This window comes from Arenibacter sp. 6A1, from assembly GCF_012272855.1.
GTDB lineage: Bacteria > Bacteroidota > Bacteroidia > Flavobacteriales > Flavobacteriaceae > Arenibacter.
The window spans coordinates 173,015-373,903 of sequence record NZ_JAAXCQ010000001.1 but is presented as its reverse complement, the minus strand read 5'-3'; the positions used below and the strand labels follow the sequence as shown (position 1 = coordinate 373,903).

Here is a 200,889-nt window from a genome sequence, read left to right as displayed (position 1 = left end):
CCATCCCAATTTTCAAATTTTCAAATTCCCTAATTTTCAAATTCCTCCAACCCCATTTGTTACATTAAATGACTAAGAGCCCCTCAATTACCACAATCCCAATTGTTTCATTGCTACATTAACCCTTTTCCACATTAAACACCGACTGCGACTTGCTGACAATCTCCTTTATAATCTCATCGATCTCCAGGGCAGAACTGTAAATATGTTCTAATAAAATCTCCTTTTCTTCCTCAGAGGGCAAATCTTCTTTGATCAAATCTATCATCCCCAATAACCGCGATACCGGGGCCCTGACCACATGCGACTGGGTCCAGGCAATATCTTTGAGGTTTTGGTTCTGTTTTTCGATCGCTTTTATATGCATTAGTTTTTCGGTGATATCGGTAGACAGAATAATTTCGGCCGGAATGCCATTGAACTGTATGGCATTGCTGGTGATTTCTACATCGATTATGTCGCCGTTTTTTTTCTGATGCCTGTACGACCCTTGTTGAAAATAACGGGCTTTATGCTTTTCGTGGTTTATAGATTCCATTAGGATGGGAATATCCTCGGGGGGACGGATTTCCTTGATGGTCATCGACAAAAACTCCGCCTCGCTATAGCCGTAATGGCGCACGGCGGCAGCATTGACATCTAAAAAGGCAAGGCTGTTTACATCGTAGACCCACATGGGAGCCGGACTCAAATGAAAAATGTCCATATAGCGTTGCTGGGACGCTTTTAGAGAGGTGTAAAAACGGAATCGCTCTAGGGTGTAAACAATACTTTTATAAAGTACCAAAGGGTTAATAGTGTCTTTTACCAGGTAATCGGACACCCCTTTGGAAAGGGATTTAATGGCGAAATCCAAATCTGAATTTCCCGTTAAGATGATAATGGGGGTATTGTAGCTAAAAATTTTTATCTCTTCCAATAAAGTGTCCTTATTTATATCGGGAAGGGAAAGGTCCATTAAAATAACATCAAACTTCCTTCCTTCCGCAAGCAATAGGTTTTGGGCCTCCTGAAATTTTTTGGCATGGACAAGGTTCGGGGCATGGATATGCTCTAGGAGGTAATCTTCTATCAGCACATAATCGCCCAGATTGTCTTCTATGATAAGGATATTGTATGGATGCTTGTCAATTTTCATAAATACTGTTGCGTTGGTCGTTGTATTGGCTTGGTCTTGAAATTTAATTTTGGGTAACGCTTATTTTTTTAGGGTAAAATAGAAGGTAGTGCCTTTGTTCGGGGTGGACTCCAGCCAAATGCGACCTCCTAAGTTTTCAATAATTTTCTTTACAATGGCAAGCCCCATTCCTGTACCGCTATATTCGTCTTTACCATGTAAACGTTGAAAAATTACAAAAATTTTGTCAAAATACGCCTCCTCAATCCCAATACCGTTGTCGGCCACGGAAAATTCCCAATGGTCGCCCTTATCCAAAGCCCCTATCTTAATCACCGGCGGCCTGTGTGGGGCGCTGTATTTTAGGGCATTGTCTAGCAGGTTGTGCAGTATTTGGGTCACCGGCGCGTTATAACTGCTGATGGTGGGCAGGGGAGTATTGATAATTTGGGCTTCTTTTTCGGTTATCAATTGTTTCCGTAAAATGCAGTAATCGTCCAGAACCGTTTGTAGGGCTATCGTTTCCTTCTCGTCCTCGAGTCGGCCTACCCTGGAGAATTCTAATAGATCCAAAATTATCTGTCGCATCCGTTGGGCGCCATCCACAGCAAAATAGATATATTCTCGGGCACGCTCATCGAGCTGCTCTCCATATTTTTTTTCTAGTAGCGACAGAAAACTGGTCACCATCCGCAGCGGTTCTTGCAGGTCGTGAGAGGCAATGTAGGCAAATTGTTTCAGCTCGGCATTGGAGATTTCCAGTTCCTTGGCGTGTTTTTCCAATTGGATATTTAGTTTTTGCAAGGATTTCTCATAGGTTTTTCTATAGGTAATATCGGACATAGCCCCTACGATCCGTATGGGAATACCTTTATTATCTCTAATAATAAGCCCTTTATCCATCACATTGGCATAGGTATTGTCGGCTTTTAAAAAGCGGTATTCGGCCTCCCATTTGGTAGCCATCGGGTCCAATAGTTTAGCTTGCAAACTGCCATGGGCATACTCGTAATCATCGGGGTGGATCCGATTTTTCCATTCCTCAAGGGTAGGGGTAATGGTCGCCAGGGGAATGCCAAACTGATATTGGTACCCCTTCCCCCAATACACACTGCCATTGATAAGATCCCAATCCCAAATGGCATCGTTGGTAGCCTGAGTCACCTTTTTAAAACGCTCGTTGGTTTGGCGAATGGCCTCTGCAGCTTCCATACGGTCGGTAACGTCCTTGATATAAATAGAGAGTCCGTTGACAGAAGGGTAGGCAATGACATCGAACCACTTTTTTAGTTCGGGGTAGTGTTCCTGAAAACTAATGGTTTGCCCTGTATCCATCGCTTTTTTATACTGGTGGTAAAAATCGTACTGGGCTACGTTATCGTATAAGCTCCATAGATTTTTTCCCAAGGTGGTTTCCCGTGGTATTTCCATCAGTAGCTCGGCCTCCTTGTTCCAATAGGTAACTGTCCACTGCTTGTCTACGGCCACAAAGGCATCGCCAATACTCTCTAGAATCTGCGTTTTTTCTATAAAGGCCTTTTTTAGGGATAGCTGTGCTATTTTTAGCTTGTGAATATCCTGTACACAGCCGTAATAGCCTACGCATTCCCCTTTTAGAAATTCGGGTTCTCCTATGATCCGTATCCAGCGGTCATTGCCCTTGGCGGTGGTAATCAGTAGTTCCATTTCCCAGGCTTCGCCCTTTACGTTGGCGGATTGTATCATCTCTAGAAGCCGTTCTTTCTGGGTGGCATCCTTACAAAAAGAAACACTGCTTTCTAGGGTAGGGGTATAGCTTAGTGGGACTTCATGAATCTCCTTGATGATATTGGACCAATGGACTTTCTCCTGGAGAAAATCGACCTCCCAGTTCCCTATGCGCGCCAAATTATTGGCCCTGTCCAATAGCCCTTGTAGCTCTTTGTTTTGGGTAACATCTTTGGCGACGGCAAAAACCAGTCCCTGTTCATCGTTGGGGGTAGCAGACCAGCTAATCCATTTGGTCTTTCCGCTTTTGGTGATATAGCGGTTTTGAAAATTATCGCCCTGTTGGCCCTGGTAGATCTTTTTTTGCTGGTTCTTGGTACGCTCCTGGTCATCGGGATGCACAAAACTCACTATTCTTTTGGAGAGGAGCTCTTCTTCGCTGTACTCGAGTAAGGCAATACCAGCGGGATTTATTTTTTTAAAATAGCCGTCATTTCCGGCAATACAAATAAGGTCGGGCGAAAAGGTAAAGATTTGGTTGAGGTCGTTTTCTAGGCGTTTTCGTTCCACTTCGGCCCCTATAAAAGTTTCCAACTGCTGAAAAAGGGCCTCGGAGAACCGAATGTTGTTTTTGGTATTTTCCATCCCCAATACCAAGACGCCAATAGGTACTTTGTTATGGGTCAGGGGAATGCCGACTACCGTTTGTATCTTGTTGGCTGCGGCGTATTCTCTAGGGATACAGGCCAGTGCATTATTTCCATTGTCCCAATAGGTCCGTTCTTGATTTTTCCAAACCTCCCCTGGGAATCCCTCTTCGATCGTAAAAACGGGCATGGCAGTAGCATCGGCAACCGTTTTTTTACTGTATTGGGCCATACAGTGCAGCTGTGTTTTTTCCAGATTTGGCAACCATAATTCGGCCATCTGAAAATCGCCATAGTCGGCCAAATGCTGTAAAACGTCTTCTAGGCAGGGCTTTAGTTTTTCCTGTCGGTGGAATAACATACTGATATCGGCCAGCAATTTTTTTTCGAGTTCCCGGTTTTTTTGGGCGGTAATATCGCGCTGGATGGCAATATAGTGGGTAAACTCCCCTTTTTCGTCCGCTACCGGTGTAAAGGATAGGTGTACCCATAGTGCTTCCCCGTTTTTTTTATGGCTGTTGGTGGTAATTTCCCCGGCCTTGGATTCTGCTATACACTGCTGCAGTGCTGTTAGGGCGTCGGCATTGGGCTGGTAGCCAAGGAGCATACGCGGATTTTGCCCTAGCACCTCTTCGGGCTCATAGCCGGTGAGGCTGCTAAAGGCATCGTTTACATAGCGAATGCGGGGTCCGGCCTCATTAAAGGGATCTATATTAATGATACTGACGGCATCAGAGGTATTGGTCACCACAGATTCCATCAGCTTCAAGCGTTGTTCCTCATATTTTTGCTGGGTAATGTCCTGTACGGTACCCTCAAACAGCTTGGGGTTGCCTTCCTTGTCATACACCAAGCGCCCAAGGCTATGTACCCATTTTTGTTCTCCCGAGGGGCGTCGTATCCTATAGATAAAATCGTAGTTTTTGCCACCCTTTACTGCCGCCGCTACTTTTTGTTTAAATTTCTCCTTATCCTCTGGGTGTATGGTGGCCAAAAAACTATCAAAAGACACCTCAAAGCTGCCTTTCTCCAAGCTCCACAGCTTATATACTTCATCGGAAAGGGTAATAGCACCCCCTTGCAGGTCTACCGTCCAATACCCTAGTTTGGCAATGTCCGTGGCCATTTTCAGTTTGTATTCGGACTGCTGTAGCTCCTCCAGGAACTGCTCTTTTTCGGTCACATCGTTACAGACCACCAAAAGGCAGTCTTTTCTCTGAAACTGGATGGCATGGCCAACGATCTCCATTTTTAGGAGCTCCCTATTTTTCTTTATATGGGTAAAGACCCCAAAATTTATGCTAGCCTCCCTGTTAATGGGAATGGCTTTTAGGGTTTTTAGTAAGTGTGGAATCTCGTCCGGTGGCCGTATCTCCCGGATATCCATCCCTATAAATTCCGCCCTGGGATAGCCGTATTTTTCAACGGCCATAGCATTGATGTCCAATATTTTTAGGGTATCAAAATCGTAGATCAAAGCTGGCAGTGGACTCGAGTTAAACAAGAGGCGGTATTTTTCTTCGGAAGCCTTTATTTGCTGCTCGGCCTGTATTCTGTCGGTAATATCCCTGGAATTGGTTACAATCCCCTGTACGGCGGGGTCGTGCCGCAGGTCGGTCACTACGTTTTCTACCCATCGCCATTGGCCGTTTTGGTGTTTGTACCGAAACGGTTTTGGGGTATACGCTTCTCCGGCCAGCAATTTGCTAAAATGGTCATGCACCTGGGCAATATCGTCGGGGTGCATAAAATCGAAGGTGTTTTTTCCGATCACCTCCTGGGGGTCGTAGCCAAGGATATCCATGGCGGTCGGACTCACATATTTATAGGTGCCTTTGTCATCCATGACGGTAATCATATCGGCACCGCCAAGGACCAGGGATTTAAACCACTGGTCTTTCAGCCGCAATTTTTCTTCTGCCAGTTTGCGTTCCGTAATATCCCAATGGGCCCCGGCGACAATCAAGGGCTTCCCGTCCGCGCTCCATTGTATCACCCGGCCTCTATTATTAATCCACACCCAGTGGCCGTCTTTGTGCCGCAGGCGACATTCGTGCTCCAAATAATCGGCTTTTTTCTCCAAGCAGAGCTGCAGCTTGCTATCGGCTAAGGCCTTGTCATCGGGGTGAATCAGGGAATCCCATTGCTCAAGGTTTATAGGGAACAGCTCCTCATGGGTATATCCCAACATGGCTGCCCAGCGTTCATTAAAAAATATGTCTTTGGTCTGTATATTCAGCTCCCAGGTGCCAATATGGGTAGCATCGATAAAACTGTCCAGCCTATCCAACTCATAGGCAAGGGTCTGCTTTTGTTTTTCGGCCTGTTTTTCTATGCGTTGCTGTTCTAGCAAACGTTCCCCCAATTGCCCTAGGGCCGTCAAGGCCGCTTTTTTGGGAGCATCCAACTGCTTCGGTTTTTGGTCCTGTACGCACAGTAGGTACAAGGCATCCCCTTCCGGGGGGCTAAGAGGTATGGCGGCATAAAAACGGCAATCAAGGGCGGTGGCGGTATCTATTCTCGGATCTGTTTTGGCATCCTCGATTATAAAAATCTCCTTGAGGCGCTCCCTAAAATGGGCATCGCGAAGGAGGGAGAGGGGAGATGCGTTGTCGGCCTCTCCATCTGCAGCCGTACTAGGAGGGGGGGTAGGTTTTATCAGAGATACCCATGCCGTGGGCACATCACAAATTCCCGCAGCCAGGGTGCGCAAGGACGCCAGGGCCTCTTGCCCAATAGTATCGGAATCAGCATTGGGGCGGGTATCGGTGATGGACCTAGGGATTTTGGATTTCTTCATTATGTAATATTAAGCCACTTTTACGGAGTACCTATTAGATACCCCAAGCGCCAGTGGTAGCATTGGCTACTCTATAGGTTTTCTAGGTTATTAATGCCCTTGTTGTCATGCAACACACTTTGGACAGTCCTAATTTCGGTAAAAAAATATTAAAAAAAAGGAAAAAAGAGAGGACCGAGCGAAAAATGCAATGATTTGCATTTAACGTGAGGGGCCAGGTGGCGCGTTGGCCATGGCGGCAGTCATTTATAATTAACAATGGGAAAAAGAGAAAAGAGAAGAGAAACAAGAGGGCCGAGATGGAAATGCAACGACTTGCATTTACCTCGAGGAGCCAGCCGGCGCGTTGGCCATGGATGTAATTGGCTCCTTGAATGAAAAGAGATGCTTACAATGAAAAAAGGATCATAATTCCATAAAAAATAAAAAGCCCGGCGGTTATTATAATTATTCTTGAATTAAACAATGGCCTAGTTCTAAATCTGTATCTACTTGAAATTAAATACAATAAATAAATGAAAGAAAAGTATTGTTAAAAAATATATTTATGTGTTTGGGTATGGTAGAAATGAAGAGATAGCTGGGGATGTGTGGGTAGGAGAGAAGCTGTGAAATATTTGAAACTACTCATCTCAAATGGTTAAAATCAAAAGATTCCGGCCTATTTTAATTTTCGTTAAAAATCAAGTGCTTTTCACAGCGGGTGATGGAAGCCGTCCAAAGAGCATTTCACCTTAGTGAAAGCGGCCTGGGCGGTGCGGCGTGTAAAGTGCGTAGATTTTTAGAACATTAAAATCAGCCTAGCGTTTTTGGGTTCTTTTTTGGGCGATGCAAAAAAGTACAGAAAGCGGAATGCTTAGGCTATCTAGAACCGCCCTTAAAAAGAAAAAAAGATCTATGTGTCAACAATCCATTTGAAAAGAGATAATTGAAGCTCTATAGTTTTCAAGGAACCGACAACCTAATTGAATAATTCCAACATCCCCCTTACTCCCCCTTTACGCCCAAGGCGCACACGGTCAGGGGAATTACTTGATTGAAATCTATGGATATATTAATTATTGAATAAACCGCTTTACCTCAAGAAAGAAGTTTTAAGCATCAATACTGAGCAGAGTTCATCTCAACTTGTTAAAATCAAAAGTTTTCGGCCTATCGAAAATTTATCGTAAAATTTGCGGTGAAAGTACCGTAAAATTTTAGGCTGTCTGAGCTAAAAGTATTTTCATTTTTAACTGTATTTCTAAAGCGAGTTCCTAAAATTTAGGTGCTGAGCAATAAATTTAGATAAAGATTCGTCAGCCTAGATTTTTTTGATTCGTTTTTTCATCAATGGAAAAAATGAATAGAAAGCTTAAACTATCAAGAACTGTCCTTAAAAGAAGAAAAGAACTATGTGTTAACAATCCCCAAATCATAATCCTTTAGAGAAGCGTTATAGTTTTCAAGGAACTGATAACCTAATTGAATAATCCCCACATCCCCCTTACTCCCCCTTGAAAGGGGGAATTTGCATGATTTAACTGTAGGGTACACGTTTTTAAGCAAGCGGAGCTAAAAAAAGTAGTCAGTAATCGGTAACCAGTAAACGGTTATAGAGTTATCTTGTTACGGAGTTATCAAGTAATCAAGTTCCCGAATTAACGAGTAACGGAGTTACCTTGTTATGATGTTACGTATACGAACGGCTATTAATAAAAAGAATCCCTTCACTATTAATTATAAAGATTAAAAAGGAGGATTCCCCGGGCTGTGCGTCTTAGGCGTAAAGGGGGACAGTGTGTTAACTACTGGAATTATTTCCGAGCTAAATACTCTTGCGCAGTTAAAACAGGTATTTTTGAGTTTTTAAAGTCCTTTTTATTCCGTGTGATTATAATATCGATTTGGTTTTCTATAGCAGTGTAGTATTGAAGCCCATCTTCAAAGTCAGGAAAATTGTCGTCACTCAAGGCCAATTCCGTTATTTTATCATCTAGACTTAATACTTCTACAAGTACTTTAAATTTTCTTAATATTTCTTTCGCTTCTTTGGCCGATTTTAATTTTGTAAGAATATAGTTAGTGTTTGCAAATGTTAAGGATGAAATAGCCAAGGCTACTTCTTTTTTATCTGCACGAGAAAACAAATCGGCAGCCTCCTGATAGAATTCTTCTCTTTTAGAAAGAAGATCTATGACAATATTGGTGTCAATGAGTAATCTACTCATTTGTATTTTTCAATTAAATAATCGGTATAGGTATCTTTTATGTCAAAATCTTTATCAAGAGATATTACCCCACTTAAACTTTCTACAAGAGGTGTTATTTCCCCTGTCTTTCTTGTGGGGGTAGTTAAGGTCATTAAATAGGATTCTATTAGTTTCGACAAGCTGATATTATTCGATCTAGCATAATTTTTTGCGCTTTCGATAATTGTTTTGTCCAAGCTTAAGGTGAGTTTTTTGTCCATAACATTAGTTTTACGTATAAATTTAATAAATTATTACGTAATCTAAATAAATTCTCGCTTTATTTTATTGGTGTTTAGTCTGTTATAGTGTTACTAAGTTATCAGGTTATCTTGTTATCAAGTTTTACATATGAACTGTTACTCATAAAAAGACACCTTATTTTATCAACTAAAAGGTAGAATAGCGCGGATTCCCCCTTAGAAGGGGGCCAGGGGGATGTTGGTAGGTATAAGGTGGGTTATAAGGTCTCTTAAAAACCATCAAGGCGCATTTGATGAGAATTTCCTCCGTTCAAAAAAGACACTCTGTTGAAGTGATGAGGAAAAGGCTAGAAAGATTAGCACTTATTCTATGACTAAAAGGTTTAAAAAAAAAACGTACACCAAAAAGGAGAAACCCCCGTGTGTCAACAATTCCCAAATCAAAACCCTAAAGAGAAGAGGCAATTGAAGCTCTATAGTTTTCAAGGAACCGACAACCTAATTGAATAATTCCCACATCCCCCTTACTCCCCCTTCAAAGGGGGAATCCGCATGATTTAACTGTAGGACTAGTTTTTAAGCAAGCGGAGCTAAAAAAAGTAGTCAGTATTCAGTTATAGAGTTATCTTGTTATGGAGTTATCAAGTAATCAAGTTCCCGAATTAACGAGTAGCGGAGTTATCTTGTTATCAAGTTATCCTGTTATGAAGTTTTACATATGAATTAAAAGGTTTAATCGCGTGGATTCCCCCGGGCCGTGTGCGCCGTAGTCGTAAAGGGGGCTAGGGGGATGTTGGGGTGATTAAGGCCTGTTTAAAAGCCTCTCTATAGTACCTTCTATTTTCAACATTACACTGAACATTTCTTTTTTTACTTCAATATCCGTTAATCTGATAAATTCAATATTGTATTCTTCTAATGCACCTTGGCGTTTTTTATCGTAATCATATTTATATTCATGGCTATCGCCATCAACTTCTATAGCAAGCCTTATCTCAGGACAGTAAAAATCAACAATATATTCTAAGAGCGGGACTTGTCGGTGAAATTCAACATCAAAGGACCTATTCTTTATTTTTTGCCACAGCAGCACTTCAGAAAGGGTACTGTTCTTCCGAAGCTCTCTGGCGTAATCCTTTAATTTTGGGTTATAGGGGATTCTATAGTTTTTCATGAAAAAGATTGCTAGTTGCATCATCCCTACATCCCCCTTACTCCCCCCTTTACGCCGCCGCTAAAGCTTTGGGGCACAAGGCCCGGGGGAATTAATTGGTCCATTAAAGAGACTTTACGGACCTTAAATTAAGAAAAATACAGCAATAAATTTATACAATACAAAGATGATCCAATGTACCTGTTAAGAGACTCAAGAAAATTGGTTCCCTTACCCTATAATTAAGGAAGATCCATAAGGTAAAGAAAAGCAGAATTGATATTACAAATAGGCCCATTGTGTCTTCAAAAAAGTAGAATAACGCGGATTCCCCCTTAGAAGGGGGCCAGGGGGATGTCGGTTGGTTTAAGGTGGGTTATAAGGTCTCTTAAAAACCATCAAGGCGCATTTGATGAGAATTTCCTCCGTTCAAAAAAGACACTCTGTTGTAGTGATGAGGAAAAGGCTCGAAAGATTAGCACTTATTCTATGACTAAAAGGTTTAATTAAAAAAAAACGTACACCAAAAAGGAGAAACCCCCGTGTGTCAACAATTCCCAAATCAAAACCCTAAAGAGAAGAGGTAATTGAAGCTCTATAGTTTTCAAGGAACCGACTAGCTAATTGTATACTTCCCACATCCCCCTTACTCCCCCTTGAAAGGGGGAATTTGCATGATTTAACTGTAGGGTACTCGTTTTTAAGCAAGCGGAGCTAAAAAGAGTAATCAGTAACCGGTAACCAGTAAACAGAAAAAACTACAGATTCAATTTTTATGAAACTCTATAGCTTTTCATGAAACAGATTGCCTATTGTATCATCCCAACATCCCCCTAGCCCCCTTCAAAGGGGAAATCCGCATGATTTAACCTTGTAGTATATTGAATAAGTGTATTTCTAATCGTAAATATCTTCTTTATAGCATCCTTATTGGCAAATAATCCTTTAACAGGATGAAAGAACCATATTGATGAGGTTCCTTTGTCGTCTTGAAAAAGGACTCCATGGAGTGACTGTAATAATTATTTTTGAATGTGTTCTCTTGAATAAAAGGCAGCTTGCATCCAGAATTGTTAAAATCAAAAGCCCCCGGCCTAGTTCAATTAGCAATAAACAATAAACAATTAGCAATGAAAAAAAAAGTGAAGACAATTAGCACTGGTTAATTCGGGAATTTGAAATGAGCATGACCGAAAATTGGGCGCAAAGACGAATGATGATATGCAAATTACATCCTTTATCGTCCTGAAAGAGGACTCCATGGAGTGACTGTAATAATTATTTTTGAATGTGTTCTCTTGAATAAAAGGTAGCTTGCATCCAGAATTGTTAAAATCAAAAGAACCTGGCCTAGTTCAATTAGCAATAAACAATAAACAATTAGCAATGAAAAAAAAGTGAAGACAATTAGAACTGGTTAATTCGGGAGTTTGAAATGAGCATGACCGAAAATTGGGCGCAAAGACGAATGATGATATGCGAATTACATCCTTTATCGTCCTGAAAGAGGACTCCATGGAGTGACTGTAATAATTATTTTTGAATGTGTTCTCTTGAATAAAAGGTAGCTTGCATCCAGAATTGTTAAAATCAAAAGAACCTGGCCTATTTTAATTTTCGTTAAAAATCAAGTGCTTTTCAAAGCGGGTGATGGAAGCCGTCCAAAGAGCATTTCACCTTAGTGAAAGCGGCCTGGGCGGTGCGGCGTGGAAGTGCGTAGATTTTTAGAAAATGAAAATCAGCCTAGCGTTTTTGGGTTCTTTTTTGGGCGATGCAAAAAAGAACAGGACACATAGAGCTGAGGCTATCAAGAACCGTCCTTAAAAAAGACAATGCCCCATGTGCCTCCAATCCCTACCAGACCATAACAAACCCAGTAAATCAGAACCCTAAAGAGAAGAGGTAATTGAAGCTCTATAGTTTTCAAGGAACCGATAACCTAATTGAATACTTCCAACATCCCCCTTACTCCCCCTTGAAAGGGGGAATCCGTATGATTTAACTGTAGGGTACTCGTTTTTAAGCAAGCGGAGCTAAAAAGAGTAATCAGTAACCGGTAACCAGTAAACAGAAAAAACTACAGATTCAATTTTTATGAAACTCTATAGCTTTTCATGAAACAGATTGCCTATTGTATCATCCCAACATCCCCCTAGCCCCCTTGAAAGGGGGAATCCGCACAATTAAATTTTAAAACCCAAACAAAAGGTCAAGATATAATCGAAGAGGATGGACTCTTTTGTCGTTTTATAGGTTCTCTAATTTCAATAAAAGGCAGCTTGCATCCAGAATGGTTATAAACAAAAGATTCCGGCCTATCGAAAATTTATCGTAAAATTTGAAGGGAAAGTACCGTAAAATTTTAGGCTGTCTGAGCTATAGGTATTTTAATTTTAACTGTATTTCAACAGCGAGTTCCTAAAATTTAGGTGCTGAGCAATAAAAATTCCTTTGAATGAATCATTTCGCAAGTTAGGCCAACGCTACAGCTGGCTCCTTATTCCAAAGGTACACCGTACCTTTGTCTCTCGGTCCTGGGCGATGCAAAAAAGAACAGAAAGCGGAATGCTTAGGCTATCAAGAACTGTCCTTCAAAAGAAAAACGCCTCATATTTCTAAATCCTTGGGTAAGTTAAATAATTTTAGTACACCTCAATGAAATAAGAAAATAACATAATTTAATAAAGAAAAAGACTGTTAAAATATGATTATATGTGTTTCAATGTGGTAGAAAGGAAGAGGAAGAGGAGGATGTGGGGGGAGGATCGCGAGGGGAGATGTAAATGTGAGAATGAATAGGAGAGAACCAAGAAGTATATGGAGATAATGATCTAAGATAAAAACCAAAAAACGCTCTATAAACAACAAAAAGTCATTCATAGAGCGCTTAAAAGTTAAGAGGAAAAAGAAGAAGAAAAAACCTAACTTCTTTTTAAAATACGCTTATACCAAGGAGCGACCTGTTGCTCCTCACTATACCCATACCCATACCCATAATTATACCCATATCCATAGCCCTTGCCTTTGCCGAGTCTTACATCGTTAAGGACGTAGGCCATATTAGGAAGTTTTTTGTTTTTGTTCAGGTCTTTGGAGAACTCCAACAAACGTTTGTCGGTATAGCCGGCCCTGGTCACAAAAAGGGTGGCATCTGCATATTGTGAGATCAGTAGGGTATCGGTTACCAAAATGGTAGGGGCGGTATCTACGATCACATAATCAAATTCTTTTTTGGCGGCATTGATAAATTTCTCAAACCCCTCACCCGACAATAGTTGTGGGGCATTAGGAGGGATGCTACCCGAGAAACATACCTTATGGTAAGGAATTTTGTTATAGCCCTCGTGAATGCTGTCCTTCCAATTCAGTTCTGGGTTATGCAGGTAATCTGCCAGTCCCTGAACATTTTTATCGATATCAAAATAATTGTGCAACTGCGGATTCCGTAAATCCCCCCCTACTAACAATACCTTCTTTTTAATACTCGAGTATGCTAAGGAAAGGTTTAGGGCCACCAAGGTTTTCCCTTCCCCTTTTATGGTAGAAGATACATAGATCACCTGTCCTTCGCCTTTTTCCTTTTTAGGAAGCATATAATTGACGTTGGTACTTAGAATACGGAAGGATTCTGCTAAGATAGAACGATCATCAGCATCCATAAAACTTTTATCTTCTTCTATAAATGGAATTTCTGCGAGAATGGGGATCTCTGGATTGGCTCGTTCTATAGCCACCCTGTCGTGAATTTTAGTATCCAATAAAAAGATGATATAGATAACCCCAAATGGAATTAATAACCCTAGTAGTAAAGATCCTGCTAAAATAACCAACTTTTTAGGAGCGACCGGGATATTGCTGGTTAAGGCATAATCTACCACTTTTAAAGAAGGGGTAGTTACGGCCAGGCTAATAGCTGCCTCTTCGCGTTTTTGCAATAAGATTAGGAACAGGTTTTCCTTAATACTTTGTTGACGTTCAATAGCCCGTAACAACTGTTCTTTTTCCGGCAGTTTCGAAAACTGGCTCCCTGCCAAATTTTGCTGTTGTTGCAATTGTTTTAAGGAAACCCCTAATTGCTGTTGGTAGCCTTTAATGGTCTGGGAAATATTCTCTTTGGTTCTATCCAATTGCCCGGTAAGTACCATGACGGTAGGGTTATTGGCGCCCGCGCTGGCTTTCAACTTTTCACGCTCCAAAACCACCTGGTTGTAGTCTTGTACCAAACTATTGATGCTATTATTGTCCAAACCAATATCTGCCGGTAAGAGTTGGTAGTCTGTTTGACTCCCCATGGTTTCCTTTAACAATTTAGATAAGGCTATTTGAGTCTCTAGTTTAAAGACCTGCTCTTCCGAAATAGATTTCTTCTTTATGTTAACTTCTGCATCAGCTTCAATAAAGGAGAGGTTGTTCTTTTGTTTAAAATCTTTTTTATTACCCTCAATAGAATCTAGCTCCTGGGACAAAAACATAAACCGATCGTCAATAAAATCTAGGGTACGTTGAGCCACCATTTGACGGTCCAAAATACCATCTCTATTAAATTTTTCGATGGTGGTATTGATAATGGCCTCCGATTTGGCAACGCTTTCTCCTATCAATGATAGGGAAAGGATGTCACTATCTTTATTGGTGGACTGTACTTGTAAGTCTTTTACCAATTTCATAACCGCTTCTTTTTGGGGCAACAAGACTACCTTATAGGTTTTGTTTTGGTTTTCTGTCAAGGCAGACTGATCGTTAAGCTGGAGGCTAAAAGGAAGTCCAACTGTAGGCGATTCACCTGGCTTGAACGGTAGCGTAAAGCTTTCTCCCTCTTCTTCAGTTACTTTAAAATTGGCTGTGCCTATTGTAATCATATATGTTAAAGGCTCAGTTATATCTGCGGTAACTATTGATTTAGTTAGGGTAAAGGGAGGATTCCAAATCTCGGTTGTTTTGATAGTTCCCTTTTCATAATAAGCCACATCTAATTGCAATTCGGACATGACCTGATTCAACAAACGGTACGATTTTATGACCTCTACCTCATTGTTTAAATTTACCTGCGATTTTCCTCCCAACAAGGAAAGGGCATCTGCAGCAATGTTCATTTCCTTGGACTCGTCTATGATCTTTATTTTAGCAACGGAATTATAGGTCACTGGGGCATATTTTAAATACACCACCCCCAACCATAAGCTGAGTAGGGTAGCGGCCAAAAACCAGGGCCAATAGGCCAAATATTTTAATAGAATTTCTTTTAGGTTTAAAGACTCTTCCTCTTCAAACTGTTGTAGGTTATGGGGAGTATCGTTCATCTTATTTGGTAATTAAAACAAGGGAGGTTAACAATAGAGACAAAACAGAAACAAGGGTTCCTGTACTTCCTACAAAACCAGCGCTTTTCACTTTAGGTCCGTTAGGGTTTACCACAATAAAATCGTTGGGTTTTATATAGTAGTAAGGGCTGTTAAACCAATCCGTAGTAGTTAAATCTATATGGGTAACGGTTCGTTGGCCGTTTTCTTCACGAATCAACATTACATTTTTACGTTTCCCATTGATGGTCAAATCTCCGGCATACCCCAAGGCTTGTGGTAGGCTTATTTGTTGCTCTGTAAAACTGTAAGTCCCTGGACGTTGTACCTCTCCCAAGACTGTCACCTTCGCATTCAACAAACGCACACTGACCTTAGGTTGTAATAAATGGCCACCGTTTTCTAACAACTGTTCTAATTCCTGTTCCAAGGTAGCTGTCGTTTTATTGGCCACGGAAAGTTTTCCCAAAACCGGAAATACCAAAGTACCTTCGGTAGAAACCAAGTAGCCTTGAAGTTTTAAAAGCTCTATATTATTAGCGGTTATAGTCCCAGTAATCTGTACATTATATGGAAGAGCAGTTTCTGGCACTAGGGCCGAAACCTTGATGTCTAAAATATCGTTGGGTTGAATACTCGGAGGTACATATGTTATGTTTTGTTCTCCTTGTTCCTGGGCATCTTGAAAGTATAGGATTTCCTTATTGGTGGCACAGGATTGAAACAAAAAGGGAAGCAGCCCTAGGAGGAATAAATTTTTAATCATTATAATTTTTATAAGAATAGCAGAGGCTTTACGACCTGCAAATTAAAAGCGGAAATTTAGGGGTTTTCTAATGATGTAACAAGCTTTAACGGTTATAGTTGATTTCGATTGATATTCAATTTTGAAGCTTACAACACAGTCACTGAACGAGATTGGATTGGGTGGGGAGGTGTATGAGCTGATAGTATAGATGATAATTCTAGTTAATAATATATCTTAATTCAATAAGTTTGCATTTTTGACCTCCCCACGCCAGTTTTAAGTGTATATAACATGTTTTAATGAACGATTGGTGATTTAACCTCTTTAAAATCCTCCAATAAGTAATTATATAAATTTTTTAAAGGAAAACGAGATTTAGGAACTTTGTTTCCTGTATCCACAACGTATCCTACTCCATTATGCTCCCCATTTTTAATTGCAACAAATGCAACGTATTTTTTAAAATTATCCACTTTTGTTTTTCCTTCTATAGCGAAGTTTTCATCAATATCCTTGGGGTATACGAGCTCTATAAAAAGACTTGTACCTCTGTTATCGATATTAAAAATAGGTTTACTATCTGAACTTGCTATGTAGGTCTCTAACAATTTCTCTGCTTCTAACGCGTTGCTTTCTGAAGAAAATTCAATAAGGAAATCTCTAGACATTCTAGGTATTACCTTAGTGTAATTGTTTACTCCAATTAACTTTAGGAAATCTGCATGTTCTTTTAATCGCCAGTAATACGTTAGATGTTTATGTGGTCGTTGGTGAAGTCCAGTACCTATCACTAAACGTACATCTAATTTTAATAACCGACCTAATATTTCGTCATAAACTTTTAATATTTCAAATAATGGATCTTGACCTTGTGGACAATACCATTCTGGGTTTTTTAAATCTCCTTTATATGCGCGAGAATTAAACATATAATGGTGTTGAAAATGAGCCCCGGAATTTAAAAATAAATTAGAAAAATCTGGCTGACTTTTTTTCCATTCATATAGGAAGGCATCGGCTAACAATTTGTCTAGAATAATCGCTTTTACGCCAGTCTCTGATTTTATTTTGGCAAGTTTTCCCATATACCACTTATAGTCCGTTGTGGAAGTGTATTTTGCTAACCCTTTTATTAATGCTTTTATGCTTTTTACAGTCAGTTTACCGTTAGCATTATCATTTACTGCCTGGGATACTGCATCGCTAAGTTCTGTAAAAGTTTTGTTCCCAACTGCTTTAGTTTGAGTCCATGGATCAGGGGCAAAGAACGAAGGTTTTTTTAACCGATTTTCAACATTAAAAGGGCTAACTGCACCAACAGAGTAGCCATTATTTTCAATTTGCTCAAAAATCTGCGGTAAATCATGGCGAGACACCATATCACCCAGCCTAAATACTTGATGCTCTTCGTAAGTTTTACCGGTACTCACAGTCACCCATTGTATCCAAGGTTCAAGTAATTGATATTGATCTTCAGAGGCAGTTTCACTATATCCATACTTATCGAAGAGGTTTTTAAAATTTTCTAAATAACCTTCAGATGCATAATACTTAATATAAGTAAAATTAATCTCATTTAGACCTAATAGAATAACTTTTTTCATTTGGTAAATATTATTAAATTATGTTTTATTGATTCCTCATGAATATATTACCGATTAACAAGTATACATTTTTTAAATCTTAAGGAATATTCCCTATTTAAGGCTTTGGGAATAATTAGCAAATCAATATTTTGCTAGAAATCTCAGTAAAGCTTCAATTGAGGTGTTTGAATGTGTTTTTTTGGGATCTATCAAATATTGATGTAATATTTTTTAAAGCTAATTAAGGCCCAACGACAGAGTAAATATGAAGAACGGAGTATACTTAATTTTTCAACATCTCTATAAAGCTTCCATACGTAGGGAATTAAATTTAATTTATTTCTAGAAATAGAATTTTTACGCATTCGATATATCGCTAATGGCTCAGGCAGACCATAGGCAAAATCAACCTCTTTTAAAATCGAGAGCCACAAACCCCAATCTTGTCGTTTATTCATAATAGGCATATACATTTTACCAATCCTTCTAATATCTATAAATGCTGTTAAACAAGGAATTGGGCAAGCGTTTAAAAGTTGCTTGTAATTAACTTTTTCAGGAACTATAAAATCTGCAATCAAAGGGTTAAGATCTTCATCAAATCTTTTGTATGAAGAAAATACAAACTCGTAATTTTTAGATAAACAAAAATTTAATGAGTTCTCTATGAATTTTGGATACCATATATCATCTGCATCGATAAAAGTAAGGAATTCACCTTTAGCAGCTTTAATTCCTTTATTTCTAGAAATCGCAGCTCCTGAATTTTTTTCGTTAATTATTAAGTTTATACGTTCATTATTTTTTATATATTCCTTGATTATATTAACTGAATTATCTTTTGAACAATCATCGATTAAAATTAACTCCCAATTTTCATAGGTTTGATTCTGAACAGATTTTATGGTTTCTAAAATAAATTTCTCGGAATTATGAACTGGTGTGACTACCGATATTAATGGTTTATTCATATTCATTTTATTATAATAATTCATTCGCAAAGCGAATTGGTAGTAAAAAAGTGGATATGCAAACGAAAGTTGCCCTATAAGTTAAGCAGCATATTCGTAATTAATTTTTCTGTTATTAAATTCTTCAATGGTCATATAGTTCAAGTAGGAGTGTCGTCTTTTTTTATTATACCACAACTCAATATATTCAAAGATTTCTCTTTCCATCTCCTCTCTAGTTAACAGGGTGTTCCCGTAAATCAGTTCCGTTTTAAGCGATTTAAAAAAGCTTTCTGCCACTGAGTTATCCCAACAGTTACCTGTTCTACTCATGCTTCTTACTACTTTGTAAGATTCCAGTGTATTGGCAAATGCTCTATTAGCGTATTGAATTCCTTGATCAGAATGAAAAATAAGGCCTTCGGCAATCTTACGGTTTTTAATAGCCATTCGCCAAGCAGGTAATGTTGTTAGGTTGGTAGCCATGCTTTTACTCAAGCTCCAGCCTATGAGTTTTCTATCATACAGGTCAATTACTGTTGTCAGAAATAAAAAGCCTTCTTTTACAGAGATGTAAGTGATATCGGATACCCAAGCTTGGGAAGGTTTATTTGGCTCAAACTCACGATCTAAAACGTTTTCTACCACTTGGTAGTTGTGCTTAGAGTCTGTGGTCGCTTTAAACTTCTTAGCTAGCTTACTACGCAGCCCCATCTCTCACATATATTTAGCTACAGTAATTCGCGATATCTTATACCCTCTACTGTGTAGCTCCACAGTGATCCTAGGACTGCCATATCGCTGTTTAAACTCGAAATACACTTCGGTTATCAACTTTTTAAACATCTCTTTTTTCAACTCTCTTTTACTAGTAGAAGACCGCTTCCACCTGTAATAGCTCCGTAGTCCTATAGCTAGGACTTTGCACATTTTATCAATCGGAAATATACCCTCATTGTTTTTTATGAATGCATATATCAACGATCGGTCTTGGAGAAAATGGCTACCGCTTTTTTTAATACCTCATGTTCTAACTCAACATCACGTAACTTTTTCTCTAATTCATGGATTCTTTCTTGCTCTGGGGATAGCTTTAAGTTGCCATTACCTGGAAAACTACCCTCGCCAAATTCTTTGAATTCCTTGCGCCAACTATATAAAAGATACGGCTTTATACCAAGCTCTCTAGCTAGTTCTGAAAGGTTCTTTCTCCCTTTACTTAACGCTACAGCTTGGCGTTTAAAGGCTGTGTCATAGGTTTTTCTTTTTTGTGTCATAGTCCAAAATTAAGATTTTGTACTTAACTCGTAGTGCAGGCTAAGTTAGCACATCCACTTATATATTTAATTGATTCTTTAATATTTCCCATGCTCTTTCAGGGCTATAATTTTCTGCCTGGTTGGCTGCGCCAGTTTTAAGCTCTTTAAGAATACTAGGTGATTGAATCAGTTTTATGGTTTCTGATATAAACATATCATCACTACCAAAATCTACTATTATACCAGATGATCCATTCTCAATAAACTCATCGGCGTACTTCCATTTTGTGGCTATAACGGGTACTTTTGCTATATAAGAATCAAGAATGGAGCCAGGGAAACCCTCCGTAAAGAATTGAGTAGGGAACAGCATTAAATTATACTTTACAAGGGTGCAATAAATCTCATTTGGCTGTAATACTCCCTTATAGCTAACCAAGCTATTTTTATTTAAATGTAATTTAAAATCATTTTTATAATCATAAAATATAGGTCCATAAATATCTATCTCTACATTTTTAATTTCTTTTTTGATGAGTTCTTCAGCTACTTTAAAAATTGTGTCTATACCTTTTAAGGGGTGAACTCTTGCCATAAAGACAAGTCTTATTCTTTCCGATTTATTAGGAATAATAGTATTTGTTTCAACGATTCTAAAGTTATGCAGCTGGTGAACATTTTCAAAATTATAATCTTGTTTTAAGTTTTTAGTTAATTCAATAGTTTGAGGGTAAATACCATTTACTTTAGCTAGCATCCACCTATGTAAAGGTTTATTTTTTAAATATTCTGTCAACCAACCCCCCACTACTATATAATGTATTTTAACCCTAAAAAGCTTACAGTAAATAAATATAAAAGGAAAAAGATACTTTAGATTATTATGAGCAGGTAAATAATATAATAGATTAGATTTAGAAATAGCTTTGAATGCTTTTAATAAATTTATTTTGCTTATTTGAAATTTTTGTGTATCGAAAAAGGATACTTTTTTAAAAAAAACTCCTTCTTTACTTTTAATCAAAGTAAATATATTTCTAGTTTTTACTGTCTGGCCATCTAATTGGTTATTTTTATAACCAAAATAACCGAGCACTAATACTTTTCCACAATTACTTCTCATTTTAACTAAGCAAAGTTAAGTAATCATTAACAATACGATCCCTATCAAAGTATTCTTCTACAATAGCTTGATTATTATCACACATTTTGATTATATCACCTTCGTCCATATCCATAAGTTTAACAATACTTTCTGCAATAGATTGTGGATCGTTCGGGTCGAAGAAAAATGCATTGATATTATCCTTTAATAGTACTGGAAGGTCTGAGACTGGTGAACAAATTATTGGTTTCCCCAAAGCCATTCCTTCACAAATAAAATTTGGAAATCCTTCATAAATACTAAATAAACCTATAGCACTTGAATGCTTTATCTCATTCATTAAATCTGTTGTGGGCTCGTGAAAATTAAATAGCTGAGAAAGTTTATACGATTTAATTTTATCTACCCCTAAGGAATAAGAATCATCTAGGTTCTTCTCTCCATACCAGTCAATTATTAAATTCTTCTTATTTACTAAAGGTAAAAGATTAACTGCTTCAATTAACCCATCAAGATTTTTTAATCTTCTATGACTAGCGCCAATAACTAATCTATACTTGTCATTTATAGTTGTTAAATTGTATTTATTTTGAATTTTAACAGCGTTATAAATTACCTTACATTTTTTATCAGGAAGTAAAGGGTTTACTTTTTTAACTATATCTATATTGGCTTGAGAGTTAGCTGCTACATAATCAGCAAATAAGTGGAGCCATCTATAAAAGCGTAATTTAAATGACTTTAATATATTTGGGTTCGCACTTCGTTCCCCAACTACTAACTTCCATTTTCTGGAAGGAAAACCCGATACAGTAGCAATAAAGCTAGCTGCTGATAAGAATGATAGAACTGAGTCCGGCTTTTCTTGTCTTATTGCTGCTCTCATTTTAAATAATCGATTTACATAATTTGGTTCAATAATAGTTCTTATTGAAATATTGTGCTTATCCAATTCCTTTTTATAAAAATTATCATTATAATATGTTAAAAATGAAACACTATACCCTTTCTCTTTAAATCCTTTAGCTAATTCCACTAATTGCTTTTGTGCTCCGCCCGAACCCAAACTATCTATTACACATAGTACTTTCTTCATTTATTTTATGCCTTTATAATTAAATAAACTAAAATCAATAATAAATAAGAGGTGATTGCCTCAAATTTTGATTTTATTTTCTTAGAATGCGTAATCTTACTACAGCCAACCGCGTAAACAAGAAAGTAAATCGGATAAACATTCATCATTCTTCTTATATCCGATGCTCCAAGTGAAACAAGAAATACAAATACAACACATAATATTAAAAGGAAAATTAAATTTTTTGGAATAAATTGATATATCTTATAAGTTATAAACATTTTTGAAAGAGAAAAAACAATTATAAACCAGTATAGAGAATATATAATTGGCAAAGTATTAACGATTCCTGAATAAATACCTTTCGAATTACTTAAGGAATTCCAAGAAGGAAAAGGTTTTATATGTGCGTATAGAAAAAATGTTAACTCCTGAATAGGAGAAGGAAGACTATATAAACTCTTTCCGACAGAATCACTAATTTCCAAGGCACTAGCCTCACCTCTTTCTCCATATCTATCAATAGTGGAGCTGGCTGAAATGAAAGCTTGGTTTAAAGTTAAAAAAGCAACCACTGTAACAAGAAGAATAGATAACCACAAAATAATTTTATTTTTTTTAAATGTGTTATAAAGATAGTAAACCAAGAAAATTAGTAAAAAAAGTGCATGTCCCGCTCGGAATTGCCAGACAATTAGCGTAATTAACAGAATCTTTAATACATTGCGGATTTTGAATTTTATAAGAAGTATATAAAATACCCATAAATAAAAAAAAACTATGACAATATCTCGTAATAAAACAAATGAATATGCAAAGATTATTGATAATAAAGAAAATTGAAAGACATGTTTAAAAGCGACCTTACTAGGGAAATAAAGCAAGAAGATCTTATATAATAATATAGAAGACATCCCTCCAAAAAAAGTTGTTCCAATGAATTGAAGTAAAAGATTATTGCCGTCGAAATAATTTTGAGCAATGTATGATAATGATCCTATATATAATAAATAACCTGATACATCCTGGAAGATTCCACTAGAAAAACAACTAATAAATACTTGATGAGCACTGGTAGAACTAGAAAGCTCTTCCGATAGTAGCCAAAATTTATATTCATCATTCCAATCAACAGCAAAATCGTTATAATTAACTAATATATCTAGATAATGTATAATTGCAAATAAAATCAGGCAAGAAAAGACGTAATTGAATAAAGTTATTCCTTCCCTTCTACTCGATTTTTCTATCGAAAAACAGGAAATATTACCTATGAGATAAAATAAAGTTGAAAATATAAGTACAGCAGAAGAGTTTCCTACTATTAAAGCCAAGATCATAATAAAAATTACGAAAATACTCGACAAGCCTAATTGATAATCTTTCAAATAAAATATTTTATAATTCCATTAGTAAATTTTCCACAAGCCATTCCTGTGGGTTAAACTTCCCTTGATGCCAAATTAATTCTGAATCCCAGTGCCAAGTCAAGAATCATAGATTCCAGACACGTATTTATAAGAGATTACTAGAGTTCGAGGTTGATTATTATGACATAAAGAAGAATATCTTTTAACTACAAAATTCTATTATTTATAAAATCATAATCTTGAATACACATACATTATTTTTCCTGTACTAGTCAAATTTATTTTATCACAATAAGTCACATCAATTTCAACATCGGGAAGCTCCTTTTCAATTCTAAGTAAAATTGTATTTAGCTCTTCTTTTTTAAAGCTTTCAGTTTTTATAATTTTCAACTCTAATTTGGAAATCGTTTTTTGAATCAATTGAAAACTCTTTATCCCTTTTTTATTGAAAAATAAAGTTGTGAAAAATTGCCCGTCAATTTTTGAACCATCATTTCTATGAATAACACCTAAAGTTCTACCTACTACAGATTTGAGTTTTAAAGTACCAAACTCTAAGTTATCTCCTTTCACTGCACGATCTCCAATCTTGTAACGTATGAGAGGCATATAGAAATTATTAAGGGTAGTTACAACTATTTCCCCCTCTTCTCCCTTTTTTACGGACTCCCCCTTCTCATCCAAAACTTCTATTAACACATTGTCGTATAAAATATGCATATCAGAATTACCTGTTATTTCAGTGGCTATTGCGGATACTTCTCGTGAACCATAGAAATTAAATAGATGTGCTTGATTAAAAGCCTTTTCTATTTCTGCCCTCATTTCAGGATATAATGGACCTGTTGTACACTGTATTACTGGCTTAAAATTAATTTTGATATTATTCTTGTTTATAAACTTAGATAAATCATAAATTGAATGGACGTATGCTTTAATAAATTTTGGTTTAATCTTGTTAAGACGGCGAATATATGTTTTCATTATATTATCACTTAAAACAAAAGTGTTTAAAGTGGTGTTATTATGTAGTATGGATCTTATATTGAATACTGTATCCGTATTATGCATATCTTGCAAAGCACCCCATAAATAAACAGACCTATCATTAATGTTTACCGCGTTTGAATTTAATGCCAAAAAGTAATTTACAATCCCATGTTGTTTTTGATCTTTTGTCTGGAAAAAGGTTACAGGTTCCCCTGTAGAGCCTCCAGAGCTATTTTTACTTATCTCAATTAATTTTGCAAAACTAGGATTAATTAAATTATCTGTTTGAGTCCTAATAATTTCTTTTGTTAAAATAGGAATTTTTTTAAAATCTGAATAGGAAAAATCCGTCGTATTAAATTTAAACTTTTTGTAATATTCAATGTTAGAAAAAGCAACATCTAAAACAGAAGATAGCTTATTCATTTGATATTTTTGATTCTCCTCAATATTCGAAAAATCTCTTTTTTTTAAAATGTTTAGTAAAGCTATCCTTTTTGAATAGAATACTTCCTTATAGGCAAAAGCAATGAGTTTTCTTATCATGAATTATTTTTATTTAACTCCTTTCTATATTTATAAAGCAAACCTGCGCCCATCATCCATCGAGCTAGTGTTAAATTAATAGCAGCACCAATTATTCCGAAATAACAAATTAAAGGGATAGCTAGAATAAAGCTTATAATAGAGGCTTTAATAGTATTATTCATCACTAGTTTATCTTGTCTTTTAATTATAAAGTAATTTATCCCAAATATATTATAAAGAGTATATCCGATAAGTCCAAAAGTTAAAATGGCTAAAACAAAAAAAGCATTTATATGATATATATTTAAATACCAAAAAACTAGTTTATAGGACAGTAAGCAACCTAACGTTATGAAAATAGACACTCTTAGCATCATTTTTTTATACTTTGCAAATGCTTGTTTCTTTCTATTTAGAAATGGAAAGAAAACTCTGGATAGAATCTCAATAATAGTAACACATAAATTGACTATGGTTTTAATAGCTTCGTAAATACCGACCAAAGTATTATTGGTCAATATACCTAACAAAAATGTACTGGTATTGTTATATAAGGTGGGAATAAACTGATTTATAAATATAGGAGTGTTGGATAGAATTGTGTTTTTAATCATCACTGGTCTTAACCAAATCAACCTTAAATTGTACTTCCTAACCAAAATAAACTGTCCAACAATTCCTGCACATATAAATCCAGCGCTTTGTAATAAGGGATATATCCAATAGTCAGATTTTTCTTTGATAAAAAGAAAAAGACATAACGTAAAAAACAGTTTAATCCCAATATTTAAAAAGGTTATGTACTTCATTTTTTCAATCCCTTGAAAAAACCAGTCAGGAAAGAGTGCCTGTCCTAATAGCATGGGCATAGTTAAAAAGTAAATCAACCTATTCTGATAGAAGGGCTCGTAGCTATAAACAATAACTGTAATAATGAGAAAAGATAGTAGAAGAAAGATTGTTTTTATGGCGATTACCTTACTATAAATAATATTAATTTTTTTTGGGCTATCCCTAAAAACAGCCACATCCCTAGTTGCTGTATATTTAAAACTAAAATCAGTGAAAGCCGAAAAATAAGTTATCAAGGACGCTGCAAATACAATAATGCCATAGTTTTCAAAACCTAATACCCTTAGGACATAGGGCAAAGTAATTAAAGGAAGAATCATCCCTACGAGCTGTAAGGCAGATAATGATAAAAAGTTCTGTAGAAGAACCTTTGCATCTTTACCCTTAAATAGATTTTTTAGTTTTTTCATCAAACCAGCTTCTTATTAACTTTACAGCTTTTTATATTGCCATTTTAATCGATTACTTCAAATTCTCCCAATACCATTCTACCGCTTCTTTAATGCCTTTTTCAATGGTATGGTTCGGTTTATAGTTTAACAGTTTTTTTGCCTTATTAACAGACGCCAATGAATGAGGGATGTCTCCTTTACGATTAGGGCCATGTTTAATTTCTACGTTTGCTATTTCAGCATCAAAGGCACTTAAATTATTTTTGAGCAAGTCGGTTAGTTGCACCAAAGTGGTGCGGTCTCCTACAGCCGTATTATAGACTTGGTTTAGAGCATCCTTATTTTTAGTGGTGATAGCTAAGAGATTCATTTGCACTACGTTGTCTATATAAGTGAAGTCACGCGAATAGGTGCCATCGCCATTAATCAGTGGGCTTTCGTGCTTCATAAATTGCTTTACAAACAACGGAATCACCGCTGCATAGGCTCCGTTAGGATCTTGGCGTCTACCAAAAACGTTGAAATAACGTAGTCCAATCGTATTTAATCCATAGGTACTAAAAAAGTTCTCAGCATACAACTCGTTTACATATTTGGTAATGGCATAAGGCGATAAAGGTTTTCCAATAGTTTCCTCGACTTTAGGTAATGCTTCAGAGTCCCCGTACGTAGAAGAACTAGCCGCATATACAAATCGTTGTACGCCTGCATCCCTAGCCGCAACCAACATATTTAAAAAGCCACTTACATTAACGTCATTCGTAGTAATAGGGTCGTTAATAGACCGTGGTACAGAACCTAAAGCAGCCTGGTGCAATACAAAGTCTTGGTCTTTACAAGCCTTATGACAATCCTCTAATTCTCGGATATCCCCTTCAATAAGGGAAAAGTTCTCATTTTTTAAAAACGGCTCTATATTATGTCGGTGTCCGGTTGCAAAGTTGTCAAGGCAGGTTACTTTGGCGTTTAGGGAGAGGAGGGTTTCGCAGAGGTTTGAGCCTATGAAGCCTGCGCCACCGGTTACCAATACCTTTTTTCCTTTTAATTTACTGAATTGCTCTATATTTTTCCAGATCATTTAATTAGTGTTTTGTATTCGATTGCGCGGATTACGCGCGGATTTCGCGGAGTTGTTGCGAATTAAGTCGTCGTGTTAACAAACCGCTTCCATTTAAGGCTGGCTTCACCGAAATTGATCAGTAATCCTACTTCCGAATTGGTTGCTTTAAGGTAGTTGATCACCTGGGCCTCCATGTTTTTATGAATAAATTCAGTTGCTTTTATTTCTACGATTATGTTGTCAAAACATAGAAAATCGGCTATAAAGTATTTATCCAATAACTCTCCATTATAGGAGATGCGTAATCGTTGTTGTTTTTTATAAGGGATTTCTGCTTTTACAAGTTCTTTCTCCAACGCCTCCTCATATACCGATTCCAGAAAACCTTTACCTAGCGCTTTATGTACATTCATACATGCCCCGATAATTTTATAGGTTTGTTCTTCGTGTAATAATGGTGACATAATCCGTGTAATCGATTAAAATCCGCGTAATCTTTTTTTAAATCAGTGAAATCCGTGCTTTTCTATAGCTTACTATTCGCTTTATCCCCTAAAATCCCCTTAACATCATAAACAACTGCATTCTCTGTTTTAAGGGCATCGAAGTCTAATGCTAGGAATTCTTTATGTGCTACGGTTAGTACCACTGCATCATAATTTCCTTGAGGTGTTGCTTGAGTGGTGGTTAAGCCGTACTCGTGCATTACTTCTTCTGGTTTGGCTAAAGGGTCGTATATAGTAACTTCGGTGCCGTATTGTTGCAGTTCGCGCACTACATCTACTACCTTGGTATTACGAACATCAGGACAGTTTTCTTTAAATGTAATTCCTAGCACCAATACCTTGGCAGCTTTTACTTTTATGTCGTTTTGCAACATTAGTTTGATTACTTCCGAAGCTACATAAGGGCCCATGGAGTCGTTCATACGACGTCCTGCCAAAATGATTTCTGGGTGGTACCCCAATTCTTGCGCTTTTTGAGCGAGGTAGTAAGGATCTACTCCTATACAGTGTCCGCCTACCAAACCCGGTTTAAAAGGAAGGAAGTTCCATTTGGTACCAGCAGCTTCCAAAACAGCTTGTGTGTCAATCTCCATTTTGTTGAAGATTTTTGCCAATTCGTTTACAAAAGCGATGTTGATATCGCGCTGTGAGTTTTCTATCACCTTGGCAGCTTCTGCTACTTTAATGGTAGGTGCCAAATGCGTACCTGCTGTGATGACAGATTTATATAGGTTGTTTACTTTTTCTCCTACTTCTGGAGTAGAGCCGGCAGTGACCTTTAATATTTTTTCTACAGTATGCTCCTTATCTCCCGGATTAATACGTTCTGGGGAATAACCAACAAAGAAATCGGTATTAAATTGTAAACCACTGTGTTTTTCCAACACAGGCACACACTCGTCTTCGGTTACTCCAGGATATACAGTAGATTCGTAAATAACGATATCACCTTCTTTTAATACTTTGGCAACAGTCTCGCTACTCTTATATAGTGGCGTAAGATCTGGGCGGTTATTTTTGTCTACCGGAGTAGGAACAGTCACAATATAGTAATTGCAGTCCGCTATATCTGCCATGGTAGCAGAGCAGTATAAACCGGTACGGGCAGCGGTAGCAACGCCACCGGCTTGCCTCCCATTTACTGGGTTTTCTTGTAACAACACAGATTGCAATACATCATCTTCAACTTCCAAGGTGCTATCATGGCCGGCATTTAGGGCAGCTACTCTAGGGGCGTTGATATCGAATCCTACCACGGCATATTTGGTGGCTAATAAACGGGCTAGGGGCAGGCCTACGTAGCCTAGACCAATAACGGCAATTTTAATGTTGTTTTGCATAGGGTTTGAAGCTTTAGGCTATAGGCTATATGCTATAGGCTTGGTTTTGTAATTATATTAAGGATTGAACTTTTTTTTTGGTTTTAGGCTATAGGCTCTAAGCGCTATCCTGAAGGCTTTTTTTAAGGCTTTATGTTATACGCTATATGTCCTAGGCTTTGTGCATAGTTAAGTTTGGGTCTATTGCAATTATTTAATTTTTCGAAAATGACTAAATAATGGTTAAGAACTTGAATTCATCTTTTAACTAAGCCTATTGCTGAATCTAGCTGTTTGCTTTAAGCGGTAGGCTATACGCTTTAGGCTCTAGTTTCTTGTAAAATTTAACTTATTGCTAATATTTAATTAATATAGCAATTAAAATATTTTTCTCATAACTGATTTTAAGAACTAACAAAGCCTATTGCTTACTGCATAAAGCTTATAGCATTTTGTACTAAGCCTACTGCTTAAGGCTTATAGCTCATCGCTATTTAACTCCTTTCCACGGCTCCGCCGCTGTGAGTCCCATTAAAGGGTCACGGGAAGCGGGGATATTTTATCCTGTAAATGGTACAGGGCTTAAATTTTGAACCCTTTAAAGAAAACAGGGATCATTATTTTGAAGCGGCAAATGTACGGAATATAACTGGGGTAGCAAGAAGGATGAATTGTTAATTATTTATGATACGTTTAGCTTTTTGTTAAGAAATGGATTAATGTAACAATTGGGATGGGTCAATTTGAAAATTTGAAGATTGGGTTGGATCTTAACTGAGTAACTTATTGGTAGTTAATGAATCGATGAATCAATGAGAAAATGTACTAATTGGGATTGTGGTAACTGAGGGGCTTATAGCTGTTTAATGTAGTAATTAGCTAATGTAGCAATGTAGGTAGATGGGGGTTTTTTCTCGTTACTACGAGGAGTCCTCTTTCAGGGAGACGAAGGAGCCTTATTAACATGGTTCTTTATTCTTTTTTAAGGACAATTCTTGATAGCTTATACTGTCCGTTTTCTTTTCATTTTAGCTCAAGTGGTTTTTATTTGTTTTTTAACGGATTTCGTGAACCGCTCAAAGCGGTTTCTTTGCTTGTCCAAAGAAAACGAACAGGGCCGAGAACCGAAGGTACGGTGTACCTTTGGTTAGAGGAGCCAGCCGTAGCCATGGCCAACGCACCAGCTGGCCCCTCACTATAAATGCAAATCGTTGCATTTTCCGTTCGGTCCTGATGAATTTTTTCGACACCGAGGTCGAAAAACCGGTTTCAAAACTCCGCGTCGCCTCGTTCCTCAGCTCCTGCTCTCGGAGCTTTTGAAACCTATTCTGCGAATCAGGTTCCTAGCTGCGCTGGCTTAGTTTTTAGTGCACTCATGATTTTATTCATTCCGGAAAATTTGTCATAGCTCGTTTATGGGTTGGTGGATTATTGTTAATATTCTGCTTCGAAGAGTAATTAATTTAGACATGAAGCAAACTTCATTTTTATACATATTAAATTCCCCCTTTGGAAGGGGGAGTAAGGGGGATGTAGGGCTGATGCAACTAGCAATCAGTTTCATGAAATACTATAGAATTCCATTAAACTTGAATCTGTAGTTTTTTCTGTTTACCGGTTACTGAATCTAGCAGTTATTTCGATAGAGTTTTACTTTTGGGTCGAGGAGAAATCGCATTAAATTGGGGCTTTTTCTTTTTTAAGCATCTTTTGTTATTCCGGGAGCGAGTTACATCCATGACCAACGCACCAGCTGGCCCCTCACTATAAATGCAAATCGTTGCATTTTCCGTTCGGTCCTGATGAATTTTTTCGACAACGAGGTCGAAAACCGGTTTCAAAACTCCGCGCTTTTTTTCAAATAAAAAAGCTGGATCTCGGAGCTTTTCCAACGCACCAGCTGGCCCCTCACTATAAATGCAATTCGTTGCATTTTCCGTTCGGTCCTGATGAATTTTTCGACAACGAGGTCGAAAACCGGTTTCAAAACTCCGCGTCGCCTCGTTCCTCAGCTCCTGTTCTCGGAGCTTTTGAAACCTATTCTGCGAATCAGGTTAATTAGCTGCGCTGGCTTTGTTTTTAGTGCTGTCATGATTTTTATTAATTCCGGAAGCCTTGTCATAGCTTGTTTATGGGTGATCTGCTCGTCCTTAATTGATTGCTCCTTGGCTCGGTAGCTCCATTTTTTTTATTGATAATTGTTTACTGTTTATTGTAAATTGAAATGGCCCCTCACGCTAAATACAAATCGTTGCATTTCCCTCTCGGTCCTCTGCGAATCAGGTTAATTAGCTGCGCTGGCTTTGTTTTTAGTGCTGTCACGATTTTTATTAATTCCGGAAGCCTTGTCATAGCTTGTTTATGGGTGATCTGCTCGTCCTTAATTGATTGCTCCTTGGCTCGGTAGCTCCATTTTTTTTATTGATAATTGTTTACTGTTTATTGTAAATTGAAATGGCCCCTCGTTGTAAATGCAAATCGTTGCATTTTCCTCTCGGTCCTCTGCGAATCAGGCTTTTTTTAGCTGCGCTGCTTTCTGTTAAGTAAACTGATGATTTTATTGTTTTTTGGACGCTTTCTTAGCTTGTTTACGCTTAGATGACTCGTCGCTTCTTGCCTGCGTCGAAGAATGATTACTCCTAATTTAATAACTAGACAACTACATTTTCTGTTTACTGGTTACCGTTTACTGGCTACTTCTTCGGACGGCTTCCGCCAGCCGCTGTGAAAAGCACTTGATTTTAAACGAAAATTAAAATAGGCCGGGTTCTTTTAATACTAATCATTCTTGATGTTAGCTACCTTTTAATGAAAGTAGAGAACCTCTAAAACGACAAAGGGGTCTCATCAACCTGGTTCTTTTGCCTTTCTAAAGGATTATTTACCAATAAGGAAATTATAAAGAAGATATTTACGATTAGAAACACACTTATCCTATATACTAACAAGTTTAAACATGCGGATTCCCCCTTTAGAAGGGGGAGTAAGGGGGATGTGGGGATTATTTTGTTAGGTAGTTGTTTCCTTGAAAACTATAGAGTTTCAATTAACTCTTCTCAAATGGATTGTTGACACATGGTTCTTTTCTCCTTTTAAGCCATTGTTTTCATTCAAAGAGTGAGTTACATCTATGACCAACGTACCAGCTGGTTACTTTCTTTAATAAAACTATGGTTGGTAGTAGTTAGCAAGAGTATAGGGTTTTTTAAAATGACACTTTCTGTTCTTTAAGGACAGTTCTTGAGAGCCTCTGGATTCCGTTTTCTTTTCATTTTCTTTGCTTGTCCAAAGAAAACGAAACAAAAGAAAAGACACTGATTCAATGAATTTTTTCGACACCGAGGTCGAAAAATCGGTTTCAAAACTCCGCGCTTTTTTCCAAATAAAAAAGCTGGATCTCGGAGCTTTTGAAGCCTATTCTGCGAATCAGGTTAATTAGCTGCGCTGGCTTTGATTTTAGCGCACTCATGATTTTATTAAATCCGGAAGGCTTGTCATAGCTTGTTTATGGGTAATCTGCTCGTCCTTAATTGACTGCTCCTTGGCTCGGTAACTCCATTTTTTTATTGATAATGTACTTCCCTGATTAGCGTTGACCGTTTTTAGATATTAATTTCATTATTAAAGATAACGAGTTTTTCTCTTTGATCAGGGTTTAATAAGGATACTTTGCCACTATATGAGGTAGGGGTCATTCTTCCTATATTATTGTGCGGTCTTTTATTGTTGTAATTTTTGACCGCTTTTTCAATACAATGCTTTAACTCGTTAAAATTTTTAGGTTGCCAATAACTCAGGTATTCCTCTTTTATGGTCCTGTTAATACGCTCTGCGTAAGCATTGTCCTGGGCTGAAAGCGCCATGCTTATCTCGCTTCCATTGTCCCTTAAAAGCTTTATGTAATCTCTAAAGATGTACTGACTTCCCCTATCGCTATGATGGTACAAAGGAGCTGCATTGTCCTTAAGTGCCATATTCAGTGCTTCCATATTGGCTTGAGCTCTCATATTATCGGAGACCTTGTATCCTACGATTTTCTTGGTGTAAACGTCAATTATGAAAACCGCATAATAGTGCCTGTTACCTATTGGGATATAAGTTATATCGGACTGCCAGATCATTGATGGGCGATCCACCACCATTCCTTTGATATGGTTGGGGTAATATATCTTGGAGGCAATGGTCGTCCTTTTATAGTTCTTTTTACGCTTCAATCTATATCCTATATCCATCATCAGTTCAACGAACCTATCCCTTCCAATAAACCCAGGTTTAAGGGAATAATACATTTTCTCCACCCCACAACCAGGATGGTACTCTCGGAGCGCGTCTGCTTCGAGGACCATCTGTCTGACCTTCTGGTCGAAGATCTTCTGCCGTGCATCGTACTGAAAGACGGCTTGTTTGCTCAGGCCGACTTCCTTGTACAGGGCGTTCAGGGAAAAACTCATTTTTTGCTTGTTTTCCCGGAACCGGTTGATTGTGGGGTGCCGAAGTTTTTTTTGATATCAATATCTAGTTCGTCCTTGGCGACCTCCATCATTTTCTCTAGATAATCGATCATGATTTGCTTACGGCCCACGGTGCGCTCTAGTTCTTTTACCCGCGCCTCTAACTCTTTCTTCTTTTTGGTGCTGCTGTCTTTCATCTCTATAACTCTAAATCCGGTTTCATTAAAGATAGAGAATTTATAGATCCACCGATAAATGGTAGCGTGAGTAACCCCATGAAGTTTCTCCAATTGGGGAACACTGAATTTCCCTTTTTCGAAATCAGCAACAAGACGTTTTTTGAATTCTTCCGAGTATTTACGCTGTTTGCGGATACTCCGTACATTTGCTTTCATAATTTTCCACTTTTTAGTGGTCAACCTATATCAGGGACGTACATAATTGTTTACTGTTTACTGTTTATTGTAAATTGAAATGGCTCCTCGATGTGAATGCAAATTGTTGCATTTCCTTCTCGGCCCCCCTATTGTTTACTGTTAATTGATTATTGTTAATTGTATTCAGCTAGATTTCCATTTTGATGACAAAACCGAGTCCTTCGAGGACTACCCAATAGTTTTTGCCGGAGACGTATTGCACGGTGCCTTCTTGTTTGGTAAAGCCCATGGCGCTCATGTCTATTTTGGTGCCGGGCTGTATGGCTTTGACCTTTATATTATGATTGTTTTTGTGGTTTTGGACAGCTTGTAGGGCCTCTACTTCGGCCTGAGTGACGGTGGCGGGTTTGCCGAGCCAATGCATATAGCGCAGTACTCCTGGGACCTGAAAAACGTGGTTGCGTTCTTTTTCGGCTAACTGTACCAAAATCATAGAAGGTAATAAAGGCACTTCGACCTTTTTTTTGCGGTCGCTCCACTGCTTCACCTCTGTTCGTGTTGGACAATAGGCGTCTATGCCCATATCCTGCAAGCGGATAGCGGCTTTTTTTTCGTTCTTAGGCTTGGTATGGAGTACGTACCAGGGCATAGGTGTTTGGGTATGCTTTTTGTTAAAGGGGGAACTGTGTTTGTGAATGATATGGTTATCTGAAACTAGGCAGTACTAGCTTGATCTTTCCTTGTTGCCGTTCCATTAAAAACGGACATAGGCATAATACCGGGGCTGCCATACAGATGATAATCAGTTGCAGATTGATGTCGAGTCCGCCTATCGCAAAGGCCAAGGCGATCATCACTATATTGATGATACTCACCATAATGGTGGCTTTTTTGTGCTTTAAACCCAGGTCCAACAATCGGTGGGTATATGGTTGCGGTCTGCACTAAATGGGCTGCGACCATTTTTGATTCGGATGATAAATACCCTGATCGTATCTAATAGGGGGAAGGATAAAATAGCCAATACCAGAATTGGGGCATTACTCACCGTAAAGGCGCCGTAATGGCTGTCCTGATAGGCTAAAAAGCTAAATGCCTGGAAGGCCAATAAAAAGCCAATGAACATAGAGCCGCTATCGCCCATAAAGAGCTTTCGTTTTTCGGAAAAATTGTAGCGTAAGAATCCGGCCAAGGCACCTATAAGCGTAAAAGATGTCAATAACATCAGGTACTGGTGGTTTAGCAGGGCGAAGATACCAAAGGTTGCGCTGGCAATAATAGCAATGGCTGAGGCCAGTCCGTCGATACCATCGACCAGGTTAAAGGCATTGACCACAAATACAAATAAAAAGATGGTAAAGGCTACCGAAAATAAATAAGGGAAATCTCCCAGTCCAAAGAGTCCGCCTAAATTATGGATCCTAAGATCGGTGGTCATTACTACCAAAGCAGCAGATAGTATTTGTCCTATTAATTTCTTTTTGGGAGAGAGGCCTATAATATCGTCTTTTACCCCCAGGAAAAACAAAATGATCATGGCCGATAGGAGGGAGACTAGTTTTGTTAAGGAGCTTGGCGATAGGTAGGACAAGCTTCCCAAGATAGTAAGGGCAATAGAAAAGGCAATAAACAGTCCGATGCCGCCTAAATTAGGGATTTTTTTTACGTGCGAACTACGGTGCCCTGGATTGGCTACCAAATTTTTTCTATATCCCAACAATATAATAACCGGATACATTCTTATAGAAATCACAAAGGCTATAAACAGAGATAAACACGCTAAAAAATAGGGATTCAGTAAGATTTGATTTAATATGGACATGTTTAGTGCTATGGTTGATTTTATTTTAGAGTCTTTTTACTACAAAATTGTTGCTTTTTCTGAAAAAATTTGTGCTTTTTTCTGTATACATCTTTAAATTAGCACATTAAAAACATATGCTGTATGTGCAAAAGCGGGGCAAAAATAATACTTAAAATTTTCTTAAACTATCTTTATGCTGTTAAAAGTCATTTTTTAGACGATATGATGCTTGGGCACCTAATTTTTTGTCATATCCATGATTATAAGGGCTGTTTTAGGGCCTTGTTTTACGAATCTTTTACTGCTCTACAAAGGGTGTTTTTGGTCATAGCGCCCTATGTAAAGGGGTTTTCTTTTATTATTATTCGCTTGAAATCGGGCGGGGGTCCCGTTCTTGGGCAAGTATTTTCCTTGGGGAACCTTTTGGGAAGGAAATTTTGCCGCTACAAATATAAGTTTTGTAGGCGAAATATAATCTTTTTGTCCGTATAAAGTGATCTAATTTCGATAATATGTTGAATTCTTACACTTTTTTCTAGTATAGAGGACAGAAAATGCCTATTATTGGAGTTTTCTATGCTGGTTGCCAACTTATTATGATCGGTTTTGGGCTGAGGCCTCCTTGGGTCCAAGGCAAAAGAAAAGCAATAGGTGGTTGATTGGTGATTCATAAGAAGGGGATTCGGGAATTTGGTAGCTCGGTATTTTGTTAATTCGTTAAGTCGGGAATTCGGTACTAAGATAAGAAGTTAATGTTGGAGTTGGTTGATTTGGTAGTTTGTTAAATTGTTAAATTGTTAAATCGGTGATTCGGGAATTTGGTACCTTGGGAACTCGTTAAGTCGGGAATTCGGTGATTCGCGAACTCCATTACTCTATTACTTGGTAACAGGATAACAAGGTAACTTGATAACTCGTTAATACGTTAATTTGTTAAATCAGTGATTCGTGAATTCCATTACTCTATTACTCGGTAACAGGATAACAAGGTAACTTGATAACTCGTTAATACGTTAATTTGTTAAATCGTTACATCGTTAAGTCGGTAAACCGTTAACTCCATAACAGGATAACAAGGTAACATCGTGCGGGTTCCCTTGTTCTGTAAGGGGGGGCTTAGGGTTTCCGTTAGGTGGTTGTTTTCTTGGAAATTTTAGTGCTTTAATTAACTCTGTTCACATGGGTTGTTGACACATGGTTCCTTTGTTCTTTTAATGGACAGTTCTTGAAAGCCTCAGCTTTACGTGATCTGTTCTTTTTTGCATCGCCCAAAAAAGAACCCAAAAACGCTAGGCTGACGAATCTTTATCTAAATTTATTGCTCAGCACCTAAATTTTAGGAACTCGCTGTAGAAATACAGTTAAAATTAAAATACCTATAGCTCAGACAGCCTAAAATCTCCAGCGCGGCAGGCTGGCCTCTTCACTAAAATAGTCCACAGGACTATTTCTTAACGTTCAATCCTCCCTTCAAATTTTACGATAAATTTTCGATAGGCCGGAATCTTTTGTTTATAACCATTCTTGATGTTAGCTACCTTTTAATGAAATTAGAGAACCTATAAAACGTCAAAGGAATCTCATCAACCTGGTTCTTTCGTTTTTTGGAAGGATAATTTTCTAATAAGAAGGTTATTTACGATTAGAACAACACCATTTCTATATACTACAAGGTTAAATCATGTGGATTCCCCCGTGCCGTGTGCGCCGTGGCGTAAAGGGGGCTAGGGGGATGTCGGAATGATTCAATTAGGTAATCGCTTTCTTGAAAACTATAGCGTTCCAATTAACGCTTCTCTAAAGGATTATGATTTACTGGGTTTTTATGGTCTGGTAGGGATTGGAGGTACATGGGGCTTTTGTCTTTTTTAAGGACAGTTCTTGATAGCCTCAGCTTTACGTGATCTGTTCTTTTTTGCATCGCCCAAAAAAGAACCCAAAAACGCTAGGCTGATTTTCATTTTCTAAAAATCTACGCACTTTGCACGCCGCACCGCCCAGGCCGCTTTCACTAGGGTGAAATGCTCTTTGGACGGCTTCCATCACCCGCTGTGAAAAGCACTTGATTTAAAACGAAAATTAAAATAGGCCGGAATCTTTTGATTTTAACCAATTGAGATAAATAGTATATTTTATTGTGGTAAAAAGATATATTGGCCGGTACTCCCGCAACATGCGGGGGAGGTACAGACTACTCTTTTCTCTATTCTCTCATCTCTTTTCTCTCTTCTCTCATCTCTTTTCTCTTTTTCCCATTGTTAATTGTTTACTGTTTATTGTAAATTGAAATGGCCCCTCGCTGCAAATGCAAATCGTTGCATTTTTCGCTCGGTTCTGTTCATTTTTTCCATTGATGAAAAACGAATTAGGGCCGATAAACGAAGGTACTGTGTACCTTTGTTTGGAGGAGCCAGGTGTAGCGAGGGTTAATCCTTTTATGAGTGATTAAAGTCTTATCAATATGAATCTTTCTTCTTTTTAAGAACGGTCCTTCAAGCCTCAAACTTCACGTTTTCTGTTCATTTTTTCCATTGATGAAAAAACGAACCAAAAAAAACTAGGCTGACGAATCTTTATCTAAATTTATTGCTCAGCACCTAAATTTTAGGAACTCGCTGTAGAAATACAGTTAAAATTAAAATACCTATAGCTCAGACAGCCTAAAATTTTACGGTACTTTCCCTTCAAATTTTACGATAAATTTTCGATAGGCCAAAAAAAAATAAAACTTATAAAAGATAATTCGGTATTTCGTGAACTTGATAACAAGGTTAAATAAAGCGGATTCCCCCTTTGAAGGGGGCTAGGGGGATGTAGGGATGATGCAACTAGCAGTCTGTTTCATGAAAAACCTTAGAATTCCATAAAACCTGAATCTTTAGTCTTTTTTCTTTACTCTCTCTTCTCCTTTCTGTTTTACAAATCCGTAAGCATAAATCTGATCACTGCCTGGTAGTTACCGGCTTGTACGAGGGAAAAGTTGTCTTTTTGTTCTAGGGTATAGGTGAGTCGGACACCATTGGCGCCATCACCGGTATAGACGCTTTTGATGTCTTTTACCAAGGTCACTTCCACGCCGGCGGCATTGCTGCTGCCTAGAGCCACTCCACCTGGGGTAACGTTACCGCCTGAGGTTTCGCTGCCTCCCCCTTGTACTATCCTGGGCGTATCGGCCGTAACCCTTAAATCGAGTCCCGCTGGAAAGGAGCTTTCTGGCTCTAGTTGTACCGTAATTTCTCTGGAAGGTTGGTAGCCATTGGCTTCGTCTCCTACCACACTGGTATAGTTAAGCCATATATCGCCATAACTGACATTAGTCAGATTGTATTGTCCGGCTTCGGTATTGTTGTCGTTGGAAACGTTTAGGTTTACCACATCGACATTGCTGCCTGTTTGTCCGTTATAAATATCGAGCAAAGCAATTTCGGGAATGGAAATATTGACATTGTGAGAAGCTGAAGAACGATCGTTCTGTGCGTTTAGAAACGGCAAGTAAGAAACTAAAAATAGTATAAAGACTGATTTTTTCATGGTTGTGATTGTTACGGCTTCTAATTTCTTCTTTACGTCATATAATCGGCTGCAGCTATTTTATCGAAGCCTAGTAAAACTACATAAAAAAATCAATATCATCGACAAAAGGACGTATTTATTCGGTGAAATGCATTGTTTGGGTAAAACTAGAGGTTTTTTAGAAGCTGGTTTTGATGATTTTTGGCAGGCTTGGTCTTCTTTAGTACGTTTATTTTGTTTTGTTTTTTGATTCTATACCGTAAAAAGCAGGGGGATTGTCGGCAAAATTATGACTGTTTGAAGGGGTGGTGTGGTTTTTTTGGAGGGGGGAGGGGGGTTTGATAATGTACCAATTGGGTTGGGGGAATTTGAAAATGAGAGAATTTGAAAATTTGAAAATTGAGGTTGGATCTTAACTGAGGGGCTTGTGGTTTTTTAATGTAACAATGGATTAATGTGAAAATGTAATAATTGGGATTGTGGTAACCGAGGGGCTTAAGGTTTTTTAATGTAACAATTGGGGGTTGGTTATCGCGTGGATAATTATAACCCGGGATTTCAGCTTATGGAGAGGTATTGTGAAAATGGAGCAATTGGGGGTAATTTGAAAATGAGGGAATTTGAAAATTTGAAAATTATGGTTGGATCTTAACTGAGGGGCTTGTGGTTTTTTAATGTAACAATTGGGATTGTGGTAATTGAGGGGCTTAAGGTTTTTTAATGTAACAATGGATTAATGAAGCAATGTGGTCATTGGGTTGGGCTAATTTGAAAATTGGGGTTTGGATCTTAACTGAGGGGCTTATAGTCATTTAATGTACCAATGAATCAATGTGAAAATGTAGCAATTGGGTTGGGGGAATTTGAAAATGAGGGAATTTGAAAATTTGAAAATTGAGGTTTGCTCTTAACTGAGGGGCTTATAGTCATTTAATGTAACAATTAGTTAATGTAACATTGTACCAATTGGGTTGGGGGAATTTGAAAATGAGAGAATTTGAAAATTTGAAAATTGGGTTTGCTTTTAATTGAGGGGCTGATAGCTACTTAATGTAACAATTAGTTAATGTACTAATGTAACAATTGGGGGTTGGTTATCGCGTGGATAATTATAACCCGGGATTTCAGCTTATGGAGAGGTATTGTGAAAATGGAACAATTGGGGGTAATTTGAAAATGAGGGAATTTGAAAATTATGGTTGGATCTTAACTGAGGGGCTTGTGGTTTTTTAATGTAACAATTGGGATTGTGGTTATTGAGGGGCTGATAGCCGGTTAATGAATCAATGCTGTCCTGTGGCGATAAATTAAACCGCGTAGGGACGTCAAATTAAAAATGGATGATATAAGCTCTGAAAGAGCGACATATTGATAAGGATTCCTTTCAGAACTATCATAGCCCAGCGGGGCGACATATTAATGGGATCGGGATGAATAGGGGGGGGGTATCGGAGTTGACCTTATCAACGGATTCATTCGTAGAGACGCCCAATTTGGGCGTCTCTACCGTGGACATCAGTCGGATCTTTTAGCATTTCTTCCATCAATGCCATCATCGGTTTTATTAATAATAATGACCAAATGTAGGTGGTTTTTTTTTATGATGGAGGTATTATAAAACAGGGTTTCAAAACATCATAACTAATTGATTACGAATGGTCTTTCGATTTATTTTTTCCCGTCACTTGGACGGAATCCCCTTGCAGCGTCGTCACTCCACGAAGTCCTTTTTCAGGACGACGAAGGAGTCTCATTAACATGGTTCTTTCGTTTTTTTGAAGGATTATTTTCTAATAAGAAGGTTATAAAAAAGACTTTTTACGATTAGAAACACACTTATTCTATATACTACAAGGTTAAATCAAGCGGATTCCCCCTTATTAAGGGGGAGTAAGGGGGATGTGGGAACTATACAATTAGCTAGTCGGTTCCTTGAAAACTATAGAATTTTATATCACATGAATCCTTAGTTTTTTTTCTTTACTCTCTCTTCTCTATTTTCTAATTGTAAATGACTGCATCCATGGCCAAAGCGCCGGCTGGCCCCTCGCTGCAAATGCAAATCGTTGCATTTTTCGTTCGGTCCTGTTCATTTTTTCCATTGATGAAAAAACGAACTAGGGCCGAGTGACAAAGGTACGGTGTACCTTTGGAATGAGGAGCCAGCCGTGGCGTTGGCCTTACTTGCGAAATGATTCATTCAGAATATTTTTTTTGTTAGCACCTAAATTTTAGGAACTCGCTTTAAAAATACCAGTAAATGAGAATAATACGTATAGCTCAGACAGCCTAAAATCTCCAGCGCGGCAGGCTGGCCTCTTCACTAAAATAGTCCACAGGACTATTTCTTAACGTTCGATCCTCACTCAAATTTTACGATAAATTTTCGGTAGGCCAACAAAAAAATAAAACTTATAAAAAGATAATTTGGTATTTCGTGAACTTGATAACAAGGTTAAATAAAGCGGATTCCCCCCGGCCGTGTGCGCCTTGGGCGTAAAGGGGGAGTAAGGGGGATGTGGGAATTATTCAATTAGGTAATCGTTTTCTTGAAGATTATAGTGTTTTAATTAACTCTGTTCACATGGGGTGTTGACACATGGTTCCTTTGTTCTTTTAATGGACAGTTCTTCAAGCCTGAAACTTCACGTTTTCTGTTCATTTTCTTTGCCCGTCCAAAGAAAACGAACCAAAAGAAAAGACGCCTTATTCGATACATTTTTTCGACACCGAGGTCGAAAAATTGGTTTCAAAACTCCGCGCTTTTTTCCAAATAAAAAAGCTGGATCTCGGAGCTTTTGAAACCGATGTTGCGAATCAGGGCAATTAGCTGCGCTGGCTTTGTTTTTAGTGCACTCATGATTTTATTAATTCCGAAAAATTTGTCATAGCTCGTTTATGGGTAGGTGGTTCGACATTGCTTGACTGCTCCTTGGCTTGGTAGCTCCATAACTGTTTACTGCTTATTGGAATGAATTGTTAATTGAAAAATGGACGCCGCCAAGGCCAACGCGCCAGCTGGCTTTTTTCTTCAAATTGAAGTCGTTGCATTTACTTCTCGGTCCTCTCTCTTTTCTCTTCTCTTTTTTATTGCTAATTGTTTACTGTTTATTGTAAATTGAAATAGCCCCTCGCTGCAAATGCAAATCGTTGCATTTTTCGCTCGGTCCTGTTCATTTTTTGCATCGCCCAGGGCCGATAGACAAAGGTACGGTGTACCTTTGGAATGAGGAGCCAGCTGTAGCGATGGCCAGGTTGCTAATTAGCCACTTTATAGGAATACAGACCGCCGCACCGCCCAGGCCGCTTTCACTAAGGTGAAGATGGGCTGCCGGACGGCTTCCATCACCCGCTGTGAAAAGCACTTGATTTTTCACGAAAATTAAAATAGGCCGGAATCTTTTGATTTTAACCAATTGAGATGAGTAGTATCTTTTATTGAAGCAAAAAGTCATATTGGCCGATAGTCCCGCGGTTTAGTAGGGGAGGTACTGACTACTCTTTTCTCTCTTTTCTATTTTCTTTTCTCTAATTGGTTATTGTTAATTGAAAAATGGACGCCGCCAAGGCCAACGCGCCGGCTGGCTCCTTCTCTCCAAATGCAAATCGTTGCATTTTCCGTGCGGTCCTCTCTTTTTTTATTGTTAATTGTTTACTGTTTATTGTTAATTGAAAAAGCGTTAGGGATTGCAGCGGCATCCTTTTTTGGGCGGCATGGGCCGGCAAAAAAAGATACAGCGGAAAGAGCGACCCGATAGGGGAACGCCCAAAATAATCACGGTATAATTCGGGGAGGTATTAGCGCTACCACCTTATGACCCCATAACAAAACGACCCGGTACCTGCGTAACTGAATTAATTATCTACTGGCAGTTGCCTTGGCGGCTTCTAATCTGTGTGGTTCTAGCCAACCAAAGAGGATGGTTTCTATCTTTTCATACAATTCGTCCTTGGGCATATCTATAAGGAGTATTTCTACGTTTGAAAGGTTGTATTGTAGCCACCAAACCTCGCTTTTGTCGGTACATAGAATAAGGTGTATGTCCCTGTTTAGGAATGGCAATAGCTGATATAGGCCTTTTTTGTCGTAGATAAAGAGTACGGCTGCTTGTATGTCGGTATTCATTAAAACATCATGGACTTCCGAAAATCGTTTCAGCATCAAGACATTCCAGTCTACCTTGCTAATAGTCTCAAAGTATTTTTTGCTGTAGGCGGCATGGCCTACCATAGAATCAAAAATTAAAACGTTGTTGCCGCTTCCGTTGTTATGGGTTGTAGTGGGGTCTACTTCCTTCATAATATTGATAGGTTATTGTTTAGATAGGTTGATTTGCAGGGTGTTTTTAAAATTGCAAATATAAGATTGATAGTTTCATAAAAAAATATACAATTCTATAAAATATAGGTCCTTTATTATAGTACTTGTAAGAACCTTAACGTGTTACTGGTAAATTGCTATTCTTTAGTGTTTTAGGGGTGTCTCGGTGCTGTCCTAAGGAAGGCGTTTTTTTAAGAATACCTTTGTGTAATAGGGGATAGCACCTCCCTTTCTGTAAAAGACCATTATAAATCGGTTAGTATAAACCTGATCACTGCCTGGTAGTTGCCTGCTTGTACCAATGAAAAATTATCTTTTTGTTCTAGGCTATAGGTGAGTTTAACGCCATTGGCACCATCACCGGTATAAACGCTTTTGATATCTTTTACCAAGCTCACTTGTACTCCCGCTTCGGTACTGCTGCCCAGGGCTACACCACCAGCCACTACGGTCCCCTGAGACGATTGGTTTCCGCCCCCTTCGACAATCTTTGGATTTTCGGCCGTAACCCTTAAATCGAGTCCCGCTGGAAAAGTACTGTCCGGATCTAGTTGCACCGTAATTTCTCGAGAAGGCTGGTACCCATTGGCTTCGTCGCCTACCACGCTGGTGTAGTTCAGCCATATATCGCTAAAATTAACATGGGATAGGTTGTATTGTCCGGCTACCGTATTGTTATCGATGCTTACGTTCAGGTTTACCACATCGACATTGCTGCCTGTTTGTCCGTTATAAATATCGAGCAGGGCTATTTCGGGAATGGAAATATTGATATTATGGGATGCAGCGGAACGATCGTCCTGGGCGCTTAGAATAGGCAGGTAACAAACTAAGAAAAATATAAAGACTGATTTTTTCATGGTTGTGATCTTTGGGGCTCTAAAAACTTTGTGCCCTACAATGGGCAGTAGGGGGCCTTGGAGCGGCCGGGTAAAAGTATATAAAAATATAACAACATCGTTTAAAGGTGTTAATTATTCGATGAAATACGTGTTTTAGGTGAAAATTTAAACTTTTCAAAAGAATGGGTTAATGTGGAAATGTAGCAATTAGTCAATGTAACAATGTAACAATGTAACAATGTGAAAATGTAGCAATTGGGTTGGAGTAATTTGAAAATGAGAGAATTTGAAAATTTGAAAATTGGGATTGTGGTAATTGAGGGGCTTATCGTTTTTTAATGTAACAATGGATTAATGTATCAATTAGTTAATGTAACAATGTATCAATTGGGATTGTGGTAATTGAGGGGTTGATTGCTTTTTAATGTAACAATTGATTAATGTACTAATGTAACAATGGGGATTGTGGTAATTGAGGGGCTTATGGGTTTTATAATGTATCAATGGATTAATGTACCAATGAATCAATGTGAAAATGTAGCAATTGGGTTGGAGTAATTTGAAAATGAGGGAATTTGAAAATTTGAAAATTGGGGTGGATCTTAATCGAGGGGCTTATTGCCAGTTAATGCAGCAATGGTTTAATGTAACAATTAGTTAATGTAACAATGTATCAATGTGAAAATGTAGCAATTGGGGGATAATTTGAAAATTGGGATTGTGGTAACCGAGGGGCTTATAGTTTTTTAATAAACTAAGGTTGGTAGTAGTTAGCTTGGTTGTAAGATTTTATAAAATGAAACTTTTTGTCCTTTAAGGACAGTTCTTGAAAGCCTAATCATTCCGCTTCTTCTTCATTTCTTTTGTTCGCCCAAAAGAAACGAAGCAAAGAAAAAGGCGCCTTATTCGATGAATTTTTTCGACACCGAGGTCGAAAAACCGGTTTCAAAACTCCGCGTCGCCTCGTTCCTCAGCTCCTGCTCTCGGAGCTTTTGAAACCTATTCTGCGAATCAGGTTCCTAGCTGCGCTGGCTTTGTTTTTAGTGCACTCATGATTTTATTAATTCCGGAAAATTTGTCATAGCTCGTTTATGGGTAGGTGGTTCGACATTGCTTGAATGCTCCTTGGCTTGGTAGCTCCATAACTGTTTACTGCCCATTGGAATGAATTGTTAATTGAAAAATGGACGCCGCCAAGGCCAACGCGCCAGCTGGCCTTTTTCTTCAAATTGAAGTCGTTGTATTTCCATCTCGGTCCTCTCTCTTTTCTCTTTTCTCTTCTCTCTTCTCTTTTTTTATTGCTAATTGTTTACTGTTTATTGTAAATTGAAATAGCCCCTCGCTGCAAATGCAAATCGTTGCATTTTTCGCTCGGTCCTGTTCATTTTTTGCATCGCCCAGGGCCGATAGACAAAGGTACTGTGTACCTTTGGTTGGAGGAGCCAGCTGTAGCGATGGCCAGGTTGCTAATTAGCTACTTTATAGGAATACAGACCGCCGCACCGCCCAGGCCGCTTTCATTAAGGTGAAGATGGGCTGCCGGACGGCTTCCATCACCCGCTGTATAAAGCACTTGATTTTTTACGAAAATTAAAATAGGCCGGGTTCTTTTAATACTAACCATTCTTGATGTTAGCTGCCTTTTAATGAAAGTAGAGAACCTCTAAAACGTCAAATGAGTCTTATTAACATGGTTCTTTCGTCGTTTTGAAGGGCTATTTTATAATAAGAAAGTTGTAACGAAGGTATTTACCATTAGAAATACATTTATTCTATATACTACAAGGTTAAATCGTGCGGATTCCCCCGGGCCGTGTGCGCCGAGGCGTAAGGGGGAGTATGGGGGAGTAAGGGGGATGTCGGGATTATGCTGTTAGGTAGTTGTTTCCTTGAAAAGTATGGAGTTTCAGTCATCTATTTTCAAATGGATTGTTGCCACATAGTTCTTTTCTTCTTTCAAAGGACGGTTCTTGAAAGCCTCAGCTCTACGTGTTCTATTCATTTTTTCCATTGATGAAAAACGAATTAGGGCCGAGAGACAAAGGTACGGTGTACCTTTGGAATGAGGAGCCAGCCGTGGCGTTGGCCTAACTTGCGAAATGATTCATTCATAATATTTTCTTTGTTAGCACCTAAATTTTAGGAACTCGCTTTAAAAATATAGGTAAATGAGAATAATACGTATAGCTCAGACAGCCTAAAATCTCCAGCGCGGCAGGCTGGCCTCTTCACTAAAATAGTCCACAGGACTATTTCTTAACGTTCGATCCTCACTCAAATTTTACGATAAATTTTCGGTAGGCCAAAAAAAATAAAACTTATAAAAAGATAATTCAGTATTTCGTGAACTTGACAACAAGGTTAAATAAAGCGGATTCCCCCGTGCCGTGTGCGCTAAAGCTTTAGCGCCTTAGGCGTAAAGGGGGAGTAAGGGGGATGTGGGGATGATGTAACTAGCAATCAGTTTCATGAAATAATATAGAATTCCATAAAACCAATCCTTAATTTTTTTTTCTGTTTACTGATTACTCTCTTTTCTCTGCTCTCTTCTCTATTTTCTTGTTTCTTTTCTCTCTTCTCCTTTTTCTTTTCTCTTGCCTCCAATTGTTAGCTGAATCCCACATAGTAGGGACGTGAACTTCCCTGATTAGTGTTTACCGTTTACTGCCTCTTAGACTGAATTGTTTCTTGAAAATGACTGCAACCAACGCCAACGCCCCGGCTGGCCCCTTACTGCAAATGCAAGTCGTTGCATTTGCAGTGCGGTCCTATTGTTCGCTGGCCACCACGGTGAAATGAATGTCTATGGAAGAAAGGCCTTCTGGGGAAAGGGTGCTAGGGAGTATCCTATATTGTATAGGGATATCGGTACGGCAGCCTATAAATTCCATTACCTTAATGGCGCGGGAAGGGTCGTCGGGGATCGTAATATACTGTCCGCCTTGTTCTGGACTTAAATTTCGGGCACCCATCGCTTGTGCCGGGCGATTGTCATAGGAAATTGTTTTTGGATAGCGGTTGCCGCTATTACTATAGGTTTTTGCCTGTATGACCGTTTTTTCAAAATCATGGCTATAGCTTCTGTGCATATACACGGAATAGCGGTACACATTCTCTGCGCATAGCTGAGAAGAGGACAGGATCGCCAAAGCATTGATGGTAAAGCTGATTTCTGTGGCGTCCATTTCGGTTTCAAACCCCAGGCTTTTATCGTCGATTCCGGCCTCCTGGACGACATTATTGATCGTTTGTATAAAATTGGGCATTCCGCTGACATCCAGGGTGCCCTGTTGTAATTGTTGCCCGTAGCTGTTATATGCCAATAACAAAAGGGAAGCGAATACTAATTTGGTGCTTATTGTTTTTACCATTTTTTATTTCTCAATTATTTCATAGATAATCCTAAAATCTGGAGGCAGGGATTCACCATATTTGTTGTCTAGCGTATATTGTAATTGGTAACCGTGATTTTCACCATTGCCAGAATAGCCATTGCCGATTTTTTCAATGAGTTTATGGCCTTTGTCATCTTTGATTTTGACCTTATTTTTAATTTTAATATTGTCTGAGAAATCGCCCGTATTAGAGGTGTTAATGATTTCTACCTCTAATTTAATGCCTTTGGGAAGCTTTTGGTTGGCGCGTACGGTTATTTCTGCGTCTTTTTTTATGGCGCGATAAGTGAAATTCAGCCATAGCCTATTATTGGTAGCTTCCTCAAATACACTGTTAAAGTTTACTGGGAGACCGGCTTCCATTCCGCCTTCTGGAATCCCAAAATTAACCGTATTGTCCATATCTGGTTCCACATCTACCAAGGCAATGGGCAGCAGGGAAATTTGGGCGGTCGTAGATTTTTTATCTCCGCCATTGGTATAGTTGTTAAGGTTGTTGGTGTCTATGGTTTCCTGGCCAAAGCCTAGGAGACTGCATAGGCCCAAAACCCATAGAAATAAGGAACTGTAATTTCTCATTCTCTTTTTAAATTAAATCTTTTATTTTGAAACTTAATTTTGCGTTCTTTTAATTTTAAAACGATCTCTGCTTCCTGGGTTTCGCCCGAGGCTACCGTCACCTGAATACTTCTATTGTCGGAAAACTCATTGTCCTGTTCCCGTAGACGTACTAAAGATACCGCATAAGTTCCCGGGGGCAAGCGGTGGAATTCAAATTTTCCGTCCTTATCCGATTCGGTATAAAGGGTAAGATCGGCATTTTCTAGTTTTATATAGCCATTTAAAAGGTATTCTCCCGTTTTTCCCTCCGATAGGTCTAGGGATAAGTGTCCACTAATACTGGCCGCCCGAATCAGCTGAATATCTAGGTGGATCTTGTTCTTATGTTCTATAAAGACCTCATGCGGGTTTTTAGAAAGGGTGATGACATTTTGTGGCAGGGTGGTCTGGTCTACCAGAATAAAATTCTTGCCCAAGGGTAAATTGTTGATTTCAAATTGCCCATTTTTATCGGTTAGCAAGGTTTTTCCGGTAGCGATAATTTTAATGCCTTTGGTGGGAATATCGGGGTCTGTAGTGGAGATCGTACCCGCTACGCCCCCTTGTTTTAATACTCTTTTTAGAGGAACTCCCAGGGTCAAGGTATATTTTGCATAGGCCAATATCTCCGCATTGCCTACCACCCCTGGATTTTCGAAATAATTCATTAAAACTTCTAACTGATGGTTTTTATGAATCCGGGCCATGGCACTTAGATTGATATAATCCCTTTTTAAATAGGTCTCTTCTGGAGAGAAGCCTGAATTAAAATTGGCAGAGAAATTTACTTTTCGTCCTATTTTTCCATTGAATCCCAGGCTATAACGATAGTAATTGCTGATGGTATTATCGTACCCATAGCGGTTGCTATAATTATGGCTTAATTTTCCCCTAAGGCCAAAATGATGATACATCCTAAGGCCAAGCCCTAGATTATGGTTGTAGGTAGTCCTATAATCGGTATCCTCGCTCAATAGGTTTTGGGTGCGCCCAAGGGTACCGCCAAAATTGGCATTGAGCGTTTGATGGTTAAAAGTATAACCGTAATTAATTCCGTGTTCACGGTAATGATAGTTTTTAGGTTCTAAGCGGTCTTCTTTGATACGGCTAGAAGCCCCTAGGTTTAACTGGTGATGCTTACTGTTTCTAAAACGAATATCGGCAAAATAATTTTCGTAATAGGGCTCCGAGGCATAGTATAGCGGATCGAGCCGTTGGTTTACTTTAGAGAGGTTGTGGCCGGCCCTAAAATTCCATTTTTGGGAACCGTAACTCAGGGAATTATAGTATTGGGTACTATTGTTCATGGTACCAAAATAATTAATCCCAGTAAGGGTAATATTTCCTGTATAGAAAAAACGTCCTATTCGTTGCCCAAAGTTTACATAATTGGCGACATCCATAAATCTGTTGGTGGTACTCACGGAAGATTCCAACTCAATATTGGTGTCGTTTTTATCGTACTCCATATCAAAGGTCAGAACAAATCCTTTTTCTCGTACCGTAGACCTATCCTCGGTACTTAAATCTACTTCCGACCTAATAGTACGTTGCAACGATATACCACTGGTGGTGTATTTATTCCAAAAAAAGGAAGTTTTAATTCCAGTCAGGGCATCGCCGTCTATTTGGTACAACCTAGGTTTGGTATAAAAGGCCGAAAGCGACCATTTCTCCCATTCCTGGTCAAACACAAATCCCATCCCGTATTTTCCGTTCAGCCCCAGTCTATTAAAGGTATGGGTATGGTCTCCCAAAAACAGCTGGGTGTCTTGTTTGTATTTATAGGTAATGCCATAATAGTCGGCGTTTCCAAAACGTCTTATTTTTTCTTGTCTAGGACCTCGAAAGGTAAAATCGAGATGGTGATTTTTGGCCAGGTCCAAATACCCACTGCCCGATATTTCCAAGGAGAGGGTAGAATAGTGTTCTTGCTTATCGGTATAACTGCTATAAAAGAAGCCTGTTTTAATAGGGAACCTAAAAAAGGGATCTTCCTTGGCTATTTTTAGGGGGTATACTTCTACATTTTTAACAGCCCTATAAGTGGTGTCCGATTGTACCCCATACACCTCTAATCTGGTGTAGACAGATCGGATGCTGTTCATTTTTTTATCTGTCTCCTGATGTAGCTGTACCAAAACGGTGGTATCTGGTGCCAGTAGCATGTTGATGGGGCCTTTGATGTTGTTCTTGGAACTCAGCAAAACGTTTTGGTCAATATTCCCTATGTTTTTAATGGCATAGCTCATTTTTATGAGTTCGCCTGCTTCTACATTAATAGGATACTCTACATTATACACTTCCAAAGCGTAATTAGGAGCAATTATTAAGGGAATTTTCACAGATTCTATGGCGATATCCATATTATTCTTTAGGGTCAAATAGGCGATAGCCTCCCCAGCCGGAGCATTGGAAGGGATGAAGAAACTGATGAATATCAGCTTTTTTTCATTCTTTTTTAGGGTGTTAATAGTGTTGATGGAAACCAATTGCCAACGCTCTGGCAATTCCATATTTAATGTTGGGGACACTAGCGCTTGGCCACGATTGCTGATTTCAACCAATAGGGTATGCCTTTTACTAGTGCTATATTCTTGTTGTTTATTGACAAGCCTAAAATCTATATCACTGTTATCGGGGAGTATTCTTTCTTTTTTTTCTGGCCGTTCCTCAAGAGCTGCCGTGATGGCCGTTTGGGAATAGGCGCTATTGTTATTGTGGGGCGCAATTTCTAAGGGGATCTTAAGCGATGCTAAGGGAACACCTATATTGTTTTTTAAGGTTAAATTGGTTATAGTTTCGCCCGATGGGGAATTGGAAGGAATGAAAAAGCTGATGGATACCTGTTTTTTTTCATTCTTCTTGATCACTTTAAGGGTGTTGATGGAAAGCAGTTGCCAATGCTCGGGGAATTGCATTTTGAGTTGTGGAATCAAAAGGGCTTCTCCACGATTGCTGATTTCTACATCTAAGCTATGTCTTTGATTAGTACTATAGGTGGACTGTTGATTGAGAACTCTAAAACTTATATCACTGTTTTCATAGTTTGATGTCTCTCTGTGTTCTACCGTATCGGTTATGCTAGAAAAATTGCTGTTATTTATAAGGTAGGGGATTTTTAAAGGGATGTTAAGGGATGCTAGGTCTACGCCAATATTATTTTTCAGGGTCAAATTAACTAAAGCCTCCCCAACCGGCGCATTGGAAGGTATGAAAAAACTGAGGGAGGCTTGTGTTGTTTCATTTTTCTTTATGACCTTAATGGTATTGATGGAAAGCAGTAGCCAATGCTCGGGGAGTTGCATTTTTAGTTGTGGAATCAAAAGCGCTTCTCCGCGATTGCTTATTTCAACCAATAGGGTATGCTTTTTATTAGGGATATAGCTAGCTTGTTTGTTGACTACCCTAAAAACGATGGTACTGTCCTTAGGGAGCTTGCTTTCCATTTTCACAGCCTTCTCCTTATGAGTCACGGAGGTGATAGTGGAGGGGAAGGTGTTATTGTGATGAGTGGTCCCTATCTTTAAATTTGGCATCCAAAAGACCTTTCCATTAGTATTCCCACCGCTTTTAGTATGGCCATAAGGAGCCGCCTGCACATACCAAGACATGCAATTTATAAGGAAAAGGAAAAAATAAAAGAAAAAGGTCTTCAAAAGATAATGATCTAATATGGTAACAGAAAGTGACTAGGCCTAGAGCTGTAAGCTTATATTGGTACCAATATATTCTTCCCTGGCATCGGCGATTAACACACATTCATAATCGCCCTCTGGCACCGTGGAGATATCGAGATTGAAACTGGCACATGCCCCCGGGAAAATTTTCTTTCGGGTCGATTTTCCTTCGTACACCTTTACTCCGTTTTTATCGTATACCTCTAGGGATAATAGCACTTCCTCTATAAACAAACTATGGTTCTGTAGTTTAATGTCCATATTGGCATTGGTGTTTTCTGTTTTTTTACCCAGTTGCATGTCGTTAAATTCCAGGTTGACGGCATCAAAGTCATTGACGTGGGTCAATAAGCCAACAGCATACCTCATTTTGGTATTAAGGCCAATGTTGTCTGTTAGGGTCTCTTCTTTGATCGGTTTTTCGGCATTCACCATCAAGACCGTCCAATAAGAACCACGTAATTGCTGATCGTTAGGAATGGTAATCGTAAAACGGTATACATACTTTTCCTTAGGATTGAGCACTAAATCCATAAGCTCTGCCTTAAACCAATCGTTGGACGATTTAGGATGTGTTTCCTCATTGGTGAATATCCTAGGGGCATCACAATAAAAAATAGCATCGTTCAGCTCAAAAGTAACCCGTTCCTCTTCGGACGAGCCATTGATAAGGATCACTTCGCCAGAAATAACCTGGCCAGAACGACCGGTATAGGTATGGGTTAAGCCGTTGAGAATGGTGATATTAGAAAAAGCCAGGTTGGCAAGAAAGAAGCAAAAGAAAAAGCTAATAGATTTTACTTTCATGAGTAGGAGTGTTTTTTTGTTTTGGATCATGTAATGATAGAATAGGGGAAAATAATTAGTATCAATGTTTTATTGAAACAACTACAATAGCCTATAAAGAGACCTTGATTATTGTAGCAGCTCCCTAGTTTTTATGAAACGATAAAAATGGGATAGGTGTACTAATGTAGGGTACTTTAGGTAGCTTTTGGCAGCTAGCGCTGTGTTTGTTTTCTTCATTTGTGTATTTCTTATAAGTTAATAGGGATTTCCTTAAAGAAAGCAACGAGGTATAGCAGTACCCCTACCAAGAATTTGGGATAGAGTAACTTTTTGTGCTATAAAACAAGCCTATATTGAGAAAGGAAAACCTTTTTATTAAAATAGGCAACGAAGGTACTAATTTTTTAACCCAGAGCGCGGGTTGTGAGGAGACTATCAGAAACAAAAATTCCCAACCGGAAGGGGTTGGGAATCCTTATGATATGTTGTGATCTACTATAGGTCAGATAAAGTATACTTTAAAGTAGCAGAGTATTCTCCAGCCTTCACCAATGAGAAGTTATCTGTTTGTTCTAAGGTATAAGTTAATTTAAATCCTTTTTCACCATCACCAGTGTATACACTTTTAATACCTTGGATCAATTCTACATTGTTTCCTTTTTTAGTAGTGCTACCTAAGGCAACCCCTCCTGTTACAAACTCACCACGAGAATCTTTATCCCCTCCATTAGCAACAAAAGAACTTTCTGTTGAAGTGATTTTTAAGTCTAGTCCTTCAGGAAAAGTACTTTCCTTTTCCATTTGAACACTGATGTTTCTTGCACTTTTACTTGATCCGCCTTGACCTTTTCCGTTACCATTATCACTGTTATTCCCTTTTTTGTCGGCTATAAGACTTGTGTAGTTAAGCCATAACCCGGTATAAGATGCCCCTGACATATTGTAAAGTCCAGCTTCAGTAATACTAGTTTCATCCAAATTAAATTCTATTGTTCCAGCTTCCGTAGCAGTTTTAGCATCATAGATATCCAATAAGGCAACTTCAGAAATGTTGATGGTCATTGCATGTCCTGCTTCATTTGTGTCGTTGTTGTCCTGTGCGTTAACAGCAGTTAAGGAAGCGAAAGCAAAAAGAGCAGTAAATAATTTAATTGATTTCATAGTTGGGGGTATAAATATTGTTTTGTTAATTTCTTTCTTTTGGTTGAGACAAAGGTAGAGGGGATTTAAGGCTTGTTGAAATATTTTTAAGAGAATCCCTTTTGGTGAAATTTAAGGTATTGAAAATCAATTGTATATAGTTTTTTTAACAATAAGTAAAGGTTTCGTTAAACGGTAATAGTGTAGAAGGACAGATAAAAACTACCGTTTAACGAAAAAAGTAGTTAGAAATCGCTCTTTGACTTGGAATGTTATACTTTATTTAAGTTTAGGTTGTTTCTTTTGTTGCGATATCATCCTTTTGTAAGGGGAAACTTCATTTTTACCCCTAAATTGAAGTCGATTTTTGTCCTTTTATCGAAAAAGGGTTTTATGTTCAAGGCCATTTTTGCGTTTTGGCATCTTTTTCTTTCCTGAACTTGTACTCAATTGCCCTAGAATCCACGCTCTTATTAGTCGAGTTTGGCTGCTACATCCTTGCTCGGTGGGGGCTGTTGTTTAATGTACCAATTACATAATGTAGCAATTAGTTAATGTAACAATGGGATAATGTACCAATGTAATAATTGGGTTTTTCTAAGTTGAGGAGCTGATAGCCATTTAATGTATCATTTAGCTAATGTAACAATGAAATAATTTGAAAATTTGAGAATGTGAGAATTTGAAAATTAATTCAATGTGAAAATCTACCAATTAAATAATGTAGCAATTGGTTAATGTAGCAATTGTTTAATCTAATAATGGAATAATTTGGGGATTTGAAAATTTGAGAATTGGAAAATTGGCATTTTGATAACTTGAGGGTTTTGGGATTCAATTCGCCACAATCATAGCCCCAGCGGGGCGACATATTAATAACGGGCGCCATATTAATAGGAACGTAAAATATTTTAAAAATGGCAAACACCTATACCCAAATTTATTTTCATATCGTTTTTTCCGTAAAAGGAAGAGCCAATGTTATATCCGAGGTTTGGAAAGCTGAATTATACCAATATATAACAGGAATAGTAAAGAACAAAAACCAAAAATTGATGATTATTAATGGGATGTCAGACCACGTTCATTTGTTGTTGGGAACAAAACCAAATTGCAATTTATCGGACTTGGTGGGCGCTATAAAAGCTAATGCTTCTAACTGGATAAATAAAAAACAATTTGTAGCAGGGAGGTTTGAATGGCAAATAGGTTTTGGCGCGTTTTCAAAAGGACAGTCTCAATTGCCTAACGTAATAGATTATATAAAGAATCAGGAACAACACCATAGTGTCCATACATTCAAAGAAGAATATATTGAATTATTAAAGGCTGATGAAATAGATTTTAAAACGGAATACCTTTTTTAAGGAAAAAATTAAAGGTATAGCTCCCTAGCCCGCGCCTGATGGCACACCAATAGCCCCAGCGGGGCGACATATTAATAGAGGCGAAATATTAATAATGTTGGGGTTAATAGTGGAAACATTGGTATCATTTGTATTAATGGGTACCACGGGACGTCCGTCGAAATTTTCGGAATCATTTATATTAATGGGTGTAATGGATTCGTTCGTAGAGACGCCCAAATTGGGCGTCTCTACCACGGCTGCCAATGCAAATGGTGGCATTTACCTCTCGGTCCTCTGCGAATCAGGTTTTTTTAGCGGCGCTGGTTATGTTTTTCGTGCACTCATAATTTTATTAATTCTGGAAAGTTTGTCATAGCTTGTTTATGGGTAGGCTGTTCGTCATTACTTGACTGCTCCTTGGCTTGATAACTCCATTTTTTTTTATTGCTAATTGTTTACTGCTTATTGTAAATTGAAAAAGCGTTAGCTATTGCAGCGGCATCCTTTTTTAGGGGCATTGCCCTTAAAAAAGATACAGCGGAAAGAGCGACCCGATAGGGGAACGCCCAAAATAAAATGCTTTGTCCGAGAGAATTGACCTGAAATTATAGCATATGCCTTGTTGTATTTATAACTTTTTGTGGCTTTGTTGAAATTATACTTCTTTAAACGGGCTGCCTAGGGTGATATGTACATCTTTAATTATGGAATTTGATTGAAAAAGAATAGATTGCAGGTTGATTTTATAGGAAAAAAGCGCTTTTTTATATGGAATCACACTGCCTGATTGTAGGTGGATAATTGTATTGAAAGCCGGTGTTTGAGTGCGGTGTTTGTTCCTATTAGTAGGCATAGGGAGGGCACGGCTCCGATATTTTAACGCCTGCGATTACCAAGGACCTTAATTTTTAAACCGATGATAAAGAATTTTACCTTTTTGCTTTGTGTGTTGCCCATCTTTATAGGGTGTAAAACGAAGGCTGAAATGCCCCCGAAAAATCCCAATGTGGTTTTTATTCTTGTCGACGACCTTGGGTTAATGGACCTTGGGTTTACCGGTAGCAAGTATTACGAGACGCCTAATATTGACCGGTTGGCAAAGGAGGGCATGGTTTTTACCCAGGGTTACGCTGCGAGTCGCGTTTGCAGTCCGTCTAGAGCCAGTATTATGACCGGAAAATTTACGGCCAGACATGGGATTACGGATTGGATTGGAGCTCCATCGGGCACTGATTGGCGCAAGCTGAACAGACACGATAAATTACTGCCTGCGGCCTATAACCACAGCATGGCCAAAGAGGAGGTGACCATTGCCGAGGCCATGAAAAATGCTGGCTATAAAACCTTCTATGCCGGGAAATGGCATTTGGGCGGGGAAGGGAATTTGCCCGCAGACCATGGATTCGATATCAATAAGGGCGGCTTTCATTCCGGGAGTCCGCTTGGTGGCTTCTTTTCGCCTTTTAACAACCCTGCTTTAGAGGACAAGGAGAATGGTGAAAACCTGTCGATGCGATTGGCCAAGGAGACGGTGAATTTTATAAAAGACCATAAGGAGGAGAATTTCTTTGCTTTTCTTTCTTTCTATGCGGTGCATGCCCCTATACAAACCACTCAGGAGAAATGGGAAAAGTATAGGGAAAAGGCCGTACAGCAGGGATTGGCAGACAATGGGTATGCGATGGAACGGGTACTGCCGATACGCCAGGAGCAGGACAACCCTGTTTATGCCGGCTTGGTAGAAAGTATGGACGATGCCGTTGGGGAGGTGCTTAACTCCTTGAAAGAACTGGGATTGGATAAGAATACGATCGTCATTTTTACGTCCGACAACGGGGGCGTGGCCTCTGGAGATAATTTTTCTACGGCCAACCTACCCCTAAGAGGTGGAAAAGGATACCAATGGGAAGGGGGCATCCGTGAGCCCTACGTGATAAAAGTCCCATGGTTGGCACAAGAAGGGGCGATACTGGATACTCCGGTAAGCGGAACCGATTTTTATCCGACCATCCTGGACTTGGCCAATATAGATTTGTTGCCCAATCAGCATGTGGACGGGGTGAGCTTAAAGCCGTTGATGCAAGGAAAAGCTATTGCCGATAGGCCCTTGTTTTGGCATTATCCGCATTATGGGAACCAAGGGGGCAATCCATCGTCTATTATCCAGGAAAATGGGTGGAAGCTTATTCACTATTGGGAAGATGGTAGTGAAGAATTGTACCATTTGGCATCGGACATAGGAGAGCAGAATAACTTGGTAGAAAAGGAAAGCGCGCGTGCCCGGGAATTAAGTGAAAAGCTGTTGTCCTGGCTAGCGGGCGTAAATGCCAATAAGGCGGAAATAGATCCGGAGTATAAGGAGGAATTGGCGCAAAAACGCTATCAGAGAACGGTAGAAAAGACTTTGCCTTATTTGGAAAAAGAACGCTTACAACTCTTATCCCCAGATTTTAAGCCCAATGCCGATTGGTGGGGGAGCAAGGTGACGGAGGATTAATTCTTGCAATGAACATGTAGCAAATAGTTATCGAGTTATCTTGTTATCAAGTTATCAGGAAATATAGTAAGTAATGGATTGACTAGCCCTTTGGATTTATCGCAGCATCCCTCTTTAGAAGGGTCGGTTTAGTCAGGATTAGACTTGTAGCTATAAATTCCCCTCAAAGGTTGGAGACTTTGCGGAACGGAAGGCCGTTGATTGAAAAATTAGCTACTAAAAAATGTAGTAATGGTTCAATGTAACAATTGATTTAATTTAAAAGGAGTGATTTTCTGCAGCGGCGCAAGGAAAATTGTATCGAGAGCCGGCTAGCTGATTAGCCCCTGGATTTATCCGTGTTTATGCGTTAAATAAACGTTTAAATATCAGCTTAATACGCGTTTATTCATAGGGTGGTAATCAGGAAGTATAGTGAATAATGTATTGTCTAGCCTCTGGATTTATCGCAGCATCCCTCTTTAGAAGGGTCGGTTTAGTCAGGATTAGACTTGTAGCTATAAATTCCCCTCAAAGTCGGGGACTTTGCGGAACGGAAGGCCGTTGATTGAAAAATTAGCTACTAAAAAATGTAGTAATGGTTCAATGTAACAATTGATATAATTTAAAAGGAGTGATTTTCTGCAGCGGCGCAAGGAAAACAGTATCGAGAGCCGGCTAGCTGATTAGCCCGTGGATTTATCCGGGGGTCTTGTTTATGTGTTTAATAAACGTTGCGTGTAATTTATGATTTTGAACATTATACCAATTTTTGGTACATTTGAGTAAAGTAGCATTAAAATGAGCAAAAACACATCAGTATCACTCGGAAATTATTTTGACGAATTCGTTCAAAGTCGAATTAAAGAAGGTCGATTTAAAAATGTTAGCGAAGTTATACGTGCGGGATTAAGACTTTTAGAAGAAGAAGAAAGTAAAGTATTCGCATTGAAAAATGCAATTCAGGACGGAATTGATAGCGGAATTGCGCACGATTTTGATCCTAAAAAACATCTTGAATCTTTAAAGACGAAAAAGCAGTCAAATGGCTAATTTTAAGTTGACAAATAAAGCTGTTGAAGATTTATCAAAAATTTGGGATTATACGTTTGAAGTTTGGTCAGAAAGAGAAGCAGATTTATACTATGAATCGCTTATTTTTAATTGTCAAGAAATTGCCAACAATCCGCTATTAGGAAAAAAATATGACGGAATTACTCAAGATCTACTCGGAATGAAATCGAATCGACATATCATTTTCTATCGAAATTTGAATGATAACTATATCGAGATTACAAGGATTTTACACGAGCGAATGGATTTGAAAAAAAGACTGACCGAATAAAAACGACACAATAATAGTATCCTTAGCACATGCCTATAATTTCTAAAATATCTACATGAAATGCCGTAATTTAAGTCCGTTTCGTTTTTAAAAGGTATTTGGACGTCCTTATTTTAACAGGCCTACTAAAAAAATGTAGTAATGGTTCAATGTAACAATTGATTTAATATAAAAGGAGTGATTTTTCGCAGTGATGCAAGGAAAATTGTATCGAGGGCCGGCTAGCTGATTAGCCCCTTGATTTATCCGTGTTTATGCGTTAAATAAACGTATAAATATCAGTTTAACACACGTTTATTTATAGGGTGGTAATCAGGAAGTATAGTGAATAATAGATTGACTAGCCCCTGGATTTATCCGGGGGGGATGTGTTTAATAAACGTTTAAATATCAGCTTAATACGCGTTTATTTATAGGGTGGTAATCAGGAAATAGAGTAAGAAATCTGTCCTTTAAAAAGAAAAATATAGGAGAAAAACAGAAATTTAAATAGTTGTGTAATAGAAAACCAACCACGTCACCTCGAGTGATTTTCTAGAGTGTAACGAAGAAAATAGTATCGAGAGCCGGTTGGCGCCATGTCGGTTGAGACCTTTGAATCTTACAATCTAGGGTAATTCCATACAAATACACTTAAATAACAATCAAATCAAGCACGTCACCTCGAGAGCAGGCTTGTATTTTTGTATATTACCCAATATAACCAGTGTAGCATGAAATTATCCTATGTGTACATTCTTAAATGTTCCAATAACAGCTACTATACCGGGGTGACAACCAATTTAGACCAACGGCTATTAGAACATCGAATAGGGAAGCATCCCGATAGTTATACCTATAATAAAAGGCCACTTTCACTGGTTTTTTATGCGGAGTTTACTGATATAAATTTGGCTATTATGACCGAAAAACAAATAAAAAAATGGTCTAGAATAAAAAAGGAAGCCCTGATAAATGATGATTATGATGCTCTACCCAATTTAGCCAAGAAGAAATTCAAAAAGGAATAAAACACATTGGTCTTTTAGAATTATTTTTAGTCATATCCAAAAGAAAATAGCACCGAGGCCTCAGTATTAAACATCGCAAGAAACAATTATATCCACAATAACACTCAATAAGCAGGAATAAAAAACTTCTAGACCACAATTTTTAATTATAAGAACCACGTCACCTCGAGTGATTTTCCGCAGCGGCGTCAGGAAAATAGTATCGAGAGCCGGTTGGCAACCTGTTTCTTTTGAAGAAGAACATCATACGATGGTAAGACTCCTACTTCGTTATGGATTCTGTTGAAATGACCTTAAAGAATTAGAAATCATTACACAGACGTCACCTCGAGTGATTTTCTAGAGTGTAACGAAGAAAATTGTATCGAGAGCCGGTTGGCTGATTAGCCCCTTGATTTATCCGTGTTTATGAGTTAAATAAACGTTTAAATATCAGTTTAATACATGTTTGTATATAGGTTGGTGTTCAGGAAATAGAGTGGGTAATGTATTGTACGTCCCTGTTGTAGGTTGACCATTTTAAAAGTAAATTCAACCTTATTAAAAACAAGAGCAATATCGCAGCATCCCTCTTTAGAAGGGTCGGTTTTGTCAGGATTAGACTTGTAGCTATAAATTCCCCTCAAAGTATGGAGACTTTGCGGAACGGAAGGCCGTTATTTGAAAAATTAGCTACTAAAAAATGTAGTAATGGTTCAATGTAACAATTGATTTAATTTAAAAGGAGTGATTTTCTGCAGCGGCGCAAGGAAAACAGTATCGAGAGCCGGCTAGCTGATTAGCCCCTTGATTTATCCGTGTTTATGCGTTAAATAAACGTTTAAATATCAGCTTAATACGCGTTTATTCATAGGTTGGTAATCAGGAAATAGAGTAAGAAACCTGTCCTTTAAAAAGAAAAATATAGGAGAAAAACAGAAATTTAAATAGTTGTGTAATAGAAAACCAACCACGTCACCTCGAGTGATTTTCTAGAGTGTAACGAAGAAAATAGTATCGAGAGCCGGTTGGCAATCTGTTTCTTTAAAAGAAGAACATTATATGATGGTAAGACTCCTTCGACGTTATGGACTTTGTTGAAATGACATTGAAGAATTAGTATAGAATTATAAATCATACCACCTACGTCACCTCGAGTGATTTTCTAGAGTGTAACGAAGAAAATTGTATCGAGAGCCGGCTGGTAATCTGTTTCTTTAAAAGAACATCATCATATGATAGTAAGACTACTTCGACGTTATGGACTTTGTTGAAATGACATTGAAGAATTTGTATAGAATTAGAAATCATAACTCAGACGTCACCTCGAGTGATTTTCCGCAGCGGGGCCAGGAAAATAGTATCGAGAGCCGGTTGGCGCCATGTCGGTTGAGACCTTTGAATCTTACAATCTAGGGTAATTCCATACAAATACACTTAAATAACAATCAAATCAAGCACGTCACCTCGAGAGCAGGCTTGTATTTTTGTATATTACCCAATATAACCAGTGTAGCATGAAATTATCCTATGTGTACATTCTTAAATGTTCCAATAACAGCTACTATACCGGGGTGACAACCAATTTAGACCAACGGCTAATAGAACATCGAATAGGGAAGCATCCCGATAGTTATACCTATAATAAAAGGCCACTTTCACTGGTTTTTTATGCGGAGTTTACTGATATAAATTTGGCTATTATGACCGAAAAACAAATAAAAAAATGGTCTAGAATAAAAAAGGAAGCCCTGATAAATGATGATTATGATGCTCTACCCAATTTAGCCAAGAAGAAATTCAAAAAGGAATAAAACGCATTGGTCTTTTAGAATTATTTTTAGTCATATCCAAAAGAAAATAGCACCGAGGCCTCAGTATTAAACATCGCAAGAAACAATTATATCCACAATAACACTCAATAAGCAGGAATAATAAACTTCTAGACCACAATTTATAATTATAAGAACCACGTCACCTCGAGTGATTTTCCGCAGTGATGCAAGGAAAATTGTATCGAGGGCCGGCTAGCTGATTAGCCCCTTGATTTATCCGTGTTCATGAGTTAAATAAACGTTTAAATATCAGCTTAATACGCGTTTATTTATAGGGAGGTAATCAGGAAATAGGGTTAGAAATCTTTCCTTTAAAAAGAAAAAATATAGGAGAAAAATAGAAATTTAAATAGTTATGTATGAGAAAACCAACCACGTCACCTCGAGTGATTTTCCGCCGAGGCGCCAGGAAAATAGTATCGAGAGCCGGTTGGCAACCTGTTTCTTTTAAAGAAGAACAACCCACGTTGGTAAGACTCCTTTGACGTTATGGACTTTGTTGAAATGACATTGAAGAATTAGTATAGAATTAGAAATCATAACACAGACGTCACCTCGAGTTATTTTCTAGAGTGTAACGAAGAAAATAGTATCGAGAGCAGGCTAGCTGATTAGCCCCTGGATTTATCCGGGGGGATGTGTTTAATAAACGTTTAAATATCAGTTTAATACACGTTTATTTATAGGAAGGTAATCAGGGAATTAAGTGTTTATTTTTTTATGATTTTAGAACTATCCGTAAATCCAACTATTTTAATATTCGGATTGCCATATACAAAGATGGTGCTTTTTCCTGCGGCGGTTATTTCAATGTTTTTTGAAGCATTAATGTAAATATCGGTTCTGTTTTTACTATCTAAGGAAGCATAACGGGTTTTCATTTTCTTCGCATCTAAATTTGAAGAACCCTCTATAGTATAGGTAGCATTATCGGCATCCCCGTTTAGTTTTATACCTGTAGATTTCTCCAAGGTAACGGCTAAATTTTTACAGTTTAATTTTGCCTTTAGGTCAGTTCTATTTTTCATGTTTATCAATACATCATGTGAGCTTAAACTAAGTTTTCCTCCTGCATTATGGGACAAATTGATTTCTGTATTGTGTTTTACCTCTAGTTCTAAATCGACCTTACTGGAGTTCCTCAGGGTAATATGTAAATTATCGAAGGCTATTTTTTTTGAATTCTTGACAAAGGCATTGTCCTTTACAATTAGAAAATTCAAGTTTTTTACGGTAAGGTGAATTTCCAATTTTTTACTGTTGACGATTTTACTTTTTGTGAAAATTTTTAGGACCTCCCCCTCAACACGAACGTCGACTTCTGCAACCAAATTCTGATCAGTCGTTAGAAGGTATGAATTTCTGGAGCCTTGTTGAAGGATAACCGTAATATTATCTGCAACTTCAATTTTTTCAAATTGATCTTTGATTTCTTCGGAAATGCTAATTACTTCTTTATCTCCCTTGATTTTATCTCTTTTTTGAGCATGAATATCATTAGGAAACCCTATTAAAACCATTAAGATTAGTATAATTGCCTTCATAACATACGATTTAAGTAAATCAAAGAGCCTACTTAAAGATACGATAGAAATAGCTAGAAAGGGGTGATAAATCAATAAATTTAGGGTGTAGAGTGTTGATATAGAGGTGGTTTTGATTTGGAGGGGATAGTTGGTAAATTAAGGGTATTTTCTTTTAAGGACAGTTCTAGATAGCTTAAACCTTCTCCAGCGCGCCAGCTGGCCCCTCGGCGTAAATGCAAGTCGTTGCATTTCCTTCTCGGTCCTTTTCATTTTAGCTCATGTGGTTTTTATTGTTGTATAGCGGTATTCGTGAACCGCACAAAGCGGTTTAGCTCATGTGATCTATATTGTTGTAAAGCGGTATTCGTGAACCGTCCATGACGGTTTAGCTCAAGTGGTTTTTATAGGTTTTCGTGAATATCCTTCGTCGATTTGAGGAGCCAGCTGTAGCGATGGCCTTGGCTGCAGCCATTTTTCAATTAACAATTCAGTCCAGTGATCCGTAACCCGTGGGGTGAAGATGCTTCGTGAGATTACTTCACTGCGCAATTACAGAAATTGCCACATTAATCAATTTTCAAATTCTCCCACCGCTAGTGCGAGCGTCACGCTCGTACCGGCAAGAGTAAGGAAACTGTCCTTAAAAAAGCATCAAGTTTCATGTGGAAACTATCCTTAAAAGTTCATTAAAAACCTATCAGCCTCTCAGTTTAGAAAATCCCAATTGTTACATTGTTTCATTGGTACATTTTCACATTAACTCCCCCATTGTTACATTAACCAGCTATAAGCTCCTCAGTTACCAAAATCCCCATTGGTACATTAAATGGCTTTAAGCTCCTCAGTTAAGATCCAACCCTTATTTTCAAATTTTCAAATCCCCTAATTTTCAAATTGTTCCATTGGTGCATTTTCACATTGATTCATTAACCAGCTATAAGCTCCTCAGTTAAGATCCAGCCCAATTTTCAAATTTTCAAATTCCCTAATTTTCAAATTATTTCATTGGTACATTTTCACATTAATTAATTGTTACCTTAACCAAGGAACCAACCTCAGATTCTTCTCATCGTCCTTTTAATAGATTTAGCTGAGCTTTTCGGATCCCTCTTCTATAAATATCCTTTAATAAGACTTCTTCTCCCAAGGAGTCCTTCACGATTAAATCGTAGCGAATTTGTATGGGAGTCCCCAAAGGGGCATGATAATAAATATACCAGGCATCGGCTTCCTTGGTGCCGATACAGCCGTTAGAATAGGCTTTTCCCAAGGATTTTGGGTTAGTAGTAGGGTGAATTAATTGTCCGTTCCGTATACCGTTGATCTCCGTTTCTATCCAAGGGATCCTTGGCATAAGGGTTCGCTTTTGATCATCGCGGCGGGTAGTATAAAATCGTTTTCCATTAACTGGATTGTAAAATCTGGGATTCGTTTCGATCCGAACGATAGTTCCCTTTCCCGTTCTGGTCCTTATATTTAGGGTGTCCTCTGCCATGGCCAAATACCGTCTTCTATTTTGGCCAACCCGCACTGGAAAAGTATATTTTAAGGCACTGTCCTGGTAAATGCGGAGCTTAAATTCGGGGATGTTGATATCGATTAATATATGGTCCAAGGACTTTTGTAAGCTAGCTGCTTGTAAGGAATCGGGTACCAAAAGGGAATCTCCCGGTCGTAGCACTATTAGTTTATTCTGATCGTACACAAAAGAGTCCCGCGCCATAAGTCGATAGTAATCGGTATTGGCCAAGGTGTCCATGATCCAAGGGTTGGCATGTACCAACATATGTTCGGACAGGGGGTAGGGGACTAGGGAATCGTATTGGGCAACCACCCCCGCCAAATAGTCAAAATAGTCATTGATACTAATATTCCGAGGAATTGTTGTCCATAGCGACAAAGGTGCCTTTACCTCAGGGAGTGGAACTACCGCTAAAGGGAGTGCCTTTTTTTCTATGACAACACTTGGGGTTTCTTGGGGAAGAATTGTTTTTACTTTACAAGAAACAAATGTGTTTAGACATAGGCATATAATAACCATTATTTTTAAATGCTTCATTTCTGTCCATCTTAAGATTGCTTTACCAGGGTAGGAATATGGTGGCGGCAACATCTAATATATAAGATAGAGGAATTTCTTGTTAAAAGAAATGATTTCCGTCAGCCTGTGACCTTACTCTAATCAATGATGTTACTTGGTTTTGGGGCTATTTTTAAGTTACATTTAGTAGCGGACTACAAACTATAAATAATAGTCAAGATACAGCAGTTTATAAAAATATTTGATACCGCTAGAATTGCCGATATCTCTTCCGTGGGAGGGAAGATCGCCTTCTAGGAAGAGTTGTATAGCCGGTTTAGCTCCCGGAAAAACAGCTGTTTTTATGATCCTAAACTCCGACTACTTACATATCATCCCCCCATCAACCACATAAGTACATCCGGTGATATAGGTGCTGTGGTCCGATGCTAAAAATAGGGCCAAGGCAGCGATATCCTCGGGTTTCGCATAGCGTTTAAAAGGAATTGCGGCTTCAAACCCCTTTTGGGCATCATGGATGTTTTTTGGGGATATTTCTTTTTCTACCCGTCGCATCATTTCGGTATGTACAGGCCCAGGATGTATACTGTTAACCCGGATTTCCCTATCGGCAAATTCCAGGGCCGCAGTACGCATCAACCCTACGGTACCATGCTTACTGGCTACATAGGCCCCCAAACCTTCAAAACCCTTTAGTCCCGCTACCGAAGAGGTAATAATCACACTGCCGCCATCGCTCATCCTGGGAAGAATATATTTACAGCTCAACCAAACACTTTTTAGGTTTACGGCAATGACCTTATCGAACATTTCTTCGGGGTAATCGGCCATAGGCCTTACCAGGCCCTCAATACCGGCATTGCAAAAAAAGACGTCGACTGTGCCAAAAGTATCCAGCGTTTTTTGCAGGTATTGTTGTACGTCCGCGGCTTTGCTTACATCGGCAACACAATAGGATACGTGGGTAGATTGTAGGGATGTGGCAGTTGCTTGTAGTGCCTTCCGATCTATATCGACCAACATTAGTTGTGCGCCTTCCCGTAAAAATAGTTCGGCAGCGGCCTTACCGATACCTGCGGCAGCACCGGTGATAATAACAACCTTGTCTTGTAGCATGTTCATATCGTAAAACGTTCATTAAAAATAAGCCGGTTTGTTTGTCCAAAACACTTCCCTTTTGTGGACCTTACCCATAGCTGGCCATTAAGTACCCCTAGATATTTTTAGGATATAAAGCATTAGCAGTAATAACAAAAGGTAAAGAACGATGGCTAGTATATAATTCATGGTCGGGATTTTTAGTTAGAATATTAATTTAGACGGAATGAGTGGTTTCAATTCTTTTGGAAGGGTATCGCGTATATCCAATAATTCTCCCATGGACACGTATTTGCTGAGGTAAATAAAAGTAGTACTGATATAGGCCTCGGCCATTTCGTTGCTATAATCAAAATCGTAGGCGGCCATAGAACCGTCGTATTCCCTGACCAGATCTATAAAGGCCGGTAGATGTTTAATTTTTGGTCCTTTTTTTCTCAGCGACCATCCATTGACATAAACACCTTTTAAAAACATGGGCAATTGTGCTATAAATTGCAGGGATTCTTCCACAGGAATAATATCGCGCAAGGCGTGAAGCGTAGCAGTAAGAATTCTGCCTGCCCTATCCATATCGGTGCTAAGCTCCATTTCTTGACTGTATTCCCTTAGAAAGGCAGTTCCTTCGTTCGCATACTGATTAAATTGAAGTGCCATGATTTTTAGTCTTATAAAGTTGGGACATACAAATTTCCCTTCTTATTGGTAGACCCCAAATGACGAGAATCATTAAATATGGCTTTTTGAGTAATTATCTTTGCTTTAGGTGGTTAGGAGTTGCTCTTGTCACCATTTATGGCTATCGTTTGATTGTTCTTCTATAGGTAGCCCATTATCATTGTGTAAGCGAATAAATTAAAAGCTGATGAAGACCATATTAATTCCTACCGATTTTTCACCCAATGCATGGAATGCCATTTCCTATGCCATGGAATTTTTTAAAGAGCAGGAATGTCTGTTTTACTTTTTACATACCTATACCCCTTCCTTTTTTAGGACAGATTTTATGATAGGAGGTTCTGGTTACAGTGGTATTCCCAATGTAGGTACCGATATTTCCCATGCCGGACTCCAAAAAACATTGGCAGATGTTCGGCACCATTACCCCAATACCAAGCACCGTTATAAAATGATTTCTGCCTTTAATGTACTGACCGATGAAATAAAGCGCTTGGTAAAAAAAAAGAAAGTCGATATGGTGGTCATGGGTACCAAAGGCGCTACGGGAGCCCGCCAGTTGTTTTTGGGGTCTAATACCGTCTTTGTATTGCGCAAGGTGAAAGTCCCTTTGCTGATGGTGCCCGAATCTTTTGAAAACAAGCCCATTCAAAAAATCCTTTTTCCCACAGACTATATACTCCCTTTTAAGAAAGACGACCTTATGGTAATGGTCAAAGTGGCTAAAATGTTTCATGCAGAAATTACATTACTACATATAAAAGAAGAATATGAGCTTACTGCGGCACAGCAGAATAACAAAGCATTTTTGGATAGCTGTTTGCAAGGAATACCGCATCAAATAAAGGAGGAAAAAGGAAAATATATGCCCTTGGCGATCCTGGAGTATATCACCGAACATGGATTTCAGCTGTTGGTAATGATGAACAGAAAACACTCCTTGTTTGAACACCTGTTATTGAAACAAAATATCGATCAAATTGGGTTTCATGTAAAAATCCCTTTTCTAGTAATCCCGGATACCCTGATGAAAAAGAAGAAGACCACTTAATATTATACCCATAGCAGGATGAAGAATATACTGTTGCCCACCGATTTTTCCGATAATGCCTGGAATGCTATGTTTACCGCCTTAAAACTATTTGCCAATGAACCTTGTTGTTTTATGCTCCTTAATGCCTATGATCCGGAGTTATCCAAGGTTTTGGGCGAAAAGGGAAAACAAAGGTTAGGGGTTATTTTTGACTCCTTGGCAGAGCAGTCCGATAGAGGGCTCGATAAGGTGTTGACATACCTAGGGGAACACCACCGAAATCCTACACACACTTTCGAGAAAATTTCTAAGTCAGATCACCTTATTAATGCCATTTCGGAAACCGTCCGCCAAAAAGAAATAGAACTTATTGTTATGGGAACCACTGGTGCTACAGGGGCCAAAGAGATTTTTATAGGCAGTAATACGGTCAAGGTACTTCATAAAATACGGAATCGGGCCATTCTGGCCGTACCCGAAGCCCATAATTTTCAGCAATTAAAAAGAATAGTATTCCCAACAGATTTTAGTAACTATTTTGAAGCACATGAGCTAGAACCGTTAATAAGGCTGGCAAGCCTTTGGAAGGCAGAGGTGTATGTTTTTCAGGTGGCCCTGGAATTTGTGATGAGCGATACACAAAAATCTAACAAGGAATTACTGAGCAAGCGCCTAAAGGGAATAGAGCATAGTTTTCATAAGGTGGAAATAGAAGTAAACGTAGCCAAGGCCATTACCGAATTTGCCAGGGAAACCGAAGCCGATATGATAGCTTTGATGCATTACCACCATAGTTTTATGGAAAAACTCACCCGAGAAGCGGTGGTAAAAAAAATAGGCTTCCATACAGAAGTCCCACTATTGGTCTTACCATCCGCAATGTAGATGCGATAATAAAAAGACGACAATAATTATGAAGAAGATTCTATTGCCTACAGATTTTTCCAATAGGGCCCAAAAGGCCATCGATTATTCCGTTTATCTTTTAGAAAAGCACGATTGTACTTTTTATTTACTCCATGCCTATTATGGGAACATTGGGGGAGAAGACGCTATGAAGGCCTCCAAGGAGGGTTTGGCAGAAATTATAAAAAAAATGGAGGCCAAAAAAGAGAATAAACAGCATAGGTTTATGCCCGTTTCTATAAACGATTCGCCCGTGAATGCCATTAACAGTACGGTTATGGACTGGAATATCGAATGTATTTTTATGGGCACCCAGGGAGCGTCCGGTATAGAGAACGTGCTCCTTGGAAGTACCACCATGAAGGCGATACAACTGGTTCAAAACTGCCCCATTATAGCGGTTCCCGAAAATTATGATTACGATATTCCCGATGAGGTTGTTTTTGCCAATGACTATAACAGTGAATTCCAAAAATCGGAATTAAAACCCCTTATTCAGATCTGCCAATGGTGGAATTCTGCCTTGACCGTAGTTCATATAGCTTCAGAAAAACAGCTTACGGAGTCTCAAGAGGCCAATAGAGAATCCCTGAAGGAAATATTGAAAACGGTTAAACCCAAGTTTGTAGAAGTTCCAAGAAGTACTTCTATTTCATCAACTCTTCTAATGTTAGAAAAAGAAAATCAGCATATTGGGATGGTCGCAATGGTCTATAACAAGCGTAGTTTTTTTGAAAAACTGTTGCGCGAAGCCGTGGTGCATCACCTTGTTTTTGTGAGCAAAGTACCGTTTTTGGCACTTCCTAAAGCCAAGTAATCCGCTACAACTATACGCGAGGCTTTATAATATGACCGAAGTCATAAAAAGTAAGCCTAAAAGCCCATAGTTTTAACGATAAATAATGTAGATATGATAAAAAGCATCTTGTACGCTACCGACCGCACAGAAAATTCTGCTGCAGCCTTAAAATACGCCTACGAACTAAGTGTTCGCTTAGGAGCAAAATTAATGGTGTACTATGGCCATGAACTGCCGATGATACGGGTGTCGGTTTCGCGTCCGCCTCAACAAATAGCCCACCATGTAATCAAGGAGCAACAAGAAATATTAACGGCTTATTGTACCAAACACTTGGGCCATCTAGAAGGCAAGGCGGTGGAGTGTGTGGTAGAGCGTGTGGAATTCATCTCCCAGGGGATTCTAAAAAAGGCCAAGGAATCGGAGGTAGGGTTGATTATAATAGGGCGTAAGGACAAACATACCGAACGTGGACTGTTTGTGGGCGATATCGGCAAAGGGCTGCAGGATAAAGTTCCCTGTCCGCTGCTGATCGTTCCCAATGGTATGGAAGAGATGGCTATAAAGAATATCCTCTATGCCTCCGATTTTGAAGAGGCCGATATTGCTGCGATCAAAAAAATAGAGCCCTTGGCAAAGGCCTTGGATGCAAAAATATCTATCGCCCATATCTCAACGGAAAAGGAATATGCCGGGAAGGAGCAAATGGAATGGTTTAAAGATATGTTAGCGAAAAAAGTAGGTTATGAGAAAGTGGAATTTAAGCTTATTTTTTCCGATTTTATTGAGGAAAAACTAAAAACCCATGCCGAAATCATTGGTGCGGACCTTTTAGTAGTGCTAGAAAGAGAAGAAAAAGGCTTCTTTAAAAGATTGTTCCACAAAAGCTTGGTCAAAAAAATAGAAGACCATATTAGTATTCCGCTACTGAGTTATCACAAGGCAAATCTGTAAAATAGCATACTCTTTATAAGGGCCATTTTTTGTTGGGCGTTCCCCTATCGGGGCGCTCTTTCCGCTGTATCTTTTTTAGGGGCGATGCCCCTAAAAAAGGATGCCGCTGCAAAAGCTAACGCGAATACAATGATCAATTAGCAATGAAAAAGATAAAAGAGGACCGAACGGAAAATGCAACGATTTGCATTTGCAGCCATGGTAGAGACGCCCAATTTGGGCGTCTCTACGAATGAATCCACGACACCTATTAATACAAATAATGCCATCATTATTAATATGTCGGCCCTCCGGGGCTATGATTGTCGCGAATGGAATGCCAATACCATCAAGGTATCCAAAAACCAATTTTTAAACGATACTTTTCCAATTGTTACATTATTTAATTGGTACATTTCCACATGAACCCCGCTAGCGCAAGCGTCACGCTTGTGCCGTCAATGAGTCAGAAATCAAATAAAAAAACTCTTATCGTTGTAATTTTGGGTGTGGGTGTTTACCCTTTTATAAATATTTTACGATCCAATTAAAATGTCGCCCCCCAGCGGGGCAATGATTGTCGCGATTAGAATCCCAAAATCATCAAGGTATCCAAAAGCCAATTTTAAAACGAAACTTCCCCCGCTAGCGCAAGCGTCACGCTTGTGCCGGCAAGAGTAAGCAGTTTAAAATAATTTTCATTCCTAAAACCTAGAGTACCTCGAGTGATTTTCCACAGCGCTGCAAGGAAAATAGTATCGAGAGCCGTTAACATTTCTGTTTCTTTAAAAGAAGAACAATCCCCCGCTAGCGCAAGCGTCACGCTTGTGCCGTCAATGAGTCAGAAATCAAATAAAAAAACTCTTATCGTTGTAATTTTGGGTGTGGGTGTTTACCCTTTTATAAATATTTTACGATCCAATTAAAATGTCGCCCCCCAGCAGGGCAATGATTGTCGCGATTAGAATCCCAAAATCTTCAAGGTATCCAAAAACCAATTTTTAAACGATACTTTTCCAATTGCTACATTATTTAATGGATACATTTCCTCATGACCCCCCGCTAGCGCAAGCGTCACGCTTGTGCCGTCAATGAGTCATGAATCAAGAATCAAATAAAAAAACTCTTATCGTTGGAATTTTGGGTGTGGGTGTTTACCGTTTTATAAACATTTTACGATCCAATTAAAATGTCGCCCCTCCGGGCTATGATTGTCGCGATTAGAATCCCAAAATCTTCAAGGTATCCAAAAACCAATTTTCAAACGATACTTTCCAATTGGTACATTAACCAATTGCTACATTATTTAATTGGTACATTTCCACATAAACCCCCCGCTAGCGCAAGCGTCACGCTTGTGCCGTCAATGAGTCAGAAATCAAGAATCAAAGAAAAATACTCTTATCGTTGGTATTTTGGGTGTGGGTGTTTGCCCTTTTATAAATATTTTACGATCCAATTAAAATGTCCCCCCTGCGGGGCTATGATTGTCGCGATTAGAATCCCAAAATCTTCAAGGTATCCAAAAGCTAATTTTAAAACGTAACTTCGCCAATTGTTACATTATTTAATTGGTACATTTCCACATGAACCCCCGCTAGCGCAAGCGTCACGCTTGTGCCGGCAAGAGTAAGCAGTTTACGATAATTTTCATTCCTAAAAGAGTGATTTTCCGTAGTGGCGCAAGGAAAATAGTATCGAGAGCCGGCTGGTAGAATGCTTCTAGAAAAGAAGAACAATCCAACCCCCACAAATTCCAATTGGGCTCACCAAAATCTCCCAAGAAAATAGTATCTTTCTTATATGGAAGGAGCATGACCAAAAGCTAATCGCAAATACCAATGAAGCTTTGCGAATTACTTATGGCCTTAAAAAAAACTATAAATAGCTACATATGAAAAAGCAATACAATATCCTTATTGCCGGCGCCGGGGGCATCGCAGAGGCAGCGGGACTCATTTTGGCAGAATGGAGCCAAGTTACCCCCAATATTTTTATCGGTAACCGAACCCTCGAAAAGGCACAAAGGGTAGCTAAGTGGATTGAAGCCGGGACAACAAAAGCATGTTCTTTAACGGCTTTTCATCTTCCCGAGGACGGCATCACTCCAGAAATGAAGGAGCTAATGCGCACTGCCGATGTCTTGCTCGATTGTCTGCCTGGAGCGATGGCCCCAAAAATGGCCCAATTGGCAAAAGACTACCAGATGCATTATGCCAACCTCACCGAATATGTAGCCGAGACCAATCAGATAATGGCTTTGGCAAAAGAAGCTAAAACCGGATTTGTACTGCAGACCGGATTGGCACCGGGGTATATAGATATTTTGGCAAATATGCTTTTTCAACAGTTTTGTAAAGATTATAGCGTAGAAAAGGTCGACACCCTAGAATTTAAGGTAGGAGCCCTTACCAAACATGCCGTTGGGCCCCATTATTACGGGTTTACATGGAGTCCGGTCGGAGTGGCCACGGAATATTTAAAAGAGGCCGAAGCACTACGAGACTATAAAAAGGTAAAACTTCCGGCCCTGTCCGAACGGGCCACTATTTTGATAGACGGTATCGCTTATGAAGAGGACCTGACTTCGGGCGGGGCAGCAGATTTACCAAATGCCCTAGCCGGAAAAGTAGCTTCCCTAGACTATAAAACACTGCGGCATCCGGGCCATTATGCCTGGGTGCAGGAGCAAATACGAAATTTGGGCAATGCCGCTAATCCCGTGGTGAAATTGCAGCAAAAAATGATCGCTAAAATTCCCCTTATCCAAGACGATCAGATAATTCTATATGCCGCTGTACAGGGAAAAGACGCCCGTGGAATTCTAAGAAGGAGGGAAGTCGCCAAACGGATACTACCGCAAAAAGTGGGGAAACATATGCTAAGGGCCATCCAGACCACTACGGCCGTGCCCTTGCTACAAGCGGCCCAAATGTTGCTAGAGAGACCTCAATCTGGAGTAATCCTTCAGAGTACCATAAATCCAGAACCTTTTTTAAAAGGGGATTTTATAATTCCTGTGTACGGTAAGGTGTAGCCCTAATAAGTCTTTCACCTTACCGCATCAAGATACTATTGTAGGAAGACCGTTTTTTTATTGACAAATTCTAGGATCCCCTCCTTGGAGAGTTCTCGGCCATAGCCCGATGCTTTGGTACCTCCAAAGGGCAGCCTTGGGTCCGATTTTACCATCTCATTGATGAAAAATGCGCCGTCCTCTATTTGATCGATACAATGACGGGCAGCTTTTAAGTCTTGGGTAAAAAGCATGGTGCCCAATCCAAAAGCGGTATTGGCGGCCAAGGCTAAAGACTCTTCTCTGTCCTTGGCCTTGATAATGGCGGCTACAGGACCAAATACTTCTTCTTTAAAGACAGGCATGTCGGGAGTCACTTTAGTAAGAATGGTAGGGGCATAATAAGCCTTGTCCTTTTTGTGGCCTATAAGGACTTCTGCCCCCTTTGCAACGGAGTCGGTTACCTGTTGCGCAACGATATCGGCCAAATCCGGACGGGCCAATACACTGATGTCGGTCTCCGGATCCATAGGGTCGCCTTGGTGAAGTAATTGTACTTGTTGCTGGAATTTCGCTATGAATTCCTCGTAAATATCGGCCACTACGATGAATCGTTTCGCGGCAATACAGCTTTGCCCCGCATTTAACATCCGAGCATTCACCATCGTTTTTACATGGCCATCCAAATCGGCATCTTCCCATACGATGCAAGCATTGTTGCCACCGAGTTCTAAGACTGTTTTTTTTAGGTTTTTTCCAGCGATGGCGGCAATGTGTCTGCCTGCCTTTTCACTACCGGTTAAGGTGACGGCCTTGACAATAGTGTTTTCTATAAGGCTTTCTACCTGCTGGTGGTCGGCAATAATAACTTGGAAACATCCTTTAGGGTAGCCCGCCTCCTCAAATAATTGCTCTAGCGCCATGGCACATCCGCTTACATTGGCGGCATGTTTTAAGATAACGGTATTTCCTGCCGTTAGGGTAGGAGCCGCAAAGCGCAATACTTGCCAAAAGGGAAAGTTCCATGGCATGATGGCCAGTATACATCCCAAAGGGTCGTAACTGATAAAACTCTCTCGAGCCTCGGTCTCAATAAGATCATCACACAAAAAATCATCAGCGTTGACCGCATAAAATTCACATACCCAAGCGCATTTTTCTACTTCAGCGATACTTTGTACCAAAGGTTTGCCCATTTCTTGAGTAATAAGTTTGGCGAATTTATATTTCTGCAATTCCAATAGCTTGCCCACCTTAGACAATAATTTGGCCCTGTCGTCAATAGGTTCCTTCTTCCATTTGCTAAAACTTGATGCCGTTTGCTGTAACACCTGCGCTATCTGTTGATCAGAAAACAGTTTGTATTCCTGCAATAATTCATTGTTGAAAGGGTTTATAGACTTCACCGTATTTTTCATGTTGTCGATCGTTTTGTAGGAAGTAGAATAGTCGCCCTTCCTATTAATAGTTATGGTCGTATGGTAAAGTTAAGGATATCATGATGTACCTCTTGCCAAATATGCCAATAAATATGATATATAAAGGAAAAGTGAATAAACGTATAAATAGGAACGACAGTTGTGGAGGGGTGCTTTTAAGTTGTGGAATCATATCAGTCCAAAAACTATTGACAATACACCATTGATAGCGGTGTAGAGGAGGTCGGATAAAAGTTGTTTCAAATAACAATAGTCATATCTAAAATGGGCAAACCTTCCCAATATTGTACTGGTTTTTATAAAACAATTTGGATAATTATAAAAAAATAAAGCTTTATTCGTTCTTGAGTTTTTGATTAAATTGCAGGATTAAAAATATTAAAAAGAAATATAAATCGTACATTAGATAGTTATTTCCAAGGAAATAGTAAAAAAGACAGGGTGTTTCTTGACATATGTCAAGTCGATTAAAATTAATCGGAGTCTTTTATCTTATTTTTAGGAAATTGTCGTTCCTAAATGGATAAAAAGGCTATTTGTAGGAACCTCAAATTAAAAAGTATGTCAGTAAAAGAAACGTCCTTTAATAATGAATTGCATGGTGAAAAGGCAGTATTCGGCAGTACTGTTCAAGGCGGTAAGGTCAATAACAGCAAAGATTTTATTACCGTTTGGAAAACTGACAACTTTGGAAAATCCTTGTCCAACCAAATATGCTTACCCACAGGACTGGGAAGGTTTCATTATACGGTCGATTGGGGCGATGGTTCCATAGATACAGAAGTCTATACCGAGAGCACTACCCATACATACCAAGAACCAGGGATCTATACCGTTAGAATTAGCGGTGATTTTCCACACCTATATTTCCCTAGCCACAGTGATAGCGAAAAACTATTGTCCGTAGAACAATGGGGGTCGCAACAATGGGTCTCTATGTATTACAGCTTTTATAAATGTTCCAATATGGTTATAAATGCCAAGGATGTCCCAGACCTGTCCTTGGTGACCAATATGAGTTGTATGTTTTATGAGGCTAAAGCCTTTAATCAGGATATTGGTGCTTGGGATGTTAGTAATGTCACTAATATGACCGGTATGTTCTTTAATGCCTTTAGTTTTAATCAGGATATCGGGAGTTGGAATGTTGGTAAGGTAACCAATATGTCAAAGATGTTTTTTAATGCCTATAGTTTTAACCAGGATATAGGTTCTTGGGATGTCGCTAGTGTTAAAACCATGTCCATGATGTTTTATGGGGCAAAGGCCTTCAATCAGGATATTGGCCGTTGGAATGTTGGGGCGGTAACCGATATGGCCTATATGTTTTACGAAGCTAATGGCTTTCAACAAGACATTAGCCATTGGGACTTAAGTAAGGTTACCAATAAACCTAGAATGCAGATGTCGGTGTAGGCCCGATTGTGAATGCAACGATTTACCTGGGCAGCGAGCGTCACTCTTGTACCCGTACAGTAAAAAATACTAGGACTGCATTAATTTAAAAGAGCCTGTTTCGAAAGCCTCACGACTTTGAGGTTCATTTATATTCCCAATGATAATCGAAGCAAAACCAGCTCTTTTTGAATCTTCTTTTTTGGTGTTCTATAGTAGTTATTTTCGGCAACTTCAGTTTAAAGAATTAACCCGTTGCTACAGTAGATCATTGTTATATTAATAAGGCATCTGTCCATCAGTTAAGATCCAACCCGATTTTCAAATTCTCTCATTTTCAAATTACTCCAACCCATTTGTTTCATTAAAAAACAACAGGCCTCTCAGTTACCACAATCCCTGTTCCGCAAAGTCTCCCGACTTTGAGGTTCATTTATATTCCAAATATTAATCGCAGTAAAACCAGCTCTTTTATGAGTTTTCATTTTTGATGTCCTATAGTGGTTATTTTCGGCAACTTCAATTGAGCGAATTAACCTATTGTTACATTAACCAATTGTTACATTAATCAATTGGTACATTTTCACATTAACCCATTATTACATTTTCACATTGATTAATTAACACATAAACCCTTAAATGGTCTTGGTGTTTGTTTTTAAGCTTTCAGAAATCCCCTTTATATTAGCGACGGTCTCTTTTAAATAGTGTTTTATGAGAATATGCGGGATCCGTATGGTCGTAAATCCATTTCTAAAGGAATGCATGGCTTCTTCCAGATTCTGAATGGCCTGGTCGTGGGTTATTAAATTATAGGCAGTGTCTATTTCTATATTTAGTTTTACTCTGGATATAGAAATGTCGACAGATTTTTTTCCGTCCCACCATTCCAAGGTCGGGTGAATACCAACCTCTTTCAGTCCATAGTAGAGAAGAATGGCCTCTTTGGGAGTCCTTTTTAATTTTATCAATTTTTCTATTCTTCCCTTGTGTCTACTGCAAAGTTCAAGACCTAGTGTATCCATGGCATTTCTATGGTCAATATAACTAAGCGCCTTTTTACATTCTAAACATGTCATTTAAGTAGGTTAAATAATTAATTTGGGACTATTATAACCCTAGACATTTAGAAATATTATATCAATGTTAAATTAATATCCGATTTTTAGACGAACGGCATTTTTTTAGACAAACGGCTGTCGTATTTTCTTATTTCTGATGTAAATTTTAGAAAAGGCCGTGCTATTTTGTAGTGAAGCTTTTATATTTACCAATATCTGTTAACCGACCTCTTTAAACCATAAAAACCATGGGTAATAAAATATTGCTTCTTTCAGTAGTCTTACTTTTTTTAATAGGATGCCAGGAAGAAAAAAAGCTGGAATTGGAAGCTCCAAAAACCCTTGAAGTACCAGAATTGCATTTTAAGGAAGCAAATCGCCTAGCCCGATTACCTTTAGAATGCCTGCAAGTAGAGTACCCTAACAAATTAAACCAATCCCTGCACGATGCCACACATTTAGCCCCGCCAAAAGCTTTGCACCCAACTTTTTATGGCTGTTATGACTGGCATTCCTCGGTACATGGCCATTGGTCGCTAATTTCCCTGGTAAAACAATTTCCCAGTTTAAATCAGGCCGAAACCATTAGAAAAATTCTGGTAGAAAATATTTCCAAGGAAAACATCGAAAAAGAAGTTGCTTATTTTAAAATGGAAGGCAATCAAACCTATGAGCGTACCTACGGTTGGGCATGGATCCTCAAATTAGCAGAAGAGCTTCATTCTTGGAACGATCCATTGGCTAGGGATTTGGAAAAAAACCTACTGCCATTGACCAGCTATATCGAGAATGCTTATTTGGAATTTTTGCCAAAATTAAACTATCCTATTCGGGTGGGGGAACATACCAATACCGCTTTTGGACTTTCCTTGGCTTGGGATTATGCACAGGCCTTGGAAAAGGAAGATTTGAAGGCCGCAATAACTACTAGTGTAGATCGATTTTATAACGCTGATTCCAGTTGTCCCATGTCATGGGAGCCTAGCGGATTCGATTTTTTATCGCCTTGTTTGGAAGAAGCTAATCTAGTGCGGAAAGTGTATGGTCAAAAAAAGTTTAGAACCTGGTTAAAGGTCTTTATGCCTCAGCTCGAAAATCCAAATTTTAAATTGGAACCGGGAAAAGTTTCCGATCGTAGCGATGGGAAACTGGTTCATTTAGACGGATTAAACTTTAGTAGGGCTTGGTGTTTATACGGTATAGCCCAAACATTGCCAGAATACGGGCACTTAACACATGTAGCAAACGAACATCTGCAGTATTCACTTCCCAATATTGTCGATGATAATTATAGTGGTACCCATTGGTTAGGGAGTTTTGCGCTGTATGCATTGAACGCATCACAATAAAAGGTTGCACCAAAGGCAATAAGCTTATATGGATGGAGCAATCTTAGATAGCCAAAAGAGACAATTATTCCAACCAAATAACAAAAGGTCATTTAAAGTTAAGGAGTCAGATTATAAGTATTCTATATTATCAGGGGAAGGGGATTGTTTAATAGGGACAAAAATTGCTATTAATCTTATTTAAGCAAGTAACAAGAATAGTTTTTTTATTTTTAATAATAGGAGCGGTAACCATCACTAATATTTAAACTAGAAACCAAAAGAATTTGTGGAATATAGTATTGATATCAATTGCGATATAGGGGAAGGCATGGAGAATGAAGAAATTCTATTGCCATTAATTTCTTCCTGTAATATTGCTTGTGGCGGTCATGCCGGCGATCTAAAAACCATGAGAAGGGTGGCCTTATTGGCAAAACAACACCGAGTGTTAGTGGGAGCACACCCTTCCTATCCAGATAAGGAGCGTTTTGGACGCGTTTCTATGACCATGGGGACAGCTGAATTAAAACAAAGTATCGGAACCCAATTAGAGGATTTTTGTCATATTTTAAAGGAAGAAGGAATTCCCCTAAACCATATAAAGCCCCATGGTGCCCTGTACAACGATTTGGTCAAGGATCTGGCCTTGGTCAAGGTGTTTTTAGAGATTCTTGCTCCTTATAAAAAAGGAATATATCTTTATGTACCCTATAATTCGGTGATAGCCAAGGAAGCCTTGGAAAAGGGGTTTAAAATAAAGTATGAGGCCTTTGCCGATCGAAATTACAATAGCGATCTAACACTGGTCCCTAGGAAAGATCCACAAGCTGTGATCAACGACCCCAAGGCTGTGCTAAGGCACCTTATGGCTATGGTGAAAGATCAGGCAGTGACTACCTTAAGTGGTGAGGAAAGAACCATAATTGCCGAGACTTTTTGTATTCATGGCGATAGTGAGCGTGTAAGTGAAATATTAACCTATCTTTCGGTAGAATTACCAAAGAACCTAATATATATAAAATAGTGAGCAGCCATAAAATATCGATTCGGCCTTTCGGAGTACATGCTATCTTGGTAGAATGGCCCGTAAAGATCGAAGAAGCCATATTGAACGAGATATTGGAATTTGTTCAATATTTAAAAAAATACCACCTGAAGGAATCAGAATGGGAGTTTATCCCGGCCTATAATTCCTTAACCTTGATCTGTAGGGATGCCGAAATCGATTTTGGCGTTTTAAAACCAAAGCTGGAAGAATGGTATTTGGCAAAGAAAGAGCCAGTTTTATTGGAACAATACCTTTGGCGTTTACCAGTGTGTTATGATGCGGAATACGGGGGAGATCTGCAAGAGGTATCGGACCATTTGGGTATCAGTACCCAAGAAATCATAAAACTGCACAGCAGTGCCATCTATACGGTATACGGCATAGGGTTTTTACCAGGTTTTACTTATTTGGGAGGCTTGCCAGAGGCTTTGGAAATACCAAGAAAACCAGTGCCGAGAGCAAAGGTTTTTAAGGGCTCCGTAGGTATTGCTGGAAAACAAACTGGGATATATCCACAAGATTCCCCGGGAGGATGGAATATTATTGGGATTTGTTCCGTGTCTATGTTCGATGCAAAGAGCAAAACGCCCTGTTTCCTCAAAGTAGGCGACAAAGTACAGTTCTATCCCATTTCAAAGGCAGAATACCAATTGCATAAAATAGAAAGTGAAGTGGGGATTTATAAAATGGAAAAATTGAAATGGGATGCTTAATATTATAAAAGCCGGATTTTTTACCACCCTGCAAGATCAGGGGAGATTTTTATTTCGGAATATGGGAGTGCCCGTGTCTGGGGTGATGGATACCATGGCGGTATCTAAAATAAACGCCTTGTTAGAGAACGATGATAACGATGCAGTATTGGAAATTACCATGACCGGCCCAGTGCTCAGTTTTGAGGAACCTACATTTATTGCCCTTGGCGGTGCCGAAATGGCGGTTTTTTTAAACGATCTGCCCATTCGTAATTATAGGGTGTATCAAATTAAAAAAGGAGATGTGCTGTCCTATGGGAAATTAGAAAATGGGATAAGAAACTATTTAGGGGTAAAAGGCGGTTTTACTACCGAACCGATTCTCGGAAGTAGGTCTTTTTACAAACCCGTGACGCAACATAATTCAGTAAAGGACCATACCAGCTTACCCTATGGGATTTGTAAAGATTTTAAACCTAAGATCACAGAATTAAAGGTTGATGCCAGTATTATAGAAGCCAAGGTTCTAAAAGTGTATAAGGGACCCGAGTTTCAACAGTTACATCCAAATCAGTTAGAGCAGCTTTTTTATACGGAGTTTTCCGTGGCCAAAGAAAATAATCGAATGGCCTACCAGGTTAATGAAACAATAGAGGGACATCAGGTATCTATGCTTACTTCGGCAACACTACCGGGAACGGTACAGTTGACACCAGCCGGAAAATTGATCATTTTGATGAAAGATGGACAGACCACCGGAGGGTATCCTAGGATTTTACAATTGTCCGACGAGGCTATTGCTGTACTGTCCCAAAAGAAATCGGGAGATCATTTTGCCTTTAAGTTAATTTAAAACCCTGTTATAAAGTATCGTTGAGGTGACCATGAACCATGGCCGTAAAAAGAAGACGAATGAACCAAAGATTCACGAAACCAATTGGCTTTTGGCACCTTCATTAAAAGAAAAATAAGTTTTTTAATGTTTTTCTTTGATGCTGATCCGAATTTTTATAATATTGCTTTATGCAAATCAATAACAACATTATTAATGTGGTCATTATTATCCCAGAAATGGGGTGATACGGATCGTTATTAATTTAAAAGCCTGTATCAGATAAACTTTGATACAGGCTTTTTTTTTGTTTTTTGATGTCAGAATCAAAAACTATGGCCAAAATAAGAAGGCTTAATTAATTAGATATCTGAAGATGAGTTTTTAGTGGCTTTTATACTCTTTGTTTGTAGAATTGTCAGTATAAAGTTAAAAACATTGACGGGATTAAAGAATAAAAAATTACTGAATATGATATGATTTAAGGGTGTAATAAGCTATAAATCAGCATATTAGATTTATTTTTTAGATATTGAGTTTAAATCAATAGTTAGAGTTAAAAAATTAAGGGTATATAAACATTTATCTTTGATAGTTATATAGAGTTTTTTACAAATAAACATAGAAAGAACACATATTAATGGAATTGAATAAGTATAGCAAAAACGTAACACAAGACCCAACTCAACCTGCTGCTCAAGCGATGTTGCACGCCATTGGTCTGACCGAAGAAGATTTGAAAAAACCTTTAGTAGGGATAGGAAGTACAGGGTATGAGGGAAACCCTTGTAATATGCATTTAAATGACTTGGCCCAGTTTGTAAAAGAAGGTACCAATGAAAGTGGATTGGTAGGCTTGGTATTTAATACAATTGGTGTTAGTGATGGGATTTCTATGGGGACTTACGGGATGCGTTATTCCTTGCCATCTAGGGATATTATTGCAGATTCTATGGAAACGGTAGTACAGGCCATGAATTACGACGCCCTGGTTACCGTGGTAGGCTGTGATAAAAATATGCCTGGAGCCCTGATGGGAATGATCCGTTTAAACAGACCATCTGTTTTGGTATATGGAGGAACAATAGCTTCTGGTTGTTTTAAAGACAAAAAATTAGATATCGTTTCTGCTTTTGAAGCATGGGGAGAAAAAGTTGCCGGTACTATGAACGAAGCGGACTTTAAAGGAGTGATACAGAATGCCTGCCCAGGAGCTGGGGCATGTGGCGGAATGTATACCGCTAATACAATGGCATCTGCCATTGAAGCTTTGGGGATGGCCTTGCCATACAACTCTTCCAATCCGGCGATCGGAAAAGAAAAGAAAATGGACTCTATCAATGCAGGGAAGGCCTTAAAATATCTTATGGAGAACGATATCAAGCCTAGCGATATCATTACCAGAAAATCCTTGGAAAATGCCGTGCGTTTAATTACCGTAATGGGAGGGTCTACCAATGCAGTATTGCACTTTTTGGCCATAGCAAAAGCTGCCAATATAGAATTTACCTTGGACGATTTCCAAAGAATTAGTGATACGACCCCTTTCTTGGCCGACCTAAAGCCTAGTGGTAAGTACTTGATGGAAGATGTTCATAGAGTAGGTGGAACACCGGCAGTATTGAAATTTATGTTGGAAAACGGTATGCTACATGGCGATTGTTTAACCGTAACCGGAAAAACAATAGCGGAGAATTTAGCAGAGGTGCCTAGCTTGACCGAAGGACAAGAAATTATAAAACCATTGAATGCCCCAATTAAAGAATCGGGTCACTTACGTATATTATATGGCAACTTGGCACAGCAAGGATCGGTAGCCAAAATCACCGGAAAAGAAGGGTTGCATTTCAGCGGACCAGCAAAAGTATTCGATGATGAGTTTAAGGCAAATGCCGGGATCGGAAATGGATTGGTGAAAAAAGGAGATGTAGTGGTGATTCGCTATGAAGGTCCTAAAGGTGGTCCTGGAATGCCAGAAATGTTGAAACCGACAGCAGCCATAATGGGGGCAGGTCTTGGAAAAGATGTAGCCTTAATAACCGATGGTCGTTTCTCTGGAGGTACACACGGATTTGTCGTAGGCCATGTGAGTCCAGAAGCACAAGACGGTGGAACTATCGCATTGGTTCAAGATGGCGATATTATTACCATTGATGCAGAAAAGAATACTATTTCCGTGAACCTGAGCGATGAAGAGATCGAAACACGTAGAGCTAATTGGGTACAACCAGCCTTAAAGGTTAGTAAAGGAAGTTTGTACAAATATGCCAATACGGTTTCTTCGGCTTCCGTGGGTTGTGTAACCGACGAGTTTTAGGAATTCACAAAATAAAAATAATCAAATTCCCCTAAGGGATTTTAAGCGGTATTTATACCAAAATATGTTAACCGATTAGGGCTACAATTATGGAAACATTGAAAAAGGAAAAAGCAAAAACGACAAAACAGAACACTATCAGAATTAGTGGTGCTGAGGCTATTATCCATTGCTTATTGGCAGAAGGAGTAGACCTGATTTACGGGTATCCAGGTGGGGCTATTATGCCTTTGTATGACGAGTTTTATAAGTTTCAAGATAAATTAACTCATATTTTAACACGTCACGAACAAGGGGCTACCCATGCCGCCCAGGGCTTTGCTAGGGTGACAGGAAAAGTAGGGGTGGCCGTTGCGACCTCTGGTCCTGGAGCTACAAATTTGGTGACCGGTTTGGCCGATGCCCAGATAGATTCCACCCCAATGGTATGTATTACCGGACAGGTAGCACGTCATTTGTTGGGTTCCGATGCCTTTCAAGAAACAGATATCATTGGCATTTCTACTCCGGTAACCAAATGGAACTACCAAGTAACAGAAGCTGCTGAAATCCCGAAAATTTTGGCAAAGGCATTTTATATCGCCAGATCCGGAAGACCAGGCCCTGTGTTAATCGATATTACCAAAAATGCCCAGATCGACACCTTTGACTTTGAATACGAGCCTTGTAAAGCCGTACGTAGTTATAAGCCATATCCTACGCCAGAAGCTACGGCCGTAGAAGCGGCTGCTGCATTGATCAATAGTGCCAAGAAACCTCTAATTGTTTTTGGACAAGGAGTGATCCTGGGAGAAGCAGAACAACAACTAAAAGAATTGGTCGAAAAATCGGGAATCCCGGCGGCTTGGACAATTTTGGGACTTTCTGCCCTCGATTCCAATCACCCACTAAATGTGGGAATGGTAGGGATGCACGGAAATTATGGCCCTAACCTGCTTACGAATGAATGTGATGTGCTGATAGCCATTGGGATGAGGTTTGACGATAGGGTAACCGGGAGTTTGGATACCTATGCCAAACAGGCAAAAGTAATTCATTTTGACATAGACCCGGCAGAGATCAATAAAAATGTAAAAGCCGATGTGGCCGTATTGGGTAATGCCAAACAAACATTATCTATGTTGTTGCCTTTGATAAACGCTAACAGTCACCAAGATTGGCACAATGAGTTTAAAGAGAAATACAAGATAGAATTCGATGCCGTTATAAAAAACGATGTATATCCTACCAAGGAGAAACTGACCATGGCAGAGGTGATAGAAGAAATAAATATCGCTTCCGATCATAATGCTATAATTGTTTCGGATGTAGGGCAACATCAAATGATTGCTTGCCGATATGCTAAGTTTAAGCAGTCTAAAAGTAACGTTACTTCTGGCGGACTGGGAACTATGGGCTTTGCCCTTCCTGCGGCCATAGGCGCTAAAATGGGTGCCATGGATAGGGAAGTAGTAGCCATTATAGGCGATGGAGGGTACCAGATGACCATTCAGGAACTGGGAACCATTTTCCAAAACAAAACCCCAGTGAAGATCGTAGTGCTTAATAACGAGCACCTGGGAATGGTACGTCAATGGCAAGAATTGTTCTTTGAAAAAAGATATGCCTCTACCGTGATGACCAATCCCGATTTTGTAAAAATAGCCGAAGGATACCATATTGAGTCCAAAAGAATCAGTGAACGAAAGGACTTAAAAGCAACTATTCAAGAAATGTTGGCTTCTAAAGATGCTTATTTTCTAGAGGTATGCGTGGAAAAAGAAGACAACGTTTTTCCGATGATCCCTGCAGGCGCTTCAGTTTCCGAAGTACGGTTGAAATAAATAATAAAAAAAATAAAGAAGCCAAAGCATCAAGCAATGGCGGAGAGGAATATGGAAAAAAAATGGTTTACGATTTCAGTGTACTCGGAAAACAATGTAGGGTTGCTGAATAGAATTTCGGGGATATTTTTAAAACGTCATATCAATATAGAGAGTTTAAATGTTTCTAAATCAGAAATAGAAAACGTTTCTAAATTTACCATAGTGGTCTATACCACTCCAGCATGGGTCCATAATATTGTTGGGCAGATTGAAAAACAAATTGAAGTGATCAAGGCTTTTAGCCATAGCGATGAGGAAACCATCTATCAGGAATCTGCGCTTTTTAAAATTGCTTCTTCTTTGTTGTTCGACGAAAGAAATATTCAGAATATTATTAAAGAAAGCAATGCTCAGATCGTAACGGTTTCGAGAGACTTTTTCGTGTTGTCAAAATCGGGCAGAAGAAGCGAAATTGAGGAAATGTACGAACAGTTAAAGCCTTATGGAATTATGCAGTTTGTGCGCTCTGGAAGGATTGCTGTCTCCAAAGCAGAAATGCAGATTTCGAAATTAATAAAAGAATTTAATCAATAAATAATAAACTCCGATAGCTATCGGAAATTAAAAAACGCGTTTAAAAAATGGCAAATTATTTCAATACACTATCTCTAAGAGAACAGTTGACCCAATTAGGGAAATGTAGGTTTATGGATTCTTCTGAATTTTCAGATGGTGTATCAGCTTTGAAGGGAAAGAAAATCGTCATCGTTGGTTGTGGTGCTCAAGGGCTAAACCAAGGGTTGAATATGCGCGATTCTGGATTAGATATTGCTTATACTCTTAGAGAAGCGGCGATTAAAGAGAAAAGACAATCTTATTTAAATGCAACGGAAAACGGATTTACAGTAGGTACTTATGAGGAATTGGTGCCTACAGCAGACCTAGTGGTAAACCTTACTCCAGACAAACAGCATACAGCAGTAGTGTCTGCCATTATGCCATTGATGAAAAAAGGAGCGACCTTGTCGTACTCTCATGGTTTTAATATCGTAGAAGAAGGTATGCAGATCCGTGAGGATTTAACCGTAATCATGGTGGCGCCTAAATGTCCAGGATCTGAAGTACGTGAAGAGTTTAAAAGAGGATTTGGGGTACCTACCTTAATAGCCGTACATCCCGATAACGATCCTCAAGAAAAAGGATTGGCCGAAGCCAAAGCATATGCAGTAGCAACAGGTGGTCATAAGGCAGGTGTATTAGAGTCTTCCTTTGTGGCAGAAGTAAAATCTGATTTAATGGGTGAACAAACCATTTTATGTGGACTTTTACAAACGGGATCTATTCTTTGTTTTGATAAAATGATCGAAAAAGGAATCGATGCCGGCTACGCTTCTAAATTGATCCAGTACGGATGGGAAACGATTACCGAAGGATTGAAATACGGGGGAATTACCCATATGATGGATCGTTTGTCGAATCCAGCAAAAATTAAGGCTTTTGAACTTTCAGAAGAATTAAAAGATATCATGCGTCCTTTGTTCCAAAAGCATATGGATGATATTATGGAAGGGCATTTCTCTAAAACCATGATGGAAGACTGGGCAAATGACGATAAAAACCTATTGACTTGGAGAGCCGCTACAGGAGAAACTGCCTTTGAAAAGACAGCAGCCGGTAGCGATGAAATTTCTGAGCAGGAATTCTACGATAATGGTGTGCTTATGGTAGCCATGGTAAGAGCTGGTGTAGAATTGGCTTTTGAGGCAATGACTGAATCAGGAATTATTGCAGAGTCTGCTTATTACGAATCTTTGCACGAAACTCCATTAATAGCGAATACCATTGCAAGAAAGAAATTGTTCGAAATGAACAGAGTGATTTCTGATACTGCAGAATACGGTTGTTACCTTTTTGATCATGCTTGTAAGCCTTTATTGGCCGACTTTATGACTACTGTAGAAACTGATATTATTGGAAAGCCATTTGCTGACCAAAAGAATTTAGGGGTAGATAACGCTAAGCTTATTGCCGTTAACAAAGCGTTGAGAGAGCATCCGGTAGAAGTTGTCGGAGCAAGACTTCGCGCATCTATGACAGCGATGAAGCCGATAGTGTAACACACTCTTGGTAGAAAAATTTAAAACCTGTCTTGTGTTCGTTACTTGACAGGTTTTATTTTTTTGAATGTTGATTTTAATGATTCCCAATACAAGTACCACTACTGCAAGCAGTCTCCTTAATGGCCAGGGAACGGGACTTTCTCGAAGAGCTATAATTAGGTAGCAAGCAAAATGAATAGAGAAGGCAGTTTGACGCCTAAGAATAAGGAAATTGAAGGGACCTGCGCTAGTCCCTCCCCAAGCAATAAACACCTAAGAGGGTGCAGCATGAAAGAGGAGGTTTTAGATAAACCTATAAAATTACGGTAGCCGCTAATTGCAATAGCAATTCTATACCGCTTAATCCTCTTAATACAAATACTAAAGAAAAGAATATGACTCCATATTTTCCCAATATAGAAGATGTCCGTAAGGCAGCAATAACCATTCGCCAAGTAGCAGACATTACCCCATTAACCCAAAGTATTCGCTATTCCAAAGAATATGATGCTAATATTCTACTGAAAAGAGAAGATTTACATCGTGTAAGGAGCTATAAAATACGAGGAGCCTTTAATAAAATTAGCTCCCTATCAAAAGAAGAACTAATTAACGGCGTTGTTTGTGCCAGTGCCGGAAACCATGCCCAAGGGGTTGCCTTTGCATGCAACCACCTCGGTATTCAAGGTACTATATATATGCCTGCCGTTACCCCAAAACAAAAGGTAGAACAAACCAAGTTGTTTGGGGGAGATTGGGTTACCGTTGTATTGGAAGGAGATACCTTTGACGATTCTTCAAAGGCGGCGATGAAATTTTGTTCCGAACATAAAAAAACCTTTGTCCATCCCTTCGACGATCCAAAAATAATAGAAGGACAGGCAACCGTAGGGCTCGAAATATTAGAACAGACCAAGACCCCAATAGACTACCTTTTCGTAGCCGTTGGGGGAGGAGGTCTTGCCTCGGGATTATGCGCTGTGTTTAAAACCTTGTCGCCAAATACAAAAATTATTGGGGTGGAACCTCAAGGAGCACCATCCATGAAAACTTCCATGGAAAAAGGTGTCAATACAAAATTAAATCAAATTGATAAGTTTATAGATGGAGCCGCCGTGCAACGAGTAGGCGATTATACCTTTTCTATCTGTAAGGAATACTTAAAAGATATGGTCACCGTGGCAGAAGGCAAGGTGTGCCAAACAATATTGGATCTCTACAATAGGGATGCCATTGTGGTAGAACCGGCAGGAGCATTGACAATAAGTGCATTGGATGATTTTAAAGAAGAAATCAAAGGGAAAAATGTAGTTTGTATTGTCAGTGGTAGTAATAACGATATAACAAGAACCGCAGAGATAAAAGAACGCGCCTTGTTATTTGGAAAATTAAAACATTACTTTATCGTTAGATTCCCGCAGCGCCCAGGCGCCCTTAAGCAGTTCGTAGCAGAAATATTGGGACCTAACGATGATATTACCCATTTTGAATATTCAAAGAAATCGAGTAAGGAAAATGCTCCGGCAGTCGTGGGAATCGAGTTAAAAACTCCTGAAGATCTGGAGCCTCTTGTACAACGAATGAAAGAGAATAACTTTTTTGGGGAGTATATTAATGATAAACCAGATTTGTTCCAGTATTTGATTTAATCACATTTGATTCTATTTTTATTATAAAGTCAAAATCTAAAACGTTTTCGTTTTAATAATGCATTTGCTCCACTAATTTATGTGCTGAAAGACAATCAGAATTACTAAATTAGCAATTAGAGCATTTTGGAATTAGGATTCCATCAATATTTAAAAGATATATTATGAACAACACAGATATCGCGGAGGAATATAAAATCACCAGTCTTATTCACCAAAAATCTTATTTGGTAAATGGAGTGTTAAAACCATGGGAAGGGAAATCTACAGAAGTGTATTCTACTATTTCATCGACAGAAGAGTATGCTCCTACACTTTTGGGATCTATTCCGGATATGGGTGAAGAAGAAGCTCTGGGAGCGTTGGATGCAGCCCTGTTGGCCTACAATAAAGGGCAGGGCGCTTGGCCGACCATGAGGGTCAATGAGCGGATAGAATGTATGGAGATCTTTGTGAAAAAGATGAAGACCAAACGAGAAGAAATCGTAAAGCTCTTGATGTGGGAAATAGGTAAATCCCTTCCAGATTCGCAAAAGGAATTCGATAGGACCGTAGATTATATAGAAGATACCATAGAAGATTATAAGCAGTTAGATAGGAATTCTTCCAAGTTTCAAAAACACGATGGCGTGTACGCCCATATTAAGCGAGGACCCGTTGGAGTGGTACTTTGTTTAGGACCGTATAACTATCCTTTAAATGAAACTTTTGCCCTATTGATTCCGGCTATCATGATGGGGAATACGACTATTTTTAAACCTGCAAAACACGGCGTTCTGTTAATAACCCCTTTACTGGAGGCTTTTCAGACTAGTTTTCCCAGAGGAGTCGTTAATATTATTTTCGGTCGCGGGAGAGCAGTAGCTAGCCCCATAATGAAAACAGGAAAGGTAGATGTATTGGCACTGATCGGGAACAGTAAATCTGCCAATGCCCTACAGAATCAACATCCAAAAAGTAATAGATTACGCTTGGTATTGGGCTTGGAGGCAAAAAACCCAGCTATTATTTTACCAGATGCAGACCTAGACCTTACTATAAACGAATGTATTGCCGGGACCTTGTCTTTTAACGGACAACGATGTACGGCCTTAAAAATAATTTATGTACATAAGGATATAGCCAAAGAATTTAATAAGCGTTTTGCCAAAAAAGTTGATGCTTTGAAATTTGGGAACCCTTGGGAGAACGGAGTGCAGTTAACGCCATTGCCAGAACCGGCCAAACCAGCATATATTCAGGAATTAATAGATGATGCCGTCGCTAAAGGGGCTACAATATTAAATGAAAAAGGAGGTCAGCGTTTTGATAATTATATTTGGCCTGCAGTACTATATCCGGTAACCAGTGACATGCGAGTGTACCAAGAAGAACAATTTGGCCCAATAATTCCTATTGTGCCCTTCACTGATATCGAAGAGCCTTTAGATGATATGGCCGAGTCTAATTACGGGCAACAGGTAAGTTTGTTCGGAAAGGATGTGTACGCCCTAGCACCGCTCATAGATACCTTGGTGAACTTGGTATGTAGGGTAAACCTAAACAGCTCTTGCCAACGTGGACCAGATGTGTACCCGTTTACAGGAAGAAAAGACTCTGCCCAATCGACCCTTAGTGTACACGATGCCCTGCGGTCTTTTTCAGTAAGGACCTTTGTAGCCTTTAAGGACAACGAATTGAATACAGACACTATAGAAAAGTTGTTAGATACCAAACTATCGAATTTTATCAGTACTGATTATATTTTATAAAAGTTACTTTCGATAGCGGTAATGTACAAGGATGCCCCCGAATTCTTTTAGCAAGAATAGGGGGCATTTTTTATAGGTGCTTGTGTTGTGCTACTATTTGGGATAGGGTTGTGTAGAGTTTAAAAGGGTCAAAGGGTTTCAAGATCAGCCCATCAATACCATATTTTTCAGTTTCCTTCTTGACATCCATGCCAATAGAGGCCGAAAAGGCGTAAATAGGAGTTGTTTTGTTGGGTGTATGGTCCGTTTCCCGAATTAATTTGCTGGCTATAAATCCGTTGAGTACCGGCATATGAAGATCCATTAAAATAAGGTCATAGGAGTTTACTTTGGCTTTTTCCAGGGCAATCAGACCATTTTCTGCTATATCGTAGTCGACCCTCCATTTGGTCAGGAATTTTTCGAGCACCATAATATTGATCTTATTGTCGTCTACCGCCAGAATCTTTATTCCGTCTAGGGAATGGTACTGGTCAAAACCTAATTGATACTTGTTGTTGATATTCTCAATTTCTTCGTTTGAATTTGCTTTTGGAAGGGTAAGTGAAAAACTAAATGTAGAGCCCTTGCCTACCTTACTTTTCAAATGTATGCTACTGTCCATACGCTCTAACAGTTGTTTGCAAATGGCAAGCCCTAAGCCGGTACCTCCATATTTTCTTGTGGTATCGGAATTGGCCTGGGTAAATGATTGGAATATCTTTTTCTGTTTAAGGTCGGGTATTCCTATTCCGGTATCCACGATCTTACATTCTAATACCTGAAATTCTTCGGTGTCCTGAACTACTTCAATATCTAAGAGTACCTTCCCTTGCTCCGTAAATTTTATGGCATTATTGATAAGGTTCGATATAATTTGGGTAATCCTAGTGCTGTCCCCAATAAAATTAGGCGCTAAGGCGCGGTCTTTCTTTATATTGAGCCGTATTCCTTTGCTTTTCGCGATATTGTTAAAAATACTATGAATACCGTCCAAAAGGTAGTGAATATTAAAATTAGCTTCCTCTAGCTCTAACACCCCCGATGTTATTTTGTTAAAATCTAAAATGTCGTTTACCAAACATAGCAAATGTGCCGAGGAATGTTTTAAGGTTTCCATGTTTTCCATTTGATCGGGTCTAGGGTTTTCTAAAAGCAAGAGGTGGCTAATTCCTATTACCGCACTCAAGGGTGTTCTTATTTCGTGCGACATGGTGGACAAAAATTCGTCCTTAGCCTTGTTAGCCCTAGATTCCTTCTCCTTGGCCTCCGTTAAGGCTAGTTCTGTTTCCTTGAGGGTAGTGATATCGACAATGGTTCCTATAAAACCTTCGGCCATAGCTTTTTTGGAGGGGATGCTTTTTAATGAAAATTCGAGCCATTTTAGTTGACCGTCCGAGGTCTTTAACTGTATGGTTTTAGCGAAAGCATTTGGGCCTGCACTGTTAAACTCTTTTAAGAGGTTGTATGGATTTCCCGCTTCGTCTTTTAGGTAATTAGTATAGGGCTGGCCCAAACAATCCTGTACTTTTAATCCGGTTAAATTTTCCCAAGCCGGATTGAGATAGGACCAATTTCCTTCGAGGTCCATTTCAAAAATGACATCTTTTATATTCCCTGCAATTTTGGATAGTTGCCCGCTAATGGTTTCAACACTATTTTTAAGCTGTTGGTTGGCTTCAAAAAGCTCTTGTGAGCTCAGCTCAAGAATGTGTTCTGTATGAAGAATATCCTTGTCAAATTCTTTATAGGCCAGATCAATTTGGCATAGTAAAGGGGTTATCCGTATTAGGGTTTGTTCATCTAAATCGGCCTTGGCTAACTGTCTTTTTAATAATCGGTGGAAGTCTTTCATTCAGAAAAGGTGGTTATGGTCATGGTTTGGTTGTGTAGCGCACAAGGTGTAAATTTATCAAAGGGAGCAATTTCCCCATAAGAATAAAAACCAGTGCTGTAAACAGCATTTCCAAAGACGTCATTGACTGCTTCGACCTCCTCTTCTGCCAGTTGTTTCATCACTAGTCGCCGGCCAACACAACTAATTAGAAAAGCCAATTGCGGCTGTTTCCCTATATTGGCCTGTGCTACATCGGCAGCGTGTTCTGCCCCGTTGATAATTCGATCTATATTGGCTTTCATTAGTCGTACATATGATCCCTGTGGAATATTGCCGGCAAAGGTTAGACTTTTTGCTTTTTCATCGATTCCTAAAATGGTCCTGACAACGGGCGATTTATTCGTCTCATCGCGCATACTTAAGGGAAATAATAATCCCGTACCCGGTAGTTCTTTTGCCTTTTCCCCTAAAAAAGTTTTATAAAGATCCAAGGCTGGTACCCCATCCAATTCATAAAGGATGTTAAGGTCAGATTTTGTGACCATACGCTCTATGCCAAAACTGTCCCAGCCTCCTTTAGAACTATAGCCTATAGTTAGGTCGTCACCATAAAATCCCAAGGCTACAATCTTTTTCGATGCTAGTCGGTCTTTACAGATCACAAAGGTTTTTTCAAAATTAGCCCCGTCGCCAGCCAGGCCGCCAGTAATGCTGACAGATGTGTCCAAAGGAGCTGTAAGTCCGTCGACCAATTCTGCGCCATTGACAAAAAGACCGTCGCTGAGGACAAAAATATGTCGTAGGTTTTTTTCCGCTAAATTCTCGCTGAGCGCTTTTCCTGCTTTGAAACTATCCATTTCACAGGAATTTAGATCTATAGCCGTGCACCGTAACTTTGTATGAGAAAAGCGAACAGCCGTCAAAGCTATAGAAGCATCGAATATTTTGTTTCCTAGAATTTCTCCTGCTGTAGAACAACCAAAAAGGATGGCTGTATCAAATTTTTGATGCAGTTTTTTAACGAATTCTTCTGCCCCGTTAAAAACCGGAGAAATAAAAAGAAAAAACACATCGGGTGTAAAATCCAACGCTATAGTTTCTATATCCTCAATGCTCAAAACTTTATGTTGGTATATTTTCATGGCATGCTTTGATTACTAAAATACTCCCTTAAGGAAGGAAGACGAACGACATCCTTTTATATGCCTAACGAATTATGATAAATCTTTTTTCTATAGGATCGTCAATAGATGGCGCCGGCTAGTAGTCTTATATAAAATACCTCTGAATAGTTGTCCTCCTTGGTCTTTGGCTTCCCAAAGGCATTAAAAATCTAATTTATACAGTTAAGACCTATATAAAATTAATCAATTTTAACCAAAAAATAAGATAACGTTTATTAATTGTTAAAAGTGCTATTAGTCGTTTAAAGCTCCCTAAATTTGCAGGTTTTTGCCCCTAGGAACTTCGCAAACGCCTAGAGGTGAGGTTTTCGGCCAATTTTACATTGGCTAAAAGATTAAACATGGTACTTATGAAGAATGAAAATTACAATAAAAAAGCATTAATAGCCCTGGCAATGGGTGGTTTTGGAATAGGGATGACAGAATTCGTTATCATGGGGATTCTCCCAGATGTTGCCAAAGCCTTACAGATTACCATTCCACAGGCCGGACATTTTATTTCTGCCTACGCATTGGGGGTAGTGGTAGGTGCGCCAACCCTAACCGTTTTAAGCGGAAAGTGGCCGGCACATAAAGTGTTGCTCTTTTTAATGGGGTGGTTTACTGTTTTTAATACCCTTTCTGCCTTTGCAACAAGTTATGAAATGTTGCTGGTTTCGCGCTTTTTATCAGGATTGCCGCATGGGGCATTTTTTGGGATAGGGGCTGTGGTTGCCACCAAATTGGCCAAAGAAGGGAAAACGGCCCAGGCCATCGCGACCATGTTTACCGGTTTAACCGTTGCCAATGTAATAGGAGTGCCTATTGGGACCTATCTCGGACATCAGTACAACTGGGGTCTCTCCTTTATAATAGTCGGTGTCATAGGGGTGCTCACCATGCTTAGTATCTATTTCTGGATGCCAAAATTAAGCCCTTCCTCAACCGGTAATTTTAAAAAAGATCTCAAGGTTTTTAAAAAATTGGAACTTTGGGTGATGATCCTTTTGACAACCGTAGGTACTGGTGGATTTTTTGCCTGGTACAGTTATATAGCACCACTGATCACTCAAGTTTCCGGGCATCCAGAAACAATCGTAAGCTATGCCATGGTATTGGCGGGTCTAGGGATGGTTTTTGGAAATTTCCTGGGCGCTAAAATGGCAGAATTATTTTCGCCAATAAAGGCCGTTATGATAAGCTTATCCCTTATGGTGACTGTATTGCTGATCAATAGCGTTATTGCCGTAAACCCCACCCTTATTTTAGTGTGGACCTTTGTGGTCGGTTTTATATCCTTCAGCGTATCGACCCCTATACAAATGGCGATCATCAGAGCCTCTAAGGGGTCCGAAATGGTAGGGTCATCTATGAACCACAGTGCCTTTAATATGGGGAATGCTTCCGGGGCGTATTTTGCCGGCCTGCCTATAGCCTTAGGGTATGGTTTTACATCGGCGAGTATCGTAGGGGCCGCCATGGCAGGAACAGGGGTGTTCATCGCTATTATGATCATTCTCTTTAGGAGGTCTAAAAAAGTAAAGGCTACAAGAGAAATGGCGCTCAATGCACAATAGCCTTTTCTAGAATATGTCTGAAAGCTACAGTGAATTTCTTTATTTTTAAGATAGTAATTTGGGCGTTCCCTCCTGCGTCGGGCGGGCCCTTGGCTATATCCCTCGCTCCGCTGCGGGGATGCCGCCGCGGTCCCTAACGCAAAATAATTTGTCGCCCTCGGAATTGGGAAGGGACCATTGGGGTGCTGCCAACCTAGGATAAATTCATTGTGAAATGAGCATGACCGAATTCCGGTCGCACCTATGAATTCAATTATGGGAACGACATAAATTCCTAAAAGACCAATATTGGCTACATATAAAATGGTAGTAATAGAAAAGCCCTGTATCGAATTGCGATACAGGGCTTTTTATGAAGAATATGGAAGTCTAAGCTTCCGAAAATCGGTTAAATATTGCTAGCCAACCAATCTCCAATTTCACTTGTTTTATAGGCTTTTTTACCTTCAGCTAAATCTTCGGAAACAACTCCTTCTACCAAAGATTTGTTTACTACGTCTCTAATAGCCTGAGCTTCTTCCGTTAAATTGAAATCTTCGAACATCATAGCGGCCGATAATACAGTGGCCAATGGGTTGGCGATGTCTTTTCCGGCAGCCTGTGGGTAGGACCCGTGAATTGGCTCGTATAATCTAGTTTTGGTCCCTAAGGAAGCCGATGGCATAAGTCCCATAGATCCTGAAATAACAGAAGCTTCATCGGTTAAAATATCGCCGAAAAGGTTTTCTGTGATAAGGACGTCATAAGAATTTGGCCACTGTACCAAACGCATGGCAACAGCATCTACAAACTCATAAGAAACCGTAACTTCTGGATATTCTTTCTCTAAACCTTGTACGGTTTCTCTCCATAATCTGGAAGTTTCCAATACATTGGCCTTATCTACACAACATAATTTTTTAGATCGGTTCATGGCCATTTCAAATCCTTTTCTTGCCAAACGCTCTACCTCTACACGTGTATAAGTACAAGTGTCATAGGCGGTATTGCCATTGTCTTCTCTTCCTCTTTTACCAAAATAGATCCCCCCTGTAAGCTCTCTTAAAAATACTAAGTCGGTTCCTTCAATACGCTCTCTTTTTAAAGGCGATTTATCTATTAGAGAAGGAAAGGTGAAAGTAGGACGTACATTGGCAAACAATCCTAATTTCTGGCGCATTTTTAATAATCCTTGTTCTGGACGAACCGTAGCAGACGGATCGTTGTCAAACTTAGGGTGTCCTATAGCTCCAAATAAAACAGCATCTGCCGCCTCACATACCGCATGGGTGTCGTCTGGATAAGGTTCCCCAACGGCATCGATAGCCGCAGCACCTGTTAAGGCTGGCGTCCAGTTTATTTCATGATTGTATTTTTTTGCGATAGCATTCGATACTTTTACCGCTTGGTCAATGACTTCAGGGCCTATTCCGTCTCCGGCTAAAAGGGCAATGTTTAATTTCATTATGTTTGTGTTTGTTAGTATAGTTATTGCACCAGAAAGGCAGTGCTAAAATTTATCTATGATTTCTAAATTTGATTGCTGCGTATCGCTACGGGCAATCTTTGGGTGTATGCTGTCTTCTATTATATAATATTCAGCATTTTTTCCGTCGCTTTGATAGCAGATACGGTTTGGTCAGAATCTAATCCCCTCGAAATAAATTCCTTTCCATTGCGCTGCCAAGTAATAATGGTTTCGCAAAGGGCGTCAGAATTACTTCCGGGCGGAATCCTAACGGCATAATCCACCAGTGTAGGCAATGCCAGATTCTTTGAAGCATATACTTTCTTTAGGGCATTCATAAAGGCATCGTATTGACCGTCACCTTGGGCATGGGCCTCAATAAGCTCGCCATTGATTTCTAAGGCCAAGGTAGAAGAAGGCATTAATCCTTTAGAATGGGTAAGCACATACGATTTTATAAATACCTTTTGTTGAAAGGTGTCACTATCTAGAACATCCGAAATAATAAAAGGCAAATCTTCCTTGGTTACCTTTTCTTTTTTGTCGCCAAGTTCAATGATTCTAGCCGTTACCTTTTTTAATTCGTCATCATTGAGGGTCAGTCCTAATTCCTGTAAATTCTTCTGGATATTGGCTTTCCCAGATGTTTTTCCAAGAGCGTATTTTCGGATCCTGCCGAAACGTTCGGGCATTAAATCGTTAAAATACAAGTTCTTTTTACTATCCCCATCTGCATGTATACCAGCGGTCTGGGTAAATACGTTATCGCCAACAATAGGTTTGTTCGCCGGAATACCGAAACCGGTAAATGCCGAAACCAATTTACTGACCTTATGAAGGGAAGTTTCATTGACTCCTACTTCTACATCGGTGAAAAAGTCGTTTAAAACGGCTACCGCGCTGGCCATAGGGGCATTTCCTGCTCTTTCTCCCATTCCGTTGACCGTAAGGTGAAGTCCGTGGCAACCAGCCTTTACCGCTTCCATGATATTGGAAACACTTAAGTCATAATCGTTATGGGCATGAAAATCTAAATGCAGATTAGGGTAGCGTTGTACAATCTCTGAAATATAATCGAATGTTTCCGAATGGGTAAGGATCCCCAAGGTATCTGGCAACAATACTCTTTTTATAGGTTGCTTGGAGAGGAAATCTAGAAATTCGAAAACATATGATTTAGAATTCCGCATCCCATTACTCCAGTCCTCTAAATAAACGTTGGTAGCGATGCCAGCAGCAGTAGCTGCCGCGATAGCCATATCTATCTCCCTAAAATGCTGTTCCGGTGTTTTTTTTAACTGATGGGTCAAGTGGTTCATAGAACCTTTGGTTAAAAGGTTCTGTACTTTTGCACCAGCTTTTTCCAACCATTCCAAGGATACGCCGCCATCAACAAAGGTCAATACTTCTACTCGATCTATATATCCTTTTTTATTGGCCCATTCCGTAATTTGTTGTACTGCCGATAGCTCTCCTTCGGAAACTCTGGCCGAGGCCACTTCAATCCTATCTACCTGTAATTCATCTAACAATAATTTTGCCAGAGTAAGTTTTTCGGACGCTGAAAAGGACACCCCAGAGGTTTGCTCCCCATCTCTAAGGGTGGTGTCCATTATTTCAATTTTTCTTTTCTTCATGAGTGTCTAACCACTAATTATTAAGGGTTCATTTTGGTGGATTTGTAGGGCCACAAGGCTTTGATTGACCAAAAATTGCCCAAACTACAAATTGCTATAGAGGGGTGTTAAGGGCAAATTCCCTTATGTTTTCCTTTATATTCAAAAGGTAGTCAATATCATCAAAACCGTTGAGCATGTTTTCTTTTTTGTAATCGTTGATATCAAAATGCTCTTGTTCCCCAGTAGTGGTCAGGGTGATTGTTTGCTCGGGTAAATTAACTTCAAGAAGCGTTTCTGGATCTGCTTCGATGGCAGCAAAAATATTTTCCAAAAATGCTGGGCTTACCTGTACCGGAAGTACACCAATATTAAGACAGTTGTTTTTGAAAATATCGGCAAAAAAGCTAGACACTACACATCTGAATCCGTAATCGTATACCGCCCAAGCAGCATGCTCACGAGAAGAACCAGAACCGAAATTTTTCCCTCCGACCAAAATTTTACCACTGTATTTTGGGTTGTTCAAGGCAAAATCTTCTTTTGGGGTATTGTCTGCATTATAGCGCCAATCGCGGAAAAGGTTGTCTCCAAATCCTTTTCTTTCCGTCGCTTTTAAGAAACGGGCAGGTATAATTTGATCCGTATCCACATTTTCTATAGGAAGTGGAACAGCGGAAGTTTTAAGTATATTGAATTTATCGTATGCCATTTTTTGTAATAATTATAAGTTAAACATCATAGTAAAAAAGAGTAGGGGACTGTATAAAACAACCCTTCTCCTTAGTGCTATAGGAATTCCCTAGGGTCGGTGACTTTTCCGGTTACCGCAGCAGCGGCAGCGACTAATGGACTAGCCAATAGTGTTCTAGAGCCAGGTCCTTGTCTACCTTCAAAATTTCTGTTAGAAGTACTTACTGCATATTTTCCTGCAGGTACCTTATCGTCGTTCATTGCCAAACATGCAGAACATCCTGGTTCGCGCAATTCAAAACCGGCCTCGTGTAAAATATCTAAAATTCCCTCTTCCTTAATAGCGGCTTCTACCTGATGCGATCCTGGGACTAACCATGCCGTTACATTGTCGGCCTTTTTTCTGCCTTTTACAATAGATGCGAAAGCTCTAAAATCCTCGATACGACCATTGGTACAACTTCCTAGAAAGACAAAATCAATCGGTTTGCCAATCATATCCTCTCCCTCGGAGTAGTTCATATAATGAAGCGACTTTTTGTAAGTAGCCACACCACCTTCTACCGCTTCGGCCAAAGGAATACCCTTAGAAATTCCGATACCCATTCCTGGATTGGTTCCGTAGGTAATCATAGGTTCTATGTCAGAAGCATCAAAACTGATCTCCTTGTCAAATTCGGCACCTTCATCGGTACTTAAGGTTTTCCAATATTCTTGGGCTTTTTCTAAATCGGCACCTACTGGTGTAAATTCTCTCCCTTGGATGTAATCGAATGTTTTTTGGTCCGGAGCAATCATTCCCCCACGGGCACCCATCTCTATACTTAAGTTACAAACCGTCATTCTACCTTCCATAGACATATTGGTAAATACATCCCCAGCATACTCTACAAAGTATCCTGTAGCTCCAGAAGTCGTTAGTTTAGAAATGATGTATAAGGCAACATCCTTAGGAGTAACCCCTTTGTTCAATTCACCATTGACATTAATTCGCATCGATTTGGCCTTTTGCTGCATTATACATTGCGTAGCCAATACCATTTCTACCTCCGATGTACCTATACCAAAAGCAATTGCTCCAAAGGCACCATGGGTAGATGTATGGGAATCTCCACAAACAATAGTAGCTCCCGGTTGGGTAATTCCGTATTCCGGCCCTACTACGTGTACAATCCCGTTCTTTTCATGGCCTAGGCCCCAATAAGAAATACCGTGTTCCGCAGCATTTTCTTCCAAGGCTTTAAGCTGGTTGGCAGAAAGTGGGTCTGCAACTGGTAAATGTTGGTTTATGGTAGGTGTATTGTGATCTGCAGTGGCAAAAGTACGGTTTGGGTACATAACAGGAATACCTCTGGTCTTTAAACCAATAAAGGCAACCGGACTCGTTACTTCATGTACCATATGACGGTCTATGAATAGAACATCAGGACCATTTTCAATCTTATGAACCACATGGGAATCCCATACCTTGTCAAATAGTGTCTTTTTCATTTTTTGTAATAAATTTTATATTTTATTAAGGATACTTCCAAGCCAAATAGCTTTTGATAATTCATTCTCCTTATAGCCTCCCAAATTTATTAATAAACTTATAAAAGAGAAAGGTATACTCTGTTAGAATTACGATGTTCAACCAAAGAATTGTGACTTTTATTTTAATAGTCAACAGGGATAGCGAAGTAATAGCTTAGTTATATAAGATAACCCATAATTCTTTAGTATACTGTAAAAATAAGCCAAATTTTAAAATCTTTGGCGCTGGGAAACAATAGCCGTTAGTGATTGTTTTTAGGGCCTCTTAATTCCTAAATCAAAACGGAATATTTTGAATATAGGAATAAAAGGATTATCTTTCTTTTTTATGAATCTAATTTGAGAGAGGCTAAATAATGGACTTTAAAAAGTTTGATTTAAGCTGTTTTATAAAAACACAAGAGACGGTTTGGTTAAGGGTAGCCCTAATGCGGGTTCGGACCTTCTTTAAACTAAATTCCCTGAAAATTATCTTCCCGAATTTCTAAGCACTTGCGGGTGTGCTTATGTAAATCCTATAAATCTTATAAAATATAACTCACGGTACTTTAAGACAATTAAAGTGGTGAGACTCGCTGTATAAGATATGTTGCCCCTATAGGATTATGGTTGTTGTGTAATTGTTTAATAGTTAAATTATTATAGTATGGCAAAGAGTAAAAAAGTTACGGTCTCAAAGGCGGATTTAAAAGCAAAAAAGCAAGAAAAAATTCAACAGAAACTTGAAGATAAAATGAATAAAAAGCGTAAGTCCAGAGTTTAAAACGCTATTCGATTGTTTTTAAGGATATTGGTTCTAGGGTCTGTAAAGGAGTATTTACAGACCCTTTTTTTTGATTTAAACAGATGTTAACTGATGTAGTTCCAGATGTTTTTATGTTTAACCAGTTGTTCATAGGCGTGTTTGATAACTGGATTCTGAGATAAGTAAGGATCTTCTTTTAAGATTTTTTGCGCATATAGTCTGGCCGTTTTTAAAAGATCATTATCCTTGATGATATCGGCAATTTTTAAATTGAGCACCCCACTTTGTTGGGTTCCCATTAAATCGCCAGGCCCTCGTAGTTTTAAATCTACTTCTGCGATCTCAAACCCATCATTGGTCGCTACCATGGTTTCTAAACGGGTTTTAGAATCGGCAGAAAGTTTGTGGCCCGTCATCAGGATACAAAAACTCTGATCGGCACCACGGCCTACTCTTCCCCTTAACTGATGGAGCTGAGATAAGCCAAAACGCTCCGCGCTTTCTATAATCATTACCGAAGCATTGGGCACGTTTACACCCACCTCAATGACAGTAGTAGCTACCATGATCTGGGTTTCCCCCTTGACAAACCTTTCCATTTCGTAATCCTTGTCCGCGGGTTTCATTTGTCCGTGCACAATAGAAATCTGGTAGTCCGGTAAAGGGAAATCCCGGGCGATACTTTCGTAACCGTCCATTAAATCCTTGTAATCCATCGCTTCCGACTCTTGGATCAGTGGATACACTACATAAACTTGTCTGCCCTTTTTTATCTCGTCCCTGACAAATTGAAAAACCTTTAACCTGTTCGAATCAAACCGGTGTACCGTTTTGATAGGTTTTCTCCCCGGAGGCAATTCATCGATCACCGAAATATCCAGATCACCGTACAGGCTCATTGCCAAGGTTCTGGGAATAGGGGTGGCGGTCATGACCAAAATATGAGGGGGAATATTGTTTTTATGCCATAGTTTAGAGCGTTGGGCAACACCAAACCGATGTTGCTCATCTATTATGGCCAATCCCAAATTTTTATACTGCACCTTATCTTCCAATAAAGCATGGGTTCCTATAATAATATGTAATTCCCCGTTTTCTAACTGTTCATGGATGATATTTCTAGCCGATTTTTTTACCGATCCTGTTAATAGGGCAATATTGATGCCCATATCTTTTAGAAGGTCTTTAATACCTATATAATGTTGGTTGGCCAATATTTCGGTTGGTGCCATCAGGCAGGCTTGATACCCATTATCGATGGCCAATAACATGGTCATTAATGCCACAATGGTCTTTCCAGACCCTACATCTCCCTGTAATAATCTGTTCATCTGGGCATTGCTGCCTAAATCGGCCCTGATTTCTTTGATCACCCTTTTTTGGGCATTGGTCAGTTCAAAAGGTAAATACTCACTATAAAACTCATTGAAACGGGTGCCGACTTGGTCAAAAGTAAACCCTTTTATCTTTTGTTTGTGTTGTGCGTTTTTAGCGATAAGCTGTAACTGAATATAAAACAACTCCTCGAACTTTAAACGATACTGGGATTTGGCCAACAATTCCTGACTTTTTGGGAAATGTATATTAAACATGGCCTCGCTCTTGGAAATAAGATTCAATTCCTTCAAAAGGGCGGGAGAGAGGGTCTCGGAAAACCTCCCCTTGGTCTCCATGAACAGCTGTTGGATTAATTTGTTGGTGGTTCTATTGGTGATTCCCGTATTGCCCAATTTCTCGGTGGAAGGATATACCGGTTGCATGCTGATCTTTAAGCCGCCTTGGTGCTCAGAAAACAATTCCATTTCTGGATGTGGCATGGAGAAAATGCCGCTGTACCAATTGGTTTTGCCAAATATAACATAGGGAGTGTTTAATTTAAGGTTTTCCCGAATCCATTTTTGTCCTCTAAACCAAACCAGTTCCATTTCTCCAGTCTCATCTACGAATCTGGCCACCAATCGTTGTCCCTTCTTTTGGGCGACCGATTTTAGGTGGGTTATTTTACCGATTACTTGTACATCGGCGCTATTTCGCTGTAATTGATTTATTTTATAATATTGGGTTTTGTCTATATACCTGTTGGGGAATAAATTGATCAAATCCTGATAGGTGTGTATACCTAACTCAGTTTTAAGCGTTTCGGCCCGGTTGGGACCTACACCTTTTAAATATGCAATGGGTGTTTGAAGTACATTGGTGTTCATGGGACTAAAATAGGGCTTACGGCATACAACTGCAATAATCTAAAATGCTAAATTTGAAAAAGATTTTATTCCCCCAATATCAAGAAGATCGGTGCTAATTCAGGAGACGGGTGCTTTCTGTGGCGCTGGATTTCTGCAACCTTTAAAACTAAGGGTTTTTCCCATTAAAAAGGTTTATTTTTAAGGCTTATGAAACACCTATTGTATATACTATTCCTGCTCGTCGTGAGTATGGTTCATGGACAGCATCAAGATAAGGTCAATTTTTTTAAAGGGAAGATTAGCCTTGGGATTCATCCCGAAAATAAAAGTATCCAAGGATCGGTAAACTATTCCTTTGTCGCTTTGGAAAAGGTGGACAGTGTTTTTTTGGATGCTAAAAATATGAGGTTCTTTTCCGTGTTATTAAACAACAAAAAAGTTAAATACAAGACCGATGACCAAAGACTGATACTATATAAAAAGCTAAAAAAAAATAAAAAGTATAGCCTGCAACTGAACTATAGGGTACAACCCAAACAAACGGTTTACTTTATAGGTTGGGACAGCAGCTTTCCCAATAAACAGGTATGGACCCAAGGACAGGGGAAATATACGAGTCATTGGCTCCCAAGTTTTGACGACATGACCGAGAAGGTAATTTTCGATATGGAGATTCGTTTCGATAAAGAGTATGAGGTAATAGCCAACGGGGTGTTACAGGATACTCTAACAGTCGATGGCGTTAAAACATGGCGCTATAGTATGAATAAACCAATGAGCAGTTATTTGCTGGCCTTTGCTATCGGAGATTATGAAAAAAAGGAATTGTCTACTGCGACTAAGATTCCTGTAGAACTTTATTATTATCCTCAGGACAGTGCATTGGTAGCTCCTACCTATAAATATACCCAGGAAATTTTCGACTTTTTTGAAAAAGAAATAGGGGTGCCCTATCCTTGGCAAAATTACAAGCAAATTCCGGTCCGCGATTTTTTATATGCCGGGATGGAAAATACGTCGGCGACAATTTTTTCTGATGCCTATATGATTGATAGCATTGCTTTTAAAGACAGGAATTTTGTAAGTGTCAATGCCCATGAAATGGCGCACCAATGGTTTGGCAACCTGGTTACCCAAGAGAGTAGTGGAAGTCATTGGTTACACGAAGGCTTTGCCACGTATTACGCTTTGCTGGCCGAGAAAGAAATTTTTGGTACCGAATATTATTATTGGAAAATATATGAATCTGCCAAACAGCTTACGGAGCTATCGGTGAATGGCCAAGGAGAATCTTTGTTAGATCCTACAGCTAGCAGTCTGACCTTCTATGAAAAAGGTGCCTGGGCCCTTCATATTTTAAGAGAAGATATAGGGGAAAGCGCTTTTAAAGAAGGGGTGAAGCGATATTTGAGAAAATTCAGCTATAAAAATGCCAATATCGAAGCCTTTCTAGCAGAAATGGCAGCGGGAAGCGGCAAGGATTTAAGCTTGTTCAAAGAACAATGGTTACAAGAAAAAATATTTCCCTTTAATGAGGCAAAGGAAAGCCTTAAAAAAGGGTCCGAATCCCTAGCAGCGCTTTTTAACCTAGAACAAGAGCTAATCACAAGTCCGGCCAATCGCTCTGTGACCATCCAAAAGTATTGGAATAAATTAGCAGTGCCCCAACTTAGATCCCATTTGGTAAAAACCTATTACAAATCGCTTCCCGAAGATTTAATAAAAGACATTTTTAATAGTCAGGATATTATGCTGCGACAAGCTATTGCCATCGCAGCACCTCAGATTCCTATCGGATTAAAAGATGAATTCGAATCCCTTTTAGAAGACCATAGCTATATCACCATAGAACATATGCTCTATAAATTATGGATCAATTTTCCGCAAGACCGGTCAGATTATTTGGAAAAGACCAAAGAGATTGTTGGTTTGCCCAATAAAAATGTACGTATGCTATGGTTGACTTTGGCACTGTTGACCAAGGATTTTGAGCCCAACAATACGGCAGGGTATTTTAAGGAGCTAAGCAAGTATACCGCGCCCGAATTTGGGATGGAAGTCCGCCAAAATGCCTTTCAGTTATTAAGGGATACCCTTGGGTTTACCGATAACAACCTGTTAGATCTGATCAATGCTTCCCAACACCATTCTTGGCAGTTTAAAAAGTTTTCCCGGAACATGTTAAAAGAGCTTTTGGGGCAAAAAGAATACAGAAAAAGAATTATCAGTTTGTCGGAAAAACTAAATGAGGCAGAAAAACGTTATATTATTAATAATTTAGGAGCTGAATGAGAGCAATGGTAATTTCTGGAGGTGGTAGTAAAGGCGCATTTGCCGGGGGTGTTGCACAGTACTTGATGCAAGAACTACACCATCAGTACGATCTTTTTATAGGAACTTCTACAGGAAGCTTGCTCATAACCCATTTGGCGCTGGGAAAAATTGAAAAAATAAAAAAAATCTATACCTCGGTAAATCAGGACAGTATTTTTAACAATTGTCCTTTTGTGGTGCGAAAAAAGCACGGAGTCGATAATATTGGAATACATCACTTTAATGTCTTAAAAAATTTCGCCAAAGGGAGTAAAACTTTCGGGGAGAGCAAAAACCTGCTCCAATTGATCAAGGATACCATTACGGAGGATGAATTCGATTTGATAAAAACCCAAGCTTTGGAGCTCGTAGTCACCGTTTCCAACCTATCCCTGAATCAAGTAGAATATAAATCTATTCAGGACTATTCTTATGTAGAGTTTTGTGAATGGGTTTGGATTTCGTGCAATTACACCCCATTTATGAGTTTAGTTAAAAAAAATGGCTGCGAATATGCCGATGGAGGCCTGGGTACCATGGTGCCAATTGAAGAGGCTATAAGGAGGGGGGCTACCGTTGTAGATGCCATTATTTTGCAGACAGAAATTACACAAATAAACCGTATGCCTTCCCGTAATGTGTTTTCCTTATTGACCAATATGTTTTCTTTTATGCTCGATAGAATTGAAAAACAGAACATACGAATCGGGAAATTCGTAGCCAGCCATAATAATGCCATAATTAATTTTTATTATACCCCTACCGTATTAACTACGAATTCACTTATTTTTGATAAGGAAAAAATGGGGCTTTGGTGGGAAAGTGGATTTTCTTTTGCACAACATAAAAACAGTGAAACCAACCAGATCGAATTAGATACATATGAAAGCATTAGTGATTAGCGGAGGAGGAAGCAAAGGTGCTTTTGCAGGAGGCGTTGCCCAATACCTTATGGAAGTAGAAAAGCGGAAATACGATATCTTGGTAGGGACCTCTACGGGGAGTTTGTTAATTCCACATTTGGCCCTAAATAATATCGGAAAATTATATGATGTTTTTACCAATGTCCATCAAAGCACTATTTTTAGTCTAAATCCTTTTGTAGTGCGTAAAAAGGAGGGTAGGGAATACGTATCCATTAATTTTTTGACCACTTTTTTACAGTTTGTAAAAAGAAAGCGAACTTTTGGCGAGAGCAAGGCCTTGCGGCGGACCATTGAAAGAAATATTACTAAAGAAGAATTTAAGGCTATAAGGAGTAGCGATAAAGAGGTAGTCATTACCGTATCTAACCTGTCTAAAAATCGAATAGAATATAAATCTATTCGAGATTTTACCTATGAAGAGTTTTGTGATTGGATCTGGATTTCCTGTAATTATATCCCCTTTATGTCCCTGGTAAAAAAGGATGGCTTTGAGTATGGGGATGGTGGCCTAGGTTGTGTTGTCCCTATCCGCGAAGCCATAAGGCGAGGGGCTACCGAAATCGATGCCATAGTTTTGGAGTCGGAAAATATGGAGCACAATAAAGTTTTGGGAAAAAATCCCTTTTCTTTAATGTTGAGTATTTATGGTTTTGTGTTAGATCAGATAGAATATCACGATATATCCGAAGGCGTATTGGCCGCCAAACACAATGGGGTGCAATTAAATATCTATTACACGCCCACCAAACTCACGGAAAATTCTCTGGTCTTTAATAAAAAATTGATGGCCGAATGGTGGCAACAAGGCTTTTCCTATGCAGAAGAAAAGTTTTCGACCGTATATATGGATTAAACGTCTACCAAAGTGCGCTTATTTCCTTTTTTAAATACGATAAGGCTGTTGCCGAAGGCGATTGCTTGTCCATTGTTAAGTTAAGGATGTCTTCACGAAGCTTGTCCGCGGTATCCGATTCGCTCATTCCTGCCTTTCGGATCATTTGAATGGTAGCGCTTTTTGCAGCTTTGATAATATTCCAACAGTCATCGCTCAGGTAAATTTGCTGCGCTAGATTGTGCTCAAATTCAACCTCAATACTTTTGATCAATAAGTTTTCATAATCGTTCTTGTTACTCGTTTTAGGGGCAACTCTAACGACTAAATTAGGAATAGAAATTCGTTCTAGGAATAAGACCATTCTTTCATAGGCCTGAAGACGAATGGGAAGGGTGGTTGTTTGGGTGTCTTTATGTAAAAGATAGCGTCGTCTGCCTTCCTCATTGTTGGTGTGCAATCTAAAAAAATAAAAGGATACCATACCTGTAACTAAAGCAGGTAACACGTAAGCAAATAATTGAAATATTTCTTGTGTAGACATTTTAATGATCATTTGGTTAGGACTTACTAGCTTCTAGAACGTCCTAATGATTTAAAAATTATGGAAAGATTCTAATTTTGTTACCGAAAACCTATCTGCTTTCAACGGTATCCTTTTATCCTAGACTTAATTCTTTAGGTTTTCCTTTACCAATTTGAAGAAATTATAAAACGCTGGCTGGATAATGATCTGCGTTTTGGTTTCAATACTGTCAAAACCTAATTCACTTTTTCCTTTAGCCTGAATTCTACTGGCGTCGATCTGGTATTTTTTCTGTAAAACCTTTGCGATGGCAGCGGCTTGTTGGGTGCCTATTTCCCAATTGTCCAATTTGTTTTCTTTAGTCTCCACAGCATTGCTATTGCTGACAACTTCGATTTTTAATTCTGGTTGTGCCTTTAAAGCTGAGGCAATTTTACCTAGAAGCATATCGGCCTTTTCAGAAACCTTAAAGTTCTTTGTATTCTCGCCAAATATCATAGCATTTGGTAAAGAGATGGCCAGGGCTCCGTGATTTAGTGACATAGAAAGCTCATTGCCCAATACTTTTTTAAAGTTGGTCAGGGTAGCTAATGTCAGGGAATCGTGATGGCTAATAGCGTCGCTAATGGTTCTCAGCTGAATTTCCTTTTGACGAAGGCTTTCTAAGGTGCTTCCTATATTCTCCGATTTTTTGGTCGAAGCTTCTAAAAATCCATTTAGATTGCTAAGAAGAGAGGCATTGGTTTGTTTTAGATGGCTTATCTGCGTTTCATAAGCACTAAGCTTGGCCGAAGCGATTCTGTTCTCCTGTCTTGATGCTGCCAAAGCTACTTCCGTATCTTGAATTTTAGTCTTAAGGCCGTCAATTTCCTGTACTAATTCCTTTTTGCTCTGGGCGGTAGAAAAATGAAGGGTACATAATAAAATTAGGACTGTAATGGTATTTCTTTTCATTGATAATTTGGATTAATTAAGGAAGATTTAATGGCCTCCTGTAAATTCAAGGACAAAAATAACATCCCTTTCGGGTTATTAAAATTTTTGTGGCTCCAATACTGTTTTATTTAATACCTCTTTGGTGGTATTTTGTTCTTTTTGTATATCTGCAACATAGTCTTTTCCTCCTAAATAAGGGCAGTCTAACAAATACTGCATCCCTTTAAAGGGAACAGCGTTTTTATTGTAGACATAGGTCGCCGACAGGGCCCTGTTAAGGTCATTGTCATCTACGTTTACTTGGGCATCGTCCATGGTAAACTGACATGGATGTTCGTATCCGGCAGCATGGGTTATCTCTATCAATTCTTTTCTGAAGGTTTTAAAATACTGTGCCAAACGGTCCGATTTTAAGGGAACATCAATACCTCTTTGCAACCATTTGCTCTGTGTGGCTATTCCTGCCGGACAACGGTTGGTATGGCATACCTGGGCCTGGATACAACCGATACTCATCATGGCTTCACGGGCTACATTAATACAGTCTACCCCCATAGCAAAGGCCATGGCCGCCTTAGCAGGGAAACCTAGTTTGGCACTGCCGATAAATACAATACGATCCGTGAGGTTGTATTTGTCGAATAGTTTGTACAAACTAGAAAAGCCATAGGTCCAAGGCAAGGAAACGTGATCGGCAAAGCTAGGCGGTGCTGCTCCGGTACCGCCTTCCCCGCCATCGATGGTAATAAAGTCTGGTCCCTTCCCCGTTTTAGCCATTATTAAAGCCAATTGCTCCCACTGGTCCAATTTTCCAATAGCACCTTTTATGCCCACCGGAAGCCCGGTGTTTTCGGCAATATCCTCTATGAATTTCATTAATTCGGGGATATTGCTGAAGGCAGAATGTGTGGCTGGAGACAATACGTCAACCCCTAAATCTACCCCTCTTATTTCTGCTATTTCAGGGGTTATTTTAGCCCCCGGTAAGACACCTCCTTTTCCAGGTTTTGCACCTTGGGAGAGTTTTATTTCGATGGCTTTTATACAAGGGTTGTCTTCCACCAATTGGCGCATCTTTTCCATAGAAAAGTTCCCCTCCTTATCGCGTACCCCAAAATATCCGGTGCCAAAATGAAAAACAACATCGCCACCTTGTTTGTGGTAAGAAGATAAACCTCCCTCTCCGGTATTGTGAAAGGCACCCGATTTCATGACCCCTCGGTTCATAGCTTCTACGGCAGCCGCAGATAAGGAACCAAAACTCATGGCCGATACATTGATGATAGAAGCCGGCCTATAGGGTTTTCTGCGGTTATTGTAAGCTCCCATTACCTTGGCACAAGGTATAAATGAAGGGTCTATATTGTTAGGATGGTCCGTTGGGTTTTTATACGCCAACATTTGGTTTTTAATAAATATATGCTGATGCGCATAGATATCCCTATCGGTGCCAAAACCTTCGTAATTATTTTCCCTTTTGGCAGAAGCATAAATCCACCCTCTTTCTATTCTATTAAAAGGAAGTTCTTCCCTGTTGTTGGCCACAAAATACTGTCGCATTTCCGGCCCTATGCTTTCTAACCAATAGCGCAAATGGCCTACTACCGGGAAATTGTGAGAAATGGTATGCGCTCTTTGGACAAAAATGTCCCGAATAGCTACCAATACTAAAAAAAATAAGACCCAGGCCCACCAGGGAAAACCCCATAAAATGTTTAAAACCGATTCCATAATTTTTTATCTAAAAATTTGGCATAAAGGTCCTTATTGTTTTTAGATTTTCCTAGTTAATAATAGTTAACTAAAGGGCTAAAAAATCTAGAGCCATTTCTGTTAATGCCTTTACTCCTAAAAGCATTCCCGAATCATCAATAATGAAATCGGGGGTATGGTGCGGAAACGATTGTTCATTGCCGGGGGTCATACCGCCTAAAAAGAAATAGAAGCCTGGAATCTCTTTCTGAAAATAAGAAAAATCCTCGGCTCCGGTAACGGCCTTTTGGATCTGTACGTTTTCCTTCCCGGCGACTCGCTCCATGGAAGGCAGCATTAGGGCTACCAAATCATGGTCGTTATAGGTGATTTCTGTAGCATTGTTTATGGTTATGGTAGCGTCGCCTCCATAGGCCTTGGCGATGGCAGGGACCATTTCTTTCATACGACGGTTAATATGGGCTTGCATATCGTAATCGAGGGTTCTGATGGTGCCTATCATTTCGGCACTTTCGGGAATAATATTAAAACGAACCCCTGAACTGATTTTTCCGACTGTAATTACTGCCGCCTCGTTCGTAAGTTCCGATTCGCGACTGATAATAGTCTGTAAACCGTCAATGATTTTGGCGCTTATTAATATTGGGTCTACGCCTGCCCATGGCTGGGAGCCGTGACTTTGCTTGCCCTGTACTTTTATTTCAAAACTTTGTGCCGCCGCCATAGTCCCACCGGGCTTATATCTAATAACGCCAACAGGTGTTTGAGAATTTATATGAAGGCCAAAAATGGCGTCTACATCCGGATTTTTTAGTGCTCCTTCCTTAATCATTAATAAAGCTCCGCCTTCCTCTCCCGGTGGCGGGCCTTCCTCGGCAGGTTGAAAAATAAACTTAACCGTTCCTTTTATTTTATCCCTGTTTTTAGAAAGTATTTCGGCAACCCCCATCAATATCGCAGTATGGGTGTCATGGCCGCAAGCATGCATAACGCCTACTTCTTGGCCTAGGAACTCGGACTTTGTGGTAGACTTGAAAGGCAAATCGTTTCTTTCAATAATGGGCAAGGCATCCATATCGGCCCTTAAGGCAATTACCTTTCCCGGTTTTGTGCCTTCTAAAATCCCGATCACTCCAGTTTTTGCTACCTCGGTCTGTACAGTTAGTCCCAAAGATCTTAAATGCTCGGCAACTTTGGATGCCGTTCTAAATTCACGGTTAGAAAGTTCGGGGTGTTTGTGAAAATCGCGCCTCCATTCTATGACCTTGGGCTCAATGGCACGGTATTCTTTGTCAAACTTGTACTGCTGCGCACTGGAAAAAAAACAACAGAAACACAGTGAAAGAAAAAGGAAATATTTCATGGCTTTTTAGGGTTTCATAGTAATTTAATAATTTTTGGACCTCTTGTTGAAGGAAGAGAAAAGACTGTTCATTTCTATTGAAATGAGATAACTCCTTGTAAGACTTGAAAATATCTTGCTGTTTGACCATTGGGTGTAGCATGGTTTAGGCAGGCGAGGATTTTTAGAAGTATTGAAAGTTCTTATATCAACAAAAATACGAGGATTTTTAAAAAGCTAAATATCCAAAAAATTATATAAAATACCCTTATTAATAGTTTTCTTTGTGTATAATTAATAAACCTTCGGCTTTTAGTTAAGCCTATTTATGGTTAATTTCACCGTTCCGTAGGAACTAAATTATAAGACGCTTTGGAAAAATTTATAAATGAGTTGAATGAGGCCCAAAAAGCTCCCGTATTGCATAAAGATGGGCCTTTAATGGTGATTGCCGGAGCTGGTTCCGGAAAGACCAGAGTATTGACGTATAGAATAGCATATTTAATGAATCAGGGCGTAGATGCCTTTAATATTCTTTCCCTGACCTTTACCAACAAGGCTGCTAGGGAAATGAAACAACGTATTTCCGATATCGTAGGGGCATCGGAGGCAAAAAATTTAATGATGGGAACCTTCCATTCTGTTTTTGCCAAGCTTTTGCGCTTCGATGGCCATAAATTGGGATTCCCAAGTAATTTTACCATTTATGATACCCAAGACTCCCAACGTCTTATTTCTGCTATTATAAAGGAAATGGGATTGGATAAGGATATCTATAAGTATAAACAGGTACAAAATAGAATATCTTCCTTTAAGAATAGTCTAATTACTGTGAAAGCTTATTTTAACGATCGTGATTTGATAGAAGCCGATGCCATGGCAAAACGCCCTAGGATGGGCGAAATTTATCAGAACTATGTAGATCGATGCTTTAAGGCGGGAGCGATGGATTTTGATGATTTGTTGTTAAGAACGAATGAGTTGCTGACCAGGTTCCCAGAAGTTTTGGCGAAATATCAGGATAGGTTTCGATATATTTTGGTTGATGAGTACCAAGATACAAACCATTCCCAGTATTTAATTGTAAAGGCACTTTCAGATAGGTTTCACAATATTTGCGTGGTGGGCGATGATGCCCAGAGTATTTACTCCTTTAGAGGGGCCAATATTAGTAATATCCTAAATTTCCAAAAAGATTATGAAAACGTAGGGATGTACCGCTTGGAACAGAACTACAGGTCTACCGGAAATATCGTAAATGCAGCCAACTCCATTATTGCTAAGAATAAAAACCAGCTAGAAAAGGTCGTGTGGACCTCTAACGACGACGGTCCTTTGATAAAAGTACACCGTAGTCCTACAGATGCGGAAGAGGGGAGGTTTGTAGCAGGGTCTATTTTTGAGAATAGGATGGAAAATCAAATGGATAATGGCGATTTTGCGATCCTTTATAGAACAAACTCCCAATCGAGGGCTATGGAAGATGCCTTAAGGAAGAGGGATATTCCTTATCGTATTTATGGTGGACTTTCATTTTATCAGCGTAAAGAGATTAAAGACGTACTATCGTATTTAAGACTGATTATAAACCCTAAGGATGAAGAAGCTCTAAAAAGGGTTATTAATTTCCCTGCTAGGGGAATTGGACAGAGTACTATTGAAAAACTTACCGTTGCTGCCAACCATTATAACCGCTCTATTTATGAGGTGATGGAAAATTTGGATAGGGTAGATTTGAAAATTAATGCAGGAATAAAACGGAAATTAACCGATTTTGTGACCATGATCAAGAGTTTTCAGATCATGAACGAAACCTCCGATGCCTTTACGCTTTCCGAGCATGTAGCCAAAAAAACAGGGGTTTTACTAGAATTTAAAAAAGATGGCACTCCAGAAGGTATTGGAAAAATGGAGAATATCGAGGAGCTGTTAAATGGTATTAAGGATTTCGTCGAAGGCCAAAAGGAATTGGCCGACGCTACGGGAGCGCTGGGAGAGTTTTTAGAAGATGTTGCCCTTGCTACCGATTTGGATAAAGATACCGGTGATGACGATAGGGTTGCCCTTATGACCATACATTTGGCCAAAGGATTAGAATTTCCCTATGTGTATGTCGTGGGTATGGAAGAAGATCTTTTTCCTTCTGGAATGAGTATGAACACAAGAAGTGAATTGGAAGAAGAACGGCGCTTGTTTTATGTAGCGCTGACACGGGCCGAAAAACAAGCCTACCTTACCTTTGCGCAAAACAGGTACCGATGGGGGAAACTGGTCGATGCGGAACCTAGTCGATTTATTGAAGAAATAGATGAGAAATATCTAGAAAACCTAACCCCTATACAGAATTATCGTTACAAACCTTTGATAGATGCCGATATATTTGGGGATGTAGATAAGAGTAAGCTGCGACAGCAGAAACCGGTGCCAGGATCGCCTCCTAGTTCTATAAAGCCAAAAGAAAGTCAACTTCGGAAACTTCGTAAATTGAAACCGGAATTGAGCACACCAGTTGGAAACACCAATGTGTCAGATCCTAACTTAACAGAAGGCTCTCTAATCAATCACACCAGGTTTGGTAGGGGACAGGTGATAAAAATAGAAGGAGTAGGGAATGATCGCAAGGCCGAAATAAAATTTGACAAAGGAGATATCAAAAAACTGTTGCTCCGTTTTGCCAAATTAGAGGTGTTGTAGCACATCATAACTCAGGAATAAACCACAACCAATACTAAATTTGTTGTGGTTTGTTTTTTTATAGGAGCTGTTTGTTAGTCTGATATCCGACAGTTTATTTTAAGTCGCTATTTTTTAGACAAAAACTACGGTCATTAATCGGTGATCCGTTTCCTTCTTAAAAATAATCTTTACTTTAACGGGGGTAATATAGCTCGCGCCCTTAAGGAATAGTTTAAGTGAAGAACTTTTATAGCAAGCAGAATTTCATTTTAAGTAGCAGAGCTTATCGCTACATCATAAAATTATTGTTTACTTTGTTATATTGTTAATTTTCAAGTTATCATATGTCTGAAATCATTAAAATATATCCGGAAAACCCCAACCCTAAGGAAATAAAAAGGATTGTCGATATTTTGCGAAAAGGAGGATTGGTTATATATCCCACGGACACGGTTTACGGTTTGGGCTGCGATATAACCAATACGAAGGCATTGGAGAAAATTGCGCGAATTAAAGGCGTTAAATTGGCCAAGGCCAATTGGTCTTTTATCTGTGCCGATTTGAGCAATCTTTCGGATTATGTTAGGCAGATAGATACAGCGACCTTTAAAATTTTAAAACGTGCCCTGCCAGGGCCCTATACCTTTATTCTTCCTGGGAATAATAATTTGCCAAAAGAGTTTAAAAAGAAAAAAACCGTAGGGATACGTGTTCCTGACAATTCCATTGCCCGAGCTTTGGTAGAGGCCTTGGGAAATCCGATCGTTTCTACCTCTATTAGGGATGAGGACGATGTATTGGAATATACTACGGACCCAGAATTGATCTATGAAAAATGGAGAAATTTAGTCGATGTGGTAATTGATGGGGGCTATGGTGATAACACAGCTTCGACCGTGATAGACCTATCAGAAGACGAGCCTATTGTTATAAGGGAAGGTAAAGGAGATATAGATATATTTTAACAGGGTATTTTTGTCGCCTTTAGAAGCATTTTAAAGGTAATACAAAGCCCTTATGAAGTTTTAAATGAGGTCTAGGCGCTTTTCATGTAAATAGCTTGCCGATCATTATAATGCTGGTTAGTGAATCAGACGCTCTATGGGCGCTTCATTTTTAAGAAGGTTGATTGCTCAATAATTGCCTTATAAATTCTTTTATGATTGCCTTACCCTGCAGTTATATGCTAGCAAGCATTCGCGTTAGGGACCGCGGCGGCATCCCCGCAGCAACGCAAGGGATATAGCCAAGGGCCCGACCGACGAAGGAGGGAACGCCCCCATTACAATGCCAAAAAGGATGGAGATTCCGAAGAGAATATCCTATAATATGCGGCCATTTCTTTTTAGAAAATACTCTCAAAGCGACCATTTTAAAAAATTATGGTAATAAAAAAAGCGACCAATTAGGTCGCTTTTTCTCTTTTAAAAAAGATATGTCTTAGTTGATCTTAGGGTCTTTCATTCCTTCTTCGATCATGCTGTAGAATTGGTCAATTTTAGGAAGAACAACGATACGAGTTCTTCTGTTTTTAGACTTGTCAGTAGCAGATACAGGGATGTATTCAGATCTTCCAGCAGCAGTCATACGCTTAGGATCTACACCGAATTCATTTTGTAAGATACGAACAACAGAAGTAGCACGTTTTACAGAAAGATCCCAGTTGTCTTTAATAACAGCGTTGCTCTTGTAAGGTACAGTGTCAGTATGACCTTCTACCATAAATTCAAAATCAGGCTTGTTGTTAACTACTTTGGCAACTTTTCCTAAAACTTCTTTAGCTTTTGAAGTTACGTTGTAGCTTCCGCTGCTAAATAATAATTTGTCAGAGATAGAAACGAATACCACTCCTTTTTCTACGCTGATTTCGATATCCTCGTCATCCAAGTTTCCAAGAACACCTTTTAAGCTCTGAACTAAAGATAAGTTAACAGAATCTCTTCTTGTGATAGCATCGTTTAATTTTCTGATAGTAAGGTCCTTTTCTCTTAGGCTCTCTAAAGACTTCTCTAAGTTGGCAGCACCTTTGCTTGTTAGGGTAGTTAAGTTACCCATGTTGTTGATTAACTCTTGGTTGTTAGCTTTTAAGAATGCATTTTGCTCTTCTAAAGTTTGCATTCTAGATGTGTTAGCTAAACAAGTGTTTAATTTAACCGTAGCTGAATTTAATAAATCTTGTGTTTCTTTTTGTTTGGCCTCTAGATTAGCGTATTTTTTTGATGATACACATGAGGATAACAAAAGAGTTACTCCTAAACAGCCTAAAATGATTTTTTTCATAATTATTTAAATAGTGTTAATAGTTTAAAATTTTGGTTCTCTATAAGTTTCCAAAAGTAAGGGTAAAAATATATAAAAAGAAGGGTCTTACTAGTGCTTATTCGTTAATATTTTACTAAAACGTTAAAGTTTTTCACATGATATACGTAGTGTGCCCATACAATGGACTTGGTTATGAAATAATTAGTAGTAAAATTGGCTCTTTCTCTTTTCTTTAACATTCTGGAAAAATTTTGGTAAAAACTCAAATGAGCCCTAAAAATTGCCCAACAGTGGCTGAATTTGCCCTGAAAAATATAGTTCAACCCGGCAATTCCGTCGAGTAATAGCCGTAAAAATATAAGGAGGAGCGACTTTTTTAGCGGTAGATTCTTCAGAATTGAGAATAAAGAGTTCCTAAAATTGTACATAGTCTTATTGGGGTTCATAGAATCTAGCGTCGATCCGCCTACGTGATACACCTGTGAGGTCCCTATATAAAAGACTTTGTATCCATGGTTTTTGGCGCGCCAACATAGGTCTATTTCTTCCTGATGGGCAAAATAATCCTCATCGAAGCCCTGAAATTTGTGAAAAACCTCGCTTCTGATAAAAAAACAGGCGCCAGAGGCCCAAAATATTTCTTTAAGGTCATTGTATTGTCCCGTATCCTGCTCAATTTCCTGGAAAATTCGGCCCCTGCAAAAAGGATATCCTAGCTGATCCATAAATCCACCTGCTGCGCCGGCATATTCAAATAAATGTTTTTGGTTGTAATCCAGTATTTTTGGCTGTAGTATAGCCACTTCAGGGTTGCGGTTAAATTCATTTTCTATGGGGAGCAACCAGTCTGGGGTAACTTCTACATCTGAATTTAACAGGCAATAAATATCTGCCTTTACATGTTTTAGAGCGTCGTTGTATCCTTTAGCATAACCGCCATTTTCGGTGTTTTGAACGATTTTTATCGTCGGGAAATTTTCCTTTATAAATGGGACTGACCTATCCGTTGACGCATTGTCGGCTACATATATATCTGCGCCCTTGGAAAATTCGATTACGGAAGGGAGAAATTTTTCCAAAAGATCCTTTCCGTTCCAGTTAAGTATAACGATTGCTATTTTTGACATCTATGTGAGCCCAGAATATTAGGGTGGTTCAAGTATTTGGTTAAACTTTGATTAAGAGGGCAATTTAAAGATTTATTTTCTAATTCCCCTTCTATATAGGTTTAGGGTTCGGGGTACCGTTATTAAAGTAATTGGAGGTGTATCTATATAAAAGCTAAACTTGGGGTTAAATGACCTTTCTCTTCAGTAAAAGAAGACCGCTCTTAGGGTTGTTGGACTTTGTAACCGGGGATATCTCTTAAAAAATTATATTGTTCATTCTCAAAGTCCATTTCACAAAAAAAATGATCTAGGCCATTGGTCACGATCAAATACCTCGCTTTTAATTGAAGGTTGTACCTGGCAATTTGATCAAAGACCTGCTGAGTGATGACTACTTGCGGTGCTTTGCACTCTACGAGTACTTCAATGGTTCCGCTAGGATTGAAAATAACCACATCATACCTTTTTTTTAATTTATTGACGGTGAGTTGTTTTTCGACATTGATATGACTGATGGGGTATTTTTTCTCGGATACCAAGTGTTGTACAACATGTTGCCGTACCCATTCTTCGGGTTGTAAAACCACAAATTTTTTGCGGACGGCATCAAATATATAGACTTTATTTTCCCTATTTTTGAATCGGAAGTCATATGCGGGGTAATTTAATGGCTGCATAGGGGCAAAGTTGATGAATTTTTTTAAATGGATGAAGTAAAACTGATTGTTGGCAATATAAAAAAAGGAAATATAGCACCCATATATTTTCTGACCGGAGAGGAACCTTATTTTATAGATAAGATTTCCGAGTTCATAGAAAAAAGTATTTTGTCAGAGGAAGAACGTGGGTTTAACCAAGTGGTACTATACGGAAAGGATGTTACTGTAGACGATGTTGTTGGGAATGCTAAAAGGTATCCTATGATGGCAGAGCGTCAGGTGGTAATAGTGAAAGAAGCACAGCATTTGTCTCGGTCCATAGAAGGGTTGGCAGCATACGCCGAGCAACCACAACCTTCCACAGTTTTGGTGGTATGCTATAAGAACAGTAAACTAGACAAAAGAAAAAAACTCTACAAGGAAATTCAAAAAAAAGGCGTCTTTTTTGAGAGCAAAAAACTATACGAAAACAAGGTCGCTGATTGGATTAAAAAAGTATTAAAGGTAAAAGGCTATGGCATAACCCATAAAGCGGCCGAATTATTGGTAGAATTTTTAGGGACAGATTTAGGAAGGATCGATAAGGAATTGGATAAATTGTGTATGATGGTTCCAAAGGGGGTAGAAATTACACCAGAAGCAATAGAGCTTAATATTGGGATTAGTAAAGATTACAACAATTTTGAATTAAAAAAAGCCGTTATAGAACGCGACTTTGTAAAGGCAGCTAGGATAGTGAATTACTTTTCACAGAATCCTAAGGACAACCCCTTTGTGTTGACCATCTCCTTGTTATATTCTTTTTTTATTCAGTTGTTGGGATATCACGGGTTAAAAGACCATTCTAAAGCAAATGTTGTATCGTCCCTAGGGGTTAAACCTTTTTTAGTTCCTGAAATTCAGTTAGCGGCAAAAAATTATCCCATGAGAAGGGTGAGCGAGATAGTGTCACATTTAAGAGAATTAGATGTGAAAGGAAAAGGAGTAGGGGCTGGAATGACCCAACAAGATCTTCTAAAAGAACTATTGGTAAGAATATTTTAAATACCAATGGGTGTTACAAACACCCATTGGTATTTTTATTTACTTTCTGTCCAAACTATATTTTCCTGGTCCCAAAACTAAAATAGTGATAAAGATAAGGGCGTATAAAAGTGCCATCTCTTTCGTTTTAAACGGGTCGGCAGCGTGCACGACCAAACCAGCGACCAGCATAGTAATTACAACAGGTACGCTAGCCCAACGGGTTTTAAATCCCACAAAAATTAGAATGGGACATACAAACTCGGCGAGCACTGTAAGTACTAAGGAAGGTGTGCTTCCAATACCAATAGGATCTGCAAATTGAAGATTTCCGCCGACGAGTTTTTGAAATTTAGGCAATCCGTGGGTGATCATCATGGCAGCGGCACCCATCCGTAAAAACGCAAGTCCAATGTCTTTTAAAATGGAATTTTTCATCTAGTAAATTTTTCTTTTTGAGGCTAAAATAACCATAAATTTAAGTGTTCCTATTTAAATAGAAAATAAAAAAAAACACCTCCGAATATTCTAGAGGTGTCTTTTTTGTAATAGATATCTTAAATAAGAAAAATCCTTTTCTTGTTTTTATCTGCTTTAAATAAAGGCGGGAAAGCTTTTGGGATCCGACTCGTGCATAATACTGTACACCTTTTCGAAAATATCTTCGAGGTTAGGCTTGGAAAAGTAATCACCATCTGTTGCGTAGGCAGGCCTATGCGGTTTAGCGGTGAGTGTTTGCGGGGCACTATCTAAATATTTATAAGCCCCTTGTTTCTCAACAACTTCATGCATTAGATAAGCAGAACAAGCACCGGGCACATCCTCGTCTATAATTAGCAATCGACTTGTTTTTTGAACACTTTTTACAACATCCTGCTTAATGTCAAAAGGCAAAAGAGATTGGGCGTCAATAACTTCCGCATTAATCCCTACTTCTTGTAATTCCTTGGCTGCCTGTAAAACAATCCTAAGCGTAGACCCATAAGAAAGCAAGGTGATATCTTCTCCTTCTCTTACGGTTTCTACGACCCCGATTGGAGTGCATAGCTCCCCTAGGTTATTGGGTAGGGGTTCCTTAAGACGGTATCCGTTTAGACTTTCGATCAATAACGCGGGTTCATTTCCTTTCATTAAGGTGTTGTAAAATCCGGCTGCTTTGGTCATGTTTCTAGGGACTAGGATATACATGCCTCGTAACAAGTGTATTAGGCCTCCCATCTGGGATCCGGAATGCCAAATGCCTTCTAGGCGGTGTCCACGGGTCCTAACGATCAGTGGGGCTTTTTGTTTCCCTACAGTTCTGTACAGCAGGGTAGCTAAATCATCGGTCAGGGTATAAAGTGCGTAGAAGATATAATCTAAATACTGAATTTCAGCTATTGGGCGTAGTCCTCTCATAGCCATTCCTATTCCTTGTCCAATTATGGTGGCTTCTCTAATGCCGGTATCGGCAACCCTTAGCTCCCCATATTTTTTCTGTAGCCCTTCCAGCCCTTGGTTTACATCGCCTATCGCCCCTGTATCTTCACCAAAAATTAAGGCTTCTTTATGTCTTTCAAATAAAAGGTCAAAATTGTCCCTTAAAATTACCCTACCATCTACTTTCTCGGCATCGGCATCATAGGTGGGTTTTACCTCGGGAACATTAAGGGCATTATTAGCCAATTCATTGTATAAATGCGAACTGAATTTTGATTGTGAATCCGCTAAATACTGCTGGGTCCATTTGACCAAGGCTTCTTTTTCGGCGCTGTTTTCACCTATTAAATAGCGTATTGCTTTTCTGGCTTTGGAAGCCAAGTCTTTCTTAATAGGTTCCTCGATCGCTATTAGATCGTTTTTAAGTTTGATAATAAAATGTTTGTTGGCACTGCCACTCGAAACATTATCCAATAATTGAACAAGGGCTTTTTTCTGCGCTTTATGAGGTGCTAAAAATTCTTCCCAAGCTTCCTTTTTCGCTGCCCTTATTTGTTTTTTTATATTCTTTTCGAGAATTTTTAAATCCTCTTCTGTGGCAATTTTATTTTCTAAAATCCACTCCCTGTAGCGTTTGTTGCAATCATTTTCCCTTTCCCATTCCAATCGTTTTTCGCTTTTATAACGCTCATGCGATCCAGAAGTTGAGTGCCCTTGGGGCTGGGTAAGTTCCGTCACATGAACAAGAACGGGAACATGTTGTTCTCTGGCGATATCTGCGGCGTTTTCATAGGCGTGAATCAATGCGGTATAATCCCATCCCTTTACTTTAAGGATCTCAAAACCGGCATTTTTCTTATCGCGTTGAAAGCCACTTAAAACCTCAGAAATGTCTTCCTTGGTCGTCTGGTGTTTTGCATGTACCGAAATTCCATAATGGTCGTCCCAAACACTGATGACCATAGGTACTTGCAATACCCCTGCAGCGTTAATGGTTTCAAAAAAGGCACCTTCACTAGTACTGGCATTTCCAATGGTACCCCAAGCAACCTCATTTCCGTTGACCGAAAATTTGTCGCCTTTTAAACCCTTAACGTTTCTGTATATTTTTGAAGCCTGAGCCAAACCTAGTAATCTTGGCATTTGCCCAGAAGTACAAGAAATGTCCGAGCTGCTGTTTTTTTGTTTGGTAAGATCTTTCCAGCTACCATCTTCGTTGAGGCTAAAGGTAGAGAAATGCCCTCCCATTTGCCTTCCGCCGCTCATAGGGTCCTTGGTTAAATCCGTAGTAGCGTATAGTCCGTGAAAAAAGTTTTTGGGAGTAAGGAGGCCTAGCGCCATCATAAAGGTTTGGTCGCGGTAATACCCACTTCTAAAATCTCCATTGCGGAAAGAACGGGCCATGGCCAATTGCGGCAATTCTTTGCCATCGCCAAAGATTCCGAATTTTGCTTTTCCTGTTAAGACTTCCCTTCGCCCTAATAGGCTACATTCTCTACTGGTGACAGCTATTTCGTAGTCTTTCAAAATTTGTACTTGAAAGTCATCAAAAGAGATGTCATTGCTTACTTTGGAGTTTATATTCATTATAGAACAAATGGTTTCTCACAAAAATATCAAATCAGAATGGTTTTTGCAACCCATAGAATGCTATAATGATGAATAATGTTTAAAGAATAATCCTTAGATTTTTCTAAAATAAGAATATGATAAAAAATAAGCTGTAATATTAAGAATATAATAATTGTTTAAAACCATTTCCTCGTAAATAGGCCCGTTAGGGTCCTTGGGCTGAAGGTTATTACAAATCTAATTTTTTGATCGTAATGTGGTTGGGCTATTTCCCAACCGTTATTTGAGTATAAAGGCAGGTATAATTCGAAATAATCGGTCAATAGATTCAGACGAATTCCAGAATCGTAAACCGTTTTAGGGGAAATCCCTTTGTTTTTTACAAATCCAAAATCGCCGTAAAGTTCTATCCACCGCCAAATATTAATGCTCGAATTGATGGTTGCCATCCAATCATTGGCGTAGGGGTAGGCTAGCTTTGACTTAAAGCCACCTTCGGCAATAATTATTTGCTGACTGTAAATGCCGGAGCCTTCAGATCTTCCTAAGAATTCATAGTCGAAAAGGTAGTCGGTTGGCCGGTCTAGTGCGAAACTGAAAAAGTCCGTCTCCCCTGCAGTTTCGTTGCGTAAAAACTTCCCCGCAAAAAAGCGGAAATTAAACTGTCTGTTGTTTTGAAACAGTTTCCGGTATTCTAATTCGTAGGCTATTTTGCTAAATTTATTAGAATATTGGGCATCTACGGACCATGATAAATAGTTTAAAATATTGTTGGAAGTATTGGTGTATTTGGCATTAAAAACACTGTAATCTGGTTCTGTTTCCAAATCGGATTCTACTAAATTCGGATCTAGATCCCTAAAAACATTCACAGAACGCAACACTAAGGAAGATCTTTTGTTGAGCAATAAATTGCTTGGTCGCCATCCAAAACCAACGGCAGGACTTATGGTGCTGTATCTAGAATTTTTTTGGAAATGTGCCGTGTTTCCTCTTAGAGAATAATTGGTTACATATAGTCCGCTTTTGCCGTGATAATCCCTGTAATTAAATTTCCCGTACCCAACCAGGGATTTTTCAGAAGTAGCGTAGGAGGGCGCAAAATCGAAAACAAAGGGCCTCTCTAAAAGGGTTTTATTATGTAAGCGCAATCCCGGGGCCAATCCGTCGTAGAGGTTGAACGTTAAAACCGGGACATAAAAGACTTGATTGAAATACGGGTCTTCGGCATCCTTAAAAAATTGAAACTTTATTTTTTTATTGCTCGAGAAAAACCCGTTTAAAGACTTCCAGTTATCTCTTTGGTTGTATTCTGGAATGGTTTGGTCATAGTTCAATACTAGACGATCTTCACCATTTTTTGGGATCACAATGGTCTTTTCAGAAATGATGTTGGTAAACCAATATTTGGAAACTACTGTGTCGTTCTTGATGCCAAAAAGAGAAATAGGAACGTTGGTTCCTTGCTTGTTCTTTAGAGTTACTTTTAAAGAATCGGCGGTCTTTTCAACATTCTTGATCTTAAAATCTATTTTTTTTGTCGTCGATACATATTCGTCAAAAAACCAATTTACATCCTTATTTGATCCTTCGACAACCATAAATTTAAAGTCCGCTTCGGTCACCGGTTTTAGCTGGTAGTTTTTGTAAAAAGCCTTGATGCTATTATCAACCTGATGGGTGCCAGTGTAGTCTGCCAAATACGCTAATCCTAAGCCTGCTTTATATCTATTGGCAATTTTTTGGTTGAATTTTATTAAAGAATCATTTTCTGTCCTTAATGATTGATCCGAATTTCTACGGGCCGACAACATCTGTAATAAGGGGTATTGCTCGTTGAAATCCATCTGGGCAAGATGGAAATTTCGCACCCCCCATAAGGAGGACAATTTTCCTAATAATTTTTGATCTGGATAATAATCCTCCACAAAAGCAATCATCAGGTAGTTTACAATGGCGTCTGTAACCCATTTTTCCGTTCTCGGGTTTAGGAACAAAGTTTCTTTAACGATACTGTTAAGCGCAGTTTTTAAAACCTTCATCTCAAATTGAAACTGCTCTTCATAGGGCCTGATAAAGGACGGTAACTGGCTGATGCCGTACAAGGGGTCCTTATTGTAATCTATTTCACTGACCAATAACTGTGGATGTGGGTAATCGCCTAAGTTGTTTTGAATAAAATCTGCAATTCTATTTATTGAAATTCCAGAGGCAATCGGATCATACCGGAAGGTTTCCAAATCGGTAATCAGGGTGAGACTGGGGGTTTGGTGTTTCGTAAAATGATTTACTGGAGCCAGGATAATTTCACAACTCTTTTGCCTGATGCCTGTTAGGGTAATATGTTTTCCATGGGAAAGTGTGACCTTATGGGTGGTAGAAAAATTAGAGGCTATAAACAGGTCCTTGGGAATAAATAGGTTGATGGTGGTATTGGTGATGCCTGTATATAAATCTTCTAGATTCTTATTGGAATATAAATGCCAAGTGCCGTCATAGACGGCTGGAGTAAGGTACCAGTCTTTTAAATAAAAATTCCTTCTGTTGTCATAGCCGTATGGGGTAAACTTATTGGGAGGAAGCTTTACCTTGTAGGTTAAGAAGATTTTTACCGAGCTTCCAGGAAGCAAAGGTTCCTTCAAATCTATTTTAACTATATCCCGCCCCGAAGTGTAATTCCAGTCTAATCCCTGATAATCATTGTCTACGACGCTAACAATCTTTGTATACCCTCGTTCCTCGTCTTTGGCCAGGTGCAGGCCTTTTTTAAACTCCTCAGAAAACCGTTTTGCCAAGGCCGTATTTTTATCGGCATACGCATTGGCCCAGTCGTTAAAATATAGCAATAACAAGGTGTCCCTAGAATCGTTTACATATTCTAGGGCTTGTTGAATACTGATCTCTTTATTCTCTTCGGTCAATGTTGCAGAAAGCACGTTGGTATGCTGGGCTATACTTTTGCCGCTTGTCAGAACAACTATCAGGAATAAAAAGCGAATGAATTGGTTGGTTTTGGTTTTCAAATAATGGTATTAATTAAAAATTTGGACTGAGAATGTTTCCTTTATAAAAGGCATCGATGATTTCTACAACCTCTTCCTCAGTATCTACGATTTTTATCAGATCTAAATCTTCGGCACTTATATTTCCTATGGTCAGCATTGTTTTCTTAATCCATTCCATTAAGCCTTCCCAAAACTCCGTACCTACCAAAATAATAGGGAACAATTCTATTTTATGGGTTTGGATTAGGGTAATGGCTTCAAAGAGTTCATCAAGCGTACCAAAACCACCTGGTAAAACAACGAAGCCCTGTGAGTATTTAACGAACATTACTTTGCGAACAAAGAAATAGTCAAAATCTAAACTTTTGTCATTGTCTATATATGGATTGTTATGTTGCTCAAAAGGCAAATCTATGTTGAGTCCAACCGATGTTCCGCCAGCCAAATGAGCACCGCGGTTTCCTGCCTCCATGATTCCTGGGCCACCACCGGTAATAATCCCATATCCGGCTTCTGAAATGCTTTTCGAAATACTCGTGGCCAATTCATAATATTTATCTCCGGGTTTTGTGCGTGCCGACCCAAAAATGGAAACACAAGGGCCAATGGCGCTCATTTTTTCAAATCCATTGACAAATTCACCCATAATCTTAAAAAGGGCCCAAGAATCATTAGTTTTTATTTCGTTCCAACCTTTATGATGTCTTTCTTTTCTCATTCGTTTCGATGGGGTTTAATGTATTTATTAACCAAAAAAAATTGTAAGATAATATTCTACTAATTAACATATTTTTACAGTGATAACCACTATTTACAGGCTTAATTCTTTCCTAAGAAACTTAGAAGTATAGCTTTTTTTGTCTTTTGCTACTTCTTCGGGAGTGCCTTTGGCTACTATCATTCCACCTCCACGGCCACCTTCATAACCAATGTCTATGATATAATCTACTGTTTTAATAACATCTAAATTATGTTCTATGACCACAACGGTGTTTCCTTTGTCAACCAGTTCATTAAGCACGCCCATCAACACCCTGATATCTTCAAAATGAAGGCCCGTTGTGGGTTCGTCTAAAATATAAAAAGTGTTACCGGTATCTCTTTTAGATAGTTCTGTGGCCAATTTTATACGCTGGGCCTCTCCTCCCGATAAGGTTGTCGATTGCTGTCCTAAAGAGATGTAGCCTAAGCCAACATCTTGAATTGTTTTTAGTTTTCTGTATATTTTGGGGATGTTCTCGAAAAATTTCACAGATTCGTTGATGGTCATTTCCAGCACGTCGGCGATAGATTTTCCTTTGTACCTGATTTCTAAGGTTTCCCTGTTAAAGCGTTTCCCGTTACAGGTTTCACACTCCACATAAACGTCGGGGAGAAAATTCATCTCAATAACCCTAAGGCCTCCTCCTTGACAGGTTTCGCATCTTCCGCCCTTTACATTGAAACTAAAGCGCCCTGGCTTGTAGCCCCTAATAGCAGCTTCCTGGGTTTTGGTGAACAGGGAGCGAATTTCGCTAAATACTCCAGTGTAGGTAGCGGGATTAGAACGGGGTGTTCTTCCAATGGGAGATTGATTGATATCTATAACCTTATCGATGTGTTCAAGGCCGGTGATTTTTTTATACGGCATGGGTTTCTTTACCCCGTTAAAATAATAGGCATTCAGAATTGGGTAAAGGGTTTCATTGATCAAAGTAGATTTTCCGCTGCCCGAAACACCGGTAATTCCGATCATTTTCCCCAATGGAAGGCTAACCGAAATATTTTTTAAATTATTCCCGGTACAGCCCGTTAAAACAATATTTTTTCCATTGCCTTTTCTTCGAGTCTTGGGGACTTCTATTTGTAATTTTCCTGTTATATAATCTGCCGTAAGAGTGTGTTGCTCGATCAGGTCGGCCGGTTTTCCCTGTGAGATAATCTCGCCACCGTGTTTCCCGGCCATAGGGCCTATATCGATCACATGGTCTGCGCGTTCTATCATGTCGCGGTCATGTTCTACTACTAAGACAGAATTCCCTAAGTCGCGCAGAGCTTCCAAAGACTTTATCAGGCGTTCATTGTCTCTCTGATGCAGTCCGATGGAAGGTTCGTCTAAAATATAAAGAACCCCCACCAGTTGTGAGCCTATCTGTGTGGCTAGTCGGATACGCTGAGCTTCCCCGCCAGAAAGAGATTTGCTGCTGCGTCCTAAAGAGAGGTAATCCAAGCCTACATCTAATAAGAACTGAATTCTTGAGCGAATTTCTTTTAAAATTTCTTCTGCAATTTTTAACTGGGTGGTATTCAGCTCTTTTTCGAGTCCGTTGAAAAAATCGGCCAATTCCCTAATGTCCAAATCCGAAAGTTCGGCTATATTCTTTTCGGCAATTTTAAAGTTTAAAGAGGCTTGTTGCAATCGGCTGCCATGGCAGTTGGGACATTCAATTTTGTCCATGTATTCCTTGGCCCAACGTTTAATAGTGGTTGAACTAGCTTCGTTGAACTGGCTTTTTATAAAATGGGCAATCCCTTCGTAGTCTATTTTGTAGGTGCGCTTAACACCAAGGGTCTTGGAATCTACCTCAAAGCTTTCCTTGCCGCCATAAAGCAAAACTTGTATCGCCGCTTCGGGGATTTTTGAGATAGGCTCGGCCATGTCAAAGTTATAGCGTTGTGCAATGGTCTCGATCTGCTTAAAGGCCCATGATTTTTTGTAAGCTCCCAAAGGAGCAATACCACCACCGCTAATGGAAAGTTTTTTGTCAGGGAATATTTTGTGCTCATTAATTTCAAAAACATGGCCCAAACCATTACAATCCGGACACATGCCTTTTGGGGAATTAAAAGAAAAGGTGTTGGGTTCCGGAGATGGGTAAGAGATACCAGTGGTAGGGCACATTAAATCCCTGCTAAAATACCGGGGCTCATCACGGCCTTCTTCCAAAATCATCAAAACATTATCGCCACTGTACATCGCCGTGTTGATAGTTTCGGAAATGCGTTTGTCCAAGTCCGAATTTTCAATGATCTTAAGGCGATCGATGACAATTTCTATATCATGGGTCTTGTAACGGTCCACTTTCATGCCTTTTACAATATCCTTGATTTCACCATCGATCCTTACCTTGACAAACCCTTGTTTGGCGATTTGTTCAAAAAGTTCGCGGTAATGCCCTTTCCTAGATTTAATTACCGGGGCCAATACATTTATTTTTTTGTCTTTATACGATGAAATGATCAATTCTTTGATCTGTTCATCATTGTAACTGACCATTTTTTCCCCAGTGTTATAACTATAGGCATCTGCGGCACGAGCATATAAGAGCCTTAGGAAATCGTAAATTTCGGTGATGGTGCCAACAGTAGAGCGGGGCGATTTAGAGGTGGTTTTTTGCTCAATGGCAATTACCGGAGATAGTCCGTCTATTTTATCCACATCCGGACGTTCCAAGCCTCCTAAAAACTGACGTGCATAGGCTGAAAAGGTTTCTATATACCTACGTTGCCCTTCGGCATATATGGTGTCAAAGGCTAAAGAAGACTTCCCGCTACCCGATAGTCCGGTGATCACAACAAGTTTCTCTCTAGGAATGGTAACATCTATATTTTTAAGGTTGTGTACGCGAGCACCTTTAACCTCTATATTTTCTTCGTAATTAATCATGGGCTTTCGTAAAGATGCGAAGTTACGATATTGACCTCTAATTATGAAGTTGGGGCTTTGTAGAATTTTGTGGTTTAAATGCTTAGCGATACATTAGCAATTGAAATTTTAAAACTAGAATAGATGCAGCTTTTAGGAATTGGTTCGCGTATACAACACAAGGAATTTGGTAAAGGAGTAGTTACCAATGTAACCTCTAAACATTATTGGGTAACCTTTATTGAAAACGGTTTGGAGACAATTGATTTAAATGCCGATTTTGAGATTGTCGAAAGTGTTGAAGATGCCGTAGTTACGATTAGTTTTTCAGAAGTAGAGCAGTCATTAATTTCTATCTTAAGACGGTGGAGCGACACGAGTGCGATAACCCCCATAGCAGATAAGTGGAAGGGAGGTTCCCTCGTTTTAAAACCTGGAGACGCCAAGTTATCGGAAAAAGAAATTCCATTGGATGCCTTTTTTCATAAAATTGTAATGGTGCGCGATAGGATAAGGGTGATGGAACAGAAAATAAATAGTAGCAAGAATTTAGACGACCAGGAAAAAGTAGATCTTCAACAGTATATTACCCGTATATACGGTAGCCTCACGACCTTTAATGTGCTTTTTAAAAACCCGAGTGACAATTTTGTAGGAGAAAAAAGTAAGTAGGCCTGTTTGGGGTTTCTGTTTTAAGCCTTGAAGTGCCAAATAGAGAAGCCCTAAAAATGTGGTTAAATTAGTCCGAATCGCAGCGCTAAGGCAGGAGGGGCTTATAGGGAGCTAATAATGTCATTGTTTTCTTTTCCCTTATAAATAAAGCCGCTAGAAATAATTGATGAACAGGAATTAAAAACAAGAAATCGTTCAAGCTAAACCATGTCTATACCGCTGCTTTTTGATCTGCTTTGATGGATTTCGTTCTTCTAGAAAATGGATAGGGGGCCGTGTTTGAAATCAATGGTTTTAGTGGTTTTGATGAAGGCGCTGTTCTGAAAAAATCGATCGGAATTTCCATAGGAATATAGCTTATGGAGAGCAGGTTGTATAGGAGGGCATATTTTCTTTTTTTATCGTAGATGAGGAATTCTTTGCCGGGAAATTTGGACCGGTAGTATCTCGATAACAATGGTAGAACATCGTGGTAAGGGGTAATTGCCGTGTAGTGCATTTGATCCTGGGAAATTTTAAAGGTAGCAATGGCCTCAATACGGTGCTTTTCTCTAGCCACCATGCCGGCATATTGATGTAGTTTTAAAAATATATCCTTTATGGCTTCCGAAGATATCTTCGCCTCACCAAAAAACATATGGTGGATATATTGGTAAAGCAAAAGCTCTATCCCCTTTTTTTCACTTAAATATGCAAAGTATATGGTCTTTAGTGCAGTCCTGTCCTTTTTTTGAATTCCGTCCCAAACACGTTTGGCCTTGTCTGACTGCATATGGACCGTTTCTGTGTCTGAAAAAAGGCCCTTTTGGATATCGCGTTGGTTTTGGATATCGGAAACATTTAATTTTTCTTTAAAAGACTTATAAATAACTGTTAAGAATCCGTTGAAACCTCCTTCGTAAATTAAAATTTTTGCCTTTTCCATAACTAGTCGAATAAATTAAGCTGTATGCTATCGTCTTTTGTTGCCTTTCTAATAGTGCTCTTAGTTCTTGGTTTTTTGACGGATTGTTTCTCTTTTTTGGATTTCGGAATTGCTTTTGACGAATTGTTGTCGTCCTGCATTCCTGAAAACACCAAGAAGTTTAAAGTCTGTTGGATATCATCACAAGTCATAAGGCATAATTTGTAGATAATCCAAATTTATGGAAAATTTCCAAATAATGGAAATAATCCAAGATTATTTTTGGATTATATCCAAAAGATGTATATTTGGAGAACGGATAATTGGATGAACAAGCTGGTGAATTGGCACAAAGGGGTGCCGAGAAACTGGCATAAAATTATATATGGTATGAATGACGATATGGAAATAGCAATAAAACGATTCTCTGAAATCCGAAGGGAATTGGGATATACACAGGCTGAATTTGCAGCATTGCTGGGAGTTTCAAATACTACCGCCGATATCGAACGCGGGCGAACCAAGCTGTCTGGAAAAGTGGTGGCAGAATTGTTAAAGCAATTTAAAATCAATCCCCTTTGGCTTTTTGGAGAAAACACCCAGAAATATTTAGCTACTTCAACAGTCAGTATTATACCAAAAGTGGTTACCGTAGATTCCTCTGAAAAAGAAAATATAGTCTTGGTGAACGCTAAGGCAGCAGCAGGATATCCGCAAAATATACAGGATGTAAGTTGGTACCGACAATTACCGGCTTTCGATATCCCTTTGCCAGAATTCCGAAATGCCTCCTATCGCGGTTTTCAAATAGAAGGCGATAGTATGTTGCCAAACTTAAGGCCGGGCGAATGGGTGCTGGCAAAAGCGGTAGAAGGTTTGCAGGCTATCAGTGCCAATAAAATGTATGTCGTCGTTCTGCATGACGCTGTATTGGTGAAAAAAATAGAAAAAACACCCAACCCTATGGAGATCTCCCTGATTTCCCTAAACGAAAACTATCCGCCGTACCGTATTAAGATAGATCAGATACAAGAACTTTGGCAGGTAAGTAGTAAAATAACCTTCGGAGTAGATGCCACTTCCGAAAGAGGACTGTTGAAACAATTACAGGAATCTATGGAGGAGCTAAAAAATCAACTTAAAAACGTCAAAAATTAAGCCTGTACCCTGCTAAATTATTGTGGTATCCCATTTTTTAAGATTAAAAAGCGTTGTTTTTATGCCATTTATGATCAAATTGGCGCAAAGATACTATCGACGAAATGCATATAAATCCGACTAAAATGTCTTTCGGTAGTGATTCTTCCTTTTTTACCACAATAAACGGTAATTATACAACAATATGAAGCACTTATAAGATCTAGTTTATATTTTTAACTTGAATTGGATTCCCAAAATCTTGTCACAAATTAAAAAGTGGTGTCTATTGAAGTATCTTTTTAATTTCTACTTATGCCTAATAGCAGCAGTTCCTTTAGGTTTATAGAAATCTATAGGACAACTATTTAGGTTTATAGTTGTCCGGACTCAATGCAAAACCTGATAAGGGTAGGTTTAAACCTCTTTTTTTTGCAAAAAAATGGTCTTGGAGCTGGATTTAGATGTATCGGTAATTAGGATTACTGATATTTATTTTTGGTATGACTGCTGGTTTTGTAAGTCATTACTACTAATTAAGTAGAGATTAATTCATGGACAACAACGGTAGGGTAAAAGTTGCTTTTAGAAAAGTATTGAAGAGTGTACTCTTTTTTATACTGGCTATTAGCGCTTCCTATGCACAGGTCTCTATTCCAGAACAAAGCCTGATTCAAGAATTTCAGAACATTGCCACCCCAGAAAAAAGACTGCAGTTTTTCTTTAATATTCCAAACCGCTATTCGGAAAATTCTGCCTATGACTGGCAAGCCAAGGTAAATGCATATCACACTAATACACTAAAGGCAAATGACAGCATAGGTACTATGAAATATGAGCTTATGCAAGCCCAACTTTTTTACGATATAGGCGATTATAGCAAAAGTGTCGACATAGCCAAAGACTTATATCAAAACAAAGAACATTTTGATGATCCTACGAAAAGTATCCTTCTAGATTTAATAGATCATAACTATGCCAAGTTAGGGCTTTTCGACAGGCAGTTTGAAATAAGGGAGGAGAAACTAAAGCTGGGGCTTACCGATAAAATTGTTTTTTACGATATCTATTCTAATTTGGGCCTACACCGTAAGGCTATGGAAGATTACATTAAAGACATGCTGAAAACCGTTCGGGAAGGTGACTATTATGCCCAGGCAGAATATCTGAACAATATAGGGACCTATTTGCTTTTAGATATGTCTACAGCGGTTGCCTTGACCAATTTTAAACAAGCAAAAGGATTTATAGATGTGTACTTAAATGATATAAGTCGACAAAAAACCGAACAAGAACTTATTAAAGGGAACTTTCTTAAGGGGATTATTAAAGGAAATATTGGCAAGTGTTACGCTCGGTTAAAAGAATACGATATCGCTGTCTTTGAACTAGAGAGTGCCATAGCTATTATTGGGGAATATAGTATCAATAAATATTCTTCCGAGAAAATAGAGAACTCTTTAGAATTGGCAGACGTCTATTTACAGGTGGAAGAATTTGAAAAGGCCAAGGATCTTCTTTTATATGGCGATTACCCTGTAAAAGTTCAGAATATTATAAAAAGGAACCGACTGTTGGCCGCGTATTATGATAAAATGGGCGATTTTAAAAATGCCACAGAGTACCTAAAAAGAACAGTAAAAATACGGGACTCCCTAAACCATAGTGATGCAGGCTTAAAAAAACAGCAATTGGCTGCGGTAGCAGGACAGGAAATTGAGTATTCTAAAAGGTTAATGGATGAGCAAAAAATTGCCCTTGAAGAATCTAGAAACGAAATGCAGGCAAAGGACGAACGTATAAATATTGTCTTTATTTCCTTGGTGTTTACCTTGTTGGGATTTGCTGCGGTGGTGTATGCCTACCTAAAAAGTATAAAAACACAACGTCTTATTGCAGAACAAAAACAAATAATAGAATCGGCCCTGATAGAGAAGGATTCCTTGTTGAAAGAAATTCACCACAGGGTAAAGAACAACCTTCAAATGGTTTCCAGTTTGTTGAGTCTGCAAACCAAAAACACCAAAAGCAAGGCCGCTATTCAAGCCTTGGAAGAAGGGAAAACAAGGGTGAAAGCCATGGCCTTAATACACCAGAAATTATATCAAAACGATGATCTTTCGGTTATCGAAATGCAAGAGTATATAGAAAGCCTAATCAATAGTGTGCAATCGGTATATAAAAAAGGAGGGCATAATATAAATATATTTATAGACGCAGAAGGGGTCGAGTTAGATATTGATAGAGCTATTCCGTTTGGACTGATATTGAACGAACTTGTTTCAAATTCCTTTAAATATGCCTTTCCAGATAATGATGAGAACGGTAAAATACATATCCATTTAAGTAAGAACGGGGAGAAGGGGTATTTTGAATATACGGATAACGGAATAGGTTTGCCAGAAGATAGTAGTGAAAGAGCAAATTCTTCTATGGGAATAAGGCTTATGAATCGATTGGTAAATCAATTACAGTCTACACTAAACATCGATAAAACTACAGCAGGAGTTCGTTTTTGGTTCAATTTTAAATAACTTTGAGGAAAAACAAATTCTATGAAAATCACCTTTCTAGGGCATGCCTCCCTAATGATTTTGGCCAATAGTAAAAAATTATTGGTAGATCCATTTATTTCTGGCATTGAAAAAGTGGCCGGAAAAGTAGCTATCGATGATTTGGATCCAGATTATATTCTGGTAACCCACGCCCACCAAGACCATACCTTGGATGTAGAACAGATTGCTAAAAGAACGAACGCCGTGGTTATTAGTAATTATGAAATTGCTACCCATTACGGCAATAAAGGAATTACTGCGCATCCTATGAACCATGGGGGTAGTTTCGATTTTGATTTTGGAAGCCTTAAGTACGTTAATGCTATCCATACGTCTTCCTTTCCGGATGGATCTTATGGTGGTCAGCCAGGCGGATTTATAATTTCTTCCGAGGGAAAGCAGCTCTATATTGCCGGAGATACGGCATTGACCATGGATATGAAATTAATTCCATTGTCCCACAGCTTAGATTTGGCAGTGCTGCCTATTGGTGATAATTTCACGATGGGGATTAAAGATGCCGTTATTGCATCGGACTTTATAGAGTGCGATAAGATTCTGGGCTACCATTACGATACTTTCGGGTACATTGTTATTGATCAAAAAGATGCCCTAAAACAGTTTTCTGATGCGGGAAAAGAGCTGTTGTTGCCAGAAATAGGGGAGTCCGTGATGGTGTAAGAAAGATTTTTTGTGTTAGAAAATCTGACAAATGACATAGTTAATATCCTTGTTTACCGTTTTTTGGTTACTGTTTTGGGCGTTCCCTCCTTCGTCGGGCGGGCGCTGCGCTATATCCCTCGCTCCACTTCGGGGATGCCGCTGCGATCCCTAACGCGGGTTGCCAGGAACAATTGGCAATTAATACTAATCAGGGAAGTACCCATAGGTGCTTGGGAAACAAAAGGGGGTTAGAAGAGAACCAAGGAAACTTTTCTACAAAGCAGAAGGTGCATTCAATTCAGGCCCAATTTTTGTGTTTGATGCTATAGCCCTGTCTCGTTTTAAAACCAACCTACCTTGCTTCTTTTATAATTTATTGGATGCCCTTATGTTATTGACCACTTTATTACGTCAATAATATAAGGGCATTCCTGTTTATTAGTTGGATACCAGCAACTAAGAATACTCTAAACCTGTTGGCTTCTATGATCGATTAAAAAAGCAGAAAGAGGCTTTTTAAGGCGCCCGATAAAAATTTCTATGAATGATGATAAGGTCCTAAAAAGGTCAATTGTAGTGTCTTGGGGATTGCTGCTATAATAATGCTTCTTTCCTCCTTTATAAGAATTAAAATATCCCTAAATTTGACTTTTATAGACCTCTAAAAAAGCTATAAAAACAAGACACAGAACAACAAACAGCCAATATGAAATGAACATGACCGAAAACTTGTCGCAAAGACAAATTCAGTTATGTGAATTACATAGGACCGATAAAAACAATAATAGCTCCATATGAAAGCTAGTTACAAAAAATACGTTTTAAACTTTAAAAACCCCAGTGGTACTTCTAGGGGAATATTGGTGCAAAAAGAAACCTGGTTTATTATCCTTCGGAATAACGGAAAATACGGTATTGGGGAATGTGGATTATTGAAAGGCTTGAGTATTGATGATCGCCCAGAATATGAGGAGGTTTTGCAATGGACCTGTGATAATGTGGGCTTGGGAAAAGATAAACTTTGGGATAAGTTGCTCCCCTACCCAAGTATTCAATTTGGGGTAGAACAGGCTTTCTTGTCCCTAAATGCTGCTGATCCTTTTTTATTATTTCCTTCAGAATTCACCACTAAAGATAAAAGTATTTCCATAAACGGTCTCATATGGATGGGAGATGAAAAGTTTATGCACCAACAAATACAGGAGAAACTAAAACAAGGTTTTAACTGTATAAAAATGAAGGTGGGGGCAATTGATTTTGAGCGCGAATTATTGCTTTTACAAGCCATAAGAAAAGAGTATAGCGAGAGTGAAATTTCCCTTCGGGTCGATGCTAATGGCGCATTCTCCCCAGAAGAAGCCTTGGGAAAACTGCAGCGTTTGTCCAAATATAATTTACATTCCATAGAACAGCCTATAAAGCCGGGCAACCCTCTTGCAATGAGAGAATTATGTGAAAATTCACCACTGCCCATTGCCTTGGACGAAGAATTAATAGGGATTACCGATGTAACAAAAAAAGAAGAACTGCTACAAACCATTCGGCCTCCCTATATAATTTTAAAACCTAGTTTGGTTGGGGGGTTTAAAGGTAGCGGGCAATGGATAGAAATAGCAGAAAAACTAGGGATTCAATGGTGGGTTACCAGTGCCCTGGAAAGCAATATAGGGCTAAATGCCATTACACAATGGACCTATACCCTAAAGAATACTTTGCCGCAGGGACTGGGGACCGGTAGCCTGTACACTAATAATATAGAGAGCCCTTTAACAGTTAGGAATGGGGCCATCAGTTACGATAAGAATAAAAATTGGGATACAAAATTAATAGAAGAAATATGTATATAGAACAAGGGTATAAGGGAAATCATGAATCATGGCGCTACATTGTAGGAGTGCTACTTGTTTTTTTAGGGTGGCAGGTTGTTGGGGCGATACCCCTTGTTGGAGTGGTGATTTTTAAATCTTTGGGGGGTAATGAGATTCCGATGGATCTCACTCAGATGTCCCAGGCTATCGGTAGCAACCTGTTTTTGTTTTTAATGCTGCTTTCCTTTGCCTTTGGCCTGATAGCAACATTTATTAGTTGCAAATTCTTGCACAACCAAAGCTTGGTGTCACTAACCACTTCTAGAAAAAAAGTAGATTGGAAGAGAGTGTTTTTTGCATTCGGACTCTGGGCCGTGATTACGGTAGTGATTATGGGGGTTGATATTTATTTGTCTCCAGATGATTATACCTTTAATTTTGAATTACAGCCGTTTCTGATACTACTAGCAATTTCAGTGCTACTGATCCCGATCCAAACAAGTTTTGAGGAATACTTTATGAGAGGATATCTAATGCAAGGTTTGGGTTTAATTGCCGGGAATAAGTGGTTTCCCTTGGTGATTACCTCTTCTGTTTTTGGATTGCTACATCTATTTAATCCCGAAGTAGAAAAGCTAGGTTTTGGCATTATGGTGTATTATATAGGGACCGGTTTTTTTCTAGGTATTTTAACTTTAATGGACGAAGGTTTGGAGTTGGCCATAGGTTTTCATGCCGCCAATAACTTAATAACAGCCTTATTGGTCACGGCCGATTGGACAGCCTTTCAGACCAATTCTATTTTTAGGGATATTTCAGAACCAGAACTGGGATGGGATGTATTTGTTCCTGTATTGGTGGTATATCCTATTTTACTCCTTGTTTTTTCGAAAAAATACGGATGGAACAATTGGAAAGAACGTCTTACCGGAAAGGTTATGCCTCAGGAGCAATTCTTAACAGAAAATGCATCAGACAATGTCTTACCATAAGGTTCATCCGAAATTTAAATTTAACGGCCACGCTTATCAGGAGTCCGATTTAAAGGAACTAGGCTATTCCTTGGTAAAAGAGGGAGAGGACTTTGAAAAGATTATAGGTAATTTTTTATTGGATTGGTGTGACGGTTCCCCAATGATTTCAGTACATACCTCGGGATCTACCGGGACGCCTAAAAAGGTTTTCCTAGAAAAAATAAAGATGTGCAATTCTGCTAAGGCTACCGGAGGTTTTTTTAACCTAGGACCGGGAACAAAGGCATTGCACTGTATGCCGAGCAGTTTTATAGCAGGTAAAATGATGCTGGTGAGAGCCATGGTATTGGGTTGGGAAATCACATGTGTGCTGCCTAGTTCAAAACCGTCGATTCCCAAGGGTGTATATTATGATTTTTCGGCTATGATTCCATTGCAATTAGAGAATTCCTTGGATAAAATAAGCCAAATCGGGGTTTTGATTATTGGAGGGGCACCGATGTCAATAGAACTAAAAAACAGCGTGCAACACCTCCAAACCCATATCTATGAGACCTATGGGATGACCGAGACCATAACCCATATCGCGGCAAAGAGGATCAATGATACGGCTAGGGAAGGCAGGGGTAATTTTATAGCCCTTCCACAAGTGTCCTTGGCAACGGACAATAGAAACTGCCTAGTGATCGATGCGCCCCAAATATCCAATGAAAAGGTGATGACCAATGATGTGGTGAACCTTGTTTCGGATACCGAATTCCAATGGTTGGGAAGGTTTGATAATATTATAAATTCAGGGGGAATCAAATTGGTTCCAGAGCAAATAGAAGCCAAGTTGTCGGAATTGATATCGGAAAGGTTCTTCGTTGCCGGGATTCCAGACAAAACTTTGGGTCAAAAATTAGTGCTTGTGATAGAAGGGAATAGGGGTGTCGAAACGCTTTGGCAAGGTATTAAATCGCTGCACACACTTTCTAAATTCGAAATACCCAAGGAGATTTTTTCTGTCAATGAATTTGTGGAAACAAAAAATGGCAAGGTGCAAAGGATAAAAACCCTGCACCTTGCCATGGCTTAAATGGTTCTAGAAGGGTATGTTATACCTGTAGAACCCCCATGTTAAAAGGTTTTTCGATAGGGGCATGGTTTGCCGCTTCGATTCCCATAGAAATCCATTTCCTAGTGTCCAAAGGATCAATTACGGCGTCTGTCCAAAGACGGGAAGCTGCGTAATAAGGAGATATTTGATCATCGTATCGGGCCTTAATCTTGTTAAAAAGTTCTGCTTCTTTTTCCGGGGTAATAGTTTCTCCCTTTTTCTTAAGAGAAGCAGTTTCTATTTGCAATAATACCTTGGCGGCCGAATTTCCGCTCATTACCGCGAGTTCGGCACTGGGCCAGGCTACTATAAGTCTAGGATCGTAGGCCTTGCCACACATGGCATAATTCCCTGCGCCATAACTGTTGCCTACCACAATGGTGAATTTAGGTACTACTGAGTTGCTTACGGCGTTGACCATCTTGGCTCCGTCTTTAATAATACCGCCATGTTCACTTTTACTGCCAACCATAAACCCGGTGACATCTTGTAAAAACACTAATGGTATTTTCTTTTGATTGCAATTGGCAATAAAACGGGTTGCCTTATCGGCAGATTCGGAATAGATAACCCCGCCAAAGCGCATTTCTCCTTTGGTAGTTTTTACCACCTTGCGCTGGTTGGCAACAATACCCACGGCCCAGCCATCGATACGGGCGTAACCGGTAAGGATTGTTTTACCATACCCTTCTTTATATTGTTCAAATTTGGAATCGTCTACCAACCGTTTAATAATTTCGAGCATATCATATTGGTCCGATCTGGACTTGGGGAGGATACCATAGATGTCCTCCTCCTTTAAAGCAGGTTTTATAGCTGCCTTTCTATTGTAACCGGCCTTGTCAAAATCACCTATTTTGTCCATTATATTTTTAATGGTATCCAAGGCGTGTTTATCGTCTTTAGCCTTGTAATCTGTGACCCCACTAATTTCGCAGTGGGTACTTGCACCACCAAGGGTTTCATTGTCTATGACTTCCCCAATGGCCGCTTTTACTAAATAACTGCCCGCCAAAAATATACTGGCAGTTTTGTCTACGATCAAAGCCTCATCGCTCATAATTGGCAGATAAGCTCCTCCAGCAACACAACTGCCCATGACGGCCGAAATTTGCGTGATACCCATACTGCTCATCACGGCATTGTTTCTGAAAATCCTTCCAAAATGTTCCTTGTCAGGGAAAATTTCATCCTGCATAGGAAGGTATACACCAGCGCTGTCTACCAAATAAATAATAGGAAGGCGGTTTTCTATGGCTATTTCTTGAGCGCGTAGGTTTTTTTTCGCAGTAATAGGGAACCAAGCGCCGGCTTTCACCGTAGCATCATTGGCAACCACTATGCATTGCTGGCCTTTGATAAAGCCTATTTTTATCACCACACCGCCAGAGGGACATCCACCATGTTCCTCATACATACCATCACCAACAAAGGCTCCTATCTCAATGGCGTCCCTATCCTTGTCTAGTAGGTAATCTATTCGCTCCCTAGCTGTTAATTTGCCAAGGGCGTGTTGTTTTTCTATACGGCCCTTGCCACCGCCCAAATACACCTTTGCTAATTTTTTATTAAGTCCCGAAAGAAGAAGTTTATTGTGATCTTCGTTTTTATTGAAGTTGATATCCATTCTTATTATAGTTTCTATAGGGCAATAAAGATAAGGAGTAATATTGATTAACTTTGACAAAATGAATTGCAAAATGGGACAAAAAATACGTTGGGGTATTATTGGTTTAGGTAATATAGCACATCATTTTGTGAAGGACCTGGCCATGGTGAACGATGCAGAAATTATCGCAGTAGCATCGAGAAATATAGTAAAGGCAAACGAGTTTGCAGCCCAATATGGTGTAAAACAATCTTTTGGGAGCTATGAATCTTTATTGCAGTGTGAGGAAGTAGACGTGGTGTATATTGCGACTCCCCATACCTTCCATGTCAGTATTGCACTCATGGCCATGAACTACAAAAAGAATGTGCTTTGTGAGAAACCATTAGGGGTAAATACGGATGAAGTGGAAAGGGTGATTGCCTGTGCCAGAGAAAATAAAGTGTTTTTAATGGAGGCACTTTGGAGTAGGTTTAACCCCGCGGTTCAGAAAGTAAAACAGTTGGTAGATGCCAAAGAAATAGGCGATATTGCTTTTGTACATGCCGATTTTGCGTTTTATGCCATGGATAGGGATTTAAAGGGAAGGGTGCTGAACCCAGAATTGGCCGGTGGCTCTCTTCTTGATATTGGAATTTATCCTGCTTTTTTAGCCTATATATTACTAGGTGTACCGGAGAAAGTCCTGTCAACTTCTAGTTTTTATGAGAACGGTGTGGAAGTACAAACGTCAATGATTTTTAAATATCCCCGGGCACAGGCCGTATTGTATTCGGGTTTTACTAGTAAATCTTCTATGAAAGCCGAAATTTATGGAGATAAAGGAGTTGTCTGTATACAGCCCAGATGGCATGAGGCACAGGGGTATAGCGTGGAAAAAAATAATGAAATAGAGAATTTTCCAATGCCAACAGAAGGAAGAGGGTACTATTATGAAATCATGGAAGTAAACGATTGTATTAGACAGGGAAAACTTCAGAGTGACCTTTGGAGTCATCAAAATAGTTTGGATTTAATAGGGATATTGGATTTGGTGCGCAGGCAAAGTGGGATCGTCTTTCCTTTTGAACCCTAAAGTTTTCGTTTTAGAAGGATGATATTATCTAAAAATTACGATATTTGAACGCTACAAATTAAACCAATTAAAAGATGGGAATGAATAAGAACACAGTACTTGCTTGGGCAACCTTTATTATGATAGTCGTAGGTCTGGCACTTATTGCCTTAGGGGCTTTTAGATACGATGATGTCGCAGGATGGGGATTTGCCTCGGTTGGCATTGGTTTCTTTGCAATTGCTTGGGTTTTTAATGCGCTAAAAGGAAGAGTGTAAGTATAGGATGCAATTTCCGGTCTAAGGCAATTAGGAGCCTAAAAGGTATTCGTTCATAGTTCCAAAAGCAAGGAGTTTTTTACTTCTATTCTTTGGAGATTGTGCTATGGCCAGAAATTAAATCCATAATGATATGCAATTACTGTCCAAAGTGTTAAAACTATAAATGAGTAATTTCAAAACGAACAAAACAAAAATTAAAATTTTAAACAACTAAAATTATGTCAGACGACAAGAAAGTAATTTTCTCCATGTCTGGGGTTACAAAAACGTATAAGACTGCGAATACTCCAGTATTAAAGAATATTTATTTAAGTTTCTTTTATGGCGCCAAAATTGGAATTTTAGGACTGAACGGTTCTGGTAAATCCACCTTGTTAAAAATTATTGCCGGGGTAGACAAAAACTTCCAAGGTGATGTCGTTTTTTCGCCAGGGTATAAAGTAGGGTACTTGGAACAGGAACCCCAATTGGACGAGAACAAGACAGTATTGGAAATAGTCAAAGAAGGTGTTGCCGAAACCGTTGCTATCTTGGACGAGTACAACAAGATAAACGATATGTTTGGCTTGCCCGAAGTTTATGAGGATGCAGATAAAATGCAAAAACTTATGGACAAACAGGCAGAGTTGCAGGATAAAATTGACGCCTCTAATGCATGGGAACTAGATACCAAGCTAGAAATAGCGATGGACGCCTTGCGTACGCCCGATGGAGATAAGAAAATAAGTGTTCTCTCTGGAGGGGAAAGAAGACGTGTGGCCCTATGCCGATTATTATTGCAAGAGCCAGAAATATTATTGCTCGATGAGCCTACCAACCACTTGGATGCCGAGTCGGTACATTGGTTAGAGCATCATTTGGCCGAATATAAAGGAACGGTAATCGCCGTAACCCACGATAGATACTTCTTGGATAACGTTGCTGGTTGGATCTTGGAATTGGATAGAGGCGAAGGTATTCCTTGGAAAGGAAATTACTCAAGCTGGTTAGATCAGAAATCTAAGCGAATGGCCGAAGAGAGCAAAACAGCTTCCAAACGCCAGAAAATATTGGAAAGAGAGCTCGATTGGGTACGTCAGGGGGCCAAAGGACGCCAAACCAAACAAAAGGCGCGTTTGCAGAACTATGACAAATTAATGAGTCAAGATCAAAAACAATTGGATGAGAAATTGGAGATTTATATCCCCAATGGCCCAAGATTGGGAACCAATGTTATTGAAGCCGTAGGGGTAAGTAAGGCCTATGACGACAAATTGCTCTATGAAGATTTGAATTTTAAACTTCCACAGGCGGGAATAGTAGGGGTTATTGGACCTAACGGTGCTGGTAAGACAACTATTTTTAGAATGATAATGGGAGAGGAGACACCTAATAAAGGTGAGTTTATCGTAGGTGAAACAGCAAAAATAGCCTATGTAGACCAAAGCCATTCAAATATTGATCCTGAGAAAACTATATGGCAGAACTTTAGCGATGAGCAAGAACTGATTATGATGGCCGGGAGACAAGTGAACTCAAGAGCCTATTTAAGTCGTTTTAATTTTTCGGGAAGCGAACAAAACAAGAAAGTAAGCATGCTTTCTGGAGGGGAACGTAACCGTTTGCATTTGGCGATGACTTTAAAAGAAGAAGGTAACGTGTTGTTATTAGATGAGCCTACCAACGACTTGGACGTAAATACCTTACGAGCTTTAGAAGAAGGTTTGGAAAATTTTGCCGGATGTGCCGTGGTGATTTCCCACGACCGTTGGTTCCTAGATAGGATCTGTACACATATTTTGGCCTTCGAAGGGGATTCGCAAGTGTATTTCTTTGAAGGGTCGTTCTCGGAATATGAAGAAAACAAAAAGAAACGTTTGGGCGGCGATTTAATCCCTAAGCGACTTAAGTATAAGAAGTTAATTAGATAATAGTTGTTGTAACTTTAATACCGCGGATCCCTGAAAGAATCTTTTTAGGGATCCGTTTTTTTTTAGTAGTCGTCCTTAGGATACCAATCTAACTGTACGACCCTTATAGTTGAATCCTTTTCATGGACCAACTTTTTAAACTGAAGGACATCGCTAACTTCGGGTTTACCTCTGTAATGATAAGGGTAGACTTCCTTGGGCTTAAAGGCTAATACAGCATCGGCGGCGCTTTCGACCGTCATGGTATAGGGTAGGTTCATGCAAATAAAAGCCTTGTCTATGTTTTGTAGCGCGCGCATTTCAGGAATGTCCTCGGTATCCCCGGAAAAATATATCCGAGTACCGTTTTTACTAAGTACATAACCATTGCCGCGACCCTTGGGATGAAAGTCTTTGGCAGCTTCCCGAAGATTGTACATAGGGATAGCTTCTATGGTAATGCCGTAGCGTTCCTTGCTTTCGGCATTATTTAGAATATCCAATTGAGGTGTAAATTCAGAAGGGATGTTATCGGCTACGGCCTGTGGGACAATTAATTTTGCTTTCTGGGTGTTTAATGCTTCCAGGGTAGAAAGGCTAAAATGATCACCATGGATATCGGTAATCAAAATCAAATCTGCTTTTTTCTGATTCGTAAAGGCATCTTTTCCACCAACCGGATCAATATAAATGGTGATATCGTCCCATTGCAGAACAGCTGTAGCATGTTCTATTGGTACAATGGTCAAGCCGAGTTCTTTTTGATGAGTAGTGACTGGGGATGCTTCAGCTTCCTTTTGAGATGTCTTGGGCGTTTCCTTACAGCTAAATAACAGTACACAGCCTAAAATATTAAAGATGATTGCTTTGCTCGTATAGGTCATGACTATGTTATTTTAAATTAGTAAGAAGAAGTACGGTTTTAATCCAGTACCAACTCCATTTTTATATCACTGCGATCATACGGGATATCGCTTTCTAGGACCACCTCCTTAAAACCATATTTTCTATAGATATGTAGGGCATTCTCTAATTTGGTGCTAGAATATAAAACAAGTTTGTGCCATTGCTTTTCCTGGGCAAATTCTATGGCAAAGTTCATAAGTGCCTGCCCAATTTTTAATCCTTGATATTTGGTGGTCACGGCCATCTTTCCAAGTTCATATGCTGTGGGACTCAACTTTAACAATGCAAAACATCCTACAATTTCATCGTTGTATTGCGCAAAATAGATGAATCCGCCCTTATTTATGATGGTTTCTTCGCAGTTTTCCAAAAGATTGATATCTTTTGGTTCAACATAAAAGTACTGCTCTAGCCATGCTATGTTAAGATTTTTGAAATCTGCAGCATATTGTGAGCTAAAAGGAAGGATTTTTAACGACTTCATAGAATAAAAGAATAATAAGTATAAAGTTAACAATTCATTTTATAAATTTGGTATGAAAATATTTTTATACTGTAGGAATCTAAAAACATAATTAGATCGTATATACCTATGGTTGTAATGTTTTTAATAAAAAAATAACAAAAGAAATAAATAATAATTTAGATTATGACAGAAGCAAAAAGCAATAATGGATTAAAAGTTATCGCGGGTTTATTAGGGGTTGTCTTAATTGGAGTGCTGATCTATACGGTAAGTTTATATCAGGACAAACAAAAGACTACTGCTTTGTTGACCAAGGAAAAAGAATTGGTCGTTGAAGATCTGACAAGTTTGAAGTCGGAGTACGATAAGGCAATCTTAGAAAGTAATGCCACCAACGAAGAGTTGGTTTCTGCACGTGACAATATCGCTAAATATATAGACTCGGTACAAACAATGAAAGCTGACATCAGTTCTCTTTACCGCTATAGAAAGCAAGTGGGAATATTGACCAAGGAAAGAGAGCAACTGCTTAGAAAAGTGGATTCTTTGACAAGATCCAATTCTTATTTGGCCATGCAACGCGATAGTACGTATGTCGAATTGGAAAGACAAACTGTTTTTAATGATTCACTTGTAGTTCAAAATACCCAATTAGCCGATGCTGTTGAAAAAGGGTCGGCCTTAAACTTATCCAAGTTTTCGGTTGATGCTATTAAAGAGCGTTCTAGTGGAAAGCTAGTTTCTACCTCAAGAGCCAAGGCAACGGACAAATTGAAAGTATGTTTTACCGTAGCCGATAATATTATTACACAGGCCGGAGATAGGGAGTTTTTTATAGAAGTGTTAGACCCACAAGGAAATGTTTTGGGAGAGAGCTTTTCTAAAACAAACGATGCAGGCGGAATGGTGACTTATAGCAAGGCAACCGGATTTTACTATGAAAACCGCGCTTTGGATGTTTGTGACTTTATAGACAAACCTGCTACTGGAGAATTTCAAAAAGGAAATTATATGGTGAATGTATATGATAACCGTCTAAAACTTTTGGGGACTTCTAAGTTTCAACTAAAATAAGACCTAAAACCCATTAAAATAAAAAGGCCAATCTTTTCAGATTGGCCTTTTTTCATACATAGCGTTTTGGCAACTGAACTAAATTATTTTAAACTTCCCACCATTTCTTCTGGTTTTACCCATTCGTCGTATTCTTCAGCCGTTACGTACCCAAGATTGATGGCTTCCTCCTTAAGAGTAGTGCCGTTTTCATGCGCCGTATTGGCGATTTCTGCTGCTTTGTAATAGCCTATTTTTGTGTTTAAGGCCGTTACCAACATTAGAGAATTATTCAGTAATTGCTTTATAACCTGATGGTTTGGCTCTATTCCTGCCGCACAGTTTTCTTCAAAACTAACACAGGCATCCCCTAGTAATTGGGCAGATTGTAAAATATTGGCCGCCATCATAGGCTTAAAGACATTTAACTCGTAGTGGCCTTGGGTTCCCCCAACACTGATCGCTACATCGTTCCCCATAACCTGTGCACAAACCATGGTTAATGCCTCACTTTGGGTAGGGTTTACTTTTCCTGGCATAATAGAACTTCCAGGCTCATTGGCAGGGATGATAATTTCCCCGATGCCCGATCTAGGTCCAGAAGCCATCATTCTAATATCATTGGCAATCTTGTTAAGGGCTACGGCTAATTGTTTTAATGCACCGTGACTTTCTACAATGGCATCGTGGGAAGCAAGGGCCTCAAACTTGTTTTCAGCCGTTTTAAAAGGTAGTCCTGTAAATTCGGCAATGTATTTTGCAACCAATACATCGTATCCGTTCGGAGTGTTTAATCCGGTTCCTACAGCTGTACCGCCAAGAGCCATTTCACTTAAATGATCCAAAGTGTTGTTCAAGGCTCTTAAGCCATGGTCTAGCTGAGAAACATAACCAGAAAATTCCTGGCCCAAGGTTAGAGGGGTAGCATCCATTAAATGGGTACGTCCTATTTTTACGACCTTGGCAAATTCCTGCGCTTTCTTGTGTAAGGTGTCCCTAAGTTGGGTAACCCCTGGAATGGTAACTTCTACAATCTTTTTGTAGGCCGCAATATGCATCCCAGTAGGGAAAGTATCGTTGGAAGACTGAGATTTGTTGACATCATCGTTGGGCTGAATGGTTTTTTCGCCCTCGCCGATCTTTTTTCCTGCCAATTCATGTGCACGGTTGGCAACCATCTCGTTGACATTCATATTACTTTGGGTTCCAGAACCTGTTTGCCAAATAACCAACGGAAACTGATCATCGTGCTTTCCGGCTAAAATTTCATCGCACACTTGCGCGATCAAATCCCTTTTCTCCTTGCTCAATACCCCTAAATCGTGATTGGTGTAAGCAGCGGCTTTTTTCAAGTATGCAAAACCGTAAACTACATCCAAAGGCATAGAGCCCGATGGACCAATTTTAAAGTTGTTTCTAGAGCGCTCTGTTTGTGCTCCCCAATACTTATCGGACGGAACTTTAACCTCGCCCATGGTGTCCTTTTCTATACGGTATTCCATAGTATATATTACGTTTATAGTGAATTACAATTTATATTTATAAGATTTGTTGTAAAATAACAGACCCCGATTTCTTTCTACTTACCTAGTCCGTCTTATTTTAAAGAAACTTCCCCTGCAAGCTTACATGGGGAACCATACAGCTTTCTTTCTTCCCGTACCAACGATACCTGTTTTTGGCAACATAATCGTAGATAAGGTTTCTAAACCCTTCCGGTATCCATTCTAGCACCATTAATGCACTCCATAATCCTCCAAAGGATTTTACAATTTGTATCGCGGCGGTAGACTTGGTGTAATAGGCTACCCCCGGATCTATCAGAACAATAGAATCTATTTTAGTAGCATCTATACCGCGTTCCTTTACTAATTTTTGACCTATAGTACTCTGCAGGGCTGCGAATCTAAAAGTATCGGCAGCATCGTGCTTAATAACATTCTGAACCCAAGCATTGCAAAGATTGCAAACGCCATCGAAGAGGATAATTTTCTTGCCTTGTGGGACTTCCATTGTTTTATTATTATTTTTTAACGCCTTTTCCTTTGGCTATGTTTGCCGCTGAATTTACCAGTTCTAGCTGATCGACACTGACATTGGTCGTAAACAGCCCATAATTGATAAAAGCCTTGTTTTTCTCTAATTTATCAATACTGCCTATGGCCTTTCCGTCCAATAAACGTACCCGGTCCCCAATTTTAAAAACTGGGCGCGGCTTGTTTTTTTCGGTGATCTCTGCCTTCTTTTTCTTAATCTTTTTTTCCTCCCGAATAACTTCAACTTTTTTGTTGACCTCTTGCTCTACCTTGGCTTTTTTCTCTTTTTTGGCCTTTATTTCCTTGACCGTTTGTTTTTTGCGCTTGCTATTCTCGGTCTCTACTATTTGTAGCAGGTCCGAAATCATACTGCGCTTTTTCTTGTCGTTAAAATAGCGCTCTGCCAGGGTGTTTACCTTATTCCCCAAATAGATCATGCGCTGGTTATGATCATAGAGTTCCTGGTAGTTTTCTAGTTTCGATTTTATCTTCGAATTAAGATCTTCCAGTTTTTGAGCCTCTGTCCTTGCCTTGGATTCTTCCTCTTGCAATCGCGAGCCTGTTTTTTCCATTTTACTGCGCTCCTTTTGCAATTTGGCAATAGTGGCATCAAAACGAACTTTGCCTCGTTCTATTTTTTTCTTGGCCTTATTGATCAGGCTGTAGGGAATTCCATTTTTCTGGGCTACCTCAAACGTAAACGAGCTACCGGCCTGTCCCAAAACCAATTTATAGGTAGGCTCTAAGGACTTTTCGTCAAAAAGCATGTTGGCATTGGTAACATATGGCAATTCGTTGGCCAATAGCTTTAAATTGGCATAATGGGTAGTAATGACCCCATAAGCGCCCCGTTCATAAAACACCTCCAAAAAGGTTTCGGCCAAAGCGCCGCCAAGTTCGGGATCACTACCTGTTCCAAATTCATCAATAAGAAACAAGGTTTTGTCATTGCACTTCCGCAAAAAGGAATTCATGTTCTTAAGACGGTAACTATAGGTGCTCAGGTGGTTTTCTATAGATTGGTTGTCGCCTATATCCGTTAAAATATGGTCGAACAAACATACCTTGGACCGCTCATGAACCGGAATCAATAACCCACTTTGCAACATCAACTGTAAAAGTCCGATAGTCTTTAAAGTAATACTCTTACCACCTGCATTGGGACCCGAGATAACGATAATCCTATTTTCCTCATGTAGCTCAATGGTCTGTGGATAGGTGGTTTCGTTTTTGTACTTATTGCTCAAAAATAATAATGGGTGATATGCATCTTTTAAATACATTTCCCTATTTTCACTAATGGTCGGTAAGAGCGCATTCATTTCCAAGGCATATTTCGCCTTGGAAGCGGTAATGTCTATATGTATTAGAAACTGTTGATAAGCATATAAATCGGGGGCATAAGGGCGAATGAAATTGGTAAGCTCGTTCAGGATTTTTCGGATCTCCTCACGTTCTTCAAATTCTAAATTTCCCAATTCGCGGCTATAACGCAAGGTAGCCTCCGGTTCTATATAAACAATACTTCCCGTTTTGGAAGTCCCCATAACCGCACCCTTTACTTTTTTACGGTACATGCTCTTTACGGCAAGTACACGCCGGTTGTCTACCACAGATTCTCGTATCTCGTCCAAAAGATCAGAGGCGTGATAAGTGCTTAGGGCCGAGGCAAAACTTTGGTTGATCTTGCCTTTTACCGTATTGATGTTTATTCGTAGTTGGTGTAAATTATTAGAGGCATCGTCCTTAATCTCACCAAACTTATCAATGACCGAATCTATCTTTGTAGGCACCTCCGTATTCAAATGTACGGTCTCGGAAACCTTATGTAGCAAGGGATAATAGTCCTTAAATTTCTTGAAAAATTTTATATGGGTGGCCACATTATGGAAGATGCTGCCAATTTTTTTGAAACTTCCAATTTCTAAGGTGGTATTTTCAATTTTTAAGAGTTTTAATTCCTGATTTACCGAATCAAAACCATGGTGGGGAATGCTATTGTCGTTCTGATAAGAAGAGAGATACTCCGAGGTTTGCCCCAAAGCATCCAATATATGTTCCCTGCTCGATAAGGGGGTTAAAAGCAAAACCTCTTCCTTTCCTAATTCGGTAGTACAACGAACCGAAAGTTGTTTTAAAACCGTATTGAATTCTAAATCTTGAAGTGTCTTGGAGCTTATTTTATTCATAGTATATTAAAAAACCATACAAAGGTAGTCATTAGCGATGAAAGTATAAATAGGCTATTGCCTTATCCAAAGCATTTAAAGTGCGACTTTATAAAATTCACAACAGCTGCTTAAATTGTAAATAATTAGCGGAGTTTAATTTTTAATGATATATTCGCCATGTAAACTTTGGGAGTAACTAGCAATAGTTTGAGAAATATCCTTAGAACCTGATTTGGTTGATACCAACGTAGGGAAAATTTACAGGCACCTTCATGCAATGATGTGCCCTGCACTTTTATATTTCCACACACTTCCTTTTTGGTTTGCATAATTTAATTATGAACGTTAAAAACGGCTTTTCCTAAGCGGAAGGTTTTATTCGTATGGTTACAATTAGAGTAAACGACAAAGAGCATCAATTTAAAACACCTCCTTCGCTCGACGAGGTTTTGGACCAGCTACAATTTTCTTTGAACGGCATTGCCGTAGCTGTAAATCAACAAATCATTTCAAAAGCCCATTGGTCCAAGACCAGTTTATGTCAGAACGACAAGGTTTTGGTCATTACTGCCACTCAAGGCGGCTAGGAGGTTCCATTTTTTTAACACGAAGTATAACTGTGCTTGGGCTGTAGGAAAAATCCTTGTAGCCTGTGCCATAACATGTAAAAATGAAAACAAAAGACACAGCACCAAAAAAAGACGGTATTACGAGACACCCGTTTCCTAGTTCTCAAAAAATTTATGTACCTGGAAAAATCTATCCCGAGCTCCAAGTAGCAATGCGCGAAATATTGCTCAGCGATACCACCGATTCATTAACCGGAAAGAAGATTCCGAATGAGCCGGTAACCATCTACGATACCTCCGGACCCTATACCGATCCCAATATAGCGATAGATATACATAAAGGCTTAGCACCTATTCGAAAACAATGGATATTAGACCGTGGCGATGTCGAAGAATTAAATGAATTCTCCTCTGAGTATTGCAACCAGCGCCTAAACGACAAACGCTTGGATCATTTGCGTTTTTCGCACCTTAAAAAGCCTTTACGAGCCAAAAAAGGAAAGAATGTCTCTCAGCTATTTTATGCTAAGCAGGGGATTATTACCCCGGAAATGGAGTATGTGGCCATTAGGGAAAACCAGCGTATAGATGAAATGACGCGCTTGTCGGAACAACATAAAGGGCAAAGCTTTGGGGCTAGTATTCCCGAAAAAATTACCCCCGAATTTGTACGTGACGAGATTGCCAGGGGACGGGCCGTGCTGCCTTCCAATATTAACCACCCCGAAAGCGAGCCCATGATCTTGGGGCGGAATTTTTTGGTGAAAATAAATGCCAATATCGGAAATTCGGCCACGACCTCTAGTATCGAGGAAGAGGTAGAAAAAGCCGTTTGGGCATGCCGTTGGGGCGCCGATAATATTATGGACCTATCGACCGGAAAAAACATCCATGAAACTAGGGAGTGGATTGTGAGGAATTCCCCGGTGCCAATCGGTACCGTGCCTATATATCAGGCCTTGGAAAAGGTCAATGGGAAGGCCGAAGACCTTACCTGGGAAATTTATAGGGACACCCTTATAGAGCAGGCAGAGCAGGGAGTAGACTATTTTACGATCCATGCCGGGGTACGCCTGCGCTATATTCCCATGACCGCAAAACGCATCACTGGCATTGTTTCTCGCGGAGGTTCTATTATGGCAAAATGGTGTTTGGCACATCATAAGGAAAGCTTCCTATATACCCATTTCGAGGAGATTTGTGAAATTATGAAAGCCTACGATGTTGCCTTTTCTCTAGGCGATGGCCTACGTCCCGGTTCTATTGCCGATGCCAATGACGAGGCGCAGTTTGCAGAATTGGAAACCTTGGGAGAACTGACAAAAATTGCCTGGAAACACGACGTTCAAACCTTTATCGAAGGTCCAGGACACGTGCCCATGCATATGATAAAGGCCAATATGGACAAGCAATTAGAAGCCTGTAACGAGGCGCCTTTTTATACCTTGGGGCCACTGACCACGGATATCGCTCCTGGCTACGACCATATTACCTCTGGGATCGGGGCGGCCATGATCGGGTGGTTCGGTTGTGCTATGTTGTGTTATGTTACTCCTAAGGAGCACTTAGGATTGCCCAATAAAGACGACGTGCGTACTGGTGTGGTTACCTATAAACTTGCGGCCCATGCGGCAGATCTTGCTAAAGGCCACCCCGGTGCCCAGCATAGGGACGATGCCTTGAGTAAAGCGCGATTTGAATTCCGTTGGGAAGATCAGTTTAACCTGTCGCTAGATCCGGAATTGGCAAGGGAATACCACGATGAGACCCTGCCCGCCGAAGGCGCTAAAATTGCCCATTTCTGCTCTATGTGCGGGCCAAAATTCTGCTCCATGAAAATTTCTCAGGAAGTACGCGATTTTGCCGCCATAAACGAAATAAAGAACGATGAGGTCTTTGCCAAGGGCATGGAAGAAAAATCACAGGAATTTAAAGATAAAGGTAGCGAAGTGTATTTGTAAACTTTTTTAGGAGGTCCCCACGCCATCAGATGGCGTGGTCGGGCTTTCCGCTATATCTTTTTTATAAAAATAAAAAAGGATGCCGCTGCAATCCCTAACCCATAAATATGATACTTCTTATAGCATCAGAAAAAGACCTGGAAAATGAAACCGCCCACCTTAACCAATTGTTTAAAGCAGGCCTAGCAAGCTATCACTTTAGGAAACCTGCAAAATCCTTGGAAGAATGCCGTCGGTTTTTAGATCTAATCGATTCCGAATACCACGCCAGAATTGTAACGCATGGTTTTCATGCCCTGGCCGAGGAATACACCCTAAAGGGAGTACATTTAAAAGAACAGCTGCGAACCGATTTAAAGGAAGGGCTGCTGCCCTATGTGCAAAACTATCGGGACAAAGGCTTTACAGTTAGCAGTTCTTTTCATGAACCAGAGGCTTTGTCTGACTGTAAAATTCCATTTGATTACTGTTTGTTAAGTCCGGTTTTTACTTCCATTTCCAAACAAGGATATCAGGGGAAGGGCTTTAACATAGGCCATGTACCCAAAAAGATCATCGGTTTGGGGGGAATCCGTGAGGAAACAATAGCCCAGACGGTAGCTTTAGGATATAGCGGTATTGGGGTGTTGGGTGCTATATGGCAATCCAAGGAGCCTATAAAAAGTTTTATAAGGATACAACAGGCCTATAGGGCATGCATTAAATAAATTCACTTATGGATAATCGCCCTTATGTATTGACAATAGCCGGACTAGATCCTTCAAGTGGTGCAGGTATTACCGCAGATATAAAAGCTATGGAGGCCTTAAAATGTTACGGTTTATCAGTCTGTACCGCTAATACCGTCCAAAACGATGTGTCTTTAAAGGCGGTTTATTGGACGCCCTTAGCGGTTATATTGGAACAAATAGACATCCTTTTCGAACGATTTACCATAACGGTTGTAAAAATTGGGGTAGTAGAAAACTGGACAGTATTAAACAGTATTCTAACCCTTTTGCATCAAAAAAATAAAGGGATAAAAATAGTGCTCGATCCTGTCCTTTCTTCCAGTACTTCCTATTGTTTCCACGATTCGGATACGACAGAATTCTATCAGGTTTTAGAAAAAATATACTTGCTGACCCCTAATTATTTGGAGGTGCAAGATTTATTTCCAGACCGGGATATCGCTAAAAATATAGCCGAAATCACCCAAAGAACCAACCTTTTACTGAAAGGCGGACATCATCCAAACCGAAGAGGAGAAGATGTATTATATCTAAAGAACGATGAGGTGCATAGCTTTCTTCCAAAGGTCGATAAGGTTTTTCCAAAACACGGATCTGGTTGTGTACTGTCTTCTTATATAGCGAGTTATTTGGCATTAGGGCAACCCTTGCATCAAGCCTGTGAAAAGGCTAAAATCAATATAGAATCCTTTCTGAACTCTAATTCCAGCCTATTGGGCTATCACTGAAAAAAAGAAAATGAATCATTTATATTATATCTCCCAGGGAAAAACTCCCGAGGAACACTTAACAAATATAGAAACAGCTGTGCGAGGCGGTTGCCGCTTGGTACAACTGCGATTAAAAGAAATACCCCAAGATCAGATTCTTGAAACCGCCATTGCGGCAAAGTTAATTTGTAATGGTAACGATACATGCTTAATAATAAACGATCACCCCAAAATAGCACATGCCATCAATGCCGATGGCGTACACTTAGGGAAGACCGATAGCGATATTGCCGATGCCCGTTTACTGTTGGGAACTACTAAAATAATTGGGGGTACCGCCAATACTTTGGAAGATTGTTTAGAGCTCATAAAGGCGGGTGTCGATTATATTGGATTGGGCCCCTATAAGTTTACGGCCACCAAAAAGAACCTAAGTCCAGTTTTGGGGGCAGACGGTATCCAAAAGATAGTTTCATCTCTTAGGGATAATGGGCATAAGGTGCCTGTGTACGCCATAGGGGGAATTGTAGAGGAAGATGTTGAGGTGTTGTTTGAAACCGGAGTTTATGGCCTTGCCGTATCCGGACTTCTAACCAATACATCGGCAGAAAGAATAGGCCAACTAAGACAATATGTCCAAGAGGGGTATAAGGCGACTAGGAGCATAGAAAATACACAGTATTAAAATAACTAAAAAGCATTCATGAACAACGATATACTCACCATTGCAGGAAAGGAATTTAATTCTAGATTGTTTACCGGAACTGGTAAATTTAGCACCTCCCTTTTAATGAAGGAAGCCTTGTTGGCCTCGGAAAGCGAGTTGGCCACCGTGGCTCTTAAGCGGGTAGATGTAAAGGATAAAAACGATGATATTTTAGCCCATCTCAAGCACCCAAACATCAGTTTGTTACCCAATACTTCTGGAGTAAGAACGGCAAAAGAAGCTGTTTTTGCTGCTCAATTGGCTAGGGAGGCCCTCGAGACAAATTGGATAAAATTAGAAATACATCCCGATCCCAAATACTTATTACCAGATCCTATAGAAACCTTAAAGGCAGCCGAGGAACTGGTAAAGCTTGGGTTTGTGGTCATGCCCTATATCCATGCCGATCCTGTTTTGTGCAAACGACTAGAAGATGTTGGGGTACAATGTGTAATGCCTTTAGGAGCTCCCATAGGAAGTAATAAGGGTTTAAAAACCTTGGAGTTTTTAGAAATAATAATAGCCCAAAGCAAGGTGCCTGTCATCGTAGATGCCGGAATCGGAAGTCCGTCCCATGCCGCCTTGGCCATGGAGATAGGGGCCGATGCGGTCTTAGTGAACACGGCTATTGCAGTATCCCAGAACCCCGTAGCTATGGCAAAAGCCTTTAAAATGGCCGTAGAGGCCGGTAGAATTGCCTATAAGGCCAAATTGGCACCCGTAGTTCAAATGGCGGCCGCTAGTAGTCCACTAACCAGCTTTTTAAGTAATTAGATAGCCCATGTTTCAAGAATTATTCGATACCTATAATTGGGACGAAACCCTAAAAAGCATCTATGCTAAAACAACAAGGGACGTAAGAAACGCTTTAGATAATCCGAACCGAAATTTGGAAGACTTTAAGGCTTTGATTTCTCCGGCAGCGGCCCCCTTTTTAGAAGAAATGGCGCAGTTAAGCCGTATGCTTACTAAAAAACGCTTCGGGAATACCATACAAATGTATTCGCCCATGTATTTGAGCAACGAATGCCAAAATATCTGTACCTATTGCGGCTTTAGCCTGACCAATAAAATCCCTAGAAGAACCCTTAGCGATAAAGAAATACTACAAGAAGTAGCTTATATAAAATCTAAAGGCTACGACCATATTTTACTGGTCACCGGGGAAGCCAATACTACCGTAGAGGTAGCTTACTTAGAGAATGCTATTCAACTGATTCGTTCGCACTTCTCTAATATCACTATAGAAGTACAGCCTTTAGATCAGGAAGATTATGAGTTACTGAAGAGTAGCGGCCTCTATGCGGTGTTGGTATACCAGGAAACCTATCATAGGGATGAATATAAAAAACACCATCCCAAAGGAAAAAAATCCAATTTTGATTATCGGTTGGCGACGCCCGATAGGTTGGGAAAGGCAGGGGTGCATAAAATTGGCCTTGGCGCATTATTTGGTTTGGAAGACTGGCGTGCCGATAGTTTTTTTACGGCCCTGCATCTAAAATATCTCCAAAAGACCTATTGGAAAACAAAGTATTCTATTTCATTTCCTAGACTAAGACCCCATTCCGGGGGATTAGAGCCAAAAGTAGCTATGACAGATCCCCATTTGGTACAGCTTATTTGTGCCTATAGACTCTTAGATGAGGATGTAGAGCTTTCTATTTCGACCCGAGAAAGTGAAATATTTAGAAACCATATCGTTAATTTGGGGATTACCTCTATCAGTGCAGAATCTAAAACCAACCCCGGGGGCTATACAGTAGAAAAACAATCCTTGGAACAGTTCGAGATTTCTGATGAACGCAGTACCGAAGCCGTAACTGAGATGTTAAAGGCGCAGGGTCTAGAGGTGGTTTGGAAAGACTGGGAACATTATTTATAAAAAACACCACAACCATACTATAGCTACCATGGTTGTGGTTTTTTAAGAGTGAAAAAAATATTAAGCTCCCACTTGGTACACCATATGCTCATAAGCTTCGCCCAAGAGGGTTTTGATCCCCATGGTCGTAAAGCCCAACTTTTCATACAAGCGTTTAGCATTGGGGTTAGAAACATCGACCAATAAGCCTATGTTGTGGTAGCCTCTTTTTGTAGCATGTTGTATTAAAGTGCTGATAAGCCCTTTTCCTATTCCCAAGCCCTGTTTGTTGGGCGCTACACTGATGGTATCAATATAATATTCCCCTTCCGTAGTTTCATTTTCCAAGGCCATGCTAAAGTTGTAATGCTCCTTTAAGTATGTTGTAAAGGACTGTCGCAGTTGCTGAAACAGACCTCCGTCGTAAGCGGTGATAGAACCTACAATCCCCGTATGGTCTTCGGCTACCAAGGTGTTTTCGTAGCTATAGATGTTTTGGGGCTGTGCAAAAAAATGCTCAAAAACAGCAACCGCATCAGAGGTCTGTTTCCCATTCACAAATTTTAAGGCCAATTCTTCCATGGCCTGAATCATAAGCGGAGCAACAAAAGTTTTGTCTGCTGGTTTTGCGGTTCTAAAAGTTAATGTAGTATTCATAGTAGTAAAGTGGACCAAGGCCCAGTAATATAAGTGATTTGATAAGCTACAAAATTAATGAATAAACCAGTATGGAAGAAGGTTTCGTCCTAGGATAAGATGTGAAACGCCTTTGCCTATATCCAAATCAATTTATTATAGTGGGAGTTTTGTGTACATAGGTGTTGTCATACAATTGTTTTAGCATAAAGTCGGCTACACTGGCCCTAGAGATGCAAGGAGTAAGAATATAATGGCCTAATTTTTCTCCATCTTGGTAATTGGATTTCTTTTTTCCATTGGTCAGTTGTCCAGGACGAACAATAATCCATTCCAAATTACTTTGCATGATAAGCTTTTCTTGTTTGGATTTATCCTTAAAATAAAACCATAGAATTACCGGGATCACAAAAAGGGTATAATATAGCCCAAGTTTATACCGACTATCGTTAATTCCTAAGGAAGTAATGGCTATAAGACGCTTTACGTGCTGTTTTTCCATGGCCAAAATTAGATTCTTGCTGCTTTGAGACAGGATGCTGGTTTTAATAAAGAACCGTTTATGTCCAAGTGCCGATAGTACAGCGTCTTGGTTTTTAACGGCCGCTCCTAAGTCCTGTAACGATAGCACGTTGCCTTTACATACTCGAAGGTGGGAATGAGTCAACTTTACCTTATCGGGTTGGCGTACCATGGCAGTTACCTCATGTCCTTGTTCTAGTGCCTGCGCTATAAGTTGACGTCCCGTTTTTCCTGTCCCGCCAATGATCAAAAGCTTCATAGTATGCGTTTTTTAGTTAGTATCAAGTTCGTTATAAAAAGGACTATAAGAAATCTTTTGCTACCGATTTGTAGAATTAGTAGGACGAACTGCTAAAAATAGAATAGGAGGCTGAATTAAGAAACCAAAGTACTTTGGCTACTACTTGAGTTGCTTTAATTTTTAAAAAAAAACAGCTACCAGGTTGAGGGCTTTGCTTACCTTGTTCACTAGGCTAGCGTGCCATTAGAATTTTTTGCGAATTACGCGTCGCTCTTTTATGTTCAGGGTGAATTTCACCTGCTGTAACTCACCGGATTTTACCTCAAGGTTTTGGTGGTTGTCCGGTACTTCTATCATATCTAAATATGCAGGTTTGTCTAATTGTATGGTATAACTGCCTTCGGGCACATACAGCCTAAAATTTCCATTGTTATCCGTTCTGGTGTAATGTGTATCTCCGTCCTTATCGGTCAAAATAATAGGGAAGCCGTGTAGCTCCTTGGACGTTTTATAGCTTAATGCGGTAAATTTATAACCCACTTTGCCCATTATAGTACTCGTTTTGGTCAGTTCCATAGCAATGGTTTTATTTTCAAATAAATCTACTCGAGCATCGGCAACATACCAGTCTTTTTTGCTAGAAACATGAACCTTATAAGTGCCCTCTGGTAATTTTTTATAGGTGATGATACCTTTGTCGTTGGTCCTAAAGGCTTTGTTGTCAATAAAGACCATTTCTCCCTCAGCAGCTACTTTTTGAAGGCCCTTCCCCGTATCAAGGGTACGGTATACATACACCTGTAATTGGTGCTTTTTTTCATCCATTAAAATCTTCGAAAAACTTTTTACCACCCCAAACTCCATGGTGGCAGTTTGGTAATAATTATATTCAAACCCGGAATAGTAGGTGTTAAAGAACAGTTTTAAATTTTTATTGAAGTGGTAATCTGCCCTGCCGTTAAAATTTATCTGTGCCGGACCAAAGGGTGTTTTATTATAGTTGAAGCCTGCTCGTAATTGGAGTTTTTTGTCCCAAAAATCATGATGGTATGAGGGCATTATACTAAATAATTCATAGCCCTTTTGGGTCCCTAAGCGGGATAGGGAAATAATTTCGCCTATTTGGAACTGGTTTTTTTGATAATAAGCATGCACCCTAAAGTTTTTATAGCTGTAGTTTAAGGAGCTTTTTAGATGTTTCTGATAATCAGGGTTCATGTTCGAATGGAAAATACCCCCGGTTATATTTAAAGACAGATTTTGTTTGCTGTGAAAATCGGAAAAACTAAATCCGAACATAATATCCTTGGTAGTCATTTGATAGCTTTCAGAATTTTGAAAGGCAGTTTCTAGCTCATTTCTTTTTTCCTTGACCAAAGTAGGGGTTAAGGAGAGATGGAAATTTTTAAAACTTTTGGATACCCCTATATCAAAGCGTTGATTTAAAAAATCGGAACTCATAAAATAGTTGTCCCCAAAGGGTTTAGGGGAATACCGGTATAGGTTATAAGACCCCCATAGGTTGTAATTTTCCTTAGAATAGCTAATTCTTTCGCTGGTATTAAAGGCCCCTCTTTGATATCCTGCAAAATAAGCGCTGCTATAGGTGTTGGTACTTGAAAAAGATAAATTTTCATTTTTGGCCAAGAAGTTTAATTCTCCGATACCCCCTAGTTCTGAATCGTTTTCGCTCCCTGTAGATTGCAATTGCGATAGCGCGCCACCTATCCGAAGCTTTAAATTTTCTTGGTCTAGAATACTGGCTTTTGTTGCGGCTATATAGCTTTTAGAATTATTAAAGGCATCGGTATCATAGAGCATAGAAACTTCATACCCCTTATTTAACCAGCCACCATTATGGGTGAAATTTGCCCACGCCGATCTTCCGTTACTGGCATTACGGGCGTCCATTAAATTATAGGTCTTATCCAAAGCCCCCAATTCAATTCTATTGTTTGGGTCTTCATAATAAGCGCTACCCCCGCGCCCGTTTAGGTTTAATAAACCAGTGGAATTATATATGTTGCCAGCGCTAAGACCATAAAACTCCGAGTCGTAGGAAAGTCTTGAATTTCGAATAAGATACTGCTGGTTATTGGCCATGTAGTTAATATCTAGGTTGGACTCCAAAGTGCCTTTTTTTAAATTAAACTGGTTATTGGCCAATAGGTAGTATTGATAGTAATCACCATTTTTTAATATACTAATACGTATTTGGTTGTTTCGTGCCATGCTGCTAGGGTTTAGCCCTTCTGTCCGATGCTTAAAGCGTCTCGACTCTTTAATGGCACTGGCGAAAAGGGTACTGTTTCCAAAAATGGAGCCGTCACTATATAGCCCTTTAATCGTTATTTTTAATTCGTCTTCCTTAAGGGTTTTACTATCTACAATTTTGCAGATATAGAGTAGGGTATCTCTAAAGGCCTCCAAATTAAATTTCAGTAATTCAAAATCTTTTTTGTGCGACTTTTCAAAAAAACGAGTGACTAAGTTAATCTTTTGTGGAGTGTTGCCCATATTGCTTAGTTTAACAGGAATAGTAAGGGTATCCCCTCCCTTTTCAAAAGTAAGTTTTTGATTTAATAGCTGCAGTCTTACTAATTTTTTCTCTTTTATTTTTAAAGGGAAGTCCAGCTTGCTTAACAACTGCCCGTCCAGGGATAATAAGCCCAGGCCAATAATAGCATTATCTAAAGAAGCGGCGTTTCTAGAGACGATGGCCTTTATTGGAACAAATAGCGTTTCGTTGGGCGCTAAAGAAAAGCCATCGGGATACATATTTACAAAACGTAGAACCTCTTCATCGTAAGTAAAGGAGAGTTTTGTAGCTATGGGCGTATTACGCTTGTTTTCTAATTTCAAGCTAAGGGTAATCAACGCGCCGTTGGTGGTGGTAATAGAAGAAGAAGTACTGCTCATTACAACATCTTGCGCCCATCCTTGGTTTAGGGAAAACCCGAGAATAAGAAGGAATAGAATAGTTGTTTTATAAAAATGAGGCATTCAATCTTCTATTGAGTACTAGTTAGGGACTAAAGAAAAAGTTACATCGGTAGTGTAATCTCCTCTTTCAACCGAATTTTGAATGGAATTTGGTGGCATAAAAAAACGCAGATTATACTCCAGGGTTTGAGGGATATTAGCGCTCCTTGTAATCAGCGTCTGATTACTGGTAGATAGCTGTAATGGGCCGTTAAAAGCGACATTGCTCTGGTCACCGGCTTTGGAGGCTACTACCTTTAAAACAGACACCGGAAAAGTGGTGGACTGCGTATGAGAGATAAAATCGGAATTGGACGCTTTAACCGTTATTTGATAATTGTTAATCGAAGTTACCTTCAGACCATTTTGGATGTCTATAGATTTTTCTCCGGTATAATCGCTTGCCGTGGAAAATTGAAAATTTAGAAGATTGGCGGCGTTTTGAAGTACAATACTTTCGGTCTGAGCCATATTTTTGTCAAAACCCGCTCCTTGAATAACTTGGACTGTTTTTAATAGTGTCGTACCATCATAAAGCTTAAACTCATATGTGGCCCTATAACTGCCGTCAGGGATAGTGTTTAACAATGGATCGCTAGAGATATCTAAATTGTAATAAAACACATAACTGCTTTCATCTCTTTTTAATCTATCATTACCAACTAATAATACTTGTTCTGCTAAACTTAAGGATACGGAGGTATGCTGCGGGTTTATATTTACGCCCTGAGAAGGGATAGTACTCATGTTAAAACTTAACTGCCCTATATTCGGACCTATTGAAGAAGCGCTAGCAGAAGTGTTTCTAAAGCTATCTAATAGCCGTACGGTTACTCTGGGGTTAAGTAAATGGTTGTTATTATGGGTGGTATTATTAGTGTTGATAATTTGAATACTTATTTGGTTAGACTGTGTTACTCCAGTATCCAAATTATTCTGAGAACTAAATACAGGGTAGCCATTTTGTGTAATTAAAAATTGCTGTCCTTGTATATGGGCGGTGAAAAAGACGAAAAGAAGGAAACCTCCGTATTTTAAAAGTGTTTTTATCATCCTTATTATATACTAAAGTCCATCTCGGCAATATTAATGACATCGTTATCTCCATAAGTCACCGTGGCCGATAAGGTATAATTCCCCGGCGATAAATCTTGGGGTAATTGTTGTGTTACCACCCGTAGGTCTGCAGGAAGTGTGTAAAACTCCGATTTGGGCATTTTGATAGTTTTACCAGTAGACTTGTTCATAATTTCCCAAACAACGGCCCCATTGGTCCACGATTCTCCAATATTCTTTAAATGAAGGGCAACCTGCTTCTTCTCAGCACCGTCTTCATTCTTTTTAAAGTCTACGATATCAATCTCATGAATGGGTTCCGATACAGCACTATGATAAATTTTTACCCCCATTCGTACCGTGACCTGTATGGCCGCTCCTTCTTTGTTCTGACTCTGTCCTGGATTTAACTGGGTAAAAAACAACATGGAGGTATGTACAGGAATGGTATGGTCTAGCTCCGATGGGACTTTCATCATTACCTGCACATCCTTAGATTCCCCCGCTGATAAAATAAAATAGGTGTCTGGAAATACTTGAATCCAATCACTACAGGAATTTTCCAAAGTGCCGGCTTCAACGATATTATTGTTACCGTTGGTTTCATAATCCCAATCGGCAAAAGACACCCCTACCTCTAGCTCCCCTTGGGTAGGATTGTTCACTTTTATGGTCTGTATGTTTTCTCCGCCTGGGGCTACCGTATAAAATACCCGCCCAGGAGTTACGGCAATACCGGCCTGAGCATTTATAGTCATTAGGGGAATTAATAATAAGGAGAAAAGTAAAATAAGTGTTTTCATAAGGGCTATATTTATTCTGTAAAATATGATCGGTTAATACTTGTTATTTCGTTGGTTACTTAGGGGCAATAGTATATACTACCATAGTTTTGTAATTTCCCGATGCTCTATTTAAATATTGATGTGTCTTAGCATTTGGAATGCTGTATTGGGCATTAAAAGTTTGAGTAACCGTTTCTGCATTAGAATCGATAATAACCTCTGAAGTGGGACTTAAATAAATTGGTGTATATGTAATTACATTGCTTGGCACATTTGGGCTTACTTCTAGTTGAACAGTATTTACGGCTAGGGTAGTGCTACTGCCAGTTAACTCAAAATTTGCAGTTGATGTATTCACACTTATAGTATAGGCCGAGGTTGTGCTAACTTTTATATGATCAGTTTGCAATGAAGAGCTACTGCCCTGTGTAAATTGCGATGGTAAAGACATGTCGATATTCACCGTAGCTTGGGATATTTCTAAGGACAAGATAGGGGCTAAAGTTATATTAACCTGGGCCGCTGCCGTATTTTGAGCCTTTAAAGGAAGGAAAAGACACAGTAGCAACAAGAAAGAAAATTGGGATAGGTAGTTCGTGTACAAACAAGTGTTCAATAGTTGGGGGATTTAATTTAGACAAGAACTTATAAGTGTACTTATTTTATTTCTCTTAACCATATTATGGTGGCTAAGAGATTAAAGAACCCATTTAAAAATTGGGGTATAGTTTTAAAATTTTTAATACCGGCCCCCAGTTAATAGCGGCCGGTATTTTTTTAATGTTATTCTATGGGTTTAACTCATTTTATGGGGTGGTGATGGTGTAGGTTATAGTCGTTTTATGTTCTCCCGTTCTATCTAAAAAGTTTACGGCATTTGCTGCGGATATTTGGTAGTCTACATCATATCCACGGTTTAAGTCTCCGCCCGTTGTTGTAACGACATTCTGATCAGTGGTAGATAATACAGCAACTGTAAGTGGTGAGGCAGTACTCAATGTTGATTGATAGGTGGAAATGTCATTTCCCGCATCGGTTGCCACAACCGAAATATTCGATACACCCAAATCCGTTGCTAAGTCGTCCTTCGTGAAATTTGCTGCAGAAGCTTTGACGGCAACTGTATAAGCTGCACTAGATGAAATTTGGAGATGATCGGTCAGCTTTCCTGATGCGCTGCCACCTGTAAAATGCGTGGGTGTATTCATGGCAATAGCCACAGTTGCCTGACCAACGGTGATAGAGCAAGTTTTAGCAATGCTAACGGTTAATTCAGTGTTGCCAGTTGTTTGACCAAAAATAGAGGTGCTTACAAAAGCAAGGGCAATAAAAAGTAATTTTTTCATTTTAGATTGGTTAGGGGTTATTTGTCGATAAACCTATTCCTTTTGTCTATTAACTCTTTTATTTAATAGACAAAAGACCAATTTATCCGATAAATAGCACGATTGTTTGTTCGCTAAAACAAACTAAAGTACTATATAAATTGGAAGCTATTACTCACATCTAATGCTCCATTTTTGTGTTAAAAAGAAGGAATACTATTTTTTAATATAATGATGTATTTGCTTTTATTTTATCGAAAAAAACATCTATATCCCATGATTTTATGGGGTTTATACAATTATTGGAAAGGCATATGGTAAGTTGAAAAAGTATGAATTGCAAAAATCAGGAAAATAGAATCCTAAGATATTATAAATTACTTTTGTAAGTAAAAAGAATGGTTTTACTGTCGGAAAAAAAACATTAAAATCTTTAAATAAAGTTAAATTCAACCTTGTTATTTTGAATAATTATATTATTTTCATAGGTAATGTTCTTAAAATGTATAAATTAAGGTGTTTTGTGTGTGGTAAGTCGTGTGTAAGAAAAAACTTTTTACAAACTTTCAGAAAAATAAGCCTATAGTACTACTTATAACACTGTACAGCCTAATAAGTAGTGGTCATATCGCTATCTACACAAATGATAAAGTCGGCCAAATGCTTGTTCTTTTCTAATAAAACAGTAATATCTTTCTGGGAAACCGTAGAAATAGTGGCATACTTTAAAGCGTTGTTTTCTTTTTTTAAATACCATAAAATACCTTCATAATGGTCCGAATGGTAATTGCCGTTGTAATGGATGAATACATGGTCGTTTTTATAGTGCTTTAATATAAAATGTGCCATGCTAGCATCTTTTATGGCTTGTGCCATAACTAATTTAGGGGAACCATGGTCGCCCATCATGCTAAGTATATTTTTATAAGTAGGAAGCTCACTGTCAAAAGCGATCGGTAAGGGAGCTATCCACTGTTTTTCTTGGGTAGGAAGCGAGTCCAGTACTTCAAAACCATTTTTAAAAACTAGCCTGGCGTACCGCCGAGGCACATTGGTGGCAATAAAGGCTAGTTGTTTTTCTTTGGCAAAATTGACCAAAGGAGCATAGTCTGTTTGGTAGTTAGACCATAAGCGGCCATTTGTTTCCAGTTCTTTGGCGCTAATACGGCCGATCAAATAATCATCCAATAGCGTTTGTTGGTCGGCCTCGAGCATTTCTGCTCCCAAAATAAGTCGGTGGTCCTTATGGAGATCTGCGGTAACCTCCCATTGCAGCCAATGGGAAATAGGATTGTTGTGGATTTCTCCAAATAAAACGATGTCTTTCTTTGCCAGGGTCTTGAGCATCTTTTTATAAGAAACCTTCTTTCCTTTGGCGTTATATAGAACATAGGCTTCTTTCTGACTCATACAAGGAAGGCTAAGCAAAAGGAAAATAATAAGTAATAGAGTGCTTTTCATGGCGGTCTAAGGATATAACTCGTATGCAACGAGACCATTTCTTCGGTCTTTTAAACGGCAGCTTAAATATAAGGTATTCGTCAAAGAAAATCGCTGTTTGTTCTATTGGGGGCGCCAAATCGGGCTTTGGTTTCGTGTAGGCTCCTGGGTCAAACGAAATCGTTTATTAGTGCTGAGGTGTATAATCCAAACATCGTACTGCTTGGGATGTCCGCTAGTGAAGGCAATCCATTTCCCGTCGGGTGACCAAGAAGGTGAATAATCTTCGGCGCTGTCGTTGGTCAAATTAATAATGTTGTCGCCATTGGCATCCATCAAAAAGAGATCCCATTGATCTTGCTTGCTCAGGCCATAAAAAGCAATCTTTTTTCCATTGGGCGAGAAAACAGCACCTGAATCATATCCTTTTTTGTGGGTCAATCGTTTTTCGTTTTGGCCATCACTGTCCATGATGAAAATTTCCCCATTGGAAGCATGGGAAGGATCGTTTGGATCTTTTAATTGTTTGGTGAAAATTATTTGGCTCCTATCGGGGGACCAAGAAGGACTTTCGTTATAATCCTCATCATGGGTCAAGCGTGTTACCTTAGAACCATCGGTGTTCATCACATAGATTTCACGGGACTTGTGGTCCCTGTCCGAGGTGAAAACTAGTTTATGCCCATCTGGGGACCAGCTTGGTACATATTCGTTGGCAGGATGTTTGGAAATATTAATTTGGTCGGTACCATCGGCATTCATAATATAAATATCATTATTTCCATCGCGGTCCGAATAAAATACCAGCTGTTTTCCATCGGGCGACCAAGAGTTTCCATAGTCGGTTGCACTATTGTTGCTAAGGTTCTTTATATTCTTTCCATCGGCGGTCATGGTATATATTTCAAAATTCCCGTCTCGGTTAGATAGAAAGGATAAGGTACCCGAAGGGGTTTCTATGGAAGAAATTTTTTGGGTTGGTTTAGGAGTCTCTTTACAACTTAAAAGACACGTAAATATTATCAGGAAGGGTAGGAGCAACACTTTTTTCGTTTTCATAGCGTACATAGATTAAAGTGAAAAAACAATTGGTTGAGCTGTATAGCTTCTTAGTTTTTATTGCCATCAACCTCCATAAATACAGGGGCCTGTTGGAATTTAAAACTAGTGTCCGTTAGAACTTGCATCTCTTTGGTGGTCCAGTTCATTAGACCGATATGAAATTGATCTTGTTTCTCGTCAAAAACCTCCATGGTCAACCATTTTCCGTCAGGACTCCAACTGTGCCATCCTTCGTTTTGGCTATTATTGGTTAATCTCCATTGTTTCTTTCCGTCCGGGGATACTGCATACAAACTATATTTTCCCTGTTGTTTGCTTTGAAAGCTTATAAAGTTTTCTGTAGGATGCCAACGCGGTGGTCCGGCTTTGAAGGCATACCATTCTGCAGAAGTATCGGCAGCAGGGTAGTTGGTTAATTTTTTCAGGCCGTTACCATCGGTGTTTACGACATATATTTCTGCCTGGTATCCATCTTCTTTTTTCGATTTTTTATTACTCCCTACAAAGGCAATCCATTCTCCGTCTGGGGAGAAAGAAGGATCGGAAAAATATGGGGTGCCCGGATTTATTTTCTTTAAGATCTCTCCCTTGGTATTTATCAAATAAAGTAAAGAATCTACCGTATGGTGAGGGACCACAATAAGTTCTTGTCCCTGCTTTCTGGTTCCCATCCAACTGTCTTGCAAGCGGAAATTAGAGATCTTCTTGATTTCTTGGCCATGATGATCCATTTCATAAAGAAACAAGGCTCTGGCAGTAGTGTCCCTATCACTTACAAAATAGATCTTATCGCCATGTGCCAGATAGGTCCACGCAACATCGGGATGGTTGGTGATGTTTCTTTTGTCGCTACCATCCATTTTCATGGTGAAAACATCATAGTTGTCGTCATGGATACTATCCGGGACATAGACATTATAAGCAATGATATACTCTTTTAGAGGTTCCTTTTTTTTAGACTTACAGGACAAAAGGATGAATAGCGAAAATAGCATTGGGATAAAATGTTTCATGACCTTTGGCGGTTTGATGGTATAGACGGCAATTTATTTTTTGCACGAACGATCTTATAAGATCGCCTGTTAAGATAAGGGTTTTTATGGGGTCTAAATCAAATTATAGGCGAACTGCACGGGAATTAGTTTTCTCAATAGAGATACTCCTCTTATGAATGGGTGCTGCTGTCTTCCCTTTAAGTATAAGAGGAATATGGTATCTGGGATTTAAATTTTCTAATAGGCCTTCACCGCTCCCATACCAATGGTGATAGGGCCTATTTGGTGGAAACTAGGCAGAAGAACTCCTGCTGCTGTTTTTTTCCAACCCTCCCAACTAGCTTCCAATCCGCCTAGCGGAATAATTTGTACCCACATTTTAAAGCTTTTTGGAACGCCATCTGGTCCTAAGCACCACAAATATGAGTCCCCAGGGGTCGTTCCTCCTTGGGTATATGTCACTAATAATCCTTGGGAGCCATCTTTTAAAGTTACCAAACGACGTTCGGTGCCAGGATCAAAAACTTTGAAAGGAGCAACTAACCAAAAAGAATCGTTATTAAAGTAATCAGTTGCTTTTTGTATTATTTTTTGCTGTTTCTCGATCTTGAGAAGCCTATTATTTTTATATGCCCTACTTTTGCCTTGATGCTTTAAATTTAAATGGACCCTATATTCGTCCCATAGGACCCTAACTGTGTTTTCTTCCTTGTTCCATACATATTGATGTTTCCCCCTGGCAAAAGACCACTCTAATATTGAAGTGTTTTTATAATGGTCTTCCTGTATTGCTGTCAGCATTTTCTTTGCCAAGGCATCTGCTTTTGGGCCTTGTTCCCCTTTGGGCAGTTCTTCATTATAAAAGGCAAACAATAATCCTAGGGCAAGAATAAAAAGCAAAAGGGAGCCCGCCATTATCCGATATGTTTTTCTTGGTTTTTTCACAGATAATGAATGGTTTCACCTAGTGGATAATGGTAATTGTTTCTCATTTTTTAGAAGCTCATATTTAAAATCCTACCGCAGTATCGTCTCCACGCTTGTCGGCGCCTCCTTCCAAGCTACCATTGGGCAGAACTAGGATGGCATCGACTTTTCCTATGATCGGATTGTTTTGTTCGTTAATTTGGTACCCTTTTGCTTTAAGTTCGTCTATGAGTTTAGGAGCAAATCCGTTAGGCTCAAAAACAACGGCATCGGGTAGCCATTGATGGTGAAAACGGGGAGCATTGACAGCCGCTTGCATGCCCATGCCAAATTCATAGGTGTTTAATATGGTTTGGGCTACTGCCGTAATGATGGTAGAACCTCCCGGTGTACCGACAACCATCCATAATTTACCGTCTTTTTCTACTATGGTCGGTGTCATACTGCTCAGCATACGTTTTTCTGGAGCAATGCTATTGGCTTCGGCACCTACTAATCCAAACATATTGGGGACACCCGGTTTGGCACTGAAGTCATCCATCTCATTATTTAGAAAAAAGCCGAGTTCATCGCAATACAATTTAGAGCCATAGCCAGCATTAATGGTGGTCGTGGCAGAAACTGCATTTCCATATTGGTCTACAATAGAGTAGTGGGTGGTTTCGGTACTCTCAATTATTTGGACCTCGCCATGGGCTACCTCAGATGATTTTGTAGCCTTCTCAAAGGAGAAATCCTGCATCCTTTCCTTTAAATAGCCTTCATTTAACAAGGCCTCCATAGGGATATCTACATAATCAGGATCCCCTAAATAGTAGTTTCTATCGGCATAAGCCCTGCGGGAAGCTTCGGTAAACAACTGAATGGTTTTGGCAGAATTATGTCCAAATTCGGACACCTCATAAGGCTCCATCATTTTAAAGATTTGATGTATGGTAAATCCACCACTACTGGGCGGACTCATAGATACAATTTTAAGCTCCTTATATTCAAATTCAATAGGGTCGCGCCATTTAGCCTGGTACTTGGCCAAATCTTCTTCGGTAACATAACCGCCATTCGCCTGAATGAAACGGGCTAGTTTTTGGGCTACCTCTCCTTGATAGAAGCCGGCCTTCCCCTGATCTGAAATTTTTCTCATGGTCGAAGCCAAGGCAGGATATTTTATAGTATCCCCAGTGTGGTAGGTTTTGGCAAAAAAGGTACTATCTCCGTTTACTTGTATAAAAATATCCTTGTATTCTGCCAATCGATCTGCTTGTTTTTGGGTAACCACCACTCCTTTTTCGGCTAATTGAATGACTGGGGCTAAAATTTCTTGTAGACTTAGAGTACCAAATTTTTCGTGAACGGCCATCACTCCGGCTACAGTTCCTGGCACTCCAACAGCAGTAGCCCCCAAGGTGCTTTTTTCGGGGATTACATGACCCAAAGAATCTAAATACATATCCTTATGGGCAGCCAAAGGGGCTTTTTCCCTATAATCTAATCCGCCTGTCTCGCCATTGGCCTTTCGGTATACCATAAATCCACCACCACCAATATTTCCTGCATAGGGATAGGCAACGGCCAAAGCCAATTCCGTGGCCACCATGGCGTCAAAGGCATTGCCTCCCTGTTGTAAAATGGCAGTTCCGATCTTAGAGGCCTCTTCACGGGCAGAAACTACCATTGCCTTTTCAGTGATTAAACCTGTTAGTGGCTTTGTCTCTTGCTTACAACCAATTAAAGAAAGGATAAATAGAATGCTAAAAAAATGTTTTGCCTGCATATATGGTTTTCTTAAATAGTTAAAATACACTTTTACCATTTCTTAAGGAATGGTGCTTTTGTTTGGAAAAGGTAATCAATTCCTCAAAAAAAGAAGTGAACTCAGCTTCAAAATCGACGTAGTGTTCTTCTAGGTCACCTATGGCCAAATGCATGTTGGATTTGTATTTCGTACGTCGGTTAATATTGGTCAGGGCCGTAGCAATACCTTTTAGTTTAGAATAATTATAGATCCAGTTGTCAGAAACCATATAGGGCATCATATGTTGTACCCGTTCTGGAAGTATGCTATAGTGGTTCTCTAAAAGGGAATAAAAATTTTCGGTATAGTCAACCAAGGGAATATCGCAATAGGCCGACCAGTTTTTAGCAAGAAAATGATCGTAATAAATATCGACAATGACCCCGCTATAATGACTGTAATTGGGATGTAGGCGTTTGGTGCTTTTTCGAAACGTTGGATGGGCATCGGTAAAACTATCAATAGCACGGTGTAACAGAATCCCTTTTTGTATCTCCTCCGGAAAATGCAAGTATTTATTACCTCTAATACTATCCGCTATAAAATTTCCAATAGTTAAATTATCGTTATTAAAGGATAGGTAAATGTGTGCTAAAAAATTCATAAATAGCTAGAAATGTTATTAAATCCGAATTTACGAATTAAGAGGCTAGGTTTTAAGCCTATCTCTTATATTTGTAAAAAAACATTAACATACACTATGACTTTAATAAAATCTATTTCAGGTATTCGAGGAACCATTGGCGGGCAGCCAGGAGACAACTTAACTCCTATTGATGCGGTAAAATTTGCAGCCGCGTACGGAATTTGGCTAAAGGAGTATTCCAATAAAGAAAAATTAACCGTCGTGATCGGTAGGGATGCTCGTTTATCTGGAGAAATGATACAAAACCTTGTGGTATCTACCCTTGTAGGTCTTGGAATAGATATTGTAGATCTAGACCTTTCTACTACTCCTACCGTAGAGATTGCCGTTCCCTTAGAAAAGGCCGATGGTGGGATCATTCTTACTGCAAGCCATAACCCAAAACAGTGGAATGCCTTAAAATTGTTAAACGAGAAAGGCGAGTTTTTAGATGCCGCACAAGGAGCTAAAATTTTGGCAATAGCAGAACAGGAAGCCTTTGTTTTTTCTGAGGTAGACGATTTAGGGAGTATCACCAGAAATGATTCTTATATAGATATCCATATCGATGAAGTGTTAGACCTGCCATTGGTGGATGCAGAAGTTATTAAAGCTGCCAAATTTAAGGTGGTTGTCGACGGCGTCAACTCTACCGGAGGGATTGCCATTCCAAAACTGCTTAAAGAACTAGGCGTTGAGGTAGTGGAACTTTATTGTGACCCTACCGGACATTTTCCGCATAACCCAGAACCTTTAAAAGAACACCTAGGCGATATTTGTGAGCTGGTAGTAAAAGAAAAAGCCGATTTTGGAATTGTTGTAGATCCGGATGTAGACCGTTTGGCCTTTATAACCAATGAAGGAGAAATGTTCGGGGAAGAGTATACTTTGGTTGCTTGTGCCGATTATGTTTTAGGAAAAACTAAAGGAAATACCGTGTCTAACCTTTCTTCTTCAAGAGCGCTAAGGGATATTACCTTAAAACACGGAGGTTCTTATGAGGCTTCGGCAGTAGGAGAAGTAAATGTTGTAGCCAAGATGAAAGCCAATAATGCCATTATAGGCGGTGAAGGTAATGGAGGGATCATTTACCCAGAAAGCCATTACGGTAGGGATTCGCTTGTAGGGACAGCCTTGTTCTTAATGCTGATGGCAGAAAGAGGAGGTACGGTTAGCGAGCTAAGAGCTAACTATCCTAGTTACTTTATGAGCAAAAAGAAAATTGAATTAACCCCAGGATTGGATGTCGATGGTATTTTAACCGCCATGGCCGGAAAATATAAGGATGAAGAAATTTCTACCATTGATGGGGTGAAAATTGATTTTCCAGAGAATTGGGTGCATTTGAGAAAATCCAATACCGAACCTATTATCAGGATTTATACCGAGGCCAAGAGTCAGGCCGATGCCGATGCTTTGGCCGATAGGATTATCGCCGAAATAAAAACGGTAGCAGGAATCTAACATACATAAAGTTTAGCTAAGGGTCGGGGTTTTATACTGCCGGCCCTATTTTTTTATAAGTTATGAAATGGGCATGACCGAAAACTTGTCGACAATATGACTTTGGTTATTCCCATTACATATGATCTTTAAAAAACAATAAAATCAACATATGAATCTGACCAATTTAAAAATATCTCTTTTTGTTTTTGTCGCTAGCCTGTCTCTTTACAGCAGTGCCCAAGCCGATACCTTGAGGGTGATGAGCTTTAATATCTTACATGGGGCCACCACAAAAAACGATTTTAACCTAGATACCCTTGCCGGGGTCATTAACCATTATAAGCCCCATTTAGTGGCCATGCAGGAGGTAGATTTTAAAACCAAAAGGGCCAAAGAATACGATTTGCCAACAGAGCTTGGATATAGGACAAAAATGGCATCCCTTTTTGGCCGGGCCATGTATTATGATGGCGGTGAATACGGGGAAGGGGTTTTGTCCCAATATAGCTTTATTAGTAGTGAAAATGTAGCATTGCCGCATTTGCCTACTTCAGAGCCACGGGCAGCCTTGGTAACTAGGGTAAAGACCCAACAAGGAAATACCATCCAATTTGTGGCAACACATTTAGATCATTTAAAAGATGATACGGATAGAGTGATGCAAGCAAAAGCCCTGGTAGATACCTTTAAGGACTCCCCTTTGCCAACCCTTATTGTGGGCGATTTAAATGCAGAAACCGACAGTGAGCCTATGAGGATTTTACAGAAGGAATATACGAAAACAGTACATCCGGAAGCTTTTAAGCCGACTTGGCCTTCAGAAAACCCATCGGTTTGTATTGACCATATTTTAGTGAATATGCCCCAAAAATGGGAGGTTATAGAGTATGAGGTGCTATGTGAAAACTATGCTACCGATCATTGTATTATTATGGCCACTTTGGTGTTTACACCTTAGCCACCTTTTTTTGTGAAGGAACATTTTGTTGTAAATGCGCGTTCCGTACAATTTTTGCCGTTTGATGTTCTCCCGTATGGCTCCATCCGGGAGGCATTACGGTATACAAAAGCTTGTTTTTTAAGCCAGGTGCCCTTGCGATGTCCTTGAACAAGGCTACAAATTCACCGAAATAAACATCCAAGAAATTGCCAGAATTTATTTCTCGGGTGATACCATATTCAATCGCAATATCTGCTTCCTCATTTTGATAGGTGCCGAAAAGCTTATCCCATATATTTAATAAATTACAAAAGTTGGTATCCATATATAGTGGGTTTTTAGCATGATGTACCCTATGGTGCGATGGGGTTAAGATTATTTTGTTCAGAAAACCCATTCGGCCATTTTTCATCAAATTCTCTCCCACATGGATAAATGCTCCGTAAGTACCATCAATAAACATAATTAAAAAAAGCAGGGCAGGATCTACTCCCAATAAAATACAAACCGTTGTTCTTATCGTATCCGCATAAGGAGCTTCCAGAAAAAAATGTGCATGGGTTACCGAAAGATTCATTTCCTCGGGGGCATGGTGGGTAGAATGCAAACACCAGAATAATCGCACTTTATGACCTAAGTAATGGTAGATAAAATGCCCAAACTCCCAAATGATATAGCCGTAAATAAACCAATACCACGTCATTTTGGTTTGAAACAAGGCATAGGATTGCAATGCTCCTATGATTAATACAACCATGGCAATTGCAATGAACCTTCCAATGAATCTATTAAAGATATAGATAAGGAAATTGACTTTATATACCTTGGTTTGTGGTTTCTTGTAGACTAACCCTAGTATAAATTCAAGGAGAATCAGCAAAGGAATTATGGGGTATATTAAGGCTACTATACCATCATAGGTGGTAAAACTACTGTAGTTTCCGGTTTTTAATATCTCCCATACCTGTGAAACTCCAAGAAATCCAATGATTTCGTTATATAAGGTTTGCAAAATATCCATGGGCCTGATAGCTGTTTTTAATGTTACAGCTTTGAAGGTATATTTAAATTGTAAAACTGCAAAATTTAGCGATGTATTTAACCGAATTTTTCTAGTCTATTGATATTCAGTTTAGGAAATTGATAGACCAATAGAATTCCTAAACTTTTATACAAAAGGGCAGCTATAGGGGCTATTCAAGACAAAGCATATTTTTTCTTGGAAGTAAGTTATTTGCTTTAAAAAGAAGTCGATTTGGTAGAAACTTGTTATTACTGTGTGCAATTAAGATCAAAGGATAAGGTTAAAATCCTGATGTAGCATATGAAATGCGAATTTAAATGAAGCCATAATAGTTTTACCCCACTAGCAAAGGAAAGGGCTGGTGCTGCGGAGTTTTAAGCCAGTAGAATTTAGAGGGTAGTAGTTTAGGAGGGCCTATTGGTACTCCTTCGGAACTTTATCCCTATGCTTCCAACGTCTATGCGACCAAAGGTAATGTTCTGGTCTTTCCTTAATTTGATTTTCGGTGAGTCTGAAAAACTCGTCCGTAATTTCATTTTTCTCGGTATCTTTTCCAGAAAGGGTGATAGGAATGATTTCAGCAGAGTAATACCCTCTTTTTACTTTGCTTACCTTCATGAATAAAACGGCTAGGTCTAATTTTTTGGCTAAATTTTCAGGCCCGTTGAAAACCGGAACCTTAACCCCCATGAATTCTCGCCAATATTGGTTTTTTGTCACCCTAGGAGACTGGTCGCTTACCATTCCGTACACAGCTAAAACTCCGTTTCTGGCATTTCCGACGACTGTTTTTACGGTTTCTCTTTGCGAAATTAGCTCCGTATTCCATTTGGCCCGAATTTTTTTTATCAAGCGATCGAAATGTTTATTGCCTACTTTTTGATATACTCCATATCCCTTGGCATCTACATGGTTATTAGTACTAATTAACCACTCCCAATTGGCATAGTGCGAGCAAACTACAAGGACGCTTTTGTTTTTTGAAATATCCTGTAAGACCTCAATATTGGTTATTTTAAAACGCCTAAAAGCTTCTTTTTTAGAAAGCGACATTGTCTTTACCATTTCTAGGAAAGTGTCGCACATATGATGGTAAAAACCTTTCCGGATCTTAAGGATTTCTTCTTCGGTTTTTTTGGGAAATACAAGTTTTAAATTGTTGTAAACGACTTCCTTACGGTAGCCGACAACATGAAAAACCAACACATATATAAAGTCGGAAAAGAGGTAAAACAACCTAAAAGGCAATATGGAAATAAGCCATAAAAAAGGGTAGGCCAAAAGATATACTAAAAGCTGCATGAAATTTAAATTAGGGCAAATATAACTATATTTGGAACCAAAATTAATTGTTTTATACATGAATAATATACATTTGGCAACAATGGCTATTATGGCCGCCAATGTCCTGGCATCCTTTAAGGGGTTCAAGGATCAATCATTTTTTGAACGTTATAAATTCGGAGTTGGGGCGATACAAGCTGGGCAAAAAGACAGAATGATAACTTCTGGGTTTCTGCATGTAGATCTTTCCCACCTTTTCTTTAATATGTTTACCTTATATTTTTTCGCCGATGTGGTGATTGGTTGGTTGGGGCCGGCTAAATTTGGGATCATATATTTTATCAGCCTGGTCGCCGGAAGTATTTTGGCCTTGTTTTTTCATAAAAAAGAACCTTTTTACAGTGCTGTAGGTGCCAGTGGGGCCGTGACGGGAATTTTGTATGCCGCTATCCTGTTGCAGCCCGATATGCGTTTGGGGATTATGTTTATACCAATTCCGTTGCCAGCTTATGTGCTGGGAATTTTGTATTTGTTCTATTCTATCTATGGAATGAAAAGCAGATTGGGGAATATAGGGCATACGGCCCATTTTGGTGGAGCAATCGGTGGATATTTGACGACCTTATTATTTAAACCGGAACTGTTACTTACAGATACCTGGATGGTGCTATTATTGGCAATTCCGATCATTATCTTATTTGTTTTAGGAAAACTAGGGAAAATTTAAAACAGTCGGTTAAGACCGATATCGTGATTTAATTATATAGGAGTGCTTTACGAGTACCCTTCTTTGTAAGCTTTTCATAATGGATTTATATATAGACCTACCAGATTTGTTTGGTAGGTTTATTTTTTTTCGATTTTTATCTTTTTAGGCTTTCAGCAGGATAATGGATGGTTTTATACCCCTTTTTATGGGGTATAGTAAGCTTAGAAAGTTTTCCATTTCTGTGATATGTGTAAAGAGTATCTATCAGTTTCCCTTTTTCAAAGATGCCTTTGTCTCTTATTTTTCCATTGCTGTAAAAATCAATAACGGTTCCATTGGCCAAACTGTCTGCATTACAAACATAATATTTGGGCGGTGTATCGCTATAAGTTTTATCATGGTTTAATTGTATAACAGTCAGGAGTCGTTTTAAGAAAAATGTATCCTTAACAGTTTCATTATGAGCTATCCTTATCTTCATTGGAGTATCGGAAATACTAGTGCAATTCAATTCGTAATTGCCTAATCTTGGCAGCTTTGCATAATCCATCCCCAAATACTCATTACCATAAATTTGAGTAGAATCTGATATCATCCACATGACTTCTTTTATAGGTTTATTGGTACATTGATCTATAAATGTTGGTTGGTAAACAACTTGACCGAATAAAGATTGAGACAGTACAAACACTACGATGTATAGTATTGTTTTCATAAAAAAGTACGTTTATTGGTATTAACGGCGGTGCTTTTTGGCAAATTCATTTAAGAAGATAATTAGTTTAGGGGTCTAATTCAACCGTTGCAAAGCCAATTTTCTTATCTCGCTGTCCTTGTCATGTAGTGCTACGGAAGACAGCGTCGATTGAATGGTAAGTTTTTCCACGGCCAGCTTCCTTACTCCACAGTCTTCATCATGAAGGGCTACGGAGGACAGCGATGATTGAATGCTAAGTTTTTCCACGGCCAGCTTCCTTACTCCGCTGTCTTCGTCATGAAGGGCTACGCTCGATAAGGTAGATTGTAGACTGAGTTTTTTTACGGCCAACTTCCTGACCTCAATGTCATTGTCATGAAGGGCTACGGAGGACAGCGTCGATTGAATGCTAAGTTTTTCTACGGCCAACTTCCTTACTTCACTGTCTTTATCATGAAGTGCTACACTTGATAAGGTAGATTGTGAGCTGATTTTCTTTACGGCCATTTTCCTTACTTCACTGTCTTCGTCATGAAGGGCTACGCTCGATAAGGTTGATTGTAAACTGAGTTTCTCTACGGCGAACTTCCTTACCTCACTGTCATTGTCATGAAGAGCTACAGACGATAAAACAGATTGATTCTTAGACGGATCAGAGGAAGTATTGACATCTGCCTTTACAACCTCGCGAATTGTGCTAGATTCAGATCGGATACGCTGGTCATTACTTGTTTTACAAGCTGTCAGGGAGCATAAAATGAATAGACTCAAAAGTGTTGTTCTCATTAAAGTTCGATTTTAAATTGAAATTTAGGTAGAAGTCTTTTGTCAATTAAATACATTCAACGGCTGACATTGTGTCTTTTCTTGCTAGAAAACTGTATCTATGTTACAATATAGGAAATTATATAGTATTATTCTTACTTACAAAAAAGAAATTAAGATAGGTTTTCCTGAGGCAGTATTACCAGTGCTTTTGATAGTTTCTTACACCAGTAAAAAATAAAGTATAGCTATCAGTGTCTAGAAGGCCCATTGTGATGAATTTTTCCCTTTTTACTATATATGTTTTTAGGTAGATTCCTAGGGATTAGGTTCTTGGTAGTAAAACTTAAGAAAACGATGCTTTAAGCATTAAAAATATACGGTTTACTGTTGTATTATTTTTGCGTTAGGGATCGCAGCGGCATCCCTGCAGCAGGGCAAGGGATATAGCGAAGAGCCCGCCCCGTTAGGGGAACGCCCAAATTATTGTTCTTATCATGGGCCATAAGGTATTTAGAATAACAGCGACCGCTTCTCATAGTTTTTAAATTCATCTGCTGAGCGGTATTAATAGGGTGTCTTTTTTAGGGGCTGTTTTAGTAATATCGTAGGGGATCTATAGGTTGTTGCATCGTAAAAGGGGTGCGGGGAATGGTCTTTTTTATAAAAATAAATGCAAAAAAAAAGACTCATAACAAAATGGTTATGAGCCTTCTTAGGAATAATTAGGAACAGTTTTTTTTACTGTAAAAGCTCGGCTATTTTAGCCTCTAATGCAGGTCCTCTTAGGTTTTTTGCTATAATAACACCGTTTTCGTCCAAGATAAAGGTCGCAGGAATTGCGTCAATATTATATAGGCGAGCGATGGCATCATCAAAATAGTCCAAGCTGGAAATATGGTTCCAAGTAAGTTTGTCATCAGCAATGGCTTTTTTCCAATCCTCGGCCTTTCTGTCTAAAGAAACACCAATAATATTTAGACCTTTACTGTGGTATTTGTTGTAGATATTTACCACATTCGGGTTTTCTACTCTACACGGCTTGCACCAAGCTGCCCAGAAATCTATGATGGTAACTTTCCCCATAGCCTCTTTTAAAGACAACTCTCCACCATCTGGTGTTGGTCCTGAAAAATCTGGGGCTACTGCACCAATTTCAGTGCTTTTTCCTTTAGCTTCACGGTCCCTGACAATATCAAGGCTTTTTTGAATTTTCTTAGCTGCTTCGGTTGCCTTTATTTCGGCAGTTAAAGCATCGTACATTTGCTGAGCTTCTTCAGTGGTTATTATTTTAGTGTTCACACCTTTGTCTATTAACAAAGCGGTAATAAGACCTTCAGGGTTTTCCTTGATAAAATTAAGCTCAAAGTTTTTGTATTCTTCCTGTAATTCTGCAAACTCATCACGCAAAGAATTTACGGTAGCCTCTTTGCCTTCCATGGTAGCTTTTTGCAAATCGCCTTGGATAGACATGGCCTTGTCCGATAACTCACGAGAATGTTTAATATACTTCTCGAATATTTTGTTTTGTGGAGTTCCTTCTATTTTGGCAAAATTTAAACTGTCTTTTTGGGCAGTAAATTCAATGGTGCCTTTTTCAATAACGATAGGGCTGTATCCTTGGATATCTCCTACAAAAAGGTATACTAGATCTGGCGCATCTACAGGTCCGCTTATGCTAAACTTTCCATTTTGGACCATGGTGGTATCTATATCGTACGGCTGATTGTTTTCATTGATCTTACGAATAAAAACTTTTGTTCCATCCTCTACATTGCCAGATAGCGTTCCGTTAATAACAAATCCTTCTGGTTTGTTGTCGCAGGCTACTATTCCAACAATAACAGCAAGGGATAATATAATTTTTTTCATTTTTAATTTTTTAAATTGTGCAAATGTACTTATATATGTTAAATAAAAAAATAAGGTTCTACCGGGAATGGCTTCTGAGTTACTGCGCAACTGGCAGAATTTATTAAAACTTATAGCGGATCCCCAAGGCGATATCGAAATCAAAATTGTCGGAGAAGTTTTTATATCCTACCAATCCAATTTCCGGTCTAAAATCTATAGAAAGCAATAAAGGGATGTCAAATGAATATTCGACCCCAATATCTCCTGCTGCAAAAACAAACAGACCGCCGTCTGGTGTCCTTGTATTACCGGGTTCGCTGCCGGGGACAGGAGCAAAGTCAACATTGCCCAGACCTGCACCAGCACCATAGTACCAGTTAAAGTTGTTTTCTATCGGGAAAATCCATTGGTAGAGGGCCGAAACCTTAAAGGCATCAAAATAACGACTATCGCGCCACCCTAAATTGGCCTCTAAACGGTTGAATTCAAAGAGCGATTTTTGATAGGAAATCTCAGCTCCAAAACCATCGCTATCTCCCAGACGCAATCCAAGCGCATGGTCGGAAATTTCTTGGGCATTTCCAGAATACCAAGAACAACACAGCAATAAAGCAAATAATTTCAGGATTTTCATAACATAAGGGGTTCTATTTATTAATTATTTAAAAAAGGAAACTTCATGGTTTCGTTAAAACAATAAAAACTTAATTTAGTGGCCTAATTGTTTTAGGTGGATAAAAATATGCTAAATAAATTAAAAGAACGATTGGAAGGGGAGTTGTTTGTAGATAAATTAACAACTACATTATATGCGACCGATGCTTCTGTGTACAGAAAACTACCCATGGCCGTAGCCTATCCAAAAGTTGATAAGGATATTGAAGAAATAATTCTTTTTGCAAAAGAAAACAACATTGGAATAATTCCAAGAACCGCAGGAACTTCCTTGGCTGGTCAGTGTGTGGGAGATGGAATTGTGGTAGATGTTTCCAAGTATTTTACCAAAATAATCTCCGTTGATACCGATAAAAAACAAGTCACTGTACAACCAGGTGTTATTCGCGATGAGCTGAATTTGTTTTTAGCACCTTATAACTTGTTTTTTGGACCTAATACCTCTACTTCTAACCGCTGTATGATAGGCGGAATGGTAGGGAATAATTCTTCTGGGACTACCTCTATTCAGTACGGTGTTACCCGAGACAAGGTAGTGTCTTTAAAAACTTATCTATCCGATGGGAGTAGGGCCGAATTTAAAACCCTGTCCCTAAATGAATTTTTGGGAAAAATGTCCCTTGAGAATCTTGAAGGGGAAATTTACAATAACCTTCATAGGGAGTTGTCTAACAATGAAATAAAAGAAGAGATTATTAGGGAGTTTCCCAAGCCTGAAATCCATAGGCGGAATACTGGGTATGCCGTTGATGAACTTCTTAAAAACAATGTGTTTGGGCAAGAGGACGAAGGTATAAACCTGTGTAAGTTATTAAGTGGAAGTGAAGGGACCTTGGCGTTTACTACGGAAATTGTTCTGCAGCTCGATGATATTCCGCCTAGTTTGTCCGCAATGGTGGTTACCCACTATAAAACTTTGGAGGATTGTTTAAGCGATGTGGCGCCCTTGATGGTTAACACCCTGCATACCTGTGAAATGATGGATAAGGTGATTTTGGATTGTACCAAAAATAACCGGACCCAATTGGAAAACCGATTCTTCGTAGAGGGCGATCCGGCAGCATTGTTGATGTTAGAGGTGAAATCGAATACCGAAGAAGATTTAGAACTACAGTTGGAGCAGCTTTTACAAACTATAATGGCTTCTGGGCTAAGCTATGCTAGTCCTGTTTTAAAAGGGGGAGATATTAACAAGGCGATAGAACTAAGAAAAGCAGGCCTAGGGCTGTTAGGGAATATTGTTGGCGACCGTAAGGCCGTTGCCTGTATTGAAGATACTGCCGTTGCTCTAGAAGATTTAAAAGATTTTATCGGTGAATTTTCCCAGATCATGAAGGATTATGAGCAAGAAGCTGTTTATTACGCTCATGCCGGTGCGGGAGAATTACATTTAAGGCCTATCCTAAACCTGAAAAAATCCGAGGATGTAGCCTTGTTTAGGGCTATTACAACAGATGTTGCCAAGCTTACCAAAAAATACAACGGCTCTTTTAGTGGGGAACATGGTGATGGGATTGTAAGAGCAGAGTTTATACCTTTAATGATAGGCGATAAAAACTACGAGCTGCTAAAAAGGGTTAAAACCTATTTTGACCCTACTAATATTTTTAACCCAGGTAAAATTGTAGAGGCTTACCCCATGGACGAGTCCTTGCGGTACGAAGTTGATAGAAAAGAACCGGAAATAGAAACATTGCTCGATTTTTCGGATAGCGAAGGTATTTTAAAAGCCGCCGAAAAATGTAACGGAAGTGGCGATTGCAGAAAGACCCATCATATGTCCGGGGCTATGTGTCCTAGTTATCACGCTACAAAAAACGAAAAGGATACTACCAGAGGAAGGGCTAATACCTTGCGTGAGTTTTTAACGAGTACCGAAAAAACGAATCGGTTCGACAACAAAGAGCTCAAAGAAGTTTTTGACCTGTGTTTAAGCTGTAAAGCATGTTCTAGTGAATGTCCCAGTAATGTGGATATCGCTACCTTAAAAGCTGAATTTCTCTATCAGTACCAAGAAGAAAACGGCTACCCTTTAAGGGCAAAACTATTTGCTTACAACACAGCTTTAAATAAATTAGGGAGTAAGGTGGCCGGACTTACCAATAGCGTGTATGAATCAAAACTATTAGGCGGTCTGCTTAAAAAATCGGTAGGGGTAGCCCCGCAAAGAAGCTTGCCTAAAGTCTCAAGCTTTGATTTTGACAGTCATCTTAAAACTGTTAAAAATCAGAATAATGTATCCCTCTCCAAGGTAGTGTTGTATATAGATGAGTTTACAAACTATTTAGATGTAGAGTTGGGGCGCGATGCTATTGAGGTGTTGGGGCGTTTAGGGTACGAGGTAACGCTTTTTTATGCCGAAAGCGGACGTACCTATATCTCCAAAGGTTTTTTAAAACAAGCCAAAAAATTGGCCGTGAAAAATATGGAGAAGCTACGGGAGTTTTCTGAAAAAGGCTTGCCTGTATTAGGACTAGAGCCTTCTGCGGTCCTTACTTTTAGAGATGAATACAAGCGCTTTGGATTTGATAAAAAAGAGATGGAAGCCATTGCAAATAATTCTTTTTTGATAGAAGAGTTTTTGGCCAAAGAAATTGCCAATGGGGTGTTGACGGCAGACTTGTTTACTGCGGAAAAGAAAACCGTGAAAATTCATAATCACTGCCATCAAAAATCTATTTCCAATCAGAAGGTGACTTTTGATATATTAAACGCACCCAAGAATTATGAAGTGTCCATAATCAACTCTGGATGCTGTGGTATGGCAGGGTCGTTTGGGTACGAAAAGGAACATTACGAGATAAGTATGCAGGTAGGAGAGCTGAAATTGTTCCCTGCGGTACGCAAAACGTCCTCCGATGTAATTATCGCCGCAAACGGTACTAGCTGTAGGCATCAAATTTATGATGGTACAGAAAGAAAAGCAAAGCATCCTATATCTATATTTAAGGAAGCTTTACTGTAATAAATATACATCTGTAAAGGCTCTACAGTGCGGCATTGCCGTTCTGAGAGCCTTTTTTTTCTTTTTTAGCTGCCTTCTTTACTTTCTTTGCTTTCTTGTTTTTTTTGTCCTTGGGGATATTGGTGGTAATAGTAGCGATCAATTCGTGAATATCCATGGCCTTTAATGCTTCGTCTACAAAGAAAGGCGATAGTTTGTCGGCGTTGTAGCGGTATATTTTCCAGCGCTTAAAGGTGTATTCCAAGGCCGTCAGGTTTTCTACCCAATCGCCAGAATTTAAATAAGTACATCTGCCTTTTTCATTTTCGAATATTTCCTTTTTCGGATGGTGAATATGACCACAAACAACATAGTCGTGCTCATTGGCTATGGCCAGTTCCTTAGCGGTATCCTCAAAATTCTTGACAAATTTCACGGCTCCTTTTACGTTGTTCTTTATTTTTTTGGACAAGGAGTATTTCTCTTTACCCATTTTAAGAAGGCCCCAATTGATTAGTTTGTTTAGAACAATAAGCATATCGTATCCATAGGCACCTATTTTTGCCAACCATTTCGCATTTTGAATAGAAATATCAAATACGTCACCGTGAAAAAACCATGCCTTTTTTCCGTCAAGATCCAAAATTAACTTGTCCCTGATGTGTATATTGCCCAAAGAGGCGCCGCTAAACTTACGCATCATTTCATCGTGGTTCCCGGTGATATAGTACACCTCGGTGCCATTGGCGGCCATGCCTATAATTTTTCTTAAAACCCTTAAATGGGAGGCCGGGAAGTAATGTTTGCTAAACTGCCACATATCTATGATATCCCCGTTTAGGATTAATGTCTTAGGGTTTATACTGCTTAAATAGGTTAATAATTCGTCGGCATGGCAACCATAAGTGCCTAGGTGAACATCTGAAATGACCGCTAATTCTATCTGTCTCTTTTTCAATAGTAGAAGTATTTACACAAACTAAGGAGTTCTGTGTAAAGTGAAGGTGAAGGCAGTGATAAGTTAAAAACAGGAATACGTTAAGTTTCCATTAATTTGTGTCATTTATAAATTTTAGGTACAATAAGAAAGGCTTAATTTTTGTATTTCTTTTTTAAAATTTACCTTTGGGTCGCTTAGCGCATGAGATGGGCAGTGAGCTCATATATTACCAATAACATAATTACAATAATGGCAGGAAATACTTTTGGGAACCTTTTTAAAGTGACCACTTTTGGCGAATCGCACGGTGTGGCAATAGGAGGGGTGTTGGACGGATGTCCGGCAGGAATTAGCTTGGACTTAGAAGCAATTCAAAATGATTTGGAGAGACGTAAACCAGGTCAGTCGGCCATTGTAACCCAGCGAAAAGAACCCGATACGGTAGAATTTTATTCCGGGATTTTTGAAGGGAAAACAACGGGGACCCCCATTGGTTTTGCTATTCACAATACTAATCAGAAATCACATGATTACTCGCATATCAAGGATTCTTACAGACCTTCTCATGCCGATTATGTGTACGATCAGAAGTATGGCTTTAGAGATTATCGTGGAGGAGGACGAAGTTCGGCACGTGAAACCGCCAGTAGGGTGGTGGCCGGTGCTATAGCGAAACAGTTTTTGGGCGATATGAAAATAAACGCCTTTGTTTCTCAAGTAGGGGAACTGCAATTGGATAAAAATTATACGGAATTAGATTTCTCCCTGATAGAGGCTAATCCTGTACGTTGTCCAGATCAAGAGACTGCCGCCAAAATGGAGGAGTATATCAAAAAAATAAAAAAAGAAGGCGATACTATAGGTGGTGTCATTACCTGTGTGATCCAAAATGTCCCAATAGGTCTTGGAGAACCTGTATTCGATAAGCTCCATGCAGAACTGGGAAAGGCCATGTTGTCTATAAATGCCGTGAAGGGCTTTGAATATGGTAGCGGTTTTGAAGGGGTAAAAATGAAAGGTAGCGCACATAATGACCAGTTTAATACCGATGGGACTACCAAAACCAACTATAGCGGAGGTATACAGGGCGGTATAAGCAATGGTATGGATATTTACTTCAATGTAGCCTTTAAGCCTGTGGCCACAGTTATACAAGCATACGATACTATAGATAAAGAAGGGAATAAAGTTGCCACTCAAGGAAAAGGAAGACACGACCCATGTGTGGTTCCAAGGGCAGTGCCCATTGTAGAAGCAATGGCTGCATTGGTGATGGCAGATTATACTTTGTTAAATAGGACGATTAAATTTTAAAAGAGGCTTTCTTGGAGCTTTGTGCTGCAAAATAGTATCTTACCAGCTCAAAAATAATTTTTATGAAAAAACTGGAATTGCATTGGCGAATTTTATTGGGAATGGTTGGCGGTGTGCTTTTTGCACTGCTGATGATTCAATTTGAATGGGGACCTAAGGTCGTTTCGGATTGGGTTAAGCCATTCGGTAATATCTTCATCAATTCCTTAAAGTTAATTGCGGTTCCATTAATTCTAGGCTCACTGATAAAAGGAGTCTCCGATTTAAAGGATATTTCCAAACTCTCTAAAATGGGGGGGAGGACCATAGGGATCTATATTCTTACTACGGTTATAGCGGTATCTATAGGGTTGACCCTTGTGAACCTTATAAAGCCGGGGAATTCGATAAGTGAAGAGACTAGAACCGAGCTTGTTGAAAACTATAAAGGAGATGCAGATTCAAAAATTGCACAGGCCAATAAGCAAAAGGAATCGGGACCCTTACAGGCTTTGGAAGATTTGGTGCCCAGTAATATCTTCAGCGCTGCCAGCGATAATGGCAATATGTTGCAGGTAATCTTTTTTGCTATCTTTTTTGGCGTTGGATTGATTTTGATACCCGAAGAACAGGCGAGTCCTGTTAAGAAATTCTTTGACGGTTTTAACGAGGTAATCCTAAAACTGATCGATCTTATCATGTTAGCGGCCCCTTATGGGGTGTTTGCCTTGTTGGCAGCGTTAATAGTAGAATCGCCCAGCTTAGATCTGTTTAAGGCCTTGGCATGGTATGCCTTATGTGTAGTGCTAGGGCTGACCCTTATGATTACGGCATATGTGCTGCTTGTATGGGTGTTTACAAAGCGAAGTCCTTCCTTCTTTTTAAAGGGGATTTCCCCTGCTCAGCTCTTGGCCTTCTCAACTAGTTCTAGCGCCGCTACCTTGCCAGTGACTATGGAACGGGTAGAAGAACACCTTGGGGTTGAAGAAGAAGTGGCAAGTTTTGTACTTCCTATCGGGGCAACTATCAATATGGACGGTACGAGCCTATACCAGGCAGTTGCAGCAGTTTTTATCGCCCAGGCTTTTGGTATGGATTTAAGTTTTGCAACCCAATTGGGGATCATAGTAACAGCTACCTTGGCCTCTATTGGGAGTGCTGCAGTTCCTGGAGCAGGAATGGTGATGCTAGTGATTGTTTTGGCACAAGCTGGGATTCCTGAAGCCGGATTAGCATTGATTTTTGCGGTCGATCGCCCCTTGGATATGTGTCGTACCGTTGTGAACGTTACAGGAGATGCGGCCGTTTCTATGATCGTAGGCAAATCTGTTGGTAAATTAGGAAAGCCAAAAGTGAAAAACTGGGATGATACCTATAAAAAAGCAGTATAATTAAATCTTATTTTTTAAACCCCCGAAACATATAAAATATTTTTCGGGGGTTTGTAATTTCAAAGGATTGTTCTTATAAATTAGCGCTTTCTTTTTTGAAGTTATGAAAACCCCTCCTTTCCCTATTAGATGTTTATAGGGCTTCTTTTTAGATTTTTGTTTCTGGAAGTATCTAGAAGCATAGCGCTTATTGAAAGGCGGATCTATTTATTCGAATCTATTTTTTTTAAGCTGTCCTGGTTACTTTCGGCCCATTTAATTTTAATGTACCCAATACAACAAGTAGCAGCTGTTCCCGGTATCAGCACGCTGAAGCTTGGTAGTTTTCCTTTTCCGATAATTTTTGGAGTATCGATACTGATCATGCTAGTCAACGGTGTTGTTGTAAATAGTGCTTCTGGGGTAGAAAGTGGTATATCGCAAAAGACCAACGCCTTCTGCCTTTTTAATGATATCATCGATAAAGAGGTGCAGTATGGAATAAGATAGTTGTCAGGCCACTAAGGCAATAGTGGCAACAAAAGAAGCTAAAATTGCCATAGAATTGAATGTTTTGATTAATACTGGCCTAGAATAGGCTAATTAAGGATATATTTAAAAATGAGTAAAGAAGAAGTGCTAAAGGAAAAGCGGTTACAATACCCGCAATTGTTTAAAATTGATGCAAATTTAGACCAATTAGTAAAGAAAATAGAACTGATAAGTTATGTAAATCCATTAAATATAGAAACGGAGAAACAGCGCTTTTTTGCTTCTAAATATGTGGAATCCCCTGTTTTTAAATATCGGAAACTACAATTTGATCCCTATAAATTACATCAGCTATTTTTTTCACAACAGATTGATCGTATCAAGGATGAGCAGATTCGAGATTTTTACCAAGACGTTATTTACTTCTATGCTAATATGATTCAATGCATAGAAACTATTGGTCAAGGAAAGAAGTTTTTTTACAACTCCTTGAGTACCTATGGAACCCCCACAAAAAAGGATGTACAGAATGCTAAATTTATTCTTCATTTTAGCGATGAGCCGCTTTCCGAGGATATGGAAAAAAAGTATTCTCCGGAAGATGCAAGGTTGTTTTTTGAAAATTTTGTCGAACAGTATAATTTCCCCTTGAATATTGCCTATTCTACCAGTATCGCTGCCGATGCCATGGTTCAAAATAGTTCGCAGTCGCTTTTGATCAAAAAGAATGCTGTATTCAGTAAAAACCAGTTGCTTACTTTGGCGAATCACGAAATAGGAGTACACTTGGTTACCACCTATAATGCCATGCTACAACCGCTAAAAGTTTTTTCTAACGGACTGCCCAGAAATGTGGAGACTCAGGAAGGCTTGGCGGTATTTAGCGAGTATATGAGCGGCGCCCTTACCTTAAAACGATTAAAAGAGTTGGCGTATAGGGTATTGGCTTCCGATAGCCTTATTAAGGGGTATAGCTTTGCAGACACCTTCGATATGATTCACAGTAAATATAAGCTCAATCGGGACGATGCCTTTACGATTACTTTAAGAGCGCATAGGGGAGGAGGCTTTACCAAAGACCGTCTGTATTTAAGTGGTCTAAGGAAAATACATAAACGTTATAAAAGCGGGCTATCGATGGATACTTTGCTGACGGGGAAAGTGAGTTTGGAATACGAAAGCACTATGTTGAGAATGAAAGAATTGGGATTGGTTCTGCAGCCTGCTCATGGCAATATTGCCTATAAGAAAAACATGAACAAAAATGAGACCTTAGATTTTATCTTAAACAATTTAAAGTAGACTAAAAAGGCGGTCTTTAGAGGTTTTGCTAATAGAAAATTAATGCGAGGGGATTTTTTGGAGTGATTTGGCTGCTCTAGGGCTAAATTCATTAAAAATATCATAAAATATTTTCGTCGGATATTGCATATACAAGTAAGATTTTGATATATTTGTAGCGTTATTTAAAAATTAAAATTATCATGTTCGATTTTGGCCAATACTTAGGGTTTATAGCTTTCTTAACCATTTTAACCATCGGTTTTTGGTTAATGATATTTCTATTGACTTTTGTGATACCTTATTGGGTAGGGGGATCGCTTCTTGAATTTCTGAAAGAAAAGCGCGACGCTAAAAAAGCAAAGCAAAACGCTTAAAATATATCTTATTTTTACAATAAACGAAGCTGTCCATAACCAATGGGCAGCTTTTTTTGTTTAGAAGAAGTATCTAATTCTTTTTCTGTGGTTCTAAAAGTGCCACATACCGCTTTTATGTGTTTGTTGTACAAAAGAAACGACTGTAATCCGGAAGCTATTTGTGATATTTTTGGTCCTAAGGCGAATATGGGTTTGGGCGTTCCCTCCTTGGTCGGTCGGGCTATTGGCTATATCCCTTGCGATGCTGCGGGGATGCCGCCGCTATCCCTAACGCGCAGATTCATAAACGATTAGTAATTAATACTATTCCTGGTCTACTTTGCTGATTTGTGTTGATCGGTTATAGAGCCTTATGGAAAGTTGCCTAAATTAAGACATAAAAAAAGCTGCCTTTTCGGGCAGCTTTTAATTTTAATTGTTTCAGGAATTATCCTCCAAACTCCATATCGTTATCACCGTTTCCAGATCCCGGTCCGCTCCTTTGCTTCTGGTTTAGAGGCTGGTTAAAGCGGTACTGAAAAGATAAGGTAATTTGTCTTTCTCTCCATTGAAATTCGCTATATGATAATACGTTTTCTGTTCTGGTTTCCCTTCTGCGTTTTCTAGTATTAAAAATATCGCCCACGTTCAACGAAATCGACCCTTTTTTGTTTAAAACATCCTTGCTTAAAGCTAAGTCAGAACTTAACATACCCTTATTATTGCTTTGGGCATTTTTGGAAGCACCCATATAAAAGAAGTTTGTTTGAAAGTCAATTTTCCCCGGTAATGGTAATTTGGCACTGAATCTTGTAAACCAAGAGAAGTTTTTAGAATCAAAATTCTGAACTATTTCTTCGTTATTACTATTGGTGTAGATATAATCTCCTTGTGTTTCCCTTTGGAAAGCATTTACGTTCCAAGTTAACCTCCAGTTGCGCAAGGGAGTATAAGTAGTGGTAAACTCCATCCCATAGCGGTCTTCTGTAGCCAAATTAGTCGGGGTCATTGCCTGTACTGGTACTACAATTGGATTTTCCGGATCGTCTGGATTCTCAATGCTTACAAAATCTCCAGTTTCTTTGGTGATAAATTGAAAAACGCCGGTAGATCTATTGAAATATCCAGAGGTGTTAAAGGTTATTTTGTCCCAACGTTTTAAATACCCTAAGTCAAAAGCATTGGTAAAGGTCGGATCTAAGTCTGGATTACCCTGAAAAAGGTTGGTGTTGCTAGATCTAGAAGGGAATGGGTTTATAAACCTAGACCTTGGTCTTCTAAGTCGCTTGCTATAGCTAAGGGTTAACTGTTCCTTTTCAGAAAACTCATATCCTAGGAATACCGATGGGAACCAATTTACATAGTTCTTTTTAGAGATTTCGTTGTTGTTAAGGAGTTCTATTTCAATGTCCGAAGCTTCAACTCTTAGTCCACCAAGAACACTGATTTTATCTATTTTAGTTCCTAATTGAGTGTAGGCAGCATTTACATACTCTTTGTAGTTTAATTCATTGCTAAAGTTAGGGTCACTATTAAAACCACCATTGTCTTCTAAAATACCAAAATCAAAATCGGTGTTATTATTGTTGAAAGTACCTCTATACCCTAATTCAAATTGAGATTGGTTGTCGGATCCAAAAGGCAAAACGTAATCTAATTGTAGTAATTGGGTGATTTGTGTTTCTGCATTTAGGGTTTTTTCGGTGTCCAAGGCTATATTATCGCCCAAGATGACTTCACTAATGACAGAATCCTCATCGTCCGTACCTTTCGAATATTGATAATCGAATTTTAGTTCATGTCCGTCCTTATCAAATTTTTTCTGGTAATTTAAGGAGTACTGTACCTCTTCCTCAAATTCATCCTCAGTGGTAAACCTGTTTCTTTGGATGGTCGGATTTCTATTGGCATCGAAATTAAAGAAATCTACATCAACGGTGTTATCACCATTAGACCTTCCAAAAACTAGGGAGTTGGTGATACTGCTGTTCTCGTCCAGGAAAAATTCGAATCCGATATTGGTGTTAAAACTTTTATCCTTTCTATCGTACTTTCTAATTTCATTTTGATAGTTACGGGTATTGCCGTTTTCGTCAAAGTTCTCTTGTTCAAAAAGGGCATTCCCTGGTCCATTTCTGTACCTATAGGTAGTATTGGTGAAAAAGTTTAGTTTTTCGCGTCGTAAATTTAAGCTAACGGCTCCTCCAAAATTATCGGGATTCCCGGCGTATACGTTTACAGAACCATTCAGTCCGGCTGTTTTGCTTTGTTTTAAAATGATGTTTAAGATCCCTGCGGTACCTTCGGCATCATATCTTGCAGATGGGTTGGTAATGACTTCTACCTTTTCAATAGCATCGGCTGGTAGCTGTTGTAGGGCTTCCGGACTTAGACCAGATAGGGCAGAGGGCTTACCGTTAATAAGGATGCGGACGCTTTCATTACCTCTTAAGCTTATATTTCCTTCCACATCGACGTTTACTGAGGGAACATTCCCCAAAACATCGGTCACAGATCCTCCTTTAACCGTTAGATCGGAACCTACGTTGTATACTTTTTTATCCAATCGGAGCTCAACGGTGGTCCGTTCTCCAACAAGCTCAATACCCTCGAGTTGTGCCACATCGAGACCTAAGTTTATGATACCGAGTTCGGTATCAGATCTCAAGCTGTAATTCGGAAGCTTGTGAGACCTGAATGATATATATTCAATGCTGATGTTGTAGTTCCCGGCAGAGGCTTCAACCTCAAACTTACCTTCGGCATTAGTGATTCCCCCTGTAATCTTATCCGGATTCCTAACACTTTGCAAGACAAGAGTGGCGTATTCCAAGGGTTCTTTTGTCTCTTCATCTAACACGGTCCCCGTTATTTTTACTAGCCTTTGGTTGTCTTGAGGCCCTTGTGCAAAGGTGAGTAGGGAAATAAAGAATAAGGTAATAGGGAGTAATCTTTTCATGCTAATCTTTTGATTTTCTTTTTCGGTTTTTCTTCTTCTTCTTTTTGTTTTTAAATCCGTTTTTCTGAAGCTCTACAAAAGCTTCATATTTTTCAATTGGAAGCCCGGATTTAAGATCTTCGTCTTGTCTTTCTGTGATTCTCTCAAAACCCTCCTTCATTTTTTCGGGACTGAGTTTTAAAATCTGTAATTCGATACGTTCTTGTAAGTACTTGGTTAATGTGGTGCTTAAAATTGCTTTTTCAAATTCATTTAGTCCCAAAATTTCCGTCAAATTTGGCATTTCGGCATCTACCATTTGTTGGGCAGTTAGCTTTTCTGGCTCTTTTGGTGTTTCCTGAATCTGTGGAAGACTGTTTCTTTGTCTGCCACCATACCCGTATCCATTACCATATCCATAGCCGTTTCCGTAACCGTATTGGGCACTTACCACAGGGAAGGATAGTAAAATGAAAGAAAAACTTAAAAATATTTTGTTCTTAATTTTCATAATAGTAACTGTTTTATAAGATTCTAAATTTAAAGGATGGTTTAACCTGCTAAGGTTAAAGGTTTGTTAAATAGTCTGAGGTGGTTTATTGTAAATAGGCATGCAAGTAGATCTTATTAAATCTGTTGCATGCCTATAGGGGGTTTATAAGATAAGATTATAGAGTTCTTAGGCTAAAATATCGTTTATTTTTTCGGTCGGTCTTCCTATAACGGCCTTTTCACCTTTCACCACAATGGGGCGTTCTATTAATTTAGGATTCGCAATCATGGCATCTATAATCTCCTCTTCAGAAAGTAGTTTGCCCTTAAAATTCTCTTTCCAAATAGCTTCGTTTTTCCGTACCAAATTTTCGGCGGTGATAGAAAGATAATTCAATAACATACGAAGTTCTTCTTTTGTAGGGATGTCTTCGAGGTATTTAATGACCTGAAAATCCTTACCAGAGTTTTCCAGTAATTTTAATCCTTCTCTAGATTTACTACATCTGGGATTGTGATAAATTTTGATCATGGTTTAATTTTTGACAATTAAATTATTTTAAAATTTTATGCGTTTTAAAAATGATGGTTTCCCCTATTATTCAAAGGGATGCTCTGGGGTATTATGATTAATCAGAATCCTTTTGCCCCATCATCATTAAATAAGCCTTAAGAAACTGGTCTATATTTCCGTCCATTACAGCATCTACATTCCCTGTTTCTTCACCCGTTCGAACGTCTTTCGCCAATTTATAGGGGTGCATCACATAATTTCTTATTTGCGAACCCCATTCTATCTTCATTTTGGTGGCTTCAATTTCTTGTCGGGCCTCTAATTTTTTGCGCAATTCTATCTCATAGAGTTGCGATTTTAGCATTTTTAAGGCCGTGGCTCTATTGTCGTGTTGCGACCTAGAGTCTGAACAGGAAATTTGAATCCCGGTAGGCTTATGGGTCAACTGCACCTTTGTCTCTACCTTGTTGACATTCTGACCTCCCGCACCGCTTGATCTTGCTGTGGTTATTTCAATATCGGCCGGATTGATATCAATTTCAATGCTATCATCGACCAAGGGGTACACATATACCGAAGCAAAGGAGGTGTGGCGCTTGGCATTACTATCAAATGGAGAAATACGCACCAAACGGTGCACGCCATTTTCACCTTTTAGCCATCCAAAACCAAAGTCGCCCTCAATTTCTAGGGTCACAGTTTTTATACCGGCCACATCGCCCTCTTGGTAGTTGAGTTCTTTTACCTTATAGCCGTGTTTTTCGCTCCACATCATATACATGCGCATTAACATGGCAGCCCAATCACAGCTCTCTGTACCTCCAGCTCCAGCAGTAATCTGAAGCACGGCCGTCAATTCATCACCCTCAGAAGAAAGCATGTTCTTAAACTCAAGTTTCTCAATAGCGTCCACGGTTTTTTCATAGTGGCTCCTTAAGTCGTTTTCGGACATTTCTCCTTCCTTGTGGAATTCTAGAAAAATTTCCAAATCACCCACTAGGCTTTTTGCAGCGTTAAAGTCGTCTACCCATTGTTTTTTGGATTGGATTAACTTCATCTGTTCCTGAGCTTCTTGCGGATTGTTCCAAAAGTCTGGCGCTAAGGTCTTTTCTTCCTCGTTTTCTATTTCTATAAGCTTGGCATCGACGTCAAAGATACCTCCTTAACGCACCAAGGCGATCTAAAAGACCTTTGTATTGGTCTGAACTAATTATCATATCTTCATTTTTTAACAAAAATAGAATAATAAAGGAGAATAGTGCCGGGAAAAATTTAACTTTTTTGGGGGCTCGGCCGCTATTAAAAACCAAATGAGCTGTTATCTTGTTACCCCCTGCTTTTAAGGAGGGTCCAAGAGGTTTTTTTCCTTCTTTTATGAGTTGATATTTTCAAAATATCCTAAGCGTATGGTGGTGACATCTTTTTTATATAATTTTAAAAACTAATTTTTTAAAGGAAGCGCTAGTGTATTCCTTTAAGCTTCATATAAATTCAATACCGTATGCAAATAAATCTAATCAGCGATACTATAACCAAGCCAACGAAAGGTATGCTAGAAGCTATGATGAGCGCCGAAGTCGGTGATGACGTTTTTAAAAACGACCCTTCCGTAAATGCTTTGGAGAAAAAAATAGCCGATATGTTTGGGATGGAAGCTGCGCTGTTTTTTCCAAGCGGTACCATGGCCAACCAAACTGCTATAAAATTGCATACCCAGCCGGGAGAGCAATTAATCTGCGATAAATATTCGCATATCTTTCATTATGAAGGTGGTGGTGTTAGTTTCAATAGTGGTGTTTCTTGTAAGTTGGTAGATGGACATCGTGGAATGATGACAGCAAACCAGGTAAAGGAAGCTATCAATCCTCCAGACTTCTATCACAGTCCATTAACATCTTTGGTTTCTATAGAGAATACCACCAATAAAGGTGGTGGGGCCTGTTGGGATTTTCAGGAACTAAAGGCTATCAGGGAAGTGTGCGATCGCCATCAGTTAAAATACCACTTAGATGGAGCCCGGTTATGGAATGCCCTGGTCGCAAAAAACGAATCGGCATTGCAATACGGAGCTTTGTTCGACACTATAAGTGTTTGTTTAAGTAAAGGACTAGGCTGTCCTGTAGGTTCTGTCCTTGTTGGCAGTAAAGAAGATATGAATAAGGCTTTACGGATAAGGAAAGTGTTCGGGGGAAATATGCGGCAAGCAGGATATCTGGCTGCAGCCGGAATCTATGCCCTGGATAACCATATAGAAAGACTTGCCGAAGATCATAGCAAGGCCAAAGAAATCAGTACAGTGCTGCAAGGCTTGCCTTTTATAAAAGAAGTGGCGCCCACCGAGACCAATATTATCATTTTTGAACTCGATGAAAGCTTCATGAGTATGGCTGCTTTTATGCAAAAGCTAAAGGCTCATAATATACAGATTATAGATATGGGGCAAGGCAAATTGCGTATTGTGACCCATCTAGATTATACCCAAGAGATGCATGAAAAACTATTGGAAATATTGGTGAAACTATAGGTCTACAAGCCCGGTGTCGGGAAGTAGATCCACTATTTTTTTTAAATTTTTGATCCCATTTTCCATGCCGGCTTCAGAGGTGTAAAACATAGAGTTTCCAATAATTTTTCCCTCCTTGTCCTTTAATATAAAGAAAAATTTACCGTGGTAATTTGTCTTGCGTTCAAAAGCAGAGGACAGCGTCACTAAAACCTTAAGGTCGGTAAGGGTTTTATGCATAGATTCTTTAGTAGTGTAAGGGACGCTTTTTAGAAGAGACTGTCCCGTATCGGATTGTAGACTAAAGATGTGAGTGTTGTCGTTATCTTTTGTTATTGTTATCATATGGCTGGGTAACTTTTCTTTTAAAAATACATAAAAAAACCGAATCCTGCCCCTAGTTAATTTTATATCATTGGGAATAATTATCTTACGGTGAGACTTTGGTGTAATTACGGGAAGTAGGGAGGTAGAAAAAAAGTTGAAATCGTTTTATCCCATCCATGTTTTTTACTTTAGGATAAGAGCGATATCTGTTTTTTGGCATTTAGAAAGTCATGAATGAACAATATATAAAGAAAGTTGAATCTTGTTTTTTTAAGGAATTTCTAGAAAGCGAATGGATTTTTTTTTAAAAAGCTGTATGAAAGGGCGTTTATGAAACTTTAGTCTCATAAACGCCCTTTGTTTTGGACTCCTTATTTGTTATCACTTGGTAGTCCGTAAGTATCCACTATAAAATCGATATCCTTATCACCTCTACCACTGAGGTTGACTAAAATGGATGATTGTGGGTTCTTTTGCGCTAATTTTATAGCATAAGCTACCGCATGGGCGCTTTCTAAAGCAGGAATAATTCCTTCTAAACGGCTCAACTCATAAAAAGCATCTATAGTCTCTTGGTCGGAAACAGAATCGTAAGTTACTTTCTCTTGGTCTTTGAGCATACTGTGTTCTGGACCTACGCCGGGATAATCTAACCCACTGGCTACAGAATGTACCGCACCTGGTTCTCCGTTTTCGTCTTTGAGCATATAGCATTTAAAGCCATGGATTACGCCAGGAGATCCTAAGGTCATTGTGGCGGCATGTTCTCCGTATTCCAAAGACCGGCCTCCGGGTTCAACCCCGTAAAGGGAACACTCTTTGTCGTCCAAAAAGGCCGAGAAAATTCCCATAGCATTACTTCCTCCGCCAACACATGCGACTACATTATCTGGTAATTCGCCAGTCATGTCAAAAAACTGATCCTTGGCTTCTATGCCTATAATGCGTTGAAAATCCCTTACGATCATAGGAAAAGGGTGTGGTCCTACTACAGATCCGATACAATAGATGGTGTTAATAGGATCCTTTAAATACGCTTCAAAGGCAGAGTCTACAGCTTCTTTCAAGGTTTTTAGCCCGTGGGATACCGGTACTACCGTGGCCCCTAAAATTTTCATTCGTACAACATTCGGGTGCTCCTTTGCCATATCCACCTCGCCCATGTGAATCTCACATTCCAATCCAAAATAAGCTGCGGCAGTAGCCAAAGCAACCCCGTGCTGTCCTGCACCGGTTTCGGCAATTAGTTTCTTCTTGCCCATGTGCTTCGCTAATAGCGCCTCGCCCATGCAATGGTTTAATTTGTGAGCTCCAGTATGGTTTAGGTCTTCTCGCTTTAAATAAATGCGTCCGCCGTATTTTTCGGATAAACGGTTGCAATAATAAACAGGTGTAGGCCTTCCTTGGTAATGTTTGCGGATACTTCTTAATTCGGAAATAAAAGCATGCGATTTGCTTATGGCAAAATAGGCATCGGTTATTTTTTTCATTTCCTCCTCTAGAACAGGAGGTATAAATGCGCCTCCATAGGATTCAAAAAAACCTTCCTTGTTTGGAAAGGTTTTAAAATAATTATCAGTCATATAGGGTATCAGTATTAATTAAGTAGTGAAAAATAAACTTGATTTCATCTACAATAATAACAAATTTGAAAGGAACTATTGGTTTTCATAATCTAAAATAACCCCTTGCGAGGCTGGTTATTGTTATCGGCAGGCCTATAGAAATGTTTTAGTGATATAAGATATGGTGGTTTTGATGTATTATGGAATGCTGGCTAAGGAGGATAGCAAAAGACTTATGCTTATAAGAAAGAAAAAAATACTTGAATGAATGTATAACTTGCTAATAAGTAGTACATTGTATAGGGAAGTAGCTACTTGAATCTCTTTTGTAGCTTATAAACTTGGTATCAATTAGGAGTGCTATTTAAATAAAAGAATCAAAAATGAAAAACATCTTAGTAGCTATCGACTTTAACGACAATGAAAGTATACTCATCGAAAAGGCTTTTCTGTTAGCTAAGGCCTTTGGTTCTAAAGTGTGGGTATTGCATATAGCGGCACCAGATCCTGAATTCGTAGGATATGGAGTAGGGCCACAATATATTCGCGATAGCAGGGCCGAGGAACTTAGGTATGAACACCGAAAAATTCAGGAACATGTGGCGTTTCTTAGAAATAATAAAATTGTGGCAGAAGGTTTGTTAATACAAGGGGCGACTATAGAAATGGTCATCAAGGAGTCTAAGAAATTAAATGCCGATTTAATAGTGGCAGGGCACCATAAACATAGTTTTCTATTCAATGCCTTTATAGGGAGTGTGTCCACTCAGATTATGAAGAAATCAAAAATTCCGGTACTGATCATTCCGCTAGAATAGGTGCGTCAAAATCTTAGTGCTACAGAAATCACTAGGTAAGTGTCGGTGATTGAATTCTTAATAGGGTAAACTCTTAGGAGGGACTTGTGCACAATCCTAGAGTTTTTCTATACAAAGGGTTAGCGATGTGTCTGAAGAAAATCGGCGTATTTAGGCAGATCGTTTTTGGAGCCGTAACCAGACATATAGGCGACTTCTTTTTGTAGGGGGCTAACCACGCTAATGGCTGGGAAAACCCCCTTTTTGTTCCATTTAGCCAACAATTCTTTGTTGTGATTCATTTCTTCTACAGAAATGAGCTTTTTGTTTCTAGGAATATCTACATAAAGTAGCACATAATTGTTTGCCAGATCCTTAAACTTTGCGGTATCGAATAGGTCGTTTTTAAGAGCCCTACATGGAGGGCACCAATCGCTACCGGTAAAATAAATAAGAATATTTTTATTGTTTTCTTTAGCCAAGCTAAGGGCGTCCTTGTAATTCGTTACCCAATAGGTGTCTGTTGCTTTAGAAGCCACTTGCCCGGAAAGGAGCATAGGGAAAAACAATAAAAATAATATTCTTTTCATCTGTAGGTATTTATGATTACTTAACGATCATATGTAATTCGCCTTTGTGTCCAATTTTCGGGCATGCTCATTTCATATAGAAGCTAAGCTTGTTGGTTTTATTTTAAAAAGGAATCCATTCCCGGGATGTTCGGCATACCCTCTTTAGCGACAGCGGCCAATTCGGCTTCGTTCACATTGGTAGCCTTTTCTATGGCTTTATTCAATACAAGAATCAAATAGTCTTCTAACTGTTCCTTGTCTTCCATCAACTGGTCATCGATAGTGATAGATTTGATTGTTCTATTGGCGGTAAGGCTCACTTTTAAAAGCTCGTCCGATGATTGTTCATCTATAATAACCGTATTTAATCGCTCTTTGGTAGCCTTTACTTTTTCTTGGGTCTCTTTTAGTTTTCCTAACATGCCCATCATATCTCCAAACATAGTATCTAATTTAAAAGTTAAGTGGACAAAATTACAAAATTGCATCGGGATTTTCGCTATGAGGAGATCTGCTACCAAAAAGGCAGCATTATTTTTTATTAAGTCTTACTTTTGCCCTTTCTTGTAAAATTCAAAAAGGGATATGTCAACAGAATTGAAAGCACCTAGTGTAAAAAAAATACCAAAAGAACTAATAGCTCATGGGGAGCGAAGAATAGACGAGTACTATTGGTTAAATGATCCAGAGAATCCCGATGTTATTGCATATTTGGAGCAGGAAAATGCATTTTACGATACCCTTACTTCAAATACCAAGGATTTTCAAGGAACGTTATTCGAAGAAATGAAATCTAGGATCAAGGAAGACGATTCCTCCGTGCCTTATAAAAGTAATGGGTATTGGTATGCCACACGGTATGAAATAGGTAAAGAATATCCAATTTTTGGAAGACGATTTGAGAGAGAGGATGCCGCCGAGGAAGT

Annotated in this window: 155 protein-coding genes and 1 riboswitch (1 of these 156 running past the window's edge); of the genes, 60 read left to right on the top strand and 95 right to left on the bottom strand. The window is 39.2% G+C overall.

Features of this window, described 5'->3' with window-relative positions:
• Positions 1-118: 118 nt before the first annotated feature.
• From HCG49_RS01510 to HCG49_RS01360, 33 genes are all read right to left on the bottom strand, one after another.
• Complete coding sequence (locus tag HCG49_RS01510) at positions 119-1,138, bottom strand: PAS domain S-box protein (protein ID WP_168467797.1); 1,020 nt, start codon at positions 1,136-1,138, stop codon at positions 119-121.
• A 60-nt stretch (positions 1,139-1,198) separates the two neighbouring features.
• Positions 1,199-6,271: a PAS domain S-box protein gene (locus tag HCG49_RS01505; RefSeq protein ID WP_168467796.1), complete on the bottom strand. Its 5,073-nt coding sequence runs from the start codon at positions 6,269-6,271 to the stop codon at positions 1,199-1,201.
• A gap of 1,796 nt (positions 6,272-8,067) precedes the next feature.
• Complete coding sequence (locus tag HCG49_RS01500; protein ID WP_168467795.1) at positions 8,068-8,481, bottom strand: type II toxin-antitoxin system VapC family toxin; 414 nt, start codon at positions 8,479-8,481, stop codon at positions 8,068-8,070.
• Complete coding sequence (locus HCG49_RS01495; RefSeq protein WP_168467794.1) at positions 8,478-8,723, bottom strand: DUF6364 family protein; 246 nt, start codon at positions 8,721-8,723, stop codon at positions 8,478-8,480. Before HCG49_RS01495 ends, HCG49_RS01500 begins: the two co-directional genes overlap by 4 nt.
• A gap of 784 nt (positions 8,724-9,507) precedes the next feature.
• Positions 9,508-9,879 (bottom strand): endonuclease domain-containing protein, encoded by a 372-nt coding sequence (locus HCG49_RS01490; protein ID WP_168467793.1) that lies wholly within the window; start codon positions 9,877-9,879, stop codon positions 9,508-9,510.
• A gap of 2,900 nt (positions 9,880-12,779) precedes the next feature.
• Positions 12,780-15,158 carry a GumC family protein gene (locus HCG49_RS01485; protein WP_168467792.1) on the bottom strand — a complete coding sequence of 793 codons (2,379 nt, stop codon included), beginning with the start codon at positions 15,156-15,158 and terminating at the stop codon, positions 12,780-12,782.
• A gap of 1 nt (position 15,159) precedes the next feature.
• Entirely contained in the window at positions 15,160-15,924 is a 765-nt protein-coding gene (locus HCG49_RS01480) for a polysaccharide biosynthesis/export family protein (protein ID WP_168467791.1), read from the bottom strand.
• Between the two features lie 278 nt (positions 15,925-16,202).
• On the bottom strand, positions 16,203-17,510 hold the full coding sequence (locus tag HCG49_RS01475) for a hypothetical protein (RefSeq protein WP_168467790.1): 1,308 nt from the start codon (positions 17,508-17,510) through the stop codon (positions 16,203-16,205).
• Between the two features lie 191 nt (positions 17,511-17,701).
• Entirely contained in the window at positions 17,702-18,463 is a 762-nt protein-coding gene (locus HCG49_RS01470) for a glycosyltransferase family 2 protein (RefSeq protein ID WP_168467789.1), read from the bottom strand.
• Positions 18,464-18,544: 81 nt separating this feature from the next.
• Complete coding sequence (locus tag HCG49_RS18510) at positions 18,545-19,156, bottom strand: IS3 family transposase (RefSeq protein WP_240938607.1); 612 nt, start codon at positions 19,154-19,156, stop codon at positions 18,545-18,547.
• A 3-nt stretch (positions 19,157-19,159) separates the two neighbouring features.
• On the bottom strand, positions 19,160-19,288 hold the full coding sequence (locus tag HCG49_RS18505) for an IS3 family transposase (RefSeq protein ID WP_240938606.1): 129 nt from the start codon (positions 19,286-19,288) through the stop codon (positions 19,160-19,162).
• A 131-nt stretch (positions 19,289-19,419) separates the two neighbouring features.
• Positions 19,420-19,719 carry a transposase gene (locus HCG49_RS18500; protein WP_240938605.1) on the bottom strand — a complete coding sequence of 100 codons (300 nt, stop codon included), beginning with the start codon at positions 19,717-19,719 and terminating at the stop codon, positions 19,420-19,422.
• 58 nt (positions 19,720-19,777) lie between these two features.
• Positions 19,778-20,824 carry a glycosyltransferase gene (locus HCG49_RS01460; protein WP_168467788.1) on the bottom strand — a complete coding sequence of 349 codons (1,047 nt, stop codon included), beginning with the start codon at positions 20,822-20,824 and terminating at the stop codon, positions 19,778-19,780.
• Between the two features lies 1 nt (position 20,825).
• Positions 20,826-21,902, bottom strand: a complete 1,077-nt coding sequence (locus HCG49_RS01455; protein ID WP_168467787.1) for a glycosyltransferase — start codon at positions 21,900-21,902, stop codon at positions 20,826-20,828.
• 5 nt (positions 21,903-21,907) lie between these two features.
• Positions 21,908-23,272 (bottom strand): hypothetical protein, encoded by a 1,365-nt coding sequence (locus HCG49_RS01450; protein ID WP_168467786.1) that lies wholly within the window; start codon positions 23,270-23,272, stop codon positions 21,908-21,910.
• 213 nt (positions 23,273-23,485) lie between these two features.
• Positions 23,486-24,793 carry a phenylacetate--CoA ligase family protein gene (locus tag HCG49_RS01445; RefSeq protein WP_168467785.1) on the bottom strand — a complete coding sequence of 436 codons (1,308 nt, stop codon included), beginning with the start codon at positions 24,791-24,793 and terminating at the stop codon, positions 23,486-23,488.
• On the bottom strand, positions 24,790-26,037 hold the full coding sequence (locus HCG49_RS01440; protein ID WP_168467784.1) for an oligosaccharide flippase family protein: 1,248 nt from the start codon (positions 26,035-26,037) through the stop codon (positions 24,790-24,792). Before HCG49_RS01440 ends, HCG49_RS01445 begins: the two co-directional genes overlap by 4 nt.
• Positions 26,038-26,089: 52 nt before the next feature.
• Positions 26,090-27,097, bottom strand: coding sequence for an SDR family oxidoreductase (locus tag HCG49_RS01435; protein WP_168467783.1), 1,008 nt, complete (start codon positions 27,095-27,097; stop codon positions 26,090-26,092).
• Between the two features lie 62 nt (positions 27,098-27,159).
• Entirely contained in the window at positions 27,160-27,543 is a 384-nt protein-coding gene (locus tag HCG49_RS01430; protein WP_168467782.1) for a GxxExxY protein, read from the bottom strand.
• A 62-nt stretch (positions 27,544-27,605) separates the two neighbouring features.
• Positions 27,606-28,925, bottom strand: a complete 1,320-nt coding sequence (locus HCG49_RS01425; protein ID WP_168467781.1) for a nucleotide sugar dehydrogenase — start codon at positions 28,923-28,925, stop codon at positions 27,606-27,608.
• Positions 28,926-32,506: 3,581 nt separating this feature from the next.
• On the bottom strand, positions 32,507-33,355 hold the full coding sequence (locus tag HCG49_RS01420; RefSeq protein WP_168467780.1) for an IS3 family transposase: 849 nt from the start codon (positions 33,353-33,355) through the stop codon (positions 32,507-32,509).
• Positions 33,352-33,750 (bottom strand): transposase, encoded by a 399-nt coding sequence (locus tag HCG49_RS01415; RefSeq protein ID WP_168467779.1) that lies wholly within the window; start codon positions 33,748-33,750, stop codon positions 33,352-33,354. The genes HCG49_RS01420 and HCG49_RS01415 overlap by 4 nt, the downstream gene beginning before the upstream one ends.
• Positions 33,751-33,919: 169 nt before the next feature.
• Positions 33,920-34,381: a UpxY family transcription antiterminator gene (locus HCG49_RS01410; protein WP_168467778.1), complete on the bottom strand. Its 462-nt coding sequence runs from the start codon at positions 34,379-34,381 to the stop codon at positions 33,920-33,922.
• Between the two features lie 55 nt (positions 34,382-34,436).
• A complete protein-coding gene (locus HCG49_RS01405) occupies positions 34,437-34,610 on the bottom strand; it encodes a hypothetical protein (RefSeq protein ID WP_168467777.1) in 174 nt (57 codons plus the stop codon).
• A gap of 20 nt (positions 34,611-34,630) precedes the next feature.
• Entirely contained in the window at positions 34,631-35,554 is a 924-nt protein-coding gene (locus tag HCG49_RS01400; RefSeq protein ID WP_168467776.1) for an MraY family glycosyltransferase, read from the bottom strand.
• A gap of 2,898 nt (positions 35,555-38,452) precedes the next feature.
• Entirely contained in the window at positions 38,453-39,067 is a 615-nt protein-coding gene (locus tag HCG49_RS01395; RefSeq protein WP_168467775.1) for a hypothetical protein, read from the bottom strand.
• Positions 39,068-42,908: 3,841 nt separating this feature from the next.
• Positions 42,909-43,349, bottom strand: coding sequence for a hypothetical protein (locus tag HCG49_RS01390; protein ID WP_072765901.1), 441 nt, complete (start codon positions 43,347-43,349; stop codon positions 42,909-42,911).
• Between the two features lie 266 nt (positions 43,350-43,615).
• Positions 43,616-44,230 carry a hypothetical protein gene (locus HCG49_RS01385; RefSeq protein WP_168467774.1) on the bottom strand — a complete coding sequence of 205 codons (615 nt, stop codon included), beginning with the start codon at positions 44,228-44,230 and terminating at the stop codon, positions 43,616-43,618.
• 2,750 nt (positions 44,231-46,980) lie between these two features.
• Positions 46,981-47,583 carry a hypothetical protein gene (locus HCG49_RS01380; RefSeq protein ID WP_168467773.1) on the bottom strand — a complete coding sequence of 201 codons (603 nt, stop codon included), beginning with the start codon at positions 47,581-47,583 and terminating at the stop codon, positions 46,981-46,983.
• A 3-nt stretch (positions 47,584-47,586) separates the two neighbouring features.
• Positions 47,587-48,186 carry a hypothetical protein gene (locus HCG49_RS01375; RefSeq protein WP_168467772.1) on the bottom strand — a complete coding sequence of 200 codons (600 nt, stop codon included), beginning with the start codon at positions 48,184-48,186 and terminating at the stop codon, positions 47,587-47,589.
• Entirely contained in the window at positions 48,183-51,821 is a 3,639-nt protein-coding gene (locus tag HCG49_RS01370; RefSeq protein ID WP_168467771.1) for a carboxypeptidase-like regulatory domain-containing protein, read from the bottom strand. The genes HCG49_RS01375 and HCG49_RS01370 overlap by 4 nt, the downstream gene beginning before the upstream one ends.
• 84 nt (positions 51,822-51,905) lie before the next feature.
• Positions 51,906-52,694 (bottom strand): hypothetical protein, encoded by a 789-nt coding sequence (locus HCG49_RS01365; protein WP_168467770.1) that lies wholly within the window; start codon positions 52,692-52,694, stop codon positions 51,906-51,908.
• A 477-nt stretch (positions 52,695-53,171) separates the two neighbouring features.
• Positions 53,172-53,837: a hypothetical protein gene (locus HCG49_RS01360; RefSeq protein WP_168467769.1), complete on the bottom strand. Its 666-nt coding sequence runs from the start codon at positions 53,835-53,837 to the stop codon at positions 53,172-53,174.
• Between the two features lie 896 nt (positions 53,838-54,733).
• Between HCG49_RS01360 and tnpA the strand changes: the two genes are divergently transcribed.
• Positions 54,734-55,183 carry an IS200/IS605 family transposase gene (gene tnpA, locus HCG49_RS01355; RefSeq protein WP_168467768.1) on the top strand — a complete coding sequence of 150 codons (450 nt, stop codon included), beginning with the start codon at positions 54,734-54,736 and terminating at the stop codon, positions 55,181-55,183.
• A 24-nt stretch (positions 55,184-55,207) separates the two neighbouring features.
• Here the strand turns inward: tnpA and HCG49_RS01350 are convergent, their stop codons facing one another.
• Complete coding sequence (locus tag HCG49_RS01350) at positions 55,208-55,444, bottom strand: hypothetical protein (protein WP_168467767.1); 237 nt, start codon at positions 55,442-55,444, stop codon at positions 55,208-55,210.
• 706 nt (positions 55,445-56,150) lie between these two features.
• On the opposite strand from HCG49_RS01350, the gene HCG49_RS01345 reads away from it, so the two are divergent.
• From HCG49_RS01345 to HCG49_RS01325, 5 genes are all read left to right on the top strand, one after another.
• Positions 56,151-57,662: a sulfatase gene (locus HCG49_RS01345; RefSeq protein WP_240938604.1), complete on the top strand. Its 1,512-nt coding sequence runs from the start codon at positions 56,151-56,153 to the stop codon at positions 57,660-57,662.
• Positions 57,663-58,442: 780 nt separating this feature from the next.
• Positions 58,443-58,694, top strand: a complete 252-nt coding sequence (locus tag HCG49_RS01340) for a type II toxin-antitoxin system ParD family antitoxin (protein WP_168467765.1) — start codon at positions 58,443-58,445, stop codon at positions 58,692-58,694.
• Positions 58,687-58,986 (top strand): type II toxin-antitoxin system RelE/ParE family toxin, encoded by a 300-nt coding sequence (locus HCG49_RS01335; protein WP_168467764.1) that lies wholly within the window; start codon positions 58,687-58,689, stop codon positions 58,984-58,986. The genes HCG49_RS01340 and HCG49_RS01335 overlap by 8 nt, the downstream gene beginning before the upstream one ends.
• 713 nt (positions 58,987-59,699) lie before the next feature.
• The gene (locus HCG49_RS01330) at positions 59,700-59,996 is read left to right on the top strand and encodes a GIY-YIG nuclease family protein (RefSeq protein WP_168467763.1); all 297 of its coding nucleotides are present in this window, start codon (positions 59,700-59,702) and stop codon (positions 59,994-59,996) included.
• A 1,496-nt stretch (positions 59,997-61,492) separates the two neighbouring features.
• Complete coding sequence (locus tag HCG49_RS01325) at positions 61,493-61,789, top strand: GIY-YIG nuclease family protein (protein WP_168467762.1); 297 nt, start codon at positions 61,493-61,495, stop codon at positions 61,787-61,789.
• Between the two features lie 731 nt (positions 61,790-62,520).
• Here the strand turns inward: HCG49_RS01325 and HCG49_RS01320 are convergent.
• The 4 genes from HCG49_RS01320 to HCG49_RS01305 form a co-directional block, all read right to left on the bottom strand.
• Positions 62,521-63,354 (bottom strand): head GIN domain-containing protein, encoded by an 834-nt coding sequence (locus tag HCG49_RS01320; protein ID WP_168467761.1) that lies wholly within the window; start codon positions 63,352-63,354, stop codon positions 62,521-62,523.
• 1,048 nt (positions 63,355-64,402) lie between these two features.
• Entirely contained in the window at positions 64,403-65,395 is a 993-nt protein-coding gene (locus tag HCG49_RS01315) for a L,D-transpeptidase (protein WP_240938603.1), read from the bottom strand.
• Between the two features lie 342 nt (positions 65,396-65,737).
• Complete coding sequence (locus HCG49_RS01310; RefSeq protein WP_168467760.1) at positions 65,738-66,499, bottom strand: SDR family NAD(P)-dependent oxidoreductase; 762 nt, start codon at positions 66,497-66,499, stop codon at positions 65,738-65,740.
• Positions 66,500-66,679: 180 nt separating this feature from the next.
• Positions 66,680-67,132 carry a DUF2267 domain-containing protein gene (locus tag HCG49_RS01305; RefSeq protein ID WP_168467759.1) on the bottom strand — a complete coding sequence of 151 codons (453 nt, stop codon included), beginning with the start codon at positions 67,130-67,132 and terminating at the stop codon, positions 66,680-66,682.
• Positions 67,133-67,340: 208 nt separating this feature from the next.
• Here HCG49_RS01305 and HCG49_RS01300 point away from each other — a divergent pair, with 208 nt between their 5' ends.
• The 6 genes from HCG49_RS01300 (at position 67,341) to HCG49_RS01275 (ending at position 73,861) form a co-directional block, all read left to right on the top strand.
• Positions 67,341-68,204 carry a universal stress protein gene (locus HCG49_RS01300; protein ID WP_168467758.1) on the top strand — a complete coding sequence of 288 codons (864 nt, stop codon included), beginning with the start codon at positions 67,341-67,343 and terminating at the stop codon, positions 68,202-68,204.
• Positions 68,205-68,222: 18 nt separating this feature from the next.
• On the top strand, positions 68,223-69,071 hold the full coding sequence (locus HCG49_RS01295; RefSeq protein ID WP_168467757.1) for a universal stress protein: 849 nt from the start codon (positions 68,223-68,225) through the stop codon (positions 69,069-69,071).
• 28 nt (positions 69,072-69,099) lie between these two features.
• Entirely contained in the window at positions 69,100-69,909 is an 810-nt protein-coding gene (locus tag HCG49_RS01290; protein WP_168467756.1) for a universal stress protein, read from the top strand.
• Positions 69,910-70,002: 93 nt separating this feature from the next.
• Positions 70,003-70,845 (top strand): universal stress protein, encoded by an 843-nt coding sequence (locus tag HCG49_RS01285; protein WP_168467755.1) that lies wholly within the window; start codon positions 70,003-70,005, stop codon positions 70,843-70,845.
• 174 nt (positions 70,846-71,019) lie between these two features.
• Positions 71,020-71,250 carry a hypothetical protein gene (locus HCG49_RS01280; protein WP_168467754.1) on the top strand — a complete coding sequence of 77 codons (231 nt, stop codon included), beginning with the start codon at positions 71,020-71,022 and terminating at the stop codon, positions 71,248-71,250.
• A 1,468-nt stretch (positions 71,251-72,718) separates the two neighbouring features.
• A complete protein-coding gene (locus HCG49_RS01275) occupies positions 72,719-73,861 on the top strand; it encodes a saccharopine dehydrogenase family protein (RefSeq protein ID WP_168467753.1) in 1,143 nt (380 codons plus the stop codon).
• 35 nt (positions 73,862-73,896) lie between these two features.
• Here HCG49_RS01275 and HCG49_RS01270 read toward each other — a convergent pair whose 3' ends face one another.
• A complete protein-coding gene (locus HCG49_RS01270) occupies positions 73,897-75,258 on the bottom strand; it encodes an NAD-dependent succinate-semialdehyde dehydrogenase (RefSeq protein ID WP_168467752.1) in 1,362 nt (453 codons plus the stop codon).
• Positions 75,259-75,840: 582 nt separating this feature from the next.
• Between HCG49_RS01270 and HCG49_RS01265 the strand changes: the two genes are divergently transcribed.
• A complete protein-coding gene (locus HCG49_RS01265) occupies positions 75,841-76,695 on the top strand; it encodes a BspA family leucine-rich repeat surface protein (protein ID WP_168467751.1) in 855 nt (284 codons plus the stop codon).
• Positions 76,696-77,309: 614 nt separating this feature from the next.
• Here HCG49_RS01265 and HCG49_RS01260 read toward each other — a convergent pair.
• Positions 77,310-77,753, bottom strand: coding sequence for a hypothetical protein (locus tag HCG49_RS01260; protein WP_072763576.1), 444 nt, complete (start codon positions 77,751-77,753; stop codon positions 77,310-77,312).
• Positions 77,754-77,983: 230 nt separating this feature from the next.
• Here HCG49_RS01260 and HCG49_RS01255 point away from each other — a divergent pair, with 230 nt between their 5' ends.
• From HCG49_RS01255 to HCG49_RS01210, 10 genes are all read left to right on the top strand, one after another.
• Complete coding sequence (locus HCG49_RS01255; RefSeq protein WP_168467750.1) at positions 77,984-79,084, top strand: DUF2891 domain-containing protein; 1,101 nt, start codon at positions 77,984-77,986, stop codon at positions 79,082-79,084.
• A gap of 268 nt (positions 79,085-79,352) precedes the next feature.
• Positions 79,353-80,090 carry a 5-oxoprolinase subunit PxpA gene (gene pxpA / locus HCG49_RS01250; protein WP_317167442.1) on the top strand — a complete coding sequence of 246 codons (738 nt, stop codon included), beginning with the start codon at positions 79,353-79,355 and terminating at the stop codon, positions 80,088-80,090.
• The gene (gene pxpB, locus HCG49_RS01245) at positions 80,090-80,827 is read left to right on the top strand and encodes a 5-oxoprolinase subunit PxpB (protein ID WP_168467749.1); all 738 of its coding nucleotides are present in this window, start codon (positions 80,090-80,092) and stop codon (positions 80,825-80,827) included. The genes pxpA and pxpB overlap by 1 nt, the downstream gene beginning before the upstream one ends.
• Positions 80,820-81,662: a biotin-dependent carboxyltransferase family protein gene (locus HCG49_RS01240; protein ID WP_168467748.1), complete on the top strand. Its 843-nt coding sequence runs from the start codon at positions 80,820-80,822 to the stop codon at positions 81,660-81,662. Before pxpB ends, HCG49_RS01240 begins: the two co-directional genes overlap by 8 nt.
• Positions 81,663-82,281: 619 nt before the next feature.
• A complete protein-coding gene (gene ilvD / locus HCG49_RS01235; RefSeq protein ID WP_168467747.1) occupies positions 82,282-83,958 on the top strand; it encodes a dihydroxy-acid dehydratase in 1,677 nt (558 codons plus the stop codon).
• Between the two features lie 89 nt (positions 83,959-84,047).
• Positions 84,048-85,781 carry a biosynthetic-type acetolactate synthase large subunit gene (gene ilvB / locus HCG49_RS01230; protein WP_168467746.1) on the top strand — a complete coding sequence of 578 codons (1,734 nt, stop codon included), beginning with the start codon at positions 84,048-84,050 and terminating at the stop codon, positions 85,779-85,781.
• A gap of 51 nt (positions 85,782-85,832) precedes the next feature.
• Positions 85,833-86,357 (top strand): acetolactate synthase small subunit, encoded by a 525-nt coding sequence (ilvN, locus tag HCG49_RS01225; protein WP_168467807.1) that lies wholly within the window; start codon positions 85,833-85,835, stop codon positions 86,355-86,357.
• A gap of 47 nt (positions 86,358-86,404) precedes the next feature.
• A complete protein-coding gene (gene ilvC / locus HCG49_RS01220) occupies positions 86,405-87,880 on the top strand; it encodes a ketol-acid reductoisomerase (protein WP_168467745.1) in 1,476 nt (491 codons plus the stop codon).
• A gap of 377 nt (positions 87,881-88,257) precedes the next feature.
• Positions 88,258-89,511 carry a threonine ammonia-lyase IlvA gene (ilvA, locus tag HCG49_RS01215; RefSeq protein WP_168467744.1) on the top strand — a complete coding sequence of 418 codons (1,254 nt, stop codon included), beginning with the start codon at positions 88,258-88,260 and terminating at the stop codon, positions 89,509-89,511.
• A 164-nt stretch (positions 89,512-89,675) separates the two neighbouring features.
• Complete coding sequence (locus HCG49_RS01210; RefSeq protein ID WP_168467743.1) at positions 89,676-91,262, top strand: NADP-dependent glyceraldehyde-3-phosphate dehydrogenase; 1,587 nt, start codon at positions 89,676-89,678, stop codon at positions 91,260-91,262.
• Positions 91,263-91,332: 70 nt separating this feature from the next.
• On the opposite strand, the gene HCG49_RS01205 is transcribed toward HCG49_RS01210, so the two are convergent.
• Entirely contained in the window at positions 91,333-93,096 is a 1,764-nt protein-coding gene (locus tag HCG49_RS01205) for an ATP-binding protein (RefSeq protein WP_168467742.1), read from the bottom strand.
• Entirely contained in the window at positions 93,093-94,220 is a 1,128-nt protein-coding gene (locus HCG49_RS01200) for an FIST signal transduction protein (RefSeq protein WP_168467741.1), read from the bottom strand. The genes HCG49_RS01205 and HCG49_RS01200 overlap by 4 nt, the downstream gene beginning before the upstream one ends.
• A 392-nt stretch (positions 94,221-94,612) precedes the next feature.
• Between HCG49_RS01200 and HCG49_RS01195 the strand changes: the two genes are divergently transcribed.
• Positions 94,613-95,818, top strand: a complete 1,206-nt coding sequence (locus tag HCG49_RS01195) for an MFS transporter (RefSeq protein WP_240938602.1) — start codon at positions 94,613-94,615, stop codon at positions 95,816-95,818.
• Positions 95,819-96,206: 388 nt separating this feature from the next.
• On the opposite strand, the gene leuB is transcribed toward HCG49_RS01195, so the two are convergent.
• The 5 genes from leuB to recG form a co-directional block, all read right to left on the bottom strand.
• Complete coding sequence (gene leuB, locus HCG49_RS01190; RefSeq protein WP_168467739.1) at positions 96,207-97,262, bottom strand: 3-isopropylmalate dehydrogenase; 1,056 nt, start codon at positions 97,260-97,262, stop codon at positions 96,207-96,209.
• A gap of 122 nt (positions 97,263-97,384) precedes the next feature.
• Positions 97,385-98,902 (bottom strand): alpha-isopropylmalate synthase regulatory domain-containing protein, encoded by a 1,518-nt coding sequence (locus HCG49_RS01185; RefSeq protein ID WP_168467738.1) that lies wholly within the window; start codon positions 98,900-98,902, stop codon positions 97,385-97,387.
• A gap of 94 nt (positions 98,903-98,996) precedes the next feature.
• Complete coding sequence (gene leuD, locus HCG49_RS01180) at positions 98,997-99,593, bottom strand: 3-isopropylmalate dehydratase small subunit (RefSeq protein ID WP_168467737.1); 597 nt, start codon at positions 99,591-99,593, stop codon at positions 98,997-98,999.
• A 77-nt stretch (positions 99,594-99,670) separates the two neighbouring features.
• Positions 99,671-101,065, bottom strand: coding sequence for a 3-isopropylmalate dehydratase large subunit (leuC, locus tag HCG49_RS01175; RefSeq protein WP_168467736.1), 1,395 nt, complete (start codon positions 101,063-101,065; stop codon positions 99,671-99,673).
• 891 nt (positions 101,066-101,956) lie between these two features.
• Positions 101,957-104,056, bottom strand: a complete 2,100-nt coding sequence (gene recG, locus HCG49_RS01170) for an ATP-dependent DNA helicase RecG (protein WP_168467735.1) — start codon at positions 104,054-104,056, stop codon at positions 101,957-101,959.
• A gap of 189 nt (positions 104,057-104,245) precedes the next feature.
• On the opposite strand from recG, the gene HCG49_RS01165 reads away from it, so the two are divergent.
• Genes HCG49_RS01165 through HCG49_RS01155 form a run of 3 tightly spaced genes read left to right on the top strand, consistent with a single transcriptional unit; the run spans position 104,246 to position 108,130 of the window.
• Positions 104,246-106,330 (top strand): M1 family metallopeptidase, encoded by a 2,085-nt coding sequence (locus tag HCG49_RS01165; protein WP_168467734.1) that lies wholly within the window; start codon positions 104,246-104,248, stop codon positions 106,328-106,330.
• Positions 106,327-107,253 (top strand): patatin family protein, encoded by a 927-nt coding sequence (locus tag HCG49_RS01160; protein WP_168467733.1) that lies wholly within the window; start codon positions 106,327-106,329, stop codon positions 107,251-107,253. Before HCG49_RS01165 ends, HCG49_RS01160 begins: the two co-directional genes overlap by 4 nt.
• On the top strand, positions 107,234-108,130 hold the full coding sequence (locus HCG49_RS01155; protein ID WP_168467732.1) for a patatin family protein: 897 nt from the start codon (positions 107,234-107,236) through the stop codon (positions 108,128-108,130). The genes HCG49_RS01160 and HCG49_RS01155 overlap by 20 nt, the downstream gene beginning before the upstream one ends.
• A 4-nt stretch (positions 108,131-108,134) precedes the next feature.
• Here HCG49_RS01155 and HCG49_RS01150 read toward each other — a convergent pair whose 3' ends face one another.
• The 4 genes from HCG49_RS01150 to HCG49_RS01135 form a co-directional block, all read right to left on the bottom strand.
• On the bottom strand, positions 108,135-108,653 hold the full coding sequence (locus tag HCG49_RS01150; RefSeq protein WP_168467731.1) for a hypothetical protein: 519 nt from the start codon (positions 108,651-108,653) through the stop codon (positions 108,135-108,137).
• A gap of 126 nt (positions 108,654-108,779) precedes the next feature.
• On the bottom strand, positions 108,780-109,589 hold the full coding sequence (locus HCG49_RS01145; protein WP_168467730.1) for an OmpA family protein: 810 nt from the start codon (positions 109,587-109,589) through the stop codon (positions 108,780-108,782).
• A 78-nt stretch (positions 109,590-109,667) separates the two neighbouring features.
• Positions 109,668-111,302, bottom strand: a complete 1,635-nt coding sequence (locus tag HCG49_RS01140) for an FMN-binding glutamate synthase family protein (protein ID WP_168467729.1) — start codon at positions 111,300-111,302, stop codon at positions 109,668-109,670.
• Between the two features lie 70 nt (positions 111,303-111,372).
• Positions 111,373-112,647, bottom strand: coding sequence for an amidohydrolase (locus tag HCG49_RS01135; RefSeq protein WP_168467728.1), 1,275 nt, complete (start codon positions 112,645-112,647; stop codon positions 111,373-111,375).
• Positions 112,648-112,998: 351 nt separating this feature from the next.
• Between HCG49_RS01135 and HCG49_RS01130 the strand changes: the two genes are divergently transcribed.
• Both HCG49_RS01130 and HCG49_RS01125 read left to right on the top strand, forming a co-directional pair.
• Positions 112,999-115,320, top strand: coding sequence for an ATP-dependent helicase (locus HCG49_RS01130; protein WP_168467727.1), 2,322 nt, complete (start codon positions 112,999-113,001; stop codon positions 115,318-115,320).
• 326 nt (positions 115,321-115,646) lie between these two features.
• The gene (locus tag HCG49_RS01125; RefSeq protein ID WP_072763552.1) at positions 115,647-116,267 is read left to right on the top strand and encodes an L-threonylcarbamoyladenylate synthase; all 621 of its coding nucleotides are present in this window, start codon (positions 115,647-115,649) and stop codon (positions 116,265-116,267) included.
• A gap of 475 nt (positions 116,268-116,742) precedes the next feature.
• Here the strand turns inward: HCG49_RS01125 and HCG49_RS01120 are convergent, their stop codons facing one another.
• The 3 genes from HCG49_RS01120 to HCG49_RS01110 form a co-directional block, all read right to left on the bottom strand.
• A complete protein-coding gene (locus HCG49_RS01120) occupies positions 116,743-117,582 on the bottom strand; it encodes a flagellar motor protein MotB (RefSeq protein ID WP_168467726.1) in 840 nt (279 codons plus the stop codon).
• 104 nt (positions 117,583-117,686) lie between these two features.
• Entirely contained in the window at positions 117,687-118,691 is a 1,005-nt protein-coding gene (locus HCG49_RS01115) for a glycosyltransferase family 2 protein (protein WP_168467725.1), read from the bottom strand.
• Positions 118,692-118,894: 203 nt separating this feature from the next.
• The gene (locus tag HCG49_RS01110; RefSeq protein ID WP_168467724.1) at positions 118,895-119,350 is read right to left on the bottom strand and encodes a type I restriction enzyme HsdR N-terminal domain-containing protein; all 456 of its coding nucleotides are present in this window, start codon (positions 119,348-119,350) and stop codon (positions 118,895-118,897) included.
• Positions 119,351-119,377: 27 nt separating this feature from the next.
• Between HCG49_RS01110 and holA the strand changes: the two genes are divergently transcribed.
• Positions 119,378-120,376 (top strand): DNA polymerase III subunit delta, encoded by a 999-nt coding sequence (holA, locus tag HCG49_RS01105; protein WP_168467723.1) that lies wholly within the window; start codon positions 119,378-119,380, stop codon positions 120,374-120,376.
• Between the two features lie 39 nt (positions 120,377-120,415).
• Here holA and HCG49_RS01100 read toward each other — a convergent pair whose 3' ends face one another.
• The 5 genes from HCG49_RS01100 to uvrA all read right to left on the bottom strand — a co-directional run bounded on the left by HCG49_RS01100 (position 120,416) and on the right by uvrA (position 129,997).
• Positions 120,416-120,793, bottom strand: coding sequence for a DoxX family protein (locus tag HCG49_RS01100; protein ID WP_168467722.1), 378 nt, complete (start codon positions 120,791-120,793; stop codon positions 120,416-120,418).
• Positions 120,794-120,949: 156 nt separating this feature from the next.
• Positions 120,950-123,361: a thiamine pyrophosphate-dependent enzyme gene (locus tag HCG49_RS01095; protein WP_168467721.1), complete on the bottom strand. Its 2,412-nt coding sequence runs from the start codon at positions 123,359-123,361 to the stop codon at positions 120,950-120,952.
• Between the two features lie 161 nt (positions 123,362-123,522).
• A complete protein-coding gene (locus HCG49_RS01090) occupies positions 123,523-126,369 on the bottom strand; it encodes a metalloprotease (protein WP_240938601.1) in 2,847 nt (948 codons plus the stop codon).
• Positions 126,370-126,382: 13 nt separating this feature from the next.
• Positions 126,383-127,069: a TIGR00730 family Rossman fold protein gene (locus HCG49_RS01085; RefSeq protein WP_072763544.1), complete on the bottom strand. Its 687-nt coding sequence runs from the start codon at positions 127,067-127,069 to the stop codon at positions 126,383-126,385.
• A 93-nt stretch (positions 127,070-127,162) separates the two neighbouring features.
• On the bottom strand, positions 127,163-129,997 hold the full coding sequence (gene uvrA / locus HCG49_RS01080; RefSeq protein ID WP_168467720.1) for an excinuclease ABC subunit UvrA: 2,835 nt from the start codon (positions 129,995-129,997) through the stop codon (positions 127,163-127,165).
• A 123-nt stretch (positions 129,998-130,120) separates the two neighbouring features.
• On the opposite strand from uvrA, the gene HCG49_RS01075 reads away from it, so the two are divergent.
• Positions 130,121-130,648 carry a hypothetical protein gene (locus tag HCG49_RS01075; protein WP_168467719.1) on the top strand — a complete coding sequence of 176 codons (528 nt, stop codon included), beginning with the start codon at positions 130,121-130,123 and terminating at the stop codon, positions 130,646-130,648.
• A 211-nt stretch (positions 130,649-130,859) separates the two neighbouring features.
• Here HCG49_RS01075 and HCG49_RS01070 read toward each other — a convergent pair whose 3' ends face one another.
• Complete coding sequence (locus HCG49_RS01070) at positions 130,860-131,573, bottom strand: TIGR03915 family putative DNA repair protein (protein ID WP_168467718.1); 714 nt, start codon at positions 131,571-131,573, stop codon at positions 130,860-130,862.
• Between the two features lie 2 nt (positions 131,574-131,575).
• Positions 131,576-131,764 (bottom strand): hypothetical protein, encoded by a 189-nt coding sequence (locus tag HCG49_RS01065; RefSeq protein ID WP_168467717.1) that lies wholly within the window; start codon positions 131,762-131,764, stop codon positions 131,576-131,578.
• Between the two features lie 178 nt (positions 131,765-131,942).
• Here HCG49_RS01065 and HCG49_RS01060 point away from each other — a divergent pair, with 178 nt between their 5' ends.
• The 6 genes from HCG49_RS01060 to HCG49_RS01035 all read left to right on the top strand — a co-directional run bounded on the left by HCG49_RS01060 (position 131,943) and on the right by HCG49_RS01035 (position 139,767).
• Positions 131,943-132,710: an XRE family transcriptional regulator gene (locus HCG49_RS01060; RefSeq protein WP_168467805.1), complete on the top strand. Its 768-nt coding sequence runs from the start codon at positions 131,943-131,945 to the stop codon at positions 132,708-132,710.
• Positions 132,711-133,243: 533 nt separating this feature from the next.
• Positions 133,244-135,223 carry a sensor histidine kinase gene (locus tag HCG49_RS01055; RefSeq protein WP_168467716.1) on the top strand — a complete coding sequence of 660 codons (1,980 nt, stop codon included), beginning with the start codon at positions 133,244-133,246 and terminating at the stop codon, positions 135,221-135,223.
• A 21-nt stretch (positions 135,224-135,244) separates the two neighbouring features.
• Positions 135,245-135,925 carry a metal-dependent hydrolase gene (locus HCG49_RS01050; RefSeq protein WP_168467715.1) on the top strand — a complete coding sequence of 227 codons (681 nt, stop codon included), beginning with the start codon at positions 135,245-135,247 and terminating at the stop codon, positions 135,923-135,925.
• Between the two features lie 776 nt (positions 135,926-136,701).
• Complete coding sequence (locus HCG49_RS01045; RefSeq protein ID WP_168467714.1) at positions 136,702-137,754, top strand: o-succinylbenzoate synthase; 1,053 nt, start codon at positions 136,702-136,704, stop codon at positions 137,752-137,754.
• Positions 137,745-138,707 carry a CPBP family intramembrane glutamic endopeptidase gene (locus tag HCG49_RS01040; protein WP_168467713.1) on the top strand — a complete coding sequence of 321 codons (963 nt, stop codon included), beginning with the start codon at positions 137,745-137,747 and terminating at the stop codon, positions 138,705-138,707. The genes HCG49_RS01045 and HCG49_RS01040 overlap by 10 nt, the downstream gene beginning before the upstream one ends.
• Positions 138,694-139,767, top strand: a complete 1,074-nt coding sequence (locus tag HCG49_RS01035) for an AMP-binding protein (RefSeq protein WP_240938600.1) — start codon at positions 138,694-138,696, stop codon at positions 139,765-139,767. Before HCG49_RS01040 ends, HCG49_RS01035 begins: the two co-directional genes overlap by 14 nt.
• 19 nt (positions 139,768-139,786) lie before the next feature.
• Here HCG49_RS01035 and HCG49_RS01030 read toward each other — a convergent pair whose 3' ends face one another.
• Positions 139,787-141,415, bottom strand: a complete 1,629-nt coding sequence (locus HCG49_RS01030; protein WP_168467711.1) for an acyl-CoA carboxylase subunit beta — start codon at positions 141,413-141,415, stop codon at positions 139,787-139,789.
• Between the two features lie 73 nt (positions 141,416-141,488).
• On the opposite strand from HCG49_RS01030, the gene HCG49_RS01025 reads away from it, so the two are divergent.
• From HCG49_RS01025 to ettA, 3 genes are all read left to right on the top strand, one after another.
• A complete protein-coding gene (locus HCG49_RS01025) occupies positions 141,489-142,472 on the top strand; it encodes a Gfo/Idh/MocA family protein (RefSeq protein WP_168467710.1) in 984 nt (327 codons plus the stop codon).
• A gap of 74 nt (positions 142,473-142,546) precedes the next feature.
• Positions 142,547-142,729 carry a CAL67264 family membrane protein gene (locus tag HCG49_RS01020; protein WP_072763534.1) on the top strand — a complete coding sequence of 61 codons (183 nt, stop codon included), beginning with the start codon at positions 142,547-142,549 and terminating at the stop codon, positions 142,727-142,729.
• 221 nt (positions 142,730-142,950) lie between these two features.
• Positions 142,951-144,642, top strand: coding sequence for an energy-dependent translational throttle protein EttA (ettA, locus tag HCG49_RS01015; protein ID WP_168467709.1), 1,692 nt, complete (start codon positions 142,951-142,953; stop codon positions 144,640-144,642).
• A 62-nt stretch (positions 144,643-144,704) separates the two neighbouring features.
• Here ettA and HCG49_RS01010 read toward each other — a convergent pair whose 3' ends face one another.
• Together HCG49_RS01010 and HCG49_RS01005 are read right to left on the bottom strand one after the other, a co-directional pair.
• On the bottom strand, positions 144,705-145,505 hold the full coding sequence (locus HCG49_RS01010; RefSeq protein ID WP_168467708.1) for an MBL fold metallo-hydrolase: 801 nt from the start codon (positions 145,503-145,505) through the stop codon (positions 144,705-144,707).
• Between the two features lie 38 nt (positions 145,506-145,543).
• Positions 145,544-146,011 carry a GNAT family N-acetyltransferase gene (locus tag HCG49_RS01005; RefSeq protein ID WP_168467707.1) on the bottom strand — a complete coding sequence of 156 codons (468 nt, stop codon included), beginning with the start codon at positions 146,009-146,011 and terminating at the stop codon, positions 145,544-145,546.
• Positions 146,012-146,176: 165 nt separating this feature from the next.
• Between HCG49_RS01005 and HCG49_RS01000 the strand changes: the two genes are divergently transcribed.
• Positions 146,177-147,067, top strand: coding sequence for a hypothetical protein (locus tag HCG49_RS01000; RefSeq protein WP_072763530.1), 891 nt, complete (start codon positions 146,177-146,179; stop codon positions 147,065-147,067).
• A gap of 83 nt (positions 147,068-147,150) precedes the next feature.
• Here HCG49_RS01000 and fumC read toward each other — a convergent pair whose 3' ends face one another.
• From fumC to HCG49_RS00985, 3 genes are all read right to left on the bottom strand, one after another.
• Positions 147,151-148,548 (bottom strand): class II fumarate hydratase, encoded by a 1,398-nt coding sequence (gene fumC / locus HCG49_RS00995; protein WP_168467706.1) that lies wholly within the window; start codon positions 148,546-148,548, stop codon positions 147,151-147,153.
• Positions 148,549-148,648: 100 nt separating this feature from the next.
• Complete coding sequence (locus tag HCG49_RS00990) at positions 148,649-149,059, bottom strand: thiol-disulfide oxidoreductase DCC family protein (RefSeq protein ID WP_168467705.1); 411 nt, start codon at positions 149,057-149,059, stop codon at positions 148,649-148,651.
• Positions 149,060-149,069: 10 nt separating this feature from the next.
• Positions 149,070-151,271, bottom strand: a complete 2,202-nt coding sequence (locus tag HCG49_RS00985; RefSeq protein ID WP_168467704.1) for an endonuclease MutS2 — start codon at positions 151,269-151,271, stop codon at positions 149,070-149,072.
• A 160-nt stretch (positions 151,272-151,431) separates the two neighbouring features.
• Positions 151,432-151,524: riboswitch (TPP riboswitch) on the top strand.
• Positions 151,525-151,636: 112 nt separating this feature from the next.
• On the opposite strand from HCG49_RS00985, the gene thiS reads away from it, so the two are divergent.
• The 7 genes from thiS to thiH all read left to right on the top strand — a co-directional run bounded on the left by thiS (position 151,637) and on the right by thiH (position 157,815).
• Positions 151,637-151,840 carry a sulfur carrier protein ThiS gene (gene thiS, locus HCG49_RS00980; protein WP_168467703.1) on the top strand — a complete coding sequence of 68 codons (204 nt, stop codon included), beginning with the start codon at positions 151,637-151,639 and terminating at the stop codon, positions 151,838-151,840.
• Positions 151,841-151,923: 83 nt separating this feature from the next.
• On the top strand, positions 151,924-153,783 hold the full coding sequence (gene thiC, locus HCG49_RS00975) for a phosphomethylpyrimidine synthase ThiC (protein WP_168467702.1): 1,860 nt from the start codon (positions 151,924-151,926) through the stop codon (positions 153,781-153,783).
• A 107-nt stretch (positions 153,784-153,890) separates the two neighbouring features.
• Positions 153,891-154,490, top strand: coding sequence for a thiamine phosphate synthase (locus HCG49_RS00970; protein WP_168467701.1), 600 nt, complete (start codon positions 153,891-153,893; stop codon positions 154,488-154,490).
• Positions 154,491-154,498: 8 nt separating this feature from the next.
• Positions 154,499-155,242, top strand: a complete 744-nt coding sequence (locus tag HCG49_RS00965; RefSeq protein ID WP_168467700.1) for a hydroxymethylpyrimidine/phosphomethylpyrimidine kinase — start codon at positions 154,499-154,501, stop codon at positions 155,240-155,242.
• A gap of 10 nt (positions 155,243-155,252) precedes the next feature.
• Positions 155,253-155,909: a thiamine phosphate synthase gene (gene thiE / locus HCG49_RS00960; protein ID WP_168467699.1), complete on the top strand. Its 657-nt coding sequence runs from the start codon at positions 155,253-155,255 to the stop codon at positions 155,907-155,909.
• Positions 155,910-155,927: 18 nt separating this feature from the next.
• Positions 155,928-156,704, top strand: coding sequence for a thiazole synthase (locus HCG49_RS00955; RefSeq protein WP_168467698.1), 777 nt, complete (start codon positions 155,928-155,930; stop codon positions 156,702-156,704).
• 7 nt (positions 156,705-156,711) lie between these two features.
• Entirely contained in the window at positions 156,712-157,815 is a 1,104-nt protein-coding gene (gene thiH, locus HCG49_RS00950; protein WP_168467697.1) for a 2-iminoacetate synthase ThiH, read from the top strand.
• A gap of 60 nt (positions 157,816-157,875) precedes the next feature.
• Here thiH and HCG49_RS00945 read toward each other — a convergent pair whose 3' ends face one another.
• The 13 genes from HCG49_RS00945 to HCG49_RS00885 all read right to left on the bottom strand — a co-directional run bounded on the left by HCG49_RS00945 (position 157,876) and on the right by HCG49_RS00885 (position 172,161).
• The gene (locus tag HCG49_RS00945) at positions 157,876-158,451 is read right to left on the bottom strand and encodes a GNAT family N-acetyltransferase (RefSeq protein ID WP_168467696.1); all 576 of its coding nucleotides are present in this window, start codon (positions 158,449-158,451) and stop codon (positions 157,876-157,878) included.
• Between the two features lie 127 nt (positions 158,452-158,578).
• Positions 158,579-159,211: an NAD(P)-dependent oxidoreductase gene (locus tag HCG49_RS00940; RefSeq protein ID WP_168467695.1), complete on the bottom strand. Its 633-nt coding sequence runs from the start codon at positions 159,209-159,211 to the stop codon at positions 158,579-158,581.
• Positions 159,212-159,436: 225 nt separating this feature from the next.
• On the bottom strand, positions 159,437-162,196 hold the full coding sequence (locus HCG49_RS00935) for a carboxypeptidase-like regulatory domain-containing protein (protein ID WP_168467694.1): 2,760 nt from the start codon (positions 162,194-162,196) through the stop codon (positions 159,437-159,439).
• Positions 162,197-162,214: 18 nt separating this feature from the next.
• Positions 162,215-163,228 (bottom strand): hypothetical protein, encoded by a 1,014-nt coding sequence (locus tag HCG49_RS00930; protein WP_168467693.1) that lies wholly within the window; start codon positions 163,226-163,228, stop codon positions 162,215-162,217.
• Positions 163,229-163,233: 5 nt separating this feature from the next.
• Positions 163,234-164,034 carry a hypothetical protein gene (locus tag HCG49_RS00925; RefSeq protein WP_168467692.1) on the bottom strand — a complete coding sequence of 267 codons (801 nt, stop codon included), beginning with the start codon at positions 164,032-164,034 and terminating at the stop codon, positions 163,234-163,236.
• A gap of 55 nt (positions 164,035-164,089) precedes the next feature.
• Positions 164,090-164,632, bottom strand: a complete 543-nt coding sequence (locus HCG49_RS00920; RefSeq protein ID WP_168467691.1) for a hypothetical protein — start codon at positions 164,630-164,632, stop codon at positions 164,090-164,092.
• A 190-nt stretch (positions 164,633-164,822) separates the two neighbouring features.
• Positions 164,823-165,362 carry a hypothetical protein gene (locus tag HCG49_RS00915; protein ID WP_168467690.1) on the bottom strand — a complete coding sequence of 180 codons (540 nt, stop codon included), beginning with the start codon at positions 165,360-165,362 and terminating at the stop codon, positions 164,823-164,825.
• 588 nt (positions 165,363-165,950) lie between these two features.
• Entirely contained in the window at positions 165,951-166,751 is an 801-nt protein-coding gene (locus HCG49_RS00910) for a ChaN family lipoprotein (RefSeq protein ID WP_410488977.1), read from the bottom strand.
• 153 nt (positions 166,752-166,904) lie between these two features.
• Complete coding sequence (locus HCG49_RS00905; protein WP_168467688.1) at positions 166,905-167,840, bottom strand: DUF5050 domain-containing protein; 936 nt, start codon at positions 167,838-167,840, stop codon at positions 166,905-166,907.
• Between the two features lie 50 nt (positions 167,841-167,890).
• A complete protein-coding gene (locus tag HCG49_RS00900; RefSeq protein WP_168467687.1) occupies positions 167,891-168,856 on the bottom strand; it encodes a DUF5050 domain-containing protein in 966 nt (321 codons plus the stop codon).
• Between the two features lie 219 nt (positions 168,857-169,075).
• The gene (locus HCG49_RS00895; protein ID WP_168467686.1) at positions 169,076-169,753 is read right to left on the bottom strand and encodes a hypothetical protein; all 678 of its coding nucleotides are present in this window, start codon (positions 169,751-169,753) and stop codon (positions 169,076-169,078) included.
• Between the two features lie 94 nt (positions 169,754-169,847).
• The gene (gene ggt / locus HCG49_RS00890) at positions 169,848-171,536 is read right to left on the bottom strand and encodes a gamma-glutamyltransferase (protein ID WP_168467685.1); all 1,689 of its coding nucleotides are present in this window, start codon (positions 171,534-171,536) and stop codon (positions 169,848-169,850) included.
• 19 nt (positions 171,537-171,555) lie between these two features.
• Complete coding sequence (locus tag HCG49_RS00885) at positions 171,556-172,161, bottom strand: ACP phosphodiesterase (RefSeq protein WP_168467684.1); 606 nt, start codon at positions 172,159-172,161, stop codon at positions 171,556-171,558.
• A 96-nt stretch (positions 172,162-172,257) separates the two neighbouring features.
• Here HCG49_RS00885 and glmM point away from each other — a divergent pair, with 96 nt between their 5' ends.
• Positions 172,258-173,646, top strand: a complete 1,389-nt coding sequence (gene glmM / locus HCG49_RS00880) for a phosphoglucosamine mutase (protein WP_168467683.1) — start codon at positions 172,258-172,260, stop codon at positions 173,644-173,646.
• Positions 173,647-173,797: 151 nt separating this feature from the next.
• Entirely contained in the window at positions 173,798-174,586 is a 789-nt protein-coding gene (locus HCG49_RS00875) for an endonuclease/exonuclease/phosphatase family protein (protein ID WP_168467682.1), read from the top strand.
• Here HCG49_RS00875 and HCG49_RS00870 read toward each other — a convergent pair.
• Together HCG49_RS00870 and HCG49_RS00865 are read right to left on the bottom strand one after the other, a co-directional pair.
• Complete coding sequence (locus tag HCG49_RS00870; RefSeq protein ID WP_168467681.1) at positions 174,576-175,589, bottom strand: sterol desaturase family protein; 1,014 nt, start codon at positions 175,587-175,589, stop codon at positions 174,576-174,578. The genes HCG49_RS00875 and HCG49_RS00870 overlap by 11 nt on opposite strands.
• 417 nt (positions 175,590-176,006) lie before the next feature.
• Positions 176,007-176,894, bottom strand: coding sequence for a lysophospholipid acyltransferase family protein (locus tag HCG49_RS00865; RefSeq protein ID WP_168467680.1), 888 nt, complete (start codon positions 176,892-176,894; stop codon positions 176,007-176,009).
• A 58-nt stretch (positions 176,895-176,952) separates the two neighbouring features.
• On the opposite strand from HCG49_RS00865, the gene HCG49_RS00860 reads away from it, so the two are divergent.
• The gene (locus tag HCG49_RS00860; RefSeq protein WP_168467679.1) at positions 176,953-177,603 is read left to right on the top strand and encodes a rhomboid family intramembrane serine protease; all 651 of its coding nucleotides are present in this window, start codon (positions 176,953-176,955) and stop codon (positions 177,601-177,603) included.
• 136 nt (positions 177,604-177,739) lie between these two features.
• Here the strand turns inward: HCG49_RS00860 and HCG49_RS00855 are convergent, their stop codons facing one another.
• From HCG49_RS00855 to HCG49_RS00840, 4 genes are all read right to left on the bottom strand, one after another.
• The gene (locus tag HCG49_RS00855) at positions 177,740-178,300 is read right to left on the bottom strand and encodes a hypothetical protein (RefSeq protein WP_168467678.1); all 561 of its coding nucleotides are present in this window, start codon (positions 178,298-178,300) and stop codon (positions 177,740-177,742) included.
• 75 nt (positions 178,301-178,375) lie between these two features.
• Complete coding sequence (locus HCG49_RS00850) at positions 178,376-179,068, bottom strand: HEAT repeat domain-containing protein (RefSeq protein WP_168467677.1); 693 nt, start codon at positions 179,066-179,068, stop codon at positions 178,376-178,378.
• A gap of 720 nt (positions 179,069-179,788) precedes the next feature.
• On the bottom strand, positions 179,789-180,919 hold the full coding sequence (locus HCG49_RS00845; RefSeq protein WP_168467676.1) for a TlpA disulfide reductase family protein: 1,131 nt from the start codon (positions 180,917-180,919) through the stop codon (positions 179,789-179,791).
• Positions 180,920-181,022: 103 nt separating this feature from the next.
• Complete coding sequence (locus HCG49_RS00840) at positions 181,023-181,535, bottom strand: hypothetical protein (RefSeq protein WP_168467675.1); 513 nt, start codon at positions 181,533-181,535, stop codon at positions 181,023-181,025.
• Between the two features lie 108 nt (positions 181,536-181,643).
• On the opposite strand from HCG49_RS00840, the gene HCG49_RS00835 reads away from it, so the two are divergent.
• A complete protein-coding gene (locus HCG49_RS00835; RefSeq protein WP_205764318.1) occupies positions 181,644-184,541 on the top strand; it encodes an FAD-binding and (Fe-S)-binding domain-containing protein in 2,898 nt (965 codons plus the stop codon).
• Positions 184,542-184,563: 22 nt separating this feature from the next.
• On the opposite strand, the gene HCG49_RS00830 is transcribed toward HCG49_RS00835, so the two are convergent.
• The gene (locus HCG49_RS00830) at positions 184,564-185,478 is read right to left on the bottom strand and encodes a UDP-2,3-diacylglucosamine diphosphatase (RefSeq protein ID WP_168467673.1); all 915 of its coding nucleotides are present in this window, start codon (positions 185,476-185,478) and stop codon (positions 184,564-184,566) included.
• A gap of 231 nt (positions 185,479-185,709) precedes the next feature.
• Here HCG49_RS00830 and aroC point away from each other — a divergent pair, with 231 nt between their 5' ends.
• From aroC to HCG49_RS00805, 5 genes are all read left to right on the top strand, one after another.
• The gene (gene aroC / locus HCG49_RS00825; protein ID WP_168467672.1) at positions 185,710-186,774 is read left to right on the top strand and encodes a chorismate synthase; all 1,065 of its coding nucleotides are present in this window, start codon (positions 185,710-185,712) and stop codon (positions 186,772-186,774) included.
• A gap of 62 nt (positions 186,775-186,836) precedes the next feature.
• Positions 186,837-188,144, top strand: a complete 1,308-nt coding sequence (locus HCG49_RS00820) for a dicarboxylate/amino acid:cation symporter (protein ID WP_168467671.1) — start codon at positions 186,837-186,839, stop codon at positions 188,142-188,144.
• 264 nt (positions 188,145-188,408) lie between these two features.
• Positions 188,409-188,633 carry a hypothetical protein gene (locus HCG49_RS00815; RefSeq protein WP_168467670.1) on the top strand — a complete coding sequence of 75 codons (225 nt, stop codon included), beginning with the start codon at positions 188,409-188,411 and terminating at the stop codon, positions 188,631-188,633.
• Between the two features lie 111 nt (positions 188,634-188,744).
• Positions 188,745-189,917: a flavohemoglobin expression-modulating QEGLA motif protein gene (locus HCG49_RS00810; protein WP_168467669.1), complete on the top strand. Its 1,173-nt coding sequence runs from the start codon at positions 188,745-188,747 to the stop codon at positions 189,915-189,917.
• A 398-nt stretch (positions 189,918-190,315) separates the two neighbouring features.
• Positions 190,316-190,570: a hypothetical protein gene (locus HCG49_RS00805; protein ID WP_168467668.1), complete on the top strand. Its 255-nt coding sequence runs from the start codon at positions 190,316-190,318 to the stop codon at positions 190,568-190,570.
• Between the two features lie 133 nt (positions 190,571-190,703).
• Here HCG49_RS00805 and HCG49_RS00800 read toward each other — a convergent pair whose 3' ends face one another.
• The 4 genes from HCG49_RS00800 to prfB form a co-directional block, all read right to left on the bottom strand.
• Positions 190,704-193,214: a TonB-dependent receptor domain-containing protein gene (locus HCG49_RS00800; protein WP_168467667.1), complete on the bottom strand. Its 2,511-nt coding sequence runs from the start codon at positions 193,212-193,214 to the stop codon at positions 190,704-190,706.
• A 1-nt stretch (position 193,215) separates the two neighbouring features.
• Positions 193,216-193,704, bottom strand: a complete 489-nt coding sequence (locus HCG49_RS00795; RefSeq protein ID WP_168467666.1) for a hypothetical protein — start codon at positions 193,702-193,704, stop codon at positions 193,216-193,218.
• Between the two features lie 168 nt (positions 193,705-193,872).
• Positions 193,873-194,217, bottom strand: a complete 345-nt coding sequence (arsC, locus tag HCG49_RS00790) for an arsenate reductase (glutaredoxin) (RefSeq protein ID WP_168467665.1) — start codon at positions 194,215-194,217, stop codon at positions 193,873-193,875.
• A 97-nt stretch (positions 194,218-194,314) separates the two neighbouring features.
• Positions 194,315-195,413 (bottom strand): peptide chain release factor 2 gene (gene prfB / locus HCG49_RS00785; RefSeq protein WP_168467804.1). Its coding sequence is split into 2 segments (ribosomal slippage): positions 194,315-195,349 and positions 195,351-195,413, totalling 1,098 coding nucleotides; the frame shifts between segments, so codons are not numbered across the junction.
• A 287-nt stretch (positions 195,414-195,700) separates the two neighbouring features.
• On the opposite strand from prfB, the gene HCG49_RS00780 reads away from it, so the two are divergent.
• Entirely contained in the window at positions 195,701-196,723 is a 1,023-nt protein-coding gene (locus HCG49_RS00780; RefSeq protein WP_168467664.1) for a threonine aldolase family protein, read from the top strand.
• On the opposite strand, the gene HCG49_RS00775 is transcribed toward HCG49_RS00780, so the two are convergent.
• Positions 196,718-197,047: a YegP family protein gene (locus HCG49_RS00775; RefSeq protein ID WP_168467663.1), complete on the bottom strand. Its 330-nt coding sequence runs from the start codon at positions 197,045-197,047 to the stop codon at positions 196,718-196,720. The two genes, HCG49_RS00780 and HCG49_RS00775, sit on opposite strands and share 6 nt — an antisense overlap.
• 353 nt (positions 197,048-197,400) lie before the next feature.
• Positions 197,401-198,612, bottom strand: a complete 1,212-nt coding sequence (trpB, locus tag HCG49_RS00770; RefSeq protein WP_168467662.1) for a tryptophan synthase subunit beta — start codon at positions 198,610-198,612, stop codon at positions 197,401-197,403.
• A 365-nt stretch (positions 198,613-198,977) separates the two neighbouring features.
• Here trpB and HCG49_RS00765 point away from each other — a divergent pair, with 365 nt between their 5' ends.
• A complete protein-coding gene (locus tag HCG49_RS00765; protein WP_168467661.1) occupies positions 198,978-199,412 on the top strand; it encodes a universal stress protein in 435 nt (144 codons plus the stop codon).
• Positions 199,413-199,531: 119 nt separating this feature from the next.
• Here HCG49_RS00765 and HCG49_RS00760 read toward each other — a convergent pair whose 3' ends face one another.
• Together HCG49_RS00760 and HCG49_RS00755 are read right to left on the bottom strand one after the other, a co-directional pair.
• A complete protein-coding gene (locus tag HCG49_RS00760) occupies positions 199,532-199,981 on the bottom strand; it encodes a thioredoxin family protein (RefSeq protein WP_168467660.1) in 450 nt (149 codons plus the stop codon).
• 98 nt (positions 199,982-200,079) lie between these two features.
• Complete coding sequence (locus HCG49_RS00755; RefSeq protein ID WP_072763590.1) at positions 200,080-200,406, bottom strand: YbaB/EbfC family nucleoid-associated protein; 327 nt, start codon at positions 200,404-200,406, stop codon at positions 200,080-200,082.
• 142 nt (positions 200,407-200,548) lie between these two features.
• On the opposite strand from HCG49_RS00755, the gene HCG49_RS00750 reads away from it, so the two are divergent.
• On the top strand, positions 200,549-200,889 hold the 5' end (the start) of the coding sequence (locus tag HCG49_RS00750) for a S9 family peptidase (protein ID WP_168467659.1). Its footprint extends 1,720 nt past the window's final position; only the first 341 of its 2,061 coding nucleotides appear in the window; it begins with the start codon at positions 200,549-200,551; its stop codon lies beyond the right edge, outside the window.

Bases quoted from the DNA above. Each gene is read 5' to 3' on its own strand.
- HCG49_RS01510 (WP_168467797.1), bottom strand. From the start codon at position 1,138: ATGAAAATTGACAAGCATCCATACAATATCCTTATCATAGAAGACAAT.
- HCG49_RS01505 (WP_168467796.1), bottom strand. From the start codon at position 6,271: ATGAAGAAATCCAAAATCCCTAGGTCCATCACCGATACCCGCCCCAAT.
- HCG49_RS01500 (WP_168467795.1), bottom strand. From the start codon at position 8,481: ATGAGTAGATTACTCATTGACACCAATATTGTCATAGATCTTCTTTCT.
- HCG49_RS01495 (WP_168467794.1), bottom strand. From the start codon at position 8,723: ATGGACAAAAAACTCACCTTAAGCTTGGACAAAACAATTATCGAAAGC.
- HCG49_RS01490 (WP_168467793.1), bottom strand. From the start codon at position 9,879: ATGAAAAACTATAGAATCCCCTATAACCCAAAATTAAAGGATTACGCC.
- HCG49_RS01485 (WP_168467792.1), bottom strand. From the start codon at position 15,158: ATGAACGATACTCCCCATAACCTACAACAGTTTGAAGAGGAAGAGTCT.
- HCG49_RS01480 (WP_168467791.1), bottom strand. From the start codon at position 15,924: ATGATTAAAAATTTATTCCTCCTAGGGCTGCTTCCCTTTTTGTTTCAA.
- HCG49_RS01475 (WP_168467790.1), bottom strand. From the start codon at position 17,510: ATGAAAAAAGTTATTCTATTAGGTCTAAATGAGATTAATTTTACTTAT.
- HCG49_RS01470 (WP_168467789.1), bottom strand. From the start codon at position 18,463: ATGAATAAACCATTAATATCGGTAGTCACACCAGTTCATAATTCCGAG.
- HCG49_RS18510 (WP_240938607.1), bottom strand. From the start codon at position 19,156: ATGGGGCTGCGTAGTAAGCTAGCTAAGAAGTTTAAAGCGACCACAGAC.
- HCG49_RS18505 (WP_240938606.1), bottom strand. From the start codon at position 19,288: ATGTTTAAAAAGTTGATAACCGAAGTGTATTTCGAGTTTAAACAGCGA.
- HCG49_RS18500 (WP_240938605.1), bottom strand. From the start codon at position 19,719: ATGACACAAAAAAGAAAAACCTATGACACAGCCTTTAAACGCCAAGCT.
- HCG49_RS01460 (WP_168467788.1), bottom strand. From the start codon at position 20,824: ATGAGAAGTAATTGTGGAAAAGTATTAGTGCTCGGTTATTTTGGTTAT.
- HCG49_RS01455 (WP_168467787.1), bottom strand. From the start codon at position 21,902: ATGAAGAAAGTACTATGTGTAATAGATAGTTTGGGTTCGGGCGGAGCA.
- HCG49_RS01445 (WP_168467785.1), bottom strand. From the start codon at position 24,793: ATGATAAGAAAACTCATTGCTTTTGCCTATAAGGAAGTATTCTATTCA.
- HCG49_RS01440 (WP_168467784.1), bottom strand. From the start codon at position 26,037: ATGAAAAAACTAAAAAATCTATTTAAGGGTAAAGATGCAAAGGTTCTT.
- HCG49_RS01435 (WP_168467783.1), bottom strand. From the start codon at position 27,097: ATGATCTGGAAAAATATAGAGCAATTCAGTAAATTAAAAGGAAAAAAG.
- HCG49_RS01430 (WP_168467782.1), bottom strand. From the start codon at position 27,543: ATGTCACCATTATTACACGAAGAACAAACCTATAAAATTATCGGGGCA.
- HCG49_RS01425 (WP_168467781.1), bottom strand. From the start codon at position 28,925: ATGCAAAACAACATTAAAATTGCCGTTATTGGTCTAGGCTACGTAGGC.
- HCG49_RS01420 (WP_168467780.1), bottom strand. From the start codon at position 33,355: ATGAGTTTTTCCCTGAACGCCCTGTACAAGGAAGTCGGCCTGAGCAAA.
- HCG49_RS01415 (WP_168467779.1), bottom strand. From the start codon at position 33,750: ATGAAAGCAAATGTACGGAGTATCCGCAAACAGCGTAAATACTCGGAA.
- HCG49_RS01410 (WP_168467778.1), bottom strand. From the start codon at position 34,381: ATGCCCTGGTACGTACTCCATACCAAGCCTAAGAACGAAAAAAAAGCC.
- HCG49_RS01405 (WP_168467777.1), bottom strand. From the start codon at position 34,610: ATGGTGAGTATCATCAATATAGTGATGATCGCCTTGGCCTTTGCGATA.
- HCG49_RS01400 (WP_168467776.1), bottom strand. From the start codon at position 35,554: ATGTCCATATTAAATCAAATCTTACTGAATCCCTATTTTTTAGCGTGT.
- HCG49_RS01395 (WP_168467775.1), bottom strand. From the start codon at position 39,067: ATGAAAAAATCAGTCTTTATACTATTTTTAGTTTCTTACTTGCCGTTT.
- HCG49_RS01390 (WP_072765901.1), bottom strand. From the start codon at position 43,349: ATGAAGGAAGTAGACCCCACTACAACCCATAACAACGGAAGCGGCAAC.
- HCG49_RS01385 (WP_168467774.1), bottom strand. From the start codon at position 44,230: ATGAAAAAATCAGTCTTTATATTTTTCTTAGTTTGTTACCTGCCTATT.
- HCG49_RS01380 (WP_168467773.1), bottom strand. From the start codon at position 47,583: ATGGTAAAAACAATAAGCACCAAATTAGTATTCGCTTCCCTTTTGTTA.
- HCG49_RS01375 (WP_168467772.1), bottom strand. From the start codon at position 48,186: ATGAGAAATTACAGTTCCTTATTTCTATGGGTTTTGGGCCTATGCAGT.
- HCG49_RS01370 (WP_168467771.1), bottom strand. From the start codon at position 51,821: ATGTCTTGGTATGTGCAGGCGGCTCCTTATGGCCATACTAAAAGCGGT.
- HCG49_RS01365 (WP_168467770.1), bottom strand. From the start codon at position 52,694: ATGAAAGTAAAATCTATTAGCTTTTTCTTTTGCTTCTTTCTTGCCAAC.
- HCG49_RS01360 (WP_168467769.1), bottom strand. From the start codon at position 53,837: ATGAAATCAATTAAATTATTTACTGCTCTTTTTGCTTTCGCTTCCTTA.
- tnpA (WP_168467768.1), top strand. From the start codon at position 54,734: ATGGCAAACACCTATACCCAAATTTATTTTCATATCGTTTTTTCCGTA.
- HCG49_RS01350 (WP_168467767.1), bottom strand. From the start codon at position 55,444: ATGCCACCATTTGCATTGGCAGCCGTGGTAGAGACGCCCAATTTGGGC.
- HCG49_RS01345 (WP_240938604.1), top strand. From the start codon at position 56,151: ATGCCCCCGAAAAATCCCAATGTGGTTTTTATTCTTGTCGACGACCTT.
- HCG49_RS01340 (WP_168467765.1), top strand. From the start codon at position 58,443: ATGAGCAAAAACACATCAGTATCACTCGGAAATTATTTTGACGAATTC.
- HCG49_RS01335 (WP_168467764.1), top strand. From the start codon at position 58,687: ATGGCTAATTTTAAGTTGACAAATAAAGCTGTTGAAGATTTATCAAAA.
- HCG49_RS01330 (WP_168467763.1), top strand. From the start codon at position 59,700: ATGAAATTATCCTATGTGTACATTCTTAAATGTTCCAATAACAGCTAC.
- HCG49_RS01325 (WP_168467762.1), top strand. From the start codon at position 61,493: ATGAAATTATCCTATGTGTACATTCTTAAATGTTCCAATAACAGCTAC.
- HCG49_RS01320 (WP_168467761.1), bottom strand. From the start codon at position 63,354: ATGAAGGCAATTATACTAATCTTAATGGTTTTAATAGGGTTTCCTAAT.
- HCG49_RS01315 (WP_240938603.1), bottom strand. From the start codon at position 65,395: ATGAAGCATTTAAAAATAATGGTTATTATATGCCTATGTCTAAACACA.
- HCG49_RS01310 (WP_168467760.1), bottom strand. From the start codon at position 66,499: ATGAACATGCTACAAGACAAGGTTGTTATTATCACCGGTGCTGCCGCA.
- HCG49_RS01305 (WP_168467759.1), bottom strand. From the start codon at position 67,132: ATGGCACTTCAATTTAATCAGTATGCGAACGAAGGAACTGCCTTTCTA.
- HCG49_RS01300 (WP_168467758.1), top strand. From the start codon at position 67,341: ATGAAGACCATATTAATTCCTACCGATTTTTCACCCAATGCATGGAAT.
- HCG49_RS01295 (WP_168467757.1), top strand. From the start codon at position 68,223: ATGAAGAATATACTGTTGCCCACCGATTTTTCCGATAATGCCTGGAAT.
- HCG49_RS01290 (WP_168467756.1), top strand. From the start codon at position 69,100: ATGAAGAAGATTCTATTGCCTACAGATTTTTCCAATAGGGCCCAAAAG.
- HCG49_RS01285 (WP_168467755.1), top strand. From the start codon at position 70,003: ATGATAAAAAGCATCTTGTACGCTACCGACCGCACAGAAAATTCTGCT.
- HCG49_RS01280 (WP_168467754.1), top strand. From the start codon at position 71,020: ATGCAACGATTTGCATTTGCAGCCATGGTAGAGACGCCCAATTTGGGC.
- HCG49_RS01275 (WP_168467753.1), top strand. From the start codon at position 72,719: ATGAAAAAGCAATACAATATCCTTATTGCCGGCGCCGGGGGCATCGCA.
- HCG49_RS01270 (WP_168467752.1), bottom strand. From the start codon at position 75,258: ATGAAAAATACGGTGAAGTCTATAAACCCTTTCAACAATGAATTATTG.
- HCG49_RS01265 (WP_168467751.1), top strand. From the start codon at position 75,841: ATGTCAGTAAAAGAAACGTCCTTTAATAATGAATTGCATGGTGAAAAG.
- HCG49_RS01260 (WP_072763576.1), bottom strand. From the start codon at position 77,753: ATGACATGTTTAGAATGTAAAAAGGCGCTTAGTTATATTGACCATAGA.
- HCG49_RS01255 (WP_168467750.1), top strand. From the start codon at position 77,984: ATGGGTAATAAAATATTGCTTCTTTCAGTAGTCTTACTTTTTTTAATA.
- HCG49_RS01240 (WP_168467748.1), top strand. From the start codon at position 80,820: ATGCTTAATATTATAAAAGCCGGATTTTTTACCACCCTGCAAGATCAG.
- ilvD (WP_168467747.1), top strand. From the start codon at position 82,282: ATGGAATTGAATAAGTATAGCAAAAACGTAACACAAGACCCAACTCAA.
- ilvB (WP_168467746.1), top strand. From the start codon at position 84,048: ATGGAAACATTGAAAAAGGAAAAAGCAAAAACGACAAAACAGAACACT.
- ilvN (WP_168467807.1), top strand. From the start codon at position 85,833: ATGGAAAAAAAATGGTTTACGATTTCAGTGTACTCGGAAAACAATGTA.
- ilvC (WP_168467745.1), top strand. From the start codon at position 86,405: ATGGCAAATTATTTCAATACACTATCTCTAAGAGAACAGTTGACCCAA.
- ilvA (WP_168467744.1), top strand. From the start codon at position 88,258: ATGACTCCATATTTTCCCAATATAGAAGATGTCCGTAAGGCAGCAATA.
- HCG49_RS01210 (WP_168467743.1), top strand. From the start codon at position 89,676: ATGAACAACACAGATATCGCGGAGGAATATAAAATCACCAGTCTTATT.
- HCG49_RS01205 (WP_168467742.1), bottom strand. From the start codon at position 93,096: ATGAAAGACTTCCACCGATTATTAAAAAGACAGTTAGCCAAGGCCGAT.
- HCG49_RS01200 (WP_168467741.1), bottom strand. From the start codon at position 94,220: ATGAAAATATACCAACATAAAGTTTTGAGCATTGAGGATATAGAAACT.
- HCG49_RS01195 (WP_240938602.1), top strand. From the start codon at position 94,613: ATGAAGAATGAAAATTACAATAAAAAAGCATTAATAGCCCTGGCAATG.
- leuB (WP_168467739.1), bottom strand. From the start codon at position 97,262: ATGAAATTAAACATTGCCCTTTTAGCCGGAGACGGAATAGGCCCTGAA.
- HCG49_RS01185 (WP_168467738.1), bottom strand. From the start codon at position 98,902: ATGAAGAAAAGAAAAATTGAAATAATGGACACCACCCTTAGAGATGGG.
- leuD (WP_168467737.1), bottom strand. From the start codon at position 99,593: ATGGCATACGATAAATTCAATATACTTAAAACTTCCGCTGTTCCACTT.
- leuC (WP_168467736.1), bottom strand. From the start codon at position 101,065: ATGAAAAAGACACTATTTGACAAGGTATGGGATTCCCATGTGGTTCAT.
- recG (WP_168467735.1), bottom strand. From the start codon at position 104,056: ATGAACACCAATGTACTTCAAACACCCATTGCATATTTAAAAGGTGTA.
- HCG49_RS01165 (WP_168467734.1), top strand. From the start codon at position 104,246: ATGAAACACCTATTGTATATACTATTCCTGCTCGTCGTGAGTATGGTT.
- HCG49_RS01160 (WP_168467733.1), top strand. From the start codon at position 106,327: ATGAGAGCAATGGTAATTTCTGGAGGTGGTAGTAAAGGCGCATTTGCC.
- HCG49_RS01155 (WP_168467732.1), top strand. From the start codon at position 107,234: ATGAAAGCATTAGTGATTAGCGGAGGAGGAAGCAAAGGTGCTTTTGCA.
- HCG49_RS01150 (WP_168467731.1), bottom strand. From the start codon at position 108,653: ATGTCTACACAAGAAATATTTCAATTATTTGCTTACGTGTTACCTGCT.
- HCG49_RS01145 (WP_168467730.1), bottom strand. From the start codon at position 109,589: ATGAAAAGAAATACCATTACAGTCCTAATTTTATTATGTACCCTTCAT.
- HCG49_RS01140 (WP_168467729.1), bottom strand. From the start codon at position 111,302: ATGGAATCGGTTTTAAACATTTTATGGGGTTTTCCCTGGTGGGCCTGG.
- HCG49_RS01135 (WP_168467728.1), bottom strand. From the start codon at position 112,647: ATGAAATATTTCCTTTTTCTTTCACTGTGTTTCTGTTGTTTTTTTTCC.
- HCG49_RS01125 (WP_072763552.1), top strand. From the start codon at position 115,647: ATGTCTGAAATCATTAAAATATATCCGGAAAACCCCAACCCTAAGGAA.
- HCG49_RS01120 (WP_168467726.1), bottom strand. From the start codon at position 117,582: ATGAAAAAAATCATTTTAGGCTGTTTAGGAGTAACTCTTTTGTTATCC.
- HCG49_RS01115 (WP_168467725.1), bottom strand. From the start codon at position 118,691: ATGTCAAAAATAGCAATCGTTATACTTAACTGGAACGGAAAGGATCTT.
- HCG49_RS01110 (WP_168467724.1), bottom strand. From the start codon at position 119,350: ATGCAGCCATTAAATTACCCCGCATATGACTTCCGATTCAAAAATAGG.
- holA (WP_168467723.1), top strand. From the start codon at position 119,378: ATGGATGAAGTAAAACTGATTGTTGGCAATATAAAAAAAGGAAATATA.
- HCG49_RS01100 (WP_168467722.1), bottom strand. From the start codon at position 120,793: ATGAAAAATTCCATTTTAAAAGACATTGGACTTGCGTTTTTACGGATG.
- HCG49_RS01095 (WP_168467721.1), bottom strand. From the start codon at position 123,361: ATGAATATAAACTCCAAAGTAAGCAATGACATCTCTTTTGATGACTTT.
- HCG49_RS01085 (WP_072763544.1), bottom strand. From the start codon at position 127,069: ATGAGAAAAGAAAGACATCATAAAGGTTGGAACGAAATAAAAACTAAT.
- uvrA (WP_168467720.1), bottom strand. From the start codon at position 129,997: ATGATTAATTACGAAGAAAATATAGAGGTTAAAGGTGCTCGCGTACAC.
- HCG49_RS01075 (WP_168467719.1), top strand. From the start codon at position 130,121: ATGCAGCTTTTAGGAATTGGTTCGCGTATACAACACAAGGAATTTGGT.
- HCG49_RS01070 (WP_168467718.1), bottom strand. From the start codon at position 131,573: ATGGAAAAGGCAAAAATTTTAATTTACGAAGGAGGTTTCAACGGATTC.
- HCG49_RS01065 (WP_168467717.1), bottom strand. From the start codon at position 131,764: ATGACTTGTGATGATATCCAACAGACTTTAAACTTCTTGGTGTTTTCA.
- HCG49_RS01060 (WP_168467805.1), top strand. From the start codon at position 131,943: ATGAATGACGATATGGAAATAGCAATAAAACGATTCTCTGAAATCCGA.
- HCG49_RS01055 (WP_168467716.1), top strand. From the start codon at position 133,244: ATGGACAACAACGGTAGGGTAAAAGTTGCTTTTAGAAAAGTATTGAAG.
- HCG49_RS01050 (WP_168467715.1), top strand. From the start codon at position 135,245: ATGAAAATCACCTTTCTAGGGCATGCCTCCCTAATGATTTTGGCCAAT.
- HCG49_RS01045 (WP_168467714.1), top strand. From the start codon at position 136,702: ATGAAAGCTAGTTACAAAAAATACGTTTTAAACTTTAAAAACCCCAGT.
- HCG49_RS01040 (WP_168467713.1), top strand. From the start codon at position 137,745: ATGTATATAGAACAAGGGTATAAGGGAAATCATGAATCATGGCGCTAC.
- HCG49_RS01035 (WP_240938600.1), top strand. From the start codon at position 138,694: ATGTCTTACCATAAGGTTCATCCGAAATTTAAATTTAACGGCCACGCT.
- HCG49_RS01030 (WP_168467711.1), bottom strand. From the start codon at position 141,415: ATGGATATCAACTTCAATAAAAACGAAGATCACAATAAACTTCTTCTT.
- HCG49_RS01025 (WP_168467710.1), top strand. From the start codon at position 141,489: ATGGGACAAAAAATACGTTGGGGTATTATTGGTTTAGGTAATATAGCA.
- HCG49_RS01020 (WP_072763534.1), top strand. From the start codon at position 142,547: ATGGGAATGAATAAGAACACAGTACTTGCTTGGGCAACCTTTATTATG.
- ettA (WP_168467709.1), top strand. From the start codon at position 142,951: ATGTCAGACGACAAGAAAGTAATTTTCTCCATGTCTGGGGTTACAAAA.
- HCG49_RS01010 (WP_168467708.1), bottom strand. From the start codon at position 145,505: ATGACCTATACGAGCAAAGCAATCATCTTTAATATTTTAGGCTGTGTA.
- HCG49_RS01005 (WP_168467707.1), bottom strand. From the start codon at position 146,011: ATGAAGTCGTTAAAAATCCTTCCTTTTAGCTCACAATATGCTGCAGAT.
- HCG49_RS01000 (WP_072763530.1), top strand. From the start codon at position 146,177: ATGACAGAAGCAAAAAGCAATAATGGATTAAAAGTTATCGCGGGTTTA.
- fumC (WP_168467706.1), bottom strand. From the start codon at position 148,548: ATGGAATACCGTATAGAAAAGGACACCATGGGCGAGGTTAAAGTTCCG.
- HCG49_RS00990 (WP_168467705.1), bottom strand. From the start codon at position 149,059: ATGGAAGTCCCACAAGGCAAGAAAATTATCCTCTTCGATGGCGTTTGC.
- HCG49_RS00985 (WP_168467704.1), bottom strand. From the start codon at position 151,271: ATGAATAAAATAAGCTCCAAGACACTTCAAGATTTAGAATTCAATACG.
- thiS (WP_168467703.1), top strand. From the start codon at position 151,637: ATGGTTACAATTAGAGTAAACGACAAAGAGCATCAATTTAAAACACCT.
- thiC (WP_168467702.1), top strand. From the start codon at position 151,924: ATGAAAACAAAAGACACAGCACCAAAAAAAGACGGTATTACGAGACAC.
- HCG49_RS00970 (WP_168467701.1), top strand. From the start codon at position 153,891: ATGATACTTCTTATAGCATCAGAAAAAGACCTGGAAAATGAAACCGCC.
- HCG49_RS00965 (WP_168467700.1), top strand. From the start codon at position 154,499: ATGGATAATCGCCCTTATGTATTGACAATAGCCGGACTAGATCCTTCA.
- thiE (WP_168467699.1), top strand. From the start codon at position 155,253: ATGAATCATTTATATTATATCTCCCAGGGAAAAACTCCCGAGGAACAC.
- HCG49_RS00955 (WP_168467698.1), top strand. From the start codon at position 155,928: ATGAACAACGATATACTCACCATTGCAGGAAAGGAATTTAATTCTAGA.
- thiH (WP_168467697.1), top strand. From the start codon at position 156,712: ATGTTTCAAGAATTATTCGATACCTATAATTGGGACGAAACCCTAAAA.
- HCG49_RS00945 (WP_168467696.1), bottom strand. From the start codon at position 158,451: ATGAATACTACATTAACTTTTAGAACCGCAAAACCAGCAGACAAAACT.
- HCG49_RS00940 (WP_168467695.1), bottom strand. From the start codon at position 159,211: ATGAAGCTTTTGATCATTGGCGGGACAGGAAAAACGGGACGTCAACTT.
- HCG49_RS00935 (WP_168467694.1), bottom strand. From the start codon at position 162,196: ATGCCTCATTTTTATAAAACAACTATTCTATTCCTTCTTATTCTCGGG.
- HCG49_RS00930 (WP_168467693.1), bottom strand. From the start codon at position 163,228: ATGATAAAAACACTTTTAAAATACGGAGGTTTCCTTCTTTTCGTCTTT.
- HCG49_RS00925 (WP_168467692.1), bottom strand. From the start codon at position 164,034: ATGAAAACACTTATTTTACTTTTCTCCTTATTATTAATTCCCCTAATG.
- HCG49_RS00915 (WP_168467690.1), bottom strand. From the start codon at position 165,362: ATGAAAAAATTACTTTTTATTGCCCTTGCTTTTGTAAGCACCTCTATT.
- HCG49_RS00910 (WP_410488977.1), bottom strand. From the start codon at position 166,751: ATGAGTCAGAAAGAAGCCTATGTTCTATATAACGCCAAAGGAAAGAAG.
- HCG49_RS00905 (WP_168467688.1), bottom strand. From the start codon at position 167,840: ATGAAAACGAAAAAAGTGTTGCTCCTACCCTTCCTGATAATATTTACG.
- HCG49_RS00900 (WP_168467687.1), bottom strand. From the start codon at position 168,856: ATGAAACATTTTATCCCAATGCTATTTTCGCTATTCATCCTTTTGTCC.
- HCG49_RS00895 (WP_168467686.1), bottom strand. From the start codon at position 169,753: ATGGCGGGCTCCCTTTTGCTTTTTATTCTTGCCCTAGGATTATTGTTT.
- ggt (WP_168467685.1), bottom strand. From the start codon at position 171,536: ATGCAGGCAAAACATTTTTTTAGCATTCTATTTATCCTTTCTTTAATT.
- HCG49_RS00885 (WP_168467684.1), bottom strand. From the start codon at position 172,161: ATGAATTTTTTAGCACACATTTACCTATCCTTTAATAACGATAATTTA.
- glmM (WP_168467683.1), top strand. From the start codon at position 172,258: ATGACTTTAATAAAATCTATTTCAGGTATTCGAGGAACCATTGGCGGG.
- HCG49_RS00875 (WP_168467682.1), top strand. From the start codon at position 173,798: ATGAATCTGACCAATTTAAAAATATCTCTTTTTGTTTTTGTCGCTAGC.
- HCG49_RS00870 (WP_168467681.1), bottom strand. From the start codon at position 175,589: ATGGATATTTTGCAAACCTTATATAACGAAATCATTGGATTTCTTGGA.
- HCG49_RS00865 (WP_168467680.1), bottom strand. From the start codon at position 176,894: ATGCAGCTTTTAGTATATCTTTTGGCCTACCCTTTTTTATGGCTTATT.
- HCG49_RS00860 (WP_168467679.1), top strand. From the start codon at position 176,953: ATGAATAATATACATTTGGCAACAATGGCTATTATGGCCGCCAATGTC.
- HCG49_RS00855 (WP_168467678.1), bottom strand. From the start codon at position 178,300: ATGAAAACAATACTATACATCGTAGTGTTTGTACTGTCTCAATCTTTA.
- HCG49_RS00850 (WP_168467677.1), bottom strand. From the start codon at position 179,068: ATGAGAACAACACTTTTGAGTCTATTCATTTTATGCTCCCTGACAGCT.
- HCG49_RS00845 (WP_168467676.1), bottom strand. From the start codon at position 180,919: ATGAAAAAAATTATATTATCCCTTGCTGTTATTGTTGGAATAGTAGCC.
- HCG49_RS00840 (WP_168467675.1), bottom strand. From the start codon at position 181,535: ATGAAAATCCTGAAATTATTTGCTTTATTGCTGTGTTGTTCTTGGTAT.
- HCG49_RS00835 (WP_205764318.1), top strand. From the start codon at position 181,644: ATGCTAAATAAATTAAAAGAACGATTGGAAGGGGAGTTGTTTGTAGAT.
- aroC (WP_168467672.1), top strand. From the start codon at position 185,710: ATGGCAGGAAATACTTTTGGGAACCTTTTTAAAGTGACCACTTTTGGC.
- HCG49_RS00820 (WP_168467671.1), top strand. From the start codon at position 186,837: ATGAAAAAACTGGAATTGCATTGGCGAATTTTATTGGGAATGGTTGGC.
- HCG49_RS00815 (WP_168467670.1), top strand. From the start codon at position 188,409: ATGTACCCAATACAACAAGTAGCAGCTGTTCCCGGTATCAGCACGCTG.
- HCG49_RS00810 (WP_168467669.1), top strand. From the start codon at position 188,745: ATGAGTAAAGAAGAAGTGCTAAAGGAAAAGCGGTTACAATACCCGCAA.
- HCG49_RS00805 (WP_168467668.1), top strand. From the start codon at position 190,316: ATGGGCAGCTTTTTTTGTTTAGAAGAAGTATCTAATTCTTTTTCTGTG.
- HCG49_RS00800 (WP_168467667.1), bottom strand. From the start codon at position 193,214: ATGAAAAGATTACTCCCTATTACCTTATTCTTTATTTCCCTACTCACC.
- HCG49_RS00795 (WP_168467666.1), bottom strand. From the start codon at position 193,704: ATGAAAATTAAGAACAAAATATTTTTAAGTTTTTCTTTCATTTTACTA.
- arsC (WP_168467665.1), bottom strand. From the start codon at position 194,217: ATGATCAAAATTTATCACAATCCCAGATGTAGTAAATCTAGAGAAGGA.
- HCG49_RS00780 (WP_168467664.1), top strand. From the start codon at position 195,701: ATGCAAATAAATCTAATCAGCGATACTATAACCAAGCCAACGAAAGGT.
- HCG49_RS00775 (WP_168467663.1), bottom strand. From the start codon at position 197,047: ATGATAACAATAACAAAAGATAACGACAACACTCACATCTTTAGTCTA.
- trpB (WP_168467662.1), bottom strand. From the start codon at position 198,612: ATGACTGATAATTATTTTAAAACCTTTCCAAACAAGGAAGGTTTTTTT.
- HCG49_RS00765 (WP_168467661.1), top strand. From the start codon at position 198,978: ATGAAAAACATCTTAGTAGCTATCGACTTTAACGACAATGAAAGTATA.
- HCG49_RS00760 (WP_168467660.1), bottom strand. From the start codon at position 199,981: ATGAAAAGAATATTATTTTTATTGTTTTTCCCTATGCTCCTTTCCGGG.
- HCG49_RS00755 (WP_072763590.1), bottom strand. From the start codon at position 200,406: ATGTTTGGAGATATGATGGGCATGTTAGGAAAACTAAAAGAGACCCAA.